General features: G+C 72.4%; 198 protein-coding genes, 7 tRNA genes and 1 riboswitch (1 of these 206 cut by a window edge). Of the genes, 74 read left to right on the top strand and 131 right to left on the bottom strand.

From position 1 onward, the window contains the following. On the bottom strand, nucleotides 1-1,977 hold the 5' portion of the coding sequence (locus tag FB462_RS06280) for a DEAD/DEAH box helicase (RefSeq protein ID WP_167510030.1). It extends 141 nt beyond the left edge of the window; 1,977 of the gene's 2,118 nt are visible here — the first part of the coding sequence; its start codon is at nucleotides 1,975-1,977; its stop codon lies beyond the left edge, outside the window. 485 nt (nucleotides 1,978-2,462) lie between these two features. Next, on the bottom strand, nucleotides 2,463-3,707 hold the full coding sequence (locus FB462_RS06275; protein WP_141860759.1) for a phosphotransferase enzyme family protein: 1,245 nt from the start codon (nucleotides 3,705-3,707) through the stop codon (nucleotides 2,463-2,465). Nucleotides 3,708-3,787: 80 nt separating this feature from the next. Here FB462_RS06275 and FB462_RS06270 point away from each other — a divergent pair, with 80 nt between their 5' ends. Continuing rightward, complete coding sequence (locus FB462_RS06270; RefSeq protein WP_114849203.1) at nucleotides 3,788-4,864, top strand: FUSC family protein; 1,077 nt, start codon at nucleotides 3,788-3,790, stop codon at nucleotides 4,862-4,864. 119 nt (nucleotides 4,865-4,983) lie between these two features. Here FB462_RS06270 and FB462_RS06265 read toward each other — a convergent pair whose 3' ends face one another. Continuing rightward, nucleotides 4,984-5,502, bottom strand: coding sequence for a hypothetical protein (locus FB462_RS06265; protein ID WP_141860757.1), 519 nt, complete (start codon nucleotides 5,500-5,502; stop codon nucleotides 4,984-4,986). A gap of 250 nt (nucleotides 5,503-5,752) precedes the next feature. Between FB462_RS06265 and FB462_RS06260 the strand changes: the two genes are divergently transcribed. Both FB462_RS06260 and FB462_RS06255 read left to right on the top strand, forming a co-directional pair. After that, nucleotides 5,753-6,430 (top strand): response regulator transcription factor, encoded by a 678-nt coding sequence (locus FB462_RS06260; RefSeq protein WP_058741664.1) that lies wholly within the window; start codon nucleotides 5,753-5,755, stop codon nucleotides 6,428-6,430. Continuing rightward, a complete protein-coding gene (locus FB462_RS06255; RefSeq protein WP_141860755.1) occupies nucleotides 6,427-7,932 on the top strand; it encodes a sensor histidine kinase in 1,506 nt (501 codons plus the stop codon). Before FB462_RS06260 ends, FB462_RS06255 begins: the two co-directional genes overlap by 4 nt. Before the next feature lie 18 nt (nucleotides 7,933-7,950). Here the strand turns inward: FB462_RS06255 and FB462_RS06250 are convergent, their stop codons facing one another. From FB462_RS06250 to rplU, 15 genes are all read right to left on the bottom strand, one after another. Then, complete coding sequence (locus tag FB462_RS06250) at nucleotides 7,951-11,361, bottom strand: error-prone DNA polymerase (RefSeq protein WP_114849076.1); 3,411 nt, start codon at nucleotides 11,359-11,361, stop codon at nucleotides 7,951-7,953. 13 nt (nucleotides 11,362-11,374) lie between these two features. Beyond that, entirely contained in the window at nucleotides 11,375-13,003 is a 1,629-nt protein-coding gene (locus tag FB462_RS06245) for a DNA polymerase Y family protein (protein WP_141860753.1), read from the bottom strand. A gap of 62 nt (nucleotides 13,004-13,065) precedes the next feature. After that, complete coding sequence (locus FB462_RS06240; protein ID WP_229666833.1) at nucleotides 13,066-13,893, bottom strand: hypothetical protein; 828 nt, start codon at nucleotides 13,891-13,893, stop codon at nucleotides 13,066-13,068. Nucleotides 13,894-14,071: 178 nt separating this feature from the next. After that, nucleotides 14,072-15,589, bottom strand: a complete 1,518-nt coding sequence (locus FB462_RS06235; protein WP_141860751.1) for an anthranilate synthase component I family protein — start codon at nucleotides 15,587-15,589, stop codon at nucleotides 14,072-14,074. After that, the gene (locus FB462_RS06230; RefSeq protein ID WP_141860749.1) at nucleotides 15,568-16,491 is read right to left on the bottom strand and encodes an aldose 1-epimerase family protein; all 924 of its coding nucleotides are present in this window, start codon (nucleotides 16,489-16,491) and stop codon (nucleotides 15,568-15,570) included. Before FB462_RS06230 ends, FB462_RS06235 begins: the two co-directional genes overlap by 22 nt. Before the next feature lie 111 nt (nucleotides 16,492-16,602). Beyond that, nucleotides 16,603-16,675, bottom strand: a tRNA-Ala gene (locus tag FB462_RS06225). A 120-nt stretch (nucleotides 16,676-16,795) separates the two neighbouring features. Continuing rightward, a complete protein-coding gene (gene rsfS / locus FB462_RS06220) occupies nucleotides 16,796-17,188 on the bottom strand; it encodes a ribosome silencing factor (protein WP_114849200.1) in 393 nt (130 codons plus the stop codon). Nucleotides 17,189-17,314: 126 nt separating this feature from the next. Beyond that, the gene (locus FB462_RS06215; RefSeq protein WP_141860747.1) at nucleotides 17,315-18,496 is read right to left on the bottom strand and encodes a hypothetical protein; all 1,182 of its coding nucleotides are present in this window, start codon (nucleotides 18,494-18,496) and stop codon (nucleotides 17,315-17,317) included. A gap of 293 nt (nucleotides 18,497-18,789) precedes the next feature. Continuing rightward, nucleotides 18,790-19,389 carry a nicotinate-nucleotide adenylyltransferase gene (gene nadD, locus FB462_RS06210; RefSeq protein ID WP_083519913.1) on the bottom strand — a complete coding sequence of 200 codons (600 nt, stop codon included), beginning with the start codon at nucleotides 19,387-19,389 and terminating at the stop codon, nucleotides 18,790-18,792. Between the two features lie 11 nt (nucleotides 19,390-19,400). Beyond that, nucleotides 19,401-19,601: a hypothetical protein gene (locus FB462_RS06205; protein WP_058741649.1), complete on the bottom strand. Its 201-nt coding sequence runs from the start codon at nucleotides 19,599-19,601 to the stop codon at nucleotides 19,401-19,403. 44 nt (nucleotides 19,602-19,645) lie between these two features. Beyond that, nucleotides 19,646-20,911, bottom strand: a complete 1,266-nt coding sequence (locus FB462_RS06200; RefSeq protein ID WP_141860745.1) for a glutamate-5-semialdehyde dehydrogenase — start codon at nucleotides 20,909-20,911, stop codon at nucleotides 19,646-19,648. 137 nt (nucleotides 20,912-21,048) lie between these two features. After that, nucleotides 21,049-21,867, bottom strand: a complete 819-nt coding sequence (gene proB, locus FB462_RS06195) for a glutamate 5-kinase (RefSeq protein WP_114849071.1) — start codon at nucleotides 21,865-21,867, stop codon at nucleotides 21,049-21,051. A 7-nt stretch (nucleotides 21,868-21,874) separates the two neighbouring features. Further along, a complete protein-coding gene (obgE, locus tag FB462_RS06190; RefSeq protein WP_114849070.1) occupies nucleotides 21,875-23,383 on the bottom strand; it encodes a GTPase ObgE in 1,509 nt (502 codons plus the stop codon). A gap of 86 nt (nucleotides 23,384-23,469) precedes the next feature. Continuing rightward, entirely contained in the window at nucleotides 23,470-23,721 is a 252-nt protein-coding gene (gene rpmA / locus FB462_RS06185) for a 50S ribosomal protein L27 (protein ID WP_058741646.1), read from the bottom strand. Between the two features lie 14 nt (nucleotides 23,722-23,735). Beyond that, nucleotides 23,736-24,044, bottom strand: coding sequence for a 50S ribosomal protein L21 (gene rplU, locus FB462_RS06180; protein ID WP_058741645.1), 309 nt, complete (start codon nucleotides 24,042-24,044; stop codon nucleotides 23,736-23,738). A 179-nt stretch (nucleotides 24,045-24,223) separates the two neighbouring features. Between rplU and FB462_RS06175 the strand changes: the two genes are divergently transcribed. Next, nucleotides 24,224-24,496 carry a DUF4031 domain-containing protein gene (locus FB462_RS06175; RefSeq protein ID WP_058741654.1) on the top strand — a complete coding sequence of 91 codons (273 nt, stop codon included), beginning with the start codon at nucleotides 24,224-24,226 and terminating at the stop codon, nucleotides 24,494-24,496. Nucleotides 24,497-24,628: 132 nt separating this feature from the next. On the opposite strand, the gene FB462_RS17245 is transcribed toward FB462_RS06175, so the two are convergent. Together FB462_RS17245 and FB462_RS06165 are read right to left on the bottom strand one after the other, a co-directional pair. Continuing rightward, a complete protein-coding gene (locus tag FB462_RS17245) occupies nucleotides 24,629-25,489 on the bottom strand; it encodes a hypothetical protein (RefSeq protein WP_167510029.1) in 861 nt (286 codons plus the stop codon). A gap of 1 nt (nucleotide 25,490) precedes the next feature. Beyond that, nucleotides 25,491-28,415, bottom strand: coding sequence for an Rne/Rng family ribonuclease (locus tag FB462_RS06165; protein WP_141860743.1), 2,925 nt, complete (start codon nucleotides 28,413-28,415; stop codon nucleotides 25,491-25,493). A 359-nt stretch (nucleotides 28,416-28,774) separates the two neighbouring features. Between FB462_RS06165 and FB462_RS06160 the strand changes: the two genes are divergently transcribed. Together FB462_RS06160 and FB462_RS17240 are read left to right on the top strand one after the other, a co-directional pair. Beyond that, nucleotides 28,775-29,377: a vitamin K epoxide reductase family protein gene (locus FB462_RS06160; RefSeq protein ID WP_229666834.1), complete on the top strand. Its 603-nt coding sequence runs from the start codon at nucleotides 28,775-28,777 to the stop codon at nucleotides 29,375-29,377. Nucleotides 29,378-29,715: 338 nt separating this feature from the next. Then, on the top strand, nucleotides 29,716-29,865 hold the full coding sequence (locus FB462_RS17240; protein WP_167510028.1) for a hypothetical protein: 150 nt from the start codon (nucleotides 29,716-29,718) through the stop codon (nucleotides 29,863-29,865). A gap of 92 nt (nucleotides 29,866-29,957) precedes the next feature. Here the strand turns inward: FB462_RS17240 and FB462_RS06155 are convergent, their stop codons facing one another. From FB462_RS06155 to ileS, 5 genes are read right to left on the bottom strand one after another with little or no spacing between them, the layout of a single operon-like run. Continuing rightward, nucleotides 29,958-30,806, bottom strand: a complete 849-nt coding sequence (locus FB462_RS06155; protein ID WP_114849067.1) for a DsbA family protein — start codon at nucleotides 30,804-30,806, stop codon at nucleotides 29,958-29,960. Between the two features lie 28 nt (nucleotides 30,807-30,834). Continuing rightward, nucleotides 30,835-31,254 (bottom strand): nucleoside-diphosphate kinase, encoded by a 420-nt coding sequence (gene ndk / locus FB462_RS06150; RefSeq protein ID WP_058741641.1) that lies wholly within the window; start codon nucleotides 31,252-31,254, stop codon nucleotides 30,835-30,837. Nucleotides 31,255-31,290: 36 nt separating this feature from the next. Next, nucleotides 31,291-31,707, bottom strand: a complete 417-nt coding sequence (locus FB462_RS06145) for a DUF4233 domain-containing protein (protein WP_083519912.1) — start codon at nucleotides 31,705-31,707, stop codon at nucleotides 31,291-31,293. Next, entirely contained in the window at nucleotides 31,707-33,188 is a 1,482-nt protein-coding gene (locus FB462_RS06140) for a bifunctional folylpolyglutamate synthase/dihydrofolate synthase (protein ID WP_141860741.1), read from the bottom strand. Before FB462_RS06140 ends, FB462_RS06145 begins: the two co-directional genes overlap by 1 nt. Continuing rightward, nucleotides 33,185-36,439, bottom strand: a complete 3,255-nt coding sequence (gene ileS, locus FB462_RS06135; protein ID WP_141860739.1) for an isoleucine--tRNA ligase — start codon at nucleotides 36,437-36,439, stop codon at nucleotides 33,185-33,187. Before ileS ends, FB462_RS06140 begins: the two co-directional genes overlap by 4 nt. Nucleotides 36,440-36,679: 240 nt before the next feature. Here ileS and FB462_RS06130 point away from each other — a divergent pair, with 240 nt between their 5' ends. Further along, a complete protein-coding gene (locus FB462_RS06130; RefSeq protein ID WP_141860738.1) occupies nucleotides 36,680-37,714 on the top strand; it encodes a cation diffusion facilitator family transporter in 1,035 nt (344 codons plus the stop codon). A 1-nt stretch (nucleotide 37,715) separates the two neighbouring features. On the opposite strand, the gene FB462_RS06125 is transcribed toward FB462_RS06130, so the two are convergent. Next, nucleotides 37,716-39,215 (bottom strand): phospholipid carrier-dependent glycosyltransferase, encoded by a 1,500-nt coding sequence (locus FB462_RS06125; RefSeq protein WP_141860736.1) that lies wholly within the window; start codon nucleotides 39,213-39,215, stop codon nucleotides 37,716-37,718. Nucleotides 39,216-39,347: 132 nt separating this feature from the next. Next, nucleotides 39,348-39,947 (bottom strand): TetR/AcrR family transcriptional regulator, encoded by a 600-nt coding sequence (locus FB462_RS06120; protein WP_141860734.1) that lies wholly within the window; start codon nucleotides 39,945-39,947, stop codon nucleotides 39,348-39,350. Nucleotides 39,948-39,978: 31 nt separating this feature from the next. Here FB462_RS06120 and FB462_RS06115 point away from each other — a divergent pair, with 31 nt between their 5' ends. The 4 genes from FB462_RS06115 to FB462_RS06100 are packed head-to-tail and all read left to right on the top strand — an operon-like array spanning nucleotide 39,979 to nucleotide 45,213. After that, nucleotides 39,979-41,646, top strand: a complete 1,668-nt coding sequence (locus tag FB462_RS06115; RefSeq protein ID WP_141860732.1) for an ABC transporter substrate-binding protein — start codon at nucleotides 39,979-39,981, stop codon at nucleotides 41,644-41,646. 26 nt (nucleotides 41,647-41,672) lie between these two features. Continuing rightward, a complete protein-coding gene (locus tag FB462_RS06110) occupies nucleotides 41,673-42,698 on the top strand; it encodes an ABC transporter permease (RefSeq protein ID WP_244289131.1) in 1,026 nt (341 codons plus the stop codon). After that, nucleotides 42,695-43,585: an ABC transporter permease gene (locus FB462_RS06105; RefSeq protein ID WP_229666836.1), complete on the top strand. Its 891-nt coding sequence runs from the start codon at nucleotides 42,695-42,697 to the stop codon at nucleotides 43,583-43,585. Before FB462_RS06110 ends, FB462_RS06105 begins: the two co-directional genes overlap by 4 nt. Continuing rightward, nucleotides 43,582-45,213 carry an ATP-binding cassette domain-containing protein gene (locus tag FB462_RS06100; RefSeq protein ID WP_244289130.1) on the top strand — a complete coding sequence of 544 codons (1,632 nt, stop codon included), beginning with the start codon at nucleotides 43,582-43,584 and terminating at the stop codon, nucleotides 45,211-45,213. Before FB462_RS06105 ends, FB462_RS06100 begins: the two co-directional genes overlap by 4 nt. Nucleotides 45,214-45,320: 107 nt before the next feature. Here the strand turns inward: FB462_RS06100 and proP are convergent, their stop codons facing one another. Beyond that, a complete protein-coding gene (gene proP, locus FB462_RS06095) occupies nucleotides 45,321-46,898 on the bottom strand; it encodes a glycine betaine/L-proline transporter ProP (protein WP_229666838.1) in 1,578 nt (525 codons plus the stop codon). A 320-nt stretch (nucleotides 46,899-47,218) separates the two neighbouring features. Between proP and valS the strand changes: the two genes are divergently transcribed. The 4 genes from valS to FB462_RS06075 all read left to right on the top strand — a co-directional run bounded on the left by valS (nucleotide 47,219) and on the right by FB462_RS06075 (nucleotide 52,921). Further along, nucleotides 47,219-49,798, top strand: coding sequence for a valine--tRNA ligase (gene valS, locus FB462_RS06090; protein WP_141863267.1), 2,580 nt, complete (start codon nucleotides 47,219-47,221; stop codon nucleotides 49,796-49,798). A 97-nt stretch (nucleotides 49,799-49,895) separates the two neighbouring features. Beyond that, nucleotides 49,896-50,147: a hypothetical protein gene (locus tag FB462_RS06085; RefSeq protein ID WP_141860729.1), complete on the top strand. Its 252-nt coding sequence runs from the start codon at nucleotides 49,896-49,898 to the stop codon at nucleotides 50,145-50,147. A 74-nt stretch (nucleotides 50,148-50,221) separates the two neighbouring features. Then, the gene (locus FB462_RS06080) at nucleotides 50,222-50,884 is read left to right on the top strand and encodes a TetR/AcrR family transcriptional regulator (RefSeq protein WP_141860727.1); all 663 of its coding nucleotides are present in this window, start codon (nucleotides 50,222-50,224) and stop codon (nucleotides 50,882-50,884) included. Nucleotides 50,885-50,893: 9 nt separating this feature from the next. After that, nucleotides 50,894-52,921 (top strand): M3 family metallopeptidase, encoded by a 2,028-nt coding sequence (locus FB462_RS06075; RefSeq protein ID WP_141860725.1) that lies wholly within the window; start codon nucleotides 50,894-50,896, stop codon nucleotides 52,919-52,921. A gap of 187 nt (nucleotides 52,922-53,108) precedes the next feature. On the opposite strand, the gene clpX is transcribed toward FB462_RS06075, so the two are convergent. After that, nucleotides 53,109-54,389, bottom strand: a complete 1,281-nt coding sequence (gene clpX / locus FB462_RS06070) for an ATP-dependent Clp protease ATP-binding subunit ClpX (RefSeq protein ID WP_141860723.1) — start codon at nucleotides 54,387-54,389, stop codon at nucleotides 53,109-53,111. Between the two features lie 180 nt (nucleotides 54,390-54,569). Between clpX and FB462_RS06065 the strand changes: the two genes are divergently transcribed. After that, nucleotides 54,570-55,283, top strand: coding sequence for a YcnI family copper-binding membrane protein (locus FB462_RS06065; protein WP_141860721.1), 714 nt, complete (start codon nucleotides 54,570-54,572; stop codon nucleotides 55,281-55,283). 56 nt (nucleotides 55,284-55,339) lie between these two features. Next, nucleotides 55,340-55,954: a copper resistance CopC family protein gene (locus FB462_RS06060; protein ID WP_167510027.1), complete on the top strand. Its 615-nt coding sequence runs from the start codon at nucleotides 55,340-55,342 to the stop codon at nucleotides 55,952-55,954. Nucleotides 55,955-56,030: 76 nt separating this feature from the next. On the opposite strand, the gene FB462_RS06055 is transcribed toward FB462_RS06060, so the two are convergent. From FB462_RS06055 to FB462_RS06035, 5 genes are all read right to left on the bottom strand, one after another. Beyond that, nucleotides 56,031-56,690 carry an ATP-dependent Clp protease proteolytic subunit gene (locus FB462_RS06055; RefSeq protein WP_058728413.1) on the bottom strand — a complete coding sequence of 220 codons (660 nt, stop codon included), beginning with the start codon at nucleotides 56,688-56,690 and terminating at the stop codon, nucleotides 56,031-56,033. Between the two features lie 26 nt (nucleotides 56,691-56,716). Further along, nucleotides 56,717-57,343 (bottom strand): ATP-dependent Clp protease proteolytic subunit, encoded by a 627-nt coding sequence (locus tag FB462_RS06050; protein WP_058742932.1) that lies wholly within the window; start codon nucleotides 57,341-57,343, stop codon nucleotides 56,717-56,719. Between the two features lie 158 nt (nucleotides 57,344-57,501). Beyond that, complete coding sequence (gene tig, locus FB462_RS06045) at nucleotides 57,502-58,809, bottom strand: trigger factor (RefSeq protein WP_141860716.1); 1,308 nt, start codon at nucleotides 58,807-58,809, stop codon at nucleotides 57,502-57,504. 36 nt (nucleotides 58,810-58,845) lie between these two features. After that, nucleotides 58,846-58,922 (bottom strand) — tRNA-Pro (locus FB462_RS06040). Nucleotides 58,923-58,976: 54 nt separating this feature from the next. After that, a complete protein-coding gene (locus FB462_RS06035; RefSeq protein ID WP_114849060.1) occupies nucleotides 58,977-59,300 on the bottom strand; it encodes a hypothetical protein in 324 nt (107 codons plus the stop codon). A 56-nt stretch (nucleotides 59,301-59,356) separates the two neighbouring features. Here FB462_RS06035 and FB462_RS06030 point away from each other — a divergent pair. After that, nucleotides 59,357-59,427, top strand: a tRNA-Gly gene (locus FB462_RS06030). 96 nt (nucleotides 59,428-59,523) lie between these two features. Here the strand turns inward: FB462_RS06030 and FB462_RS06025 are convergent. From FB462_RS06025 to FB462_RS05985, 10 genes are all read right to left on the bottom strand, one after another. Continuing rightward, nucleotides 59,524-59,814, bottom strand: a complete 291-nt coding sequence (locus tag FB462_RS06025; protein WP_141860715.1) for a DUF1905 domain-containing protein — start codon at nucleotides 59,812-59,814, stop codon at nucleotides 59,524-59,526. A gap of 16 nt (nucleotides 59,815-59,830) precedes the next feature. Beyond that, the gene (locus FB462_RS06020) at nucleotides 59,831-61,549 is read right to left on the bottom strand and encodes a glycosyltransferase (protein ID WP_244289129.1); all 1,719 of its coding nucleotides are present in this window, start codon (nucleotides 61,547-61,549) and stop codon (nucleotides 59,831-59,833) included. Further along, nucleotides 61,546-61,719 (bottom strand): hypothetical protein, encoded by a 174-nt coding sequence (locus tag FB462_RS17235; RefSeq protein WP_167510026.1) that lies wholly within the window; start codon nucleotides 61,717-61,719, stop codon nucleotides 61,546-61,548. Before FB462_RS17235 ends, FB462_RS06020 begins: the two co-directional genes overlap by 4 nt. Next, nucleotides 61,716-62,726 (bottom strand): hypothetical protein, encoded by a 1,011-nt coding sequence (locus tag FB462_RS06015; RefSeq protein ID WP_141860712.1) that lies wholly within the window; start codon nucleotides 62,724-62,726, stop codon nucleotides 61,716-61,718. Before FB462_RS06015 ends, FB462_RS17235 begins: the two co-directional genes overlap by 4 nt. A 192-nt stretch (nucleotides 62,727-62,918) precedes the next feature. Continuing rightward, nucleotides 62,919-63,878 (bottom strand): endo-beta-N-acetylglucosaminidase H, encoded by a 960-nt coding sequence (locus FB462_RS06010; protein WP_141860710.1) that lies wholly within the window; start codon nucleotides 63,876-63,878, stop codon nucleotides 62,919-62,921. Between the two features lie 56 nt (nucleotides 63,879-63,934). After that, entirely contained in the window at nucleotides 63,935-66,934 is a 3,000-nt protein-coding gene (locus FB462_RS06005; RefSeq protein ID WP_141860708.1) for an alpha-mannosidase, read from the bottom strand. Nucleotides 66,935-66,973: 39 nt separating this feature from the next. After that, complete coding sequence (locus FB462_RS06000; protein WP_141860706.1) at nucleotides 66,974-68,305, bottom strand: glycoside hydrolase 5 family protein; 1,332 nt, start codon at nucleotides 68,303-68,305, stop codon at nucleotides 66,974-66,976. Then, a complete protein-coding gene (locus tag FB462_RS05995) occupies nucleotides 68,305-69,264 on the bottom strand; it encodes a carbohydrate ABC transporter permease (RefSeq protein ID WP_141860704.1) in 960 nt (319 codons plus the stop codon). The genes FB462_RS06000 and FB462_RS05995 overlap by 1 nt, the downstream gene beginning before the upstream one ends. Further along, nucleotides 69,261-70,139: a carbohydrate ABC transporter permease gene (locus FB462_RS05990; protein ID WP_058740421.1), complete on the bottom strand. Its 879-nt coding sequence runs from the start codon at nucleotides 70,137-70,139 to the stop codon at nucleotides 69,261-69,263. Before FB462_RS05990 ends, FB462_RS05995 begins: the two co-directional genes overlap by 4 nt. Further along, nucleotides 70,139-71,434 (bottom strand): ABC transporter substrate-binding protein, encoded by a 1,296-nt coding sequence (locus FB462_RS05985; RefSeq protein WP_141860702.1) that lies wholly within the window; start codon nucleotides 71,432-71,434, stop codon nucleotides 70,139-70,141. Before FB462_RS05985 ends, FB462_RS05990 begins: the two co-directional genes overlap by 1 nt. 102 nt (nucleotides 71,435-71,536) lie before the next feature. Here FB462_RS05985 and FB462_RS05980 point away from each other — a divergent pair, with 102 nt between their 5' ends. From FB462_RS05980 to FB462_RS17230, 3 genes are all read left to right on the top strand, one after another. Next, nucleotides 71,537-72,568 carry a LacI family DNA-binding transcriptional regulator gene (locus FB462_RS05980; RefSeq protein WP_058740423.1) on the top strand — a complete coding sequence of 344 codons (1,032 nt, stop codon included), beginning with the start codon at nucleotides 71,537-71,539 and terminating at the stop codon, nucleotides 72,566-72,568. Between the two features lie 165 nt (nucleotides 72,569-72,733). Next, entirely contained in the window at nucleotides 72,734-73,057 is a 324-nt protein-coding gene (locus FB462_RS05975) for a hypothetical protein (protein WP_058740424.1), read from the top strand. 100 nt (nucleotides 73,058-73,157) lie between these two features. Next, the gene (locus tag FB462_RS17230; RefSeq protein WP_167510025.1) at nucleotides 73,158-73,310 is read left to right on the top strand and encodes a hypothetical protein; all 153 of its coding nucleotides are present in this window, start codon (nucleotides 73,158-73,160) and stop codon (nucleotides 73,308-73,310) included. 92 nt (nucleotides 73,311-73,402) lie between these two features. On the opposite strand, the gene FB462_RS05970 is transcribed toward FB462_RS17230, so the two are convergent. The 4 genes from FB462_RS05970 to FB462_RS05955 form a co-directional block, all read right to left on the bottom strand. Further along, a complete protein-coding gene (locus FB462_RS05970) occupies nucleotides 73,403-74,257 on the bottom strand; it encodes an EamA family transporter (protein WP_141860700.1) in 855 nt (284 codons plus the stop codon). After that, nucleotides 74,254-74,916 (bottom strand): response regulator transcription factor, encoded by a 663-nt coding sequence (locus tag FB462_RS05965; RefSeq protein ID WP_058740426.1) that lies wholly within the window; start codon nucleotides 74,914-74,916, stop codon nucleotides 74,254-74,256. Before FB462_RS05965 ends, FB462_RS05970 begins: the two co-directional genes overlap by 4 nt. A 39-nt stretch (nucleotides 74,917-74,955) precedes the next feature. Continuing rightward, entirely contained in the window at nucleotides 74,956-76,431 is a 1,476-nt protein-coding gene (locus FB462_RS05960; protein WP_141860698.1) for a sensor histidine kinase, read from the bottom strand. 94 nt (nucleotides 76,432-76,525) lie between these two features. Continuing rightward, complete coding sequence (locus FB462_RS05955) at nucleotides 76,526-77,932, bottom strand: serine hydrolase domain-containing protein (protein WP_141860696.1); 1,407 nt, start codon at nucleotides 77,930-77,932, stop codon at nucleotides 76,526-76,528. Nucleotides 77,933-77,965: 33 nt separating this feature from the next. Here FB462_RS05955 and FB462_RS05950 point away from each other — a divergent pair, with 33 nt between their 5' ends. Next, nucleotides 77,966-78,619: an FMN-binding negative transcriptional regulator gene (locus FB462_RS05950; RefSeq protein ID WP_141860694.1), complete on the top strand. Its 654-nt coding sequence runs from the start codon at nucleotides 77,966-77,968 to the stop codon at nucleotides 78,617-78,619. Further along, nucleotides 78,616-80,097 carry an amidohydrolase gene (locus FB462_RS05945; RefSeq protein WP_141860692.1) on the top strand — a complete coding sequence of 494 codons (1,482 nt, stop codon included), beginning with the start codon at nucleotides 78,616-78,618 and terminating at the stop codon, nucleotides 80,095-80,097. The genes FB462_RS05950 and FB462_RS05945 overlap by 4 nt, the downstream gene beginning before the upstream one ends. 4 nt (nucleotides 80,098-80,101) lie before the next feature. Here the strand turns inward: FB462_RS05945 and FB462_RS05940 are convergent, their stop codons facing one another. The 3 genes from FB462_RS05940 to FB462_RS05930 are packed head-to-tail and all read right to left on the bottom strand — an operon-like array spanning nucleotide 80,102 to nucleotide 82,224. Continuing rightward, complete coding sequence (locus tag FB462_RS05940) at nucleotides 80,102-81,031, bottom strand: Fpg/Nei family DNA glycosylase (RefSeq protein ID WP_114849046.1); 930 nt, start codon at nucleotides 81,029-81,031, stop codon at nucleotides 80,102-80,104. Between the two features lie 18 nt (nucleotides 81,032-81,049). Then, a complete protein-coding gene (locus FB462_RS05935) occupies nucleotides 81,050-81,538 on the bottom strand; it encodes a ribose-5-phosphate isomerase (protein WP_058740432.1) in 489 nt (162 codons plus the stop codon). A 32-nt stretch (nucleotides 81,539-81,570) separates the two neighbouring features. Then, nucleotides 81,571-82,224 (bottom strand): helix-turn-helix domain-containing protein, encoded by a 654-nt coding sequence (locus FB462_RS05930; protein ID WP_114849045.1) that lies wholly within the window; start codon nucleotides 82,222-82,224, stop codon nucleotides 81,571-81,573. On the opposite strand from FB462_RS05930, the gene FB462_RS05925 reads away from it, so the two are divergent. After that, nucleotides 82,223-82,750 (top strand): GNAT family N-acetyltransferase, encoded by a 528-nt coding sequence (locus FB462_RS05925; RefSeq protein ID WP_141860690.1) that lies wholly within the window; start codon nucleotides 82,223-82,225, stop codon nucleotides 82,748-82,750. The two genes, FB462_RS05930 and FB462_RS05925, sit on opposite strands and share 2 nt — an antisense overlap. 79 nt (nucleotides 82,751-82,829) lie before the next feature. Here FB462_RS05925 and FB462_RS05920 read toward each other — a convergent pair whose 3' ends face one another. Beyond that, nucleotides 82,830-83,459 (bottom strand): mycothiol-dependent nitroreductase Rv2466c family protein, encoded by a 630-nt coding sequence (locus tag FB462_RS05920; RefSeq protein ID WP_141863265.1) that lies wholly within the window; start codon nucleotides 83,457-83,459, stop codon nucleotides 82,830-82,832. A 136-nt stretch (nucleotides 83,460-83,595) separates the two neighbouring features. Here FB462_RS05920 and pepN point away from each other — a divergent pair, with 136 nt between their 5' ends. From pepN to FB462_RS05905, 3 genes are all read left to right on the top strand, one after another. Next, nucleotides 83,596-86,175 carry an aminopeptidase N gene (pepN, locus tag FB462_RS05915; protein ID WP_058740434.1) on the top strand — a complete coding sequence of 860 codons (2,580 nt, stop codon included), beginning with the start codon at nucleotides 83,596-83,598 and terminating at the stop codon, nucleotides 86,173-86,175. An 84-nt stretch (nucleotides 86,176-86,259) separates the two neighbouring features. Continuing rightward, nucleotides 86,260-87,339 (top strand): mechanosensitive ion channel family protein, encoded by a 1,080-nt coding sequence (locus tag FB462_RS05910; protein WP_058740435.1) that lies wholly within the window; start codon nucleotides 86,260-86,262, stop codon nucleotides 87,337-87,339. 53 nt (nucleotides 87,340-87,392) lie between these two features. Next, nucleotides 87,393-87,803 (top strand): globin, encoded by a 411-nt coding sequence (locus FB462_RS05905; protein WP_204623834.1) that lies wholly within the window; start codon nucleotides 87,393-87,395, stop codon nucleotides 87,801-87,803. Nucleotides 87,804-87,911: 108 nt separating this feature from the next. Here the strand turns inward: FB462_RS05905 and FB462_RS05900 are convergent, their stop codons facing one another. Together FB462_RS05900 and FB462_RS05895 are read right to left on the bottom strand one after the other, a co-directional pair. Further along, complete coding sequence (locus FB462_RS05900; RefSeq protein ID WP_141860688.1) at nucleotides 87,912-88,754, bottom strand: NAD-dependent epimerase/dehydratase family protein; 843 nt, start codon at nucleotides 88,752-88,754, stop codon at nucleotides 87,912-87,914. 131 nt (nucleotides 88,755-88,885) lie between these two features. Continuing rightward, nucleotides 88,886-89,587 carry a DUF8185 domain-containing protein gene (locus tag FB462_RS05895; RefSeq protein WP_114849039.1) on the bottom strand — a complete coding sequence of 234 codons (702 nt, stop codon included), beginning with the start codon at nucleotides 89,585-89,587 and terminating at the stop codon, nucleotides 88,886-88,888. 43 nt (nucleotides 89,588-89,630) lie between these two features. Here FB462_RS05895 and FB462_RS05890 point away from each other — a divergent pair, with 43 nt between their 5' ends. After that, nucleotides 89,631-90,488, top strand: coding sequence for an acyl-CoA thioesterase (locus tag FB462_RS05890; RefSeq protein ID WP_058740438.1), 858 nt, complete (start codon nucleotides 89,631-89,633; stop codon nucleotides 90,486-90,488). Between the two features lie 273 nt (nucleotides 90,489-90,761). On the opposite strand, the gene FB462_RS05885 is transcribed toward FB462_RS05890, so the two are convergent. The 5 genes from FB462_RS05885 to msrA form a co-directional block, all read right to left on the bottom strand. Beyond that, nucleotides 90,762-91,217, bottom strand: coding sequence for an acyl-CoA thioesterase (locus tag FB462_RS05885; protein WP_141860686.1), 456 nt, complete (start codon nucleotides 91,215-91,217; stop codon nucleotides 90,762-90,764). A 30-nt stretch (nucleotides 91,218-91,247) separates the two neighbouring features. Continuing rightward, nucleotides 91,248-92,933 carry an energy-dependent translational throttle protein EttA gene (gene ettA / locus FB462_RS05880; RefSeq protein WP_058742559.1) on the bottom strand — a complete coding sequence of 562 codons (1,686 nt, stop codon included), beginning with the start codon at nucleotides 92,931-92,933 and terminating at the stop codon, nucleotides 91,248-91,250. Nucleotides 92,934-92,996: 63 nt separating this feature from the next. Further along, the gene (locus FB462_RS05875) at nucleotides 92,997-93,647 is read right to left on the bottom strand and encodes a single-stranded DNA-binding protein (protein WP_058742560.1); all 651 of its coding nucleotides are present in this window, start codon (nucleotides 93,645-93,647) and stop codon (nucleotides 92,997-92,999) included. A 153-nt stretch (nucleotides 93,648-93,800) separates the two neighbouring features. After that, nucleotides 93,801-94,007, bottom strand: a complete 207-nt coding sequence (locus tag FB462_RS05870; protein WP_083520052.1) for a hypothetical protein — start codon at nucleotides 94,005-94,007, stop codon at nucleotides 93,801-93,803. 37 nt (nucleotides 94,008-94,044) lie between these two features. After that, the gene (gene msrA, locus FB462_RS05865) at nucleotides 94,045-94,572 is read right to left on the bottom strand and encodes a peptide-methionine (S)-S-oxide reductase MsrA (RefSeq protein ID WP_141860682.1); all 528 of its coding nucleotides are present in this window, start codon (nucleotides 94,570-94,572) and stop codon (nucleotides 94,045-94,047) included. A gap of 170 nt (nucleotides 94,573-94,742) precedes the next feature. On the opposite strand from msrA, the gene FB462_RS05860 reads away from it, so the two are divergent. Together FB462_RS05860 and FB462_RS05855 are read left to right on the top strand one after the other, a co-directional pair. Continuing rightward, complete coding sequence (locus tag FB462_RS05860) at nucleotides 94,743-95,009, top strand: hypothetical protein (protein ID WP_058742563.1); 267 nt, start codon at nucleotides 94,743-94,745, stop codon at nucleotides 95,007-95,009. A gap of 65 nt (nucleotides 95,010-95,074) precedes the next feature. Next, entirely contained in the window at nucleotides 95,075-96,283 is a 1,209-nt protein-coding gene (locus FB462_RS05855; protein ID WP_141860680.1) for a hypothetical protein, read from the top strand. A gap of 63 nt (nucleotides 96,284-96,346) precedes the next feature. Here FB462_RS05855 and FB462_RS05850 read toward each other — a convergent pair. Together FB462_RS05850 and FB462_RS05845 are read right to left on the bottom strand one after the other, a co-directional pair. Continuing rightward, nucleotides 96,347-96,419: transfer RNA gene (locus FB462_RS05850), tRNA-Arg, on the bottom strand. A 14-nt stretch (nucleotides 96,420-96,433) separates the two neighbouring features. Beyond that, nucleotides 96,434-96,994 (bottom strand): P-loop NTPase family protein, encoded by a 561-nt coding sequence (locus tag FB462_RS05845; protein WP_141860678.1) that lies wholly within the window; start codon nucleotides 96,992-96,994, stop codon nucleotides 96,434-96,436. A gap of 472 nt (nucleotides 96,995-97,466) precedes the next feature. Here FB462_RS05845 and FB462_RS05840 point away from each other — a divergent pair, with 472 nt between their 5' ends. The 3 genes from FB462_RS05840 to FB462_RS05830 all read left to right on the top strand — a co-directional run bounded on the left by FB462_RS05840 (nucleotide 97,467) and on the right by FB462_RS05830 (nucleotide 100,753). After that, nucleotides 97,467-98,348: an acylneuraminate cytidylyltransferase family protein gene (locus FB462_RS05840; RefSeq protein ID WP_141860676.1), complete on the top strand. Its 882-nt coding sequence runs from the start codon at nucleotides 97,467-97,469 to the stop codon at nucleotides 98,346-98,348. Continuing rightward, a complete protein-coding gene (locus tag FB462_RS05835; RefSeq protein WP_141860674.1) occupies nucleotides 98,345-99,217 on the top strand; it encodes an N-acetylneuraminate synthase family protein in 873 nt (290 codons plus the stop codon). Before FB462_RS05840 ends, FB462_RS05835 begins: the two co-directional genes overlap by 4 nt. 102 nt (nucleotides 99,218-99,319) lie before the next feature. Continuing rightward, nucleotides 99,320-100,753 carry a DUF6716 putative glycosyltransferase gene (locus tag FB462_RS05830; RefSeq protein WP_141860671.1) on the top strand — a complete coding sequence of 478 codons (1,434 nt, stop codon included), beginning with the start codon at nucleotides 99,320-99,322 and terminating at the stop codon, nucleotides 100,751-100,753. A 79-nt stretch (nucleotides 100,754-100,832) separates the two neighbouring features. Here FB462_RS05830 and FB462_RS17640 read toward each other — a convergent pair whose 3' ends face one another. Both FB462_RS17640 and FB462_RS05820 read right to left on the bottom strand, forming a co-directional pair. Next, nucleotides 100,833-100,997 carry a YbbN family protein gene (locus FB462_RS17640; protein WP_244289128.1) on the bottom strand — a complete coding sequence of 55 codons (165 nt, stop codon included), beginning with the start codon at nucleotides 100,995-100,997 and terminating at the stop codon, nucleotides 100,833-100,835. A gap of 181 nt (nucleotides 100,998-101,178) precedes the next feature. Next, a complete protein-coding gene (locus FB462_RS05820; protein WP_114849028.1) occupies nucleotides 101,179-101,469 on the bottom strand; it encodes an oligoribonuclease in 291 nt (96 codons plus the stop codon). A 61-nt stretch (nucleotides 101,470-101,530) separates the two neighbouring features. Here FB462_RS05820 and FB462_RS05815 point away from each other — a divergent pair, with 61 nt between their 5' ends. The 6 genes from FB462_RS05815 to FB462_RS05790 all read left to right on the top strand — a co-directional run bounded on the left by FB462_RS05815 (nucleotide 101,531) and on the right by FB462_RS05790 (nucleotide 107,489). Then, the gene (locus tag FB462_RS05815) at nucleotides 101,531-102,055 is read left to right on the top strand and encodes a MarR family winged helix-turn-helix transcriptional regulator (RefSeq protein ID WP_167510024.1); all 525 of its coding nucleotides are present in this window, start codon (nucleotides 101,531-101,533) and stop codon (nucleotides 102,053-102,055) included. Then, the gene (locus tag FB462_RS05810; protein ID WP_114849026.1) at nucleotides 102,052-103,290 is read left to right on the top strand and encodes an MFS transporter; all 1,239 of its coding nucleotides are present in this window, start codon (nucleotides 102,052-102,054) and stop codon (nucleotides 103,288-103,290) included. Before FB462_RS05815 ends, FB462_RS05810 begins: the two co-directional genes overlap by 4 nt. A 713-nt stretch (nucleotides 103,291-104,003) precedes the next feature. Continuing rightward, nucleotides 104,004-104,642: an oligoribonuclease gene (gene orn, locus FB462_RS05805; protein ID WP_114849025.1), complete on the top strand. Its 639-nt coding sequence runs from the start codon at nucleotides 104,004-104,006 to the stop codon at nucleotides 104,640-104,642. A gap of 67 nt (nucleotides 104,643-104,709) precedes the next feature. After that, a tRNA-His gene (locus FB462_RS05800) sits at nucleotides 104,710-104,785 on the top strand. 139 nt (nucleotides 104,786-104,924) lie between these two features. After that, complete coding sequence (locus tag FB462_RS05795; protein WP_141860669.1) at nucleotides 104,925-107,099, top strand: acyltransferase family protein; 2,175 nt, start codon at nucleotides 104,925-104,927, stop codon at nucleotides 107,097-107,099. Between the two features lie 45 nt (nucleotides 107,100-107,144). Then, a complete protein-coding gene (locus FB462_RS05790) occupies nucleotides 107,145-107,489 on the top strand; it encodes a metallopeptidase family protein (RefSeq protein WP_114849023.1) in 345 nt (114 codons plus the stop codon). 45 nt (nucleotides 107,490-107,534) lie between these two features. Here FB462_RS05790 and FB462_RS05785 read toward each other — a convergent pair whose 3' ends face one another. The 4 genes from FB462_RS05785 to FB462_RS05770 all read right to left on the bottom strand — a co-directional run bounded on the left by FB462_RS05785 (nucleotide 107,535) and on the right by FB462_RS05770 (nucleotide 111,662). Beyond that, entirely contained in the window at nucleotides 107,535-108,095 is a 561-nt protein-coding gene (locus FB462_RS05785) for a nucleoside/nucleotide kinase family protein (RefSeq protein ID WP_229666733.1), read from the bottom strand. Further along, nucleotides 108,088-110,505: an ATP-binding cassette domain-containing protein gene (locus FB462_RS17225; RefSeq protein ID WP_167510023.1), complete on the bottom strand. Its 2,418-nt coding sequence runs from the start codon at nucleotides 110,503-110,505 to the stop codon at nucleotides 108,088-108,090. Before FB462_RS17225 ends, FB462_RS05785 begins: the two co-directional genes overlap by 8 nt. 5 nt (nucleotides 110,506-110,510) lie before the next feature. Further along, the gene (locus FB462_RS05775) at nucleotides 110,511-111,152 is read right to left on the bottom strand and encodes an ECF transporter S component (protein WP_114849190.1); all 642 of its coding nucleotides are present in this window, start codon (nucleotides 111,150-111,152) and stop codon (nucleotides 110,511-110,513) included. Further along, a riboswitch (TPP riboswitch) is annotated at nucleotides 111,147-111,258 on the bottom strand. It overlaps the preceding gene by 6 nt. An 80-nt stretch (nucleotides 111,259-111,338) precedes the next feature. Then, nucleotides 111,339-111,662: a spore germination protein GerW family protein gene (locus tag FB462_RS05770; protein WP_058769316.1), complete on the bottom strand. Its 324-nt coding sequence runs from the start codon at nucleotides 111,660-111,662 to the stop codon at nucleotides 111,339-111,341. A gap of 129 nt (nucleotides 111,663-111,791) precedes the next feature. On the opposite strand from FB462_RS05770, the gene glgX reads away from it, so the two are divergent. From glgX to treZ, 3 genes are read left to right on the top strand one after another with little or no spacing between them, the layout of a single operon-like run. Continuing rightward, nucleotides 111,792-114,092 carry a glycogen debranching protein GlgX gene (gene glgX, locus FB462_RS05765; RefSeq protein ID WP_229666735.1) on the top strand — a complete coding sequence of 767 codons (2,301 nt, stop codon included), beginning with the start codon at nucleotides 111,792-111,794 and terminating at the stop codon, nucleotides 114,090-114,092. Beyond that, a complete protein-coding gene (gene treY, locus FB462_RS05760) occupies nucleotides 114,089-116,536 on the top strand; it encodes a malto-oligosyltrehalose synthase (RefSeq protein WP_141860667.1) in 2,448 nt (815 codons plus the stop codon). Before glgX ends, treY begins: the two co-directional genes overlap by 4 nt. Beyond that, nucleotides 116,533-118,287: a malto-oligosyltrehalose trehalohydrolase gene (gene treZ / locus FB462_RS05755; protein WP_114849021.1), complete on the top strand. Its 1,755-nt coding sequence runs from the start codon at nucleotides 116,533-116,535 to the stop codon at nucleotides 118,285-118,287. Before treY ends, treZ begins: the two co-directional genes overlap by 4 nt. 145 nt (nucleotides 118,288-118,432) lie before the next feature. Here treZ and FB462_RS05750 read toward each other — a convergent pair whose 3' ends face one another. From FB462_RS05750 to FB462_RS05715, 8 genes are all read right to left on the bottom strand, one after another. After that, nucleotides 118,433-119,227, bottom strand: a complete 795-nt coding sequence (locus tag FB462_RS05750; protein ID WP_114849020.1) for a polyprenol monophosphomannose synthase — start codon at nucleotides 119,225-119,227, stop codon at nucleotides 118,433-118,435. 46 nt (nucleotides 119,228-119,273) lie between these two features. Beyond that, the gene (locus tag FB462_RS05745; protein ID WP_141860665.1) at nucleotides 119,274-120,017 is read right to left on the bottom strand and encodes a class F sortase; all 744 of its coding nucleotides are present in this window, start codon (nucleotides 120,015-120,017) and stop codon (nucleotides 119,274-119,276) included. Next, complete coding sequence (locus tag FB462_RS05740; RefSeq protein WP_141860663.1) at nucleotides 120,014-121,165, bottom strand: family 8 glycosyl hydrolase; 1,152 nt, start codon at nucleotides 121,163-121,165, stop codon at nucleotides 120,014-120,016. Before FB462_RS05740 ends, FB462_RS05745 begins: the two co-directional genes overlap by 4 nt. A 93-nt stretch (nucleotides 121,166-121,258) precedes the next feature. Next, nucleotides 121,259-122,155 (bottom strand): DUF4397 domain-containing protein, encoded by an 897-nt coding sequence (locus FB462_RS05735; protein WP_141860661.1) that lies wholly within the window; start codon nucleotides 122,153-122,155, stop codon nucleotides 121,259-121,261. Between the two features lie 188 nt (nucleotides 122,156-122,343). Continuing rightward, a complete protein-coding gene (locus FB462_RS05730) occupies nucleotides 122,344-124,332 on the bottom strand; it encodes an ArnT family glycosyltransferase (RefSeq protein WP_141860659.1) in 1,989 nt (662 codons plus the stop codon). Continuing rightward, nucleotides 124,329-125,819 carry a glycosyltransferase gene (locus FB462_RS05725; RefSeq protein WP_208738895.1) on the bottom strand — a complete coding sequence of 497 codons (1,491 nt, stop codon included), beginning with the start codon at nucleotides 125,817-125,819 and terminating at the stop codon, nucleotides 124,329-124,331. The genes FB462_RS05730 and FB462_RS05725 overlap by 4 nt, the downstream gene beginning before the upstream one ends. After that, complete coding sequence (locus tag FB462_RS05720) at nucleotides 125,816-126,397, bottom strand: GtrA family protein (protein WP_141860657.1); 582 nt, start codon at nucleotides 126,395-126,397, stop codon at nucleotides 125,816-125,818. The genes FB462_RS05725 and FB462_RS05720 overlap by 4 nt, the downstream gene beginning before the upstream one ends. 238 nt (nucleotides 126,398-126,635) lie before the next feature. Continuing rightward, nucleotides 126,636-127,640: an aldo/keto reductase family protein gene (locus FB462_RS05715; protein WP_114849015.1), complete on the bottom strand. Its 1,005-nt coding sequence runs from the start codon at nucleotides 127,638-127,640 to the stop codon at nucleotides 126,636-126,638. A 550-nt stretch (nucleotides 127,641-128,190) separates the two neighbouring features. On the opposite strand from FB462_RS05715, the gene FB462_RS05710 reads away from it, so the two are divergent. The 4 genes from FB462_RS05710 (at nucleotide 128,191) to FB462_RS05695 (ending at nucleotide 131,961) form a co-directional block, all read left to right on the top strand. Further along, nucleotides 128,191-129,135 (top strand): hypothetical protein, encoded by a 945-nt coding sequence (locus tag FB462_RS05710; RefSeq protein ID WP_141860655.1) that lies wholly within the window; start codon nucleotides 128,191-128,193, stop codon nucleotides 129,133-129,135. A 119-nt stretch (nucleotides 129,136-129,254) separates the two neighbouring features. After that, nucleotides 129,255-129,815 (top strand): YceI family protein, encoded by a 561-nt coding sequence (locus FB462_RS05705; protein ID WP_058743086.1) that lies wholly within the window; start codon nucleotides 129,255-129,257, stop codon nucleotides 129,813-129,815. 419 nt (nucleotides 129,816-130,234) lie between these two features. Beyond that, nucleotides 130,235-130,801: a TIGR03086 family metal-binding protein gene (locus FB462_RS05700; protein WP_114849013.1), complete on the top strand. Its 567-nt coding sequence runs from the start codon at nucleotides 130,235-130,237 to the stop codon at nucleotides 130,799-130,801. 176 nt (nucleotides 130,802-130,977) lie between these two features. Continuing rightward, the gene (locus FB462_RS05695) at nucleotides 130,978-131,961 is read left to right on the top strand and encodes an aldo/keto reductase (RefSeq protein ID WP_141863264.1); all 984 of its coding nucleotides are present in this window, start codon (nucleotides 130,978-130,980) and stop codon (nucleotides 131,959-131,961) included. A 56-nt stretch (nucleotides 131,962-132,017) separates the two neighbouring features. Here FB462_RS05695 and FB462_RS05690 read toward each other — a convergent pair whose 3' ends face one another. After that, nucleotides 132,018-132,941, bottom strand: coding sequence for an oxygenase MpaB family protein (locus tag FB462_RS05690; RefSeq protein WP_058743199.1), 924 nt, complete (start codon nucleotides 132,939-132,941; stop codon nucleotides 132,018-132,020). Nucleotides 132,942-133,013: 72 nt separating this feature from the next. On the opposite strand from FB462_RS05690, the gene FB462_RS05685 reads away from it, so the two are divergent. Further along, nucleotides 133,014-134,696 carry a long-chain-fatty-acid--CoA ligase gene (locus FB462_RS05685; RefSeq protein ID WP_141860653.1) on the top strand — a complete coding sequence of 561 codons (1,683 nt, stop codon included), beginning with the start codon at nucleotides 133,014-133,016 and terminating at the stop codon, nucleotides 134,694-134,696. On the opposite strand, the gene FB462_RS05680 is transcribed toward FB462_RS05685, so the two are convergent. The 10 genes from FB462_RS05680 to FB462_RS05635 all read right to left on the bottom strand — a co-directional run bounded on the left by FB462_RS05680 (nucleotide 134,683) and on the right by FB462_RS05635 (nucleotide 146,376). Then, nucleotides 134,683-135,681: a DMT family transporter gene (locus tag FB462_RS05680; RefSeq protein ID WP_141860651.1), complete on the bottom strand. Its 999-nt coding sequence runs from the start codon at nucleotides 135,679-135,681 to the stop codon at nucleotides 134,683-134,685. The genes FB462_RS05685 and FB462_RS05680 overlap by 14 nt on opposite strands. Continuing rightward, entirely contained in the window at nucleotides 135,678-137,663 is a 1,986-nt protein-coding gene (locus FB462_RS05675) for an APC family permease (RefSeq protein WP_114849009.1), read from the bottom strand. Before FB462_RS05675 ends, FB462_RS05680 begins: the two co-directional genes overlap by 4 nt. Nucleotides 137,664-137,708: 45 nt before the next feature. Beyond that, the gene (locus FB462_RS05670; RefSeq protein WP_208738894.1) at nucleotides 137,709-138,557 is read right to left on the bottom strand and encodes an ABC transporter permease; all 849 of its coding nucleotides are present in this window, start codon (nucleotides 138,555-138,557) and stop codon (nucleotides 137,709-137,711) included. Beyond that, nucleotides 138,554-139,621, bottom strand: coding sequence for an ATP-binding cassette domain-containing protein (locus tag FB462_RS05665; RefSeq protein WP_141860649.1), 1,068 nt, complete (start codon nucleotides 139,619-139,621; stop codon nucleotides 138,554-138,556). Before FB462_RS05665 ends, FB462_RS05670 begins: the two co-directional genes overlap by 4 nt. 51 nt (nucleotides 139,622-139,672) lie before the next feature. Next, nucleotides 139,673-140,428 (bottom strand): hypothetical protein, encoded by a 756-nt coding sequence (locus FB462_RS05660; RefSeq protein ID WP_229666738.1) that lies wholly within the window; start codon nucleotides 140,426-140,428, stop codon nucleotides 139,673-139,675. A 120-nt stretch (nucleotides 140,429-140,548) separates the two neighbouring features. After that, nucleotides 140,549-142,219: an inositol monophosphatase family protein gene (locus FB462_RS05655; RefSeq protein ID WP_114849007.1), complete on the bottom strand. Its 1,671-nt coding sequence runs from the start codon at nucleotides 142,217-142,219 to the stop codon at nucleotides 140,549-140,551. After that, entirely contained in the window at nucleotides 142,216-143,331 is a 1,116-nt protein-coding gene (locus FB462_RS05650; RefSeq protein ID WP_141860646.1) for an ABC transporter ATP-binding protein, read from the bottom strand. Before FB462_RS05650 ends, FB462_RS05655 begins: the two co-directional genes overlap by 4 nt. Continuing rightward, entirely contained in the window at nucleotides 143,328-144,158 is an 831-nt protein-coding gene (locus FB462_RS05645; protein WP_114849005.1) for an ABC transporter permease, read from the bottom strand. Before FB462_RS05645 ends, FB462_RS05650 begins: the two co-directional genes overlap by 4 nt. After that, nucleotides 144,155-145,204: an ABC transporter permease gene (locus tag FB462_RS05640; protein WP_229666740.1), complete on the bottom strand. Its 1,050-nt coding sequence runs from the start codon at nucleotides 145,202-145,204 to the stop codon at nucleotides 144,155-144,157. Before FB462_RS05640 ends, FB462_RS05645 begins: the two co-directional genes overlap by 4 nt. Beyond that, a complete protein-coding gene (locus FB462_RS05635) occupies nucleotides 145,201-146,376 on the bottom strand; it encodes an extracellular solute-binding protein (RefSeq protein WP_229666742.1) in 1,176 nt (391 codons plus the stop codon). Before FB462_RS05635 ends, FB462_RS05640 begins: the two co-directional genes overlap by 4 nt. Nucleotides 146,377-146,614: 238 nt before the next feature. On the opposite strand from FB462_RS05635, the gene FB462_RS05630 reads away from it, so the two are divergent. Both FB462_RS05630 and FB462_RS05625 read left to right on the top strand, forming a co-directional pair. Then, nucleotides 146,615-147,034 (top strand): DUF3054 domain-containing protein, encoded by a 420-nt coding sequence (locus tag FB462_RS05630; RefSeq protein ID WP_114849003.1) that lies wholly within the window; start codon nucleotides 146,615-146,617, stop codon nucleotides 147,032-147,034. Further along, nucleotides 146,959-148,074: a LacI family DNA-binding transcriptional regulator gene (locus FB462_RS05625; protein WP_114849002.1), complete on the top strand. Its 1,116-nt coding sequence runs from the start codon at nucleotides 146,959-146,961 to the stop codon at nucleotides 148,072-148,074. Before FB462_RS05630 ends, FB462_RS05625 begins: the two co-directional genes overlap by 76 nt. A 25-nt stretch (nucleotides 148,075-148,099) precedes the next feature. Here FB462_RS05625 and FB462_RS05620 read toward each other — a convergent pair whose 3' ends face one another. Beyond that, a complete protein-coding gene (locus tag FB462_RS05620; protein ID WP_141860644.1) occupies nucleotides 148,100-148,750 on the bottom strand; it encodes a spermidine/putrescine ABC transporter substrate-binding protein in 651 nt (216 codons plus the stop codon). Nucleotides 148,751-149,239: 489 nt separating this feature from the next. Next, nucleotides 149,240-150,184, bottom strand: a complete 945-nt coding sequence (locus FB462_RS05615; RefSeq protein WP_229666746.1) for a DUF3097 domain-containing protein — start codon at nucleotides 150,182-150,184, stop codon at nucleotides 149,240-149,242. A gap of 94 nt (nucleotides 150,185-150,278) precedes the next feature. Here FB462_RS05615 and FB462_RS05610 point away from each other — a divergent pair, with 94 nt between their 5' ends. Next, complete coding sequence (locus FB462_RS05610) at nucleotides 150,279-151,331, top strand: zinc-dependent alcohol dehydrogenase family protein (protein WP_141860640.1); 1,053 nt, start codon at nucleotides 150,279-150,281, stop codon at nucleotides 151,329-151,331. 49 nt (nucleotides 151,332-151,380) lie between these two features. On the opposite strand, the gene FB462_RS05605 is transcribed toward FB462_RS05610, so the two are convergent. The 9 genes from FB462_RS05605 to mnmA all read right to left on the bottom strand — a co-directional run bounded on the left by FB462_RS05605 (nucleotide 151,381) and on the right by mnmA (nucleotide 165,201). Next, entirely contained in the window at nucleotides 151,381-152,103 is a 723-nt protein-coding gene (locus FB462_RS05605; RefSeq protein ID WP_257222132.1) for a methyltransferase domain-containing protein, read from the bottom strand. Beyond that, a complete protein-coding gene (locus FB462_RS05600; protein ID WP_141860638.1) occupies nucleotides 152,100-153,185 on the bottom strand; it encodes a type III polyketide synthase in 1,086 nt (361 codons plus the stop codon). Before FB462_RS05600 ends, FB462_RS05605 begins: the two co-directional genes overlap by 4 nt. Nucleotides 153,186-153,312: 127 nt before the next feature. Further along, entirely contained in the window at nucleotides 153,313-154,818 is a 1,506-nt protein-coding gene (gatB, locus tag FB462_RS05595) for an Asp-tRNA(Asn)/Glu-tRNA(Gln) amidotransferase subunit GatB (protein ID WP_141860636.1), read from the bottom strand. After that, a complete protein-coding gene (gene gatA / locus FB462_RS05590; protein WP_141860634.1) occupies nucleotides 154,818-156,365 on the bottom strand; it encodes an Asp-tRNA(Asn)/Glu-tRNA(Gln) amidotransferase subunit GatA in 1,548 nt (515 codons plus the stop codon). Before gatA ends, gatB begins: the two co-directional genes overlap by 1 nt. Nucleotides 156,366-156,375: 10 nt before the next feature. Then, a complete protein-coding gene (gatC, locus tag FB462_RS05585; protein ID WP_058728900.1) occupies nucleotides 156,376-156,675 on the bottom strand; it encodes an Asp-tRNA(Asn)/Glu-tRNA(Gln) amidotransferase subunit GatC in 300 nt (99 codons plus the stop codon). Between the two features lie 895 nt (nucleotides 156,676-157,570). Continuing rightward, nucleotides 157,571-159,961 (bottom strand): transglycosylase domain-containing protein, encoded by a 2,391-nt coding sequence (locus FB462_RS05580; protein ID WP_141860632.1) that lies wholly within the window; start codon nucleotides 159,959-159,961, stop codon nucleotides 157,571-157,573. Nucleotides 159,962-160,137: 176 nt separating this feature from the next. Further along, nucleotides 160,138-161,562 carry an alpha/beta hydrolase gene (locus FB462_RS05575; protein WP_141860630.1) on the bottom strand — a complete coding sequence of 475 codons (1,425 nt, stop codon included), beginning with the start codon at nucleotides 161,560-161,562 and terminating at the stop codon, nucleotides 160,138-160,140. A gap of 79 nt (nucleotides 161,563-161,641) precedes the next feature. Beyond that, on the bottom strand, nucleotides 161,642-164,008 hold the full coding sequence (gene ligA, locus FB462_RS05570; protein ID WP_141860628.1) for an NAD-dependent DNA ligase LigA: 2,367 nt from the start codon (nucleotides 164,006-164,008) through the stop codon (nucleotides 161,642-161,644). An 86-nt stretch (nucleotides 164,009-164,094) separates the two neighbouring features. Beyond that, entirely contained in the window at nucleotides 164,095-165,201 is a 1,107-nt protein-coding gene (mnmA, locus tag FB462_RS05565; RefSeq protein WP_141860626.1) for a tRNA 2-thiouridine(34) synthase MnmA, read from the bottom strand. 42 nt (nucleotides 165,202-165,243) lie between these two features. On the opposite strand from mnmA, the gene FB462_RS05560 reads away from it, so the two are divergent. From FB462_RS05560 to FB462_RS05550, 3 genes are all read left to right on the top strand, one after another. Continuing rightward, nucleotides 165,244-166,569 (top strand): MFS transporter, encoded by a 1,326-nt coding sequence (locus FB462_RS05560; protein WP_058743129.1) that lies wholly within the window; start codon nucleotides 165,244-165,246, stop codon nucleotides 166,567-166,569. Nucleotides 166,570-166,652: 83 nt separating this feature from the next. Then, nucleotides 166,653-166,736: transfer RNA gene (locus FB462_RS05555), tRNA-Leu, on the top strand. A gap of 102 nt (nucleotides 166,737-166,838) precedes the next feature. Then, the gene (locus tag FB462_RS05550; RefSeq protein WP_114848991.1) at nucleotides 166,839-167,537 is read left to right on the top strand and encodes a DedA family protein; all 699 of its coding nucleotides are present in this window, start codon (nucleotides 166,839-166,841) and stop codon (nucleotides 167,535-167,537) included. A 130-nt stretch (nucleotides 167,538-167,667) separates the two neighbouring features. Here FB462_RS05550 and rdgB read toward each other — a convergent pair whose 3' ends face one another. Genes rdgB through murI form a run of 3 tightly spaced genes read right to left on the bottom strand, consistent with a single transcriptional unit; the run spans nucleotide 167,668 to nucleotide 169,834 of the window. Then, nucleotides 167,668-168,261, bottom strand: a complete 594-nt coding sequence (gene rdgB, locus FB462_RS05545) for an RdgB/HAM1 family non-canonical purine NTP pyrophosphatase (protein WP_141860624.1) — start codon at nucleotides 168,259-168,261, stop codon at nucleotides 167,668-167,670. Further along, nucleotides 168,258-168,992 (bottom strand): ribonuclease PH, encoded by a 735-nt coding sequence (rph, locus tag FB462_RS05540; protein ID WP_058743126.1) that lies wholly within the window; start codon nucleotides 168,990-168,992, stop codon nucleotides 168,258-168,260. The genes rdgB and rph overlap by 4 nt, the downstream gene beginning before the upstream one ends. After that, nucleotides 168,989-169,834: a glutamate racemase gene (murI, locus tag FB462_RS05535; protein ID WP_141860622.1), complete on the bottom strand. Its 846-nt coding sequence runs from the start codon at nucleotides 169,832-169,834 to the stop codon at nucleotides 168,989-168,991. The genes rph and murI overlap by 4 nt, the downstream gene beginning before the upstream one ends. A 650-nt stretch (nucleotides 169,835-170,484) precedes the next feature. Here murI and FB462_RS05530 point away from each other — a divergent pair. Further along, entirely contained in the window at nucleotides 170,485-171,801 is a 1,317-nt protein-coding gene (locus tag FB462_RS05530; protein WP_141860620.1) for a nicotinate phosphoribosyltransferase, read from the top strand. A gap of 6 nt (nucleotides 171,802-171,807) precedes the next feature. Here the strand turns inward: FB462_RS05530 and FB462_RS05525 are convergent, their stop codons facing one another. The 3 genes from FB462_RS05525 to FB462_RS05515 form a co-directional block, all read right to left on the bottom strand. After that, a complete protein-coding gene (locus FB462_RS05525) occupies nucleotides 171,808-172,068 on the bottom strand; it encodes a DUF3039 domain-containing protein (RefSeq protein WP_114848987.1) in 261 nt (86 codons plus the stop codon). A 121-nt stretch (nucleotides 172,069-172,189) separates the two neighbouring features. Then, nucleotides 172,190-173,761, bottom strand: coding sequence for an ABC transporter permease (locus tag FB462_RS05520; protein ID WP_141860618.1), 1,572 nt, complete (start codon nucleotides 173,759-173,761; stop codon nucleotides 172,190-172,192). Beyond that, a complete protein-coding gene (locus tag FB462_RS05515; protein WP_308423646.1) occupies nucleotides 173,737-175,023 on the bottom strand; it encodes an ABC transporter ATP-binding protein in 1,287 nt (428 codons plus the stop codon). Before FB462_RS05515 ends, FB462_RS05520 begins: the two co-directional genes overlap by 25 nt. A gap of 314 nt (nucleotides 175,024-175,337) precedes the next feature. On the opposite strand from FB462_RS05515, the gene FB462_RS05510 reads away from it, so the two are divergent. The 4 genes from FB462_RS05510 (at nucleotide 175,338) to FB462_RS05495 (ending at nucleotide 178,083) form a co-directional block, all read left to right on the top strand. Next, nucleotides 175,338-176,033, top strand: a complete 696-nt coding sequence (locus FB462_RS05510) for a phosphocholine cytidylyltransferase family protein (RefSeq protein WP_058741506.1) — start codon at nucleotides 175,338-175,340, stop codon at nucleotides 176,031-176,033. A 41-nt stretch (nucleotides 176,034-176,074) separates the two neighbouring features. Next, on the top strand, nucleotides 176,075-176,899 hold the full coding sequence (locus FB462_RS05505) for an ABC transporter permease (protein ID WP_083519884.1): 825 nt from the start codon (nucleotides 176,075-176,077) through the stop codon (nucleotides 176,897-176,899). Next, nucleotides 176,899-177,669, top strand: a complete 771-nt coding sequence (locus FB462_RS05500; protein WP_058741505.1) for an ABC transporter ATP-binding protein — start codon at nucleotides 176,899-176,901, stop codon at nucleotides 177,667-177,669. The genes FB462_RS05505 and FB462_RS05500 overlap by 1 nt, the downstream gene beginning before the upstream one ends. 111 nt (nucleotides 177,670-177,780) lie before the next feature. Continuing rightward, complete coding sequence (locus FB462_RS05495) at nucleotides 177,781-178,083, top strand: hypothetical protein (RefSeq protein ID WP_141860616.1); 303 nt, start codon at nucleotides 177,781-177,783, stop codon at nucleotides 178,081-178,083. A gap of 106 nt (nucleotides 178,084-178,189) precedes the next feature. Here FB462_RS05495 and FB462_RS05490 read toward each other — a convergent pair whose 3' ends face one another. The 5 genes from FB462_RS05490 to FB462_RS17635 all read right to left on the bottom strand — a co-directional run bounded on the left by FB462_RS05490 (nucleotide 178,190) and on the right by FB462_RS17635 (nucleotide 184,539). After that, nucleotides 178,190-179,422, bottom strand: a complete 1,233-nt coding sequence (locus tag FB462_RS05490) for a CDP-glycerol glycerophosphotransferase family protein (RefSeq protein ID WP_141860614.1) — start codon at nucleotides 179,420-179,422, stop codon at nucleotides 178,190-178,192. A 27-nt stretch (nucleotides 179,423-179,449) separates the two neighbouring features. Then, nucleotides 179,450-180,358, bottom strand: a complete 909-nt coding sequence (locus tag FB462_RS05485) for a glycosyltransferase family 2 protein (RefSeq protein ID WP_114848984.1) — start codon at nucleotides 180,356-180,358, stop codon at nucleotides 179,450-179,452. Beyond that, complete coding sequence (locus FB462_RS05480; protein WP_114848983.1) at nucleotides 180,355-181,173, bottom strand: CDP-alcohol phosphatidyltransferase family protein; 819 nt, start codon at nucleotides 181,171-181,173, stop codon at nucleotides 180,355-180,357. Before FB462_RS05480 ends, FB462_RS05485 begins: the two co-directional genes overlap by 4 nt. 9 nt (nucleotides 181,174-181,182) lie before the next feature. Next, entirely contained in the window at nucleotides 181,183-182,226 is a 1,044-nt protein-coding gene (locus FB462_RS05475) for a glycosyltransferase family 2 protein (RefSeq protein WP_114848982.1), read from the bottom strand. A 228-nt stretch (nucleotides 182,227-182,454) separates the two neighbouring features. After that, complete coding sequence (locus tag FB462_RS17635) at nucleotides 182,455-184,539, bottom strand: S1C family serine protease (protein ID WP_229666748.1); 2,085 nt, start codon at nucleotides 184,537-184,539, stop codon at nucleotides 182,455-182,457. Nucleotides 184,540-184,730: 191 nt separating this feature from the next. Between FB462_RS17635 and FB462_RS05460 the strand changes: the two genes are divergently transcribed. Continuing rightward, on the top strand, nucleotides 184,731-185,933 hold the full coding sequence (locus tag FB462_RS05460) for an aminotransferase class I/II-fold pyridoxal phosphate-dependent enzyme (RefSeq protein WP_141860612.1): 1,203 nt from the start codon (nucleotides 184,731-184,733) through the stop codon (nucleotides 185,931-185,933). A gap of 26 nt (nucleotides 185,934-185,959) precedes the next feature. Here the strand turns inward: FB462_RS05460 and FB462_RS05455 are convergent, their stop codons facing one another. The 4 genes from FB462_RS05455 to FB462_RS05440 all read right to left on the bottom strand — a co-directional run bounded on the left by FB462_RS05455 (nucleotide 185,960) and on the right by FB462_RS05440 (nucleotide 191,363). Next, nucleotides 185,960-186,772, bottom strand: coding sequence for a carbon-nitrogen hydrolase family protein (locus FB462_RS05455; RefSeq protein WP_141860609.1), 813 nt, complete (start codon nucleotides 186,770-186,772; stop codon nucleotides 185,960-185,962). Nucleotides 186,773-186,860: 88 nt separating this feature from the next. Beyond that, nucleotides 186,861-186,937, bottom strand: a tRNA-Met gene (locus FB462_RS05450). Nucleotides 186,938-187,000: 63 nt separating this feature from the next. Further along, a complete protein-coding gene (locus tag FB462_RS05445; protein ID WP_180225561.1) occupies nucleotides 187,001-189,988 on the bottom strand; it encodes a UPF0182 family membrane protein in 2,988 nt (995 codons plus the stop codon). 265 nt (nucleotides 189,989-190,253) lie between these two features. Beyond that, nucleotides 190,254-191,363 (bottom strand): YlbL family protein, encoded by a 1,110-nt coding sequence (locus FB462_RS05440; RefSeq protein WP_141860607.1) that lies wholly within the window; start codon nucleotides 191,361-191,363, stop codon nucleotides 190,254-190,256. Nucleotides 191,364-191,509: 146 nt separating this feature from the next. Here FB462_RS05440 and FB462_RS05435 point away from each other — a divergent pair, with 146 nt between their 5' ends. Together FB462_RS05435 and FB462_RS05430 are read left to right on the top strand one after the other, a co-directional pair. Further along, on the top strand, nucleotides 191,510-192,904 hold the full coding sequence (locus FB462_RS05435; RefSeq protein ID WP_141860605.1) for a zinc-dependent metalloprotease: 1,395 nt from the start codon (nucleotides 191,510-191,512) through the stop codon (nucleotides 192,902-192,904). Nucleotides 192,905-192,970: 66 nt separating this feature from the next. Continuing rightward, complete coding sequence (locus FB462_RS05430) at nucleotides 192,971-193,834, top strand: TOMM precursor leader peptide-binding protein (RefSeq protein ID WP_114848978.1); 864 nt, start codon at nucleotides 192,971-192,973, stop codon at nucleotides 193,832-193,834. Here FB462_RS05430 and FB462_RS05425 read toward each other — a convergent pair. Next, nucleotides 193,719-195,470, bottom strand: a complete 1,752-nt coding sequence (locus FB462_RS05425; RefSeq protein WP_114848977.1) for an ATP-dependent helicase — start codon at nucleotides 195,468-195,470, stop codon at nucleotides 193,719-193,721. The genes FB462_RS05430 and FB462_RS05425 overlap by 116 nt on opposite strands. A 48-nt stretch (nucleotides 195,471-195,518) precedes the next feature. Continuing rightward, nucleotides 195,519-196,454: an NAD(+) diphosphatase gene (nudC, locus tag FB462_RS05420; RefSeq protein WP_141860603.1), complete on the bottom strand. Its 936-nt coding sequence runs from the start codon at nucleotides 196,452-196,454 to the stop codon at nucleotides 195,519-195,521. A gap of 120 nt (nucleotides 196,455-196,574) precedes the next feature. Here nudC and FB462_RS05415 point away from each other — a divergent pair, with 120 nt between their 5' ends. After that, nucleotides 196,575-197,573, top strand: coding sequence for a phosphotransferase (locus FB462_RS05415; RefSeq protein ID WP_141860601.1), 999 nt, complete (start codon nucleotides 196,575-196,577; stop codon nucleotides 197,571-197,573). Between the two features lie 128 nt (nucleotides 197,574-197,701). On the opposite strand, the gene FB462_RS05410 is transcribed toward FB462_RS05415, so the two are convergent. Further along, nucleotides 197,702-200,896, bottom strand: coding sequence for a UvrD/REP family DEAD/DEAH box helicase (locus tag FB462_RS05410; RefSeq protein WP_425277725.1), 3,195 nt, complete (start codon nucleotides 200,894-200,896; stop codon nucleotides 197,702-197,704). A 65-nt stretch (nucleotides 200,897-200,961) separates the two neighbouring features. Next, nucleotides 200,962-204,117 carry a UrvD/REP family ATP-dependent DNA helicase gene (locus FB462_RS05405; RefSeq protein ID WP_167510022.1) on the bottom strand — a complete coding sequence of 1,052 codons (3,156 nt, stop codon included), beginning with the start codon at nucleotides 204,115-204,117 and terminating at the stop codon, nucleotides 200,962-200,964. Nucleotides 204,118-204,222: 105 nt separating this feature from the next. Between FB462_RS05405 and FB462_RS05400 the strand changes: the two genes are divergently transcribed. Both FB462_RS05400 and FB462_RS05395 read left to right on the top strand, forming a co-directional pair. Then, nucleotides 204,223-204,447 carry a DUF3107 domain-containing protein gene (locus FB462_RS05400; RefSeq protein WP_058741489.1) on the top strand — a complete coding sequence of 75 codons (225 nt, stop codon included), beginning with the start codon at nucleotides 204,223-204,225 and terminating at the stop codon, nucleotides 204,445-204,447. A 1-nt stretch (nucleotide 204,448) separates the two neighbouring features. Next, entirely contained in the window at nucleotides 204,449-204,736 is a 288-nt protein-coding gene (locus FB462_RS05395) for a hypothetical protein (protein ID WP_114848972.1), read from the top strand. 43 nt (nucleotides 204,737-204,779) lie between these two features. Here the strand turns inward: FB462_RS05395 and FB462_RS05390 are convergent, their stop codons facing one another. Continuing rightward, nucleotides 204,780-205,496, bottom strand: a complete 717-nt coding sequence (locus FB462_RS05390; protein ID WP_229666750.1) for a ferritin-like fold-containing protein — start codon at nucleotides 205,494-205,496, stop codon at nucleotides 204,780-204,782. A gap of 108 nt (nucleotides 205,497-205,604) precedes the next feature. Between FB462_RS05390 and FB462_RS05385 the strand changes: the two genes are divergently transcribed. Continuing rightward, nucleotides 205,605-207,101, top strand: a complete 1,497-nt coding sequence (locus FB462_RS05385; protein ID WP_114848971.1) for a DEAD/DEAH box helicase — start codon at nucleotides 205,605-205,607, stop codon at nucleotides 207,099-207,101. Between the two features lie 174 nt (nucleotides 207,102-207,275). Here FB462_RS05385 and FB462_RS05380 read toward each other — a convergent pair whose 3' ends face one another. Beyond that, nucleotides 207,276-208,148 (bottom strand): PHP domain-containing protein, encoded by an 873-nt coding sequence (locus FB462_RS05380; protein WP_114848970.1) that lies wholly within the window; start codon nucleotides 208,146-208,148, stop codon nucleotides 207,276-207,278. A 102-nt stretch (nucleotides 208,149-208,250) separates the two neighbouring features. Between FB462_RS05380 and FB462_RS05375 the strand changes: the two genes are divergently transcribed. Further along, a complete protein-coding gene (locus FB462_RS05375) occupies nucleotides 208,251-209,735 on the top strand; it encodes an aminopeptidase P family protein (RefSeq protein ID WP_141860595.1) in 1,485 nt (494 codons plus the stop codon). A 9-nt stretch (nucleotides 209,736-209,744) separates the two neighbouring features. After that, nucleotides 209,745-210,296 carry a GNAT family N-acetyltransferase gene (locus tag FB462_RS05370; protein WP_229666752.1) on the top strand — a complete coding sequence of 184 codons (552 nt, stop codon included), beginning with the start codon at nucleotides 209,745-209,747 and terminating at the stop codon, nucleotides 210,294-210,296. 21 nt (nucleotides 210,297-210,317) lie between these two features. On the opposite strand, the gene FB462_RS05365 is transcribed toward FB462_RS05370, so the two are convergent. Beyond that, nucleotides 210,318-211,235: a YflT domain-containing protein gene (locus FB462_RS05365; protein WP_188868841.1), complete on the bottom strand. Its 918-nt coding sequence runs from the start codon at nucleotides 211,233-211,235 to the stop codon at nucleotides 210,318-210,320. A 169-nt stretch (nucleotides 211,236-211,404) separates the two neighbouring features. On the opposite strand from FB462_RS05365, the gene FB462_RS05360 reads away from it, so the two are divergent. The 4 genes from FB462_RS05360 (at nucleotide 211,405) to FB462_RS05345 (ending at nucleotide 215,356) form a co-directional block, all read left to right on the top strand. Next, nucleotides 211,405-212,724: a magnesium transporter MgtE N-terminal domain-containing protein gene (locus tag FB462_RS05360; protein WP_058741482.1), complete on the top strand. Its 1,320-nt coding sequence runs from the start codon at nucleotides 211,405-211,407 to the stop codon at nucleotides 212,722-212,724. Between the two features lie 34 nt (nucleotides 212,725-212,758). Continuing rightward, entirely contained in the window at nucleotides 212,759-213,256 is a 498-nt protein-coding gene (locus FB462_RS05355; protein ID WP_141863260.1) for a DUF1003 domain-containing protein, read from the top strand. Further along, nucleotides 213,249-214,409, top strand: a complete 1,161-nt coding sequence (locus tag FB462_RS05350) for a P-loop NTPase (RefSeq protein ID WP_141860593.1) — start codon at nucleotides 213,249-213,251, stop codon at nucleotides 214,407-214,409. Before FB462_RS05355 ends, FB462_RS05350 begins: the two co-directional genes overlap by 8 nt. 95 nt (nucleotides 214,410-214,504) lie before the next feature. Then, entirely contained in the window at nucleotides 214,505-215,356 is an 852-nt protein-coding gene (locus tag FB462_RS05345) for a class I SAM-dependent methyltransferase (protein WP_141860591.1), read from the top strand. 221 nt (nucleotides 215,357-215,577) lie between these two features. Here FB462_RS05345 and FB462_RS05340 read toward each other — a convergent pair whose 3' ends face one another. Next, complete coding sequence (locus FB462_RS05340; RefSeq protein WP_058741480.1) at nucleotides 215,578-215,958, bottom strand: twin-arginine translocase TatA/TatE family subunit; 381 nt, start codon at nucleotides 215,956-215,958, stop codon at nucleotides 215,578-215,580. Nucleotides 215,959-216,023: 65 nt separating this feature from the next. On the opposite strand from FB462_RS05340, the gene FB462_RS05335 reads away from it, so the two are divergent. Next, complete coding sequence (locus FB462_RS05335) at nucleotides 216,024-216,656, top strand: O-methyltransferase (RefSeq protein ID WP_058741479.1); 633 nt, start codon at nucleotides 216,024-216,026, stop codon at nucleotides 216,654-216,656. Here the strand turns inward: FB462_RS05335 and FB462_RS05330 are convergent. Next, nucleotides 216,646-217,395 (bottom strand): AAA family ATPase, encoded by a 750-nt coding sequence (locus tag FB462_RS05330; RefSeq protein WP_141860589.1) that lies wholly within the window; start codon nucleotides 217,393-217,395, stop codon nucleotides 216,646-216,648. The genes FB462_RS05335 and FB462_RS05330 overlap by 11 nt on opposite strands. A gap of 118 nt (nucleotides 217,396-217,513) precedes the next feature. Further along, entirely contained in the window at nucleotides 217,514-217,684 is a 171-nt protein-coding gene (locus FB462_RS05325; protein WP_017887054.1) for a DUF3117 domain-containing protein, read from the bottom strand. A gap of 145 nt (nucleotides 217,685-217,829) precedes the next feature. Between FB462_RS05325 and FB462_RS05320 the strand changes: the two genes are divergently transcribed. Beyond that, nucleotides 217,830-219,008, top strand: a complete 1,179-nt coding sequence (locus FB462_RS05320; protein WP_208738893.1) for an AI-2E family transporter — start codon at nucleotides 217,830-217,832, stop codon at nucleotides 219,006-219,008. Here FB462_RS05320 and FB462_RS05315 read toward each other — a convergent pair. Together FB462_RS05315 and dapE are read right to left on the bottom strand one after the other, a co-directional pair. After that, nucleotides 218,987-220,237 carry a hypothetical protein gene (locus FB462_RS05315; RefSeq protein WP_229666754.1) on the bottom strand — a complete coding sequence of 417 codons (1,251 nt, stop codon included), beginning with the start codon at nucleotides 220,235-220,237 and terminating at the stop codon, nucleotides 218,987-218,989. The two genes, FB462_RS05320 and FB462_RS05315, sit on opposite strands and share 22 nt — an antisense overlap. Beyond that, nucleotides 220,222-221,304, bottom strand: coding sequence for a succinyl-diaminopimelate desuccinylase (gene dapE / locus FB462_RS05310; protein ID WP_141860585.1), 1,083 nt, complete (start codon nucleotides 221,302-221,304; stop codon nucleotides 220,222-220,224). The genes FB462_RS05315 and dapE overlap by 16 nt, the downstream gene beginning before the upstream one ends. Nucleotides 221,305-221,433: 129 nt before the next feature. On the opposite strand from dapE, the gene dapD reads away from it, so the two are divergent. Then, nucleotides 221,434-222,402 carry a 2,3,4,5-tetrahydropyridine-2,6-dicarboxylate N-succinyltransferase gene (dapD, locus tag FB462_RS05305; protein ID WP_141860583.1) on the top strand — a complete coding sequence of 323 codons (969 nt, stop codon included), beginning with the start codon at nucleotides 221,434-221,436 and terminating at the stop codon, nucleotides 222,400-222,402. 117 nt (nucleotides 222,403-222,519) lie between these two features. On the opposite strand, the gene FB462_RS05300 is transcribed toward dapD, so the two are convergent. The 7 genes from FB462_RS05300 to typA form a co-directional block, all read right to left on the bottom strand. Further along, entirely contained in the window at nucleotides 222,520-223,818 is a 1,299-nt protein-coding gene (locus FB462_RS05300; protein ID WP_141863258.1) for a citrate synthase, read from the bottom strand. Nucleotides 223,819-224,044: 226 nt separating this feature from the next. Further along, the gene (gene dapC, locus FB462_RS05295; RefSeq protein ID WP_141860581.1) at nucleotides 224,045-225,163 is read right to left on the bottom strand and encodes a succinyldiaminopimelate transaminase; all 1,119 of its coding nucleotides are present in this window, start codon (nucleotides 225,161-225,163) and stop codon (nucleotides 224,045-224,047) included. A gap of 14 nt (nucleotides 225,164-225,177) precedes the next feature. Next, a complete protein-coding gene (fdxA, locus tag FB462_RS17630; RefSeq protein ID WP_058741473.1) occupies nucleotides 225,178-225,495 on the bottom strand; it encodes a ferredoxin in 318 nt (105 codons plus the stop codon). 37 nt (nucleotides 225,496-225,532) lie between these two features. Further along, on the bottom strand, nucleotides 225,533-226,756 hold the full coding sequence (locus FB462_RS05285; protein ID WP_141860579.1) for a PIG-L family deacetylase: 1,224 nt from the start codon (nucleotides 226,754-226,756) through the stop codon (nucleotides 225,533-225,535). 19 nt (nucleotides 226,757-226,775) lie between these two features. Then, on the bottom strand, nucleotides 226,776-227,315 hold the full coding sequence (locus FB462_RS05280; RefSeq protein WP_114848962.1) for a hypothetical protein: 540 nt from the start codon (nucleotides 227,313-227,315) through the stop codon (nucleotides 226,776-226,778). Nucleotides 227,316-227,423: 108 nt separating this feature from the next. Beyond that, entirely contained in the window at nucleotides 227,424-228,617 is a 1,194-nt protein-coding gene (locus FB462_RS05275) for an amidohydrolase (protein WP_141860577.1), read from the bottom strand. A 94-nt stretch (nucleotides 228,618-228,711) separates the two neighbouring features. After that, entirely contained in the window at nucleotides 228,712-230,634 is a 1,923-nt protein-coding gene (typA, locus tag FB462_RS05270) for a translational GTPase TypA (protein ID WP_058741470.1), read from the bottom strand. Nucleotides 230,635-230,686 lie beyond the last annotated feature (52 nt).

Below are 230,686 nucleotides of genomic sequence, written 5' to 3'. Positions count from 1 at the left end.
GTCGATCGTCTGCGCGGCGATGATGCGCCACGCGGTGACCGGTTCCTCTTGCCCGATGCGGTGCACGCGGTCGATCGCCTGGGTCTGCTCGGCGCTCGTCCACGACAGCTCCGCGAGCACGACGTTCGACGAGACCTGCAGGTTCAGGCCGACACCGGCCGCGGTGAGCGAGCAGACGATCACGGCGACCTCGGGGTCGTTCACGAACGCGTCGATCTCGGCCGTGCGCTGCGCGGGCGTCTGGTCGCCGCGGACGGTCGCGGTCTTCAGGTGCCGGCGGGCGAAGACCTCCTCCGCCTGGTCCATCACGTCGAGGTGCTTCGCGAAGAACACGACCTTGCCGACGTTCGAGGCGAGCTGCGCCGCGTAGTCCGCCGCGAGCTGCGCCTTCGCACGGCCGATGCGCCGCACCATCGAGAACACGTTCTCGCCGGTCGACGAGGCGTCCTGGTCCTCGAGCTCCCAGCGGGCGACCTGGCGGACGAGCTTGTGGTCGATGCCGACGACGGGGTCCTGCCCGGTCCGGGCGTCGATCGCCTGGTGGTACCGACGGACGAGCTTCGCGGTGAGCTCGCGCTCGGCGTCGCGGATCGAGCGGCCCTCTTCGCCGTCGAGCTCGACCGGGATGTCGGCGATGCGTCGAGCGGGGATGTCCGCCGCGACGTCGACCTTGCGGCGCCGGACGATGCCCTGGTCGATGACGGCCTTCCGTGCCTCGACGAAGAACCCGGGGTCCGCCGGCGTCAGACCGATGTCCTCGAGCTCGTTCATGAGCTTCGCACGGGGCTTCTTGTCGTCGATCCACCCGAGGTACTCCCAGATCGTCCGGAAGTCCTCGACCGAGTTGATGAGCGGCGTGCCGGTCAGGGCCATGAGCAGCGGCGCCGCGACCCGCGACCGGATCTTCTCGGCGATCTGCAGCACGAACCGCGAGCGCTGCGAGTCCTTGTTCTTGATGAAGTGCGCCTCGTCGACGACCATGCCCTTGAACCCGAACGACCCGAGCCAGCCGGCGTGCCGGTCGAGGATCTCGTAGTTCACGATGACGATGTCGGCGAACCCGTCCAGGTCGCCGCCGTCGCCGTGGATGACCGTCGCGCGTCGGTTCGGCACCCAGCGCTCGGCCTCGCGCGCCCAGTTCGTCTTGACGACGTTCGGCACGACCACCAGCAGCGGGAACGCGTCGGCGGCGAGCAGCGACTGCGCGGTCTTGCCGAGGCCGGGCTCGTCGGCGAGCAGGAACGTGCGGTGGCCGTGCGACGCGGCGGCGACGAGCTCCGCCTGGTGCTTCATGAGCGTGGTGCCCGACTTCGAGTGCAGCGTCGAGGGCTCCGGCAGCGGCATCGACGCCGCGCCCCCGCCCGCGCCGTACTCGAACGACTTGAAGAGCGGACCGAACAGCTCCCAGTTCGCCAGGCGTCGCGGGTGGGCGACGGGCTGGTCGGCGAGCGCGAAGTCCGGCGGCAGGAAGGGGTTCGCGAGCTGCCGCTGCACGACGGCCTGCGGCACGACCGAACGGACCGGGCTCTCGACCACGGGCGACGGTTCCGCCGCGATGACGAGCTCCTCGGGCTGCAGCTCCATACCGCCCGCGATCATCATGTCCCGCTTGACGGTCCGCGTCGCCTCGCTGACGGAGGCCTCCTCGGTCAGCAGCTGGATCACGCTCGTGTCGCGGGCCGCGGTCTTCGCGAGGATGGTCGCGACGCCGTCGAGCCGCTTGAGCTGCTCCGCGCGCTGCGCGTCGGTGAGCTCCTGGTCGGCCTTAACCCGTGCGCGCTCCTCGCGCATGAGCAGGGCCACGGCCTGGAACTTCGACCGGTTCGACGCCTTCAGCGGGCCGCGCTGGGCAGCCGCCTCGACCTCGCGCACGGCACGCGCGAGGACCGGGATGACGCCGTCGTTGTCGAGCGGCCTGGTCCGACGCGACGCGGTCCGCGTCCCGCCGGCTGCACGCCGGGTGCCTGATCGAGCCAACGCTCCTCCTTGTTCCGCCCGTGTCCGGGCGAGCCGCCGTCGTGGCGGGAAGTCATCGACCGGCGCCTGGCGCGGCTCCGGTCCACGGGCCACCCTGGCCCGCTCGTTCGCCGGTCCCGCCTCGGGACGTCCGGTGGAGTCCCGCGGACCGTTCCGCCGTGACACCACTCGGTGTCGGACACGACGGTCCGCGCCGGGATCCGGCGCCGTCGCACGCACGCGACGCCCTGCTGGGCGGTCACGGATCCGGTCCCCGCGTCGGTCAAGCGACCGACCGCCGCATCCGGAATCGACGCAGCACGCGGGCACGCGGTGCGTGCTCTGGGCAGTTTACTCCCGCACCGCCGACACCGGCGACTCCACGCGACCCGCGCGCGTCGCGTGGGTGACCAGGCGCCGGACGGGAGGCACGTGGCGGCGCCGCCACGTGCCTCCCGTCCGTCGCCGCGTCACCGCGCGACCTCGCCCGGTGGGCCGGCCGCCGGTCAGACCTGGGGGGCCGACCGCGGACGGACCAGCCCGTCCGACGGCAGCGCGGGAGCCGCCTCGGCGAGCGCCGCACGCGTGGCAGCGAGGAGCTGCTGGGCCGTGGCGATGCCGTTCGCGGAGCCCGTCGTCGCCTGCCCACCGGCGTGCGCGAGGAGCTGCGCACCGATCGCCGGACCGATGCGGTCGGACTCGGCCGGGTTGCGCGCGACCCAGTCGCGGGCGACCGCGTCGGCGAGCCGCTCGGCCGCGGCACCCCGTTCCGCGTCGCCGCGCGACCGGTGCCACAACCCCGTGACGACCAGGTGTGCCACCACGGCGCCGATGTCCCGGACCGGGAACCCCCAGCCGGCGGTGTCGATGTCGAGCAGCCCGGAGATGCGCCAGGGCTCGTCCTCGTCGACGAAGACCTGCTCGAGGTGCAGGTCCCCGTGCACCACCTGCCGGGGCGCGCTGCCCCACCCGATCGAGCGGCGACCGATGTCGTCGTACAGCGCGTCGATCTCGACCGCGTCCTGCGGCAGCGCGGCGACGAGGGTCCGGCGGTGCCAGTCGGCGTGGTCCATCGCGTCCGCACGGGCCTGCTGCGTCATCGGCACCGCCGCGATCCGTCCCGTGAGCGCCGCGAGGGACGCGACGAAACGCGGGTCGTCGGCGATCTCGGTGATGCGGCTGCCGGCTGGGACGCCGCGGATGCGCTCGAGGACGAGGAGCCCGTCGCCGCGGCTCGACAGCACGCGCGGGACCGGGAGCCCGGCCGCCGCGAACTGCTCGTGCGACTCGACGATCGGGGCGACGCGGTGCGGGCGGACGATCTTCAGGAAGAGGGTGCGCTCGGGGGCGTCGACGCGGACCACCGCGCGCTTGCCCGGACGGTAGGCGGCGACCGAGAGCGTCGGGTCGGTGACCGGCATGCCGATGCCCGCGAGGAGCTCGGCCACCGCGTCGCGGTAGGTCACCTGCGGCAGGACCGGCAGGCCGGGGTCGTTCGGGTACGCCCAGACGGACACCGGGTCGCCGGTCGCCGGGTCGGTGACGATGGCGCTGTTCTGGTCGTGGGCCCCGCCGGTGTCGACGTAGGTCAGGACGGTCGACCGCTGGCCGGCGCGGTCGACCGTGTCGACCTCGTAGCCGTACAGGTATCCGTTGCCGGACGGCTCGACGGAGTGCGCCCGTGCGGCCACGACCGAGGTCCCGGAGCCGGCGAAGGCCTGCGGGATGACGCGCTCATGGTTGGGCCACACGGGACCAGTCAACCGTGCCGGTGCGGATTCGTCGCGATCGTGCACGGCTCGGCGTGCGGCTCGTGGCTAGCGTGGTCGACGTGAACCCGGTCTCGCGACTCCGCAGCTCCAGCCGGACCCCGTTCCTGCAGGTCGTGAAGACCGCGGTCGCGGTGGTCGCCGCCGTGCTGCTCTGCCGGCTCGTGATCGACGGCCCGTTCCCGACCTTCGCCGCGATCGCCGCGCTGCTCGTCGTGCAGCCGAGCATCAACCAGTCCTTCGTCAAGGGCCTCGAGCGCAGTGCCGGCGTCGTGCTCGGGGTGGTGCTCGCGACGGGGTTCCACCTGTGGCTCGGCGACGCCGTGTGGGTCGTGCTCGTGGTGATCGTGCTCGCGATCCTGCTCAGCTGGGCGCTCCGGCTGACCCCGACGTCCGCGACCCAGGTCGGCATCAGCGGCATGCTCGTGCTCACCGCCGGGGTGGTCACGCCGAACTACTCGGCCGACCGGATCCTCGAGACCGTGATCGGCGCGGTCGTCGCGCTCGTGGTGAACGCGCTCATCGTCCCGCCGGTGCTGCTCGAGCCCGCGCACCTCGCGGTCGCCCGGCTCGCACGCGACACCGCCGCGGCGTTCGAGCGGATCGCGATCGGGCTCACCGAGGGGTGGGACGACGACCGGTGGCACGAGGCACTGCTGCAGGCGCGGGCGCTCCGGCAGCAGCACGCCCGGGCCGAGGCCTCGCTCACCGCCGCCGGCGAGTCGCTCACCATGAACCCCCGGGGCGGACGGCACCGCACGATCCTGCAGCGGGACGTCGCGGTCGCCGAGCACCTGCGGGTCCTCGTGACGCGGGTCACCGGCATGACCCGGGCGATCCGGGACAACACCGCGCCGGGACTCCGCTCCGACCCGGTCGTCGGGAGCATCGCCACCGAGGTCGCCCGGATCGGCGCGGACGTCCGTGCGCTGAGCGCCCGCGTCGAGGCGACCCGGATCGACGCTCCGGACGGCACGGCGGCGCTCGACGAGGGACCGGACCCGGCCGAGGCCGCTGCGCCGGCGCTCACGGCACCGCTGCGGGTGGTCCGGCCGAACTCGCAGCACTGGGTGCTCATCGGCGCACTGCTCGAGGACATCCGGCGCGTTCGGGAGGAGCTGCTCGGCGAGGACGACTGACGCGGGCCCGTGGTGCTGGGCGCTGGTCGGGCCGCTGGTCGGGCCGCTGGTCGGGCGCGGGGCGCGCTCGGGCAGCTGGTCGCGCCGCGTCGTCGGTGATCGGTCCCGGCGCGGGCAGGTCAGGCGTCGGCGCGTTCGGCGTGCGTCGGCTCGTCGACGAGCTTCGTCGCGACGCGGGGCAGGTCCGCCCGGACCGGGCCAGCGTTCGTCGGCTCGTCGCTCGTCGGTTCGACAGCTGTCGGCTCGGCAGGCGTCGGCTCAGCGTCCGTCGGCCCGGCGCGCGTCAGGTCGGCGCGCGTCGGCCCGGAGTTCGCCAGGTCCGTGCTCGTCGGCTCGGCTGCCGTGGCTGCCGCGAGGGCGGCGCGCACGAGGTCGTCGCGCAGCCCCGGTTCCCCCGGCGCCCGGTCGCTCGTCGGCGCGTCCGGCACGAGCCGGCGACGCACCTCCGCCACGACCGCCTCGGGATCGGTCTCCCGGGCCGCGCGGCTCGCGGCGTCCGGGACGCTCGTCAACAGGTCGGCGACGACACGCTCGCGCCCACCGTCCTCCAGCTCGCCGAGCACGTCGAGGCCGTCCCAGGCCGCGTCGAGCTCCGCACGCAGGCGGACGAAGGCCGGGTGGTCCGACTGGTCGTTCATGGTGCCCCCACTCGGACGCTGCGTCGGGTACGCCGCGTCCGGGGGAACCATAGCAACGCGTTGTAGGGGTTTCACCACCCCACTCCGCGGGACAGACCGTTCTGCCCTCGTCCGCGGGCCTCGGGGCGCGCCGCGACCCCCGTTCCCAGGTGCCTCCGGGGCGATCATGTGACGAGATTCAGCGACTCCGGGGCCGGTACCGCCCCGACTGCCCCGTTCGATGCCACGATGGGCCGAGAGGAGGTCGATCATGCGCCTGTTGGTGGTCGAGGACGACGACGAGATGCGCGCGCTCATGGAGCGTGGGCTCGCGGCAGAGGGGTACCGCGTCACGGCGGTCGAGAACGGGGTCGAGGCGCTCATCGCCCTCGGCGAGCAGGGCTTCGACCTCGCGGTCGTGGACGTGATGATGCCGGGCATGTCCGGCTTCGAGCTGGCCCGCCGCATCCGCGAGCGCGAGGACCCGGTGCGGATCCTGCTCGTGACGGCCCGCGACGCCGTGGACGACCGGGTGTTCGGGCTCGACGCCGGCGCCGACGACTACCTGACGAAGCCGTTCGCCTTCGCCGAGCTCACCGCCCGGCTCCGCGCACTCGGCCGCCGTGAGAGCGCGGGTGCACCCCGCACGATCGAGGTCGGGGACGTCTCCATCGACTCCGAGGCCCGCCGGGTCTCGATCAAGGGCCAGCGCGTCGCCGTGAGCCCGACGGAGTTCGCGCTCCTCCGGCTCCTCGCCCGCTCGGTCGGCACCGTGGTCGACCGGCCGAAGATCCTCGAGGAGGTCTGGGACGGCTCGCAGCACGTCGACCCGAACGTCGTCGAGCAGTACATCTCGTACCTCCGCAAGAAGCTGACCTCGCACGAGGCGACGGTCGCCATCTCCACCGTCCGGGGCCGCGGCTACCGGCTCGACCTGCTCGGGGCGTGACCGGGTCGGCACCCGTCTCCGGGGTCGGCCGCGTCGGGCGCGGCCTGCCCCGGCCCCTCCGGGTGCTCTCGCTGCGGGCGCGCATCACGATCGGTTCGACGGCGATCGCCGCCGTGGTGATCCTGCTGCTCGTGCTCGTCATGCGCTTCCAGGTCGTCAGCGTCGTCGCGAGCGCCACGCGGACGCTGCTCGACGCCGACGTCGACCCGTACGTGGCCACCCTCGAGGTCGACAGCGACCCGGACCTGTCGGCCCCCGGCAACCTGCAGCTCGTCGCGGTCGTCGCCCCGTCCGGTGACATCCGGCTGTCGACGATGCCCGAGAGCGTCGAGCGGGCCCTCGGCAGCCTGACCGCACGGCCGGCCGGGGCGTCGCTCGTCGACGTCGCCGGGTCCGAGTACTGCGTCGTCATCGAGCACCCCGTGAACCAGGCCGGGCGGTGGACCGTCGTCGCCGCACGCAACTCGCAGGCCGAGGCCATCGTCGTCGACGACCTCACCACGACCCTGTCGCTCACCGGTCTGGCGATCCTCATCGCCTTCGGCATCGCGTCCTGGGTGCTGGCGACGACGGCGCTCCGCCCCGTGAACCGGATGCGCCGCGAGGCCGAGCGGCTCTCCGTCGCGCCCGAGCGCGCGGAGCTGCCGGTCGGTCCGGCGCAGGACGAGCTGGCCTCGCTCGCGACCACCCTGAACGCGTTCCTCGCGCGCACCCGCCAGGCGACCGAGCGCGAGCGGCAGATGGTGTCCGACGCGAGCCACGAGCTCCGGACGCCCCTCGCGATCCTGACCACGCAGCTCGACCTCGCGTCGCTCGATGCGGACGACGCCACGGCGCTCGCGGCGCACATCGACCGCGCGAAGCGGAGCGTGGCCCGGCTGTCCCGCCTGGCGAACGACCTGCTCACCCTGTCCCGCATCGAGGAGTCCGAGCGCCGCGAACAGGACGGCGGACCGCCACCGCTCGCCGCCTGGACGGACCTCGGTGACGAGGTCATGGCCGCCGTCGACCGCGTGCGGCTCATCGCGTCGACGAAGGACGTCACGGTCGACTTCGAGCTCGAGCCCCCGTCGTCGGCCGGCGGCACGGACGAGCCCCGCTACCGACTCGACACCGGGGGCATCGCCCAGCTCGTGACGAACACCGCGAGCAACGCCGTCGCGGCACTCCCCCGCGGCGGCGGCGTGTTCGTCTCGTGGCGCACCGAGGGGACCGAGGGGGTCCTGCAGGTCACCGACGACGGTCCCGGTGTGCCCGAATCGTTCATCCCGGTCGCGTTCGACCGCTTCACGCGTCCGGACGAGGCACGCACCTCGCGCCCCGACCCGGACCCCGCGACCGGCGCGGTCCCGATGCCGGGCGGCTCCGGCCTCGGGCTCGCGATCGTGCGCGCCATCGCGGAACGGGCGGGAGGCACGGCCACCCTCCGCAACGTCCGTTCCGGTGGGCTCGAGGTCACCATCCGCATCCCCGCCGTCCACGAGCCGGCATCGCGCGGCTGACCTCCGGCCGGGCGCCGGTCACTGGAAGTCGCGCGAGCGCGTCCGAACCGCCAGGGGCAGGTGCTCGATCCGGTCGGCGACCAGGTTCACCACCCCGTCCGGCGACCGCTCGAGGATCCCGCGGACCACGACCGCGGGTGACTCCCGCGCGACCCGGCGGTACCGTCCCCACACGCCGACGCTGCAGATGACGTTCACGAGACCGGTCTCGTCCTCGACGTTCATGAACGTGATGCCGGACGCCGTCGCCGGACGCTGTCGGTGTGTGACGATGCCGCCGACCTCCACCCGGCGCCCGGTCTCCGCCGTCGCGGTGTCCTGCACGCTGAGCACCCCGCGGGCGACGAGCCGGTCCCGGACGTGCCGGACCGGGTGGTCGTCGGTGGTCATGCCCGTCGACCACATGTCGGCGATGAGCACGTCACCGCTCGTCATCTGTCCGAACAGCGGCGGCTGCACCGTGACCTGCGTGCCCGGGAGCTGGTCGGGACGCTCGGCCGCGGCCTGGGCGGCCGACCACATCCCGCTCCGCCGGTCGATCCCCAGGCCCGCGAACGCGTCGGCGGCAGCCAGGGCCTCGAGCTGCGCGGTCGTCAGCCGGACCCGCCGGGCCAGGTCGGACATGTCCGTGAAGGGTCCGTGCGCGGTGCGCTCGGCGACGATCGTCTCGGCGCTCCGCCTGCCGAGCGAGGCGACCTCGGCCAGCCCGAGCCGGACCGCGTACGCGCCGTCGCGACGGTGCCGTGCGGTGTCGTCGGGCGTCGCCGGGTCGAACGGCAGCACGGGCGGCTGCTCCTCCGCCGTGCACGCATCGTCGCCGGTCGCCCCGGAGGCGTCGCCCAGCGCCTCGAGCGTGGCGTCGACCCCGGAGCGCAGCACGTCGGGTCGGAGCACCTGCACACCGTGGCGCCGGGCGTCCGCCACCAGGGTCTGCGGCGAGTAGAACCCCATCGGCTGGGCGCGGAGCAGCGCGGCGAGGAACGCCCCCGGGTAGTGCAGACGCATCCACGCGCTCGCGTACACGATGAGGGCGAAGCTGATCGAGTGGCTCTCGGCGAACCCGAAGTTCGCGAACGCCTGGATCTTGGCGTAGATGGCGTCGGCGTCCTCGCCGTGGATGTCGTTCGCCGCCATCCCGGCGTAGAGCTTCTCGCGCAGTCGCTCGATCTTCTCGAGGCCCCGCTTCGACCCCATCGCACGACGGAGCAGGTCGGCGTCGTCGCCGGAGCACCCGCCGACCGCGATCGCCATCTGCATGAGCTGCTCCTGGAAGAGCGGCACCCCGAGCGTCCGTTCGAGCACGGGTTCGAGCGACGGGTGGATGTAGGTGATGGGCTCCTCGCCGGTCCGTCGACGGATGTACGGGTGCACCGCGCCGCCCTGGATCGGCCCCGGTCGGACGAGGGCGACCTCGATCACCAGGTCGTAGAACCGCCGCGGCAGCAGCCGGGGCAGCGTGCCCATCTGCGCCCGGGACTCTACCTGGAACACCCCGATCGTGTCCGCGCGGCACAGCTGGTCGTAGACGCCCTGCTCTTCCTTCGGGATGGAGTGCATGTCCCACCGCTCCCCGCAGTGCTCGGCCGCCAGGTCGAACGAGTACTGCAGGGCCGCGAGCATGCCGAGGCCGAGCATGTCGAACTTCACGAGCCCCATGAACGCGCAGTCGTCCTTGTCCCACTGCAGGACCGTGCGACCGTCCATCCGGGCGTGCTCGATCGGCACGACCTCGCCCACGGGACGGTCGGTCAGCACCATGCCCCCGGAGTGGATGCCGAGGTGCCGCGGGAACCCGAGGACCTGCTGCGCCATGTCGACGACCGTGTCCGGGATGTCGTGGTCCTGGCTCTCGGTCACCGACCCCCAGCGCTCGACCTGCTTCGACCAGGCGTCCTGCTGCCCGGGGCTGTGCCCGAGGGCCTTCGCCATGTCCCGGACCGCGCCCTTCGGCCGGTAGGTGATCACGTTCGCGACCTGCGCGGCGTTGAACCGGCCGTACTTGTCGTAGACGTACTGGATGACCTCCTCGCGGCGGTCCGAGTCGAAGTCGACGTCGATGTCCGGCTCCTCGTCGCGCATCGCCGACAGGAACCGTTCGAACGGCAACCCGTAGCGGATCGAGTCCACCGCGGTGATCTCGAGCAGGTAGCAGACCGCCGAGTTCGCCGCCGACCCGCGCCCTTGGCACAGGATGCCCCGCTCGCGGGCGAACTGCACCATGTCACGGACGATGAGGAAGTAGCCCGGGAAGTCCTTGTCGGCGATCACGGAGAGCTCGCGTTCGATGCGCTCGCGCTTCACGGGGTCGACGCCGTCCGCGCTGCCCGGGTAGAACCGGCGGGCCCCGCGCCAGGTGAGCTCCCGGAGCCACGTCATCGTGGTGTGCCCCTCGGGGACCTCGACGTCGGGCAGCCCGGGCTTCGCCGTCCGCAGTCGGAAGCCGAGTTCGTCCGCCAGCTCGACGCTCGTCGCGACCGCTCCCGGGTACCGGGCGAAGCGCCTGGCCATCTCGGCGCCGGAGCGCAGGTGCGCGGTCGGGGCAGCCGGCAGCCACCCGTCGATCTCGTCGAGGCTGCGCCGTGCACGCACCGCGGCGAGGGCGGTGGCCACGGGGAACTGGTCGGGGGTGGCGTAGTGCACGTTCCCGGTCGCGACGACCCGCAGGGCGTGCCGCGCTGCGAGCCCGGCCAGGACGTCGTTCCGGGCCGTGTCGAGCGGATCGCCGTGGTCGGTGAGCTCGACGACGACCCCGGCGGTGCCGAACCGGTCGAGCAGCGCCCGGAGGGCTTCGTCCGCGGCGGACTCGCCCCCACGTTCGAGGGCCTGCCGCACCGTCCCCTTGCGGCAGCCGGTGAGGACCCGCCAGTGCCCGTCCGCCTGCGCCGCGAGGTCGTCCAGGTCGTACCGCGGCCGGCCCTTCTCGGCGCCGGCGGCCAGGTGCGCGCGCGTCACGGCTCCGGCGAGCCGGTGGTAGCCGTCCTGACCGTCCGCGAGCAGCAGCAGGTGCGTGCCCTCGGGGTCGGGGACGCCGTTCTGCGGCCCGGTCAGCCCGAGGGACAGCTCGGTGCCGTAGACCGTCGACACGGTCGGGTACGCCTCGGCCACCTCGGCCATCCGGGCGGCACCGTAGAACCCGTCGTGGTCGGTCAGCGCCAGCCCGTGCAGGTGCAGGCGCGCCGCTTCCTCGACCAGGTGCTCCGGTCCGCTCGCACCGTCGAGGAAGCTGAAGGTCGAGTGCGCGTGCAGCTCGGCGTACGGCACGACGGGGTCGCCGTCGTCGGACGGCGGCGGTGGCGGGACGTAGCGGGAGCGCTTCCGCGACCACGCGGGGCTGTCGCCGCCGTCACCGGCGTGGGCCGCGTCCGGGCGCTTGTCGGAGAGCGCGCGCTCGAACTGCGACCACGGGATGGGTGGGTTGCTGTAGCCCATCAGGTACCTTCCGTCACGTCGCGACCGCCTCGGCCCACCAGCGGTGGTCGGCGAGCACCAGGTACCACGCCCGGCCGCCCTCGTCGACGAGCTGCAGACGGTGCAGTCGACGACCGCCCGACTCCCACCAGCGCACGACGAGCGGCCACGGTCCCGCCCACGCCGTCACCGACGCGAAGCCGCCGCCGCGCTCCCCGTCGGCCCGGAACCGCTCCGGGGCTCCGGTCAGCGCCCCGCGGTCGTCCACGTCGACGGTGCCGCCGTCCGCCGTGACGACGTCGACCGGGCGCGGTCGTTCGAGCACGGTCGCCGGTGGCGGTCCCGGGAGCCTGCCGGGCCAGGGACGGTCACGGACGGTCGCCAGGGCACGCTCGCCCCCGGCCGGCGCGTCGCCCCACGGCACGAGCACGACGCGCTCGGCCAGCGTGCGGCCCCCGCCGATCCGCGGTGTGACGACCCCGTCGTGCCCGACGAGCCCCTGCACGCGGGCCAGGGCGTGGTGCACGCGTTCGTCGGGACCGGTCCCCCACAGCCCACGCTCGTGGTTCGCGGCGTCGTCCACCGCGACCGGTTCGAGCACGACCTGCACCACCGGTGCCTCGAGTCCCGAGGGGTCGACCCCGCCGGCGAGCTGCCACCGCACCCGGTCGACCACGTCGGCCGCGTCGAACCAGCGGGGGTGCACCCAGGTCCGCTCGAGCAACAGGTCGCGCTCGTCGACGATGCCGACCCGGATCGTCGTCGCCACGAGCCCCGCGGACCGCAGCCGCGCGGCGAAGTCGTCCGCCGACCGTCGGAACGCGAACGCGACCTGGTCGGCGCGGTCGAGCGGCGGTTCGAACGACGCCTCGACCCGGAGCTCGGGGGGCACCGCGCGCGAGGCGACCTCGCGCGGGTCGCGGCCGCCCGCGAGCCGGTGCAGGAAAGCGCCGGCGACCCCGAACCGGTCACGCACCTGCTCGTCGCCGAGTGTCGCGAACTCCCCGAGCGTCGCGATGCCGAGCCGCCCGAGCACCATCGCCAGGTCGGGGTCGCCGAGCACCCCGAGCGGCAGGTCGGCCAGGAAGTCCGAGGATCCCCCGACGGGCACGATCCGCACGCGTTCGCCGGGGCGCACCGGGCGTGCCCGGGCGGCCTGCTCCGCGGCGAACGGGGTGTCGGCGACCCCGGCACGCACCCCGGGCGCCCCGTGGTCGGCCGCGATGCCCGCGAGCGTCGCGGCCGCCGCACGTTCGCCGCCGTAGTACCGCGCCGGGCCGCGGGAGCGCAGGGCCACCGTGCCTGGTCGCAGGACCTCGACCCCGGGGACGGCCGCCTCGATCGCGCGGATCACCGGTTCGAACGCCCGGTGGTCGAGCGCGTCGTCGTACGGCTGCACCACGAGCTCCGGGCAGCGTGCCTGCGCCTCGCGCACCCGCAGCCCGCGGACCACCCCCTGCTGCCGAGCAGCGGCGGAGCTCGCGAAGACCTGCCCGTGCACCACCAGGGCGAACGGCTGGTCCGGTGGTGTCCCCGCCGCCCGTGCGGCGGCGATCACCGGCCAGTCCGGGCACCACAGCACGACCGTCCGGGTGGGCGGGGGCTCCGGCAGGGCCCCGCCGCGGGCGACGGCGTCGGCCCGGACGGTCGCGGGTCCGGGCACACCGCTCCCCCGCACCGCCACGCGCGGTCCGGTCGTCCGGGTGCGCCCGCCGCCGCGCGGACTCACGAGGCCACCGCCACCGGGCGGAGCACCCGCGTGTCGGACGCCCCGGCCGCCGCCAGCGGATCGGCAGCACGCACCGCGCCGTCCGCCGCCGGCAGGAGCAGGTCGGCGCTGACCGGACGTCCGGCCCCCGCGCGTCCCGAGGCCGTGACGGTGGCCCGACGCTCGGTCAGGTGTCCGTGTCCGTCGCCGATGCCGCTCCACACCGAGTCGGTCACCCGGAGCGTGACGTCCGCGCCCGGCCAGGCCCCCAGCGCGACGAGCGCCCCGCCGCGCTGGCGGAGCCGGGCACCCAGCCGGGAGACGTCACCGGGCACCACGCGCCCGAGCGGCCGGGTGAGGACGACCTGCGCGACGTCGACGAGCGCTGCGGTCACGGTGAGCCACTGGTCACCCGGGTCGGGGACGAGCACGAGGCGTTCGAGGTCGATCCCCATCGCGGCCGCGGCCTCGACCCCGAGGGACGGCACGCCCACCACGGCACACCAGGCCCCCTCGGCCGAGGCCGCCTGCAGCATGGTCATCGCGAGCAGCACCGACTCCTGCACGGCGTAGGAACCGCCGACACGGATCGCACCGCCCGGCAGCAGGGGCTGCAGCGCCGACGCGGTGGGCAGGCCCTGCACGTCGACCCGGGGGGCTTCCATCTCGGCGACCCGGGAGCGCAGCGCGGTGATGCGGTCGAGCGCCGCACGAGCATCCCCGAGGTGGTCGACACGGCTCGGGCGAGCAGCACCGGCGGGCCCGGTCGACTCCCGCCGGGGTTGCCGCGGGGACCCGGGCGACCGGAGTGCCGCCGCCGTCTGCATGCCCTCATATTCGAACATGTGTTCGATGATGTCAACCGGGTCCGACATCCGGTGGACAACCGGATCGAACACCCGTTCGACACGCCGAGTGCACCTGCGCGCACGCACGTACCAGCCCGCGCACACGCGTACGCACCCGCCCGGCACACGCGTACGCACCCGTACGCGCACGCCCGCCGCGCCCGCGCCCGCGCCCCTACCAGCGCCCGACGATCCCCAGCCCGCCGAACACCGACCGCGTCTTCGCCTCGACCTCGTCCGCCTCGTCCGCCGCCACCGAGGACCACGTCACCGCACCCCCGGCCCCGAACGTCCTCGTCCGCACCGCGCCCGCGTCGTCGAGGACCGTCACCAGTGTGCGGATGGCCACCGACAGGTCGACCGAGCCGTCCGCCGAGAAGTACCCGATCGCCCCCGAGTACACCCCGCGCGGCGCCCCTTCGAGCCGGTCCGCGATCGCCGACGCGCTCGGCTTCGGCGCGCCCGTCATCGACCCAGGCGGGAAGGCCGCGCGCACGACCTCGGCCCGTGACGTCCCGTCCGGCAGCACCGCCGTGACCGTCGACACCAGCTGGTGCACGCTCGCGTACGTCTCGACGTCGCACAGGCGCTCCACCCGGACCGACCCCGGCCGCGCCGAACGCAGCAGGTCGTTCCGGAGCAGGTCGACGATCATCACGTTCTCGGCGCGGTCCTTCGCACTCGCCGCGAGCCCGGTCCGCACGGCCAGGTCCCGCTCCGGGTCGGGGTCGCGCGGACGGGTCCCCTTGATGGGTTCCGCGACCACGCGCCCGGTCGCCTCGATGCGCAGGAACCGCTCCGGGGACCGGCTCGCGACCCGCAGCGGGCCGAGTCGCAGGTAGGCGCCGAACGGGACGGGGTCGACGGCACGCAGCCGCAGGTACTCGTCCAGGTGCGGGTCCGTGCCGGACCCGACCCGCGCCTCCAGGCCGACCGCGAAGGCGGTGGTGAGGCAGACCTGGAACGCGTTGCCCTCGCGGATCTCCGCACGGCAGACCTCGACCGCCGTCTCGTACGCGGCGCGCGGGACGCGGCCGGTCGCCGTGCCGGACGGGAGGATCGTGGCGGCGTCCGCCGATCCCGCTGCAGTCGTCGGGACCGGCACCGGCACCGCGTCGAGCCACGCCCGGTTCGCCGCGCTGGCCGCCGCCTCTGCCGGGTCGACGAGCGCGAGGGCCCACGTGCCACCGCGCGCGTCGACGACGACCGCACGGTCGACGAACCGCAGGTCGGCGTCGGCGTGGCCGTCAGCGGTCCGGTCGGGGCCGTCGACCTCGCGGCCGAGCTCGTGGCCGAGGAACCCGACCCAGCCGAGCGCGAAGCCGCAGCCGTCCACCGGGGCGTCGAGCCGCGGCGTCCGGTCGAGCAGGTCGGCGAGCACCACGAAGGCGGGCCGGTCCTCGGTCCGGGTCCCGTCGAACCAGCGCTCGGCGGCCGGGCTGACGGAGATGTGGGCCAGCCGGTCCTCGTGCCGGAAGCGCGTCGCGAACGGCCCGTCCGTGCACGCGACCACCGACCAGCGGGCTCGATCGTGGGCGGTGTCCGGCGCACCGGTCGGCAGTGCCGAGTCGAGCCAGACGACGTCCGCCGGGGTCGCGGCGCACATCGCCCCGAGGTCCGGCGCGGCGCCCGTGCCGTCGGTCAGCCGACGGACGACGACCCGCGCTCCGGTCAGACCGCCGCGATCGTCCACGAGGCGGCGTGGGACGCACCGGGCTCGAGCACGACGAGGCCCGCGTCCGCGCCGGCGTTGAACGCGTCGGGGGCGCAGGTCATCGGCTCGACGGCCAGGCCGGCGCGGTGGTACTCGGGTACGACGTGGTCGGCAGTGTGGACCTGGACCCACGGGCACTCCGGACCGAACGCGACGCGGACCCCGTGTCCGTCGGCGGCGGTGAGCACGATGGTGGCGGTGCCGGCGTCGTCGCGGTCGAAGTCCGTGAAGGCGTGGTCGATGAACCGGTCACCGATGGGCGTGGGGGTGCGGAGGTCGAACGCGTCGTGCACGTCCGCGAGGCCCGTCGGGGCGAGGCGGTCCTCGGTCACCTCGAGCACCCGGGCCGCGGGCAGCGTCAGGGTCCAGTCGTCCACCCGGCCGGCCCCACCGACCAGGTACGGGTGCGGCCCGGTCCCCCACGGCGCTGCGGCACCGCCCGTGTTCGTGCCCGTGATCGTGGTGTGGAGCCCGTCTGCGTCGAGGTGGAACGCGACGAGGACCTCCACGCGGAAGGGGTAGCCCTCCTGGGCGGCCACCGTGGTGGCGAGGACGGCCCGGTCGGGCTCGTGGGACACCGTGCGGAAGTCGGTCCACGCGACGAGACCGTGCAGGGCGTGGTGCCGCTTCGGCTCGGTCAGGGCGAGCTCGTGCTCCTGGCCGCCGAACGTGTAGCGACCGTCGACGACCCGGTTCGGCCACGGTGCGAGGACGGCGCCGCGGAAGGCCGGGCGGACCTCGTCGGCGTCGAACGGCACGACCAGGTCGCGGCCCTCGTACCGGAGGGTGCGGAGCGACGCCCCCACCGAGGCGATCTCGGCCGTGTAGCCGGCTGCGGTGATCGTCAGGGCGGATCCGGACAGGGGCGCGTCGTTGCTCATGCGCAACAGCGTAGTGGGGCCGCCGGACGCCCTCGGGCACGGGTACGGGTGGCGGGAACGGAACAACCCCGTCGCTCGTGAGCGACGGGGTTGTTCCGTGTCGTGTTCGGGTGGATCTGAGGGGACTCGAACCCCTGACCCCCTGCATGCCATGCAGGTGCGCTACCAGCTGCGCCACAGACCCGTACGGGTGTTGCTGTGTTCCGTGTCCCCGTTCCCGGAGGCACCATGGAAGCGTACACCACGCGAACGCCGGGTGACGAAATCGGCCTCGTCACCCGGGCGCGTCGCGAGCGGGCGGCGCTCAGACCGACTGGTCGGCGGCCGCGGTCTGGTCGACCGACAGCTCGAGCGGGATGGTCGGGCAGTCCGACCAGAGACGCTCGAGCGAGTAGTACTGACGGTCTTCCTCGTGGAAGACGTGCACGACGATGTCGCCGAAGTCGATGAGGACCCAGCGGCCCTCGGTCCGTCCTTCGCGACGGAGGGGCTTGGCACCGGCCTGGATCAGGCGGTCCTCGACCTCGTCGGCGATGGCGAGCACGTTGCGCTCGTTCCGGCCGGTCGCGAGCAGGAACACGTCGGTGAGCTGCAGTGGTCCGGTCACGTCGAGGGCGACGAGGTCCTCTGCCTGCTTGTCGTCGGCCGCGGTGGCCGCGAGCTGTACGAGTTCCAGTGCGCGTGGGGAGGCGGTCACGGAGTCCTTCCGGTCGGTCGGACCCGCGGTGTGCGGGCCCCGGTGATGGGACCCGATCATAGGCCACCCCGCCGACACCGGCCAGGCCGGGCAGCGGGGTGGGTGATCGGGACGGTAGTGGCCGGGTCAGCCGCCCATGTGCGTGGTGACGAGCGCGACGATGATCACGGCCGCCGCTGCGACGCCGACGGCCCCCACGGTCACGCCGAGGATCACCGGCGTGCGGGACTCCTTGGGCTTCGCGGCCGCGAGCACGACCTGGCGCGTCGACGTGTGGCTCGAGATCGCACGGCTGGCCCGGACCGGGCTGGCGTCCGTCTCGGGCTGCTCGTCGTGCTGCTCGAGCAGACGGTCGACCTCGGCCCCGTCGATCGGCCGGTGCGACCCGGTCGACGACAGCGACGCCGGCAGGTCGATCGACCCGGTGAGGATGACCTCGCCGGTGGCGTTCAGCGCACCGGTGGGGTCCGCGAGGGCCGAGTCGGGCAGGACGATCGAGTTCGTGTTGTGCACGGCGACGCGGCGGGTGCCGGTCTCCTCGTCGTGGACCTCGGCGTCGTTCGAGTCGTGCGCGAGCTGCGACCAGTGTCCGGTCGGCGGGGCGAACGCCGTCGTCACGGGCTTCGGCTCGACCGGCCGACGGAACGCGTCGGGGACGGCCGGGGCGTCGAGCTCGTCGTCGGGGTCCCTCGTGGCGGCCGGCTGCTGGACCGGGACCTCGTTCGTGTCGTCGTCGAGCGACAGCGGGAAGACACCGGGGGTCGCGGACGACGGCACGCTCGGGACGGCGGGGGCCCCGGGCAGCGGCGCAGCGGTGGGCGCGGCGTCGACCGACCCGTCCTCGGCAGGGGTCTCGTCGTCGTGCGCGGCCCAGGTGGACCGGTGTCGTCGGGGTTCCTCGGCGTGCGCGGCGGCCTCGCTGAGGGGTTCGATCGCGTCCGGGGAGCCGTCCGCCTCGGTCGCCTGCGCGATCGCGGCGTCGTCCAGGACGTCGGACTCGGGTTCGGCGACCTGATCCGTCGCGGACTCCTCGTCACGGCGGCCGTCGGACGGCACGACGGCGGGCTGCGGCGCCGAGCCGGGCGGACGTCCGCCGTCGGCACCGCGGTCGAGGGTGTCGACCGACCCGATGACGTCCTGCACGGTCCGGTCCGACGACTGCGGGGTCGGTGCACGGAGCGGGACGGGCTGGACGGCCTGGCCCTCGGCCTCGCGCAGGAGCCGGAGCTGCCGGCGGGTCATGCCGCCGGTCCCGGGGACGATCTCGGTCGCCGAGGCCGGCACGGTCGTCACGGGCACGCTGGTCACGGGCACCGACGGGACCGGCGCGGAACCCCCGGGCGCAGGAGCGATCGGCGCCGACGGGACGGAGGAGTCCGGCGCGGACGGAACGGACGAGTCCGGCGCCGACGGGACCGGTCGCTGGGCAGGACCGTTCAACGACGGGGCCACGTGCGAGCCGGGCCGACGCCGAGGCTCCTCGGTCCGGTCGGGGGCGGCGACGGTCGGCGGAGGCGTGACGGGCTGCGAACCCGCTGCGGCGGCACGCTCCCGCTCGCGCGCCTGGCGTCGCGACAGTGGCGGCTGCGCGTCGGACGAACTCATGCAACGCTCCGATACAGATGGTGCTTGGAGATGTACTGGACGACGCCGTCGGGGACCAAGTACCACACGGGGAACCCGCGCCTGACCCGGTCGCGGCAGTCGGTGGACGATATCGCCAGCGCGGGGACTTCGAGCAAGCTTACGTCGCGTTCCGGCAGCCCGGTGATGCTCAGGTCGTGACCCGGGCGTGTGACCGCGACGAAGTGCGCGAGGTCCCAGAGACCATCGTGGTCCTTCCAGTCGAGGATCTGCTGAACGGCGTCTGCGCCCGAGATGAAGACGAGCTGCGCGTCCGGTCGCTGTTCGTGCAGGTCACGGAGCGTGTCGACCGTGTACGTCGGCCCCGGGCGGTCGATGTCCACACGACTCACGGTGAACATCGGGTTGGACGCGGTGGCCACGACCGTCATGAGGTACCGGTGCTCGGCGTCCGTCACGTCGGACTTCATGTACGGCTGACCGGTCGGGACGAAGACGACCTCGTCGAGGTCGAAGGCGCGCGCGACCTCCGACGCCGCCACGAGGTGTCCGTGGTGGATCGGGTCGAACGTGCCGCCCATCACGCCGATGCGTGGGCGCCCCGTGCTCTCGAGCATCGAGCCGGGGGTCAGTGCTTGGTGTGACCGAACTCGTCGACACCCGTCTCGTCGTGGCGGGTGGCCTCGAACTTGTGCGAGTGACGGTACGCGACGTCGCGGAAGCTCCAGGTGACGAAGCCGAGGAACGTGAAGAACAGCGCCCCGCAGAGCGGGAACACGAACGCGGGCACCCCGGAGGAGGTCTCTGCAGCTGCAGCGAGGAAGGTCATCGGTCCGGTGCTCCGTTCGGTCGGGTGGGAAGACGCCGCTCAGTCTAGCCGCGGATCTGTCCCTGGCCGCGCACGATCCACTTGGTGCTCGTGAGCTCGGGCAGGCCCATCGGCCCGCGAGCGTGCAGTTTCTGGGTGGAGATCCCGACCTCGGCGCCGAAGCCGAACTCCCCGCCGTCGGTGAACCGCGTCGAGGCGTTGACCATCACCACGGCCGAGTCGACCTCGGCGAGGAAGCGCTCGGCAGTGTCGACGTCGTCGGTCACGATCGACTCGGTGTGGTGCGTCGACCACCGCGCGATGTGCGCCATCGCCTCGTCGACGTCGGCGACGACCCGGATCGACAGGTCGAGGTCCATCGACTCGGTCGCCCAGTCAGCCTCGGTCGCCCGGAGGACACCGGGCACGATCGTCCGCGTGGCGTCGTCACCGCGGAGCGTGACCCCAGCGGCACGGAGTCGGTCGGCCAGCACGGGCAGCAGTCGATCGGCCGCTCGCTCGTGCACGAGCAGGGTCTCGAGCGCGTTGCACACGCTGGGGCGCTGCACCTTGCTGTTCAGGACGATGTCCACCGCGCGGCCCTCGGGTGCCGAGGCGTCGAGGAACACGTGCACCACCCCGGCGCCGGTCTCGATCACGGGGACGGTCGACTCGGTGACGACGGTCTGGATGAGCGACGCGCTGCCCCGGGGCACGAGCACGTCGACGAGCCCCCGTGCGCGCATCAGTTCGGTGGCGCCGGGCCGCCCGAACTCGTCGATCGTCTGGACCAGGTCGGCGGGCAGCCCCACCGACGACACGGCCTGCCGGATGCGCTCGACCAGGACCGCGTTCGTCCGGAGCGCCGCCGAACCGCCACGGAGCACGACCGCGTTGCCGCTCTTCAGCGCGAGCGCCGCGATGTCGACCGTCACGTTCGGTCGGGCCTCGTAGATCGCGCCGACGACACCGAACGGCACGCGGACCTGGGACAGCTGCAGCCCGTTCGGGAGCCGCGACCCGCGGACCTGCTCCCCCACCGGGTCGGTCAGCCCGACGACGTGCTCGACCGCGGCGGCCAGCGCCTCGATGCGGTCCGGGTCGAGCCGGAGCCGGTCGAGCAGGCCCGACGACAGCCCGTCCGCCTCGCCCGCCACGAGGTCGCCGTGGTTCGCCGCGACGATGTCCGCCGTCCCGGCACGGAGCGCCTCCGCGACCGCGCGCAGCGCGCGGTCCTTGACCGAGGTCGTCGCGGTCGCGAGCGCCGACGACGCGGCGCGGGCGGCGACGAGCTTGTCGGTCAGGGTCGGGGCGGCTGCGGTCAGCGACATGGGACGATCGTAGTGCGGCCCCTGCCCCCGTGACACGCCGGTGACGGGACCCGTCACGCCGGTGACGGGACCCGTCACGCCGGGGGTGACCCGCGCCTCCCGTCCGGTCTGCCCGATCGACGCCGGGCCGGACCGACCTACGGACGCGGCCCCGCGTGGAACCACGTGCCGACCTGCTCGCCGGACAGCGCCCGGTCGACGAGCGCCGTCGCCGTCACGAGGACGGCGGTCCCGGCCTCGGCCGCGAGCCGCGCAGCGGCGACCTTCGTCCCCGCTCCACCGGTGCCCACGCCGGCCTTGCCGATCGAGCCGAAGGTCACTCCGGCGAGTTCGTCGCCGAACGGGACCTCGTCGATCGGCTCGGCGTCGGGGTGCTCCGGCGGACGCGTGTAGAGCGACTCGACGTCCGACAGCAGCACCAGGGCCTCCGCACCGAGCAGGCGGGCGACGAGCGCCGCGAGCCGGTCGTTGTCGCCGAACCGGATCTCGTGGGTCGCGACGGTGTCGTTCTCGTTCACGATCGGCAGCACCCGGAGCGCGAGGAGCCGGTCCACGGCCCGCTGCGCGTTCACCCGGTGGGTGGGGTTCTGCAGGTCACCCGCGGTGAGCAGGATCTGCGCCGCGATCACCCCGTGCCGGTCGAGTTCCTTCTGGTACCGGAACATCAGCACGTTCTGCCCGGTCGCCGCCGCGGCCTGCTGGGTCGCGAGGTCGTCGGGGCGTCCTTCGAGCCCGAGGAACGGGAAGCCGGTGGCGATGGCGCCGGAGGACACCAGCACCACCTCGGTCCCGCGGGCGTGCGCCGCGGCCAGGGCGTCGACCAGGGCGGCGATCTGCGCCGTGTTCTCCCCGCTGACCGAGGACGACCCGACCTTCACCACGAGACGCCGCGCACGCGGGATGTCCTGCCGCCCGGCGACGGGGCCGAGGTCGGTGCGCGCGGTCGTTTCGGTCATACCGGGATCAGTCCTCGTCGTCGTCGGCCCAGAGACCCGAGACGCGCTCCTGCTCGAGCTCGGCGCGGGCGGCGGCCTTGGCGTCCATGCGCTCGAAGTACTCCTCGCGCCGTTCGTTGCGGGTCGGCCGCGAGGAACCACCGACGCGGGCGTCGGTGCCGCGGGCACTCGTGATGAGCTCCGCGGTCGAGGTGAGCGTCGGCTCCCAGTCGAACACCATGCCGCCGTCGCCACCGATGACCACGGTGGACCCGGCGACGGCACCGGCCTTGAACAGGCCGTCCTCGACACCGAGCTTCGCGAGCCGGTCGGCCAGGTAGCCGATCGCCTCTTCGTTGGTGAAGTCCGTCTGCACGACCCAGCGCTCCGGCTTCGCGCCGCGGACGCGGTAGAAGCGGTGCTCCTCGCCGCCCTCCGCACGCACGGTGAAGGGCTTCTCGTCGACGGCCTTCGGGCGGAGCACGATGCGCTCCTGCTCGGGCGCGGCCGGACGGGCGGCACGGGCCTGCTCGACGACGTCGGCCAGCGCGAACGTCAGCTCGCGGAGCCCGGCGCGGGAGGCCGTGGAGATCGGGAACACGCGGTAGCCGCGGCCCTCGAGCTCGGCGGTCACGAACTCCGCCAGCTCGGCGGCCTCGGGCACGTCGACCTTGTTCAGCGCGACGAGCTGCGGACGCTCGAGCAGGGGTGTCTGCCCCTCCGGCACCGGGTAGCGCTCGAGCTCGCCGAGGATGACGTCGAGGTCGCTGATCGGGTCGCGGCCCGGGTCGAGCGTCGCGCAGTCGATGACGTGCAGGAGCGCCTCGCAGCGCTCGACGTGGCGGAGGAACTCGAGACCGAGGCCCTTGCCCTCCGAGGCACCCTCGATCAGGCCGGGGACGTCGGCGACCGTGAAGCGGGACTCCCCCGACTCGACGACGCCGAGGTTCGGCACGAGCGTGGTGAACGGGTAGTCCGCGATCTTCGGCTTCGCGGCGGAGATCGCGGCGATGAGCGAGGACTTGCCGGCACTCGGGAACCCGACCAGGGCCACGTCGGCGATGGTCTTCAGCTCGAGGCTGACGTCGCCCTCCCACCCGGGGGTGCCGAGGAGCGCGAAGCCCGGGGCCTTGCGCTTCGTGGTCGCGAGCGCGGCGTTGCCGAGACCGCCCTGACCGCCGGGGGCCACGACGACGCGCATGCCCGGCTCGGTCATGTCGGCGAGCACCTCGCCGTCCTCGTCGTGCACGACGGTGCCGATCGGGACGGGGAGCTCGAGCGTCTCGCCGCTCACACCGCTGCGCATGTCGCCCATGCCGGGCTGGCCGTTCCTCGAGGAACGGTGCGGCGAGCGGTGGTAGCCGAGCAGGGTCGTCACCTGCGGGTCGGCGACGAGGACGATGTCGCCACCGTCACCACCGTTGCCGCCGTCGGGTCCGGCGAGGGGCTTGAACTTCTCACGGCGGACCGACACGCAGCCGTTGCCACCGTTGCCCGCGCTGAGGTGCAGGGTCACTCGGTCGACGAAGGTCGCCATGGGTCCACTCCTAGGTACTGCAGAACGAAGAACGGGAGGGGCGGGCACGTGGCCCGCCCCTCCCGCAGAGTCAGATCGTCGCGGTGTTACGCGTTGACGATGTTGACGACCTTGCGGCCGCCCTTGGTGCCGAACTCGACCGCACCGGCCGAGAGGGCGAACAGCGTGTCGTCGCCACCGCGGCCGACGTTGGCGCCCGGGTGGAAGTGGGTGCCACGCTGGCGCAGGATGATCTCGCCGGCGTTGACGACCTGTCCACCGAAGCGCTTCACGCCGAGGCGCTGCGCGTTCGAGTCACGACCGTTGCGAGTGGAGCTCGCACCCTTCTTGTGTGCCATCTTCTACTCCCGCCTTACGCGATCGAGGTGATCTTGACGCGGGTGAGCTCAGCGCGGAAGCCCTGGCGCTTCTTGTACCCGGTCTTGTTCTTGAACTTCTGGATGACGACCTTCGGACCGCGGAGGTCCTCGAGCACCTCGGCGGTGACGGTCACGTTGGCGAGCTCGGAAGCCGCCGAGGTGATCTTGTCACCGTCCACGAGGAGCACCGGGGCGAGGTCGATGTTGCCCTTGTCGTCGGCCTTGGCACGGTCGATCGTGAGGATCGTGCCGACCTCGACCTTCTCCTGACGGCCGCCGGCGCGCACTACTGCGTAAACCACGTGGAAATCCTTACGTACTCTGCTTGAGGGAAGTCTCGGGTGCCCACTTCTGCACGAGCGGCTCCCGGTAGGCCGGGCCCGATCGGCGACGCAGGCAGAACGGCCCGCTGACACCAGGGATCGAGTTTACTCGATGCCCACGGGTCCGGTCAAACGGCGACACACGTACGATGGCACGCGTGACCGTGTTGATCGACCCGCCGACGTGGCCCGCCCACGACACCGTCTGGTCGCACCTCGTCAGTGACGCATCCTACGACGAGTTGCACGCGTTCGCCGAACGGGCCGGGATCCCCCGCCGCGCGTTCGACCACGACCACTACGACGTGCCGCTCGCGCGCTACGACGAGCTCGTCTCGCTGGGGGCGACGGCCGTGACCGGCCGCGAGCTGGTCCTCCGGCTCATCGGGAGCGGCTTGCGGGTCGCGCAGCGGGACAAGCGGGCGCGCTGACGACGGCGGGCTGCGCAGCCCGCGGGGTCGACGGCCTGGAGGCACGACACCGGTCCGGCGCGCAGCGCACCACCGGCGCGACTCGCATCAGCGCTGGTCGGGGCTGCGCTGGTCGGGGCTGCGCTCGTCGGGTCAGCGCGGCGCCGGGGGCGCCCAGCGGCCGTCGGATGCCTGCGGGCCGGGCTGCTGCTGGAGGGGCGGCTGGTACTGCGGCGCCTGCGGCTGGTACTGCGGGTGGTGCGGCTGCGGCTGGTACTGCGGCTGCTGCTGCACGGTCGCCGGGGGTACCGCGTCGGCGGGCCGCACGGTCCCCGGACGCCCGCCGGAGCCCGACAGGGCACGACGGCCACCGCGGGGACGACCGGTCCAGAGCCACGCGACCGTCGCGGTCCCGAGCAGCATGAGCGTGAACGGCACCCCGTTCTGCAGCGGCCCGGTCAGCACGTCGGTGACGAGTCGGACACCGCTGCCGGTCCGCGTCGCCGCGTACAGCCCGGTGAACACGCCGACGAGGGCGAGCGCCACCGTGCCGGCCGCCCCGGCGAGCACGGCCCGCAGGAGCACGGTCGGCAGCGGGCTGCGGCGCGCGATCGGCGTGAGGAACGCCAGCGCCAGGAAGGCCCCGGCGTAGAACGGGAACGGGGACGCGAAGACCCCGGAGACGAAGCTGCCGATCAGGCTCGCCCCGGTGCCGGACGTCGTGAAGGGGTGCACGACGAGCGAGGTCCCGAGGAGCCCGAAGACCCCCGAGACGAACTCGACGACCACGATCGAGACGACCGCGATGAGCGCGCCCGTGGTGTTCGCGAGCGAGGCCCCTGGTGCGAAGGCCCGACGCGGGTCGGCCTCGGCGCGGTCCCGGGGTCCCCGGGCGGGCGGCAGCGGCGGGACGTACCCGCCCTGCGGCGCCGGGGCCGACGGTGCGGGCTGCTGCCAGCCCGCACCGTAGTACCCGCGGTCCTGCTGCCCGCTCGGCTCCCCCGGTCCCGTCACGTCAGTTCCCCACGATCACGGAGCCGTCGTCGCCGTCCGTGCCGTCGTCCTTCGTCGCCGGTGCGCTGATGCTCGGCGAGGACACCCGGCGCGAGCGCGAGCGGCCCTGGCCGGGCTGCTTCGGCTCCGGGAGCGCCTGCAGCACGGAGTCGAGCAGGGACTCGGCGTCGCCGGAGACCGGGCGGGGAGCGCGCTGGGTCACCGCGACCGGGATGTCCAGGATCGCGACGGTGTTCTCCGTCGGCGTCACCGGCGCGCTCGAGCTGACGCGGCGGCGAGCAGGGGCCTTGGCCTTCGGCTCCGTCGTGGCAGGTTCCGCCATGACGGGCTCGGACACAGCAGGCGCGGCGGCCGGATCCTGGGTCGCAGCGGGCGCCTCGGCGGAGGCGTCCGTGCTGCTCGACTCGGTGCTGCTCGACTCGGTGGTCGTCGACTCGGTCTGCGCCGAGCCACCGTTGCCACCGCGGCCACCGCGGCGACGACGACGCTTGCCCGAGGGCTGGTCGCCGTTCCGCTGCTCGGACTCCTCCGGAGCCGAGGCGGGCGTCGCGGTCGAGACGGGCGACAGCGGGGTCTCCGACGCGGCGCCCGGCGTCGCGGCACCGTGCGCCGGGGCGGCGATGCCGGTCAGCGGCTCGTCGTGCGGGAGCGTCGAGGCAGCGATCCGCGAGAGGGCGTTCTTGACGTCCTCGGTGATCTGGTGCGCCTGCGACGCGTGCGACGAGCCGGTGCCGGACGAGGAACCGCCGCCGTTCGACCCGTTGCCGCCGTTCGACCCGCCACCGTTGCCGCCGGTGGAGCCGTTGCCCGAACCGCTGCGGCTCTTGCGACGGCCCTTGGTCGGCCCCGGGTCGGCGTTGTTGTCGTTGACCTTGGCGTTGACCTCGTCGAGGGACTCGCGGAGCCCGACGCCGATCTTCTTGCGGGTCATCTGCACGAGGCCGAGCGAGGTGACCTCGGCGACCTGGTGCTTCGTCCGGTCGCGGCTCAGGCACTCGACGAGTCGACGGAGCACCAGGTCGCGGTTCGACTCGAGCACCATGTCGATGAAGTCGATGACGATGATGCCGCCGATGTCCCGCAGGCGGAGCTGCCGGACGATCTCCTCGGCTGCCTCGAGGTTGTTCTTCGTGACGGTCTCCTCGAGGTTGCCGCCGGAGCCGACGAACTTCCCCGTGTTGACGTCGACGACCGTCATCGCCTCGGTGCGGTCGATCACGAGCGATCCACCGGAGGGCAGCCACACCTTGCGGTCGAGGGCCTTCTCGATCTGCTCGTTCAGGCGGTACTCCTCGAAGGAGTCCGGGCCGTCGTAGACCTCGACGCGGTCCTTGAGGTCCGGGGCGACGGCGTCGAGGTACTCCTCGATCGTGCCGCGCGCGGCGTCGCCGTCGATGATCAGCTTCGTGAAGTCCTCGTTGAAGACGTCGCGGACGATCTTCACGAGCAGGTCCGGCTCCGAGTGCAGCATCACGGGCGCGTGGCCGGCGGCGACCTTCTTCTGGATCGCCTCCCACTGGCTCGTCAGGCGCTGCACGTCGCGGGTCAGCTGCTCCTCGGTCGCGCCCTCAGCCGCGGTGCGGACGATGACGCCGGCGCGCTCGGGGAGGATCTCCTTGAGGATCTTCTTCAGCCGGGCACGCTCGGTGTCCGGGAGCTTGCGGGAGATGCCGTTCATCGAGCCGTTCGGCACGTACACCAGGTACCGACCCGGCAGCGAGACCTGGCTCGTCAGACGGGCGCCCTTGTGGCCGACCGGGTCCTTCGTGACCTGCACGAGCACCTTGTCGCCCGGCTTGAGCGCGGCCTCGATGCGACGGCCGTGGTTGCCGGTGTCCACCGACGCCCAGTCGACCTCGCCCGCGTAGAGCACGGCGTTCCGGCCGCGGCCGATGTCGACGAAGGCAGCCTCCATCGAGGGCAGCACGTTCTGCACCTTGCCCAGGTACACGTTGCCGATGAGCGACACGTTGTGCGACTTCGTCACGTAGTGCTCGGCGAGGATGCCGTCCTCGAGCACGCCGATCTCGATCTTCGACGAGCTCGACCGGACGATCATCTGCCGGTCGACGCTCTCGCGACGGGCGAGGAACTCGTCCTCGGTCACGACCGTGCGGCGACGGCCGGCGTCACGCCCGTCGCGGCGGCGCTGCTTCTTCGCCTCGAGTCGGGTGGAGCCCTTGATGCGCTGCGGCTCGGTGATGAGCTCGGGCTCGCGACGACGCGGCTCGAGGTGGTCGCGCGGTCCGCGCTGCTCGCGGTCGGCGCTGGTGCCGCGGCGACGCGACCGGCGCCGACCGGCGCCCTGCTCGTCGTCCTCGTCGTAGCGGTCGTCCTGGGCGGAGCGCGCGGGCAGCTCCGGCAGGACCGGCGCGTGGAAGATCAGGCTGAGGGTGCTCGTCGCCTTCGGGACGACGACCTCCGGGGCGGGCTCCGGGGTCGGCTCGCCGCCCTCGGGCTCGTCGGACCACGGGAGGGAGGCACGGGGCGCGTCCGTCTCGCCGGTCGCCGCGGCGGCGCTCGGCTCCGCGACCGTCGCAGCGTCGGTGCCCGACGCCGGGGCGCCCGGCTCCTCGGTGCTCGTCTCCTCGGTGCCCGACTCCCCGGTGCCCGTCTCCTCGCGCTGCTCAACGACGGGCAGGTCACCCGTCACCGTCGAGACGGCCTCCGGGGTGTCCGAGCCGCCCGCGACCGGGGCGACCTCGACCGGCACCGCGGTGCCGTCGACGTCCACGGTGGTGACCGGCGAGGCAGCGTCGGCCGTCTCGTCCGTCAGCGCGACCATCTCGTCGACGTCCGTCGTCTGGTCGACGTCACCACGGGCCTCCTGGCCGGTCGAGCGGGCGCGACGCCCGCCGAACAGGCGACCACGACGCTTCGGGGTGGTGTCTTCGTTGTTCGTGTTGTCGGTGTTCTGCTCCACCATGTCCTGGTGCACTCCTTGACCCCGCTCGCGCCCTGACGGGCGGCGGGAACTCTGTCCGCGACCGCTGTGGCCGCGGGAACTCTTCGGTTGTGACGGGCGGCGTCCACGCCCCCGTCGTCGTGCTCTCGTGACCGGTGTGCGCCGTCTTCAGGTCGTCCGCGACCGATCCGTGTCGGGCACCCGGCCCGTGCGGCTCGGCGTCGGAGTGACGCACGTCCGACCACGGTGCGCTCTCACCGCACCTGATCGTCCGGGCTGGGCCCGGAAAGCTCTGCTCGCCGCGCAGCGGACCACGCGACCTCGTCATTGTCGCACGCCCTGCCAGGGAAGGGCCGGAACCGGCGTGCGAAGATGACGCCGTGAGCACGAGCGCAACCACGCCCCGCCGCCCGATCGCCATGGGGATCTTCCTGCTGGTGACCGGGCTGGTCGGCCTCTACGCGTCCTTCTCCCTGGTCCTCGACGAGTTCGCGAAGTACGAGAACCCGACGAAGGCACTCAGCTGTGACGTCAGCCCGTTCGTCAACTGCTCCCAGGTCATGACGAGCTGGCAGGGTCACCTCCTCGGCTTCCCGAACCCCTTGCTCGGCGTCATGGGCTTCGTGGCCCCGGTGGCCGTCGGAGTGATGCTCCTCGCCGGTGCGCAGAACGGTCGTCGGTGGTTCTGGGTCGCGTTCAACACCGGCGTCTTCCTCGCCTGGGTCTTCGTGACGTGGCTGTTCACCCAGACCGTGTGGGTGATCGGCTACCTCTGCCCATGGTGCCTGCTGGTCTGGTCGATGACCATCCCGATGTTCTGGGTGTTCACGATCTGGAACGCGGCGCAGGGGCGCTTCGGCGCCGGGCTCCAGCGGGTCGGTCGGACGCTGCTGCCCTACTCGTGGGCGTTCGTGCTGGCGAACTACGCCGTGATCGTCGTGTCGATCCTGATCATGTTCCCGCGCGTGCTCGCCACTCTCTGAGTCCTCAGGGCGGACCGCCCTCGGCCGCTTCCGACCACGACTCCCACAACCTCGCCGCCGGTTCCAGTTGTGGCGTGCAACTACGACGCGCTACGGTCGCCCTGAGGCGTCCGTGCAAGAGGCCGAAGGGGGCTCGGGGACGCCCGATGGAGGGAAACACGATGATGAAGAAGATGCGCGCACGACGGATCCTGACCGCCGCGTTGATCGGATGTGCGCTCGTGGGGGGCTCCGTTGCGATGGCTGCCCCGGCGTCGGCTGCCGCGAAGGGGTGCCAGAACGCAGCGTGGACGCCGCTGGATGGCTACGCGAGCGCGACGTGCTGGAACATGACGAGCATGAAGTTCACCGCACACTGCGATGGGTGGGTCGGCTTCCCGTCCTGGACGAAGTCCAGCCCGGCGATCGCTGTCGGGACCGGGAAGAGCGTCATCTACAAGTTCCCGAAGTGCCTGTCGACGGGTTGGATCAAGGCGGGACCGGCGTGATCTCGATCGCGTGAACGTGGTCGGACCAGTGTGAGGGCAGGGCCCCGTTCCCGAGGGAACGGGGCCCTTCTGGCTGCTCAGGCAGCCACTGGCTACTTCGCTGCGGACTCGATCGCGGTCATGACGTCGGTCAGGTTGTCGAGGCGCTTGCCGTCCACCACGATGGTCGGCGTGCCGAAGCCCTGGGCACCTTGCAGGGAGGTGTCCGCAAGCACGACGTTCGTGGTCTTCGTGACCCAGCCCTTGAAGGACTCGTCGGCGACGCACGACGCCACCTGGGAGGAGGTCGCTCCGCCGGCCTTGACGAGGTCCTCGATCTCGGTGTTCGTCAGGCCCTTCGTGCCCTCCTCCGGCTGCTTGTCGAAGAACTGCGTCTGCACGTCCAGGAACTTGTCCGGCTCGTAGTTCGCGACGCACATCGCGGCGTTCGCGGCACGGCTGGCGTACCGGGAGCCGGCGTAACTGTGGTCGAGGATCGACACGGGGTGGATCGCGAGCGTGACCTCGCCGGACTTCACCTTGTCCAGGATCTGGTCGGCGTAGGCGCCCTCGAATTGCTTGCAGATCGGGCAGGCCCAGTCGACGTACTCGGTGACCTGCACGGAGCCGTCGACGCCCTTGGTCGGCACGGCGGACTCGGTCCCCGAGGCGCTGACGGCCTTCGAGGTCACCGGGGTGACCTCGCCGTTCTGCCCGGTGAACTGGATCGCACCGGTCGCCATGTTCTTCGGGCCAGCGGCCGAGGTGGTCCCGCCGCTGTTCACGTTCACCACGACGATCGCGATGATCGCCGCGACGGCCACGATGCCCAGGCCGATGCCGCCCTGCAGGAACCACTTGTTCCGGCGCTTGCGGCGCTTCTCGGCCTCGGCGCGCTCCCGGGCGACCTCGCGGGCGTGCTGCCGGCGTTCGTTCTTGGTCGGTCGGTCGTTGTTCGTCATCGCTTCGATGTCCTGTCGGGCCGGAGGATCAGGCGAACCAGAGGGCGAGCTCGCGCGCGGCGGACTCGGGCGAGTCGGAGCCGTGCACCAGGTTCTGCTGGACCTTCAGGCCCCAGTCGCGGCCGAGGTCGCCACGGATGGTGCCGGGAGCGGCGGTCGTCGGGTCGGTGGTGCCGGCGAGCGAGCGGAAGCCCTGGATCACCGCGTTGCCGCCGACGCGCACGGCGACGACCGGCCCGGACTGCATGAACTCGACGAGGGGCTCGAAGAACGGCTTGCCCTGGTGCTCCTCGTAGTGGGCGTCGAGCAGGTCGCGCGGCGCGGTCAGCATCTTCAGGTCGACGATCTCGTAGCCCTTGGCCTCGATGCGCCGGAGGATCTCTCCGGTGAGCTGGCGGGCGACGCCGTCGGGCTTGACGAGGACGAGGGTCTCTTCGAGGTCGGACACGCAGTTGCTCCTAGTGTTCGGTCGCGGGGGTGCTGGTCACTCCTCGCCGAGAGCGGCGCGCCGCGCGGCGTTCTGCCGGTCGAGCTGACCGCCCTTGACGAAGCAGAACACCCACAGCGCCAGGAACACCACGCCCACCGCGTACATGAACGGTTCGATCAGCCCGGTGGCGAGGATGGCCGCCTGCAGCAGCCACCCGAACCATACACCGGCCGACTTGCCCGTCAGGCGTGAGGCAGCTGCGAGGACGATCATCGCCGCGATGCCCCCGCCGAAGGCCGCTAGGGGCGGCAGCGTGCCCTTGCCGTACACGACGAGCATCGGGAAGAAGAACATGATCGCCTCGAGCACGAGGGTGATCGAGAGCAGGCTCTCCTGCGCCCCGCGTTCGCGACGCGGCTTCCGCACCCGGGGCGGTCGACCCGGCCTGGAGGCGCGTGGTGCGTCCGTCATCACCGCTCACCTTCTGCGTGCACCAGGTCCATGACCCGGCCCACCATGACGATCGAACCGGCGACGAGCACGAGCGCGTCCTCGGCGTCCGCCTCGTCCGCGAGGTCTCGGGCCTCGTGCAGGGCCTGTTCGAGCGAGGGCTCGACGACGACGCGGTCCTCACCGACCTCGGCCACGACGATCCGGGCGAAGGCGTCCGCGTCGAGCGCCCGGTCCCCCGGCGGCTGCGTGACGACGAACGTCTGCACGGTGTCCCGGAGCGCGCGGACGAACCCGCGGGCGTCCTTGTCGCCGAGGATGCCCACGACGCCGACGACGTGTCCCGACGGGAACGCCACGGGCAGCGCCTCGGCCAGGGCGCGGGCACCGTGCGGGTTGTGCGCGGCGTCCACGACGACCGTGGGGTCCTGCGCGATCGGCTGGAGTCGGCCGGGGCTCGTCGCGGCGGCCAGGCCCTCGGACAGCACGTCCTCGTCGAGCGCCTGCGACCCGCGGCCGAGGAACTGCTCGACCGCGGCGATCGCGAGCGCCGCGTTGTGCGCCTGGTGCTGGCCGAACATCGGGACGAACAGGTCGTCGTAGCGCCCGGCGACGCCCTGCACGGTGACGAGCTGCCCGCCCACCGCCGGGGTGTCGGACACGACGGAGAACCCGGTGCCCTCGACCGCGAGCGTCGACTCGGTGAGGTCGGCCGCCCGCTCGAGCTCCGCGAGCGCCTCGGGGGTCTGCGCACTCGACACGACAGCGGAGGACGGCTTGATGATGCCCGACTTGGTGCGGGCGATCTCGGCGACGGTGTTGCCGAGCTGCTTCGCGTGGTCGATCGCGATCGGGGCGAACACCGCGACCTGGCTCTGCACGACGTTGGTGGAGTCCCACTCGCCGCCCATGCCGACCTCGATCACGGCGACGTCCACCGGCGCCTCGGCGAAGCACGCCAGGGCGAGGACGGTGAGCGCCTCGAAGAAGGTCAGCGGGAGCTCGCCCTTCGCGGTGAGCTCGGCGTCGGTCATCTCGAGGATCGGGACGATGTCGTCCCAGTTCTCGACGAAGCGGGCCGCCGCGATCGGTTCGCCGTCGACGACGATGCGCTCCCGGATCGACACCAGGTGCGGGCTCGTCATGAGCCCGGTGCGCAGCCCGTGGGCGCGGACGATGCTCTCGGCCATCCGCGCGGTCGAGGTCTTGCCGTTCGTGCCCGTGACGTGGATCACCGGGTACGCCAGGTGCGGGTCGCCGAGGAGCTCGACGGCGCGGCGGGTCGCGTGCAGCCGCCGTTCGGGTGCCTGCTCGCCGACCCGGGCCAGGAGCGCGGCCTCGACACGGCGGACCTCGTCGTCGTCCCCGCCGTAGGGCAGGGGGTCGGCCGGGGACGTGTCGCCCGCGGGTCCGACCGGGATCTCCACGCCGTCGGCGCCGTCTTGGTCGACGCCGTCGTGGTCGTCGTACCGGTCGTCGTCGTACTGGTTGCCGTCGCTCATGCGCGTGCCACCTCCACGGACACCGTCGCTGCGTCGCCGACGGCCGAGCCCGCACCGGGCGCGAACGTCGTCGGGGTCACGGTCACGCTCGTCGACAGGGTCTCCGCCGCGATGAGCTGCTCGTGCGTGCGGACCGCCGCCTCGGCCTCGGTGGAGACCCGGAGCGTCAGGGCGATCCGGTCGCTGACGTCGAGGTCGGCGTCGCGACGGGCCTGCTGCACGGCCCGGACGACGTCGCGCGCCAGGCCCTCGGCCTCGAGCTCGGGGGTCGTCACGGTGTCGAGCACCACGAAGCCGCCGCCGTCGAGGAACGCCACCGCCACGGAGTCGTCCGCGACCGTGAGGTCGAGCGTGTACTCACCCTCGACGAGGTCGACGCCGCCGACGGTGACGCCGGTCTCGGTCGCCACCCAGTCGCCCTTCTTGGCGGCCGGGATCACCTGCTGGACCTGCTTGCCGATGCGCGGACCGGCGGCGCGGGCGTTCACGGTGAGCTTCCGCTCGATGCCGTACCGGCCGAGCGAGGACTCCTCCTGCTCCTCGAGCACGACCCGCTTCACGTTGAGCTCGTCGCGGAGGATGTCCGCGAACGGCTCGACGGCGGCGGGGTCCGGCACGACGAGGGTCAGGGTGGCGAGGGGCAGACGGACGCGCTTGCCGGTGGCCTTGCGGAGCGCGAGGCCCTTCGAGGCGACGTCGCGGACGCGGTCCATGGCGGCGACGAGGGCGTCGTCCGCGGGGAACTCGCCGGCGTCCGGGAAGTCCGTCAGGTGGACGCTGCGTCCGCCGGTCAGGCCCTTCCAGATCTCCTCCGTCACGAGCGGCGCGAGCGGTGCGGCGACGCGGGTCAGCGTCTCGAGCACGGTGTACAGCGTGTCGAACGCGGCGCGGGCCTCGGGCGACGAGTCCGCCCCGAGCCAGAACTTGTCGCGCGAGCGCCGGACGTACCAGTTCGTCAGCACGTCGGCGAAGTCCCGGACGGCCTGGGCAGCGAGCGGGGTGTCGAGCGCGTCGAGGTGCGTCGTGACGTCCTCGACGAGCACGCGGGTCTTCGCGAGCAGGTACCGGTCGAGCACGTCGGTGCTCGCCGTGCTGCGCGAGGCCTGGTACCCCGTCTCCCCCGACGCGTTCGCGTACAGCGTGAAGAAGTAGTACGTCGACCAGAGGGGCAGCAGGAACTCGCGGACGCCCTGGCGGATGCCCTCCTCGGTCACGACGAGGTTGCCGCCGCGGATGACCGACGACGACATGAGGAACCAGCGCATCGCGTCGGCGCCGTCGCGGTCGAAGACCTCCGACACGTCCGGGTAGTTCCGGAGCGACTTCGACATCTTCTGCCCGTCCGAGCCGAGCACGATGCCGTGGCTGATGACGTTGCGGAAGGCCGGGCGGTCGAACAGCGCGGTGGACAGCGCGTGCATGACGTAGAACCAGCCGCGGGTCTGCCCGATGTACTCGACGATGAAGTCCGCGGGACTGTGCGCGTCGAACCACTCGCGGTTCTCGAACGGGTAGTGCACCTGGGCGTACGGCATCGAGCCGGAGTCGAACCACACGTCGAACACGTCGGTGATGCGGCGCATGGTCGACCGCCCGGTCGGGTCGTCGGGGTTCGGCCGGGTGAGCTCGTCGATGAACGGACGGTGCAGGTCGACCTCGCCGTCGGCGTTCGTCGGCAGCCGGCCGAAGTCGCGCTCGAGCTCCTCGAGCGAGCCGTAGACGTCCTGCCGCGGGTACGCCGGGTCGTCGGACACCCACACCGGGATCGGCGTGCCGAAGTAGCGGTTGCGGGAGACCGACCAGTCGATCGCGTTCCCGACCCACTTGCCGAACTGGCCGTCCTTGACGTTGTCCGGCACCCAGTTGATGTCCTGGTTCAGCTCGCCCATGCGATCACGGAACGCCGTGACCCGGACGAACCACGACGAGACCGCCTTGTAGATGAGCGGCTTCCGGCAGCGCCAACAGTGCGGGTAGCTGTGCTCGTACGACGCCTGGCGGAGCAGGCGCCCCATCTCGCGCACGGCCTTCGTCAGCGGCTTGTTCGCGTCGGACCAGAGCATGCCGGCGACCTCGCCGAACTGCGCGGTGAACAGGCCGCCCTCGTCGAGGGAGAGCACGACGGGAATGCCCGCGGCCGCGCAGACCTCCTGGTCGTCGGCGCCGTACGCGGGGGCCTGGTGCACGATGCCCGTGCCCTCGCCCGTCTCGACGTACTCGGCGACGAGGATGCGCCAGGCGTGCTCGTAGCCCTCCTGGTCGGCCAGGAAGTCGAACAGCCGCTCGTACTCGACGCCGTCGAGCTCCGCGCCGACGACCGTGCGCAGCACGGCGGCGAGCGCGTCCTCGGCGCTCTCGTAGCCGAGGTCCTTCGCGTGCGCGGCCACGGTGTCGGACGCGAGCAGGTACCGGGCTGAACCGGCGGGATCGCCGTCAGCCGCGCCTCCAGGCCCTGCCGGCACGACCGCGTAGGCGATCTCGGGTCCGACCGCGAGCGCCGCGTTCGTCGGCAGCGTCCAGGGGGTCGTCGTCCAGGCGAGGGCGCGGACTCCGTCGAGTCCGAGCTCCGTCGCGCGGGTCCCGCGCAGCGGGAACGCGACGGTGACCGACTGGTCCTGGCGCATCTGGTAGACGTCGTCGTCCATGCGGAGCTCGTGGTTGGACAGCGGCGTCTGGTCGTTCCAGCAGTACGGCAGGACGCGGAAGCCCTCGTACGCGAGGCCCTTGTCCCAGAGCTGCTTCCACGCCCACAGGACGCTCTCCATGAAGGTCACGTCGAGGGTCTTGTAGTCGTCCTCGAAGTCGACCCAGCGCGCCTGGCGGGTGACGTACTGCTGCCACTCGTCGGTGTACTGCAGCACGGACTTCTTGGCGGCGGCGTTGAAGACGTCGACGCCCATCGCGTCGATCTCGTGCTTCTCGGTGATGCCGAGCTGGCGCATCGCCTCGAGCTCGGCGGGCAGGCCGTGCGTGTCCCAGCCGAAGCGGCGGTGGACCTGCTTGCCGCGCATGGTCTGGTAGCGCGGGAAGACGTCCTTGGCGTACCCGGTCAGCAGGTGGCCGTAGTGCGGCAGGCCGTTGGCGAAGGGCGGGCCGTCGTAGAACGTCCACTCGGTGCACCCGTCGCGCTGGTCGATCGAGGCCTGGAAGGTGTCGTCGCCCTTCCAGAACGCGAGGATCCCCTGCTCGACGGCGGGGAAGCTCGGCGACGGGTCGACGCCGTCTGCGGGGACGTTGAGGGGGTAGGCCACGAGCTGCTCCTGTGGGTTCGGTTCGTCTCCACGAGGACGGAGCGCGCTCCGCGGTACCACCTCGCTTGCCGGCCGCTGCTCGCGCTGCGACCGACCGCTCGTTCGCCGGATGGGGTGCGGTCCGGTCCGCCCGGTTCTACTGACGGCGGTGGTGCTGCCGCGTTCTGCCGGAGGCTCCCCGGTGATGGCCGGTTCGACGCCTGTGGGGCCGAGTCTACAAGACCGGAGCATGCTGGAGCGATGCCCTCGTCTGAGAAGCAGGACCGGCCCGAGTCCCTGCTCACCGTCGTCATCGCCTTCGCCGCGAACCTGCTCGTCGCGATCGCCAAGACCGTCGCATCCCTGTTGTCCGGCTCCGCGTCGATGACCGCCGAGGCGGCGCACTCGTGGGCGGACACGGGCAACGAGGTGTTCCTGCTCGTCGCCGAGCGGCGCGGGGCGAAGCCGCGGGACGCCCGCCACCCGCTCGGCTACGGCCGTGAGACCTACATCTGGTCGATGTTCGCCGCGTTCGGGTTGTTCACCGCCGGCGCCGTCGTGTCGATCTGGCACGGCATCACGCAGCTCGGGGAGACCGGTCCCGCCGAGGACCTGCTGCTCAACTACCTCGTGCTCGCGGTCGCGTTCGTCCTCGAGGGCACGAGCTTCGTGCAGGCGTTCCGGCAGGCCCACGGCGCCGCGACCAAGCGCCGCGTCCCCGTCCTGCGGCACGTCCTGCAGTCCTCGAACCCCACGCTCCGCGCCGTCTTCGCCGAGGACGCCGCGGCCCTGATCGGCCTCGTCATCGCCTTCCTGGGCGTGTTCCTGCACCAGGTCACGGGCCTGGCGGTCTTCGACGCGATCGGCTCCATCGCGGTCGGCGTGCTGCTCGGCGTCGTCGCGATCGTGCTCATCGAGCGCAACCGTCGGTTCCTGCTCGGCGAGGCCACCTCGCCGGAGCTGGAGGACGCCGTGCTCACCGAGCTGCTCCGCCGCGACGAGGTCGAGCGCGTCACGTACCTGCACCTCGAGTTCGTCGGACCGTCGCGGGTGTTCCTCGTCGCGGCGGTCGACCTCGAGGGCAACGAGGACGAGGAGCACGTCGCGGTCCGGCTGCGCCGGGTGGAGGCCTCGCTCGAGACGAGTCAGTACATCGAGGAGGCGGTGCTCACGCTCAGCATCCCGGGTGACGCGTCGCTCCGGTCACGCGGGGACGGGCAGGTGCCCTCGACGGTGCGCGACGGCACGGTGGAGGACGTCGCGGCCGGGGGCGCGGGCACGTTGCGCACCGAGTGATTCACGGCACCAGTCGCACGGCGTCGCCCCGCGCCTCGACGGCACCGCTGCGGACGACCCACGCGCGCAGCTGGTCGATGCGGAACGCGTCGAACGCATGTGGGTGGTCCCGCAGCACGGCGGCCAAGCCGGCCGTCATCGGGAAGCGCGGATCGGTGTCCTCGACGATCGCGACGAACCGCCCGTCGGTGCCCTGCATCCGCCCCTCGGTCCGGAACACCGTGCTGTACGTCTGCCGGGCGGCACCGACGAACAGGATGGGCCCGCCCCGGTAGCCGTGGTCGGCCAGCGCACCCGCCAGCACCGCGTACCCCGTCGGCCGGACCTCGGCGACCGCAGTGGTGAGCTGCCCGGCCGGCACGACCGCCACGGCGAGGACGAGCGCCGCGACGACCGCGGTCCACGGTGGGCGCAGCCGGGCGAGCCGGGTGAACCCGACCGCGGCGAGCGCCACGAGGAACGGCACCCAGGCGTAGTAGTAGTGCGGCAGGGCGACGCTCGACGTGCAGTAGAACGCCACGAGGACGCCGAGGCAGAGGGCGAGGTACGCGACGAGCCGGTCCGGCCGGACCACGAGGGCTGCGAGCGTCCCGGTACCGAGCACGACGACCGTCGGCCACCCGAGTCCCTGCAGCGCCCAGAGCAGCCCCGTCCACCACGGTGCGACGAGGTACGTCCGTCCGAGCACCGACACGAGGTGCCCGGTCGTGTCGTGCGCGGTCTGGAAACGCACCATGTAGGCGATCGCGTCGAGCCCGCCGACCGGCAGGTAGAGCACGGCGGCGAGGGCGACCGCGACCGCGGCCGCGAGTGCGCCGCCGAGTGCGAGGTCCCGCCACCGTCGGAACAGCACGGGCAGCACCAGGAGCGGCAGGACGAGGACCGCCGTCGACACCTTCGACGTCGCCGACAGTGCCAGCGCTGCCCCAGCGAGGGCTGCCCACCACCACCGGGACGACCGGCCAGCCGAGGCGGCGACCGTCCACTGCCAGGCGGCGGCGACGGCGACCACGGCGAAGGCCGTCATCACGGGGTCGAGCAACGCGAGCCGGTCGATCCGCGCGGGCGTCCCGCTCGCCACGTCGTACCAGGTCGGCCCGTTGGCGCGCGGTGTCAGCCACCAGAGCGCGGCGGCGGTGAGGCCACCCCAGTACCCGAGCGGGCGACGGAGGAACAGGAACAGCACGAGCCCGATCGCGAGTCCGGCGAGCGCGACCACCGTCCGCGGACCCGTGACGCCCTGGCCAGCCACCAGCTGGGCGACCCCGAACAGGTACTTCGCGGTCGGCGGGTGCTCGAGGTTCGCGGTGAAGACGCCGTGGACGTAGTCCCAGCCAGCGCCGACGTAGGCGACCTCGTCCGTGATGCGGGTCACCCGACCGATCCGGAAGAGCGCGTCGAAGACCCCGAGCGACGCCACGGCCACGAACACCGCCGCCCGGGTCGTGACCGCGAGCGCGGGACGGCGGGAGGCCGCGAGCGCGGGACGGCGGGAGGTCACGCCGGATGGTCCCACGGCCGTGCGGACGGGAGCCGTGCACGGACGCCCCAGCCTCGGGGTTCGTTCAGACGACGACGCCGCAGCAGCGATGCGGGCGGCCACCACGGCGCCGCGGCGACGCCGGCTCGTCGGTCAGTGCGCGTCGAGCCCCACCGCGACCGGTGTCAGGGCCGCCCCGACGTACTCGACGAGCGCCCGGCGCCCGACGCCGTCGGCGACCCACACGCCGAACGCCGCCGCGGCCGCACCGAGCATCGCCCCGGACACCGTCTGCGGCCACAGCGACATCGGGTGCTCCCCGGTCCGCGACCCGACGAACGCCGCGACCGCCCCGTGCTGCGCCATCACCCGCGCCGCCACGCTGGCGACGAGCTCGGACCCGATGACCATCACCTCGGCCTGCGCGATCGCCCACGGCACGCGCTCCGGGTCGTGCGCCCGGGCAGCCGCGAGCAGGGCCTCCTCGACGGCGCGGACCGGGCTCGCCTCGGTCGACGCGGCGAGGAACCGCGGGACGTCGGCCACTGCGGCGTCGAGCTCGAGCCAGAGCACGTCGGACTTCGCGGCGAAGTAGTTGAAGAACGTCGCACGGCTGACCCCGGCCCGGGCGGCGATGTGGTCCACCGTCGTCCGCGCGTAGCCCTGCTCCAGGAACAGCTCCGCGGCGGCGTCGGCGAGCACCTCGGCGCTCGACCGTCGGGGGCGGCCACCGCGCCTGGTCGTCTCGTCCATGCGCACAGTAAACCGCTAGACTCGACCAGCCATGATCTTGGACCGAGTACAGAAAACAGCCCGCGCGCCCCGAGCCAGCTCCCGTCGCACCGTCCTCCGGAGCACCACGACCGCCGTCGCCGGGGCCGCAGCGGTCCTGCTGGCACTGACCGCCTGCACGGGCGGCGGCGCGGCGACGTCGAACAGCACCCCGGTGTCCGGCGGCACCCTGACCTACGCGTCCGGGGACGCCGAGCCGACCTGCCTCGACCCGCACGTCGGCGGGAACTACCCGCAGGCGCTGCTGTCGACGCAGTACATCGAGGAGCTCACCGCGCTCGACGACGGCAAGCCGGTCCCCGCCCTCGCGGAGTCCTGGACGACGAGCGACGACGGGAAGACCCTGACGTTCCGGCTCCGGGACGACGTGCGGTTCTCGGACGGCACGGCGTTCGACGCGGCGGCGGTCGTCGCGAACATCGAGCACGTGCAGGACCCGGCGACGGCGTCGAGCACGGGCTACCTCGCGCTGCAGTCGATCACGAAGGCCACCGCGACGGACGACCACACCGTCACGCTCACCCTGAGCCGCCCGGACAGCGCCCTGCTCGAGTCCTTCTCGCAGCCGTGGGTGGGCATGGAGTCCCCGAAGGCCCTGCAGCGCCCGCAGGCCGAGAACTGCGAGTCCCCCGTCGGCACCGGCCCCTTCACGATCACCGGCTGGAAGCACGGCGACCGGGTCACTCTCGCGAAGAACGACGACTACTGGGGCAGCACGAAGCCGCGGCTCGACGGCATCACCTGGCGCTTCCTGCCCGACTCGACCTCGCGGTACGCGGCGCTGCAGTCCGGTCAGGTGGACGTCATCGACAACGCGCAGCCCGACCAGCTGAAGGCCGCCTCGGCGAAGGGCGCGATCCGCGACCTCGACGCCCCGCGGCCCGGCGCCTCGAACCGGCTCGAGCTCAACTCCGGCCACGGCGTCTTCCGCGACGAGGCGGTCCGCAAGGCCTTCATCGCCGGTGCGGAGATCGACCCCGGGCTGCAGAGCCTGTTCCTCGGGACCGCGAAGCGCTCGTACTCGGTGCTCTCGAGCGTCGAACCGTTCGGGTACTCCGACCCGAGCCTGTTCCGGTACTCACCCACGAAGGCGAAGCAGCTGCTCGACGAGGCCGGCTGGAAGGTCGGCAGCGACGGCGTGCGGGAGAAGGACGGGCAGCGCCTGACCGTCACCTTCCCGGTCTCGACGAACCAGTCGGTGCCCGCCGAGCGCAGCCTGTTCCAGCAGGTCCAGGCATCGGAGAAGGCCGTCGGGTTCGACGTCCGCCTGCAGGAGCTCGACCTGTCGAGCTGGTACGCCGCCCTGGCGAAGAACGAGTACGACGTCGTCAGCGCCCCGTACACGAAGGTCGGCGCGGACGTCCTGCGCATCCTGTACGACAGCGCGAGCATCGAACCGGCGCCGTCGGGCTACTTCGCGAACCTCGCCCAGCTCGACGACCCGCAGGTCGACCGGCTCCTGCAGCAGGCCGCGCAGACCGCCGACACCGCCGAGCGCGGGAAGCTCTACGAGCAGGCGCAGCGGCTGATCCTGGCGAGCGGCACGGTGCTCCCCCTGTACGACCAGCAGAACCACTTCCTGTACCGCTCGTCGGTCCACGGCATCCGCACGACGGCCGTCTCGACGCCGTGGTTCGGCACGGCGTGGATCGACCGCTGACGCGGTCACCGGACGGGAGGGCCGTGGTGCGTCGTGCGCGCGGCGGCCTGCCCGTCGGCTGGTCCGGCTGGGCGCTGTGGGGGCTCCGTCGCGTCGCCGGCGGGGTCGGCGTGCTCTGGGCGGTCGCCACGATCGTGTTCGTCGCGATCCGGCTCATCCCGGGTGACCCGGCGCTCGCGATCCTCGGCGGGCCCGGGTCGCAGGCCTCCGCCGAGGCGGTCGCGCAGGTCCGCAGCGAGTACGGGCTCGACCGACCCGTGCTCGTGCAGTACGCGGTGTTCCTCGGCCGGCTCGCGACGGGCGACCTCGGCGACTCGTACGCGTTCCGGACGCCCGTGGCGACGCTCCTCGGGCAGCAGCTCCCCGTGACGCTGACGCTCGCGGTGACGGGGCTCGTCGTCGCCTGGGTCCTCGCGGTCGGAGCCGCGTGGTGGTCGACGCAGCGGGGCCGGGTGGCCGCGGCGCTGACCGGGGCGATCACGGTCACGGCGAGCGTCGTGCCGCACTTCTGGCTCGGCAGCGTGCTCATCGTGGTGTTCGCGAGCGGCCTCGGCTGGGTCCCCGCGGTGTCCGACGACAGCGTGGCGGGCTGGGTGCTCCCGGTCCTGACGGTGGCGGTGCCGGTTGCCGGCTACCTGGCCGAGACGGTCCGGGACGGCGTGGTGGACGCCCAGCGGTCGGCGTTCGCGCTCGCCGCGCGGGGTCGCGGCGAGTCCCGCGCGGGGCTGTTCGGCCGTCACCTGCTCCGGCACGCCGCGCTGCCGGGCATCGCGTTGTCCGCGTGGGCCTTCGGCTCGCTCGTGTCCGGCGCGGTCGTCGTCGAGTCGGTCTTCGCGCTGCCCGGGATCGGCCGCGCCCTGGTCGCGGCGGTGACGCAGCGCGACATGCCCCTCGTCGTCGGCATCGCGATGGTGTCCGCCGTGGCGTACGTGGTCGTGCTCGCGGTGGCCGACCTCGTCGAGCGGGCCGTCGACCCCCGCGGTGGCGACGGCGCAGCGCGCAGCGGTGCCCGGCGACGGGTCGGGACGGGCCACGGGGCGGTGGCGCGGTGAGCGGCATCGTCGACCCGCGCCTCCCGGCCGGTGGTGCCGTGGAGCGCCCCGGCGACCGTGCCCGCCGGTCCGAGCGGTCCCGTGGGGGGACGCTCGGGCCGGTCGGCACCGTCGCCGCGGCGGTCGTCGTGCTCGCGGTGGTCGCGGCCGTGTTCCCCGCGCTGCTCGGCGGCGGGGACCCGCTCGCCGTGCACCCGACCGACGCGCTGCAGGCGCCGTCGTGGGCGCACCCCTTCGGCACCGACGAGTCCGGGCGCGACGTGCTCGGGCGGGTCGTCGCGGGTACCAGGGCGTCGCTCCTGGTCGGTGTGCTCGCGACCCTCGTCGGCGCTTCCGCCGGCGTCGTCCTCGGGACGGTCGCCGGGCTCGGTGGCCGGGTCGTCGACGCGGTCGTCGGACGGATCACCGAGGTGGCGTTCGCGCTGCCCCTGCTGCTCGTCGCCCTGGTGGTCATCGCGGTGACCGGACCGGGTCCGGTGCCCGCGACCCTCGCGGTCGGGGCGGCGACCGCGCCGGGCTACGCACGGATCGTCCGCGGACTCGTCCGCACGGCCCGGCGCTCGCAGGTCGTCGAGACGGCCGTGCTGCAGGGCCGCTCCCCCGGCGTCGTGCTGGTGCGGCACGTCCTGCCCGCCGCGCTCTGGCCTGTGGTCGCGGTGGCGACCCTCGGCGTCGGGCAGGCCGTCGTGTGGGCGTCGGCCCTGAGCTACCTCGGTGTCGGGACCCCGCCGCCGGCCCCGGAGTGGGGCGCGATGCTCGCCGACGGTCGCACCTACCTGCTCACGGCACCGTGGACGAGCACCTTCCCCGGGCTGGCGATCGTCGTGCTCGCGACCGCCGTGACCGTGCTCGGCCGTGCCGTCCGACGGAGCGGGGCGCCGCGGTGAGCGGGCCCGGCGTGGACGAGCTCGGCGCGAGCGTGCTCGACGTGCGCGGCCTGACCGTCCGGGCGGGTGACGCGGTGCTCGTGCACGACGTCGCGTTCACGGTGGCGCGCGGGGAGTGCGTCGCGCTCGTCGGGGCCTCCGGTTCGGGCAAGACCGTCACCGCGCGGGCGGTGCTCGGGCTCTCGGCGGCCGGGACCTCGGTGGACGCCGAGGTACTCAGGCTGGCCGGACAAGACGTCCGGGGGTTGTCGGAGCGGCAGTGGCGGCGACTCCGCGGTGCCACGGTCGGCTACGTCGGTCAAGAGGCGCTGGGCGCCCTCGACCCGCTCCGCCCGGTCGGCCGCGAGGTCGGCGACGCCCTGCGGCTGCACACCCGGATGACCGCCGCCGAGCGGGTCGACGCCGTCCGGACGGCGCTCGCGGCGGTCGACCTCGACCCGGACCTGGCGCACGACGGCCGGCTCGCGGGCACGCTCTCGGGCGGGATGCGGCAGCGTGCCCTGATCGCCGCGGCCACGGTCGGCGCTCCGGACCTCGTGGTCGCGGACGAGCCGACGACGGCCCTCGACGCTGCCGTCGCCGTCACCGTGATGGAGCAGCTGCGTGCCGCGCAGCGCCGCGGGGCCGGGCTGCTCGTCATCACGCACGACCTCGGGCTCGTCGCGGGGTGGGCGGACCGGGTCGTCGTCGTGGACGACGGCACGGTGGCCGAGCAGGGTCCGACCTCGGCGGTGTTCGCCGCACCGGAGCACCCCGTGACGCAGGCACTGGTGCGCGCGGCCCGGGCCGACCGATCGCGCGACGACGCCGGCGACGATGCTGGTGACGGCGCTCGCGACGACCTCGCGGCGACGGGCGGCCCGACGATCCTCGCGGGGCGCGGCCTCTCCCGGTCCTTCGCGGGCGTTCCCGCGGTGCAGGACGTCTCGTTGACCGTGCGGCCGGGGCGCGTCCTCGGCGTGATCGGGGCCTCCGGGTCGGGCAAGACCACGGTCGCGCGGATGCTGCTCGGCCTCGAGGAACCGGACGCGGGCACGGTCACGCTCGACGGCGCGCCGTGGGTGCCGCTGCCGGAGCGCGACCGTCGAGCACGCCGGCACCGTGTGGCCGCCGTCGTGCAGGACCCCGGTGCCACCTTCGACGAGCGGTGGACGGTGGAGCGGGTGCTCGCGGACGCGCTGTCCGACGGCCGCGAGCGCCGCGCGCGCGGGGCACTGGGCGGACGTGTCGACGAGGCGCTGCGGCAGGTCGGACTCGACCCGGCGCTGCGGCCACGGTCGCCGTGGACGCTCTCCGGCGGGCAGCGGCAGCGGCTCGCGATCGCCCGGGCGCTGGCGACGTCGCCCGAGGTGGTGGTGCTCGACGAGCCCGTCACCGCCCTCGACGCGACCGTGCAGGACGCGGTGCTGACGCTCCTCGAGCGGCTCCGGGACGAGACCGGGGTCGCGATGGTCCTCGTGTCGCACGACCTGCGGGCCGTCCGGCGGACGGCGGACGAGGTGCTCGTCGTGCACGGCGGCCGGGTCGTCGAGCACGGTCCGGCCGCGCGGGTGTGGGCCGCGCCGGAGCACCCGGAGACCGCGCGCCTGCTGGCCGCGGCCGCGCGGCTGGCCGCCGGCCCGTCCTGAGCGCCGCCGCCCCGCGAGCAGGAACCGGCGCACGCGACGCGACCACACACAGGAGGCGCGGTGCGGGACGGACCCGCACCGCGCCTCCAGGCCGGTGGACGTGGCGCCTACGCGCCCGTCGTCTCCTTGTCCTTCCCCGGCTTCGGGGCGTCACCCGAGATGATCGGGATCTCGCTCGTCGAGAAGTCCTTCGCCCAGTCGGACTGCGCGAGCTCCGAGGTCGGGTCGTTGTAGTCCTTGATGACGTCGGCGATCTCGTCCTCGTGCGCGACCGTCGGGCCCGAGCCCATCAGCGGGGTCGCGGCGGTCTCCTTGGTGAAGTACACCGCGACGAGGCCGATCACGGCCGCGGCCATCAGGTAGAAGGCCGGGATGTCCTCGGCCCACGACAGGCCCGCGTCCTTCGCACCGGCGATGAGCGCCTGCGTCGCGAGCGGGGTGGTGCCGCCGAACAGCGAGACGGACACGTTGAACGCGATCGCCAGGGCGCCGTAGCGGATGATCGTCGGGAACAGCGCGGGGAGCGTCGACGGCATGGTCGAGGTGAAGGTCACCAGGACCAGGCCGAGGAGCAGCAGACCCGTGAAGACGCCGACACCGGTGCCGGTCTGGACGAGCTTGAGCGCCGGCCAGGACAGCACGAGGAAGCCGATGCAGCCCGCGGCGAGGACCGGACGACGACCGAACCTGTCGGACAGCCGACCGCCGAACGTGATGACGACCATCATCAGGATCATCACGATGACGATCAGGATCAGGCCGAACGTCGCGTTCTGGCCGAGGTTCGTCTCGAGGTACGTCGGCATGTACGACAGCAGCATGTAGTCGGTCACGTTGAAGACGAGCACGAGGCCGATGCACACGATGAGCGAGCGCCAGTTCTCGGCGAACAGCTTGAGGAACGGCGTCTTCTGCGACTCGCGCTCGGCTGCCTGCTCCTGCTGCTTCTGGAAGGCGGGGGTCTCCTCGAGCTTCAGGCGCAGGTAGAGCCCGATCAGGCCGAGCGGGCCGGCGACGATGAACGGGATGCGCCACCCCCAGCTGAGGAGCGCGTCCTCGGGCATGGCGTACTGCAGGACGGTGACGATCGACGCACCGAGGACGTAGCCGGCCAGCGTGCCGAACTCCAGCCACGAGCCCATGAACCCGCGGCGCTTGTCCGGCGAGTACTCGGCGATGAAGGTCGCGGCGCCGCCGTACTCACCACCGGTCGAGAAGCCCTGCACGAAGCGCGCGACGAGCAGCAGGACCGGGGCCCAGAAGCCGATCGTCGAGTACGACGGGATGAGGCCGATCATGAGCGTGCCGGCGGCCATCAGGATCATCGTCAGCGCGAGGACCTTCTGCCGGCCGATCTTGTCGCCGATCGGGCCGAACACCGCGCCACCGATCGGGCGGACGATGAACGCCGCGGCGAAGAAGCCGAACGTCGCGACGAGGTTCGAGGTGGGGTCGCCCTCGGGCAGGAACACCTTCGAGATCGTGACCGTGAGGTACGCGAAGATGCCGAAGTCGAACCACTCCATCGCATTGCCGAGTGCGGCGGCGGCGACCGCGCGCTTGAGCAGTGACTCCTCGACGACGGTGACGTCGTCCTCGGTCAGCTTGCGTCGCGCGCGCTTCGCGGCGGCCTTCGTGCGCAGCGGGCGGTCGCCCTGCTGGTTCCGTGCTTCGTGCGGTGCCAAGTTCGTTCCTCCGGTAGTGCTGAGTCTTGCCTTCGGGCGTCCGGCGGAGAGCAACGGTGCGGTCCCGACGGAACCCACGTTCGCCGGACAAACTCCGACAGACTACCAGGCGCTCTCCAGCGTGTCCCGACCCCTCCTGTGGTAGACGCAGTCGGGACCGCCGCCGCACGTGCAACGCAGCGCCGATCCGCCGCGGGTGCGCCGCCGCACGTGCTGGCGATACCATCGACTCGCCGCGCAGTGCGCGCGGACACTCAGGCACCTCACCACGGACTCGGTGCCGCACACATCGATCGAGAGGCCCCGCCGTGTCGAAGCCCATGCCCGAGAAGCCCACCGTCGACGGACTCGAGCAGGTCTGGGGTCCGGTCTGGGAGCAGGACGGCACCTACCGGTTCGACCGCGACAGCGCGACCAAGGACGCGGTGTACTCGATCGACACCCCGCCGCCGACCGCCTCCGGTTCGCTGCACATCGGCCACGTGTTCTCGTACACGCACACCGACCTCAAGGCCCGGTACGAGCGGATGCGCGGCAAGCACGTCTTCTACCCGATGGGCTGGGACGACAACGGACTGCCGACCGAGCGTCGGGTGCAGAACTACTACGGCGTCCGCTGCGACCCGCAGCTCCCCTACGACCCCGCGTTCGTCCCGCCGTTCGAGGGCGGCGACGACAAGTCGTCGAAGGCCGCCGACCAGCTACCCATCTCGCGCCGCAACTTCATCGAGCTGTGCGAGCGTCTGACGGTCCAGGACGAGCAGCAGTTCGAGCACCTGTTCCGCACCCTGGGTCTGTCGGTCGACTGGACGCAGTCGTACCGGACGATCGACGACACGTCGCGTGCGAGCGCCCAGCGCGCCTTCCTCCGCAACCTCGAGCGCGGCGAGGCCTACCAGGCCGACGCCCCGACGCTCTGGGACGTCACCTTCCGCACCGCGGTCGCACAGGCCGAGCTCGAGGACAAGGAGATGCCCGGCGCGTACCACGGCCTGGCCTTCCACCGCACCGACGGCGGCGAGGACGTCGTGATCCAGACCACCCGACCGGAGCTGCTCCCCGCGTGCGTCGCCCTCGTCGCACACCCGGACGACGAGCGCTTCCAGGACCTGTTCGGCAAAACCGTCCGCTCCCCCCTGTTCGACGTCGAGGTCCCGGTGCTCGCACACCACCTCGCGCAGCAGGACAAGGGCGCCGGCATCGCGATGGTCTGCACCTTCGGCGACACCACCGACGTCGTGTGGTGGCGCGAGCTGCAGCTGCCGAACCGCGCGATCATCGGCTTCGACGGTCGCGTCCGCTCCGACGAGCCCACCTGGATCGAGAGCGCCCGCGGCAAGGAGCTCTACGCCGAGATGGCCGGCAAGACGGTGTTCTCCGCCAAGAAGGTCCTCGTCGACGCCCTCACCGAGTCCGGTGAGCTGGTCGGCGACGTCAAGACCATCAACCACCCGGTGAAGTTCTTCGAGAAGGGCGACAAGCCGCTCGAGATCGTCTCCACCCGCCAGTGGTACATCGTGAACGGCGCGCGCGACGAGCATCTCAAGACCACGCTCCGCCAGCGCGGCGAGGAGATCGCGTTCCACCCGGACTTCATGCGGGTCCGCTACGACAACTGGGTCGGCGGCCTGTCCGGTGACTGGCTCATCTCGCGCCAGCGCTTCTTCGGCGTGCCGCTGCCGGTCTGGTACCCGCTCGACGCGGACGGCAACCCGGTCTACGACCAGCCGATCGTGCCGACCGAGGCGCAGCTGCCGGTCGACCCCGCGTCCGAGCCGGCTCCCGGCTACGACGAGTCGCAGCGCGGCGTCGCCGGTGGGTTCCAGGGCGAGCTCGACGTCATGGACACCTGGGCGACCTCGTCGCTGACCCCGCAGCTCGCCGGCAAGTGGGAGACCGACCCGGCGCTGTACGACCTGGTGTTCCCGTACGACGTCCGCCCCCAGGCGCAGGACATCATCCGCACGTGGCTGTTCACGACCGTGCTGCGCAGCCAGCTCGAGGCCGACGTCGCTCCGTGGAAGCACGCCAGCATCTCGGGCTTCATCGTCGACCCGGACCGCAAGAAGATGTCGAAGTCGAAGGGCAACGTCGTCACGCCGCTGTCGATCCTCGAGCAGCACGGCGCGGACGCGGTCCGGTACTGGGCGGCCTCGTCGAAGCTCGGCACGGACGCGGCGTTCGACCCGCAGAACCCGAAGCAGATCAAGGTCGGCCGTCGTCTGGCGATCAAGGTGCTCAACGCGGCGAAGTTCGTCTACGGCTTCCCCCTGCCCGAGGGTGCCACGAGCGTCACCGAGGCGCTCGACGTCGACATGCTCGCCGAGCTCGGCGCGGTCGTCGACCAGGCCACCGCGGCCTTCGACGGCTTCGACCACGCCCGTGCCCTCGAGGTCACCGAGCGCTTCTTCTGGACCTTCTGCGACGACTACCTCGAGCTCGTGAAGGAGCGTGCCTACGGCACGGCGTCCGACGCGACGCACGAGACGCAGGCGAGCGCCGTCCTGGCGCTCCGCGCCGCGATCGACGCGCTGCTCCGGCTGCTCGCACCGTTCCTGCCGTTCGCGACGGAAGAGGTGTGGGCCTGGACCCACGAGACCAGCGTGCACCGATCCTCCTGGCCGACGCGGGCCGAGCTGCCCACCCAGGCCGAGCCGACGGGGCTGCTGGGTGCGGTCGGGCAGGCGCTCATCGGGATCCGGGGGGCGAAGACCGCCGCCAAGGCGTCCCAGAAGACGCCCGTGACGCGTGCCGTCATCGCGGCGCCGGCCGAGCAGCGGGCGCTCATCGAGCGCGCGGCGGTCGACCTGGCGGCCGTCGGCCGCATCGAGAACCTGTCGTTCACCGACGGCGACGAGCTCGCCGTCACCGAGATCGAGCTCGCCGAACAGCAGGCGTAGCGTCGGCTCCCGGGGCCGGTCACGTCGTCGAAGCGGCCGGCCCCGCGCCGGTCGCGTCGTGCCGATGCGGCCGGTCCACACCGGACTGGAGGCACGGATGCAGTTGGGCACACGCTGGAACGTGGGTGGGCAGCCACCCGAGCGACTCCCCGAGGCGATGGTCGTCGCCGTGCGCGGGGTCGAGGACGAGCTCGCCGCCGCGTCCGTCGACGCGTCGTCGTGGCGGTGGACGCTGACGTTCCTCGAGGGCAAGCCGATCGTCGAGCTCGACGACGGCACGTCGATCCGGCTCGACCCCGACGGCCACGCGCAGGTGACCGACCCGGACGACGCCCCCGAAGAGGACTAGCCGCCGCGGCGTACAGTGAGAACCGTCGTTCCCGACGCAGGGCCGGGACCGCTGGACCAGGGATCGGGACCGTCATGCCCACCACCGTCGACCCGGACACCCGGGACCGCATCGTCGACGTCGCCGACGAGCTCTTCTACGCCCGCGGGATCCAGTCGGTCGGGATGGACGAGATCCGCACCGGTGCCGGCGTCTCGCTGAAGAAGCTCTACGCGGCCTTCCCCGGCAAGGACCAGCTCGTCGTGGCGGTGCTCAGCGGTCGGCACGACCTCTGGGAGCGGGGCGTCCGCGGGGCCGTCGACGCCGCGACCACCCCGCGCGACAAGCTCCTCGCCGTCTACGACTTCCTCGAGGACTGGTTCGGCGACGCGTCCTTCCGCGGCTGCGGCTTCATCAACGCCTTCGGCGAAGTCGGTGCGACCTCCCCCGAGGTCGCCGAGATCGCCCGCGCGCACAAGGCGTCCTTCCAACGGTACGTCGCGGACCTCGCGGCGACCGTGGTCGCCGACCGGGACGCCGCCGAGACCCTCGCCGCGCAGCTCGCGCTCCTCGCCGAGGGCGCGCAGACGACCGCGGCGATCTCCGGCGAGACGACGCCGGCGGCACACGCGCGGAGCGCGGCCGCCGTGCTGGTCGACGTGGCGACGGACGCCGGGCGCGTGGCGGCGGACGGGAGGCGCGTGGCGGCGCCGCCACGATCCTCCCGTCCGGCTGTGGACCGGACCGACGGTCCGTAGGGTGGGGCCATGGCCAACCCGTTCGACGCACCGAGCACCCTCCCCTACGCCCTCCCGCCGTTCGACGACGTCCGGCTCGAGCACTTCCGTCCGGCGTTCGACGCCGGCATCGCCGAGCAGCGCGCCGAGGTCGAGGCGATCGCCACCGACCCGGCGCCGCCGACGTTCGAGAACACCCTGGTGGCACTCGAGCGCTCCGGCCAGCTGCTGACCCGCGTCAGCCACGTGTTCTTCACGCTGTCGTCCGCCGACTCCACACCGGAGCTGCACGACCTCGAGGCCGAGGTCGCCCCGCTCCTCGCTGCGCACCGGGACGCGATCACGCTCGACTCCCGCCTGTACGCGCGGGTCGACGCGGTGCGGTCCGCACTCGGCGACCGCTCGGACCTGACCGACGAGGACCGTCGCCTGGTCGAACGGGTGCACACGGAGATGACCCTCGCCGGCGCGGGGCTCGACGACGCCGGCAAGGAACGACTGACGGCGATCAACCAGGAGCTGTCCACCCTGACGACGACCTTCGAGCGCAACCTGCTCGAGGACACGAACGACCTCGCGGTGCACGTCACCGAGGAGCGCGAGCTCGACGGGCTCGACGACGGCGCGAAGTCGGCCGCCGCTGGCGCCGCCTCCGACCGCGGGCTGGACGGCTGGCTCGTGACGCTGCCGCTCTACACGGGCCACCCGTGGCTCGCGTCGCTGACCGACCGCGGGCTCCGCGAGCGGATCATGCGCGCCTCGCTCTCCCGCGGCCGCCGCGGCAACGAGCACGACAACCGCGACGTGCTGCTCCGCATCGTCCGGCTCCGCGCCGAGCGTGCCGCGCTGCTCGGGTTCCCGAACCACGCGGCGGTCGTCACGGCGGACGAGACCGCACGGACGCCCGAGGCCGTCGAGGGGCTGCTGTCCTCGCTCGTGCCCGCCGCGGCGGCGAACGCCGAGGACGAGCGCGCCGTCCGCTCCCGCACCGTCGGCTTCGAGGTCGAGGCGTGGGACTGGGCGTACGCCACCGAGGTCCTGCGCGGCGAGCAGTTCGCCGCCGACAGCTCCGCGCTCCGCCCCTACCTGGAGGCCGACCGGGTCCTGCACGACGGGGTGTTCCACGCCGCCGGTGCCCTGTACGGCCTGACCTTCACCGAGCGCCCCGACCTGCACGGCTACAACGACGAGGTCCGCGTCTTCGAGGTGCGCTCCGAGGACGGCGCAGAGGTCGGCCTGTACCTGCTCGACCTCTACACGCGGGACGGCAAGCGCGGCGGCGCGTGGATGAACCCCGTCGTGGAGCAGTCGCACCTGCTCGGCACGCTCCCGGTCGTCGTGAACAACCTCAACGTGGCGAAGCCCGCACCGGGATCGCCGACGCTCCTGATCCAGGACGAGGTCGAGACGCTCTTCCACGAGTTCGGGCACGCGCTGCACGGGCTGATCGCCCGGACGACCTACCCGCGGTTCTCGGGGACGAACGTCGAGCGCGACTTCGTGGAGTTCCCCTCGCAGGTCAACGAGATGTGGGTGACCTGGCCGTCCGTGCTCGCGAACTACGCCAAGCACCACGAGACCGGGGAGCCGCTGCCGCCGGAGCTCGTCCTCGGCCTGAGCGACTCGGCCGGCTTCAACGAGGGCTTCGGCACGACCGAGTACCTCGCCGCGGCACTCCTCGACCAGGCGTGGCACCGACTGTCGGCTGAGGCGGCCGCCGCGGTCCGGTCCGTCGAGGACTTCGAGCGGGACGCCCTCGCGGCCGCCGGGATCGACGTCGCCGCCGTCCCGCCGCGGTACTCGTCGACGTACTTCGCGCACACGTTCTCGGGCGGGTACGACGCCGGGTACTACGGGTACATCTGGTCCGAGGTGCTCGACGCCGACACCGTGGAGTGGTTCCGCGAGCACGGCGGGCTCTCCCGGTCGGCCGGGGAGCGCTTCGCGACGATGGTGCTCGGGGTCGGCGGGGCGCAGGACCCGCTCGAGGCCTACCGCGCGTTCCGGGGCCGCGACGCCGAGGTCGGGCCGCTGCTGCGCCGCCGCGGGCTGGCGTAGGGGCGCGGGGGCGCGGGCGGCCGCGGGGGCGGCACGGAGCGCTGCCGCTCAACCGGAAGCACATCACGCCACGGATCGCCGTGGTGCGGTGTGCTTCTGGTTGTGCGGAGCGCCTCCGCTCACGCCCGCTCCCCGCACACGACGACGGCCCGGCCCCCGAGGGGACCGGGCCGTCGTGCAACGCGACCTACGCGGACTTCTCGACGCGCTTCGCCCGCGGCCGCGGCACGATCGTCGGCGCGGCGTTCTCGAGCACGGACTCGCGGGTGATCACGACCCGGGCGACGTCGTCGTCCGAGGGCACGTCGAACATGACCGGCCCGAGCACCTCCTCGAGGATGGCGCGGAGCCCGCGGGCACCGGTCTGCCGCAGGACGGCGAGGTCCGCGATCGCCTCGAGCGCACCACGGTCGAACTCGAGCTCGACCCCGTCGATCTGGAACATCCGCTGGTACTGCTTCACGAGGGCGTTCTTCGGCTCGGTCAGGATCTGCATGAGCGCCGACTGGTCGAGCTGCGACACCGTGGTCACGACGGGCAGACGCCCGATGAACTCGGGGATGAGCCCGAACTTGTGCAGGTCCTCCGGCAGGACGTCGGCGAACAGGTCCTGCTGGTCGAGCGGGCTGTGCAGCGGCGCGCCGAAGCCGATCCCCCGCTTGCCGACCCGGGACGACACGATGTCCTCGAGCCCGGCGAACGCCCCCGCCACGATGAACAGGACGTTCGTCGTGTCGATCTGGATGAACTCCTGGTGCGGGTGCTTCCGACCGCCCTGCGGCGGGACCGAGGCCGTGGTGCCCTCGAGGATCTTGAGCAGGGCCTGCTGCACGCCCTCGCCCGAGACGTCGCGCGTGATCGAGGGGTTCTCGGCCTTGCGCGCGATCTTGTCGACCTCGTCGATGTAGATGATCCCGGTCTCGGCACGCTTGACGTCGTAGTCCGCGGCCTGGATGAGCTTGAGCAGGATGTTCTCGACGTCTTCGCCCACGTAGCCGGCCTCGGTCAGCGCGGTGGCGTCGGCGACGGCGAACGGCACGTTGAGGCGCTTCGCCAGGGTCTGCGCCAGGTAGGTCTTGCCGCAGCCGGTCGGGCCGATGAGCAGGATGTTCGACTTCGCGATCTCGACGTCGTCGCGGTCTTCCGCCGCGGTGATCTGCCCCTGCGCCCGGATGCGCTTGTAGTGGTTGTAGACGGCCACGGCCAGCGCGCGCTTCGCGGGGTCCTGCCCGATGACGTACTCCTGCAGGAAGTCGAAGATCTCGCGCGGCTTCGGGAGCTCGAAGTCCCCGCTCGCGGTGTCCTCGCCCGCCTCGGCCAGACGCTCCTCGATGATCTCGTTGCAGAGCTCGACGCACTCGTCACAGATGTAGACGCCCGGCCCGGCGATGAGCTGCTGGACCTGCTTCTGGCTCTTGCCGCAGAAGGAGCACTTCAGCAGGTCGGCGCTCTCTCCGATGCGTGCCATGGCGGTGCCCTCCCTGGTTGACCTCCGCGCGGGTGACCCGCCCGGTTTGACCGAGCCTAACCGCATCCGGCGACACCCACCGCGACGCCGTCCGGCCTGTCCCGCGGCGTTCGCCCACGGCGTCGTCTCCTGGTACCGTTGCACCGCTGCTCTACAAGTTGTAGAAACCGGAAGGACCCCATGACCAAGCGCCTCGCCCTCGTCGGCACCGCCACCCTCGGCGTGACCGCCGCGATCGTCCTCGGCACGGCGGCCGCCGCCAGCGCCCACGTCGAGGCCGACGCGACCTCCACCGCGGCGAACTCCTACACCACGGCGACCTTCTCGGTGCCGCACGGCTGCGACGGCTCCCCCACCACGAAGCTCGAGTTCCAGGTGCCGAAGTCCGTCATCGAGGTCACGCCGACGGTCAACCCGAACTGGACCATCACCAAGACGACCGAGCCGTACACGAGCGGGGCGTCGAGCAGCAGCGACGAGGACGAGGCCGGCGCCGTCCGCGTCACGAGCGTCATCTACACCGCCAAGACGCCGCTCCCCGCGGACGAACGCGACACCTTCTCGCTGTCGTTCTCGCTGCCCGACGGCAAGCCCGGCGACCGCGTGTCCTTCCCGGTCGTGCAGACCTGCGAGCGTGGCACGACCGACTGGGACCAGGTGCAGCAGACCGGCAAGGCCGAGCCGGAGCACCCCGCCCCGTCGATCGTCCTGACCGCCGCGACCGCCACGAGCGGTGACGACGACGCCCCCGCCACCACGGCCGCCGCGTCGACGAGCACCACCGCCCAGCCCGACCTGGTCGGCCGCTTCCTCGGTCTCGGCGGCCTGGTCGTCGGCGCCGTCGGCCTGGTCGTCGCGGTCGCCGCCACCCGCCGCCGGGACGCCGCGAAGTGACCCGTCCCACGCCGGGCCGTCGGTCCGCCCCGGGTCGGCGGTCGGCCGGGAGGATCGTGGCCGCGTCCGCCACGGCCCTCGCGATCGCGGGCGGTGCGGTCCTCGGGCTCGCCGCCCCCGCCAGCGCGCACAACTACCTGGTGTCGTCGACGCCGCAGGTCGGTGGGACGCTCACCGCGCTCCCGGGCCGGTTCGACATCACCACGAACGACCGGCTGCTCGAGATCGGCGGATCGGACTCGGGCTTCGCGTTCCGGGTCCTCGGGCCGGACGGCCGGTACTACGAGGACGGCTGCGTCACGGTGGACGGGCCGTCGATGACCACGAAGGCCGCCCTCGGGAAGTCCGGGAAGTACGCGGTCGAGTGGCAGATCGTCTCCGCCGACGGCCACACCGTGTCCGACCGGTACGACTTCACGTGGGACGCCCCCGCGGGCTTCTCCCCCGCGGGCGGCACGACCGACCCGCCGGTCTGCGCCACCGATCGGGCGAGCGCAGGGTCCGGCGCGGACGAGTCCGGCACCGCGACCAGCGCGGGCGACTCGACGGCGACCGACGCGCTGTGGATCGGCGCCGGCGGGGTCGTGCTCGCCGGCCTGGTCGTCGCGGTCCTCCTGCTCCTGCGACGCCGCCCGGCCCCGACCGCCGACCCGCACGACGACGAGGACTGATCCGCAACACGACGACGGCCCCGCGACACGACGACGGCCCCGCACCGGGAGGTGCGGGGCCGTCGTCGCGCTGGTGCTACTTGACGAGCGCCGGCAGGTTCTTGCGGCTCGTGAGGACCTGGTCGATCAGGCCGTACTCGAGTGCCTCTTCCGCGGACATGATCTTGTCGCGCTCGATGTCGTTGTTGACCTGCTCCGGCGTGCGGTTCGAGTGCTTCGACAGCGTCTCCTCGAGCCAGGTGCGCATGCGGAGGATCTCCGCCGCCTGGATCTCGATGTCCGACGCCTGGCCGCCGCCCTGCTGGGTCGCCGGCTGGTGGATGAGCACACGGGCGTTCGGGAGCGCCAGACGCTTGCCCGGGGTACCGGCAGCGAGGAGCACCGACGCGGCCGAGGCCGCCTGGCCCAGGCACACGGTCTGGATCTGCGGACGGATGTACTGCATCGTGTCGTAGATCGCCGTCATCGCGGTGAACGAGCCACCGGGCGAGTTGATGTACATCACGATGTCGCGGTCCGGGTCCATCGACTCGAGCACGAGCAGCTGGGCCATGACGTCGTCGGCGGACGCGTCGTCCACCTGCACGCCGAGGAACACGATGCGGTCCTCGAACAGCTTCGCGTACGGGTCCTGGCGCTTGAAGCCGTAGGCCGTGCGCTCCTCGAAGCTGGGGAGGATGTAGCGATCGGACGGAGCCGGGACGTTCTGCGCGCCACCGAGCATGGGGAGGTGCATTCTCGTTTCCTTCTCTTCGGTGGTGGTCAGTGGGACTCGGGCTCGGCAGCCGCGGTCGGCGTCTCGCCGTCGCCCACGGTTCCGCCGCCGCCGACGACCTCGTTCGAGGACGCACGGAGGTGGTCGACGAAGCCGTACTCCAGGGCTTCCTGCGCCGTGAACCAGTTGTCGCGGTCGTTGTCCTTGAGGATCTGCTCGATCGACTTGCCGGTCTGCTCGGCCGTGAGCTCCGCCATCCGCTGCTTCATGTCGAGGATGACCTTGGCCTGCGTCTGGATGTCGGCAGCGGTGCCGCCGAAGCCACCGGACGGCTGGTGCAGGAGCACGCGCGCGTTCGGGGTGATGTAGCGCTTGCCCGGGGTGCCCGAGGAGAGCAGGAACTGCCCCATCGAGGCGGCGAGGCCGATGCCCACGGTGACGATGTCGTTCGGCACGAACTGCATCGTGTCGTAGATCGCCATGCCCGCGGTGATCGAGCCACCGGGCGAGTTGATGTAGAGGTAGATGTCCTTCTCAGGGTCCTCGGCGGCGAGCATCAGCAGCTTCGCTGCGATCTCGTTCGAGTTCTCGTCGCGGACCTCAGAGCCGAGCCACACGATCCGGTCTCTCAGAAGGCGGTCAAAAACACTGGGGTTCAGTGTCGCTTCGGCCATGGAAAAGCTCCCGTTCAGTTGTCGCTTGATGTCGAACTTATCGGGTGCAACGCGGCTGTTCGCGTCTGTTCGCTCTGGGCGGTCGGGCCGGCCCGCCAACGGACAGGAGGCGCGGTGCCAGCTGGCACCGCGCCTCCTGTCCGGAAGGTGGTCGCGGACTACTCCGCGTCCTCCGACGGGGTCTGCGCGACGCCCGCCGTGAAGGCGGAGAGGTCGACGTCGCCGCCGTTGGAGTCCTTGACGGTCACCTTCGACAGGACGGTCGCGACCGCCTTCGAGCGGGCGACCTCGCCGACCATGCCCGGGATCTGACCGTTCTGGTCGATCACCTTGATGAACTCGGCGGGCTCCATGCCGTACTGCGCCGCAGCCTGGATGAGGTACTGGGTCAGTTCCTCCTGGGAGACCTGGATCTCCTCCTTCTCGGCGATCGCGTCGAGCAGGATCTGCGAACGGAAGGCCTTCTCGCTGGACTCGGAGACCTCCTTGCGGTGCTCCTCGTCCTCGAGGCGGTTCTCCTGCTCGAGGTGACGGTGCACCTCGTCCTCGATGAGCTGCTCCGAGATCGGGATGTTGACGTCCTCGATGAGCTTCTCGACGAGCTTGTCGCGCGCAGCAGCACCCTGGCCGAAGGTCTTCGACTTGGCGATCTGCTCCTTGAGGTCCGCCTTGAGCTCGTCGATGGTGTCGAACTGGCTGGCGATCTGGGCGAACTCGTCGTCGGCCTCGGGGAGCTCGCGCTCCTTGACGGCGGTGACGGTGACGGCGATCTGGGCGGTCTCGCCCTCGCGGTCGCCACCGACCAGCGTCGACTCGAAGGTCGTCGACTCGCCGGCGGTCAGGGACTCGAGCGCCTCGTCGATGCCCTCGAGCAGGTCGCCCGAGCCGATCTCGTAGGAGACGCCGGTGGCCGAGTCGACCTCGTCGTCACCGATGGTGGCGGTCAGGTCGATCTGGGCGAAGTCGCCGGTCTTGGCCGGACGATCGACCGTCACGAGCGTGCCGAAGCGGGTGCGCAGGTTCTGCAGCTCCTCCTCGACCTCGTCGTCGGAGACCTCGACCGCGTCGACCGTCAGCTCGTACTCGTCGTACTTCGGCAGGTCGAACTCGGGGCGGACGTCCACCTCGAAGGTGAGGACGAGGTCGCCCGTGAAGTCCTTCACGTTGGGGAGCTCGGCGACGTCGGCCTCGGCGCGGCCGAGGATGCGCAGCTCCTGCTCCTCCACCGCCTGGCGGTAGAAGGTGTCGATCGCGTCGCCGACGGCGTGGTTCAGGACCTCGCCGCGGCCGACACGCTGGTCGACGATCGCCGGCGGGACCTTGCCCTTGCGGAAGCCGGGGATGTTGATCTGCTCGGCGATGTGCTTGTACGCGTGGTCGATGCTCGGCTTGAGATCTTCCGGCGTCACGTTCACGGTGAGCTTGACGCGGGTGTCGCTCACCTTGTCGACGGTGCTGGTGGCCAAGGGATGTACTCCTGTTGGTTGACGTTCGTGTGGACCTGGTCGGGGCGACAGGATTTGAACCTGCGACCTCCCGCTCCCAAAGCGGGCGCTCTACCAAGCTGAGCTACGCCCCGTGACTGGGCCAGGGTGGCCGCGCACACCCGAGGGCACGCACGACCGCGACGAGTCTAGCGGTCCGCCGGTGACTGGTTCCCGGGCGGCGTGCCGCGCTGTGGAGGAGCCGGGTCGGCCGCCCGACGGAGGCCCTGCCGCCAGCGAACCCCGACGGCCACCTGCACCGCTCCCGCGCCCAGGACGAGCAGGAGTCCGACGACGATCCGCCACACGTGCAGGAGCGCGTGCCACGGCTGGGCCTGCGGGTCGCCGAAGACCTCCGGCCGGAGCGAGAACACCACGGCGGCGAGGGCCAGCAGCACGAACGACACCACCCGCGAGCGGCGGATCCGCCGGGTGTCGCCCGGGTCGGGCTGCGGCAACACGTTCGATGGCATGTCGGGGGTCGTTCGTCCGCTACGATGGTGGCGCTGCGCAACCAGTGCTGCAGCGCGGGGATGTAGCTCAATGGTAGAGCCCCAGTCTTCCAAACTGGCCACGCGGGTTCGATTCCCGTCATCCCCTCCGTGTCATCAGCGCTCCGCGCGGTCGTCATCAGCGATCCGCGCGGTCGTCACCCGCTCGTCCGGATGCCGGTGGGCGGTGCGCCAGGGGTGCTGCTCAGGGGGCGCCGAGCGTCAGGGTGAGGTGCACCGTATCGCCGGGGCCGACCCCTGTCCGGGTCCGCTCCGCCTTCCGCAGCGGCACGAGGTACCCGCCGTCCTTCGGGAACAGCGACGTCGTCCATCGCACCCGCCCGATCGCGACGCCCGCCGGGACGACGCCCCAGCCGTAGGTCAGCTCGGACGCGAGCTCGTGGACGAGGTCGGCGAGGTCGTCGGGCACCACCGCGTACACGTACGGCGCCGGACCGCGCCACTCGACCACCTCTGCCTCGAACGTGAGCTCCACGCGGGCATCGTAGGTCTCAAGCGGTCGTCTTCGTCAGGCCGTGCTCCGTCTTCTCCCAGTAGTGCGGCCGGGTGATGAGTTGCCAAAGGCCCTTGTACGCGGCGACGGAGTGCAGGATCCAGTACAGCGGGTTGAGGAGCGCCCACCCCATCAGGTCGAAGCGTCCCCGCTTGTACGGTCCCATCATGGTCAGGTAGATCATCGTCGCGTTGCCGAGCAGGAAGTCGAGCACGCACAGCCAGAGCACGGGCGCGGGGAACATCGGGGACGTCCACCCCGCCGGCAGCACGAGCGTCGCGATCGTCACCACGACACCGGGCAGCATGCCGAGGAAGGTGAGCGGTGTGCCGGCGATGAGCAGGGCGAACGCAGCGGCACGGCGTGGGCCGATCTCGCCGACGAGTGCACGGGGACGCCGGGCGTGCACGAGGGCGGTCTGCATGTAGCCCTTGATCCAGCGGGAGCGCTGCCGGACGAAGTTCGGGATCGAGGTGTTCGCCTCCTCCATCGTCGTGGAGTTCACCACGGCGACGCGGTACCCGACGGCCGAGGCCCGGATGCCGAGGTCGGCGTCCTCGGTGACGTTGTACGGGTCCCACCCGCCGAGTTCGCGGAGCAGGTCGGTGCGGAAGTGGTTCGACGTGCCACCGAGCGGGATCGGCAGCTCCCGGGCGTCGAGCCCGGCGAGCATGTAGTCGAACCAGTACGAGTACTCGAGCGTGAACATCCGGGTGAGCGCGTTCTCGTCGGCGTTGAAGTAGCTCAGGGCAGCCTGCACGCACACGGTGTCGTCGCCGGCGCGGTCGAAGGTCAGGAACACCTTCTTGAGCTGGTCCGGGTCGGGTCGGTCCTCGGCGTCGTAGATGACGACGTACTCCCCCTGGGCGATGGCGAGCCCGACGTTGCAGGCGCGCGGCTTCGTCTGCGGCGAGCCCGGCGGCACGATGACGATGCGCATCCACTCCGGAGGATCGGCGTCGACGACCGCCTCGCGCGTGGCATGGTCCTCGGCCTCGACGAGCACCAGGACCTCGAGCCGGTCCTTCGGCCAGTCCAGGACCTCGAGGTTGCGGACGAGGGCGTGCACGATGTTCGCCTCGCGGAAGACGGGCACGAGGACGGTGTAGGTCGGCAGCGCGTCGTCGTCGAGCACGGCGACGTCGTCGACGGAGATCTGCTCGACGAGGTCGAAGCGCGCTCCGACCATCGACACCCAGAACTTGAACACGATGCCGGCCAGGAACCCGATCGACAGGACGGCGGTCGCGATCGCGACGGTGGTGCCCGGCACCGCGACGAGACACGCAGCGAACACGAGCAGCGCGAGCGCGCCGCCGACCTGTTGACCGCGCGACAGGACGGTGCGGGCGGAGAGGGCCGGGTTCGTCCGGGCGAGACCGTGGGCGGCGAGGTCGGCGACCTCCTCCTCGAGCTCGTACGCGATGCGCTGCCGCATGGCGGCCTCGGTGGCGCTGCGGAGCACGACCGGCTCCCCGAACTCCTCGGCCAGTGCTGCGCGCAGCACGTCCGGGTCGGACCGACCGCTCGTGAGGACGATCACGCCCTCCCGGATGCGGGCCGAGGCGACCCAGCCCTCCTCGACGTGGCGTCGGACGGAGCAGCGGTGTCGCGGGCGCCAATCGATCTCGTGGCCGCGGTGCCGGCCCTGTGGGACGCGGACGACTGCGGGTGGGACGCTGGGCGGGACCTCGGGAGCGGACTCGGCGACGGTCACCCGGACACCGCCGCCACGAGTGCGTGCATCCACTCCACGACCACCTCTCGCTGGGAGGAAGCTGCCCACGCGAGCGGCACCTGCAGCACCGCGAGCACGACGACGAGTACGCCGGTCAGCCGGCTCTGGACCGGCGGCAGGATCGCGATCGCGACACTGAGCATCGTCACGAACACGTGCCCGCCGCAGCGATCGGGACGAGACCGATCGCGTAGCCGCCGATGATCCCGACGAAGAGCGCGACGACGAGGGCGATCGCACCCGGTCGACCGACGAGCAGGGCCAGCGTCGCGCCGGCGACGACCATCGCGATCAGGAGCAGCCCGTCAGCGGTGGCGAACAGGTGGTGCAGCCCGGCCAACCGCTGCGGCGAGACGTCGATCGTGCCGCGGATCGCAGCGAAGGGATCGTGGAGCACCATCCAGTCGAGCACGGCGGTGGAGAGCGCGACCGCGACGCTGGGGAACACGAGGACGAGCACGTTCGCCCGACGGATGCCACGCTGGTCGTGCCGCGCCAGGTCGAGCACGGGGGCGGCGAGCGCTGCGATGCTGACGTAGACGAACCCCATCGGGTCGAGCAGCGTGGAGAGCATGAGCGCGAGGCCGGCGCGGAAGCCCGCCTGCGTGTCGCCCCACGCGAAGAACCGGACCATGTCGACGACCGCGAGGGCGAAGAGCGCGATGCCGAGGAACGCCTGCAGGTCGTTCAGCGCGACGAACGCGTACAGCGGGTTCGCGCCGAGGGCGACCGTGAAGGCCACGACCTCGCGCATCCGCAGCCCGCGGCGGAGCATGTCCTGGGCGAGCACCTGGAGCAGGACCCCGGCGGCGACGGCGCCGAGCACCGCCGCACCCTGGACACCGAAGGGCATGAACCGGAGCAGGACCCCGGACAGCAGGGGGTAGAGCTGCCCGATCGCCTGTACGACCCCGTCGTCGAGTGCTGCGGTCGCCCGGTCGAGCGTCACCTGGTTGCCCGTCAGCCCGAGGAGCGGCGTCGGCGTGGCGCGGGCCGCCACCAGCGCGAGGACGACGTACGGCGCCGCGAACGCGGCGCGGAGCGACCAACGGACCGCCTGCCGCGGCAGCGGCCGCAGGGTCGCGGCGGCGGGCGCGAGCGCGGCGGACGCGAGCCCGGTGGGCGCCTGGACAGCGCGGGCGAGCGTGACGGTCATGCGGCTCCTTCGGGTGAAGCACGCAGGGGTGTCCTGCACCGACCATTCCACCCCGCGCTCCGCGGACACGACAGCCCACGAACGGGGTACAGACTCGTCCCCCGAGATGCCGACACGGCGCGACGGACGCGCCCCGCGCCTCCAGGCCGGAGCCGGGGAGCGCGGGGCGCGGGCCGCCGTGCGGAGGCGAGGTCAGCGGTACGACGCGGCCTGCCCGTAGAGCACCTGCGTGAACGACGACACGTACGGCGAGACGTCGCCGTCGGGCAGGTTGTACGTCATGAAGACGCCGTAGCCGTCAGCCTTCGTCCGCTGGGCCAGGGACACCGCCGTCGACTGCGGGGTGTTCTGGATGTCGACCGCCGCCGCCGACAGCCGCGACTTCCCGAGCCCGGGGATCGACGGCGCCGAGTACGTGCCGTAGTAGGCGTTCCAGGCGTAGTCGAGCTGCGACCCGATCGCCGGGCTCGACGACGACAGCGCGTCGGACGCCGGGCCGATGTCGTAGAACGAGACGAGCTTGCCGGGCATGTCGGCGCGCAGCGCGCTGATGAGCCAACCGATGGACTGCTGGTTCGGCTGCGGGGTGCCGTTCGTGCCGTAGTCGGAGTACTCGTCGTCGAGGTCGACGCCGTCGAGCCCGTACTTCGCGACGGTCGCGGACACCTGGGCGGCGAAGTCCTCCGCGGCGGCCTGCGTCGGGAAGTTCGCGATGCCGGCGCCCTGGTGGTTGCCGAGGATCGACAGCGAGACCTTGATGCCCTTCGCCTGCAGCGGCCGGATCTGGGTCGCGGCGTCGTCGAGCGTGCGCTGCACGTTCTCGTTGTCGTACAGGACGGCCTTCGACCCGTCCCAGTTGATGTTCGCGGCGAAGATGATCGCCACGTCGAACGCGTTCGCGCCGTCGGCGAGTGTGTAACGGCCGACGTTCGCGAGCTGGTCGTTGTTGACCTCGACGTAGGCGATGCTCGTCGGCCCGTCCTTCGTCGGGGCGGCGTGCGGCTGCTTGCCGTGCCCGACCCCGCGGGATGCCCCGACACCGTGGGACAGGCCGGTGGGCGACGGTGCGGCGGACGCGGCCGCCGGGACCATCGGGACGGCGAGCGCCGCGGCGAGCGCCGCGACGATCCCGAGCTTCGTTGAGTGCTTCATCTCGTTCCTCCTCGAACTGGTGGGACTGCGACCGCTGGTGGGACTGCGAGCGGTGGTCAGGCGCGCGCGAACCGGACGGTGCGCACCTCGTAGGCGCTGACGGCGAACGCGGACGGGTCGATCGCCGCGAGTGGTTCCTCGAGCAGCGTCACCTCGGTCGGGTCGCCGAAGGGTCCGTCCACGGCGACGTGGCCGGTCCCCCGGCGCCCAGCGGGCTCGTACACGCGGACGACCAGGTCGCCCGAGCGGTCGTCGGCGAGCTTGACGCTCGACAGGACGACGTCGCCGGCGACCCGCACGAGCGGCGCGAAGCCGTGCCCGCCGGTCACCGTACGGGCGCCGGCGTTCATCACGACGCCGGCCGCCGTCGCCCCGAGCTGGTCGGTGCCGACCACGATGCCGTACCGGTGCGTCTGCACGCCCTGGTCGGTCTCCGGGTCCGGGAACCGCGGCGCGCGCAGCAGCGAGAGCCGCACGGTCGTGGTGACGTGGCCGTCGACCGCGTCGCGGGTGGTGTCGAAGCCGTGGATCGAGTCGTTGACCAGGGCGACCCCGAATCCGGGCTCCTCGACGAGCACGTAGCGGTGCATCGAGGTCTCGAACTTCGCGGCCTCCCACGACGTGTTCGTGTGCGTCACGCGCTTCTGCGCGCCGAACTGCGTCTCGGCGACGGTGTGCTCGGCGCGGACGTCGAGCGGGAACGCCACCTTGAGGAACTTCTCGGTCTCGTGCCAGTCGGTGACCTGGTCGAACTCGAGCGTCCGGGAGCCGGGCGCCAGGACGATCTCCTGCGTCACGGTCGAGTCGCCGAACGCCCGCTCGACGACCACCCGGGCGGCACCGGTGTCGTCGACGGCGGCACGCAGCCCGGTGACGTCGGTCAGGTCCTCGACGCGGTTGCGGTAGTAGCGGTCGACGTCCCACGCGTCCCACATGTTCGGGAAGTCCTGGTGCAGCTGCAGCAGGTTCGCGACGCGGCCGGGCGCGATCGCGTCGCGCCCGGTCGACAGGTCCACCGCGCTCGTGACGAGCCCGCGCGCGTCGACGACGACCCGCACCAGGTCGTTGGCGAGCAACCACCCGCCGTCCCGCTCGGTCAACGACACCGGGGTCGCCGCCGGCACGTCGGCCGCGGTGGTCGCCCCCAGCGCGGGTGCGCCGGCCTGGAGGAACGGGGCCGGGTTGACGACGACCGGTACGTCACCCGGACCGGCGAGCGCCGCCAGCGCGCGCTCGGTGATCGCGGTCAGCGCGGCGGCCGTCTCGGCGTACTTCGCCACCGCCTCGCGGTGCACCCAGGCGATCGAGGTGCCGGGCAGGATGTCGTGGAACTGCTGCAGCAGGACCTGCTGCCAGAGGGCGTCGAGTTCGTCGTACGGGTACGCGAAGTCGGTGCGGGCCGTCGCGGTCGTCGCCCAGAGCTCGGCCTCGAGCAGCAGCTGCTCGCACCGGCGGTTGCCCTGCTTCGTCCGGTGCTGGCTGGTCAGGGTCGCCCGGTGCAGCTCGAGGTACAGCTCCCCCACCCACACGGGCGGATCCACGAGCTCGGACTTCGCCCGGTCGAAGAACGCGTCCGGGTGCTCCCACCGGACCTTCGCGCTGCCCTCGAGGTCGGCGAGCCGCGCGGCCGTGCCGGTCATCTCGCGCGTGGTGCCGCCGCCACCGTCGCCCCACCCGACGGGGGCGATCGAGCCGGAGGCCAGGCGGTTCTCGCGGAACTGCCGGGAGGCCTTCGCGACCTCCTCGCCGGAGAGCCGCGAGTTGTACGTGTCCATCGACGGGAAGTGCGAGAACACCCGCGAGCCGTCGATGCCCTCCCAGAGGAACGTGTGGTGCGGGAACTTGTTCACCTGGTTCCACGAGATCTTCTGCGTGAAGAACCACTCGAAGCCGGCACGGCGCATGAGCTGCGGCAGGGCCGGCGAGTACCCGAAACTGTCCGGCAGCCAGACGCCCTTCGGACGGATCCCGAACTCGCGCTCGAAGAACCGCTGCCCCTGCGAGAACTGCCGCACGATGCTCTCGCCCGTCGGCATCACGGTGTCCGACTCGACCCACATCCCGCCGAGGGGCAGGAACCGACCGGCGGCCACGGCGTCCCGGACCCGGGCGTACACCTCGGGGCGGTGCTCCTTGATCCAGGCGTACTGCTGCGCGCTGGACATGCCGTACAGGAAGTCGTCGGTCTGGTCGATGAGCTCGGTCATCGTCGACGTGGTCCTGGCGACCTTGCGGATCGTCTCGCGCACCGGCCAGAGCCACGCGGAGTCGATGTGCGCGTGGCCGATCGCCGAGACAGTGTGCGCGGAGGCCTCGGCCGGGGCGGCGAGGACGCCGACCAGGGCTGCCCGGGCGTCCGCGGCGGTCTCGGCGATGCGCTGCAGGTCGAGGCGGTCCAGGGCGTCGTCGAGCGCCTGCAGGATGCGCATCCGCCGCGGCCCGTCGGGGAGCTGGGCCTGGAGTTCGAGCAGCACCTCGAGGTCGAGCGACAGCTCGTGCACCTCGGACGCGAACACCGCGAGGTCCATCCGGCGGCTCGTGTAGAGGCGCTTCGACGACGAGGTCTGCACGTCGCCCTCCTGCGTCGGCAGGAAGGGGTGGTAGTCGAGCAGGACGGGGTTCGACGCCGCCTCGACGAACAGCTCGACGGTCTCCCCGCCCTCGGCCCGCTCGGTGACGAGCACCCACTGGTTCCGGGGGTTGATCGACTTCACCGGGGTCCCGTCGGCGCGGTACACGAGCCCCTCGCACTGGAACCCCGGCATGTTCTTGTCGAAGCCGAGGTCGACGACCGCCTCGACACGCTGCCCGGCGTACGCCGCCGGCACGGTCCCGGTCAGGCGGAACCAGGTCGTCCCCCACGCGGCGCCCCACGGCGTCCCGACCTCGTACGGCGTCCAGTCGAGCGCGAGCCCCTCGGCGGGCGGGACCGGCTCCCCCGGCAGCTCGTGCCAGGCGACCTCGAGCGGGACCGACGTGGCGTGCACGGCCGGCAGGATGCGCTCGTCGAGCACCCGGCGGGCGCGTCCGGTGGTGAGGGGGATGTCGTCGTGCATGGGGTCCTTCCGGGTGGAGCGGTGTGGGAGGTCGGGCGCTCAGGCGCCGGTGGCGGGGTGGGCGACGGCGAGGACGGTGCCGTCCAGGCCGTCGGGCACGTGCTCGATCGTCGTGATGCCGCGTGCTGCGCGCAGGACGTCCTCGTGGAGCCGGGACCGCAGCAGCACCTGCGGACCGCGGCCGTCCGGCGCGGCCTCGGCGAGTGCGAGCCAGCCGGCCGCGAACCGTCCACCGGGGGCACAGTCGGCCCGGACGCCGGGGCGCGGGGTGCCGTCGGGCCCGACGTCGTCGAGGACGATCCCGGTGGCGGGCGGGGCGGCCGGCGATGCGGGCGCAGATCGAGCGAGGGCGGCGAACGCTTCGCCCGCGGGCTTCCGCCGACCGTCGTTCGTGAACAGCCCGAGGTCGTACTCGAGCTCGGGGAAGTCGGCGAGGGACCGGGCGACGTCGTGCGAGCACCACCACGTCACGCCGAGCACGTCCTGCGCCCCGAGGACGTGTCGGATGGTCTGCTCGGTGAAGGACGCGGCGTCGGCGGGCGGGACGACGTTCGTCGGGGCGCCGACCTCCTGCAACCAGTTCGGCCGGTGCGGGTCCCGGTTCCAGGCCGCGGCGAGCTGCAGCAGGTACTCGCCGTGCCGCACCGAACCGGGTCCGAGGGCGCCGTGGAGCTGTGCCGCGCCGTTGAACACCCAGGAGTGCGTGACCGTCGCGTCGCCGTGGTCCGCCGCGTGCTCCGGGCCGAAGGGCTGCGCGTCGTCGTACCAGGCCGCGTCGTACTGCGCGACGGTGACCAGCGGGGCGGACCCGCGCCGTGCCTCCAGTCCGCGTCCCCCGTCCGTCCCCAGGCCCCGCCGGGCGGCGGCGACCATCGTCGCCGCCCATGCGTGCCCCTGCTCGGCGGTGACGCCGAACGGCGCGGGGTGCGGTGCGTGCGCGAACTGGTTGACCTCGTTGCCGATCGTGATGCCGAGCAGGTTCGGCCGGTCCGCGACGGTCCGGGCGAGCGCCTCGACGTAGGCGACGGTCGAGGCGACGACGTCCGGGTCGGTGAACAGGTTGCGGCGGTGCCAGGTGTCGAGCCAGGCCGGCACGAAGTCGAAGCTCGACAGGTGCCCCTGCAGCGCGTCGACGTTCACGTCGAGTCCGAACGACCCGGCGATGTCGACGACGGTCGCGACGTCGTCGAGCGCCCGCTGCCGGATCATCGTCCGGTTCGGCTGCACGACCGGCCACAGGGGGAAGATCCGCACGTGGTCCGCGCCGAGCGACGCGATCTGCTCGAGGTCCCTGGCGGTGTCCGACGGCGAGAAGTCGAGCCACGAGTGGAACCACCCGACCGACGGGGTGTGGTTGACGCCGAAGCGCATCAGCCCTTCACCCCGCCCTCTTCCACTCCCTTGAAGAAGAAGCGCTGCAGGACGGCGAAGACCACGGCGATCGGGATGAAGGCGATCATCGTGCCGGCGGCGATCATCCGCTGGTCGGTGGCGAACGTGCCCTGCAGGTACTGCAGCCCCACGGTCAGCGTGAGGTTCTGCGGGGACTGCAGAACGATGAGCGGCCACAGGAAGTCGTCCCACGCCCCGATGAACGAGAAGATCGCGATCACGGCGATCGTGCCCTGCACGGCGGGCAGCGAGATGTACCGCAGGCGCTGCATCGCGTTCGCGCCGTCGACGACGGCCGCCTGGTCGATCTCCTCGGGGATCTGCCGGAACGCGTTGAACATGAGCAGGACGTTGAGCGCCGCGATCATCCCGGGCAGGGCGACGCCGACCAGGTTGTCGGCCAGGCCGAGGTCCTTCACGGTGACGAACTGGCTGATGATCGTGGCCTCGCCGGGGAGCACGAGCGTCGCGAGGAAGAGGCCGAGCACGAGCTTGCGGAACCGCCACTGCAGCCGGGCCAGGGCGAAGCCGGCGAGCGTCGCGAACACGATGTTCCCGACGACGTCGATCGCCGCGACGAGCACCGAGTTGCCGATGTACCGCCAGACCGGGATCGCCGCCGCGACCTTGAGGTAGTTCTCGATCGTCGGCTCGGACGGGATGAACGACGGGTTCGCCGTGTAGATGTCCTCGCCGGCGCCCTTGAGCGACGTCGAGAGCTGCCAGAGGAACGGCCCGATCGTGATGAACAGCACCACGACGAGCAGGACGTAGCGGACGACCTTCTCGCGGGTGGACATGACGCCCCACACCGCGCGGCGGCGACGCGGGGGCCGGGCCCGGCGTGCGTCCGTCGCGCCGGTCACGTCCGGTGTGGGTACGGCTGCGCCCGCGGCGCCGCCGAGGGCCGGTTCGGTCGTGCTGGTCGTGTTCGTCACTTGTCGGCCTTGCTGTTCATGCGGGCGAGGGCGAGCATCGGCAGGAGCGTGACCACGAAGAGCAGCAGGCTCAGGGCGGACGCGTAGCCGAGGTTGCCGGTGAACCCGCGGGCGTACTGCTGGATGAGCATGACGAGCGAATTGTCCTGCCCGCCCGGACCGCCGGTGCCGTTGGTGAGGATGTAGAGCTCGCTGAACACCCGGAGCGCACTGACGCAGACCAGGATCCCGACGAGCGTCATGGTGCCCCGGACCCCCGGGACCGTGACCGACCAGAACCGGCGCACCGCCCCGGCGCCGTCGAGCGCGGCGGCCTCGTGCAGGTCCTTGCCGACGTTCCCGAGTGCCGCCAGGAAGATGATCATGTAGTACCCGAGGCCCTTCCAGACGGTCAGGCTGATCGCGCTGAACAGCAGCAGCCACCGGTCGGTCAGGAACGGGATCGCGCCCTGCACGACGCCGAGCGCCTGGGCCATCTCGTTGACGACGCCGCGGTCGTCGAGGATCCAGGTCCAGATGAGCCCGACCACGACCGCGCTCGCGATCACCGGCGTGTAGAACGCGGTCCGGAAGAACGCGATGCCGGGGAGCTTCTGCTGCACGAGCACCGCGATGAGCAGCGGGCCGATCGTCAGGAGCGGCAGGCAGACCGCCATGTAGACGACGCTGTTGAGCAGCGCCTCCCACACCTGTGGGTCGGCGAGCAGGGTCTCGAAGTTCCGGAAGCCCACCCACTGGCTCACGCCCCCCAGCGGGCTGGCGTTCGTGAACGACAACCGGACGGTGTTGATCGACGGCCACAGGCTGAACGCGAGGAGCCAGACGAGGGCCGGCAGGACGAGCAGCCAGGGCGTGAACCAGCGGTTGGCGCGCATCAGCCGTTGGCCAGGAGCGAGTTCATCTTGTCCTGCGCGGTCTGCAGGGCCTGCTCCGGCGCGACCTGCCCCTTCATGGCGAGGGCGATCTGCTGGTCGAGGAAGTCCGTCATCGCGGAGTTCGCCTCGACCGGGTTGAGCACCTTCGCCTGCTTCAGGGCCTCGTTCGCGAGGACGCGTGCCGTGCCGTTCACGGTGCCGTCGTCCTTCGAGAAGTACGGGTCGGACTGCGACGACGTGGTCGACGGGAAGATGTTCACCTGGTGGGCGAACGCCTCCTGGTTCTTCGCGTTCGTCATGAACTGCGCGAACGCCTCGGCCGTGGCGAGGTGCTTCGACTTGCTCGACACCGACAGGCCCTGCACGTACAGCGGCGGGGTGTCGAGCGCCGGGCTGACCACGACGTTGCCCTTGAGCGACGGGTTGTTCTTGATCATGTCCGAGAGCGCCGTCGCGCCGCCGGTCGTCCACGCGACCTTCTGCTGCGTGAACAGCGTCGAGTTGCCGAGGTAGTCGCTGTTCAGGACGGTCGAGGGCATGTAGCCGTCCTGGTACGCCTCCTTGTAGCGGTCGATCAGGTCGACGGCCTTCGACGAGTCGGCGAAGGTGAACTTCGTGCCGTCCGAGTTCAGCACCTTGACCCCGGCGAGCGTGAGGTCACCGAGTCCGGGCTTCCGGCTCATCAGGTAGTCGTCCGGGCAGTTGCTGTGCATCGTCTTGGCCTGCGTGAACAGCTCGTCGGTGGTCTTCGGCGGGTTGTCCGCGTCGAGGCCGCACTTGTCGAACATCGTCTTGTTCCAGTAGTCGACGTCCGTGTTGAGGTACCAGGGGTAGCCGTACGTGCCATCGAGCCCCTTGTACCGGTACGAGTCCAGTGCGCCGGCGACGTACGTGCTGCCGAGCTTGCTGTCGTCCTTCGACACGTCCTGCAGGAAGCCCCGCTTCGCGAGCGGCAGCGCGATGTCCGGCGGCAGGTTGACCACGTCGGGCAGGCTGTTCGACGACGCCTGGCTGAGCACCTTGTCGGCGTAGCCGTCGCCCGGCTGGTCCTGGAGCTTCACGGTCGCCTTCGGGTGCTCCTTCTCGAACGCCGAGATGACGCTCTGCAGGTAGTCCGTGTACGTCGGCGTGAGCGCCCACGTCTGCAGGGTGATCGTCCCGTCGATCGCCCCGCTCCCGCCGCCGCTCGCGCCGCTGCTGCCGCTCGAGCAGCCCGTCAGGACGAGGGCGGTCGCCGCCGCCGTCGCGAGCAGCGCTGCCGCGCGGCCCCTCGTCACCCGTGTGGTGGTCCTCATCGCAACCGACTCCTTCGTCATCGTGCTCAAGCGGTTCAGTTGGTGGTGCCGAACCGGCGTGTGGCTGCCACTGTTCATGACTAAAGCGCTATAGTCAACCCCGTGGCCAGCAGACGTCGCACGACCATCGCCGACATCGCCGCACGCGCCGGGGTGTCCATCAGCGCGGTGTCGTTCGCGCTGAACGACCGGCCGGGGGTGTCCGCCGAGACCCGCCGCCGCGTGCAGGAGATCGCCCGCGAACTCGACTGGCAACCGCACACCGCCGCCCGCGCCCTCGGTGGCGCCCGCGCCGGGTCGATCGGCTTCGTGCTGAACCGCCCGGCACGGACGCTCGGCACCGAGTCGTTCTTCGGCGACCTCATCTCGGGGATCCAGCTCGGGCTCGCCGGGACCCACGTCGGCATGACCCTGCTCGTCGCCCGGGACGCTGCCGAGGAGCTCACGACCTACCGCGACTGGTGGCGCGGGCACCGGGTGGACGGCGTCGTCGTGATCGACCCGCGCCGCGACGACGAGCGTCTGACCCTGCTCGCGGAACTCGGCATGCCCACCGTGGTCGTCGGCTCGCACCCCTCGCCGGACGGCGCCGCCCCGAGCGTGTGGATCGACGACTCGGACGCGACGGACACCGTGCTGCGGTACCTGCACGCGCTCGGACACCGGCGGATCGCGCACGTCTCCGGTCGGCCGGAGTTCGAGCACACGGCGATGCGGGTCGAGCGGCTCCGGGCCTTCGCGGCGGACGCCGGGCTCGAGGACACCGTGTCGATCCCGACCGACTACTCCGCGGACGAGGGCGCCCGGGCCACCCGCGCACTGCTGTCCCGCACGGTGCGACCGACCGCGATCGTGTACGACAACGACGTGCTCGCCGTCGCGGGACTCGGCGTCGCGAGCGAGATGGGCGTCGCGGTGCCGGGTGCGGTGTCGATCGTGTCGTTCGACGACTCCGCGATGATCCGGCTCGTCCGCCCCGCGATCACCTCGCTGACACGCGACACGGTCGAGCTCGGGCAGCGCGCCGCGGTGCTGCTGCGCGAGCAGATCGATGCTCCGGCTCCTCTGCCGTCCCGGCCCGGACCGTCGCTCACCCTGAGCGTGCGCGAGTCGACGGGGCGCGCGGCCACCTGACACCGGGGACCCGGTGGGTGCGCAGCGCGCCCCGACATGCCCACGGCCCGGTCCGGGCGCGCAGCGTCCACGTGGCGCACCCCGACACGCCCGCGCCTGGGTCGAGGTGCGCAGCGACCGCGCGGCGGACTTGACGCACGTTCGAACACACGTTCGAATACCGTCGTGGGACGGCGTCGCGAGAACCGGTGGCAGCCCCCGGAACACCCGGAGGTCGAGCGTCCGCGCGCCTACTCGCTGTCCGAGGAAGCGCGCGGGCCCGACGTCTGCCACGCGGTGACGCCCGTCCCGGTCTGGGCGTGGATCCAGTTCCCGACCTTCCACATCCGGGTCAAGGGCTTCGCGTCGAGCTGGACGCGGGACGCCGTGCACGTCGAGTGGGCGCAGTTCGGGCAGCAGGCCGACGCCTGGGTCTGGCGCTCAGCGGTCAAGCACCGCGCGCTGCGGACGGACCGCGCCGAACGGCATCCAGGGAACGCACCGCATTGACATCCGGACCCGATCCGAGGATCGTTCCGGGAACCCCGCCTCGCCGAACTACTCACCGATCAAGTGGTTCGACGGACGAACGACAGGAAGGAGGCCCACCGTGAACCAACGCGACGTGCCGTCCTGGGTCGCCCACGTGCTCACCCCGCCGGAGGTCATCGCCGCCTACGTCGAACGCCGGATCAACGACCCGGCGCTCCTGGCGGTCGAGCAGTCGGAACCCACCTACGCGGACTTCCTCGGCGCCGAGTAGCTGACGACCGACCCGGAGGCGGGTCGCGACGCATCCCGTGGTCGGGAACGGCCTGGAGGCGCGTCACGGGTCCGACGGTCGGCCCGCCGCCGTCAGGGAACGGCTCGGCGACGACGTCCCGACAGGGTCACCCCGATGCTCGCCGCGGTCACGCAGGCGAGCGCCACGACCTCCTGCACCGAGAGCGCCTCGCGCAGGACCAGGAGTCCCGCGAGTGCGGCGATCGCGGGACCGAGGCTCTGCAGCACGCCGAACACGCGGGTCACCATCCGGCGGAGCGCCGCCATCTCGAGCGCGTAGGGCAGCACGCTCGACAGCAGGGCGACGCCCGCGAAGACGAGCAGCAGCGTCGGGTCGTCGACCACACCGGCCGCGGCGGAGTGCAGTCCGAACGGGAGGGAGACGAGCATCGCGACGACCATCGACACCGCGAGGCCGTCGATGCCGGGGATCGCCGCCCCGACGCGCTGGTTCATCACGATGTAGCCGGCCCAGCACACCGCCGCCCCGACGGCTGCGGCGACGCCGGCGACCGCGGTCACGGCCGTCGGTCCGACGCCGAGCAGCACGACGCCGGCGAGCGCGAGCACGGCCCACGACACGTCCCGCCAGCGACGGGTGTGCGCGAGCGACAGGACGAGCGGCCCGAGGAACTCGATCGTCACCGCGACACCGATCGGGATGGTCGCGAACGCCACGTAGATGAAGACGTTCATGCCGCCGAGCGCCAGGCCGAGCAGGACCGCGGCCGTCCACTGCGCGCGGGTCCAGTGCCGCACGCGCGGGCGGACGACGAGCGCGAGCACGAGGGCGCCGATCACCAGGCGCAGGGTCGCGGCGCCGACCGAGCCGACCTCGTCGAAGCGCGTCTTGGCGATCGCGGCCCCGAGCTGCACGGACACCATCGCCGCGAGCGCCAGGAGCGGCGCGGGGACCCGCGTCGTCATCCGAGGTATGCGAGGACGGCGAGGACGCGGCGGTGGTCCTCGCCGGTGTCCTCGAGCGCGAGCTTGCCGAAGATGCTCGTCACGTGCTTCTCGACCGCGCCGGTGCCGATGACGAGCGCTCGGGCGATGGCGGCGTTCGTGCGTCCCTCGGCCATCAGCCCGAGGACGTCGCGCTCCCGCGGGGTCAGCGCCTCGAGCGGGTTGCGTCGACGGCTCATGAGCTGCGTCACGACCTCGGGGTCGAGCACGGTGCCGCCGGCGGCGATGCGGCGCACGGCGTCGTCGATCTCCTCGAGCCGGGTGACGCGGTCCTTGAGCAGGTACCCGATGCCGGTGGCGCCGGCGGCGAGGACGTCCTCGGCGTACGTGGCCTCGACGTACTGCGACAGCAGCAGGACCCCGGTCTGCGGGGCGACCCGTCGGGTGACGACGGCGGCGCGGACGCCCTCGTCGGTGAAGGTCGGGGGCATCCGGACGTCCATCACGACGACGTCGGGGGCGGCATCCGGCAGCGTGGCGAGGAAGGAGTCGGCGTCGGCGTACTGCCCGACGACCTCGATGCCCGCCTCGTCGAGGACGCGGGCCAGTCCCTCGCGCAGGAGCACGGCGTCGTCGACGACGACGGCCCGGATGCGTGCTGCACCCGGGCCGTCGCTCATGCCGACCAGCCTAGTGGGAGCGTCCCCGCTCCCCGCCGGTCACCGGCGGACGGTCGGGACGCCGTTCAGCGCGCCGAGCGGGATCCGTGCGGTGGCCTCGGTCGGACCGCCGTCGGGGCTGTTCACGATGAGCTCGCCGTCCAGGGCGCGCATGCGGCCGACCAGCCCCTCGAGCCCGTGGCCCTCCTGCGGGCGGGCTCCCCCGCGGCCGTCGTCTGTGACGCTGACCGTGAGGTACCAGAGGCCGGACGCGTCGACGATCAGCCCGAGGTACACGCCGGCGGTCGAGGCGCCCGCGTGCTTCGTCGTGTTCGTCAGGAGCTCGCTCACCGTGAAGTACACGTTGCGCTGGATCTCCGTCGCGAGCTCGAGTCCCTCGGGCAGGCGGACGTCGAGCCCGACCGGGATCGGCGTGCGGGCGACCAGGGCCTCGAGCGCGGCGACGAGCCCGCGGTCGAGCAGGATCGGCGGCGCGAAGCCACGGGACAGGGCGCGCAGCTCGTCGAGGGCGTCCTTCGCGTGCTCGCCGGCCTCGCCGATCAGCCGCTTGGCCTGCTCCGGGTCGCGGTCCATCGCACGCTCGGCGGCCGCGAGGTCCATGCGGAGCCGGACGAGGCGCTGCTGCGGGCCGTCGTGCAGGTCGCGCTCGATCTGGCGGAGCGCCTGCCCCTCGGCCGTGACCGCTCCGGCGCGGGAGGCCTGCAGCCCGGCGACGCGCTGCTCGAGCTGCTCGGCGCGGAACCCGCCGAGCAGACCGAGGTCGATCCAGTAGTGCGCGAGGACCGAGCCGCGCGCCCAGAGCGGGAACAGCACCACGGACGCCGCCATCGACACGAGTCCGAGCAGGCCGAGGAGGAGCACCGGAGCACCGCCGAGCCCGCTGTAGTAGTCAGCGGCGACCCGGTTGAGGAGCGCGATGCCACCGACCGCGATCGGCCACGTGAACCCGACGACCAGGAGCGCGCCGGCGCCGACCGTGCAGAGCGCCGCGAGCGGGTACACGACGACCGCGTGCAGCAGGTACAGCCAGTAGTGCGGGTTGGCGACCGCGGAACCCGTGCGGGTCCACCAGTTCTGCTGCCAGCGCGGGGTCCAGTCGACCGGGCGGATCGGCCGCGGGTCGGCCCAGCCGATGCGGAGCTTCTCGAACTGGCCGACCCAGCGGGCGACGAACAGCGCGACGAAGAACATCAGGAGCACGAACGGGTTGAACAGGTCCCGGAATCCGCCGCCCAGGATCGCCGCCGGGAAGGCCGCGTAGAGCGTGCAGAGCAGCACCGCCGTGAGCGCCATGTAGCCGAAGTCCCGCGGCAGGCGTCGCCACGCGTCCCGGTAGAACGCGCCGGCGGACATCCCCGAGCCGCCACCGCCGCCCGGCTGCCCCACCGCCGGCGTCGCCGACCACCCCGCGGGTGCTGACTGTGGCTGTCCGGGCATGGGCTTGGTCGCTCCCTGCGGTGCGGTGTCGTCGAGCGGGACGGTGTCGGCCTGGTCGAGGCGGGCGGTGTCGGTCATGACTCGAGCCTCGCGGACCGAGGGCTCCCGTCCCATCCTGCCGTCTCCCGGACCCGTGGTGGGGTTGTCCCCCCTCCCGGTCCGGCGGCCGGTCTCAGACGAGGGCGGCGGCGACCTCGGGGGTCTCCTCGGGGACGGACCACGGGCGGTGCGTCATGCCGCTGTCGCCGCGCACCGACACGACCGCACCCGACTCGTCGCGCGTGAACGTCACGAGCTCGTCGATCGACCCGAAGCGGTTGCCGGCGGCCATGCGCAGCGTGTCGGCGTCGACGACGTCGAGACGGACCGGTGACTCGGTCGGCACGGGCTGCGTCGGGTCGATCGCGAGCAGCCGGTCGCCGACGCGGGCGAAGTCGGTGATGCCCTCGAACGTCGTGAAGCGCCCGACGTAGCGGGAGGTGTCGACGTCGTCGGGCAGCGCCGGCCCCGCGGCGTGCTCGTCCGCGGCGGCGTCGAGCAGGTGCACGATCCCGTTCGCGAGCATCCCGGCGGGCCCGGTCGCGCTGCTCGTCAGCACGGACACGACGAGCGACGACGCCGGGTCGAACACCGACTGGGTGATCTGGCCGGGGAAGCCGCCGGAGTGACCGCGGACCTCGCGCCCGTTGATCCGGTCGACGATGAAGCCGGCACCGTAGCCGCGGGCGGCCGGATCGGTGTCGAGCGCGCTCCACGCCTTCCGCTGCGCGAGCCGCTTCGCGTGGTCGGAGAGCAGGTCGCCCCGGCCGGGGACGTGGGCGGAGAAGTACCGGACCAGGTCGGACGCGGTGCCGTGGAACCCGGTGGCCGCGGCGAGCGCCCCGGTCGTCACGTGCGGGACGCGCGTGCGGGTGCGGGCGGTGTGCAGGCCGGTGTAGCCGACGACGAACGCGTCCTCGTGGGCGGGGTCGAACTCCGGACCGGTGTGGGCGAGGCCGAGCGGCTCGGTGATCGCCGCGCGGACGTGCTCGGCGTACGAGGTCCCGGTGACGGCCTCGACCACGAGCCCGAGCAGGCCGTAGCCCAGGTTCGAGTAGTTGAACGCCGAGCCGACCGGCACCTTGGCGCCGCCCTCGACGACGAGCGCGACGAGCTGCTCGGCGTCCGGGAACGGGTGCGCGAGTGCCCAGTGGTCGCCGTCGGCACCGTCCCGGACGACTCCGCCGCCCATCTCCATGAGCTCGCGCACCGTCGCGCCGGCGATCGGCGAGCCCGCGTCGACCAGGGCCGGCACGAACGAGCCGACGGTGTCGTCGAGCCGGAGCGCGCCCGCGTCGGCGAGCTGCAGCAGGGCGGTCGCGGTGAACGTCTTCGAGTGCGACGCGATGCGGAACCGGTCCGTCGTGGTCAGGCGACGACCGGCCTCGACGTCGGCGTACCCCCACGCCCCGGCGAACAGCTCCTCGCCCTCGAACCCGACGGCGACCTGCACCCCGGGGAGCCGGAGCTGCCACACCTTGTACCCGATCCACTCGCGGACGTAGGGCAGGACGGACTCGTACGCGGCGCGCTTCTCCATGCCGACCAGCCTGGCATGTGCCACGCTCGTCGGATGCGGCACACACCCCGGTTCCTGATGACCGACGTCGACGAGGTCAAGCGCGTGGTCGCCGAGCACCCGTGGGCGACGATCGTGTCGCACACCGCGGCGAGCACGGTCGCCTCGCACTACCCCGTGCTGCTCGAGACGCCGGGGCCCGACGACGACCCGGACGCGATCGTGCTCGTGACGCACGTCGGCCGTCCGGACGAGGTCGCGCACGAGCTCGGCCAGCACGAGGTCCTCGTCGTGTTCCAGGGCCCGCACGGCTACGTCTCCCCCGGTTGGTACCCGCCGGAGCAGTTCGTCCCGACCTGGAACCACGTGACCGCGCACCTGTGGGGCACGCCGGAGATCCTGTCCGACGACGAGAACTTCCGCGTGCTCGGCGAGCTCGTCGACCACTTCGAACGGGTGATGCCCGAGCCGGTCTCGCTCGACGTCGACCCGGACACCGCCCGACGGATCGCGCAGGGCACGGTCGGCGTCCGGATCCGGGTCACCCGCTTCGATGCCCGCGCCAAGCTCTCGCAGAACAAGGCGCCGGACGTGGTCGCCCGGATCGTCGAGGAACTCCGCGGGGACGGCCCGTACGCGTCGCCGGCGCTCGCCGACGAGATGGACCGGGTGCGCGCGGAGCGCGCGGACGGACTGGAGGCACAGTGACCGACCTCCTGCTCCGCACCGTCCGACGGGTGGGCACCTCGGGCGCCCCCGCCGACGTCCGGATCGTCGACGGGCGGGTCACCGCGGTCGCGCCGGCCGGCACGCTCGACGCGGCCGGCCCCGACACCGACGTCGTCCAGACCGGCGGCGCCTGGCTCGGTCCGGGCCTCGTCGACCACCACGTGCACTTCGACCAGTGGGCCCTCGTCCGGCGACGCGTCGACGTGTCCGGCTGCGCCTCCGCGGAGGCGACCGCCGACCTGCTCGCCGAGGTCCTGCGCACCGGTCCCGTCGACGGGGTGCTCGTCGGGCACGGCTACCGGGACGGCCTCTGGCCCCGCCCTGCGCGACGCGAGCTGATCGACCGGGCCGCACCGCGCCTCCCGGCCGTCGTCATCAGCGGCGACCTGCACGCCGTCTGGTGCAACGCGCTCGCCCTCGAGCGGTTCTCCGCCGAGGTGGGCCGCCCGCTCATGGCGGGCGACGACGGGGTGCTGCGCGAGCAGGACGCGTTCGACGTGACGGCCGCGCTCTCCCGCGTCCCCGACGCGGTCCTCGACGGCTACGTCACGGACGCCGTCGAGGCGGCCGCGGCCCGCGGCGTGACGCGCATCGTCGACCTGGAGATGCGGTTCGGACTCGACCGCTGGACCCGGCGGGTGCACGCCGGGACGGACGGCCTGCGCGTCGCGTCCGGGGTGTACCCGGACGAGCTCGACGACGTGGTCGCGAGGGGCCTGCGAACCGGGGACGTCGTCCCGGGCACCCGCGGCCTGCTCACCATGGGGCCGTTCAAGGTCATCACCGACGGGTCGCTCGGCACGCGCACGGCCGCGACCGCCGACGGCGAGGGGGTGCTGGCCTACGCGTTCGACGACCTCGTGGCCATGGTCCGCCGCGCGGTCGACGCCGGGCTCGTCCCCGCCGTGCACGCGATCGGCGACCGGGCGAACACCCTCGCGCTCGACGTGTTCGAGGCGGTCGGCACGCGCGGGTCGATCGAGCACGCGCAGCTCCTCGACGGGACCGACCTCGAGCGGTTCGCGCGACTCGGCGTGGTCGCGTCCGTGCAGCCGGAGCACGCGATGGACGACCGGGACATCGCGGACCGGCACTGGGCGGGGGTCACCGACCGGGCGTTCCCGTTCGCGGCGCTCGAGCGGACCGGGGCGACGCTGCGGCTCGGCTCGGACGCGCCCGTCGCGCCGCTCGACCCGTGGGTCGGGATGGCGGCCGCCGTCGGACGCGACCGCGGTGGTCGTGAGCCGTGGCACCCGGAGCAGCGGATGTCGGCGCTCGCCGCGTGGCGGGGGTCGACGGACGGCCGGGTCTCGGTCGCGGTCGGCGACGTCGCGGACCTGGTGCTGCTGCCCGCCGACCCGCTCGCGGTGGCGACGACCGAACCGTCGGACCTGCTCCGGTCGATGCCGGTGCTGGCGACCGCGATCGCGGGGCGGTTCACGCACCGCTCGGCGTGACGCGCTACTTCTGGTCCTTCGGGCACCAGTAGAGCTTGCGGCCGGCCATGTCCGCCATCCGGATCTCGGTCCCGCACACCCGACAGGGCTCGCCCTCGCGGTGGTACACCCAGTGGCGGTCCTTCCGCGACCGGACGGCCTTCTTGTGATCGGCCTCGGACAGGTCGTCCATCGTGAGCATGAGGCCGTCCCGGACGCCCGCGTGCAGGAGCTTCGACCAGTCCTGCCACAGCGCCTTCGCCTGCTTGACGGTGATCTTCTTCCCCGGCTTGTACGGGTCGATGCGCTGCCGGAACAGCAGCTCGGCGCGGTAGATGTTGCCGATGCCCGCGACGACCGACTGGTCCATCAGGAGCTGCCCGATCGCGACGTTCCGCTTCCGGACGTTCTCGACGAAGGTCCGCTCGGCCTCCGGGCCGTCGTCGTTGATCGGGTCGGGACCGAGCTTGTCGAGCGCCTTCTGCACGCCGGCGGGGTCCTCGACGACGCAGGCGGTCGGGCCACGGAGGTCGGCGACGGTGTCCTCGGTGAGGATCCGCACCCGCACCTGGCCCACCGGGTCCGGCGGGAACGACTCGATCGGGTCCTCGGCCTTCTCCTGCTCGGCCATCCGGTACCGGGCGAGCCGCGGGGCGCCGATCGACGCGAGCGACTCCTCGCCGTCGCCGTCCTCGGACAGCGCCTCGGCGGAGGAGATCAGGCCCGCGAAGTCCCACGCGCCGTACAGACCGAGGTGCACGCGGAGGAACAGGTCGTCCTCGAACTCCAGGAACATCTGCTTCGCCACGGCCCGCGCGGCCACCATCTTCTTGCCGTCGAGCTGCGCGGCACCGGCGGCGAACCGCCCCTGCGGGCTGGACACCTCGCAGCGCTTTCCGACGAAGTGCCGGGAGAACTGGTTCGCGATGCGGTGGACGGAGTGACCCTCTGGCATCGGTCCTGTCTACCCGGACTACTCGTCGATCTGCCGACCGGCGATGTGCCCCGTCGTCTCGTACTCCGCCAGCTGGGCGATGCGGCGGGCGTGGCGCTCCTCGCCGGAGAAGGGCTCCGCGACGAACAGGTCGACGAAGCGCATGGCCTCGTCCTCGGTGTGCTGGCGGGCGCCGATCGAGATGACGTTGGCGTCGTTGTGCTGGCGGGCGAGCAGCGCGGTGGACTCGTTCCACACGAGCGCGGCCCGGACGCCCTCGACCTTGTTCGCGGCGATCTGCTCGCCGTTCCCCGAGCCGCCGAACACGACACCGAGGGCCTGGACGCCCGCGCGCTGGTCCCGCACGACGGCGTGCGCGGCGTTGATGCAGAACGAGGGGTAGTCGTCGAGCGCGTCGTACTCGGTCGGTCCGTGGTCGACGACCTCGTGCCCGGCCTCCGTCAGGTGCTGGGCGAGGGTCTTGGTGAACTCGAGGCCGGCGTGGTCCGTTCCGAGGTGGATGCGCATGTGACCGATCCTATTCCCGCGGGACGACCGCCCTACGCCGCCCGGACCACCACGACGACGTACCGGACGGTGTCCTCGCCGGGGTTCCGGTAGACCACGTCCGCCGGCTCGCCGAGCTCGATCCGGTCCCCTGCGCCGAGGCGGGTGACCTCGCCGCCCGCGACGACCTCGAGCACGCCGTCGACGACCCAGATGCAGTGCCGGAGGAAGGCGTAGGCGCTCGCCGGGTACGCCACCTGCTGTGCGGGCGGCAGGCGGACCTCGGTGACGTCGGCGGGGAACGCGGCGCTCGACACCGGGCGCCGGCGGTACCCCGTCTCCGGGTCGGTCCACGAGTCGGCGGTCGCACCGCGCTGCACGCCCCGCGCGGCGTCGGGGTCGGCCGTGCGAGGGACGTCGTGCTCGAGGGACTCGTCGAGGAGCTGGGAGACCGTGAGCCCGAACGCGCCGGACAGCCGTCCGAGGATCGTCGCGGTCGGGCTCGAGACCCCGCGTTCGACGCGGTTGATCATGGCGCGGGAGACGCCGGACTCCTCGGCGAGCTCGGTGAGGCTCCACTTCCGCTCGGTCCGCAGGCGCTGCAGCCGGTCACCGAGTCGACGCTGCGCGGCGTCGTCCGGGTGCTCGGCGCCCGTCGTGTCGCCGGGTTCCTCGAGCGCCGCGGCGTCGTCTACGATCTGAGACATGACGACAGCATATGCGACGGGCTCCACCGCTCCGGTCACGGTGCGGGACTGCGAGCCGCGGGACCTCGACGTCGTCCACGCACTGCACGTCGACGCCGTCCTGCACTCGACCGCGATCTGGCAGGACGAGCCGCACCCGCGTCCGTGGTTCGACGACTGGCTCGCCGACCGCCGTGGCGCAGGGCTGCCGGTGCTCGTCGCCGAGGTCGACGGCGTCGTGGCCGGCTACGCGACCTACAGCGCGTTCCGGCCGCACCAGGGGTACCGGCACACCGCCGAGCACAGCGTCTACGTGGTGCCGGCGTTCCGCGGGCGGGGCGTGGCGACGGTCCTGATGGACGCGCTCGTCGCCCACGCCCGCGCTGGCGGGATGCACGTGCTGATGGCGGGCATCTGCTCGTCGAACGTCGGGTCGATCGCCCTGCACGAGCGGCTCGGGTTCACCACCGTGGGCGTCCTGCCCGAGGTCGGGCGGAAGTTCGACCGGTGGCTCGACCTGACCCTGATGCGGTTGCCGCTCGACTGAGCGGCGCACCGGAGGACGGGAGGCGCGTGGCGGGCCCGCACCGCGCCTCCCGTCCGACCCGCGGTCGCGGGCTCGGTTGCTACTCGACGGTGTCGAAGACCGGGCCGACGGTGCGCGAGCGCTTGAGCTCGAAGAAGCCGGGGTACTTCGCGACGGCGACGACGCCGTCCCACAGGTCCAGGGCCTCCTGCCCCGTCGGCGCCGGGGAGATCACCGGACCGAAGAACGCGGTGCCCTCGACGGCGATCACCGGGGTGCCGACGTCCTGGCCGACCCGGTCGATGCCCTCCTGGTGGCTCGCACGGACGGCCTGGTCGACCTCGTCGGTCCAGGCGTACTCGAGCAGGTCCGCCTCGAGGTCGAGCTCGCGGAGCACCGCGGGGACGACCTGCTCGGGGACCGACTCCTGGCGGTGGTGGACGTGCTCGCCGAGCGCGTCGTACAGCGGCTTGACGATCTCCTGCCCGTGCCGGAGCTTCGCGGCGGTGACGATGCGCGGGTAGAGCTGCCCCTCGTGGATCCGCTCCCGGTAGTCGTCGGGGATGTCCTGGTCCTCGTTGAGGACGAACAGGCTCATCACCTTCCATGTCACGTCGAGGTCGCGGTGCCGGGCGACCTCACCGACCCAGCGGCTCGTCATCCAGGCCCACGGGCAGTTCGGGTCGAACCAGAACTCCACAGCGGTGGGGGTCGTCTCGGTCTTGTCCACAGTCGTCTCGGTCACGATGCGAGCGTACGCGCGCTCGCTAGGCTGATCCCATCGTCCCGACGGCGCACGACGCCGTGCCGGGACTCCCTCACCGCGGACATCGATCGTCCGCGCCGTCAGCGAAGTTGGAGCGTCCGTGCCCGGAGAGAACCTCACCAGAACCGAAGCCCAGGAACGTGCCGCGATCGTCGACGTGCAGACGTACGACGTCGAGCTCGACCTGACCCGCGGCGCCGAGACGTTCGGCAGCACGACGCGGGTCCGGTTCACCGCGACGCCCGGCGCCGCCACGTTCATCGACGCCATCACGAAGACCGTGCACTCGGTCGAGCTGAACGGCACCGCGCTCGACGTCGCCGCCGTGAACGACGGCGTGCGGATCCAGCTCGACGGGCTGCAGGAGCAGAACGAGCTGGTCGTCGTCGCCGACGCGCTCTACACGAACACCGGCGAGGGGCTCCACCGCTTCGTCGACCCGGTGGACGACGAGGTGTACCTGTACTCCCAGTTCGAGGTGCCGGACTCCCGTCGCATGTTCGCGGTGTTCGAACAGCCCGACCTCAAGGCCGAGTTCTCCTTCACCGTGACGGCCCCGGCGCGCTGGCAGGTCGTCTCGAACGCCCCGACCCCGGAGCCGCACGTCGACGGCGAGGTCGCGACGTGGACGTTCCCCCCGACGGCCCGCATCTCGAGCTACATCACCGCGCTCGTCGCCGGCCCGTACGAGGTCGTGCGCGACGAGCTGACCAGCCGTGACGGCCGGACCATCCCGCTCGGTGTCTTCGCTCGTCGCTCGCTGGCCGAGTACCTCGACCCCGAGTACGTGTTCGAGACCACGAAGAAGGGCTTCGCGTACTTCGAGGAGAAGTTCGACGTCGCCTACCCCTTCGAGAAGTACGACCAGCTCTTCGTGCCCGAGTTCAACGCCGGCGCGATGGAGAACGCCGGTGCGGTCACCTTCACCGAGACCTACGTGTTCCGCTCGAAGGTCACCGACGCCATCAAGGAGCGCCGGGTCGTCACGATCCTGCACGAGCTCGCGCACATGTGGTTCGGCGACCTCGTCACGATGAAGTGGTGGAACGACCTCTGGCTGAACGAGTCGTTCGCCGAGTGGGCGTCCACCATCGCCACGGCCGAGGCCACCGAGTGGACCGAGGCGTGGACGACCTTCCAGGCGATGGAGAAGTCCTGGGCGTACCGCCAGGACCAGCTCCCCTCGACGCACCCGATCGTCGCGACGATCAACGACCTCGAGGACGTCCAGGTCAACTTCGACGGCATCACGTACGCCAAGGGCGGCTCGGTCCTCAAGCAGCTCGTGGCGTGGGTCGGCATCGACGCGTTCTTCGCGGGCGTCTCGGCGTACTTCAAGAAGCACCACCACGGCAACACCGAGCTGCGCGACCTGCTCGTCGAGCTCGAGGCGACCAGCGGGCGCGACCTGTCCGAGTGGTCGAAGCTGTGGCTCGAGACCGCCGGCGTGAACACGCTCCGTCCGGAGATCCAGGTCGACGAGTCCGGCGTGATCACGTCCTTCGCCGTCCTGCAGGAGGCACCGGCCGACCACCCGACGCTCCGCCCGCACCGCCTGGCGATCGGCGTCTACGGGTTCGTCGCCGACGAGACCGCCCCGTTCGGCGCGGACACCGCGTCCTCGGGCGGCAAGCTCGAGCGCACCCACCGCGTCGAGATCGACGTGGACGGCGCCCGGACCGAGGTCCCCGAGCTCGTCGGCGTGCACCGCGGCGACCTCGTGCTGCTCAACGACGACGACCTGGCGTACGCCAAGATCCGCCTCGACGAGCAGTCCCGCCGCACCGCGATCGAGCACCTCGCCGCGATCGCGAACCCCCTCGCCCGCTCGATCGTGTGGGGCGCGATGTGGGACGCGACGCGCGACGCCGAGTCCCCCGCGAGCGACTACGTCCGGCTCGTGCTCGGCAACATCGCGACCGAGACCGAGTCGACGACCATCCGCACCACGCTGTCGCAGCTCCTGCTCTCGGCGCGCAACTACGTCGCGCCGACCAAGGTCGACGCCACCGTCCGCACCGTCGGCGACACGCTCTGGCAGCTCGCCAGCGCCGCCGCCGCCGGGTCGGACGCGCAGTTCCAGTTCGTGAAGTTCTTCGCGCAGATCGCCTCGACGCCGGAGCACGTGGCGACGCTGCAGGGCCTGCGTGACGGCTCGGTCACGCTCCCGGGGCTCGAGATCGACACCGACCTGCGCTGGGAGCTCCTCGAGGGGCTGGTGCTCGCGGGCGCCGCCGGCGACGCCGAGGTGGACGCCGAGCTCGCCGCGGACAAGACCGCGTCGGGCGAGCAGGCCGCGGCCCGCGCCCGTGCGACCATCCCGACGGCCGAGGGCAAGCTCGCGGCGTTCTCGTCGCTGGTCGACTCGGACGAGCTGCCGAACGCCATCGTGCGGCAGACGACGGTCGGGTTCCAGCACACGAACAGCCCGGTCGTGCTCGAGGGACTGGTGTCGGGGTACTTCGACGTCCTCACCCGCATCTGGGCCGAGCGCAGCTACCACATGGCCGACACGATCGTGACGGGGCTCTACCCGGCACCGCTCGCGTCCGTCGAGCTCCGCGACGCCGCGCACGCCTGGCTCGCGGCACACCCGGAGACCCCGGCGCTCCGCCGCATCGTGTCGGAGAACGTCGCCGGTACCGAGCGCGCGCTGCGCGTCCAGGCGGCCGACGCCTGACCTGCGTCGGACGACCACGCACGGGCGGGGCCTCGGTGATCCTCAGGGGTCGCCGAGGCCCCGCCCTCTAGCATCGATCGGATCATGAACCTGGCTGCGACCTCGACCGACGACGTCCCCAAGTGGATGTCGAACACCTTCACCCAGTTCGTCGACACCTGGCACGTGCCGATCGTCATCGTCATCACGCTCCTCGCGGCGGTCATCGTCCGGCTCGTCCTCCGCCACACGATCAAGGGCGTGGTCGAGCGGGTCGTCACCGGGGCCAAGCGCCGCCAGAACGTGGAGGACACCCAGGCGCTCGTCGCCTCCCCCGTCCAGACCGCCCGCGTCGTGCAGCGGACCCGCACGCTGGGCAGCGTGCTCGAGAACCTGGCGACGGTCGTCGTCGTGCTCATCGCCCTCGCGGTGATCATCCCGCTCGTGCTGCCGAACGCCGCGGTCGGCATCGTCGGCGGCGCCTCGCTCATCGCCGCGGGCCTGGCGGTCGGTGCCCAGAGCATCGTCAAGGACCTGCTGTCCGGGGTCTTCATGATCCTCGAGGACCAGGCGGGCGTCGGCGACGTCGTCGACACCGGGCCCGCGACCGGCGTCGTCGAGAACGTCGGGCTCCGCGTCATGCAGATCCGCGACGTCAACGGCATCCTGTGGTTCGTCCCGAACGGGCAGATCCTGCGGGTCGGGAACCTCTCGCAGGGCTGGTCGCGCGTGCTCGTCGACATCACCGTGCCGTACGACACGGACATCGACGCCGTCCAGGACGCGCTGCTCCGTGCCGCCGTCACGATGTCGCAGGAGCCCCGGTGGCGCCAGCGGATCGTCGAGAAGCCGGAGATCTGGGGCATGCAGTCGATCAGCGACGCGGGCATGGTGTTCCGCCTCGTCGTGAAGACCCGCGCGTCCGAGCTCGACGTCGTCGGTCGCGAGCTCCGGGTCCGCCTGAAGCGCGCCGTCGACGAACTCGGGGTGACCCTGCCGGCGATGGCGATGATCATGCCGGAGGGCTGGGAGAACGCCACCTCGATCAACGGCCTGCGCTCCGTCCGGACCCAGCCGACGCCGGCGCCGACGAAGTCGCGCGGGAAGCGTGGGAACCTGTTCGGACGGGCGATCCGCACGGACGACCAGGACCGCGACCAGGATCCCGGGAAGGACCACCAGTGAACGACCCGATCCCCAGCCCCGGCTCGGGCCCCGGTGGCGTCCCGGCGCAACCGATCACGCTGCGCGTCGGCGAGCACGGGGCGTCGGCGACCGGTTCGCTCTACGAGCGGATCGGCGGCGCGCCGACGTTCGACCGGCTGGTTCGGCGGTTCTACGAGGGCGTCCAGCAGGACGACGTGATCTGGCCGATGTACCCGGCTGACGACCTCGAGGGTGCGATCTGGCGCCTGTCGGCCTTCCTGCAGCAGTACTGGGGCGGCCCCGGCACCTACAGCGAGGAACGCGGGCACCCGCGGCTGCGGATGCGGCACAACCCGTTCCGCATCACGCCCGAGGCCCGCGAGCGCTGGCTGCACCACATGCACGACGCGGTGGAGTCGCTCGACCTCGCGCCCCTCGACGAGGCCGAGCTCTGGGCCTACCTCGACCGCGCCGCCCACGCGATGACGAACACGTTCGACTGACCGCGGACCGGCTCGCGTCGGCGACGCGACCAGGAGACGGACGGGAGGATCGTGGCGGGCCCGCCACGATCCTCCCGTCCGTCTGCTCCCCGCTGGGAGCGGTGCGGACTACCGGACGTAGGACCCGTCGGCCAGGTCCTCGACCAGGGTCGGCCGCGTGGGGTGCCAGCCGAGGTCGGCGCGCGCGTGCGCGCCCGAGGCCTCCTGGTGCAGCAGCAGGGCGTCCGCGAAGTCGGCCCCCAGGCGCTCGCGCGACGCGTCGACGCTCTCCGCGACGACCGGTGAGCCGTGCGCGCCCGCCTCGGCCACCTCGCGCAGCGTCGGGTTGTCGCCGGACGCAGCCACCACGTAGCCGTCCTGCTCGGCGGCGTGCACCGCGAGCACGTACAGCTCGCCGAGGTCGTCGATGTGCACGGTCGTCCAGCGCTGGGAGCCGTCGCCGACCAGGCGGACCTCGTGCTCGCCGTCGCCGACGAACATCGCCGGGATGCCGGCGCCGCGCCCGTAGACGATGCCGGGCGCGACGATCGTCGTCCGTGCGGCGCTCGCCCGCACGCGCGCCTCGATCGAGGCGCGCCACGCGGTGAGGGCCGGCGGGTCCACCGGCGACTGCTCCGAGATGTCCGTCGAGTTCCCGAACGTGAAGATCCCGCCCGTGTGCACGAACGGCTTCGGGGTCCCTGCGAGGGCCTCGGTCACGGTCTCCGTGAAGTCCGCGTCGACGTCCGCGGCCGAGGCCGTGTGCACGACCGCGTCGGACTCGTGGGCGAGCCGGCGGACGACGTCGGTGTCCGTGACGTCGCCGACGATCGCGTGGCCGCCCGCGTCCCGGACGGCCTGCGCCTTCTGGTCGGAGCGGACGAGGGCCGTGACCTCGTGCCCGTGGGCGACGAGGGCGCGGAGGACGGAGGAGCCGATGTAGCCGGACGCACCGGTGAGGAAGACCTGCATGCCGTCACCCAACCACGCGTGTCATGGTGCGGGGTGGACGTGGCGGTCTGGTCCGCTCAGGCAGGCGGTCGCGGCGGCGTCGTCGGCCGGTCGGTCTTCGTCGATCAACGCTGGGCGGCTTCGGTTCGGGGTCAGATGCTGAGGGACCAGGCACGGCGCTTCACGAGGACGTGCCCGCGCGACGTCGTGAGCCGGCTCCACGGTCCGGTCTCGAACAGCCGGACGGGGTCGTGCCCGAGGAACCCGAGGCTCTCCCCCGCGAAACCCGCGCCGGCCGGCAGGTGCTCGATCCCGGGCACCGGACGGCCCCACACCTCGGACCGGATGCGGCGCACGATCGCCTCGCCCGCACTCGCCGGGACGGCGTCCGCGACCTCGGCGATGCCGTCGCGAGCGGCACGGCGGAGGAGTTCCGGCGAGACGTCCGGCAGGGGCACCCACCCACCGCGAGGGGGGCTGATCGCCGCCCAGGTGACGGTGTGCACCTCGTGCGGGAGCTCGACCTCGATCGGGGTCGCCCGGGTCGGGTCGGCTCCGTCGGCGCGTTCGGCGTCGTGGTGCTCGGCGAGCAAGCGAAGACGTTCCTGCAGGGACGCGAGCGGCACCACGGCGTCGATCGTCGCGGGCTCGGTGAGCGAGAACGTGCGGAGGCCGAGCACCGTCGGCAGCTCGTCGAGCAGGCCGAGCGGGTAGAGGATCGCCGTGTACACCGCGAGGACGCCCGAGTCGGCGACGAGCCGGACGGACCCGTCCTCGATGCGGGCAGCGCGTCCGAGGTAGGTGCGGAGGTCGCCGAGCGAGGCGGCGTCGGGAAGCGTGAACGAGGTGCCCATGTCGGGTCCGATCCTACCGGGGGCCGGTTCGTAGACTGCGGGTGTGAACGGCGAACCCGACTTCCTCAGCACCCTGCGCCTCCAGGACACCGGCGCGAGCACGGGCGAGACGATCCTGACCGGGGCGAGCCACTGGTCCCCCGGCGGGCGGGTCTTCGGCGGGCAGGTCCTGGCGCAGTGCATCGTCGCCGCGCAGGCCACGATCGAGGGCCGTGACATCCACTCGATGCACGGCTACTTCCTGCGCCCGGGCGACATCGACGTCCCGATCACCTTCGGGGTGGAGCGCATCCACGACGGCCGGTCCTTCGCGACCCGACGCGTGCAGGCGTACCAGCGGGGCGTGCCGATCTTCTCGATGATCGCCTCGTTCCAACGCCCCGACGAGGGCGTCGAACACCAGGACCCGTTCCCCGTCGACGTCCCCGAGCCGGAGTCGCTGCCGTCCGCGGCGTCGATCCTGTCCGCGATCGACCACCCCGTCGCACAGGCCTGGGCCGAGCGCTCCATCGACCTGCGGCACGTCGAGGGCCCGGTCTTCGTCGACGTGCAGGGCGAGCGGGTGCCGCACCAGGCGGTGTGGTTCCGCGTGGAAGGAGCGCTGCCGGCCGATCCTGCCCTGCACCGTGCGGTCCTGGGGTACGCGAGCGACATGTCGATCCTGGAGCCGATCATGCGGCGGCACGGGGTGGCCTGGGGAACGCCGGGGGTGAAGAGCGCGAGCCTGGACCACGCGATGTGGTGGCACCGGGACGGTCGCGCCGATGACTGGGTGCTGTACGTGCAGGAGTCCCCGAGTGCGCAGGGTGGGCGGGGGCTCGCATTCGGCCGGATGTTCGCGCGGGACGGGCGGCTGCTGGCGTCGGTGGCGCAGGAGGGGATGATGCGCGTCCCGCGGTGAGGGCTGCACTTCGAGCTGCGTGCCGTGCCGTTCCGCGGTGCAGTGTGCGCTCGCACAACCGGAAGCGCACCGCGCCGCAGATCGTCATGGTGCGCTGTGCTCCCGGTTGTGCGGAGGCGCAGGTCCGCATCTGGGCCGGGCTCGGCCCAGCCGGGGTCGGCCGGGTCAGGGCCGGGCTCGGCCCAGCCGGGGTCGGCCGGGTCAGGGCCCGGCTCGGCCCAGCCGGGGTCGGCCGGGTCAGGGCCGGGCTCGGCCCAGCCGGGGTCGGCCGGGTCAGGGCCGGGAGAACTCGACCGGCGGCTCGGCGAACTGCTCACACGCGGCACGCTCGACGGCGGTCAGGCGTCGCGGCCGGTTCGTCGCGGCGTCGACCATCACCAGCGCCGTGGTGGCACGGGTGTACAGGACGGCGGGCTCGACGCCGACGGGCGACCAGACCTCGTACGACACGTCGATGCTCGCGCCGCCGATCCGCCCGATCCACATCTGCACGTCCAGCGGTCGGCGCAGGTACGGGATCGACGCGAGGTACTCGAGGCGCTGTGCCGCGATCACCGTCATCGTGCCCGATCCCGGGCGTCCGTCGATGATCGGGTCGGGCAGGTCGCCCTCGCCGTTCGCGTCCGCGGGGTCGTGGCCCCAGAACCCCACGATGCGCGCCTCTTCCAGGAGGCGCAGCATCGCGGAGTTGTTGACGTGACCGTACGCGTCGATGTCGCTCCACCGCATGCGGATCGGAGCGTGCAGTCTCGCCACGGGTCAGTCGCGCGTGAGCTTGCGGTAGGTCGCGCGGCCGGGCTTCGCGGCATCGGCACCGAGGCGCTCGACCTTGTTCTCCTCGTAGGCCTCGAAGTTGCCCTCGAACCAGTACCAGTTCGGCGTCCCGTCCTCGTTCAGGCCCTCCCACGCGAGGATGTGGGTCGCGATCCGGTCGAGGAACCAGCGGTCGTGGGTGATCACGACGGCGCAGCCCGGGTACTCGAGCAGGGCGTTCTCGAGGCTGCCGAGGGTCTCGACGTCGAGGTCGTTGGTCGGCTCGTCGAGGAGCAGGAGGTTGCCGCCCTGCTTGAGCGTGAGCGCGAGGTTCAGACGGTTGCGCTCACCACCCGAGAGCACGCCGGCCTTCTTCTGCTGGTCCGGACCCTTGAAGCCGAACTGCGACACGTAGGCGCGGGACGGGATCTCGGTCTTGCCCACCTGGATGTAGTCGAGTCCGTCGGACACGACCTCCCACAGGTTCTTGTTCGGGTCGATGCCACCGCGGCTCTGGTCGACGTACGAGATGTCGACCGTCTCGCCGATCTTCAGCGTGCCGGCGTCGAGCGGCTCGAGACCGACGATCGTCTTGAACAGCGTGGTCTTGCCGACGCCGTTCGGGCCGATCACGCCGACGATGCCGTTGCGGGGCAGCGTGAACGACAGGTCGTCGATGATGACGCGCTCACCGAACTGTTTGTGCAGCTTCTCGGCGTCGATGACCTGCGAACCCAGACGCGGACCCACGGGGATGACGATCTCCTCGAAGTCGAGCTTCCGCGTGCGCTCGGCCTCGGACACCATCTCCTCGTAGCGGGCGAGGCGGGCCTTGGACTTCGCCTGGCGGCCCTTCTGGTTGCTGCGGACCCAGTCGAGCTCCGAGGACAGACGCTTCGCGAGCTTGGCGTCCTTCTTGCCCTGGACCTCGAGACGAGCGCGCTTCTTCTCGAGGTAGGTCGAGTAGTTGCCCTCGTACGGGTACAGGCGTCCGCGGTCGACCTCGGCGATCCACTGCGCGACGTGGTCGAGGAAGTACCGGTCGTGGGTCACGGCCAGGACGGCACCGTGGTACTGCTGCAGGTGCTGCTCGAGCCAGAGCACGGACTCGGCGTCGAGGTGGTTGGTGGGCTCGTCGAGGAGGAGCAGGTCGGGCTTCTGCAGCAGGAGCTTGCAGAGCGCGACGCGGCGCTTCTCACCGCCGGACAGGTGCGTGACCAGCTCGTCCCCCGGGGGGCACTGGAGCGCGGCCATGGCCTGCTCGAGCTGGGAGTCGAGGTCCCACGCGTCGGCGGCGTCGATCTCCTCCTGCAGGGTGCCCATCTCGGCGAGGAGCGCGTCGAAGTCGGCGTCCGGCTCGGCCATCAGCGCGGAGATCTCGTTGAAGCGCGTGATCTTGCCGTGGATCTCGCCCACGCCCTCTTGCACGTTCTCGAGGACGGTCTTCGACTCGTCGAGCTCGGGCTCCTGCATGAGGATGCCGACGGTGAAGCCCGGGGTCAGCTTCGCCTCGCCGTTGGACGGCTGGTCGAGACCCGCCATGATCTTGAGGATCGTCGACTTGCCCGCACCGTTCGGCCCCACGACGCCGATCTTGGCGCCGGGGAGGAACGACATCGTGACGTCGTCGAGGATCAGCTTGTCGCCGACCGACTTGCGGGCGCGGACCATCTGGTAGATGTACTCAGCCATATCGCGCCCAGTCTACTGACACCCCGCCGCGTCGGCGCCCCCGGATGTCGGCGCTCCCGCAGGTCACGCCGCTGCCCGCCCCGCTGCGTCGACATCGTCGGGGTCCGCGCCGTCGGCCGTGTCGGCTCCGGTGCCCAGGTCGGCGGGCAGCACCGCCGGCGGCGCGAACTGCCCCTCGAGCGCGACCTCCGTGTGCCGGGCGGCCTCGGCGGGCTCCGGCAGGTCGTCCCGCTGGACGGGCCCGCCGTCGGCGAGCGCCCCGTCGGTCCCGGCACCGTCGTCGGCGCCGTGGACCTCTCCGGTCTGCGGGTCGATCGTCGGCGACGTCCCCGGAGCCGCACTGTGCTCGTTCGCGTGCCGCGGCACGCGGATCCAGTTGCTGATGCCCCACGCGAGGTCGTGGCCGAGTCCCTCGGCGTCGATCTCGACCGAGGTGCCACCCCGGCCGTCGCGTTCCCACGTCCGGATGCGGACGCGGCCCGTCACGACGACGCGGTCGCCCTTCTTCAGGGACTTGTGGACGTTCGCCGCGAGGGAGCGGAACGCGGTGACCGTGTACCAGTTCGTGGCGCCGTTGGTCCACGTGGAGGTCGAGCGGTCCCACCGGCGGGACGGGGACGCGAGCCGCATGCTCGTGATGGCGATGCCGGTGTCGGTGACGAGGTGGCGGGGCTCGGTGGCGATGATCCCGCAGACGGTGATGGTGTCGTTCATGCCTCGATCGTGCGCGAGCCCCGGGGCGCGGAAGCGCCCCGGGGCTCGTCCTGTGGACCGATCATCTGCAGGGGTGAGTTGTGGAGGACGAGTCTCCCCGTGCATACAGTCCGGCCCGTCGCGACCATGCGCCGGACCGACGCCCCGACTGGATCAGTGCGCTCGGAACTCCGGCCGGTCCGCGAGCGGACCGAGGGCCGCGTGCACCGCGCCCTTCGCGGACTCCAGCGACGGGTACGTGCCCCCGCCGGATCCCGACCGGCCGTAGAGCTCGACGTGGAACCCGTCCGATGCGCGGTGGATGCTGCCCACCGCGCCGGCCGGTCCGACCGCCACCCAGGTCCCGGTGTTGTCCATCATCGTTCGACCACCTCCTCGTGGCCCCGACGCCCGTGTCTCAGGACGCCAGGATGTACTGACTGTAGGCCTTGCGGACCTTGTTCACCTTGGGCAGTGCGACCGCCATGCAGTAGCCCTGTCCCGGGTTCTTCGCGAAGAAGTCCTGGTGGTACTCCTCCGCACGGTAGAAGGTACCCAGCGGCTCGATCGTCGTGACGATGCCACCGTCCCAGATGTCCGATGCACGCTGGATCGCCTGCTCGAACAGCGCGCGCTGCTCGTCGTCCGCCGGGAACATGGCCGAGCGGTACTGGGTGCCGACGTCGGCGCCCTGCCGGTTCAGCTGGCGCGGGTCGTGGAGCGTGAAGAAGACGTCGAGGATGACGTCGGCGGGGATGACCGACTCGTCGAACGTCACCGCGACCGCCTCGGCGTGGCCGGTCGCACCGGTGCAGACGGCCTCGTACGACGGGTTCTCCGTCGCGCCGCCGACGTAGCCCGAGACCACGTCCTGCACGCCCTGGAGCGTGCGGTACACGGCGTCGAGACACCAGAAACATCCACCTGCGAGCACGAACGTCGTCATGGGGGGAACCTACCTTCCTGGGCTCAGAGGGAGCCGCGATCCGGGTTGCCTCCTCCACAACCCGCACCGGGCCCGAAGTGTTCCCCAGGGAACTCGGGCGCGGCGCGGCTGTCGGTGGCGGTCCGTAGCGTTCCCCGCACACACCGCGACCGACCACCAGGAGGCACCACGTGCAGCGCACCACCGAACCCGCGTTCCGCATCCGCACCGCGCCCGTCGCGCGCAGCCGCGGCGACCTCCGGGTGCTCGACGTCCGCGACGACCTGAGCCGCGTCACCCGCGCCAACGGCGAGGTCGTCGGATACGTCGACCGGGTGGACGTCGCCGGCGGGACGGCGTACCGCGCACGCCGCTACGTCGCGACCGAACGACGCTTCGTCGAGCTGCCGAACGTGTGGTCCGCCGACGATGCCGTGGACTGCCTCCGGTGGGGTTGAGCGGAAGCGACGGAACGCCGCGCCACCTCCCCGTGCCCGGGCAGTTCCGTGCGTAGGGTTCGCCCATGGACTGGTGGAACGAGCTGACCGACTGGACGTCGTCCGACAACGGGTGGCGTGTGCTGTCCGGCGCGATCATCCCCTTCGTGGCCATCGTCGTGGCCGGCACCATCGCCGCGCTGATCGGCCGCGGTGCGACGAAGCGCGTCGTCGCGATGCAGGAGCGCGAGAGCCGGAACGCGGCCGTCGCTGGTGTCGTCTCCGCGGCGCGCAAGGCGGCGACGTGGGGTTCCCTCGGGCACGACGAGCGGTCGTACGCCGACCACCTCGCGGAGGACGCCGACATCCGACTGCGGCTGCTCCCCGTGAGCGGTGCGCCCCTCGCGGCGAACTGGGCGCAGCACGAGATCGCCGACATCAAGAAGAACTCGTCGACGTTCAGCTTCCAGGCCGACCAGTCCCTCGCCGAGTTCCGCGACCGGATGCTCGAGTGGCAGGCCCGTCCGAACCGTGCCAAGAAGCTCTTCAAGGCCGACCTCGAGCGGTGGAAGTTCGACTCGCCGGATCCCGACGCCGAGCTGATCGCCCGCCAGCAGGACTGGAGCGCGGACCAGCAGGACCGCCGCGAGCAGGACCGGCCGTCCGCACCGGCGCCGACCGCCGAGCGTCCGACCCCGACGACGACCGGTCTGCGACCGGCATCCCAGCAGCCTGGAGGCACGCCCTCCCCCGCCGCGCCCGTCGCCTCCTCCGCCGCTCAGGCTCCGGCACCCGCTTCGGCAGCGACACCGGCAGCGACCTCCGCGCCGTGGTCCGCGCGCTCCGGCAGCGAGGGCGCGACCACCACGCGCGCCTACGGCGAGGGTGAGACCACCCCGCTCGACGGTGCTCCGATCCGCCCTGCACTCGGTTCGCCCGTCGCATCGCGCAACGACGTGCCGCAGCGACCGGCGGCCTCGGTCGACCGTTCGGACGACGACGCGGTCGACGATCGTGCCGACGATCGCACCGCGGATAGGTCCGTGGACCGCTCCGACGATGTCCGACCAGCCTCGGCTCTGCGCATCGCCTCCCCCACCGCAGCCGACGCGCACGTGAACCGCGCGACCGCATCGGGCTACGGGGCGTCCACGACGAACACCACCTCGATCCCGACGCGCGTCGCCGATGCTCCGGCCGAGCCGAAGGACTCGGACGAGACGGACGAGTCGCCCTACACGCAGCCGATCAGCGCGAGTGAGCTCCGACGCCGCGCCGCTGACGACGAGGACTGAACCCCACCACCGGTCTGCAGCGAGAGGCCGCCATCCCGACGGATGGCGGCCTCTCGTCGTCGGTGCCCCCGGCAGGAATCGAACCCGCGGCACGGTGGGTAGAAACCACCTGCTCTATCCACTGAGCTACGGAGGCGGACGGCGTCGATTCTAGCCTCGGCGCTCCGCGAGGTGCTGCACGAACCGGTCGACCTCGCGCTGCGTCCGGAGGTGCACTATTCGCAGGTGCGGGGCGGTGTGGACGAGTGCGGGCACCCGCTTCCGACTCTCGTGACGCACGCGGATCCCCCACCGGACGATGTGGCCCGGGTCGGTGAAGAACGTCCACAGCGGCGGCTCGATGTTCCCGTTCCACAGGGGTGTGCGCCGGAGACGTCGTCGGAGGGTCCGTCGCACGAGCCGCCAGAGGGCGACCGGGACGGGGAGGTCGATCCAGACGAGGGTGTCCGCGCGGGCGGCGAGCATGTCCCGGGCGAGTGTGTACTGCCACTCGGTCACCCAGGTCGGCTCGCTGGTGTACGCCTCGACCTCCGCGAGGAAGGACTCTCGCGGCGTCCAGTCCGGCCCGTGGTAGATCGAGTCGATCTCGGTGTGCCGGATGCCGAGCGCGCGTCCGATGCGTCCGGCGGTCGTGGTCTTGCCGACGCCTGTCGTCCCGGCGACCAGGACACGGCGGGGCTCCGGGACGAGGACGTCGTCGGCACCGAGCATCCCCCGACCCTAGCCCCGCGGCGAGTGGGCGGAAGCGGCTCGCCCTGCGCGGTCGACCGCGCACGTTCCGCCCGCTCGCGCTCCCCCCACGCTGCCCGCTCGCCGTCCCGCGCACTCCCCGCGCCCGCCCAGGACCGAGCGGGCGGAATCTGCGGCCGCAATGCCCGGACGGCCGCGGGTTCCGCCCGCTCGCGCTGCCGCCCGCCACCCCGCGTGCCGAACGGGCGGAACCCGCTCGGCCAACGTGACCGCCCGGGCACACATCGCCCGCTCGCGCTCTCCCGACCCTGCGCCCCCCCCCCCCCCGCGTGCCGAACGGGCGGAACCCGCTCGGTGCGCACGACCCCTCGGACACATACCGCCCGCTCGCGCTGCCGCCCGCGCCCGCGCCCGCGCCCGCGACGCGGAGGGTTCCCCGGCCGTCTCCCTGTCGTTCGTCTCAGGGACACCGCGCCGCCGTACCGTCCGGTGCATGCGCTCCAGCGGAACCGTCGTGGCCGTCGTGCCCGCCCGCGCCGGTTCGAAGGGCATCCCCGGGAAGAACCTGCGGCCCGTCGGGGGGAGGTCGCTCGTCCGCCGTGCCGTCGAGGCAGCGCTCCGCACGGAGACCATCGAAACCGTGGTGGTGTCGACGGACGGGGACGCCATCGCCGCCGAGGCCACCGCCGCCGGTGCCCGGGTCATCCGTCGCCCGGACGAGCTCTCCGGCGACGAGGCGACCTCGGAGTCGGCGCTGCTCCACGCCCTCGACGCCCTCGACCCCCTCGCGACGTTGAGCAACGCAGACCAGCAGGACCAGCACGACCAGCCCCGCGACCCAGAGGTCCTCGTCTTCCTGCAGGCCACCTCGCCGTTCATCGACCCGGTCGACCTGGACGCCGCGGTCCGCCGCGTGCTCGACGACCACGCGGACGTGGTGTTCGCCGCGGCTCCCTCGCATGCCTTCCTCTGGCGCACGGACGCTCAGGGCCGGGCGGTCGCGGTCAACCACGACGCCGCCGTCCGGCCGCGCCGCCAGGACCGGGAACCCGAGTACCGCGAGACCGGCGCCTTCTACGTCCTGCGCACGAGGGGCTTCCGAGAGCACCGACACCGCTTCTTCGGTCGGGTCGAGCTCGCGGTCGTGGATCCCCGCGGCGCGATCGACGTCGACGACCCGGCCGACCTGGCCCTGGCCTCCTCGCTCGCCCACACCCTCGACCGACCGGCCGGCCACCCGACGAACCCGGACGCAGATCGCCCAACGACGAGGCCCGCAGCCGCATCCGGGACCGCGCGTTGGCCCCTCGCAGCCACGACCGACCGGATCCCGAACCCAGATCCGCACCCGTCCCAACAGAACGGAGCCCCATGACCGTCTCCATCGGCACGTCCACCATCGGCGCCGGCCACCCCGCGTACCTGATCGGCGAGATCGGCCTGAACCACAACGGCGACGTCGACATCGCGAAGCGGCTCATCGACGTCGCCGCGGACGCCGGGCTGCAGGCCGTCAAGTTCCAGAAGCGCACGCCGGCGATCTCGACGCCCGAGCACATGAAGCAGACCCCGCGCAGCACGCCGTGGGGCGAGATGACGTACCTGGAGTACCGCTACCGCGTCGAGTTCGACCGCGAGCAGTACATCGAGATCGGCGACCACGCGACCCTCCGCGGCCTCGACTGGTTCGCATCGCCATGGGACGAGCCGAGCGTTGCCTTCCTCGAGGACCTGAACGTCGTGGCGTACAAGATCGCCTCGGCCTCGGTGACGGACCTCGGGCTCCTCGCGGCCGTGGCGGCGACGGGCAAGCCGGTCATGCTGTCGACCGGGATGTCGACGCTCGAGCAGATCGACCGCGCCGTCGAGGCCCTCGGCACCGAGCGACTGGTCCTCATGCACGCGACGTCGACCTACCCGCTCCCCGCCGAGGAGGCCAACCTCCGCATGATCGACACCCTCGCCGGTCGCTACGCCGGGGTGCCGGTCGGGTACTCCGGGCACGAACCGGGGCTGCAGATCTCCCTCGCCGCGGTCGCGCTCGGCGCCACGGCCGTCGAGCGCCACATCACGCTCGACCGCACGATGTGGGGCTCCGACCACGCCGCCTCGCTCGAGCCGCACGGCCTGCAGACGCTCGCCCGCGACGTCCGGATCATCGAGACCGCGCTCGGCGACGGGATCAAGAGGATCTTCCCGGGCGAGCAGGCGCCCATGGCCAAGCTCCGCCGCGTCGGCGCGTGAGCGGATGCAGAGCCGATTCCGCCGGCGGGCGAGCAGGCGCCCATGGCCAAGCTCCGCCGCGTCGGCGCGTGAGCCAGCGGGACCGGTGAGCGGGGCGCGCGCGTGAGCGACGGACGTCGCGAGCCGACCGACGGACTGGAGGCGCGCCTCCCGTCCGCCACCCGACCCCGCGTCCGACGCGTGGTCGGCCTGGTCGACACCGACTCGTTCGCGAAGTGGGGCGCCCACCTGCTCGCCGACGCTCCCGCGCACTGGCAGCTGGAGCTGCTCGTCGTCGACACCCCGAGGTCGGCGAGCCCTGCGCAGCTCCGGTCCGCGTTCCGGGGTCTGGACGGCCGACTCGGGCACCTCGCAGCGGCACCGCCGGCGCCCCTCGGGGTCGACGCCCTCGTCGACCGGCTGCGAGCGGACCCGCCGGACGCGGTCCTGGTGGCGTGCATCGGCCCGGTGGCGGAGCTCCTGGTCGACGAGGTCGTCCGTCGGGTCCCGCGGCGGCCGGTGCTCCTGACGGGGCTGCCCGGCATCTCGTACCCGGCGAAGTGGAAGGGCGTCTTCTTCCGCGCGCGGGCCGACGTGTTCGTGCTGCACAGCCACCGCGAGGTCCGCGCCTACCGTGCCCTCGCGTCAGCGGGCGGGATCGAACCCGCGTTCGCCCTCGCGACGTTGCCCTTCGCCCGCTCGCGGGGGCAGGGCGGGCTCGGGGACGAGCGGGCGGGCGGACGGGGCGACGAGCGGGGCAGGGACGCGGTCGTGTTCGCGGCGCAGCCGAGCGTGCCCGCGGACCTCGAGGACCGCCGGCGCGTCGTGGGCTGGCTCGTCGAGACCGCCCGGCGCCACCCGGAGTGGCGAGTCGTCGTCAAGGTCCGTGCGGCGGCCGGGGAGCACCAGACGCACCGGGAGCAGTGGCCCTACCCGGAGCTGCTGCCCGCCGACCGGCCCGCGAACCTCGTGGTCGAGAGCGGTCCGATGGCGCAGCACCTCGACCGGGCGGTGGCGCTCGTGACGATCAGTTCGACGGCGGTCCTCGAGGCCGTGGCCCGCGGCGTCCCGGCATTGACGCTGACGGACTTCGGGGTCTCGCGCGCGCTCATCAACGAGGTCTTCGTGGACAGCGGGCTCGAGGGCGACGCCGTCGACCTCGTCGAGGGACGCTTCGGGACCGTCCGACCCGAGTGGCTGCACGACAACCACTTCCACCCGCCCGCGGAGGACGACTGGGCCGACCGCGCCGAGGAGCTCATGGCGCTCCGGGACGCGGGCGCCCTGGAGGTACGACCGGCCGCTCGGCGGAGCGGCGGCGGTGCGCTGCGTCGGGCGTGGGAGCGGAAGAACGCCCTCGGGTCGGCCGACCGGACGGCGATCGGCGTCGTCGCGCTCGTCCTCGGCACGCCGGTGCGGACCGTGAAGCGCGTGCTCCGTCGACTGCGGCGGGTGGTGCTGCGACCCGACGCGAGCGACGCGGCCCTCGTGCTGCCACCCCGTTCCCAGCGGGACGCCGTGGGAGCCGGCACTGGGGGTGCGAACCGGACCACCTGACCGGGTGGGCGGCGGGGCGGAGCCGCACCGTGCCTCCAGGCCGTTCGTCAGCAGGCTTCCGTGACCGGCGGGGCGGACGTCAGAGCGCCTTCGCCACCGCCACCAGCAGCTGGTCGCGGGACGGGACGCCGGGCGAGCGGAAGACCTCGGTGCCGTCCTCGCGTCGGACGATGATCGTGGGCGTCGAGCGGATGCCGACGGCCTCGGCGCCGTCGGGGTCGGCGGCCACGTCGCGTTCGCGCACGGCCAGTCCGGGGACGAGGGCCGCCGCCTCACCGGCGACGCGGCGGGCCGCAGCGCATGGCGCGCAGAAGGCGGAGGTCCACAGGTCGAGTCGCACGGAGGGCACAACGCAGCGAGCGCCGCGTGCACTCCCGATCGGATCGGGGCACGCGGCGCTCGCCGGGTCGACCCGGGCGGTGTGGCTACTCGCGGTCGAACTCGCCGCTGCGGTCCCCGCGGTCCTGCAGGTCGTCGACCGGGTCGGAGTCATCGGCGTCGTAGGCGTACTCGACCGAGGTCTGGTCGAGCACCTGACGGGTCTTGGTGGCCTTGTAGGTGAAGGCCGTCTGCAGGCCCTCGACGTCGGCGTACACCGTGACCTGGTCGTCCACCGCGTCGCTCGTCGCGGTGCGGGTGTCGGTCGTCCCGTCGAAGGGGCCACCGTGGAAGATCGCGGTGTACTCGTCGCCCTCGTGAATGGTGATGTCGCTCATGCGTCCCTTGTACCAGGGCCGACCTGTTGACGGATGCATAGGTCGGCTATATAGTTTTGCTATGGAATCAACCAGGGCGCAGACGATCGAGACGCTCCTCGTCTCGGTGAACCGCCTGATCCGCGCAGCCGCGCAGGCGACGGGGAACCCGACCTCAGCGGCCGTGTGGCGCACGCTCGGCATCCTCGAGACCGACCAGCCCCTGCGGCTCGGTGAGCTCGCGGCACTGTCCCGCGTCGCACAGCCGACCATGACCCGGCTCGTCGCGGGGATGCTCGCGGACGGGCTCGTCACCCGCACCGTCGACCCGGACGACTCCCGCGGGCAGCTCATCGCGATCACGCCGGCCGGCCACGACCGCCTCGTGACCTGGCGGGCCACCATCACCGAGACCGTCGGGCCGGTGTTCGCCGACCTGGACGACGACGAGTGGGACGTGCTGCACGACGCGGCCGCCGTCATCGCGTCGCGGGTCGCCGTGCCACTCGCCGCTCCTCCCCCTGGTGGACCGGGCGCCAGCCCGTCGTCGACCACCAGCCCGTCCCCCACCAGCCCGTCGTCCACCAGATCGGAGATCCACGCGTGAACGCCCACGCCCCCGCTGCCTCGGGCAGCATCCTCAAGCAGTCCTCCGCGGTCTGGGCGATCGCCTTCGCCTGCGTCGTCGCCTTCATGGGCATCGGCCTCGTCGACCCGATCCTCCCCGCCATCGCGACCTCGCTGCATGCGACCGCGGCACAGACCGAGCTGCTCTTCACGAGCTACCTCGCCGTCACCGGTGTCGCGATGTTCTTCACCAGCTGGGTGTCGAGCCGCATCGGGGCGAAGAACACCCTGCTCATCGGGCTCGCCCTCATCGTGGTGTTCTCGGTGCTCGCCGCCACGTCGGGCAGCGTCTGGAACATCATCGGGTTCCGCGCCGGCTGGGGGCTCGGGAACGCGCTCTTCATCTCCACCGCACTCGCGACCATCGTGGGCGCGGCCTCGGGCGGCACCGCGTCGGCGATCATCCTGTACGAGGCGGCGCTCGGCCTCGGCATCGCCGTCGGCCCGCTCGTCGGTGGCCTGCTCGGCTCGGTGAGCTGGCGCGGCCCGTTCTTCGGCGTCACGACGCTCATGGCCGTCGCGTTCATCGCCGTCGTCGCGCTCCTCAAGAGCTCCGGGCTCGAGAAGCCCACGCCCACCCGGCTCTCCGCCCCGTTCCGTGCCCTGCGCCGACCGGCACTCGCGGCACTGGCGGCCACCGCGCTCTTCTACAACATCGGCTTCTTCGTCCTGCTCGCCTACACGCCGTTCCCGCTCGGCTTCGGCGCACTCGGCATCGGCTTCACGTTCTTCGGCTGGGGCGTCGGGCTCGCGGTCACCTCGGTGTGGGTCGCTCCGATGCTCACCGCCCGGCTCCGTCGCACGACGGTCCTGAAGATCGCGCTGCCCCTGCTCGCGCTCGACCTGTTCGCCGCAGCCGTCGTCGTGCGGTCGCAGCCGGGCCTGATCGTCTGCGTGATCGTCGGCGGACTCGTGCTCGGTGTCCTGAACACCGTGCTCACCGAGTGCGTCATGGAGGCGACGGACCTCCCCCGCTCCGTCGCCTCGAGCGCGTACTCCGCGGTGCGCTTCATCGGTGGCGCGATCGCCCCGCCGGTCGCGACGCTGCTCGCCGACGCGATCGCCCCCTCGGCGGCGTACGTGTTCGCCGGGGTCTCGGTGGCGATCGCGTTCGTGGTGGTCGTCGCGACGACGAAGGTCCTGCGCAGGGTCGACGACGGAGCCGAGCCGGAGCGGGTCGAGGCCGAGGCGATCTCGGCGGGCGAGATGGTCTGACGCCTGGCACGGGGCTGACCGGACGGCTCGGGGTGCTGCGGCGCTCCGGGCCGTCCGTGCATGTGCAGGGGCCGGCTGGCGCGCCCGCGCCCGCGCGCGGGTCGGGGGCGGGTCTCGGGGGCGAGCGGGTCTCGGGGGCGGGGCGGGTCTCGGGGGCGAGCGGGCCTCGGGAGCGAGCGGGTTTCGGGAGCGAGCGGGCCTCGGGAGCGAGCGGGTCTCGGGAGCGAGCGGGCGGAGTGCGCGGCGGTCTCGCGCCGGGCGGGTCGGTTTCCGCCCGCTCGCGGGCCGCGTCCGTGGTCCGTGGGCCGCGGTGCGTGGATGCGCTGGAACCGCGCCCAGCCGCGAGCGGGCGGTGTGTGCGGCGGTCCGGGCGGATGAGACGCGGATCCCGCCCGCTCGCGAGACCGATCGCGTTCGGTACGGGCGGCGTGCGGCACCGGGCGGCAGTGCGGGAACGCGAGCGGGCGGAAGGTGCAGCAAGTCCAGAGGGCGACGCGCCGATTCCTCCCGCTCGCGGACGGAGCGTCAGCTGGTCGCCCGAGTCGGACAGTTCGGACAGCTCGGCCGGTCCGGACTGAAGGCACGGGCCGACTCCGCGACGCTGCGCATCGCCGCTGGGCGCGGCCGGTCCGACGCGCACCCGGCCCGGGCTGGCATCCACAGGCGCGGGAGCACGGACAGCAGCGTCACACCCGCGGAATAGGATCGTCCGCATGGCAACTGCGAACGACCGCCTCGTCTGGATCGACTGCGAGATGACCGGCCTGGACCTCCAGGTCGACGAGCTCGTCGAGGTGGCCGTCGTCATCACCGACTTCGACCTCGTCCCCGTGCACCCCGGGTTCGACATAGTCATCAAGCCGGACCAGTCCGCACTCGACAACATGAACGAGTTCGTCACGAACATGCACACGACCTCGGGGCTCATCGACGAGATCCCGCACGGCGTGAGCCTGGCCGACGCCGAGTACCAGGTGCTCGAGTACATCCTCCAGCACGTCCCCGCCGAGGGCTCCGCTCCCCTGGCCGGCAACACGATCGGCACCGACCGCGCCTTCCTCGCCAAGTACATGCCGCGCGTGGACGGTCACCTGCACTACCGCAGCGTCGACGTCTCCAGCATCAAGGAGCTCTGCCGCCGCTGGTTCCCGCGCGTCTACTTCAACGCGCCGGAGAAGCACGGCGGGCACCGCGCCCTCGCCGACATCCTCGAGTCCATCCGCGAACTCGAGTACTACCGACGCGCGGGCTTCATCCCCGAGCCCGGCCCGACGACCGAGGACGTGCGTGCCGTCGCCGCCGCGGTGGTCGAGCAGTGGGCTCCGCGGCTCGCCCAGCCCGCGGCCGAGTAGTGGTCCACGCAGGCCGCGGCATGTACTACTATTGAGGGGTTGCTCCGGCTGGTCCGGGGACAGCATGGTGGGTATAGCTCAGTTGGTAGAGCGCCTGGTTGTGGTCTAGGAGGTCGCGGGTTCGAGACCCGTTACTCACCCCATCGAGAGAAGCCCCGGTCCTTCGGACCGGGGCTTCTCCGTTGTCGCGACGACGCGGTCAGCCTGTGGACAACCGGGCCCGCGAAGTACGACATGTGAAGAACTCGCTCCAGGCGCAGAGTCGTTCCTAGCGTTGGCCGCGTGACCACCGCACCAACGACACGACGATCGGACATCGAAGGCCTCCGGGCCGTCGCGATCCTCGCTGTGGTGCTCGACCATCTGCTCGGTCGGCCCGTCGGGGGCTACCTCGGCGTCGACGTCTTCTTCGTGGTGTCGGGCTTCGTCATCACGACGAACCTGCTCCGCGAACACAGCGGCACCGGACGGATCGATCTCCTCGGGTTCGCTCGACGCCGAGCCCTCCGCCTCTTGCCCGCCGCGGCGATCACCATCGCCGTCACCGTCGTGATCGCCGTCGCTGTCCTCCCGAGCGGCCGCGCAGCGAGCGTCGCTCGTGACGCTGTCTTCGCTGCGATCGGCGCAGCGAACTGGCACTTCGCGGCGGACGGGACGAACTACTTCGCGCGGGATGCCCCACCGTCTCCGCTGCAGCACTTCTGGTCGCTCGCGGTCGAGGAGCAGTTCTACCTGGCGTGGCCGCTCCTGATGGTCCTCGTCCTGGGGTGGTCACGGCGCGCGGCCGTCGCGCTCGTTCTCGTCCTCGCGGTCGCGTCAGCACTGTGTGCGGGCATGGCCGAGCCGGTCGGCGGGTACTTCGCGACCCAGTCCCGCGTCTGGGAACTCGCGAGCGGATCACTGCTGGCCTTCGTGCCCGATCCCCTCGGGCACCACCACCGACTGCGCCGAGTGGTCCGAGCATGCAGCGGAGCGGTGCTCCTGGCGGTCCTGCTCGCTGGTGACGAGCGTCTCGGTGCTCCGATGCCGATCGCGGTCCCTGCCGTGCTGGCAGCCGCCGGGATCATCCTGAGCGGCGGGCAGAACCGCGAGTCGCCGAGGCTGGTCTCGGCGCCGGCGCAGGGTCTGGCCTCGATCAGCTACCCGCTCTACCTCTGGCACTGGCCGGTCATCGTCCTCCTGCCTGCCGTCCTCCCGGGTGCCCCGCCCCACGTCCTCCTCCCCTTGTCCCTGCTCGTCCCCCTCGCCCTGTCCATCGCGACGACCTGGGGCGTCGAACGCCCGGTCCGGTCGTGGGCGACGGCCAGGTCAGCACCAGAGCGCGACACGCCGTCGAGATCGCGACGCCCCCTCCGACACCGCGCCCGGGGGCGACTCGGACAGGACCGGTCCCGGGCCCTGTTGGCGGGGATGGTCGCACTCTCGACGATCGCGATCCTGCTCTGTGTCAAGGCGGTCGGAGCAGACCAGTCCCGGGTCGACTCCTCGGTGGCGGACGGCGAGGTCGCGGCGACGGCGGAACGAGATCCGGCCGCTGATCCGGACCGGACCGGCGCCGTCGCCGACCCGGACCGGGACGACACCGACCTCAACCCGGACGGCACGGCCGGTCCCGCGCTGGACCAGCGACGCGCAGCAGCCATCCGCGCCGGACTCGGTCTCCGCAGCTGGCCGTCGACGACCCCGTCGATCGACGACGTCTCGGCGGACGACTACCTCACCCGACAGGTGTCGTCCCCGCGTTGGGCCGACGTGCTCCGCTGCTCGCAACAGACAGGAGGGCGGGACAGGACGTCGTGCACGTTCGGCGCGCCTGACGGCCGACTCGCGGTCCTGGTCGGTGACTCCACCGCTGCCTTCACGATGCCGGCTCTCCGCCAGCTCGTCGAGGGCGAGGGATCTGCGTGGCGCATCCTGGACCTCGCGCGCTTCGGGTGTCCCTTCACCGCCGCCGAGATCCACTTCGACACCGACGGGGACGGTTGCGAGCGTCACAAGCAGCAGGTGGTGACGACGATCGAGGAGCTGCAGCCGGACCTCGTGCTCGTGATGAACGCCGAGGGTTCCCGGGATGAGTCCACGCCCCTGGTCGACGGGCTCCGCGATCTGCTCGACGAGACGCGGACCGACGCGGCCATCGCTTTCCTGCTCCCGAACCCGGTCGGACCCGACATCCGGTCCTGCGCTGTTCCGGGCGGACGACCGGCCATGTGCGAGACGCGGCCCAGTGCGCAGCAGCGGCGCCTGGTCGCCCGCCTGGACGGCGTCAGGCTCGTCGACACCACGCCCGTCTGGTGCGCGAGCAGTCGCTGTCCCGCGGTGATCGACGACCAGCTCGTGCGGGTCGATGCCCTGCACGTCACCCCGGAAGCGGCGGCGACCGCCGCCTCGGCGATGGGCCGAGCCCTGTCGGCTGCCGGGATCGAGCTGGGGAGGTCGACCGACGACGGGTCGTGACGCTCCAGCCGTCGGACAGTCCGCTGTGCCACGATCGTGCCCGTGATGGAGATGTCCGCCGACGCGTTCGAGGAGCTCGTGACCGACGAGCTCGACCGGCTGCCCGACGAGATGGTTGCCGGACTCGACAACGTCGTCTTCGTCGTCGAGGACGAGCCCGAGGACGGTTCCGACCTGTTCGGCGTCTACGACGGGGTCGCCGCGACCGAGCGTGGCCAGTACGGCTTCGGCGAGCTCCCGGACCGGATCGTGGTGTTCCGGAAGCAGCACCTGCTGGAGTGCGACACCGTCGAGGAACTCCGGGACGAGGTCCACACGACGCTGGTGCACGAGATCGGGCACTTCTACGGGATCGACGACGAGCGGCTGCACGAACTCGGGTGGGCGTAGCGACCACGAGTCCACACGGCGCGACCCCGGGTCCACCCGGCACCCCTACGTCCGCACCACCACGTCCGCCAGCGCCGCCGGGTCCTCCGCCGCGATGAAGGACGACTCCTGCGCTGCCCACCGGTCCCACTCCCGGGCGAAGACCTCGCCGTCACGGCCGATCGCCCGGTCGCGCCGGACGGTGTCGTCCGCCTCGAGCCAGACGCGGAAGGACGCGAGCGGCGCCGAAGCCCGGGACAGCGCACCGCACCCCTCGACGACGAGCGGCACGTCCGGGTCGATCGACTCCCACCCCGCCGTGGTCGACGTCGTCCAGTCCCACCGCCGGTAGCCGGAACGGGCGCCGAGGACGTCCGTCACCACCGCGTCAGCCGCCGCACGGAGCCCGTCCCACCCCGGGTAGACGTCGTCGAGGTGCACGACCCGGGCGCCGAGCCGGTCCCCGAGGGCGTCGCCGAGCGTCGTCTTGCCGGTCCCCGAGCGCCCGTCGACCAGCACGACGAGCCGCCCCCGCCCGGAAGCCGCACGGAGACCCGGAGCAGCACCCGCAACTGCAGCTGCAGCGGCCGCCGCAGCCGCCAGGGCGTCCGCGACCCCGTCAGACACGCCACGTCCCCGCGCCCACGGCCACCGCGACCGACACCGCACCGATCCCGACGAGCACCGCGACCATCGCCCACTCGGGGCCGCCGAAGCGCGCCGGTCGTGCCCACGTCCGCCGACCCGGTGCCCCGAACCCACGCGACTCCATCGCCACCGCGAGCGTCGTCGCCCGCCGGAGCGCGACCACGAGCAGCGCGAACGCCATCGACGCACCCCGACGCAGCCGCCCGGTGTCGGCCAACCCGCGGGCACGCCGGGCACTGCGCAGCTGCCGCCAGTCCCCGCCGAGCAGGGTCGTCATCCGCACCGCCGCCAGTGCCCCGAGCACGAACCGAGCGGGCAGCCGCAGGAGCTGCGCCAGCCCGTCCGCGAGGTCGGTCGGGTCGACCCGCACGAACAGCGCGATCGCCGGCAGTCCGACGCCGAGCACCCGGAGAGCGGTCGCCAGGGCGAGCTCGAGCGACCCGTCGGTGACGCGCACGAAGCCGAGGTCGAACCACTCGCGTCCGGACGGCCGGCCGTACAGCGCGATGCTCACGGCCGTCAGCGGGACCGCTGCAGTCAGGGGTGCGGTCCGCAGCAGGAGCGTGCGCCAGGGGATGCGGAGCAGCGGCAGCAGCAGGACCTCGAGCAGGAGCGCGACGGCTGCGGACACGACGTCCAGGCTCAGGACGAGCAGCAGCCCGAGCGCGAGCACCCCGAGCAGGGACGCGACGGGCTGCACCCCGCGGATCCCGCGGGGCCGGACGGGAGGCACGGATCGCCCCCGCGCGTCGGCTGCGGTCCCCGGGACGACCGGCCGGGCATCCCCCGCCACGTCGGCGACGACACCGTCCGCCGTCCCCGGGCCGGTCGGCCGCAGACCGCCCGGGCCGGCCGGTCGCACGCCCTCCGGGCCGAGCACCACCTCGTCCGCGTCGAGCGCCCGCACCAGGTCACGGTCGTGCGTCACGGCGACGACAGCCGTCCCCGCGTCCGCGAGCGCGCCGAGCCGGTCCACGACGGCCTGCCACGTGGCACGGTCCTGTCCGGAGGTCGGCTCGTCGAGCACGAGCACGTCGGGCTCCGCCGCGAGCACCGTGCCGATCGCGAGCCGTCGCTGCTCACCACCGGACAGCGTGAAGGGGTTCGCGTCGGCCAGGTGTGCCAAGCCGAGGTCGTCGAGCACCCGCTCCACCTGGTCCTCGACGTCCGCACGACCGAGCGCCCGAGGTCCGGCGGCGAGCTCCTGCCGTACGGTGGCCGCGACGAACTGGTGCTCGGGGTCCTGGAACACCGTCCCGATCCGGCCGGCGAGCTCCCGGCTGGACCAGGACGACGGCGCCGCCCCGGCCAGGCCGTGCCGCAGGGCGGGGGTGGCCTCGAGGACGCCGTCGTCGGGGGCGAGGAGCCCGGCGAGCGTCAGGCCGAGCGTCGACTTCCCGACGCCGTTCGGCCCGGTCACCGCCAGCACACGCCCGCGCCGGACCGTCAGGTCGATGCCGCTGCCGACCCGGTGACCCCGACCGCGCGCCGTCGCGAGTCCCCGAGCGTCGAGCAGCGCCCGAGCGTGCGCGCGGTCCTCCGCGGGGATCGCCTGCCGAGCCGAGCCCCGAGCGGGCTCCGACCCGGGCACCCACACGCCCGCCGCCCCGAGCGCCGGACCGTGCGCGGCGAGGACCTCGGCCGGCGTGCCGTCCGCGACGACCCCGCCGGCGGGAGCGAGCAGCACGAGCCGGTCGACCAGGTCGAGCCAGGTGCCGATCCGGTGCTCGACGACGAGCAGCGTCGCACCGGTCTCGTCGAGGACCGCACGCACGGCGTCGTGCACCTGGCGCACGCCGTCCGGGTCGAGGTTCGCGCACGGCTCGTCGAGCACGAGCGCGCCCGGCCGCATCGCGAGCACGCCCGCGAGCGCGAGGCGCTGCCGCTGCCCGCCGGACAGCGCGGTCGTCGACCGGTCGAGCGGCAGGTCGAGGCCGACCACGTCGAGGGCCGACCGGACGCGCCGCCAGGTCTCGTCACGCGGCACGCCGGTGTTCTCGCACCCGAACGCGACGTCGTCCCCGACACGCGACATCACGGTGTGCGCCTCGGGGTCCTGCATGACGAGCCCGACCCGTCCACGGACCGTCCCCGGTGCGGCACCGTCGACGAGCACCGTGCCCTGGACGGCCGCGGCGGTGTCGTCGGCCGGGTCCGGCTCGTCGGGCAGCACCGCCGCGACGGCCCGCAGCACCGTCGACTTGCCGGCGCCGGACGGTCCGACGACCGCGACCCGCTCTCCCGGGCGCACCTCGAGGTGGACCCCGCGGACCGCCCACTCGTTGCGGGCGGCGTAGCGCCACCCCCAGTCACGGAAGACGATGCCGGCCGGTCCGGTGCTCGCCGGGACCTCGGTCGCGGGCGCTGCGTCCGCACGACCGGCGGACACGGCCGTCACGCTGCGCTGCGGGTCGTGCGCTTGGCGTGCTCCCGGCCGACCGCGAACTGCGACAGGACACCGGTCGCGGCGAGCGCCCGGACGATCGCCCAGGACCCGGCACCCGCGATGACGGCACCGGAGACCACGGCGCACACGACGTAGACGGCCTTGAAGCCGGCGTCGAGCCCCGGGTACCACAGGACGGTGTCGTTGATGCCGAGCGCGAGACCGGCGGCCGCGCCCGCGAGGACGACGACCGGCAGCCGGTACACGCGGTACAGGAACAGCGCGAGGACGAGCTCGGCGCCCAGGCCCTGCACGAGACCGGCCTCGAGCGTCAGCCACCCCCACTGCGTGCCGAGCAGCGCCTCGACCGAGGCGGCGACCATCTCGGCGTACAGGGCGGCTCCGGGCTTCCGCACGACGATCGCGACGATCGGCCCGGCGAGCAGCCAGACGCCGCCGAACAGCGACTGCGATCCCGGCAGGACGAGGGCGGCTCCCGCGCTGAGCGGCTCGTAGCCGAACTCCCAGAGCTTGAAGACGACGCCGATCGCGACCGCGAGGACGCTGGCGACGACGACGTCGACCACGCGCCAGCGGAGCGACCGCCGGAGGGTGGTGGACGGGACGGTGGACTGCATGGTTGCAGGCATGGTGCTGACTCCTCCCTGCGCCGGCATGACCCGGATCAGGTTCGACGGTCGGAGCGCCGTTCGCTCCCTCTCAGCCCGGTGGTCCCGGACTCCCGTGTGTGTGGCAGCAGTCTAGACGGGTGGCGACCAGATGACGGACGGGAGGATCGTGGCGGCGTCGCCACGATCCTCCCGTCCGTCCTGTGGTCACTTCTTGAGTGCGCGGACCACCTTGGCGAGCGCCTTGCCGGTCACCCAGATGGTCGGGATGCTGACCGCGAGCAGCGAGATGAGGTTCGGCTCGAACTGCAGGTCCTGTCCGGGACGGCGCACGTAGGCGCCGACGGGGATCGACACGCCGCCGCCACCCCCGCCGCCGTTGTCGTCGCCGTCCCCGCCGCCGCCGAAGCCGAACCAGCCCAGCGACACCGGGATGAGGGTCTGGTCGCCGACCTCGACCGGCTCGCCGTAGTTGGTGGAGACGCCGATCGGGCGCACCTTGTCTGCGATCTGACTCACGATGTTGGCCATGCGCGCGAGGCTACTCGGCCACTCCTCCACAGCGACGCGCGGAGTCACCCTCGTCCACTGCTGGGGCTTGTCTGCGGACGCGGAGGGGCCGCGCCGATACGTTGGCGGCACCCACACCTGGAGGACCGTTTGCACACCTGGCCCGGCAGTCCGTACCCCCTCGGGGCGACCTACGACGGCAGCGGCACGAACTTCGCCCTGTTCAGCGAGGTCGCCGACCGCGTGGAACTGTGCCTCTTCGACGACGCGGGGAACGAGGAGTGCGTCGACCTGGTCGAGGTCGACGCGCACGTCTGGCACGCGTACCTGCCGAACGTGGCACCGGGGCAGGAGTACGGCTTCCGCGTGCACGCCCCGTACGACCCGGCGCACGGACTGCGCGGCAACCCGAACAAGCTGCTCCTCGACCCCTACGCCAAGGCGACCAGCGGCGACATCGACTGGGACCAGGCGCTGTTCTCGTACACCTTCGGCGACCCCGACTCGACCGACGACCAGGACTCGGCGCCCCACATGATGAAGGGGGTCGTCATCAACCCCTTCTTCGACTGGCAGGGCGACCGCTCGCCGGGCATCCCGTACGGCGAGACCGTCATCTACGAGGCGCACGTCAAGGGCCTCACCGAGACACACCCCGACGTCCCGGAGGATCAGCGCGGCACCTACGCCGGCGTCGCGCACCCGGCGGTCATCGAGCACCTCAAGCGACTGGGCGTCACGACCCTCGAGCTCATGCCGGTGCACCAGTTCGTGAACGACTCGACCCTGCAGGAGAAGGGGCTGTCGAACTACTGGGGCTACAACACCATCGGGTTCTTCGCGCCGCACTCGCACTACTCGTCGTCCGGCGACCGCGGGCAGCAGGTGCAGGAGTTCAAGGCGATGGTGCGCGAGCTGCACCGTGCGGGGATCGAGGTCGTGCTCGACGTCGTCTACAACCACACCGCCGAGGGCAACCACCTCGGTCCCACGCTGTCCTTCCGCGGCATCGACAACGCCGCGTACTACCGCCTGGTCGACGACGACAAGCGGTACTACATGGACACCACGGGCACCGGCAACTCGCTCAACGTGGGTCACCCGCACTCGCTGCAGCTGATCATGGACTCGCTGCGGTACTGGGTGACCGAGATGCACGTGGACGGGTTCCGCTTCGACCTCGCGGCGGCCCTGGCGCGGGAGTTCTACGAGGTCGACCGCCTGGCAGCCTTCTTCGAACTGGTCCAGCAGGACCCGATCGTGTCGCAGGTCAAGCTCATCGCGGAACCGTGGGACGTCGGTCCCGGCGGCTACCAGGTCGGCAACTTCCCGCCGCAGTGGTCGGAGTGGAACGGCAAGTACCGCGACACCGTGCGCGACTTCTGGCGCGGCGAGCCGTCGACGCTCGGCGAGTTCGCGTCCCGTATCTCCGGGTCGGCCGACCTGTACGAGCACGACGGCCGCACCCCCAAGGCGAGCATCAACTTCATCACCGCGCACGACGGCTTCACGCTGTACGACCTCGTCGCCTACAACGAGAAGCACAACGAGGCCAACGGCGAGGACAACAACGACGGCGAGAGCCACAACCGCTCGTGGAACTCCGGCGCCGAGGGGCCGACCGACGACCCCGCGGTGAACGCACTCCGGCTGCAGCGACGCCGGAACTTCCTCGCGACGCTGCTCCTCAGCCAGGGCGTGCCGATGATCACGCACGGTGACGAGCTCGGGCGGACCCAGGGCGGCAACAACAACGTCTACGCCCAGGACTCGCCGATCAGCTGGATCGACTGGGAGCACGCCGACGACGAGCTCATCCAGTTCACCGCCGACGTCGTGAAGCTCCGCCACGACCACCCGACGTTCCGCCGCACGCGGTACTTCAACGGCCGTCCGGTCCGCCGGGGCGAGGGCGAACCGCTCCCCGACGTCGTGTGGCTGACGCCCTCCGGTGACGCCATGGACCCCGAGGACTGGGACTCCGGCTTCGGGAAGAGCGTCGGGATGTACCTGAACGGCGAGGGCATCCGCGGGCGTGACCGCTGGGGCGAGCGCGTCACCGACGTGGCGTTCCTGACGTACTACAACGCACACGACGACGTGGTGACGTTCACCCTGCCCCCGGAGGAGTACTCGCCGGGCTGGACCGTGCGGATCGACACCGCCGACCCGGGTGCCCGCGACGAGGTCCTCGACGCCGGGACGCCGCTCGACGTTCCCGCACGGTCGATGATCGTGCTCCGCGCCGAGCCCGACCACGAGGTGACGACGGCCCCGGTCGACGCCGCCACGGACGCGAAGCCGTCCACGCCGACCAACCCCGCGGCCTCGCCCGCCACCTCGGCGACGGACCCGGCGGGCACGGACCCGTCGAGCTCCGAGCCGGCGAGCTCCGAGCCGGCCGACGACAGCGCCACTCCCGAACCCGCCAGCACAGGAGCCACCAGGTGACCGCCAGACGCGTCCCCACGTCCACCTACCGACTGCAGGTCACCCCCGACTTCGACCTCACCCGGGCGCAGGACGTGGTCGAGCACATCCGCGACCTCGGCGCCGACTGGGTGTACCTCTCCCCCGTGCTCCAGGCAGAGCCCGGTTCGCAGCACGGCTACGACGTCGTCGACCACTCCCACGTCGACACCGAGCGCGGCGGCGACGCAGCGCTGCGCGGGCTCGCCGAGGCCGCCCACGCCGCCGGACTCGGCGTGCTCGTCGACGTCGTCCCGAACCACGTCGGCGTCGCGACGCCCGAGGCGAACCCGTGGTGGTGGTCGCTGCTCGAACAGGGCCAGGCCAGCCCGGTCGCGTGGGCGTTCGACGTCGACTGGGAAGCCGGCGACGGCAAGGTCCGCGTCCCGGTGCTCGACGACCGCCTGCTCGACGCCGTCGAGCTGCGGGACGGTCGGCTGTACGTCGGCGAGACCGCCTACCCGACCGCTCCCGGAACCGTGCAGGACGGCGACGACGTCGAGACCGTGCACGCCCGCCAGCACTACGCGTTCGTGCACTGGAAGCGCGCGGACCACGAGCTGAACTACCGCCGGTTCTTCGCCGTGAACACCCTCGCGGCGATCCGCGTCGAGGAGCCCGAGGTGTTCGCGGCGTCGCACGACACGATCGGCGGATGGTTCCGCGACGGGCTCGTCGACGGCCTGCGGATCGACCACCCGGACGGTCTGTACGACCCGGCCGGGTACCTGCAGGACCTCGCGGACCTGACCGGCGGGGTTTACACGCTGGTCGAGAAGATCCTCGAGCCGGGCGAGCAGCTCCCGTCCTCGTGGCCCGTCGACGGCACCACCGGCTACGACGCGCTCGGCGTCGTCGACCGCGTCTTCGTCGACCCCGCGGGCGAAGAGGCGCTGACCGCCGCGTCCGGCGCCGAACCGACCGACTGGCAGCAGCTGACCCACGACACCCGCCGGGGCATCGCCGACGGGATCCTCGGCAGCGAGGTCGCCCGACTCGCCCGGCTCCTCGCGTCGACGGCCGGTGACCTGCCGCAGGAGCGCGTGGTCGACGCGGTGGCCGAGATCGTCGCATCGTTCGACGTCTACCGCACCTACCTGCCCGAGGGCGTCCACCACCTGATCGACGCCCTGGAGCGCGCGGCTGAGACGCGGCCGGACCTGGACGACGTGATCGACCGGATCGCGCCGGCGCTCGTCGACCCCGGGCACGCCGCGGCGCTCCGCCTGCAGCAGACCTCGGGCATGGTGATGGCGAAGGGCGTCGAGGACACCGCGTTCTACCGGACGTCGCGCCTGAGCTCCCTGAGCGAGGTCGGCGGCGACCCGAGCGTGTTCGCGGTGTCGGTCGACGACTTCCACCAGGCGCAGCGCGAGCGTCAGGGCAGCTGGCCGCACACGATGACCACGCTGACCACGCACGACACCAAGCGGAGCGAGGACACCCGCGCCCGCATCGCGGTGCTCGCCGAGCTCGGGTCGGAGTGGTCGAGCGCCCTCGAGCAGCTGAACGCCCTCGCGCCGCTCGACGACGCGGTGTTCGCGGACCTGCTCTGGCAGGCGATCGTGGGTGCCCGCCCGGCCAGCCGCGAGCGCCTGCACGCGTACGCCGAGAAGGCCTCGCGCGAAGCCGGTGACAGCACGACCTGGACCGAACCGGACGAGGCCTTCGAACAGCAGATGCACGCCCTCGTGGACGCCGCGTTCGACGACCCGCGCGTGGTCGCGGTGCTCGACGAGCTCGACCGCACGATCGACGCGGCCGGCTGGTCGAACGGGCTCGCGCAGAAGCTGGTCCAGCTGACGATGCCGGGCGTCCCGGACGTCTACCAGGGCACCGAGGCGTGGGACCGCTCGCTCGTCGACCCGGACAACCGCCGCCCGGTCGACTACACGGAGCTGCGGCACGTCCTCGCGACGCTCGACGGCCCCGAGGGCACCGGTCCGGAGCAGCTGCCCGCGGTCGGCCTGGACGGTGCGGCGAAGGTCCTCGTGACGAGCCGCGCCCTGCGGGTCCGACGCGACCACCCCGAGCTCTTCACCCGGTACCTCGGGCTCGAGGCCACCGGCATCGCCGCCGACCACGTGCTCGCGTTCGACCGCGGCGGTGCCGTGACGGTCGCGACGCGGCTGCCCGTCGGGCTCGAGCGCGTCGGCGGGTGGGGCGACACGCTCGTCCACCCGGTGCCGGCCGACCGGGTCGACCTGCTGACCGGTCGTCGCTTCCCGGCGTCCCGCGGCATCGCCCTGTCGGCGCTGCTCGCCGACCTGCCCGTCGCCCTGCTCGTCCCGGCGGACGTCGCGGACGCCGACCCCACCGGATCCGAGCACGACGCCGCACCGGTGACGTCCGGCACGAGCACGAACAACACCGCTGCGGTCTCCGACCAGCAGGCCGAGATCGAGATCCTGGAGGGTCACGCATGACCGTTCCCGCCCGCTACGCCGTCTGGGCGCCGAACCCCGAGCGCGTGCGCCTGGTCGTCGACGGCACCGAGTACGCCATGACCCGCGGCGACGACGACTGGTGGGCGACCGACGACGTCGTCCCCGTCGTCGGCGCGCGCTACGGCTTCCGCATCGACGACGACGACTCCGTCCGACCCGATCCGCGCAGCCGGTACCAGCCCGAGGGCGTGCACGGCCCGTCCGAGGTCGTGGACCCCGAGCGCTTCGCCTGGACCGACGAGTCGTGGACCGGTCGGCCCGCCCGTGGGGCCGTGATCTACGAGATGCACGTCGGCACCTTCACCCCCGAGGGCACGCTCGACGCCGCGGCCGCCAAGCTCGACCACCTCGTCGAGCTCGGGGTGGAGTTCGTCGAGCTGCTCCCCGTCAACGCGGTGAACGGCGAGTGGAACTGGGGCTACGACGGTGTCGGCTGGTTCGCCGTGCACCACCCCTACGGTGGTCCCGACGCCTACGACCGGTTCGTCGACACGGCGCACGCGCTCGGCCTCGGCGTCATCCAGGACGTCGTGTACAACCACCTCGGGCCCAGCGGGAACTACCTGCCGCTGTACGGGCCGTACCTGCTCCAGGGGCTCGGCAACACGTGGGGTGACTCGGTCAACGTCGAGGACCCCGAGGTCCGCCGGTACGTGCTCGACAACGTGCGCATGTGGTTCCGCGACCACCACGTCGACGGGCTCCGCCTCGACGCGGTGCACGCCATCCGCGACACCACCCGGCCCCACGTCCTGCAGGCGATGGCCTCCGAGACCGAGGCGTACGCGCAGTCCGTCGGACGCCCGCTGTCGCTCATCGCGGAGTCGGACCTCAACGACCCGGTCATGTTCCGCCCGCAGGAAGCCGGCGGGTACGGCCTCACCGGTCAGTGGTCCGACGACTTCCACCACGCCGTGCACGTGGCGGTGACCGGGGAGACGAACGGCTACTACGCCGACTTCGCCCCGCTGTCGGCGCTCGCGAAGGTCCTGGACCACGGGTTCTTCCACGACGGTACGTGGTCGTCGTTCCGCGGGAAGCGGCACGGTCGACCGATCGACCGCGGGACCTCGCCCGCGACCGCCCTCGTCGTCGCGAACCAGAACCACGACCAGATCGGCAACCGGGCCGCAGGTGACCGGCTCGCCGCGACCCTCGACGACGAGTCGCTCGTCATCGCGGCCGCGCTGACCCTGCTCGGGCCGTTCACGCCCATGCTGTTCATGGGCGAGGAGTTCGCTGCGACGACGCCGTGGCAGTTCTTCACCTCGCACCCGGAGCCCGAACTCGGCAAGGTGACGGCCGAGGGACGCATCAAGGAGTTCGCGCAGCACGGCTGGGACGAGTCGACGGTGCCCGACCCGCAGGACCCGACGACGTTCACGAACTCCAAGCTCGAATGGGCCGACGTCACCTCGGAGCGGGGTGCGGCGATCCTCCGCGCCTACCGGGTGCTCGTCGCGCTGCGTCGGACCGAGCAGGCGTTCGTCGACCACCGCTACGAGGCGAACGCGGTCCGCTTCGACGCGGACGACCGGTGGCTCGTGCTCACGCGCGGGCTGCTCGGACCTGACGCAGCGCCCGTCCACGTCGTCGTGCACTTCGCCGACGATGCCGCGGACGTGCCGGTCCCGGACAGCTCGGGCGAGGAGCTCTACCGGTTCGGGTCGGCCTCGGTCGAGGACGGCCGCGTCCACTTCGACGGCCGCGGGGTCGTCGTGCTCCGGTAGTCACCACGGCGACGGTGGTCACCACGGCGACGGCGCTCACCAAGGCGACGGGGGTCGCCGAGGCGACCACCGGACGGACGGGAGGCGCGGTGCCAGCCGGCACCGCGCCTCCCGTCCGTCCTGCAGGTCCGGCAGACCCGCCGCGTCAGGCGGTGCGGTCGCCGACCGCGTGCGCGTTGCGGCGCACCGAGGGCAGCCGCCGGTGATCGCGCATGAGCGAGCGGAGCTCGCGGAGCCGGCGGTCGATGCCCCACTTCGTGACGAGGGTCAGGCTCTCGCGCACGATGTTGCCGCTCATCTTCGAGACGCCGAACTCGCGCTCGGTGAAGGTGATGGGCGTCTCGACGACGCGCAGGCCGGCCTCGAGGGCGCGCCAGCACAGGTCGACCTGGAAGCAGTAGCCCTTCGAGGCGACACCGGCCAGGTCGATCCGTTCGAACGCCGACGAGGTGAAGACCCGGAAGCCGCCCGTCGCGTCCCGCACGGCGATGCCGAGCGCCATCCGGGTGTACAGGTTCCCGCCGCGGGACAGCAGCTCGCGGTACCAGGGCCAGTTCTCGACCTCACCGCCCTTGATCCAACGGGAACCGAGGACCAGGTCGTTCGAGTCGGCGAGCTCGAGCATCCACGGGAGGTACTCCGGGTGGTGCGAGCCGTCGGCGTCCATCTCGACGAGCTTGTCGTACCCGTGCTCCAGACCCCAGGCGAACCCCGCGAGGTACGCGCCGCCGAGGCCGTCCTTGACCGTGCGGTGCATCACGTGCACCCGGTCGGTCTCACGGGCGATCGCGTCGGCGATGTCGCCGGTGCCGTCCGGGGAGTTGTCGTCGACGACCAGCACGTGCACGCTGTCGTCGGTCGCGGCGAGGGTGCGCGCGACGATCGGACGGACGTTCTCCGCCTCGTCGTAGGTCGGGATGATGACCAGGGACTTGCTCATGGTGCTCCTTGCGGGTCGGGTCAGACGATACCGAAGCGCGTCGGGCCTATCCTGACGACAGGTCTGCGAACACGATCAGATTGTCCGTGTAGTGGCCGGTCGCGGTGTCGAAGGTGCCGTCGCACGTGATCAGCCGGAGTTGGGGCGTCGGCGCACTGCCGTAGACGTCGCTCGTCGGGAAGGCGGACTTCGCCGCACGCTCGGACCGCTCGACGGTGAACGTACGGGTGGTCCCGTCGGACATCCCGACCTGCACCTGGTCACCGGGCACGAGTTCGTCGAGACGGTAGAACACGGCGGCGCTGGTCGGGCTGTCGACGTGGCCCGCGATGACCGCGGGACCGACCTGCCCGGGGACGATCCCACCGGAGAACCAGCCGGCACTGTCCCAGTCCTTCGGCGGGTCCAGCTCGCCGGCGGGACCGCGGCCGAGGTCCTCCAGCCCCGAGGAGACGCCGATCGCCGGGATCTCCACACGGACCGGCGTCGCGTTCGACCGCGCCGCCGGTGCGGCCGGGTCCTGGAACCCGGACGTGTCGCTCCCGCCGGACCCGTTCCTCGCGGCGCCGGGATCGGTCGACGCCGACGCGCTGGTCCCCGCGGCACGGCCGGTCGCAGCGCCGCCGGCGCCGGTCGCTGCGACGGCCACCCCGGCGATGCCGCCGACGACGAGCACGGCCGCGACCGCTCCGGCGACGACCACCCCGCGACGCCCGCTCGCTCGACGTCGCCCGCGCACCACGGTGGTCGGGTGCTCGCGACGCGGCGCAGCGGCCCGGCGTCCGCTCACGAGTCGCTCCGGGGACCGACCGCGCACCCGCCGAGGACGTCCGACGTGAGCATCGTCGCGCCGAGCGCCGCCCAGGCGTCGCCGTAGTACGTCCGGGTCGTCGCCGACGTCCGGTCGCTCCGACGCAGGTCCGCGGTCACCGCCGACGACGAACCGTCCGCCTGCTCGGCGGCCGCCCGGGCGGCGTAGGCGAGCGCACTGGTGTCCGTGGTCACGGCTGTGCCGCCGAGGTCGAGCTGCGCCGCGAGCGTCGTGCTGCGCCGCAGCGTGGGCGCGAGTTGCCCGGCGAGGGCCCGGTCCGGTGCGGAGCAGGCCTCGGCCCAACGGAGCGGGAGTCGCATCGCGTCCCACCCGTAGACGACCGGTCCCTGGTCGCCGGACGCCGCCATCGGGTCGACTGCACCGTCGGCGTGCACCTGAGACCAGTCGCTCGGAAGGGCGCTGGCCCGGAGGACCGCGGCGGTCGCGGCGCGGGACCCGTTCGCGAGCGCTGCCCAACGTCGGTCACCGGTCGCACGCTCCAGGACGCGGAACGCCGCCGGCGATGCGTACGACGCGTTGTAGCGGTAGGGCTCCCGGTCGGCCCACGGCCCTGGCAACAGGATCGTGCCGAGGTCGGTCTCGGCGGTCTCGTGGTCGAGGATCGCCGCGGCGAGGGTCTTCCCCGCCTCGGTGTACCGCGCGTCGTCCCATCGCTCTCCCGCGAGCACGAGGGCGCGGGCCGCGTCGAGGTCGGCGTCGCTCGCGGACTGGTCATCCGCGACGCCCGCTCCTGGTGTCCACCGCCACGCCAGCAGGTGGTCGTCCGTCAGCAGGTGGCGTTCCGTCCACGACCAGACCTCGCCGAAGGTCTTCCGGTCGTCACTCGCGTAGGCGACGAGCAGGCCGTAGGCCTGCCCCTCGCTCACGGTGTCGCCGCCCTGGTCGGTCCGGACGACCCGGCCGTCGCGCACGTAGCGGTCGATGAAGTCGGAGCGCAACTGCGCGGCGCTCCGGTCGACGTCCGGAGCGGACGTCGAGGTGGCGTTCGAGGTGATCGAGGCCTGCGGCGCCGTCGCGCTCCACGGGCGGACGGCGACGAGCGCGGCGCCGACGGCGACGACGAGCGTCGCCGCGGCGGCGATGGGTATCCAGGTCTTGCGGGTCATGCCGGCTGTACCTCTCCGGTGGTCGGGGACGGTCGTTGCGGAGGCGCGGCGCCCGTGGGCGGACCCGCTCACGTGCACCGCGCCTCCTGCCCGTCAGCGGAAGAGCGAGCGGAACGCCGCGACGACCGCGTGCGTGAACTCGGTGACGGGACGTCCTGCGGCGGAGCCACCGCCGCCGGTCTGGACGCCGCCCGACGGGGTGGCCGCCGTGGCTGCGGCGTCGGTCACCGGGACGACGGTGAGGTCCCCCTTGCTGTCGTCGAGGACGAACAGCGTCGACACGGTGTTGCCCGCGAGGTCGACGTCAGCGGTCCCACGCTGCCCGTCGCCGGAGACGTCGAGCCGCCACTTCCCCGCGCCGACGGTCGCGTACCGGGTCGCGGTCCCGAACGCGGCGTCCTGCGCGACGGTGGTGCCGTCGGCGGTGCTGACGTCGACCTCCTTCGCGGTGGTCGCCGCCTGCACGAGCCGCAGCTTCGCCTTGCCGTCGCCCGGCTGCTGCAGGTCGTCGGTGAACGCGGTCGTCTTGAGGTCGTCGTTCTTGCCGTAGGCGACGACGGTGTTCGCGTCGCCCTGCTGCACCTGCACGTCGGTCGAGATGACCGGCGTGGAGTCCGGGTCGTCGGCAGCGCGCATGGACAGCACGTAGGTCCCGACCGGGAGCTCCTGGTACGGGCTGACCTGGCCGTAGGTCACGTCGTCGAGCTCGAAGACCTTCTTGCCGCCGGACAGACTGGTGAGCTCGACGTCGACCCCCTTGGTGTCCGGGGACAGGTGACCGACGCGCAGCCAGCCCTCGTCGCCGGACGTCGCCGCGGTCGCCGTCTGCGGAACGGTGAGCCCGACGGCAGCGGCGACGAGGGCGGCAGCGACGCCGCCGACGACGAGCGGGCGGCGGGCTGCGCGACGCGACAGGGCATGCCGCGCCGCGACGCGGGTGTTCGTGGTTCCGGTGGTGTCGGTGGTGTCGGTGGTGTCGGTGGTGTGCATCGTGGTGCTCCTCGGGGTCGGGTTCCGGGATCGGGTTCGGTGTCTCCGGTCGGGACTTCGGGTCGGGCTTCCGGGTCGGGGCCAGCGAGCGAGCGGGCGGAACCTGCTCGCTCCTCGTGCCCAGTACGGCCGTTGCCGCCCGCTCGCGGCCGTTGCTCGTCACGTGGGTGGGCACGCAGCCAGCGGCCTCAGGACGCCGTGGTCGGCGTCGTGGTCGGGTCGGCGGGGGCGTAGGTCACGACGACCCGGCTGCCGTCCCGTTCGATGTCCGCCGGTCGGATCGCTTCGCTCATCGCCGCGAAGGTGTCTGCGACCCGGACGGCGGTCTCGCCGCTGCTCGTGTGCAGGACAACCCGTCGGAACGGCTGCCGCTCCTCGCCGGTCAGGGACGTGAAACGGTCGACGCGGACGTCCTGGTCGGCTAGGACCTGCCCGAGGGCGAGCATCGCACGGGAGTCGACCTGACCGGCGCGGAACTGGGACCTCGTGCCGGCGTCGGCACGGAGCGCCGGGTTCTGTGCCAGCTCGGTGCCCATCGTCTTCCGCCCGTTCGTGGCGGCGGTGATGGCCTCGTCCGCGGCGGTCGTCCCCGCTGCGTGGATGCGACGGACGTCCACTCGCTGGTCACCGGTGCCGAAGCTCGCGACGCTCGTCGAGTTCTGGACCGCGAGCGAGACGTCCCGCGACGAGTTGCCACCGGTGCGCATCGAGTCGGTCGTGACGACGTAGTCCGAGTCCTTCCACCCGTTCGGCGACTGGCGCTGCACGGCGGCGTCGGTGTCGAGCTTGTAGTACCAGATCACGTTGTCGCGGGCGAAACCGTCACGGACCAGGTCGACCCACATGGCGTCGTCCACGAGCAGCCGTGACGACTTCGGGACGTTGTCGCCGACCCACTGCTCGGCCTGCTGCATCGGCCGGTCCAGGTCCGCGACCAGGAACCCGCGGAGCTGGACGCCCCAGAGGGGGACGGCCACGGCGAGCGCGGTCGCGGTGACGGCGACCCAGGCAGCCCCCAGCCCGCGTCGTGCGACGCCGCCGATCCGGCTCCCCGCGCGGCTGCGTGTCCGCCCCGCGACGGCGAGGACCGCCCGCTCGGCCGTGTACGCCACGAGCAGCGCCGCGAACGGGACGAGCACGATGACGTAGGGCACCGGCAGGTACCCGTTCGGACGGAACATCATCGCGAGCAGGAACACCAGCATCGCCGCGATCGGTCGGACCCGACGCAGGAAGAGCCCGACGACCGCCGCGACCGTGCCGAGCACGATGAACACGGGGTCGAGCGCCCACCACTGGGACGCCGCCTGGTTCGCCAGGCTCCCCGCGTCGAAGACGGAGCCGGACGCGGCACGGGATCCGAGCTGGTAGGTGATGCCCTGGAGGAGGCTCACCCGGCCGCTGCCGGGCAGGAGTTCGCCCTTGACCGCGGCGAGCAACAGGTACCCTCCACCGATCACGACCAGGACCGCGCCGGCCACGCTCAGCGTGTACCGGCGTGTGCTGCGGTCGGCCCGACGCACGGCGATCCAGACGAGGAACGGCAGCGCGAGCAGGTAGGTCTCCTTCGAGAGCACGGCCACGCCCAGGCAGGCTGCCGCCCCGGCGAACCCGGCGAGCTGCTGACGCCGGCTGAGCACGAGGACGAACGCGGCGAGGAGCCACGGCGTCGCCACGTTGTCGATGTAGACCGTGCGGTGGTACTGCAGGGCCAGCGGGGAGAGCGCGAACACGAGCCCTGCCGCGGCCGCGGTCGCCCGACCAGCGCCGAGTCGGCGAGCGAGGACGAAGAGCAGGAGGCTCGACACGGCGGCGAAGAAGACCATCGCCTCGCGGCCGGCCTCGACGGCGAACGGGTAGCGGGCGAAGGCGCCCGTCAACGCGGTGTACCCGGCGATCTGGATCCACCCGAGCGGCGGGTGGTCGTACCAGTACGTGTAGTGGGTGAGCTCGCCGAGGTGCCCGATCGCCCAGGCCTGCGCCGTGTAGGTGCCCTCGTCGTCGATGCGCTGCGGCGTGCCGGCCATGTTCCACGCCTGCACGACGACGGTGACGGCGAGGACCGGCACGAGCCAGCCGAGGCTGGCTGCATGGACCCGGAACCACCCGCGGACGCCGGAGAACGATGCAGCCCCCCGGACCGGGATCCCGGTGGTGTGGGTGATGCTGGCGCTCATCGGCCACCTCCTGCGGTCGAACCGGCGAGTTCGCGGGTCCCGGCGTCGGTGGTCACGGCGTTCGCGAACCCGACGACCTCCTGCTGCACGGCTCCCGTGCGGTGCTGGCCGGTGTGCTCGGTCTTTTCCCAGCCGTTCTGGCCCTTGACGTGCCGGACGACCGCCCGGACCGCAGCCGCGGCGAGGAACACCTGGTACGGCACGAGCCCGAGCACGAGGAACACGTAGTCACGCGCCCGGACCTTCTCCTGGTACAGCCGGCCGAACTCGTTCAGCCCGACGACCTCGACGGCGAGCAGCATGAGCGTCGGCGCCACGGGGATGAACGTCATGAGCGCGATCGCGGTGGGCACCTTGACGAAGAGGATCATCAGGGCGCTCAGCGGGATCAGCAGGCCGGTCGCGGCCTGGACGAAGGGCATCGTCAGCATGTACCGCGCGAAGAACCGCTGACGGAACGAGGGCAGCTTCCTCCACTCCCCCTTCCCGAGCACCTGGAGGAACCCCTGGTTCCACCGGGTCCGCTGCTTGAGCAGGGACGCGAACGTGGGCGGGGTCTCCTCGCGGGTGACGGCTTCAGGGCTGTAGGCGACGACGACCTTCGCGCCGTCGGCGGACAGCCGCACACCCAGCTCGCAGTCCTCTGCAAGGCAGTGTGCGTCCCAGCCGTTCGACCAGTCGAGGCGTTCCTTCGTCACGAACACGGTGTTGCCGCCGAGCGGGATGAACTTCGAACCGGCGTGGAAGTGCAGGCGGGACCGGAACCAGAAGTAGTACTCGAGCACGTTGCGGAGCGCCCACCAGCTCGACCGGAAGTTCATGAGCTGCACACCGCCCTGTACGACGTCGGCACCGGTCTCCTGGAACCGCGAGTCGACGAGGCTCAACAGGCGCGGGTAGACCTCGTCCTCGGCGTCGAACACGCCCACGATGTCGCCCGTCGCGTACTGCAGGGCGAGGTTCATCGCCTTCGGCTTGTTCTTCGGCGCCGTGTCGTCCACGACCACCTTGATGAGGGACGGGTGGCGGGCCGCGGCGGCCCGGACGACCGCGTCGGTCTCCGGGTCGTCCTCGCCGACGATCGCGATGATCTCGAAGTCCGGGTGGTCCTGCGTGGCGAGCATGTCGAGCGTCTGGCCCATCACGTCCTGCTCGTGCCGCCCGGGCACGAGGAGCGTGAAGCGGTGCGCCGCGGGCAACGGTGTCTGGCTGAAGCTCGTCGACTTCAGGGCGTCTCGTGACCGCCATGCGTGGAGCATCCACCACAGAGTGGTGAGTGCGATCACCGTGAGCAGCACGGAGACGGCGATGAGCACGGAGTACCCGATCCACTCACCCAGCGACCAGGCGACCTGCGGGGCCTGCCCCGAGCCTCCCGTCGGGACGTCCGTGGTCCCACGGTTCGGGAGGTTCCCTGCGGGCCCGGTCCCCTCGTTCGGCTGCAGCAGCGGCCCGGCGGCCGTCAGCAGCGTGGCGGTGATGGTCATGCGGCGTGCTCCTTCGCGTGAGCGTCGGTGGAACGGAAGACGAGGGCCTTGTACGCGACGAACCGGAAGACGGTGCCGAGGACGAGGCCCACCCCGTTGCCGGCGACGTTGTCGGCGAGGGTCGAGGTGAAGCCGAGGACGTAGTGCGAGACGAACAGGCAGGCTGCGGCGATGCCGAGGCCGACGACGTTCGTGACGGCGAAGAGGAGTCCCTCGCGGAGGGTCTCCTTCCGGCCGACCTGCCGCTGCGAGCGGAACGTGATGGAGCGGTTCGCGAGCCACGCGACCGCGGTGGCGACGACGGCGGAGACGATCTTGGCGGCGATCGGACCGTCGGTCAGGACGGTCGCGCGCAGCAGGTTGTAGACGCCGAGGTCGATCACGAAGCAGACGGCGCCGAACGAGGCGAGCTGCGTCGCCGTGGCGCGCAGGCGGGAGGCGAGCGCCCGCCGAGCCACGGTCACCGCAGGGCCGGCGGATGCCGCTGGGTGGGCGGCGCGTGCGGCGGGAACTGCAACGGGGGTCGGCACCGGCCCGATGCCGGGTGGCACCAGAACGGGGGTGTCGGTTCGGGTCATGCCCCCTCTTCGGGGGCACGCGACGGGGTGGTTTGGGTGGGGTACACGGTCTGCCAGGACCCTGCCAGTTCCGCGACACCTGCTGTTCATCAGTGAACATCCGTCAGCGTTTCGGCTGATCAGGGGTCAGATCCCCCGTCCGTCTGGACGGTCGCGAGCGCTGTGTGGTGACGGGACGACGGACGGGAGGCACGGTGCCAGTCGGCACCGTGCCTCCCGTCCGTCGGTCCTTCGCGCGTTACGCGGGGCGCCGCTCCGGGCTGACCGTCTTGCTCGCGTCGCGTTCCGGGATGTCGCCGAGCGCGTCGTCGATCGCGGCGAGCGCGTCGGCGTCGAGGGTGACGCCCGCTGCCTTGACGTTGTCCGTGACCTGCTCCGGGCGGGACGCACCGACGATCGCGGAGGCCACGTTCGGGTTCTGCAGCGTCCACGCGATCGCGAGCTGGGCGAGCGTCAGGCCGGCCTGGTCGGCGACCGGCTGCAGGCGCTGTACGGCCTCGAGGACCTCATCCCGCATGAACCGCTTGATCATGTCCGCGCCGCCCTTCTCGTCGGTGGCGCGGGAGCCCTCGGGGGCCGGCTGGCCCGGCTTGTACTTGCCCGTCAGCACGCCCTGGGCGATCGGCGACCAGACGATCTGGCTGAGGCCGAGCTGCTTCGAGGCGGGCACGACCTCTCCCTCGATGACGCGCCACAGCATCGAGTACTGCGGCTGGTTCGAGATGAGCTGGAACCCGAGCTCCTTCGCCAGTGCGGCGCCGGCGCGGATCTGCTCGGCGTTCCACTCGCTGACGCCGATGTAGAGCGCCTTGCCCTGGCGGACGACGTCCGCGAAGGCCTGCATGGTCTCCTCGAGCGGGGTCTCGTGGTCGTAGCGGTGTGCCTGGTAGAGGTCGACGTAGTCGGTCTGGAGGCGCTCGAGCGAGCCGTCGATCGACTCCATGATGTGCTTGCGGGAGAGGCCGACGTCGTTGTGCCCCTTCGGCCCGGTCGGCCAGTAGACCTTCGTGAAGATCTCGAGCGACTGGCGGCGCTCGCTCTTCAGCGCCTCGCCGAGCACGGTCTCGGCGGCGGTGTTGGCGTACGTGTCGGCGGTGTCGAACGTGGTGATGCCGGCCTCGAGGGCGGCGCGGACGCACTGGGTCGCGACGTCGTTCTCGACCTGCGAGCCGTGCGTCAGCCAGTTGCCGTAGGTGATCTCGGAGATCTTGAGTCCGGAGTTGCCCAGGTACCTGAATTCCATGGTCCTGACGCTACCGGGGCCCGGGCGGCGATGAGTGGCCGTGCGAGTACCTGGTTGGTGCGGGCGGGGCGGGGCGAGGTGCGCGGGGCGGGGCGCGCGGGGCGGGGTGCGCGGGGCGGGGTGCGCGGGGCGGGGCGCCTGGGACGCGAGCGGGAGGAATACGCGCCCCGCGGCTCCCGTCCTACGTCGTTTCCGCCCGCTCACGCGCCGCCCGCGCCGCCCGCGCCGCCCGCGCCGGCCGCGCCGCCCGCCCTGCCCGCCCCGCCCGCGCCGCCCGCGCCGCCCGCGCCGCCCGCGCCGTCCGCGCCGCCCGCCGGACGCGAGCGGGCGGAACACGCGCCCCGCACCTCCCGTCCACGGCCCCTTCCGCCCGCTCGCGTGCCGCGACCCGCACGCGTTCCCGCGCCGCGCCCGCCCGCTCCCGCTCCAGCCCCTCGCTCCCGCTCCAGCCCCTCGCTCCCGTTCCTCCACAACCCGCATCGCGGCCCGACCATCCACAGTCGATCGCTCCGACCGCCCACGGCCCGGCCTGCTGGGCAACGCTGTCGGCATGGTCTTCGCAGCGCACTTCCCCCACAGCCTCCGGACGCGACCGTTCCGCGTCCGTGAGGCCCTGCACCGCGGCGTCTCGCAAGCCGTCCTGCGCTCCCGCCGCCTCGTCCGACCGTTCCACGGCACGCGGAGTTGGACAGCACCCCGCTCGCACGACGAGCTCGCACGCGCCGTCGCACCACGACTGCGCCGCGATCAGGCGTTCAGCCACGCGACCGCCGCCCACTTGCTGGGCGTCCCGCTGCCCGTGCGGCTCGAACGCGACCGACGCGTGCACGTCACGACCATCGGGACGGACCAGGCACTGCGGGTTCGCGGGACGATCGGCCACCGCACCAGGCAGGGGCGCATCCGAGTGGTGTACTCGGGCGCCGCCGCCCTCGTCGCTCCCGAGGACACCTTCGTGATGCTCGCCACCGCCCTGACGGTTGACGAGCTCGTCGTCGTCGGCGACGCACTGGTCGGCTGGCTGAACTGGTGCACCGTCGACGAGCTCCGGCGAGCCCTGCGCAGACACCGCGGCGCGCGGGGCACCCGGCGCGCGAGGGCAGCCCTCGAACTCGTCCGGGTCGGGTCGCGGAGCCCCGGCGAGACCCGCCTCCGACTCGCACTCGTCCGGCGAGGGCTCCCAGAACCGCTCCGGAACCACGACGTCGTCGAGCACGGCCGCTGGGTCGCGTGTGTCGACCTCGCCTACCCGGACGCACGCGTCGCCATCGAGTACGAGAGCGATCTGCACCGCACCGACGCCCGCACCTTCCGGAAGGACCTCACCCGCGGAGAACGCCTGAAGGACGTCGACTGGTGGCTGGTACGAGCGACCGCCGACGACGTCGGCCCGCTGGTCGACGAGTTCGTCCGGCGGGTGGCTCGCCTCCTGCGGACGGGTTCGGACGGGAGGCACGACTCACGTCCGTGGCATCAGCTCACGTCTGTCTCGTGAACATTGGTTGACGCTTCAACCAAACGGGTGCAGAATGGGCTACCATCGGGTTCGATGCAGGCGCATGTAAAAGTGTGTGCTGTTCGGGAACCGCAGACCATCGCTTCGAAGGAGTCACCATGACGCTCACCGCCTCCGCCATCCCCGGCTACCAGACCGGTACCTGGAAGATCGACCCCACGCACTCCGAGGTCACCTTCTCCGTCCGCCACCTCGCGATCAGCAAGGTCAAGGGCTCGTTCGAGCGCTTCGACGCCACGCTCGTCACGGCCGAGAACCCCCTCGACTCGACGCTCGAGGCCTCGATCGACGTCGCCAGCGTCAACACCAAGCAGCAGCAGCGCGACCAGCACCTCGCGACCGGCGACTTCTTCCTCGCCGAGGAGCACCCGCAGATGACCTTCAAGTCGACCGGCATCCGCGAGGACGGCGACGACATGCTGATCGACGGCGAGCTCTCGCTCCGTGGCGTGACCAAGAACGTCACCCTGAAGACCGAGTTCGGCGGCGTCACGACCGACGGCTACGGCCAGGTCAAGCTCGGTGCCGAGGCGACGACCAAGATCGACCGCACCGAGTTCGGCGTGAACTGGAACGCTGCGCTCGAGGCCGGTGGCTTCACGCTCGGCAACGACGTCACCATCAACCTCGACGTGCAGTTCGTCCTCCAGGCGGCCTGAGCACCCTCGACCCCGTCCGGCTGCAGCTCGTCCGCGTGACGCTCAGCGGCTGACCAGGGCACCGAACACCTGCAGTACCCGGCGAACGGCCCGGCTCCTCCCCCACGGAGCCGGGCCGTTCGGCGTTCCCGGCCACTGGTGCCTGCCTGGCCTGGCGTGGCCGTCGGCATCGGCGTCGTCGGGCGCGAACACGAGCAGCCGAGCGCGAGCGGGCGAGATGTGCGCCGCAGCGACCACCAACCCCGCCGATTCCGCCCGTTCGCCCCAACCCATCCGTTCACCAGACCCCATCTCGGCCGCCCGCCCCGGCGTACCGTGACCGATGAACGACGGGAATCGCCCGCTCTCGCCGGCCGTTCCACCAGGACCGGACAGACGCCGACCACCGACGACCCGTCCCGAAGAACAGGAGCACCATCATGGCCACCGACTGGATCGCGCTGCAGGCCCTCGCAGCAGCCGAGTTCGGCCGCCGCGTCGACGCCGTCACCGACTGGGACGCCCCCACCCCCGACTCCGAGTGGACCACCCGGGACCTCGTCGCCCACGTGATCGACGAGCAGCGGTGGATCCCGAAGCTCCTGACCGGGTGCGACTACGCGCAGGCCGAGGCCGACCTCGAGCCGATCGGCGCCGATCTGCCCGCCGAGTGGGCGAAGTACGCGGCGGACGCGACCGAGGCCTGGCGGAACTCGCCCGCTGACGTCCCCGTGCACCTGAGCACCGACGTCGTGAGCGCGCGGCAGTACCTCACCGAACAGACCAGCGACATCGCCATCCACACCTGGGACCTGGCACGGGCGACCGGGTCGAACGAGACGCTCCCCGAGGATCTCGTCCGCGCAGTGTGGGAGTACTTCGAGCCGCAGATCGAGGACCTCGCCGCGACCGGCCTCTACGCCGCCCCGGTCGACGTCGACGACGACGCTCCGCTGCAGGTCCGCCTGCTCGCCGTCACAGGGCGCGATGCCAGGGTGAACGCATGAGCGATGCAGCCTCCGCCCGGTCGAGTCGAGCGGGCGAAACGAACGACCACGACGACCTGGACGCAGCAGATTCCGCCCGTTCGCGCCGAGCGGGCGGAACGAGCGACCAGCCCGACCAGAACGCAGCACATACCGCCCGCTCGGCCACGGACACGGACACGACCCCGACCACCCGTGTGCCGACCACGCGCCTCGGAGCCTCCGGCCTGGAGATCAGCGGGGTCGTCCTCGGCATGATGTCGTACGGCCGACCGGACCAGGGCGCGCACCCGTGGAGCGTCGACATCGACGACGCCAGGCCCTTCGTCCGTCGCGCGTACGAAGCCGGCATCACCGCGTTCGACACCGCCAACGTGTACTCCGCGGGCTCGAGCGAGGAGATCACCGGCGCGCTCCTCAAGGAGATCGCCCCGCGTGAGGAGGTCCAGGTCTTCACCAAGGTCTTCAACCGCATGCGCCCCGGCCCGAACGGCGCCGGGCTGTCACGCGCCGCGATCATGCACGAGATCGACGCCTCGCTCACCCGCCTCGGCACGGACTACGTGGACCTGTACCAGATCCACCGCTTCGACCCGCACACGCCGATCGAGGAGACGATGGAGGCACTGCACGACGTCGTCAAGGCCGGGAAGGCGCGCTACCTCGGCGCGAGCAGCATGTGGACGTGGCAGTTCGCGCAGATGCAGCACGTCGCGGAGCGCCACGGCTGGACGAGGTTCGTCAGCATGCAGGACCAGTACAACCTGCTCGAGCGCGAGGAGGAGCGCGAGATGCACCCGTTCGCGCAGGCGACGGGTGTCGGCGTGATCCCGTGGAGCCCGCTCGCCCGCGGTCGCGTCACCCGCCCCTGGGACGCGCAGGGCTCCGGCAGCCGCGCCGACACCGACGAGTTCGGCAAGACGCTCTACCGCCAGGACGAGGCCGTGAACCGCGCGATCGTCGACGCGGTGCAGCAGGTCGCCGAGGCGCGCGGCGCGAGCATGGCGCAGATCGCCCTCGCGTGGGTCGCCGGGAAGCCCGCGGTCAGCGCACCGATCATCGGCGCGACCAAGGAGCACCACATCGACGACGCGGTCGCCGCGACCGCGATCGAGCTCACCCCGGACGAGGTGTCGCGACTCGAGTCCGCCTACACGCCGCGGGTGCCGTCCGGTTTCTGACGCACCACGGGGCGGACAGGAGGCACGGTGTCGGCTGGCACCGTGCCTCCTGTCCGTCAGTCGGTCGCGTCGGACGCGCCCTGCAGGCGGGCGATGCGGACGAGCGCTGCGCGCTCCGATCCGGGGGTGTTGCCGAGCACCGCGCCGATCCCGTCGAGCACCACGCCCGCGACCTGACGGACGGGCAGGGCCACCGGGCCGACGGCCGGCGTCCGCAGGCCGAGCATCGAGCGGTGCCGCGGGTCGAGCGACAGGACCGCACCGTCGAAGAGCGCGCGGTAACCGGGACGCAGCAGCCGCGCGAGCGGCGGGTCCTTGATGAACCGGACCACGTCGTGGGTGCGGGCGTCGGCCTTGAGTTCGCCGCGGTCGAGGTACCCGTTCATCTGCGCGCGGAGCTCGGACTCGGACTCCGGTGCGTCGTCGACGCCCATCAGGCGTCCGGCGATCGCCCACTCGCGGACGTAGGCGTCGGCCCCGCCGGGGATCGGCGCTCCCCAGACCTGCGCGCTGCGGAGGAACGCGTCGGTGAACGCGAGGTGCACCCAGCGGGCCAGGTCCGGGTCGTTCGCGGCGTACGGCCGGGTGACCCCGTGCCCGTCGACGTACTCCCCGACCACCCGCTCGTGCAGCTTCCGCACCCACTGGCTGGCGTGCGTGGCCTGTTCGGTGTCGCCGTGCGAGACCGTGTAGATCCAGCGGATGGTGCCGGCGAGCCGTCCGAACGGGTCCTCGCGGTAGCGGGAGTGGTCGGCGACGCCGGCGAGCGCACCGGGGTGCAGCGCCTGCACGAGGAGCGCGCGGACGCCCGCGAGCACGGTGTGGTTGCCGCCGTGCACCGCCCAGGTGGCGGAGCCCGGTCCGAAGAACCCGGCGTCGGAGCCCTGCTCGAGGGCGTCGATCCACTCGGGTCGTTCGGTGGCGCCGTTGGTGAAGGTGTCGTTGAGGCGGGTGCGGAACGCGTCGGACACGGAAGGCATGCACCCATCGTCCGTCGCGCCCCTGACAGTCAGCACTGACCGTCGGCAGCACCCCGCCGGTAGGTTGGCCGGGTGAGCATCGACACGCCTCGTCCCTGGCTTGCCTCGTACGCCCCGGGGGTCCCGCACGACATCGAGGAGCCCACGGGCTCCCTCGCCGACATCGTGGAGCAGTCCGCGGCACGGTTCCCGGGGAAGGTGGCGCTCGAGTTCTTCGGCCGGACCACCACCTACGCGGACCTGCAGGAGCAGATCCTGCGCGCCGCGAACGGACTGCGGAAGCTCGGCGTGACGGCCGGCGACCGGGTGGCCATCGTGCTGCCGAACTGCCCGCAGCACGTGGTGGCCTTCTACGCGGTGCTCCGGCTCGGTGCGATCGTCGTCGAGCACAACCCGCTCTACACGGCCCGCGAGCTCCGGCACCAGTTCGAGGACCACGGCGCGAAGGTCGCGATCGCATGGGACAAGTCGGTCGCCACGCTGCAGGACTTCCCCGCAGACGTCGCGGTGGACGCGATCGTCTCGGTCGACCTGACCCGTGCGATGCCCCGCACGACGCGCCTCGCCCTGGCGCTGCCGGTCGCGAAGGCGCGGGAGTCCCGCGCGAAGCTGACCACGAGCGTGCGCGGCACGACGAAGTGGGACGACCTGGTGTCGACGCGGAAGCTGTCGAAGCGGCACCCGCGTCCGGCGACGAGCGACGTCGCGCTCATCCAGTACACGTCCGGCACCACCGGGGTGCCGAAGGGCGCGGTGCTCAGCCACCGGAACCTGCTCGCGAACGCCGCGCAGTCACGCGCGTGGGTGCCGCAGATCCGCCGCGGCGACAACACCGTGTACGCGGTGCTGCCGATGTTCCACGCCTACGGCCTGACGCTCTGCCTGACCTTCGCGATGAGCATGGCCTCGCGCCTGGTGCTCTTCCCGGCGTTCGACCCGGCCCTCGTCCTCAAGGCGATGAAGAAGCACCCGCCGACGTTCCTGCCCGCCGTGCCGCCGATCTACACCCGCCTGCAGCACGCCGCCGACTCGGCGAAGGTGTCGCTGCAGGGCATCGAGATCGGCATCTCCGGCGCGATGCCGCTGTCGCAGGACGTCGTCGAGCCGTGGGAGGCCCGCACCGGCGGGTACCTCGTCGAGGGCTACGGCCTGTCCGAGTGCTCGCCCGTGCTGATGGCGAACCCGGTCTCCCCGGAGCGGCGACTCGGCGCGATCGGCCTCCCGCTCTCGTCGACCGAGGCGCGTGTGGTCGACCCGGACGACCCGACGAAGGTGCTCAGCACGGGCGAGGCCGGCGAGCTCCAGGTGAAGGGCCCGCAGGTGTTCCGCGGGTACTGGGGCAAGGCCGAGGCGACCGACGAGGTCTTCACCCCGGACGGCTGGTTCCGCACCGGTGACGTGGTGTCGATCGACGCCGACGGCTTCGTCAGCATCGTCGACCGGCTCAAGGAACTCATCATCACCGGCGGGTTCAACGTGTCCCCGTCCGAGGTCGAGGACGCACTGCTCAAGCACCCGAGCGTGCGCGAGGTCGCGGTCGTCGGCATCACGCAGGGCGGCAACGAGCAGGTCGTCGCGGCCGTCGTGCCGAAGGACCCGAGGACGTTCGACGCCGAGGCGCTCCGCGCGTGGTCCCGCGACCAGCTCGCGGCCTACAAGGTGCCGCGACGGATCGTCGTGGTCGAGGACCTGCCGCGCTCGATGATCGGCAAGGTGCTCCGGCGCAAGGTGCGCGACCAGATCACCGGGAACTGACCCGGACCGATCGCTCCCGCGCTGCCGGGCGTCCACCCGGCAGCGCGAGCAGCGCCAGGCCGCCGATCACGAGGGCGACGCCCATCCAGCCGGCTCCGCCGAGGTGTTCCCCGACGACGAGCACGGCGAGCACCGCGGCGACGACCGGCTCGAACAGGGACAGCAGCGTCGCGACCGAGGCACTGACGCTCCGGAGTCCGACGGCGTACAGGGAGTGCCCGAGCACCGTCGGCACGAGCGCCAGGTAGAGGAACACCGGCCAGTTCGCTCCGAGCACGAGCGCGTCCCGACCGGCGACCAGGGCGAGGACGACCAGCGGCAGCGCCGCGAGCCCGAACACCGCGCCCAGGACGCCGCGCGCGTCACCGACGCCCGGTCCGCGCGCCGGCTCCGGCGCAGGGACCGGCACGGGCACGGTCCGCGTGGCCGCGTGCATCCCGCGCGCGACCGCCCACGAGTACGTCGCGTAGGTCAGCCCGGCGAGCAGCGCACTCCCGAGCCCCACCGGCAGCGCCCCGGAGCCGGCGGCCTCGGAGCGCGCGAGCGTCACGAGCACCATGCCGGCGACGCTCACCAGGGTCGCCACGACCCAGCGGCCGCTCGCCCGCCGACGGTCGGCGACCCACTCGACCAGACCGGCGAAGACCGGCGAGGACCCGATCGCGACCGTGGTGCCGAGCGCGACCCCCGCGTCGGCGAGCGCGGCGTAGAAGGCCACCGCGTAGACGACGAGCGACGCGGCGCCGAGCAGCGCCCAGCCGCGGGTCCCCGCCCGACCCAGGGCGCGGACCGCCGGGCGACCGGTCGTCGCGGCGAGCAGGAGCCCGCCGAGTCCGAACGTGACGGCCCCGAACACGAACGCCGGGACCCCGGGGGCGAAGTGCGTCGCGGTGCCGGTCGTGCCCCACACCGTGGCGGCGACGAGCACCGCCACGGACCCGCCGAGCGGCCGGGAGGCGCGGTGCACGACCGCCCCGTCGGTCACGACACGTGGACGGTCGGCCGCCGGTTCACGTCCGGTTCGGCTTCTCGGAGCACCTCTCGCGTGACCGGGGCGACGTCGCCGACGCCGGTGAAGACGAACCGGATCGCGTTCCGGATCGGGTTGCCCTCGTTCCACTCGAAGTAGATGCCCGGCACGACCCCGGCGATGTCCCGGATCGCGAGCAGCGTCGACGCGATCGTGTTCGGCACGTTGCCCGAGCGAACCTTGAGCACGCGGTGCCCGTGCACGACGTGGCCCTCGACGAGCAGGTCCTCCTCGAAGTCCGACGAGTCGGCGGGGAGCACCTCGAGGAACATCGTCGGCACGCGGGCGGGGATGCCGGAGTCGCGTCGTTCCTCGCGCCCCTTCGCCTGGTAGGCGGCAGCGGTGCCGGCACCCGGCTCGTTCGCGATGATGCACACGGCGCTGAACTGGTCGGCGTCGGCCTCGATGAACTGCCGGGCGACGGCGTCGAGCTCGATCGAGGACGCCCGCAGCTCGAACGAGCGGCGGACACGGGAGACCAGCGAGACGACCACGATCGCGACGATGAACACCGCGGCGATCCGGACGCCGTCCGGCCGTTCGATGATGTTCGCGACGGTCGTGTAGACGAACACGACGGTGATGACCCCGAAGGCCACCACGCGCTTCCGCTGCTGCTTCCGGCGCGCGGACAGCGTCACCGCGAAGGCGGCGCTCGTGATGAGCACGAGGACACCGGTCGCGTACGCGCCGCCCTGGGCGTCGACGTTGGCCTCGAACAGGATCGTGATGGCGAAGGCGATGAGCGTGAAGATGATCACGAGCGGACGCGTCGCACGGGCCCACTGCGGCGCCATCCCGTAGCGGGGCAGGAACCGGGGCACCAGGTTGAGCAGGCCCGCCATCGCGCTCGCACCCGCGAACCACAGGATCGCGACCGTCGAGAAGTCGTACACCGAGCCGAAGACGTTGCCGAGGTACTCGTGCGCCAGGAACGCCAGGGCCCGGCCGTTCGCCTGCCCGCCGGGCTGGAACTCGCGCTGCGGGATGAGGAACGTCGTCGCGATCGACGACGTGATGAGGAACGAGCTCATGATGATCGCCGCGGTGGTGAGCAGGCGACGGGTCCCCCGGATGCGGCCCTCGGGGCGTGCGCTCGTGCCGTCGGTGGCGTCGCCGCGGACCTGCGGCATGACCGCGACGCCGGTCTCGAAGCCGGACAGGCCGAGTGCGAGCTTCGGGAACACCACGAGCGCGATGCCGATCATCACGAGGGGGTTGCTGTGCTGCGTGGTGAGGCCGGTCCACCAGTCGTCGACCACGACGGGACGCTCGAACACGTGCCAGAGCGCGACCCCGACGACGACGGCGTTGAGCGTCAGGTACACGGCGACGAGCCCGACGGCGATGCCGATCGCCTCCTTGAAGCCGCGGAGGAACACGACGCCGAGCAGCAGGAGGAGCGCGAGCGTCAGGGGCACCGGGATGTCGGTGAACCAGTGCGGCGTGAAGGGGTTCTCGGCGATGTGCGCCGTGGCGTCGGCGGCCGACAGCGTCATGGTGATCATGAAGTCCGTCACCGCGAAGCCGAGCAGCACGAGCACGAAGAGCTTCCCAGCCCACCAGGGCAGGAGCTTCTCGAGCATCATGATCGAGCCGGCACCCTTGAAGCTGTCCTGCGCGACCCGGCGGTACACCGGGAGCGCACCGAACAGGGTCACGAGGACGAGCACGATCGTGGCGATCGGGGACAGCAGCCCGGCGGCGAGGGCCGCGATGGCCGGCTGGTAGCCGAGCGTCGAGAAGTAGTCGACGCCGGTCAGGCACATGACCCGCCACCACGGGTGGGTCTTCTCGACCTCGACCTGGTGCGGTCCCTGGTGCGAGGCCCCCTGGTCGGCCCCGTGCAGCATCCAGCGACGGAGCCTGGTGCTCCGGTCGGGGGCCTGCTCGGTGGCGTCGCGCTGGGCGGCGCGCTCGGCATCGGTCGCTGTCACGAGAGACGATGGTAAGCGGTCCCGGTGGTCCGCGGGAGCACGGGTCTACTTCGCGCTGATCCGGGTGTACTTGTTCACCGCCCACGGCACGAAGACCGCGAGCATCACGGCGATGCCGACGAGCACGGTGAGCACCGGGTGTTGCATCGTCCAGACGTCCGGCACCGGCGCCGTCCCGACGTTGCCGAACAGTCCACGCGCGGCCTGCACGAGGGACGACACCGGGTTCCACTCCGCGAACACGCGCAGGACGAGCGGCATCGTCTCGCTCGGCACGAAGGCGTTCGAGATGAACGTCAGCGGGAACAGGATCATGAACGAGGCGTTGTTGATGACCTCCGGCGTCTTCACGCTCATCCCGAGCAGGGCCATCACCCAGCTGAACGCGTAGCTGAAGAGCAGCAGCAGCCCGACCCCGGCCAGGAACTCGTGCGGCGCGGACTGCACCCGCCACCCGACGGCGAGCCCGGTGGCCATCATGATCACCATCGAGATCCCGTTGAGCACGAGGTCCGAGTTCGTGCGTCCGACGAGCACGGCCGAGGCCGACATCGGCAGGGTCCGGAAGCGGTCGATCAGCCCCTCCTTCAGGTCCTGCGCCATCGCGGACCCGGAGAACGTCGCCCCGAACACGACGGTCTGGGCGAAGATCCCCGCCATCAGGAACTGCGTGTAGTCCGTCCCCCGCACCTGGATCGCGCCGCCGTAGACCTGGCTGAAGAGCAGCACGAACATGATCGGCTGCAGGACCGCGAACACGAGCATGTCCGGGGACCGCTTGATCTTCACGAGGTTCCGCTTCGTGACGGTCCAGCCGTCCTCGAACCAGACCGCGACGGGCGACGTGACGACGACGGGCAGCTGGCGTCCGGTCGCCGTGCCGATGGCGGTCACCGGACACGCTCCGCGGCTTGGTCCGCCGTGTCGGCCGACGTCGTGCCGTGGTCATCGCGACCCCGCCGGGAGGATCGTCCCGGCCCCGCCCCGCCGGTCGCCGCCGCCTCGTCCGCCGTCGCGGCGTGCCCGGTGAGCCGGAGGAACACGTCGTCGAGGGTCGGGCGCCGCATGCCCGCGTCGTGCAGTTCGATCCCGGCGGTGCCGAGGTCGGCCAGCACCCGCTGGAGGGCCGCCGGACCGGCGTCCACCGCGATGCCCGACGTCCGCCGGTCGCCGGAGGTCTCGACCGCACCGACGCCGTACCGCTGCAGCACGGTGTGGACCGCGTCCGCGTCGGCCGGGTCGACGAGCGTGACGACCACGCGGTGTCCGCCGACCTGGGCCTTGAGCTCGTCGGCGGTGCCCTCGGCGATCACGGTGCCGTCGTCGATCACGGCGATGTCGTCGGCGAGCTGGTCTGCTTCTTCCAGGTACTGCGTGGTGAGCAGCACGGTCGCGCCGTCCGACACGAGGCCCTCGATGATGCCCCAGAGCGCCAGGCGGCTGCGCGGGTCGAGACCGGTGGTCGGCTCGTCCAGGAACAGCACGCGCGGGTTCATCACGAGCGCACCCGCGAGGTCGATGCGCCGTCGCATGCCGCCGGAGAAGCCCTTGACGGGGCGGTCCCCGGCCTCGGAGAGCTCGAACACGTCGATGAGCTCACGCGCCCGCTGCCGCGCCGTCCGGCGACCGAGGTGGTACAGCCGCCCGATCATCTCGAGGTTCTCGAACCCGGTCAGGTTCTCGTCGACCGCCGCGTACTGCCCGGACACCCCGATCGAGCGCCGGGTGGCCTGCGGGTCGGCCACGACGTCGACGCCGTCGATCGTCGCGGTGCCGGAGTCGGGCGTGACCAGGGTGGTCAGCACCTTGACGGTCGTGGTCTTGCCCGCGCCGTTCGGGCCGAGGAGCGCCGTCACGGTCCCCTCGGGCACGGACAGGTCGAGCCCGGCCAGGGCGTGCACCGGGCCGGACTTCGAGCGGTACGTCTTGGTCAGCCCGGAGGCCTCGATGATGGCCATGCCGCTCCTTCGTCGGACATGCTCGGTGTCGGAGGGTCGGTGGCCTCGGCGTCAGACGTCGAATCCGCCGCCCATGTCGCCACCGAAGTCGTCGAAGCCGCCGCCGCCCCCGAAGTCGGAGCCGCCACCGTCGTCGTACGACGCGTTCTCGGCACCAGTGTCCTCCGGACCGCCGTCACCCGCAGCATCGGTACCGCCGTCGAACGATCCCGCGTCCGGCAGGAAGGCGCTCATGATCGCCGAACCGATGACGTAGCCGGCGACCGTGCCGAGGATCGAGGCACCGATCATCCGCCCGAACGAGGGACCGCCGCGCTGGCCCATCGCGCCGGCACCGCCGCCCATCCCGCCGAGCGACCGCTCCATGAACCCGGGCTGCCGGATCTCGGACCGCGTCGCCGCCTGGGCCAGGGAACGGGGGTCGTCCCCGCGCGGGGCCTCGCCGGCGGGCGCCGACCGGGTGAACTCGTCGTAGACCATCCGGCGCTGCTCGGGCGACAGGGTGGCGAACGCCTCGGCGTGGACCTCCTCGATGCGCTCCGGCGGTGCCGTGCGGAGCAGGTAGCGGTACCGTTCGACGGCCCGCTCGTCCTCGGCGGTCCCGCCCGCTCCCCTGGCGTCCGGCTGCTGCGGCGGGACCTGGTACGACTGTTGCCCGTACCGGTACCCCTGCTGCTGCACGGACGGCTGCGGCTGGCCCCACTGCTGCTGCCCCCACTGCGGCTGTCCGGTCTGCGGCTGCCCCCACTGGTCCGGCGTCCGGCGGTCCCGGTCGGGACGGCCGAGCAGACGGTCGAGGAATCCCATGGCGATGCTCCTTCGGTGCAGGACGGCCCGGTCGGGACGTGCCGTGGACTGCCACCCTAGGGAGCGGCGACGACCGCTGACTGTACGCACGCACAGAGTCGGCCGAGAGCCCGAGCCGGGTCAGCTCGACGGGGCCCGACCCGCCGCCGACCCCGCGGCGAGCGCCGCCGTCCACACCGCGTACAGCTCGTCCGCGGCGCCCGGGTGGGCGACGAGGAACGGCTCCCCCTCCGGCGGGAACCCGTCGACGGGGCCACCGCGGGTGAGCACGACGCCACCGGCCTCGTGCACGAGCAGCACCGCGGCGCCGTGGTCGACCGGCGAGAACGCACCGACGCAGCCCCCGACGCCCCGACCCGCGGCGACCTGGGCGATCGTCATCGTGCCGGAGCCCTGGACCCGCAACGTGCAGGACCGGTCGGCGAGGGCGTGCAGGAACGCCTCGAAGCCCGGCCACGGCCGGTGACCGTCGAGTTCGGTGCCCACGACGGCCCCGGCGAGCGAGCGCGGGACGTCGTCGAGCCTGAGCGGGCGCTCCCGGAGCACCGCGCCGCGCCCCCGTCGGGCCTCGAGGACCTCGCCGCGCCACGGATCCGCGACGACCCCGACGAGCGGGCGTCCGCCCCGGACCAGGCACAGCGACATCGCGGTCCACGGCACGCCGTTGACCAGGTTCGTCGTGCCGTCGACGGGGTCCAGGTACCAGCGGTGGCGGTCGCCGGGGGACGCGCCGTACTCCTCGCCCGTGAAGCCGTGCGTCGGGAACGCGCTGCGGACCCGGGAGCGGACGAACTGCTCGACCATCCGGTCGACGTCGGTCACGAGGTCCGCGGCGTGCGCCTTCGTCGTGACCTCGCCGACGGGGTGCTCGCGCGTGAACGCGATCACCTCGTGCGCCAACCGGTGCGCGAGCGCCTGCGCCCGCGAGGCGACCTCGGTCTCGGTCGGCTCGCGGTCCCCGGCGTCCGGCCCGCGGCGCGCGGCGGCCTCGATCGCCGCCCGGACCAGGCCGACGTCGTTCGTGGTGATCGAGTCGACGCCCTGCGCGGCGGCCCAGGCGGCCGGCTCGGCCTCGTCGACGGTCCACACCGAGACCTGCAGGCCGAGGGCGTGCGCCGTGGTGACGGTGTCGGGCGTCAGGAACGCGAGCTCCAGGTTCAGCGTGGAGGGTGCGAGCTCGTCGAGGTCCTCGGGCGTGGGCGGCAGCAGCGACTCCCACACCAACCAGACGTCGGCGTCCGGGAGCACCGAGCGCACCGCGACCATCGCCGGCACCGAGCCGCACCAGGCGACGGGGACCGCCCCACCGTGCCCGGCGACCGTGCGGGCGGCGACGACGGCGTCCTCCGGGTCGGTCAGGTCGACGAGCAGCGTGGTGGACTCGCCGTCCAGCCGTTCGAGCACGGCATCGAGCCGCGGGATGCGGTCGATCCCGTTGCCGAGCCGGGCGACGTCGCACCAGTCGACGTCCGCGACCCGGCGGGCGTCGCCCCACATCCGGCCGAGGGTCTCGTCGTGCAGCAGGACCGCGACGCCGTCCGCCGTGCGTCGGACGTCGACCTCGATCGTCTCCGCGCCGAGCGCCGCCGCGACGGCGACCGCCGGCAGCGTGTTCTCGCGCCGGACCCGCGGCGCACCGCGGTGGGCGACGAGGCGTGGCGGACGGGCACCGTGCCTCCCGGCCGTGCCAGGGGGTGCCACCGCTACGGACCCGGCGGACCCGACCACGACGTCCGACGCGGCAGACGGGACCGACCCGACCACGTCGGCCGCACGCTGCGCGGCGGTCACCGGACCACCTCGGCGAGCAGGCCGTCACGGTAGACCAGGACCTCGCCCAACCGCACGCCGGTCTCGCTCCCGACCGCGGGTGGCGGCCCCGTCACGTACGCCCGGAGCTCGGCGTCGTCCGCGGCGAGCACGACCTCGGCGAAGTGCCCGCGCGCCAGGACACGGGCGACGGTCGCGCGGAGCGGCGAGTCCTCGCAGAGCGTCACCTGCTCCGGTCGGACGAGCACCGTGTCGTCCGCGCCGACGGTCGCGGGCGTCCCGGTCAGGAACCGACCCGCCACCGTGCTCGCGGACCCGATGAAGCCGGCGACGAACAGCGTGGCCGGCCGGGCGTAGAGCGCCGCGGGCGTCGCGATCTGCTCGATCCGCCCGTCGTGCATGACCGCGATCCGGTCCGAGATGCTCAGCGCCTCGTCCTGGTCGTGCGTGACGATCACGGTCGTGATGCCGAGGCGCTGCTGGATGCGCCGGATCTCGTCACGGACGCCGACGCGGAGCTTCGCGTCGAGGTTCGACAGCGGCTCGTCGAGGAGCAGCACGTCCGGCTCCTGCACGACCGCGCGCGCGAGCGCGACGCGCTGCTGCTCGCCACCCGAGATCGCGGTCGGCTTCGAGGTCGCGTGGTGTGTCAGCCCCACGAGCTCGAGCGCGGCGCGCACCCGCTCCGCCGTCTGTGCCTTCGGCACGCGACGGGTGCGGAGCGGGAACGCCACGTTCTGCGCGACCGTCATGTGCGGCCAGAGCGCGTAGTTCTGGAACACCATCGCGCTCGGCCGGCGCTCCGGCCCGAGGGTCGTCACGTCCCGGTCGCCCATGGTCACCACGCCGGCGTCGGCCGTCAGGAACCCCGCCACCATCCGGAGCGTGGTCGTCTTGCCGCATCCGGAGGGCCCGAGCAGCGAGACGAGCTCGCCCGGTGCGACGTCGAGGTCGATGCCGGCGACGACGTCGCGCCCGCCGAGGGTCTTCCGCAGACCGTGTACCGACAGTCCGGTGGACGCGCTGCGGTCCTCCGCTGGGTCGGGAGAACCGGCCGGGAGGCGCGTGGCGCGGTCCGTGAGCAAGGGTGCGTCCGTCATCTGGTCGCCCTTCTGGGTGGTCGTGTCGGTCATCGGATCTGGAAGCCGTCCGCCAGACGGCCGCCCATGATGTGCTTCCGCGCCAGGGTCATGAGCAGGACGGAGGGGATGCTCAGCGCGATCGCGAACACCGCCGAGACCTGTCGCGGGGAGTTCAGGACGAGCGAGTACATCTCGGTCGGCATGGTCATGTAGGTCGGGGCGCCGACGAGGTACGTGCCCTGGGCCTCGTCGAACGAGGCGAGGAACGACATCACGACGGCGACCAGGATCCCCGGCCACGCGATCGGCAGCGTGACCGTCAGGAACGTGCGCCAGCGACCGGCGCCGGCGTCACGCGCGGCCTCCTCGAGGGAGCGCGGGACGGCGGAGAACGCGGCGGCGGGCAGCCAGGTCATGAACACCACGCAGCCGAGGACGTGCACGATGAGGATCCCCGCGACGGTGTTCATCAGGTCGAGCGCGGTGAACATCGCGGACATCGTCACGAACAGGCCCATCTTCGGGAACGCGTTCGTCGCGAACAGCCCGACGAGCACCACCCGACGCCCCGGGAAGTCGATCCGGCTGATCGCCCACGCCGCCGGCAGGCACACCACGGCCGCGATGGCCACCGTGAGCGGGGCGAGCACGAGCGAGTTCTGCACCGCGACGCCGAGCCCAGGGTCGTCGAACACGGTGGTCCACCAGTGCAGCGTCCACCCGTCCGGCAGCAGGTTCGGGTACGTCCAGCTCGTCGCGAACGCGCGGGCCGCGAGCCACAGGAGCGGGCCGGCGATGAACACCGCCAGCACGGCCGCGGTGGCCCACACGAGCGCGGTCCCCGTGGCGCGCCGGATCGTCCCGCCGTGCTGCGTCATCGTGCCGTTCCCTTCGTCGCGAGCTCCCGTGCGTTCGCCCGCACGGTGGAGCGGATGTAGAAGACGCTCGCCGCGGCGGCGAAGGCGAACACGACGAACGCCATCGCGGTGGACTGCTGCGGGCGGTTGTAGGCCTGGAAGTACTTCGCGATGTCGACGCCGAGCATCGACGGGGCGTTCGGGCCGGTGAAGTACGGCACCGTGAACGACCCGAGGACCCCGATCACGGTGAAGGTCGTCGCGATCACGAGCGGGGTCGCGGCCATCGGCAGGAGCACCCGCCAGACCACCCGCCACGTCCCCGCGCCGGCGTCCCGGGCCGCGTCCACGAGCGCGTCGGGCACGCCCTGCAGCGCACCCGCGATCATGAGCACCGCGAACGGCAGGCTCGTCCAGACGCTGCCGAAGACGACCGCCACCAGCGTGTATCCCCACACGGGCAGGTCGAGGCCGACCTGCGCGCCGAGGCTCCTGACGAACCCCTGGCCGTCCGTGAAGGTCAGCACCGACCAGCTCGCGATGACGACCGGCACGAAGATCGGCACGACCGCCAGGACGCTGAGGGTCGACCCGACCACACCGCCGCGGAGCCGGAGCACGACCGCGACGACGACCGCGAGCGCGACCGTCAGGCCGGTCGACAGCGCGGTCACGCCGAGCGTCGCCACCAGGTCGCGGCGGAAGACGGGGTCGCCGAGCAGCGCGCCGTACACCGCGAACGAGAACCCGTGCACGGTGTCCTGCCCGATGTCGGCGAGCGCCTGGTTGAGGCCGCCGGTGGAGCCGAGCGAGAACAGTCCGGCGTTCACCACGGGGACGCCGACGAAGAGCACGACGACGAGCACCGGGGCGGCGACGAGCGCGAGCCCGGTCCCGGCGGCGCGGCGCCGACGGCGGCGCTCCTCCGGCGACGGACCGGGCTGCGGGCGCGAGGGCCGAGACGGACCGGTGCGGCCGGTCAGTGCCGGCGACGGAGCCGGCGACGGGGCGGGCGGGAGGCCCGTGGCGGAGTCGCCACGGGCCTCCCGGTCGGTCACCTGCGTCACTGCGGGACCTTCGCGTCCCACGCCGCGTTCATGTCGGCGGCGAACTGGCTCTGGAAGCCGAGGCGGAGGGTCGACGGGTCGGCGTCGGCGAACTGCTGGGCGACCGACTTCGGGAGCGAGTCGAGCGGGACCACCGGGTAGCCGGAGACGGCGCTCGCGACGAGCTGCTGCCCCTTCGACGACAGGACGAAGTCGGCGAGTTCCTCCGCGGCCTGCTTCTTCGCCTCCGGCTCGGTCTTCGGGATGCCGAGGAAGCTCGCGCTCCCGGTGAACGACGGGTCGGAGATCTGCGTGAAGGCGACGTCCTTGCCGATCGTGCCGGCCTTCTGCGCGGTGATGAACTGGTCGCTCCAGACCGGGGCCATGGCGATCTGCCCGGAGCCGAGGAGCTGCAGGACCTGGTCGTTGCCGTTCGGGTACACGCCCTTCTGGTACATCGACGGGCCCAGGTCCTTGAGGGTCTGGAATCCCTCGTCCCACTTCGACTCGAGCGACTTGTCGTACGAGGTCTGCATCGACGCCTGCTCCGACCCCGACAGGTACTTCGCGAGCACCGTCATGACGAACGCGCCGCCCGAGCCGCCCGACGCCGGGGAGTTGTACGCGAACTCGCCCGGGTGCTGCTTGATCCACGCCAGCAGGTCGTCGAGCGTCTTCGGCGGGTCGGTGACCTTCTTCGTGTCGTAGGCGAGCAGGACACTCGACGCCCGGTACGGGATCGCGGCGTCGCCACCCTGGCGCTTCGTCGCCTCGGGGACGTTCTTCAGGTTCGGGATCGCGCTGGCGCTGACCGTGGACAGCAGCCCGGCCTTGCCGACGGTGGAGACCCAGCCGGCGTCGACCAGGTCGTACGCGACGGTCTTGTCCGCCTTGACCGCGGTGGTCAGGTTGGCCTGGGTCTGGGCGTCGTGCTGCCCGTGCAGGTCGATGCTCGTCGAGACGTGGACGTTCGGGTGGGCCTTCTCGAACGCGGGGATGAGCGACCCGTCCCAGAGCGCCTGGACGTTGGTGTCGCCGCTGATGAACACGGTGAGGTTCGTGGTGCCGTTGCTCGCGTCGTCGCCCGCGCTCGAGGCGTTCGCGCTCTGGACGCAGCCGGACAGGGCGACGGCTGCGGTGGCGGCGATCGCGATGCCGGCGAGGGACCGGGGGTGCACGGCTCGTGTCTTCACGTCGGGGGTCTCCTGGTTCGTGGGGTCTGGAGGTGCGGTGGGGTGGGGCGCGTGGGACGCGGGTGGGTCTGGGGTGCGGTGCGGTGCGGTGACGCGCGGTGCGGGAACGTTCCCGCACGGTGGTCGAGTGTGGCGACCCCGGGTGAACGACGGGTGCCGGAGACGTCGCCACCGGGTGAACTCGACGTACCGGGACGTTCAGGCTCCGGTCCGCTGCGCAGCCTGCGATGATGACGGCATGCACGCACGCACCCGTACCTGGACCGCTGCGGTCGTCGACGTCGTCCTGGTCGTCGCGTTCGCGACCATCGGGCGTTCGTCACACGGCGAGACCACCTCGGCCGCCGGCGTCTGGACGACCGCGTACCCGTTCCTCGCCGGGTGGCTCGTCGGCTTCCTCGTCGTCCGGGCCTGGCGTGCGCCGATGCGGGTGTGGCCCACGGGCGTGGTCGTCTGGGTGGCCACGGTCGTCGTCGGGCTGCTGCTCCGCGTGCTGACCGGTCAGGGGGACGTCTCCGGCGACCCCCTGCCGCTGTCGTTCGTGATCGTGGCGACGATCGTCCTCGCCGTGTTCGTGGTCGGATGGCGCGCCGTCGTGGCCGCGGTCACCGGCGCGCGTCGCTCGCGCCGGACCCGGCACCCCGCGGCGGGCAGGTGAGCGGCGAGGCCGACGGCGACCGGCGACCCCGGGGGCGCGGCGCGCAGCCGACGATCCTCGACGTGGCGGCCCGCGCGGGCGTCTCGAAGTCCGCGGTGTCCCGGGTCCTGTCCGGAACCGGTCGGTTCTCCGACGAGACCCGCGAGCGCGTCGAACGCGCCGCGGCCGAGCTCGGGTACGTCGCGAACGCCATGGCGCGGGGGCTCGTCAGTGGCCGCACGCACACCATCGGGATGCTCGTCCGTGACGCCTCGTCGATGGTCTACACCGCGCTGCACGCCGTGATGGAGCGGCGGGCCTCCGAGCTCGGCTACCGCGTCGTGACCACCACCGGGGTCGGACGCGTGCAGGACGAGAAGTCGGCGCTCGCCGCCCTGGTGTCGATGCGCGTCGACGGACTCGTGGTCTGCAGCGGCCTCATGCCCGCGGCGGAGATCGCCGAGTTCGCGCCCCGCATCGCGACCGTCGTCGCCGGTCGACCCGAGCTGCACCCGGCCCTGTCGAGCGTGTACTGCGACGAGACGCACGGCGGCGCGACGATCGCGGACGCCGTCGTCGCCGCGGGTCACCGGACCGCGGTCGTGCTCACCGTCCCGGTCGGCGACGCCCTGACCCAGCACGCCCGCACCCGCGCGATGGTCGAGCGGCTCCGGGAGCACGGGGTGCGCGCGGTCGACCTCGACGCGAGCTTCGTCCGACCGGTGTCCGACCTCGCTGCGGACGTCCAGGACGCCGTGCGCGAGTCCGGGGCAACGGCCGTGATGTGCCCGACCGACCGACTGATGCTCGAGCTCTGCGACGCCCTGTCCCGCCGCGGGATCCGTGTGCCGGAGGACCTCTCGGTGACCGGCTTCGACGGGGTCTTCCCGCTGGCGAACGACTGGATCGGCTTCACGACCCTCGAGCAGCCCATCGAGCGGATCGGCCGCGAGGCCATCGACCTCGTCGTCGGCCGCATCGACGACCCGTCCCGTCCGGTCGAGCACCGATCGCTCCGCGGCACCGTCATCCCGGGTCGGACGCTCCGCGCGGTGTCCTGACGATCGCCGCGCTGGTGCTCCCTGCTCAGAACAGGCCGTCGCGAGTGGCCTCCGGGCCGTCGAACCCGCGGAACATGTCCGACACGAGCGCCGCGATCTGCGGTTCCACCAGGCGCTCGACGGCCTCGGCGATCCGCGGCCGGTGCTCCACGAGCGCCAGGCACACCGCCGTCCCGGTCGCGCGGGCGCACTCGTCGGACAGCGCGATCTCGTGCCGGAGCGCGGCCTTCGCCTCCTCGGACAGGGGTTCGCGCGGGGCCTGCTCCGCCGCGCCCGTGCCGGTCAGCTCGCCGAGGGTGAACAGGAACGGCTCCCCCGCCGAGGGCTCCGGATCGACGTCCAGTCCCTGGAACTCGGGCGACAGTCCCTCGGTCGGCTGGTACCCCGCGTGCCGCTTCCGTGCCGCGGCCCGTTCGAGCTCGCGCTGCAGCAGCGGGAGGTTCTTCGCGGTGTAGTCGTCCACGGCGTCCTCGATGATCGTCGAGATCCGCCCGATCAGTGCGTGCTGCACGGCGTGCGGGACGTCCGGCCCGAAGCCCGCCGCACTCGCGATCGGGGACCCGGTGCACTTCCGGCAGATCCGGGTCCTCGGCCGTGCTGTGCCGATCTGCCACCGCGGCAGCCAGCGGAGCCACACGTCGACGGCGCCGCGTACACGCCCGTCGATGCCGTCCATCCCTCAACAGTAGGCCGCGACACGCCGTTCACCCCGGGACCGCGCGCGAGCGGGCGGAAACGGACCACACGTCCGCGTCCCGGCCGCCGATTCCGCCCGCTCGCGCACCCGCCCCGGCCCGGCAGCACCCGCCCCCGGCCCGGCACCCGCCTTGGCGAGCGGGCGGGAACGGACCACGCTTGTGGACGCCCGCCGCGGAATCCGCCCCCTCGCGCACGCGCGGACCGGCCCGACAGCGCCCGACCCGGCGAGCGGGCGGAAACGGACCACCTGTCCGGGCGCGGGCCGCGGATTCCGCCCGCTCGCGCACGCGCGTCCGACGCGGGAGCGCCCCCCCGGCGATTGGGCGGAAACGGATGGCTCAGCCGGACGCGACCCTCGGATCCCGCCCGATCGCGTGGGCGAGGCGGGCAGGCGGACAGGCCGCAACCGCCGGGAGGCACGTGGTGCGCCCGCCCCGCATCGGGAGCGCGCGGGTGGCCGGGTGGGTCAGGCCTTCGGCTCGGTGACGAAGTCGATGAGCTCCTCGACGCGTCCGAGCAACTGCGGCTCCAGGTCGGCGAAGGTCCGCACCTGCCCGAGGATCCGCTGCCAGGCACGGGCGACGTCGGCCTGCTCGTCCGCAGGCCAGCCGAGGTGCTGCAGGATCCCCTTCTTCCACTCGATCGAGCGCGGGATCGTCGGCCACTCGGTCAGCCCGAGCCGCGACGGCTTCACCGACTGCCAGACGTCCACGAACGGGTGCCCGACGACCAGGACGTGCGCGCCCCACTTCCCGCGCATCACGGCGTCGGCGAAACGGGACTCCTTCGACCCGGGGACGAGGTGGTCGACGAGCACGCCGACACGACGGTCGCGCGAGGGCCGGAACTCGTCGAGCACCTCGGCGAGGTTGTCGACGCCCTCCAGGTACTCGACCACGACGCCCTCGACGCGGAGGTCGGCGCCCCAGACCTTCTCGACGAGCTCGGCGTCGTGCCTGCCCTCGACCATGATCCGCGACGGGAGCGCCACCCGCGCGCGCTGCTGCTCGACCGCGAACGACCCGGACGCGGTGCGGAGGCGACCACCGTCGGACGCGTGCCGGACGGCGGGCGCTGCCCCGATCCTCCCGGCCGGGACAGCCGCACCACCTGTCGGACCGGCGGCCGGACGCGCACCCCCGGAGCGGCCGACCGGGGCCTGCGGGCGGCCGAGCGTGACGAGTTCGCCCTCGAGCAGGAACTGCCCGGTGAAGGGGAAGGCGCGGGTGCGCCCCTTCCAGTCCTCCAAGGAGACGTTGCCCGCCTCGAGGCCCACGACGGCGCCCGCCCAGCCGGAGTCCGGGTCCTCGAGCACCATGTCGCGCTCGAGCGGCACCTGCCGCACCTTCTTGACGCCCTGCGAGCGCCAGTCGCCCGAGAGCACGTCACTGCCGTACCGGTCGTCGTCCACCCGGGAAGCGTAGTGTCGACGGGTCCCGCAACGGCGCCGGCACCCTGGCGCGTCTCGGCACGCGCCGTGACCACCACCGATCGGAAGGCCCATCGTGCGCGCAACCGTCATCCACGCCCCCCGCGACATCCGCGTCGAGGAGCGTGACGCCCCCACCGTCATCGACCCCACCGACGCCGTCGTCAAGGTCACCGCCGCCTGTGTGTGCGGGTCGGACCTCTGGCCGTACCGTGGTGTCCGCGACACGACGGAGCCCCGTGCGATCGGGCACGAGTTCGTCGGTGTCGTCGAGTCCGTCGGCGACGCGGTCACCGGCCTGTCCGTCGGCGACTTCGTGATCGCACCGTTCACCACGAACGACGGCACCTGCCAGGCTTGTGCACACGGCATGACGAGCGGCTGCGACCACGGCTCGACCTTCGGCGTGACGCCGGACGCGTACGGTCACCCGCTGGGCGGCGCGCAGGCCGAGTACGTCCGCGTGCCGGACGCCGCCGCGACGCTCGTCGTCGTGCCGGGTCCCGTGGACGACGACCTCGTGCCCTCGCTGCTGACGCTGTCGGACGTCTTCTCGACCGGGCACCACGCGGCCGTCTCCGCCGGGGTCGGGCCGGGCAAGACCGTCGTGGTCGTCGGCGACGGCGCGGTCGGGCTGTCCGCCGTGCTCGCGGCCGCGCGCCTGGGTGCCGAGCGGATCATCGCGATGAGCCGGCACGCCGACCGTCAGGCCCTCGCGCGGGAGTTCGGCGCGACGGATGTCGTCGAGACCCGCGGCGACGAGGGCGTCGCGGCGGTGCGGGAGCTGCTCGGCGGGGACCTCGCGGACTGCGCCCTCGAGGCCGTGGGCACCGCGGAGAGCATGGACCAGGCGCTCCGGGTCGTCCGTCCCGGTGGTGCGGTGGGCTACGTGGGCGTCCCGGCGGGCGACCCCGAGCTGCCGATGCCGTTCCTGTTCGCGAAGAACATCACCGTCGGCGGCGGCATGGCCCCGGCGCGCGCGTACATCCCCGACCTGCTGCCCGACGTGCTGTCGCGGGCGATCGAGCCGGGCAAGGTGTTCGACCTCGAGCTGCCCCTCGAGCAGGCGGCCGAGGCGTACGCGGCGATGGACGAGCGGCGGGCGATCAAGGTGCTGCTGCGCCCGTAGCGCGCGGCTGGCGGCGCGCGCGGCGCACCCGGCGCGCGCGGGGCTCCCCTCAGGCGTCCCGCACCGCGAGCACCCGGTGCGGCGCCGCCCGCTCCGCCCGCCACCCCGCCGGCAGCACGTCCTGCAGCTCGGGCACGGTGAACGACCGCCGGATGGACCGCAGTCCGTCCACCCGCACGAACGTCCCGGCCGCCACGAGCGGCGACGCCACCGCGTACGCCCGGTAGGCCTGCCGCGACCGCCGGATGTCCGAGTGCAGCACCCGACTCGTCGCGAGCTGCTCCGAGTCCGCCAGGAACGCCGCTCGCGCCGGGTCGTCCAGGTGGTGCAGCACGTGGTTCGACACCACGACGTCGAAGCGCTCCCCCGCGGCCACGAGCTCGCCGCTCGACGCCTGTCGGAACGTCACGCCCCGCGGGGTGGAGCGGCGCGCCGACGCGATCGCCCGCTCGTCGGGGTCGATCCCGACGACCTCGACCGCGAACCCGTCGCTCCCCGCCCAGCGCACGAGCGCCCGGGCCAGGTCGCCCCCGCCGCACCCCAGGTCCAGGATCCGCGCGCGTCCCGAGGCGGGCAGCGCCGGCACGACGTGCGTCCGCCACGCCGCGCGCCACCCGCTGACCAGGGCGTTCACGACGGCGAACCGCCGGAAGGTCCGTTCCAAGGCGCGCGGGTCGCAGTCCGGGTCGTCCATCAGTTCGCGCAGGTCCGTCGCCCGGGCGCTCAGGTCCACGGCCTGGAGGCGCGGCTCCACTCCGGCACGTCCGCTCACGCCGGGACCGCCGTCAGTCGGGCGCTCTCCACCGTCAGCCCGGGGCCGAAGGCGACCGCCACGAGCGACGACCCGTCCGGCACACCCTGCTCGAGGGCGTCGCGGAGCACGAACAGCACCGTCGCGCTCGACATGTTGCCGTGGTCGCGGAGCACGTTCCGGCTCGACGCGACCGCCGCGTCCGGCAGCCCGAGCGACTCCTGCGCGCGGTCGACGATCGCCCGGCCACCGGGGTGCACGGCCCACACCGGCACGTCCGACGGGGTCTCGCCCTCGCCGAGCAGCCCCTGCACCGCGGCAGGCACGTGCACGCCGACGAGCTTCGGCACGGCCGTCGACAGGATCATCTCGAAGCCCTCGTCGCCGATGTTCCACGCCATCTCGGAGGCCCCCTCGGGGACCGTGGCGGTGGCGAAGCGCTCGATCCGGAGCCCGGGCCCGCCCTGCGTCACGACGACCGCGGCGGCCCCGTCCCCGAACACGCTGTTCGCGACGATCTGGTCTGGGTCGTCCGAGGCGCGGACGTGCAGCGTGCAGAGCTCCGCGCAGACGACGAGCACGACCGCGTCCGGGTCGGCCTCGGTGAACGCGGCGGCGATGCGGAGCGCCGGGAAGGCCGCGCAGCACCCCATGAAGCCGATGTGGTGCCGGAAGACCCCGGCGGGCAGTCCGAGCTGCGCGACGACGTCGATGTCCGGCCCGGGCTGGGTGAACCCCGTGCAGGACACCGTGACGAGGTGCGTCACCCGTGCGGGCTCGATCCCCGCGCGCTCGACGGCGTCCCGGGCTGCGGCGACGAACAGGGCCGGGGCGAGGTCCCGGTAGCGGTCGTTCCGCGTGCCCGTGGACGGCGAGACGAGTGCGCCGTCGTCCTGCCGGAAGGTGCCGCCGGGCCGCGCGCTGTCGAGTTCCTCGAGGACCGTGTGCCGGTGTGCGACGTCGGACCCGTCGAAGGCGGCCGGCACGAGTCGGCGGCCGAGCCTGCCGAGGTCGGGCTGGCCGGCGAACAGGTCCCGCACCGCCGCCTGGTCGAGGGTGGTGGTGGGGACGGCGGTCCCGACGGCGCGGATCGTTGCGGTCACGACCCATCCTGTCACCGGGTCGCTGACGCGTCCCCAGGATCGGTGACCGCACCGCAGACGGGCCGCGAGACGGACTGGAGGCACGTGGCGGACCCGCCACGTGCCTCCAGTCCGTCTGCTGGTCGCGCTACGACTGCTGCGCGCGCTCCAGGACCAGCTCGCGGACCCGGGCCGCGTCGGCCTGGCCCTTCATGGCCTTCATGACCGCGCCGATGATCGCGCCCGCGGCCTGGACCTTGCCGTCCTGGATCTTGGCGAGCACGTCCGGCTGGGCCGCGAGGGCCTCGTCGACGGCGGCGGTCAGGGCGGAGTCGTCGGAGACGACCTTGAGCCCACGCGACTCGACCACCTGGGCGGGCGAGCCCTCGCCGGCGATGACGCCCTCGAGCACCTGGCGTGCCAGGCGGTCGGTCAGGTCCCCGGACTCGACGAGCGCGATGGTCTCGGCGACGTGCTGCGGCGACACGAGGTCACCCGCGGCGGTCTCCTGCGTGTTCGCGACGCGGCTGATCTCGCCCGTCCACCACTTGCGGGCGGCCTGCGGCGACGCACCCGCGGCGACGGTGGCCTCGACCTCGTCCAGCAGGCCGCCGTTCACGACGTCCTGGAACTCGAGGTCGCTGAAGACCCATTCCCCCTTGAGGCGACGGCGACGGGCGACCGGGGCCTCCGGCAGGGACGCGCGGAGTTCCTCGATGACGGCGGGGTCCGGCACGACCGGCAGGAGGTCTGGCTCCGGGAAGTAGCGGTAGTCGTCGGCGTCGGACTTCGGTCGGCCGGCCGAGGTGCGGCCGGTGTCCTCGTGCCAGTGCCGGGTCTCCTGTGTGATCGTGCCGCCGGCGGCGAGGATCGCGGCCTGCCGCTGGATCTCGTAGCGGATCGCGCGCTCGACGGCGCGGAACGAGTTGACGTTCTTCGTCTCGGTGCGCGTGCCGAGCTTCTCCTGGCCCCACGGGCGCAGCGAGATGTTCGCGTCGCAGCGCAGGTTGCCGCGCTCCATGCGGGCCTCGGAGACGCCGAGCGCACGGACGAGGTCCCGGATGACCTGCACGTAGGCGGCACCGAGCTCGGGGGCACGGTCCTTCGCGCCGAAGATCGGCTTCGTGACGATCTCGACGAGCGGGACACCGGCGCGGTTGTAGTCGACGAGCGAGTACTCGGCGCCCTGGATGCGACCAGTGGCACCGCCGACGTGCGTCAGCTTGCCGGCGTCCTCCTCCATGTGGGCGCGCTCGATCGGTACGGTGAAGATCGTGCCGTCGGCCAGTTCGACCTCGACCTCGCCCTCGAACGCGATCGGCTCGTCGTACTGCGAGATCTGGTAGTTCTTCGGGTTGTCCGGGTAGTAGTAGTTCTTCCGGGCGAACCGCGAGGACTCGGCGATCGAGCAGCCGAGCGCAAGCCCGAGCTGGATCGAGTAGCGCACGGCCTGCTCGTTCACGACCGGCAGCGACCCCGGGAGCCCGAGGTCGACCGGCGTCACGTTCGTGTTCGGCTCGCCACCGAAGAAGTTCGGGGCGTCCGAGAACATCTTCGTCTTCGTCGCGAGCTCGACGTGGACCTCGAAGCCGAGCACCGGCTCGAAGCGCTCGAGCGCCTCGTCGAAGTCCATCAGCGCTTCCTTCTGCGCCATCAGATCACACCTTCCTGCGCAGCGGACTGCTGGTACGGGTCGAGGTCCGGGATGCTGTCGATGAGCGGGTGGCCCCACTGCTGCTCGAGCAGGCGCTCGAGGGCGGCGCCGTAGCGGTACAGGCGGGCGTCCTCGCGCTGCGGGGCCATCAGCTGCACGCCGGTCGGCAGCGAGTCCTCGGGCGCGAGGCCGTTCGGGATGCTCATGCCGGGCACGCCGGCGAGGTTCGCCGGGATCGTCGTGAGGTCGTTGAGGTACATCGACAGCGGGTCGTCGAGCCGCTCCCCCAGGGGGAAGGCGGTCGTCGGGGCCGACGGGCTGATGAGCAGGTCGACCTGCTCGAACGCGGCCGCGAAGTCGCGCTGCACCAGGGTGCGGACCTTCTGCGCGGAGCCGTAGTACGCGTCGTAGTAGCCCGCGCTCAGGGCGTACGTGCCGAGGATGATGCGGCGCTTGACCTCCGGGCCGAAGCCGGCCTCGCGCGTGGCGGCCATGACGTCCTCGACGGTCGCGCCGTTCTCGGGCGTGACGCGCAGGCCGAAGCGCACGGAGTCGAACTTCGCGAGGTTCGACGACGCCTCGGCCGGCAGGATCAGGTAGTAGGCGCTGATCGCGTACGCGAAGCTCGGGGCGTCGACCTCGACGACCTGGGCACCGGCGGTCTCGAGGATCGCCACGGTCTCCTGGAAGCGCTGGGTGACGCCGGCCTGGAAGCCCTCGCCACCGGCGAGCTCCTTCACGACGCCGACCTTGAGCCCGCGGAGCGTGTCCGCCTGCAGGCCCTCGCGCGCGGCGGCGGCCATCGACGGCCAGGCGTCCGGGATGGACGTGGAGTCCTTCGGGTCGTGTCCGCCGATGACGTCGTGCAGGAGCGCGGCGTCGAGGACCGTCCGCGACACCGGGCCGATCTGGTCGAGGCTCGACGCCAGCGCGATCGCGCCGTAGCGGCTGACCCCGCCGTACGTCGGCTTCACGCCAACCGTGCCCGTGACGGCGCCCGGCTGACGGATCGACCCGCCGGTGTCGGAGCCCAGGGCGAACGGTGCCTCGTGCGCGGCGACCGCGGCGGCCGAACCACCGCCGGACCCGCCGGGGATCCGGTCGAGGTCCCACGGGTTGTGTGTCGGACCGTAGGCCGAGAACTCGGTGGTCGAGCCCATCGCGAACTCGTCCATGTTCGTCTTGCCGAGCGGCACGAGGCCGGCGGCGCGGAGCTTGGCGACCGGGGTGGCGTCGTAGGGCGGCCGCCAGCCCTCGAGGATCTTCGAACCCGAGGTCGTCGGCATGTCCTGCGTGCACAGGACGTCCTTGATCGCGATCGGCACGCCCGCGAGGGCACCGAGGTCGTCCCCGGCCGCTCGGCGCGAGTCGATCGACTTCGCGACGGCGAGGGCGTTCTCGTTGACGTGCAGGAACGCGTGGACGTCCCCGTCGACGGCCGCGATGCGGTCGAGGTGGGCCTGGGTGGCCTCGACGCTCGAGACGTCGCGCGCCACGAGGGCGTCGGCGAGCGCCGCGGCGCTGAGCTTGGTGATGTCGTCGGTCATCTTCTGTCGCCTACTGTTCTTCGCCGAGGATCGCCGTCACCCGGAACCGTTCGCCGTCGGAGTCGGGGGCACCGGACAGCGCCTGCTCCTGGGTCAGCGTCTGCCCCACCACGTCGGGTCGGGTGACGTTGCCGAGCGGCACGGGGTGGCTCGTCGCGGGGACGTCGTCGGTCGCGACCTCGGCGACCTTGGCGACGCTCTCGACGATGTGCGACAGCTCCCCGGTCAGCTTCTCGATCTCGTCGGGCGTGAGTGCGATGCGGGCGAGGTTCGCCAGGTGCGCGACCTGCTCGCTCGTGATGTCAGGCATGGTGCTCCGTCGATCGGTTCGTGGGATGCGCACCAGTCTATTGGCCGGTCCCGACGCGCGGGTCCCGCTCCGGTTCCGGGCCCGTTCCCACCCCGCCCCGGTTCCCGTTCCCGTTCCCGTTCCCGTTCCGCGAGCGGGCGGTATCCGCGACCACCCCGCCAGGTGAAGGGCCGTTTCCGCCCGCTCGCCGCCTCCCGTCCACACGGATCCCGCCGCCCGCGGTCGCGACGCCACCCCGCCACCGCGAGCGGGCGGTATCCGCGACCACCCCGCCAGGTGAAGGGCCGTTTCCGCCCGCTCGCCGCCTCCCATCCGCACGAACCGCGTCCCCGCGGTCCCAACCCCGCTCCGCCACCGCGAGCGGGCGGTATCCGCGACCACCTCGCCAGGCGACGCGCCCTTTCCGCCCGCTCGCCGCCTCCCGTCCGCACGGACCCCGCCGCCCGCGGTCGCGACGCCGCCCCGCCACCGCGAGCGGGCGGTATCCGCGACCACCCCGCCAGGCGACGCGCCCTTTCCGCCCGCTCGCCGCCTCGCTACACGCGAGTGGGCGCTTCCCGCTCGCCGCCCGGAGCGCGCACCGCACGGAACGCTCGCTCGCGGTCGCGAGCATCGCCCCGTCACGGCCTGGAGGCACGGCCCCGGTCCGCCGCGCGGGCCCGGTCCCGCGGCGCGCAGCCGACCCCGGAACCCGAGCGGGCGGAATCGTCGCGCCACTCCCGCGGGACACCGCGTACTTCGCCCGCTCGCCGCCACGTGCCTCGCGCCACACACAGCCGCACCGCACGCCACGCGCCGCCGCACCGCGCGCCGCACGCCGCACGCCGCACGCGGCCTGCGCACACAGCGGAGGCGCGGCGCCGACCCACCGAGCCGGCACCGCGCCTCCTGTCCGCTACTTGCCGGAACCCGAGCCGGGCCCGGTCGTCCCGACCTTCCCGGATCCGCCGCCGGACGCACCGCCGCCCGTCGAACCAGACCCAGAACCAGAACCAGACCCGGCCGCAGCACCAGCACCAGCACCACCAGCAGCCGGAGCAGCTGGCGTGGACGGCGCGGACGGCGTCGAACCGGCGCCCTGCCCGGACGAGGACGAACCGCCAGCCGAACCCGCAGTCGAGTCACCGGACGAGGACGGCGACGGCGCCTTCGCCACAGAACCGATCATGGCCGGGTCCGGCGCCGGCAGTGCCCCGCCCGACAGCGTCTGGTCGAGGTAGGTCATCATCGAGCGGCCGACCCCGAACTTCGCGCTGTACCCGGTCGTCCCGTGCGGGAACGGCACGTTCGCGAGCCCGACGTTCCCCTGCACGTTCCCGATCCAGGTCGCGTTCGTGTACTTCGTCGTCGAGGTGACGAGCCAGTTCTGCACGTCACCGTCGGTGGTGCCGGTCTTCGCGAACTTCGGCACGGAGTCGCCCGGGTTCGCCGTGGCCGCGGTCCCGGCGCCGGTCAGGACCCCCTGCAGGGCGTAGTCGACGGTGCCGGCGACCTCCTGCGAGACGCCCCGGGTGCAGGACGAGGGCGACGGCGTGATGCTCGTGCCGTCGGCCTCCTTGACGGAGTCGATCACGGTCGGGGTGCAGACGATGCCGCCGTTCGCGAAGCCCGCGTAGGCCTCCGCCAGGTCGATGGGCGACAGGTTGTTCGTCCCGAGCACCGACGCCGGGTTGGAGTCCGGCGCGGACCCGTCCGCCTGGTGGATGCCCATCGCCTGCGCGGTCTCCTTGATCTTGCAGAGGTCGAGCTGCTTCGCCATCGCGCCGAACGCGGTGTTGATCGACTCCGACGTCGCCGCCTGCACGGTCATCGAGGCGGGCACGCTCTCGGCGTTCGCGACCTTCCACGGGTCGCCGCCGAGTCGCACGCACGAGTTCGTGAACTCGGACTGCGGGAAGGTGTGCTCGGTCGTGTTGACCGACTCGGACAGGGTGTGCCCCGACGCGAGCCACTCCGCCAGGGTGAACACCTTGTACGTCGAACCGGTCTGGAACCCCCCGGAGTTGCCGTACGCGGTGTCCGCGTTGTAGTTGATCGCGGTCGCGCCGGCACCGCCGTTGTCGCTCTGCGTGTAGCTCGTGTTCTGCACCATCGACAGCACGCGACCGGTGCCCGGCTCGACGGTGACGTTGGTCCCACCGACGTCGACGCCGTCCATGGTGGCCGGGACGTAGGACGACAGCGCCGACTGGGCTTGGGCCTGCAGGTCGAGGTCGAGCGAGGTGTGGATCTCGAGCCCCTTCGTGTCGAGCGTCTCGATCCGGTCCGCCGCGGTCTTGCCGAAGGCGGGGTCCTGCAGCACCTGGTTCCGGACGTAGTCGCAGAAGTACCCGGCGTCGTACGTGCTCGCCGCGGCGGAGCACCCGTTGGCCGTGTCGGTGATCTTCGGCGTGATCGGGGTGGCCTTCGCCTGGTCGAGTTGGGCCTTCGAGATGTCGTGGTGCACGTACATGCGCTGCAGCACGTAGTCACGGCGGTCCTTCGTCAGGGCGTAGCCGTTCGCCTGCCCGTTGTCCTTGTCGTTCGGCTGGTCTATGCGCAGGTTCGACGGGTTGTTCAGGATCGCCACGAGCGTCGCGGACTGCGGGAGCGACAGGTCCTTCGCGTGCACGCCGAAGTAGTACTCGGCTCCGGCCTCGGCGCCGTAGACCCGTCCGCCGAGCCCGACCAGGTTGAGGTACCCGGTGAGGATCTGGTCCTTCGAGTACTTCTTGTCGACGGCGATCGCGTACCGCATCTCCTGGAGCTTGCGCTGCGGGGTGACCCCGGCGGCGTCCTGGTAGCAGGCGGCGATCTTCTTCTGCGTGTCGGCGGCGTCCTTGCCGGTCAGTTCCTCGCACTGCTGCACGAGCACGTTCTTGACGTACTGCTGCGTGATGCTCGACCCGCCCTGCACGTCGCCGCCGACGACGGTCGCCGCGACGCCGCGGATGGTGCCGAGGACGTCGATGCCGCCCTCCTGCCGGAAGCGCGGGTCCTCGGTGTCGATGGCGGCCTGCTTGAGCGTGTCCGCCATCGCGTTCGAGGCGACGTCGGTCCGGTTCTCGCTGTAGAAGGACGCGATCTTGACCTGCTGGCCGCCCTGCGTCGCGTAGACGGAGGACACCTGCTGCGGAGCCTGGATGTCGAGGTAGCTCGGCAGGTCCTCGAAGAACGCCACCGCGCCGGAGGTGCCCTCGCCGGCGACGGCGACCGCCGGCGTCACCGCGACCGCGACGAGCATCCCGGCCAGGCCGGAGATCGCCACGAACGACAAGAGGGCACCGGGCCACCGCAACGCACGCATGGCGGAACCGTACGGGCGTGGTCTGGGGTGGTTCTGCCGTGGAACCGTCGGTGGCTGCACCGGCCCACAGGAACCCCTTCAGGAAGCACGTGGGTCGGCCTGGAGGATCGTGGCACGTCGGTCCGTCGGCCGCGGCCCGCCTCGCCACGGCCCCGGCAGGCGGTCGGGCGGTGCGGTCAGTCCCGCGGCTGCAGGTCCTGGGGTCGCACCAGGTACATGTCGGGCAGGGGCTGGGTCGAGCCGTCACCGCCCGGTCCGCCGCCGCCCTGGTGCCGGACGAGGTCGCCGCGGCCGACCGCGATGAGCGCAACGTCGTGCAGCGAGGCCGTCCCGGGCTTGAGGTAGTCGTTGTGCCCGACCGGCCGACGGAACGTGCCGTCGCCCTGCGCAGCGAGGTCGTCCGACAGGTCGAGGAGCGTCGAGCCGAACCCGGCCGAACCCGGGTCGGTGCCGAAGTACCCGGTGCCCGCGATCGGGTCGTCGTGCGCGTCACCGACGAACACCTGCCGGTGGCGGACGGCGAGCTGCGCCGCGGAACGGACGTCGCTGCCGGGCGAGCCGAGGACCGTGAGCGTGTCCGCCTGCATCCGCCCGGAGGCCAGGGCCATCATCGCCGTGGTCGACCCGTACGAGTGCGCGACGACGTTGAGCCGCGGCCGCTCCCCCGGCCCGCGCACGGCGTCGAGCCCGTCGACCAATCGTTCGAGCCGACCGGCGCCGGTCTTCGCGAGGTCGAGCGACAGGATGTTCGACAGGTCCGGCGTCTCGTAGCCCATCCACGCCAGGACGGCCTCGCCCGTGCCCCTGCCGTGCCGGGTGTCCGGGCGCGCCAGTCCGGCGACCGCGGTCTGCTCGCGGTACACGTCGCCGGCGGTGTCCGTGAAGTCGTGCATCTGACCGCCGACGGTGAAGAACATGCCGGGGACGACGACCGTGACGTCCGCTGCAGTCCCGAGGTCGCCGACCGCGATCGCCGCGCGGCCCGTCCCCCGGGTGTCGAGCACGACGAGCGACCGGTACGGCGTCCCCGCGGCGTGCTCGAGGGAGTCCCGCACCTGGTCGAGCATCGCGCGCTCGGCCGCCGTGGTGCCGGGGTCGGCGAGGTCGATCCCGAGGGCGAGCCGGTTCGCCCGGTCCCGGACGTCGTAGGGGACGCCGTCGAGGTTCCCGACGACCGAGGGGGCGAGCGCAACGAGGCGGGCCTTCGTGGTGTCGTCGAGCGCGGACCACCACCCGGCCACGTCGGTCGCCGCCGGCGGGGTGTCCTGCGCGGCGGCGAGCACCCGGTCGTCGTGCCCGGCGGCGGCGAGCGCGTCCCGGTCGACGGTCGCGAGGTCGGCGAGGAAGTCCGTGCCCCGCGCGGTGCCGAGCAGTCCGTCCGCGGCGCTCGCCGGAGCGGCAGCGACGACACCGTGTGCGACCGAGTGTGCGACGGTGGGCACCCCAGGGGCCTCGATCACTCCGAGCGAGTGCATCGAGGCGGTGAGCAGGGCCGCGGCGATGAGCAGCATGGTCTCCCCCGGGAAGGCCGTCTCGCCGTCCCCCTCCAGGCGACGAGTGATGCCCTTCCGAGTGTAAGGAGAATGGCCGCGGAGCGGCATGCGCGCTGCAACTTGTGCCCCGAACTGGGTACCGACTGGGGTGTGGCGTACCCCGGTACGGCCCGGAGACCGTGCTGGGTCAGTCCACGGCGGTGTCCGGCACGGCGGCCTCGGGCTCGGCGGTCTCGCCTTCCGGCGCGGGTTCCGGCGCGATCGCGTCCGGCCCCTCGGTGACGAGCAGCCGGAACTGCTCCGCGTCGATGATCCGGACGCCGAGCTGCTCGGCCTTCGTGAGCTTCGACCCGGCACCGGGGCCGGCGGCGACGTAGTCGGTCTTCTTGCTGACGCTCGACGCGGCCTTGCCGCCCGCGGCGATGATCGCCTCCTGCGCACCCTCTCGCGTGTACCCCTCGAGGGACCCCGTCGCGACGACCGTCAGGCCGGTCAGCACGCCGCCCTCCAACGCGGCGCCGGGCCCCGGGTGGTCGGGGGTGGTGAACTGCACGCCGGCGGCCGTCCAGCGGTCGATGATCTCGCGGTGCCAGTCGACGGCGAACCAGTCGATCAGGGCGTCCGCGATGATCCCGCCGACGCCGTCCACCGCCGCGAGGTCCTCGCGAGAGGCCTCGCGGATGCGGTCGAGCGAGCCGAAGTGGTTCGCGAGGGCACGGGCGGCGACCGGTCCGACGTGCCGGATGCTCAGGCCGACCAGGATGCGCCAGAGCGGCTTCGTCTTCGCGGCGTCGATGTTCGCGAGCATCTCGAACGCGTTCTTCGACGGGTACCGGCTCGGCGCACCGGTGTGGTCCGAGCCGCGGGCGTCCGGGTCGAACGGCGGATCGGTCTTCTTGCGCGCCCGACTGAACGGCGTCACACGCTTCGGGGTGCCGTCCTCGTCGGTCTTCTCCATGCCGGTCTCGGCGTCGCGGACGATGACCTCGATCCCGACGATGTCCTCCATCGTCAGGTCGAACAGCCCGGCCTCGGTCACGAGCGGCGGCGTCTCGGGGTGGAGCGGCTGGGTCAGTGCGGCAGCCGCGACCTCGCCGAGGCCCTCGATGTCGAGCGAGCCGCGGGACGCGATGTGCTCGACCCGGCCGCGCACCTGCGCCGGGCAGCTGCGGGCGTTCGGGCAGCGCAGGTCCTTGTCGCCCTCCTTCGCCGGGCGGAGCGGCGTGCCGCACTCCGGGCAGGTCTCGGGCATCACGAACTCGCGCTCGCTGCCGTCGCGCAGCTCCACCACCGGGCCGAGGACCTCGGGGATGACGTCGCCCGCCTTGCGGAGCACGACCGTGTCGCCGATGAGCACGCCCTTGGCCTTGACGACGTCCTGGTTGTGCAGGGTCGCCTGGCGCACGACGGACCCGGCGACCTCGGCCGGTTCCATCACGGCGAACGGGGTGGCCCGGCCGGTGCGCCCGACGCTGACGACCACGTCGAGGAGCTTCGTGTGGACCTCTTCCGGCGGGTACTTGTAGGCGATCGCCCACCGCGGCGCCCGCGAGGTCGACCCGAGCTCCTCGTGCAGGGCCAGGTCGTCGACCTTGATCACGATGCCGTCGATCTGGTGCTCCACCGAGGACCGGCGGTCGCCGTAGTCACGGACGAACACCTGCACCTCGTCGATGGTGTCGAACACCCGGTAGTGGGTGCTCGTCGGCAGGCCCCAGGTCTGCAGCAGCTCGTACACCTCGGACTGGGCGTGCACGTCGGTCTCCGACTCGAGCTCCCGCACGGGCCACGCACCGATCCCGTGCACGAGCATCCGGAGGCGCTGCAGGCGGTCCACCATGAGCGCGCGCTTCGCCTCGGACTTGCCCTCCTCCTTCTGCCGGAGGGACCCTGCAGCGGCGTTCCGCGGGTTCGCGAACACGCGCTCCCCCGCGTCGCGCTGCCGGGCGTTCAGCTCGTCGAACTGCTCGACCGGGAAGAAGATCTCCCCCCGCACCTCGACCAGCGGCGGGTGTCCGGTGCCCGCGAGCCGGTCGGGGATCGTGCCCATCGTCCGCACGTTCCCGGTGACGTCCTCGCCGACCACGCCGTCGCCGCGGGTCGCCGCCGACACCAGCCGTCCGTGCTCGTACCGCAGGTTGATGGCGAGCCCGTCGATCTTCAGCTCGGTGAGGAAGCGCACGCGCTCGGCGCCAGCGTCCCGCTGCACCTTGACGGCCCAGTCGGTCAGCTCGTCGGGGCTGAACACGTTGTCCAGGCTCAGCATCCGCTCGGCGTGCTCGACCGGCGCGAACTGCACGGTCTGCGCCTGGCCGCCGACGGTCTGCGTGGGGCTGTCCGGCGTGAGCAGGTCCGGGAACCGCTGCTCGACCGCGTCGAGGCGGTGCACGAGCCCGTCGTACTCGCCGTCGGAGACCGTCGAGCCGTTGCCCTCGTAGTACTGGTCGCGCAGCTCGTTGATGCGCACGCGCAGCCGGTCGACCTCGCGCTGGGCCTGGGCCGCGTCGAGGTCGTCCGGGTCGATGGTCTCGAACGTGGCGTCGGTCTCGCTCATGCGTCAGTTCTACCGTGCACCGCCGACGCGGGACGCAGCGACGAACGTGCCCCGGCGCGGCGCACCGCGGGGACCACCGGGGACGGTCAGGCGGGGACCGGGACCGCGGACACCGTCCGGTCGATGGTGCACTGCCCGAGCACCCGGGTGCCGACGTAGACCACCGCGGTCTGCCCGGGGGCGACGCCCGACAGCGGCTGGTCCGGGTCCACCACGAGCGCGCCGTCCTCCACCCGGGCGGTCGCCGGCACGGGGTCGCCGTGCGCACGGATCTGCACCTCGCACGCGAAGGGCACCGTCGGGTCGGCCGGCGCGGACCCGGCCCAGGTGTACCGGGACCCGGCGAGCGAGGACACGTCGAGCGCCTCCTTCGGGCCGACGACCACGGTGTTGTCCTTCGGACGGATCTCGAGCACGAAGCGGGGCTTGCCGTCCGGCGCCGGCCGGCCCAGGTGCAGCCCACGGCGCTGCCCGACCGTGTAGCCCGTGGCACCCTCGTGCTCGCCGACCACCGTACCGTCGCGCTCGACCACGGCACCGGGGGCGGTCCCGACGCGGTCGGCCAGCCAGCCGCGGGTGTCGCCGTCCGGGATGAAGCAGATGTCGTAGGAGTCGGGCTTCTGCGCGACCGTGAGCCCGCGCGCCGCCGCCTCGGCCCGGACCTCGTCCTTCGAGGGGGTGGCCCCGAGCGGGAACATCGCGTGCTCGAGCTGCTCCGCGGTGAGCACACCCAGGACGTACGACTGGTCCTTCGCCCACGCCGCCGACCGGTGCAGCTCGCGGGCGCCGTCCGGCCCGGTCACGATCGAGGCGTAGTGCCCCGTGCAGACGGCGTCGAACCCGAGCGCGAGCGCCTTCTCGAGCAGCGCCGCGAACTTGATCCGCTCGTTGCAGCGCATGCAGGGGTTCGGGGTCCGACCGGCCTGGTACTCGGCGACGAAGTCGTCGACGACGTCCTCCTTGAACCGCGCCGAGAAGTCCCACACGTAGTACGGGATGCCGAGGGCCGAGGCGGCGCGCTGGGCGTCCATCGAGTCCTCGATCGTGCAGCACCCGCGGCTGCCGGTCCGGAGGGTCCCGGGCATCCGGCTCAGGGCCAGGTGCACGCCGACCACGTCGTGCCCGGCGTCGACGGCCCGTGCCGCGGCCACTGCCGAGTCGACCCCACCGCTCATCGCCGCCAGAACACGCATGCATCCAGGGTAACTCCGAGACCGGCGTACCGTGGCTCGACGATGACGAGCACCAGGGACGACGCCTTCGACTTCCGGGGCGTGCTGCTGTCGGGCTTCCTGCCCGCGGCGCTCTTCGCGATCGGCGAGGGCGCGATCATCCCGATCATCCCGATCGCGGCGTCGTCACTCGGGGCGAGCCTGGCGTTCGCGGGCTTCGTCGCCGCGCTCATCCTGGTCGGGGAGCTCATCGGCGACGTGCCCTCCGGGATCGTCGTCGGCCGGATCGGCGAGCGGAACGCGATGATCGGCGCGGCGGTCGTCTCGGTCGTCGGGCTCCTCGTCTGCACCGTCGCGCCGAACCCCTGGGTCCTCGCGGTCGGGGTGTTCCTGGTCGGCGTCTCGACGGCGGTGTTCGCCCTCGCCCGGCACGCGTACATGACGACCGCGATCCCCCTCCGGATCCGCGCCCGCGCCCTGTCCAGCCTCGGCGGGGTCTTCCGCTTCGGCTACTTCGTCGGACCGTTCATCTCCGCCGCCGTCGTGCACCTCACCGGCACGACCCAGAGCGCCTTCTGGATCCACGTGACCTGCTGCCTGGCCGCGGCCGTCGTCCTGCTCGTCCTGCGCGACCCCGCGACGGGCACACGCGGTCTGCGGGTGCCGCCACGATCCTCCCGGCCGGCAGACGCGACCACGGCACCGACCGCAGCCGACGGGGCGGACGTCCGCCACCCGCTCGAACCGCCCACCGACACCGGCGCGCAGTTCGTGCAGCGCGAGGCGCAGGGCCTCTTCCGCACCCTCCGCGAGCACCGCGGAGTCCTCGCACGGCTCGGCAGCGGCGCCGCGCTCATCGGCGCGCTCCGCGCCGGCCGCCAGGTGATCCTGCCGCTCTGGGCGGTGAGCGTCGGCATGGACGACTCGACCGCGGCGCTCGTGATCGGCATCGCGGGTGCCGTCGACTTCGCGCTGTTCTACACGAGCGGGCAGATCATGGACCGCTGGGGGCGTCTGGCGAGCGCCCTGCCGTGCATGCTCGGCCTCGCGGTCAGCTACTTCCTGCTCGCGTGGAGCGGGCACCTGGACGCCCGCGTCGGCTGGTTCGTCGCGATCGCGATCGGGATGTCACTCGCGAACGGTGTCGGATCCGGCATCCTCATGACGCTCGGCGCGGACCTCGCGCCCCGCGGGGAACCCGCGCCGTTCCTCGGCGCGTGGCGCTTCACGGGCGACTTCGGGTCGGCGGCGGCGCCGCTGGTCATCTCCGGGGTGACCGCGGTCGCGTCGCTCGCGCTCGCGAGCGGGGTCATGGGCGTCCTCGGGTTGGTCGGTGTCGGGGTGCTGCTGCGGTACGTACCGCGGTACCTGCCCCGCAGGCTGCGGTGACGCAGGTGGTCGGGCGCGCGATCGGTCTGGAGGATCGGTGCCCGTCTGCCCCGCCGGTCATGCTCGGTAGACTGCCGCTGCTCGCGGGAGTGGTGGAATCGGTAGACACGCAGGATTTAGGTTCCTGTGCCCCAGGCGTGAGGGTTCGAGTCCCTCCTTCCGCACCAGGGCGGGGCGCATCAGTCTCCCGGGGGATGGTTCGACAGGGACTGGGCGGTACCCTCGTCGAGCGGGTGTCCCCCGTGACCCCGACCTCGACCGGAAGAACCATGCACGCGCTTCCCCTCGCCCTCATCCCCTGGCTCGACCCGCAGTACATCCTCGACCACTTCGGCGCGATCGCCGTGCTCGTCGTCTGCGGGATCGTCTTCGCGGAGACCGGCCTGCTGATCGGGTTCATCTTCCCCGGTGACAGCCTGCTCGTGATCACCGGCCTGTTCGCCTTCGACCGCGGCGGCCAGATCGGCGGGATCCCGATCTGGGTCGCTGCGCTGATGATCGGCGCCGCGGCGTTCCTCGGCGGGGAGCTCGGGTACTACATCGGCAAGAAGGCCGGCCCACCGATCTTCGAGCGCAAGGAGAGCGGCCTGTTCTCGAAGGAGAACGTCGACCGCACGAACGCGTTCTTCCACCGCTTCGGCCCGCTCGCCGTGATCCTGGCGCGCTTCGTGCCGGTCGTGCGGACCTTCCTGCCGATCGCGGCCGGGGTCGGGCGGATGAACTACAAGAAGTACTCGCTGTACAACGCGATCGGCGCGATCATCTGGGGCGTCGGGGTGACCTTCCTCGGGTACTTCCTCGGGTACATCCCGCCGATCGCCTACGTCGTGCGGAACTACATCGACGTGATCCTCATCCTCGCGGTGCTGGTCACGGTCGTGCCCGCGGGCCTGCACTACTGGCGGACCGCTCGGAAGGCCAAGCACGCCGCCGAGGCCGAGGCCGAGGCCGAGCGCGAACGGCCCTGACGGACTGAGACGCCCCCGAACCGTCGAGACGCCCCCGTTGCCGGGGGCGTCTCGTGCGTTGGGGGCGTCTCGTGTGCCCGGGGCGTTGCGCGGCTACGGCGGCATCCTGACGGCTGGGCCGTCAGGCGCGTCAGGCCTGAAAGTACTCGCGGACGATCGGTGCGATGCCCCGGAAGGCCTTCGAGCGGTGCGACAGGGCGTTCTTCTCGTCGCGGGTCAGCTCGGCCGAGGTCCGGTCCGCGTCGTCCGGCCGGAACACCGGGTCGTAGCCGTGCCCGCCGGTGCCGATCGGCTCCGTCGTCACCTCGCCGTTCCAGACCGCCTCGAACACGTGCTCGGTCCCGTCCGGGGTCACGAACGCCGCCGCGCAGACGAACGCGGCGGTCCGCTCCACGACGCCCTCCAGGTTCCGGAGCAGCAGCGCGATGTTGTCCGCGTCCACCCTGGTCCCCGCGTAGCGCGCGGAGTGGATGCCCGGGGCGCCGTCGAGCGCGTCCACGGCGATCCCGGAGTCGTCGGCGAGCGCCGGCAGTCCCGTGTGCGCCACCGCCGCGCGCGCCTTGATGAGCGCGTTCGCCGCGTACGAGTCGCCGTCCTCGACGGGCTCCGGTCCGTCGTAGCCGACGAGCTCGACGTCGTGGCCGAGCGCGTCGCCGAGGATGTCCCGCAGCTCGACGACCTTGCCGGCGTTGTGGGTCGCGAGGACGACGCTGCGCCCGGTCACGAGGACAGCCCCAGCACCTCGCGCTGGATCGCGGCGAGCGAGGCGTTGCCCGCCAGGCCGAGGTCGAGCAGCGTGTTCAGCTCCTCGCGGTCGAACGGCGCGTGCTCGGCCGTGCCCTGCACCTCGATGAACTTGCCGGAGCCGGTCGTGACGATGTTCATGTCGGTGTCGGCCGCCGAGTCCTCGGTGTAGGCGAGGTCGAGCATCGGCTCCCCCTTGACGATGCCCACGGAGATCGCCTGCACGCTGTCGGTGAGCGGAGTGGCCTTCTTCGCGATGAAGCCCTTGTCGCGGCCCCACTCGATCGCGTCGACCATCGCGACGTACGCGCCCGTGATCGACGCCGTTCGGGTGCCGCCGTCGGCCTGCAGCACGTCGCAGTCGATGACGAGGGTGTTCTCGCCGAGGCCCTTCGTGTCGATGACCGCGCGCAGGGAGCGCCCGATCAGCCGCGAGATCTCGTGCGTCCGGCCGCCGACCCGGCCCTTGATCGACTCGCGCTGCATGCGCTCGTTCGTCGAGCGCGGCAGCATCGAGTACTCGGCGGTGACCCAGCCGGTGCCCTTGCCGGCGAGCCACCGCGGCACGCCGTTCGTGAAGCTCGCGGTGCAGAGCACCTTCGTGTTGCCGAAGGAGATGAGTGCGCTGCCCTCGGCCTGCGTGCTCCACCCCCGCTCGATGGTGACGGGACGGTGGTCGGTGGCGCTGCGGCCGTCGATGCGGGTGCTCATGGGGTCCTTTCGGTGCGGGGCAACGTGATGGCCCCTGTCTGGAGGTGTCCGACGCTCGAGACCTCGGGACCGAGGAAGCGGCGTGCGAGTCGGATGAAGCCGTTCCGGTCCTCGCCGGTGGCCTCGAACGAGTACGTGGGCGGTTCGGCGGCGGTCCGCTCGAGGCCGTGCTCGACGAGCCGTCGGTAGACGTCGTTCGCGGTCTCCTCGGCGCTCGACACCAGCGTGACGTCCGAGCCCATGACGTACTGGATCGCGGCGGACATCAGCGGGTAGTGCGTGCACCCGAGGACCAGGGTGTCGACGTCCGCCGCCCGGACCGGGGCGAGGTACTGCGCGGCGACCTCGCGGAGCGCCGGCGACGAGGTGTCCCCCGCCTCCACGAACTCGACGAAGCGCGGGCAGGCGGCGAGGGAGAGCGTCACGTCGGCCGCGACCGCGAACGCGTCCTCGTACGCCCGCGAGGCGATCGTGCCCACCGTGCCGATCACGCCGATCCGCCCCGTGCGGGTCTGCTTGACGGCGGCGCGTGCCGCGGGCTGGATGACCTCGACGACCGGGATGCCGTACGCCTGCTCGTACCGTTCGCGCGCGTCCCGGAGCACTGCGGACGAGGCGGTGTTGCACGCGATCACGAGCGCTTTGACGCCCTGGTCGACGAGGTCGTCCATGACCTCGAGCGCGTAGCGGCGGACGTCGGCGATCGGCTTCGGGCCGTACGGCGAGTGCACGGTGTCCCCGACGTAGCGGATGCTCTCGCGCGGCAGCTGGTCGATGATCGCCCGGGCCACCGTGAGTCCACCGACCCCGCTGTCGAAGACTCCGATCGGTGCATCCGTCACGGCCCCCAGCGTACCGACGCCCGCACACCCGCGGTCCGCCCCACGCCCCGCCTCAGCCCGCCCCCCACACGAACGGGCGGAAACCGCGCCACCACCGCCCACCGCCCCGCACCTTCCGCCCGCTCGCGCTCCCCGCACGCCCAGCCCGCCGCGCACCTCTCCCCGCCCCCCACACGAACGGGCGGAAACCGCGCCACCACCGCCCACCGCCCCGCACCTTCCGCCCGCTCGCGCTCCCCGCACGCCCAGCCCGCCGCGCACCTCGCCCCCCCCGCCACGCGAACGGGCGGAAACCGCGCCACCACCGCCCACCGCCCCGCACCTTCCGCCCGCTCGCGCTCCCCGCACGCCCAGCCCGCCGAGCACCTCGCCCCCCCCACGCGAACGGGCGGAAACCGCGCCACCACAGCCCACCGCCCCGCACCTTCCGCCCGCTCGCGCTCCCCGCTCGCGCTCGCCCGCCCCGCACCTCTCCCCGCCCCCACGCGAACGGGCGGAAACCGCGCCACCACCGCCCGCCGCCCCGCACCTTCCGCCCGCTCGCGCTCCCCGCTCGCGCTCCCCGCTCGCGCTCGCCCGCCCCGCACGCCCGCACCCCAGCCGCCCTCGCGCCCACCGCGGCCGACCTGCCGGGCGCGCCCCGCGCCTCCATGCCGCTGCTGAGTAGTGTCGGGGAGGTGACCAGCGCGCTCCTCACGGACCAGTACGAACTCACCATGGTGGACGCCGCCCTCAAGGACGGCACCGCCGACCGACGGTGCGTCTTCGAGGTCTTCACCCGCCGGCTGCCCGACGGCCGCCGGTACGGCGTCACCGCGGGGCTGGGGCGGTTCCTCACGGCGCTGACGGACTTCCGGTTCGGGGACGCCGAGATCGGGTTCCTCCGCGACCGACGGGTCATCGACGAGGGCACTGCGGCCTGGCTCGCCGACTACCGCTTCACGGGCAGCATCCGCGCCTACCGCGAGGGCGAGGTCTTCTTCCCGAACTCGCCGATCCTGCAGATCGAGGGCACGTTCGCCGAGTCCGTCGTGCTCGAGACCCTCGCACTGAGCATCCACAACGCCGACTCCGCGATCGCGAGCGCCGCCGCCCGCATGGTCTCCGCGGCGGACGGTCGGCCGCTGGCCGAGATGGGCTCCCGCCGGACGGGCGAGTGGAACGCGGTCGCCGCGGCCCGCGCCGCGTACATCGCCGGGTTCGGGGCGACGAGCAACCTCGAGGCGGGGCGCACCTGGGGCATCCCGACCATGGGGACCGCCGCGCACGCGTTCACGCTCCTGCACGACTCGGAAGAGGCCGCGTTCCGCTCCCAGCTCGACGCCCTCGGCGACGCCACGACCCTGCTCGTCGACACCTACGACATCGAGGCCGCGGTCGAGACCGCCGTCCGCCTGACCGACGGCCGGCTCGGCGCGGTGCGCATCGACAGCGGCGACCTGCCGTCCGTCGTCGCGTCGGTCCGAGCACAGCTCGACCGGCTCGGCGCCCCGGCGACGAAGATCACGGTCACGAACGACCTCGACGAGTACACGATCGCCGCGCTCCGGGCCGCCCCGGTCGACTCCTACGGCGTCGGGACGAGCGTCGTGTCCGGTTCCGGGCACCCCGCCGCCGGCATGGTGTTCAAGCTCGTCGCGCACGAGGCGACCGACGGGGGCGACTGGGTGCCGGTGGCCAAGAAGTCCGCCGACAAGGCCTCGACCGGTGGCCGCAAGGAAGCCGGTCGACGGCTGCGGAACGGGGTCGCCACGGCCGAGGTGGTGCTGACGACCGGACAGGTCGGCCCCGACGAGCGGCCGCTCCTGGTGCCCGTGGTCGACCACGGCGAGGTCGACCCGGCCTTCACCGGGGTCGCCGGTGTCGAGGCCGCCCGCGCGCACCACAAGCGTGCGAAGGCAGAACTGCCGGTCGACGCGTCACGGATCGGTCGGGGCGACCCGGCCATCCCGACGCTCGTGATCTGAGCGGCGCTACTCGGCCCGCATCTTCTCGTAGATGGCCTTGCAGTCGGGGCACACCGGGAACTTCTCCGGGTCGCGACCAGGGATCCACTTCTTGCCGCAGAGCGCCTTGACGGGCTTCCCCGTCAGGGCGGACTGCAGGATCTTGTCCTTCTTGACGTAGTGCGAGAACCGCTCGTGGTCGCCGGGCTCGATCGCCTCTTCCTCGAGGAGCTTCTCGAGCTCGCGGTCCATCACGTCGAGGCCGCCGCCGGGTTCCGTCATGCTCATGGGACCAGGGTACGACGGTGCGGCTGCCGCCGCATCGGACGGGAGGCGCGTGGCGGGGCTGCCGCGCGCCTCCCGCCCGGCGTGCGGTCGCGTCGGGCGCGACCGGAGGGGGGGGTACGGGTCAGTTCCGCTGCGCGGCGGCGAGCAGGTCGGGTCCGTGCCGGTCGAAGAGTCGACCGCCGAGGGCCACCCCCGAGACGAGGACGACAGCACCGACGCCCAGGCCGACCAGCAGCGTGAGCACCGCCCAGGGCTCGGGACCGTCGCTCAGCGCGAGCACCGCGAGCCAGACCGCGGGGATCGCCGCGACGAGGATCCCGACGACCATCGTCGTCTGCGCGACCGCGGCCGTCGTGCCGGCGGCCTGGGGCTGCTGGAACGGGTGGTCACCCGGACGGACCGTCGGGTAGGGCAGCAGGACCGACACGACGCTCGACAGGCCGAGGCCCGCGAGCAGCGCCCCGCCGGCGACACCGACCAGGAGCGGGAAGGCCGTCCAGTCGCCGAACAGCCGCGCGGACACCGCCGCGCCGAGCACGACGGCGGGGAGCCCGACGACGAGCAGCGGGACGAGCCGACCGAGGCGGTCGCTCCACCCGGGCGCTCCCGAGGCGACGTGCAGCCACACCGCGGTGTTGTCGTACGAGACGTCGTTGTGCGGCAGGAACCCGGCGATCAACGCCATCAGCGGCAGCGGCACGAGGGCGGTCCAGTGCCACGGCACCCCGGCGACACCGAGCGGGATCACCACGATCGGCACGAACACGATCACCAGGTACGACATGCGGTACCGGGGGTCCCGCGCCCAGTAGGTCAGCGCACGGGCCGCGACGGCGCCGACCGGGGTGGACCCGAGGCGCGCGAACCAGCCGAGGCCGCGGTAGCGACGAGCCGTGGCGCGACCGTCGACGGTCTCGAGCGCGCGCCCGACGAGGGCCCACCAGGCGAGCCCGAGGAGCCCGAGCGTGACCAGTGCGACGAGGAGCTTGAGCACGCCCTCGCCCACCCGGCCGCTCGCCACGTCGGCGGGCACCGCCCATGCGGCGCCCCACGGGGTCCACCCCGCGACGTCGGCCACGCGGGAGGCCTCGGTGCTCGTGGCGTCGGTCCAGGGGCCGCGGACGAGCAGCGACACGACCGGCAGGCCGAGCACGACGACCACCAGGGCGGCGAGCCACCCGGCGTCACGGGAGCGGTGCGGGCCGATCAGGGCGGCACCGACGGCGGAGCCGACACGGGCGAGCAGGGCGCAGGTGAGCGTCCCGAGGAGCGCGGCGAGGACCGCCAGGACGCCGAGCCCGCCGGAGCGCGACCACGCCCCGACCTGCCCGACCGCGACGATCGCCACCGAGAGCACGGGCACGCCGACGAGGCCGGCGACACCGAGGCCGACCGCGAGCTGGCGACGGTCGAGGCCGAAGACGGTGAAGCGTCGGGGGTCGAACTGGTCCGTCCCGCCGACGACGAGCGGCACGACCGTGAAGGCGACCGCGAGGAACGCCCCGACCGGCACCGCGACGGAGCGCGCGATCTCGACGGGCGCGGACCGGAGTCCGAGGAGCTCACCGGCGACGAACACCGCGGCGACGAGGCCGAGCAGGCTGCCGAGCACGACGAGGACCGACTGCCGAGCTCCCCCGCGGACACCGCCCGCGAGCAGGTCGACCCTCAGTCGGAGAAGCTGTGCAACCATTCCATGCTCTCTGCCACGACGCGGCCGCCCGCGAGTTCGACGAACTTGTCCTCGAGGCTCCGACGACCGCGGACCTGGGCCATCGTGCCGGAGGCGAGGACCTTGCCGCCGACGATGATCGCGACCGAGTCGCACGTGCGCTGGACGAGCTCCATCGAGTGGCTGGAGAGCACCACGGTGCCGCCGCCGCGCGTGTAGCGACGCAGGATCTCGGTGATCGTGGCGGCGCTGACCGGGTCGACGGACTCGAACGGCTCGTCGAGGACCAGGACGCGGGGCGAGTGGATGAGCGTCGCGGCGAGGGCGATCTTCTTCGCCATGCCGACGGAGTAGTCCGCGACCTGGCGCCCGAGCGCCTCACCGAGGCCGAACGCCTGGGCGAGGTCGGCGCTGCGCTTCCGCGCCGTCGCACCGTCGAGCCCGCGGAGCGTCGCGGAGTAGTGCAGGAGCTGCGCGCCGGTCAGCCGGTCGAACAACCGGAGCCGGTCGGGCAGGACCCCGAGGTCGCGCTTGGCAGCCGTCGGGTCGGACCACACGTCGTGGTCGAGCACCGAGACGGTGCCGGCGTCGGGGCGCAGCAGGCCGGTGATCATCGAGAGCGTGGTGGTCTTGCCGGCGCCGTTCGGGCCGACGACGCCGAAGATCGAGCCCTGGCGGATCTCGAGGTCGACCTCGTCCGCCGCGAGGGTCTGGCCGTACCGCTTGACGAGGCCGCTCGCACGGAGCACCACGGGCTGCTGCGGGGTCTTCGTCGCGGCCGGGGTCTCGCGGGCGGCGGGCTGGCGCTTCGGCACGCGCTTCTTCTTCTGCGCCGCGGTCGTGCCGGCGTCGTCCGCCGCCGTCGGGGCCGCCGAGGACTGCTCGGATGCCGTGTCCTTCGCGGGCGCCGCGGTCTGCCCAGACGTGGTCGTCTGCTCGATCGCCGCATCACGTGCTGCCGCGTCGTCGCGCACGGCGGCGGTCTGGACCGGTCGGGAGACGCGCCCGCGCCCCTTGCCCTTGCGCGGCGCCGGACGGCTGGCGGGCGACGGGCCCGCGGCGGTCGTGCTCGCCGCGATCGTGCTCGCCGTGGCAGGCTCCGTCACCGCCGGGTCGCTGACCGTCGTCGTCGTGTCGTCGGTCATGCCGTCACCAGCGGAGGCGTCGCGCGCATCCCCGTCCCCCAAGTCGTCGTCGGTGGCGTCCCCCTCGGCATCGTCCACCTCGGTCATCCACGCAGCGTCGGACGTCACGTACACGTCGTCGTCATCTGCCGCTGCCACCGCCCCACCGTACCAACGGGTTCCGGACACGGCGGGACACGCTCGCCGCCCGGGTCACGAATCGGGCACGAACCGGACGATGCCGTACCCCGATCCCGACTCGTTCCGTATCATTCACCAGGGCACGACGGAGTGTTCACCACTTGGAAACCTGCTCAGAACCGGTCCCGAGACAGTCTGCCCTGCCGATCCGCCCCGTGCCGATCCGCGCGGGAGCGGCGCGTTCACGGGAAACGCAGACCTGGAGCGAGCAGACTCGACGAGGCCCGCCCGTGCCCCACGGGGCGCGCGGGCGGACACCGGAAGGGACCAGCATGACAACGCAGATCGTCATCCTCGCAGCGGGGATGGGCAGCCGCCTCGGGCGCAGCCTGCCGAAGCCGCTGACCGAACTCAGCGACGGCCGCACCATCATGCAGCAGCAGTTCGACAACATCCGCGCCGCGTTCGGCTCGAGCGCCCGCGTGACGATCGTCGTCGGCTACAAGTCCGAGTACATCGTCGAGGCCTTCCCCGAGGCGAACTTCGTCTACAACGAGTCCTACGACTCCACGAACACCTCGAAGTCCCTGCTCCGTGCGCTCAAGGCCACGGGCAAGGGCGGCGTCCTCTGGATGAACGGCGACGTCGTCTTCGACCCGCGCGCGCTCGTCCGCGCCGCGGACATGATGGACCAGGACCGGTCCTTCGTCAGCGTGAACACCGAGAAGGTCTCCGACGAAGAGGTCAAGTACACGGTGGACGCGCAGGGCTGCATCCACAAGCTGTCGAAGCAGGTCGTCGGCGGTCTCGGCGAAGCGGTCGGCATCAACTACGTCTCGTCGGCCGACAAGCAGGCGCTCATCCGTCAGCTCGGGCGCGTCGACGACCAGGAGTACTTCGAGGGCGGCATCGAGGCTGCCATCGCCGAGGACGGGCTACGCTGGTCGCCGGTCGACATCTCCGACCTGTACGCCGTCGAGATCGACTTCGCGGAAGACCTCGAGCGCGCGAACGACCTGTTCGCCTGAACCGTCATGACCCCCTGGGCGGTTCCGCCCGAAGGGACACCGTGACCACAGCGAGTGCGCAGACCGCGTCCCGGACCACCGGCCCCCTGGTGAACCGGGGCGCGGTACGCCGTTACCGGCATGCGCTGTGGTTGCTGACCTCCCGCGACCTGCGGGTCCGCTACTCGACGTCCGCGCTCGGCTACCTCTGGTCGATCCTCGACCCGCTCGTCATGTCGGCGATCTACTGGTTCGTCTTCACGCAGGTGTTCCACCGCGGCAAGGTCGGCGAAGAGCCGTACATCGTCTTCCTGCTGTCGGCGCTCCTGCCGTGGATGTGGTTCACCGGTGCCGTCTCGGACTCCACCCGGGCCTTCACGAGCGAGGCCAAGCTGATCCGATCGACGACCATCCCCCGGAGCATCTGGGTCGCGCGGGTCAACGCGTCGAAGGGCATCGAGTTCCTGCTGAGCCTGCCGGTGCTCGCGGTCTTCGCGATCGCCACGGGGGCGCACGTGCACTGGGGTCTGGCCCTGTACCCGCTTGCGATCCTGCTGCAGGCCGGCCTGGTCTACGGCATCGGCCTGATCGTGGCGCCGCTCGTGGTGTTCTTCCGCGACCTCGAGCGCGCGGTGAAGCTCGTGCTGCGGTTCTTCTTCTACGCGTCGCCGATCATCTACGGCACGACCGCGCTCCCCGAGAAGCTGCGCGACCTCGCGGCGCTCAACCCGCTGAGCGGCATCTTCGGCATCTACCGCTCGGCGTTCTTCCCGAACCAGCTGAACTGGTTCGAGGTGCTCGTGTCCGTCCTCGTCACGATCGTCGTCCTCGCGGTCGGCCTGGTCGTGTTCCGCCGCAGCGAGCACCGCGTCCTGAAGGAGCTGTGATGACCTCGACCGAGCCCCGCGAGCGCGCGGCGACCACCGCCCCCGTGATCTCCGTGCGCGACGCCGGCATCCGGTTCAAGCGGAACCGTCGGGCGAGCCGCAGCTTCAAGGACCTGTTCGCCGGGAGCTCCCGCCGCAAGCGCGCGGACGAGTTCTGGGCGCTCCGGGGCGTGTCGTTCGACGTCCGCCCGGGCGAGGCGATCGGTGTCGTCGGACGGAACGGCCAGGGCAAGTCCACCCTGCTCAAGCTCGTCGCGCAGGTCATGCTCCCCGACGAGGGGCGGGTGCGGGTGGGTGCCGGTGTCGCCCCGCTCATCGAGATCACCGGCGGGTTCGTCGGCGACCTCACGGTCCGCGACAACGTCTTCCTGACGGCCGGGCTGCACGGGATGAGCCGGGCCGAGATCCGCGACGCCTTCGACGAGATCATCGCGTTCGCCGAGATCGCGGACTTCGTCGACACCCCGTACAAGCACCTGTCGAGCGGCATGAAGGTGCGCATCGCGTTCGCCGTGATCTCCCGCCTGGACGAGCCGGTGATCCTCGTCGACGAGGTCCTGGCCGTCGGCGACAAGGCCTTCCGCGAGAAGTGCTACAAGCGCATCGAGGAGCTCCTGGCGGGCGGGCGCACGCTGTTCTTCGTCTCGCACAGCGACAAGGACCTGCGCCGCTTCTGCGACCGCGGGCTGTACCTCGACAAGGGCCGTCTCCAGCTCGACGACACCATCGAGAAGGCCCTCGCCGCGTACGCCGCCGACTACGGCGTCTGACCCGCTCCCTCCTCCACACCCGGTCCCCCGACCGACCCCCTGCACAGGCACCGGCACCACCGCGGCCCGAGCGCCCCCCCGACGTCGGACCTTCCCCCTAGCGTGACCGGCATGCACCACCCGACCACGGCCTACGCAGTCCCGTTCACCGTCGATCGTTCCCGGGCACCTCGTCGCTACGACCTGGTGAACACCGGATCCGAGCCCCTCCACGCCATCTCGCTGACGCACCTCGGCAACGGGTACTGCCCGCCGCTCGCGGTGAACCAGCTCGACCCCGGACGGTCCCTGTCCATCGCGGTGTTCGGCGCCGACCCCGAGGAGACCGGTGTCGTCGTCGTCCGCTGGCGACGCCCGGACCGCTCGGAGTACCTGTGGCGCATGTCGCTGGTCGGGGACCGCCGTGCGGCCTGACGCTCCGGGGCACCTCGCCGCAGCCGGTCAGCGCGCTGGCGGCCGCTGCCCAGGCCGCTCCCCCGGCCGCGCGGCGGGCCGCTCCCCCAGACCAGCGGCGGAGCGCTCAGCCGGCCCGGTGCTCCGCGGCGACCTCGTGCCACCGCGCGACGAGCCGGTCGACGGCCTCGTGCAGGCGTCGCGTCGCGACGCCCGGCGCGGTGTCCCCGAAGTACCGCTGGACCCAGTGCCGCAGCTTGGCGAGCTCCTCGGCGTCGTTCGCGGCGGCGTCGACCCGGGCGACGACGTCCCTGGTCTGGTCGGCGAGCAACCAGTTCGCGTCCGACAGGTAGCCGCGCTCGTCGACGTCCGCGCCGCTCGCCACCGGGCGCGTGACGATCAGCGGCTTCCCGACCGCCAGCCGGTCGTAGATCATGGCGCTGATGTCGGTGATCGCGACGTCCGCCGCGGCGAGCTGCCAGCCGAGCTCCGGGCCGTCGTCGTACACGTGGTGCGCGGTGGCGTCGGCCGCGTTGGCGGCGCTGATCGCCGTGACGATCCGCTCGTGGGCGGCGCGGTAGTCCGCGTCCAGCACGCCGCTCCGCGGGTGCGGACGGTAGACGAGCCGGTGTCGGGGCGACGCCAGGAGCCGCTCGGCGAGCACCACGCCGTGGCTCGCGATCGACCCGTAGGCGGCTGCGGCGCGGTCGCCCTCCCACGTCGGGGCGTACAGCACGACGGACCGGTCGTCGTCCGGGTACGGCACGGCACCCGCGAAGTGGTCGGCCTGCGGGCGCCCGATGGCGATCGTGCGCCGGTCCAGGTCGTAGTCCCAGAGCGCGTCCGCGAGCCGGTCCCGGGCGGCGTCCCCGGCGATCAGGGCGTAGTCGTACGCCTTGAACTGGTTCGTGGTCATGTACATCTTGTCGCTCTCGCCGTGGTTGACGAAGACGTGCCACATCCGCCCGTACCGCATCATCTGGAAGTTGCGGGCGTTCTGGTTGACGTACAGGACGATCTTCGGTGCCTGCTCGTCGACGAAGCGCTCGAGGTCGACGACCTGGCGGGCGTAGACCACCGGCACCGGCGACTCGTCGAGCAGGGCGAGCATCGTGCCGGGGCTCCGGGACAGGATCGCGACCGGGTGCTCGGCCGCGAGCTCGGCGAGCGGGGCGTACCACTGCCGCACCTGGTACATGTTGACCGGTCCGTCCGCGAAGTACACGGCGATCTCGACGGACCCCGGCGCGAGTTGCGACTGCGTCCGCAGGCGGCGCGCGAGCTGCTGGCGACTCCGACGGGACCGCAGGAGACGCTGCACGAGCCGCACGGCGGTCGTGGCGTCACGGATGATCGGCATGGTGCTCCTCGGGCGATCGGATCGGACTCAGACGACGGGCGGGCGCCCGGCGAGCGTCATGCGGGCGACGGTCAGCCACCCCATCGTGCGGGTCGGCCCGCAGTCCGACGTCCAGCCTTCTCGGGCGCCGGCGAACCAGGTGCGCAGGCGGGCCGGGTGTCGCCACCACCGCGCGACCTGGATCGCTGCCCACGAACCCACGTACAGCGGACGCAGGGGTGCCGGCAGGTTGCGTCGAGCGAGCCAGACCCGGTTCCGGGCGTTCAGGCGGTAGTACTCCGTGTGGCGAGCGGGGTCGATCGCGGGGTGGTTCGCGACGAGGTCCCCGGCGTACCAGGCCCGGCGTCCGGCGTCCCACACACGCCAGGCGAGCTCGATGCCCTCGTGCGCGTAGAAGTACTCGGCGCCCCATCCCCCGACGGCCCGGTAGACGTCCATCGGCAGGACGACCGCGCCCTCCCACACCGAGAACACCGGGGACGAGTCGGCGGCGTCGCCCTTCCGGATGCGCGGCACCCAGCGCCGCGGGTTGGCCGCACCGGTCGGGTCGACGACCCGCGGCTGGACCAGGCCGAGCGACGGGTCGCGGTCGAGCAGCTCGACGGCGTCGCGCAGGAAGGTGTCCGACGGCACCCAGGCGTCGTCGTCCAGGAAGAACACGTGGTCGCCGTCGACGACCTCGGCCCCCGCGTTCCGTCCGGCCGGGATCCCGAGGTTCTCCGGCAGCGCGAGCGCACGGACCCCTTCGGGCAGGTCGGTCGGCTCCCAGCCGTTGCCGACGCACACGACGTCCAGGTCGACGTCCCGCTGGGCGAGCACGCTGTCGATCCCACGTCGCAGGTCCGCGGGCCGGGTGCCCTGGGTCAGGACCACCACGGCGATGCGCGGGCGTCCACGATGCGGGGCGGCGTGCCGACGGACGGTGCCCTGGCTCACGCGCGGACACGCTTCGACGACATGATCGCCAGGAAGTGCCCGGCGGTGGCGAGCACGGCGAGCGGGAGCAGCGCGCCGACGAGCACACGGTCGGCGAGCGGGTGACCGACCACGAGCGCGATGAGCGCGAACACGAAGGCCAGGATCGTCAGTTCGACGGAGTGGTACAGGCGGTGGAACGGCAGGAACCGAGCGGCCCGGCGGAGCGTTGCCAGTCGACGGCCGGACGGCGCGGTGCCCGCGTCCCGGCGGTCCACGAGCTTCGCGAGTCCGGCGTTCGCGCGGGCGACGTGCACCATGTCGTTGAGCGCCTTGTTCAGCACGATGACCAGGCCGAGCGCGCAGCCGATCGTGGTCCACATCCAGTCAGCGCCCTGCACCGGCCAGGTCGCCGCCCGGACACCGAGCGCGATCGGGATCAGTCCCTCGGTCGTGTAGTGCCCGACCTTGTCGAGGAACACCCCGGCGGGCGACCGGGTCCCCCGCCAGCGCGCGACCTCGCCGTCGCAGCAGTCGACGAGCATCTGCAGCTGCCCGAGCACGAGTGCCAGCAGCGCGCCCCAGATCCCCGGGACGAGCAGCGCCGCGGCGGTGCTCCACCCCACGAGGATCATCAGCCCGGTGACCTGGTTGGCACTGACGCGGGTCTTCAGCAGGATCCAGGTCAGGTACGGCGAGACGTCACGCAGGTACAGCGAGGCGGTCCAGTGCTCGGCGTTGGCCCGCGAACGGACCTCGTCCGGCTGCGCGACCGCGCGGAGCTCGGCGATGGAGGTCGGACGGGCGGAGCCGCGTGCGGTGGAGTCGTCGGTCAAGGTTCCAGGTCACCGTCCCGTGTGGGTGGTCAGTTCGGAGGTCCGGGTCAGGAAGCCGACCACGAAGCCGACACCCCACCCCACGTGGATGCACGGCAGCACCACGATCAGCCAGAGCAGGGTCGCGAGCCCTGACCGCCGTGCGACGACGACCGAGCCGACGACGACGAAGAGCAGGTACACGGCGGGGACGGCGAACCCGGTCATCGCCCACGCCAGCGGGCTGCGGAGCAGGGCGCCCACGACGCCGACGACCCCGGCGACGAGCCCGAGCGCGACCGCCGTGACCATCGCGGGGGGTACGAAGTAGCGCACGCCGTTGTTCGCCGGGAAGCGGCGGGCGAGCTCGCCGCGCCACAGCCCCGTGGCGACGAACTGCCGGACGAGTCGGCGCAGGCTCGGGCGCGGGCGGTAGGTCACGACCAGCTCCGGCGTGAACCACACGGTGCCGCCGGTCTGCCGCAGACGACGGTTGAGCTCCCAGTCCTGTCCGCGCTTGATGCCCTCGTCGAAGAGCCCGACCTCGAACAGCCGGTCCCGCCGGAAGACACCGAGGTACGCGGTCTCGGCCGGTCCGGCCTTGCCACCGACGTGGTGGGGCGTGCCCCCGAGACCGACGCGGCTGCCGTAGGCGTGGGCGACGGCGCGTTCGAAGGGCGTCCGCCCCTCGGCGTGCATGATCCCACCGACGTTGTCCGCGCCCGACTCGGTCAGCACGCGGACGGCGACGCGTGTGTAGTCGGTCGGGAGCACCGAGTGCGCGTCGACCCGGATGACCACGGGGTGCACGGACGCCCGGATCGCCACGTTGAGCCCGGCGGGCGTCGACCCGACCGGGTTCTCGATCGCCCGGATCCGGGGGTCTGCGGCGCTCATCTCGGCGACGAGCTCGTTCGTGCCGTCGATCGACGGACCGAGGGCCAGGATGACCTCGAACGGACCGGCGTAGTCCTGCTCGAGCAGGCTGCCGACGGCGGCACGCACCTCGGTCACTTCGTTCAGCACCGGCATCACGTACGAGACCCCCGGCAGGGGCTGTCCGTCTGTCTGCATGCGTACCTCGGGGTCCTGACTGGTGCGCGGGGCGCACCGCGGACGGCGCCCGCCCCGCAGAGCGACCCCGAGCCTATCAAGCGGCCAGGCCGCCCACGTGCCGGGCCGCCCACGTGCCGGGCCGCTCACCTGAGCCTGCGGGCGCGGCACCGTCACGGGTCGACACCGATACGGACGGGAGGCACGGTGCCAGCTGGCACCGTGCCTCCCGTCCGTCCTGGACCTGCGTCAGCCCTTGTAGGTGCCGAGCGTCACGTCCGTCTCACGCGTCTGGCCGTCGCGGATGTAGGTGATCGTCGTCTTCGCGCCACCGGCGAAGAAGCGCACCTGCGCCGTGAGGTCGGTCGCGTCGGAGACCGTGGCGGACCCGATCTTGGTGACCACGTCGCCCTTCTGCAGGCCGGCGTTCGCCGCCGCGCCGCCGGACGAGACCGACTTGATGAGGGCGCCCATCTGCTTGGCGCTGGCGTCCTCCGCCGCGTCACCGACCGTCGCACCGAGGAGACCGTGCGTGGCGGAGCCGTTGTCCTTGATCTCGTTCGCGACGCGCTGCACCAGGTTCGACGGGATCGAGAAGCCGACGCCGATGCTGCCGGACTGTCCCTCGGACGACGAGGAGCTGCCGGCGCTGGCGATCGCGACGTTGATGCCGATGAGCTTGCCCTTCGAGTCGAGCAGCGCACCGCCCGAGTTGCCCGGGTTGATCGACGCGTCGGTCTGGATGACCGGGAGCGAGACGGTGGTGTTCGACGACGAACTGCTGCCGTTGTCGCCGTTGCCCCAGAAGTCGAACGGGCCGCCGTTGCCGTTGCCGCCCTCGTTCGAGTCGCCGCCCTGGCTCGGTGCGCTCGACGTGACCTGGATGCTGCGGTTCAGCGTCGAGACGATGCCGTCGGTGACCGTGTTCGACAGGCCGAGCGGTGCGCCGATCGCGACCGCGGTGTCGCCGACGTTCAGGTCGGACGAGTTCGCGAACGTGATCGGCTTCATGTCGGTCGCGTCGATCTTGATCACCGCGAGGTCGACGGTCGGGTCGGTGCCGACGAGCTTCGCCGGGTAGATCTTGCCGTCGGAGGTCGTCACCGTGATGGTGCCGTTGCCGCTGTCGCCGTCCAGCGTCACCACGTGGGTGTTCGTGACGATGTACCCGTCCTTCGAGAAGACGACACCGGAACCGGTGCCGCCCTCGGAGCCCGCGGAGACGTTGATCGTGACGACCGACGGCGTGGCCTGGGCGGCGACGGCCGTCACGACCGTGGCGTTGTTGTAGTCGTTGACCGTGAGGTTGCCGCCGTTCTGCGACGAGCTCGACCCGACGACCGTGCCACCACTGGCCTGCGAGGCCCCGGCGGCCCATCCCGCACCGCCGCCGACGAGCCCGGCGAGCACCAGGCCAGCGACGATCGGGAGCACGAGCTTGTTGCGCCCGTCCTTCGTCTTCGTGGCCGACGCGGTTCCGTCGCCGGCTGTCGGGGCCGCGCCGAAGTAGTGGCCGTTGCGCTGGTTCGAGCCGTCGACGTCGCCGAAGGCGCTCGTCGCCGAGGACGGGGCCTGCGCGGAGCCGGGCTGAGCGGCGGAGGCGTACTGCGATGAGCCGTAGGCGCTGGTACCGGCGGTGTTCGTGCTGTCCTGGGCGTACTCGCCGTAGCGCGGCTGCTGCCCGTACTGGCTCTGCTGGCCGTACTGGCTCGTCGGGGCCTGGCCGTACTGGTCATGCTGGCCGTACTGGCTCTGCTGGCCGTACTGGCTCTGCTGGCCGTACTGGCTCGTGGGAACCTGACCGTACCGGTCCTGCTGGCCGTACTGGCTCTGCTGCCCGTACTGGCTCGTCGGGGCCTGGCCGTGCTGGTCCTGCTGGCCGTACTGGTCCTGCTGGCCGTACTGGTCCTGCTGGCCGTACTGGTCCTGCTGGCCGTACTGGCTCTGCTCGACGTACTGGCTCTGCTGGCCGTACTGGCTCGTGGGGGCCTGGCCGTACTGGTCCTGCTGGCCGTACGGCGTCGTGTGCGACCCGTACCCACCGGACGTGGGGGCGGCGTCGCCGGCGATCGTCGGGTACGGCGCGGTGTACCGGTCCGTCGGGTGGTCGCCGGAGGTCGACAGGACGTCGGTCTCGTTCGCACCACCGGGTTCGATGACGTCGGTGTGGTCGTGGTCGGGCGAGCTCGTGGCTGCGCTCGGCTGTCCGGAGTCGTCCCGCGTCGGCTCGCCGTGGTCGGCGGTCCCGTGGGTGGCGTCCTCTGCTGAGCCCTGACGGTGGAGGTCCTCGGGACGGTCGTCGTCGCCGCGGCCGTGTGGCGTGGTGTCGGTCATGCTGGACGTGCTCCTTTCAAGCTCGTGCAGTCTTCCGGACCCACCTGAGCGGTGCTCCTGCTGGGGCTGCGAGCGGCCTATGGCGATCCTATGCGTGGGCTGGGCAGCCGTTCCCGGGATCCGGTCCGCACGCGCACTAGGTTGGGTGCACCCGGCGCACCGAGGGCGTCCGGCGCATCGGGAGGACGCACATGCACCGCACCGGACCGTGGCTCCGCGCCGCCGAGGGAGCCATGCTCCTGGGGCCCGACGGGTCGCCCGCCCCGACGGTCTTCGCCGAGATGAGCGCCCTCGCCGCGGCGACGGGTGCGATCAACCTCGGACAGGGCTTCCCGGACGAGGACGGACCCGCCGAGGTGCTCGACGCCGCCGTCGCCGCCGTCCGTGCCGGCGTGAACCAGTACCCGCCGGGACGCGGCACCGCCGAGCTGCGTGCGGCGATCGCGGAGCACCAGGCGCACTGGTACGGCCTGTCGGTCGACCCTGATCGCGAGGTGCTCGTCACCGCCGGCGCGACGGAGGCCCTCGCGGCGACGCTGCTCGCGTTCGTCGAGCCCGGCGACGAGGTGATCACCTTCGAGCCCTTCTACGACGCCTACGGCGCCCTGGTCCGGCTCGCGGGCGGCACGCACGTCACCGTCCCGCTCACGACCCCCGACTTCCTGCCGGACGAGGACGTCCTACGCGCCGCGTTCTCGGACCGCACCCGCGTCGTCCTCGTGAACACCCCGCACAACCCCACCGGACGGGTGCTGCCGCGCGCGGTGCTCGAGACCGTGGTCGAGCTCGCCGAGCGGTACGACGCCCTGGTCGTCACGGACGAGGTCTACGAGCACCTGACCTTCGACGTCCCGCACGTGCCGATCGCGGCGCTGCCCGGGGCGGTGGACCGGACGATCTCGATCTCGAGCGCTGGCAAGACCTTCAGCACCACGGGGTGGAAGATCGGCTGGCTCACCGCTCCCGCGCCGCTGGTGGACGCGGTCCTGGCGGTGAAGCAGTTCCTGACGTTCGTGAACGGCGCCCCGTTCCAGCCCGCCGTCGCCGCGGGACTCCGCCTGCCGGACACCGTGTTCCACGGGATCGCCGCCGAGCTCGGTGCGAAGCACGCGCTCCTGGCCGAGGGGCTGCTGGAGGCGGGGTTCGACGTCCTGCACCCGGACGGCGGGTACTTCGTCATCGCGGACGCCGCCCCGCTCGGGTACGACGATGCCCGGGCGCTCTGCCTCGAGCTCCCCAGGCTCGCGGGTGTGGTCGGCGTGCCGGTGTCGGCGTTCGTGCGGCCCGAGCACGCGCCGGGCTACCGCTCGCTCGTGCGCTTCGCGTTCTGCAAGCGCCGGAGCGTGCTCGAGGACGCCGTGGGCCGGCTCGGGGCGCTCCGCGCGCGGTCCTGAGCGGGAGCTGCCGTCGCTCGGTGACGTCAGCCGCGCGGCACGACGTCGTACCGCCGCAGGCCCAGGGACGGGTTCACCGTGCGCACCGAGTCGGTCACGGCGGTGTCGACGGTCGCCACGAGCAGCCCGGGTGTCGCCCCTGCCGCCGCGACCGCGACGCCCGAGGGGTCGAGCACGACGGACGAACCGATGCCCACCGGCGGCGTCTGCCCGACACCGACGACCCACACGGTGTTCTCGATCGCGCGGGCGGTGAGGAGCGTCCGCCAGTGGTGTTCCTTGCCCGGACCCCGCACCCACTCCGCCGGGACGAGGACGACGTCCGCCGCACCGCCCTCGGCCGCGGCGAGGCGACGCGTGACCTCGGGGAAGCGCAGGTCGTAGCAGGTCTCGAGGCCGACCCGGACTCCCTGGACGGTGACGACCGGCAGCTGGTCGGTCGCACCGGACTCGATGCGGTCGGACTCCCGGGAGCCGAACGCGTCGTACAGGTGGACCTTGCGGTACGTCGCGCCGATCGACCCGTCGGGCAGCACGGCGACGAGGGTGTTGCGGAACCGCTCCCCCTCGCCCACCTCCGCGACGCCGGCGACGATCGCGATCCCGGTCTCCCGCGCGAGGTCGGCCAGCCCCGTGACGAACGGCCCGTCGAGGGGCTCCGCCGCGGCGACGAACCGGTCGTCGATGTCCGCGGTGAAGTACGAGGTGTACTCCGGGGTCACGAGCAGGTCCGCTCCGCGCCGAGCGGCGTCGACGGCTGCGCGACGGACGGTCTCGAGGTTGGCGGTCGGGTCGTCGACCGGCGCGAACTGAGCGGCGGCGATCGTCAGGGTGCTCATCCGCCGAGCGTAGCGACGGAAGGCGTCGGCGGACACTGGGAACGGCGAAGGCCCCGGTCCGACTGGACCGGGGCCTTCGTGTGACGCTTGGTTGCGGGGGCAGGATTTGAACCTACGACCTCTGGGTTATGAGCCCAGCGAGCTACCGAACTGCTCCACCCCGCGGCACGTTGAACAGCCTACACACGCCCGTGGCGGGGCACAAATCGAGTGCCCCGCCACGGCGTGTCAGTTCCCGCCCTCGGCCTCGGTCGCCGCCTGGATGGCCTCCTGCAGGCGCTGGTCGGCCTCTGCCGCAGCGACCAGGTCGTTCTTCGCGTAGGCGTCCTGGCGGTCCTGCAGTGCGGACTTCGCGTCGGCGAGGGCCTGCTGCAGCGCGGCGTTGTCGGTCGCACTCCCGGAGCTGGAGCCCCCGGTCGAACCGGACGAGCCCGAACCCGTGTCGGTCGACCCGGAGCCGCTCGACCCGGAGTTCCCGGAGCCGGTGTCGCCCGAGCCGCTGTCGCCCGACCCGGATCCGTTCGCGGCGCCCTGGTCTCCGGCCGTGGCACCCGAGTTGCCGCCGAACAGGCTGTTGAGCGCCTCGTCGAGGGTGTCCTCGAAGGCGATCTTGTCGCCGAAGGCCACCAGGACCTTCTGCAGCAGCGGGTACGAACCGCTCGACGTCGACTGGACGTAGACGGGCTGCACGTAGAGGAACCCGCCGCCGACCGGCAGGGTCAGCAGGTTGCCCTGCTTCACCGTCGAGTTGCCCCGCTTCAGGATGTTCAGCTCCTGCGACACGGTGGTGTCACCGTTGAACAGGTTCTGCACCTGCGCCGGACCCGGGATGTTGTCGGTCTTCGGCATCGTCAGGAGCGTGAGCTTGCCGTAGTTCCTGGCCTTCTCGCCCTTGCCGGCACCACCGGCATCCGAGTCCACCGCCAGGTACCCGGTCAGCACGTTGCGGTTGTTCGCTCCGGCCGACTGCTGCGGGATGTACGTCGTGTAGAGCGAGTACGCGGTGTCCTGCCCCGGCACCTTCATGGTCAGGTAGTACGGGTCCTGCAGGTTGGACCGGTTCGCGGTCGTCTGCGTCCCGAGCGCGTTCGTCGTCGTCTGCGCGTCCGCGGTGTCGGCATCGTTCGTGCCCGAGGTCGGTTCCTGCGGGGTGTTCCACGCGTCGTCACCCGAGTAGAACGAGTTCGCGTTCGTCACGTGGTACGTGCCGAGGATCGACCGCTGGACCTTGAACAGGTCCGTCGGGTACCGCACGTGGTCGAGCAGTTCGGCGCTCATCTCCGACACCGGCTGCATCGACGTCGGGAAGATCTTCTGCCAGGTCTTGAGCACCGGGTCCTGCGTGTCCCAGGCGTAGAGCGTGACCTTGCCCGTGTAGGCGTCGACCGTGGCCTTCACCGAGTTCCGGATGTAGTTCACCTGGTCGGTGCGGAACGTCGACGACTCCGTGCCGTTGATGCTGTCCGACAGGCTCTGGCTCTGCGAGTACGGGTAGGCGTTGCTCGTGGTGTACCCGTCGACGACCCACTGGATGCGGTGGTCGACGACCGCCGGGTAGGCGTCACTGTCGAGCGTCAGGTACGGTGCGACCTTCTGGACGCGCTGGATCGGGTCGCGGTCGTACAGGATCTGCGAGTCCTTGTTGACCGCGTTCGACAGCAGGATCTGCTCCGACTGGAACTTCGCCGCGTAGACGAGCCGGTTGAAGAAGTTGCCGAGGCTCGGACCGCCGTTGCCCTGGTAGGTGGTGGTCGCGTTGCCGCCGTTGTCGTCGTCCGAGCCGGACGGGTAGTCGAGCTCGATGTTCTTCGAGCCCTCGGGCCCGCCGACGATCGAGTACGGCGGCGAGGTCTCGCCGAAGTACACGCGCTCCTGGTAGTCGCCGAGCGCGCCGCTCGACGGGATGCCCGACTCGAGGAACACCGGCTTGCCGTCGCTCGCGCGCTGGTTGCCGTAGGCCGCGGTCACGCCGAAGCCGTGCGTGTAGACGAAGGTCCGGTTGTACTGCGTGTTCGCCTGAGCGCTGAGGCCGTCGAGGTCGATGTCGCGCACCGCGATCACGGTGTCCTCGGTCTGGCCCTTGACGTCGTACCGGTCGACGTCCAGCTCCTTCGGGAACTGGTAGTACTGCCGGTACTGCTGCAGCTGGCTGAAGGTGTCCGACACGATCTTCGGGTCGATGAGACGGATGTTCGCCGTCGTCTGGGCGTCCTGCGCGAGGGCGCCCGAGCTCGCCTCGGTCGTCGCGTCGTAGTTCTGCTCCTGCACGTCGGCGACGTCGTAGGCGTCCCGCGTGGCCTTGATGTTCCGCTCGATGTACGCCGACTCGTAGGTGCGCTCCGAGGGCTTCACCTGCAGCCGCTGGACCACCCACGGGTAGATGCCGCCGATGACGATCGCCGCGACGAGCAGCAGCCCGGTGCCGACGATCGAGATGCGCCAGCGGCCGATGACGGCCGTGACGACGAACAGGACCGCGACGATCCCGGCGATGCCCGCCATGATCTCGCGACCGGGGATGACGGCGTTGACGTCGGTGTACTGCGCACCCGTGATGAGCGGGTTGTCCTTGGTCAGGGCCGCGTACTGGTCGAGCCACAGGCTGACGCCCTGCAGGGCCACGTAGACGGCCGCGGTCACCGCGAGCTGGATGCGCGCGGCGCGGGAGATGCGGACCTCGCGCCCGCCGAACCGGAGTGCGCCGTACAGGTAGCACGCGGCGAGCGCCGCGATCCCGGCGATGAGCACGACCGCCGACGAGTACGCCACGATCGCGCGCCAGAACGGCAGCTCGAACACGTAGAAGCCGATGTCCAGGCCGAACTGGGGATCGGTCTTGCCGAACGACGTCCGGTTGAAGTACTCGAGCACCATGCTCCAGCGGCCGGCCGTGGAGAGCCCGGCGAAGACGCCGAGGACCGCCGGGATGCCGATCATGACCGCACGGCGCAGCGGCTCGATGACCTGCTGGTAGCGGTCGAGCTGCGAGTTGAGCTTGGCGTAGACCGGCCGGAACCGGAACGCGAGCGCGATGCTCACGTACACCGGCGCGGCCATCCCCAGGAAGCCGGCGACGAACATCGAGGTGCCTGCGATCCACCGGGTGGTGAGGACCTGCTGGAACCCGAGTTGGGAGAACCACGCGTAGTCGGTGTACAGGCTGGCGAAGATGAAGAAGCCGATCACCAGTGCGGCCAGCACGATGATCGTGACCACGATCGGGACCCGCGGCGAACGCCGCCCGGAGGAAGAGGGTCCCGAGGTGGACGAGGTTGTCGTCACTTGATGTGCTCCTGACGTGTCGGACCGGCGGGCCCGGCGCGGCGGGCCGTCAGTGCGTCGATCCTATTGGTCGCCACCGACAGTGAAACTGTACGGGAACTCAGGAAGGTGGTCCGTGCCTCCCGGCAGACGGCCTGGAGGCACGGATCGCGACGTGCGCGCACGTCGCGGCGTGCGCGGCCGGGTCGGGACCGTGCCGTCAGGAACCGCAGCGTGCGAGGCCGTCGGTGCTCTTCCCGGAGGCGATGGTCTGCAGGTCCGTGACGGCCTGGTCGAGCGTCGCGACCTTGTAGACGTCGAGCCCGGCCGGGACGTGACCGACGACCTCGTCGCAGTTGTCGGCGGGTGCGAGGAAGACCGTCGCCCCCGCGTCCTTCGCGCCGTAGAGCTTCTGGCGGATGCCGCCGATCGCGCCGACCTCGCCGTCCGCGGTGATCGTGCCGGTGCCGGCGACGTGCTTCCCGCCGTTGAGCTTGCCGGGGGTGAGCTCGTCGATGATCCCGAGCGCGAACATCATGCCGGCCGAGGGCCCGCCGACGTCCTGCAGCGCGATCTTCACCTGGAACGGGAAGTCGTAGCGTTCGGTCACGCCGACGCCGAGGAGTGCGGTGCCCTGCTCGTCGCGCGGGGTGACCTCGACCTGGCGGCTCACGCCGTCCCGCTCGATCGTCACGGTGGCGGGCGAGGACGTGCCGTGCTTCGCCACGGCGGCGCGCAGCGTGCCGGCGTCGACGTTCGTGGTGAGCTGCTCGCCGTCGAACGCCGTGATGACGTCGCCCTTCCGGATGGTGCCGTCCGCCGCGGACCCGGGCTGCACGGAGCCGACCTCGAGCCGCGTGGGCAGCTCCTCGCCCTGGTGGATGAGCGCCGCGGCGACCGCCGACTGCTGCGAGGACTGCATGTCCGCCGCGTCCTGCTCGTTCACCTGCTGGGTGGTCGTGCCCTCCGGGTAGATCGCGCTGGCCGGGATGACCGCCTCGGACCGCGAGAACAGTGCGCGGACGACGCTCGTCCAGGACGGACGGTTCGTGGCGTCGCCCTGGATGCCGACGGTGAGCATGTCGAGCGCACCGGATGTCGGGTACGTCTCCGCGCCGTCGATCTGGATGAGCTCGACGTCCTTCGCGTCCTTGCCGCTCCCCTGCCGCTGGGTGCCGATGGTGTTGTAGACCGGGCCGGGCACCTCGATGAGGTACGGGCTCGGCAGGAAGCTCGCGAGGAGTCCGAGCACCACGGCCCCGATGACGAACGCCCACCCGACGGTCCGGGCGCGCGAGCGACGGCGGGGAGCGGGGGCGAAGAGGGTCACGGACGTCCTTCCACAGGGTGCGGCCGCCTGCTGGCGGGCTGTGCGCCCGTCGTCTGGCGGGCTGTTCGCCGTGGGCGCAGCGGTCCGGGCGTCCCCACGGGAGCATCCCAGGCGCGGGCCCGTGAGCAGCGGTTAGCGTAGTCGGCATGCCTGATCAACCGCAGCCGGGGCCGGACGACGACTTCCAGGAGATGCTGCGCAAGCTGCTCTCCGGAGAGGGACAGATCGACCCGTCGCAGCTCGCGGGCGCCGCGGGGCTGCCGAACGACCCGGCGTTCGTCGCGAACCTGATGGGCCAGCTGCAGCGCGCGGCGCAGTCCGGCGGCGACGGCATCGACTTCACGGTCGCGGCGGAGCGGGCGACCGCCATCGCCCGCGACGGCCAGCACCCCGTCGACCCCGCCACCGCGCAGGCGACGGACCAGGCGTTCCAGGTCGCGGCCCTGTGGCTGGACGAGGCGACCTCGGTCCCCGAGCTCACCGCGACGCCGAGCACGTTCACGCGCGAGCAGTGGGCGACCGCGACGACCCCGGTGTGGGCGCAGATCGCCGAGCCGGTCGCGCTGAGCATCGCGAACGCCCTGACCGAGGCCATCGAGCAGCGCGCACCCGAGCAGCTCAAGGCGATGCTCGGGGACGTCTCGAAGGCCATGCGCGGCGTGGGCGGGGCCCTGTTCGCGATCCAGCTCGGGCAGGTCGTCGGGCAGCTCTCGAAGGAGGTCGTGTCCGGTGGCGACGTCGGCGTGCCGCTCCTCGACGAGCAGGTCGCCGCGCTCCTGCCGCAGAACGTGGCCGAGTTCGCCGAGGGCCTGGACGTCCCCGAGGAGGAGGTCCGGATCTACCTCGCGGTGCGGGAGCTCGCCCACGCGCGGCTGTTCCGGTCGGCCCGCTGGCTCCGGCTGCACATCATCACGTCGATCACCGACTACGCGCGGGGCATCCACATCCCGTTCGACCGCGTCGAGGAACTCGCGTCCGAGATCGACCCCACGAACCAGGAGCAGCTCCGCGACGCGCTCGCGTCCGGCGCCCTCATCCCGCCGCGCACTCCCGAGCAGGAGGCGGCGCTTGCCCGGCTCGAGACCATGCTCGCGCTCGTCGAGGGCTGGGTCGACACCGTCACCGCGGCCGCGACCGTCCGGCTGCCGCGCGCCGGCGCGATCGCCGAGATGGTCCGCCGCCGTCGTGCTTCGGGTGGCCCGGCGGAGTCCGCGTTCGCCACGCTCGTCGGCCTGGAGCTCCGGCCCCGCCGACTGCGCGAGGCCGCGGCGCTGTGGCAGCGCGTGACCGAGGAACTCGGCGCCGAGGACCGCGACGCGCTCTGGGCGCACTTCGACGCCGTCCCGACCTCCGAGGACGTGGACGACCCGGAGGCGTTCGTGCTCCGGCTCCGGAACCCGGGTCGCTCGGCCGAGGACGACGCGTTCGACAAGGCCCTCGCCGACCTGCTGGCGGACTCGACGGGCGACCGCCCGCACGAGGACGAGCAGGGCGGGGTCGACGAGCCCCCGACGTCCGACGGGGATACCCCGTCCCGCTGACCCCGACTTCTCCACAGATCGGACCCGTCGCCCCCACCGGGGTGGCGGGTCCGTCATCGTCGGGGCATGGGCATCCGCATCGACCCGACCCTCGAGTTCGTCTGGCGTGACCCGGCGACCGTCCAGCTCGGGGTCGACCCGCCGCGCGCCGTGGTCCCCGTGCCGACCACGGCCGAGGAACGGTTCCTGAGCGCGCTGCGCCGCGAGACCGCGCGTGACGCCCTGGCCGCGCTCGCCCGGACGGTCGGCTGCCGACCCGAGGTCGCGGCGCGGGTGCTCGGGACGGCCTCGCCCGCTGTCGTCGACGTGCTCCCGGAGCCCCTCGCCCGGGTCGAGGTGCACGGCGCCGGTCCGCTCGCCGACACCGTCGCGGAGATGCTCCTCGGCGAGGGCGTGACCGTCGTCCGGACCACGGCGCCGCTCGGCGGGCCGGTGTCCTTCCCCGAGCCGGAGCCCCGGCTGGCCCTGGTCGTGGCCGACCACGTCGTCGACCCGGCACTCCGCGCGGCGTGGACCCGACGGGGCACGCCGCACCTCGCGCTCGTGGTCGGCGACGGACGGGTCCGGCTCGGGCCGTTCGTGGTGCCCGGCACCGGGCCGTGTCTGCAGTGCGTCGAGTACGCCCGCGTCGACGCCGACCCGGCCTGGGCAGCCGTGGCCGCACAGGTCTGGGGGCGTCCGGCAGCGCCGCTCTCCCCCTGGCGCACGGCGGCGGTGGCCGCGGCGGCGACGCGGATGCTCGTGCAGCGCCTACCGTCGACGACGCAGCACCCCCGGGCGGACCAGGTGGTGTTCGACCGGGACGACCTGTCGGTCAGCGTGCAGCCGGTGGCGCCGCACCCTCGCTGCGCGTGTCGAGCGCTGCCAGGAACCGACTCGGCGCCCGGGCTCCGGCACGCGTGGAGCCCTGCCGGGACCACGTCACCGTGACGGACCGGCGCGCACGGGTCAGACCGACGTAGAACAGCCGACGTTCTTCCTCGACCTCGTCGTCGGTCGTGGCGTGCGAGATCGGCAGCAGCCCCTCGGCGGCGCCGACCACGACGACGTGGGGCCACTCCAAGCCCTTCGACGAGTGCAGGGTCGCCAGGGTGACGGCGTCGAGCTCGGGCTCGTGGTGGGTCGCGGCACGGTCGACCAGGTCCTGGGTGAACTGCTGCATGGTCGTGCCGGCCGGCGCTTCCTCGGCCAGGGTCATGATCGCCTGCAGCGCCTCCCACTGGTCGCGCACGGCTCCGGAGCCCTCCGGTGCGGTCGGCGTCCATCCGCTCAGCTGCAGGACGAGCCCCACGCGACGGGTCAGCTCGTCGTCGGTCCGGCGGACGGCCTCGCCGCGCATGTGGTGCACGGCGAGCTTGACCTCAGGCCGGTCGAAGAACCGTGTGCCGCCCTGCACGCGGTACGGGATGCCGGCGCGGCCGAGCGCCGACTCGAGTGCGGCGGCCTGCGCCCCGACGCGGTAGAGCACGGCGCAGTCCCCGAAGGACGCGCCGGCGGCGACCGTCTCGGCGATGCGGCGGGCCACGGTCTGCGCCTCGTCGCCGTCGTGCACGCACGCGAGCACCCCCGGTGCCGGTCCGGACTCGGTGGTCTGCGCGACGAGGTCCAGGGCACCCGGTTGCCCGCGCATCAGGGTGTTGGCCGCCTGCACGACCTCGGGCGTGGAGCGGTAGTTCCGCTCGAGGCGCACGATCGAGCCCCGTGGGAACTCGGAGCCGAAGCCGAGCAGGTAGCGGCTCGACGCGCCCGCGAACGAGTAGATCGTCTGGCTGGCGTCACCGACCACGCAGACGTCGTCCCGACCGCCGAGCCACGCCCGGAGCAGGTCGTGCTGCACGGGCGAGACGTCCTGGTACTCGTCGACGACGAAGAACCGGTACTGCTGCCGCACGTACGACGCCACCCGCGGCTCGGACTCGACCATGCCGAGCGTCGCGAGCAGGACGTCCTCGAAGTCCAGCTGGCGGCGGTCGTCCTTGAGCTGCTCGTAGGCGCGCATCAGGTCGACGACCCGGCGCGGAGTCGTGTCACGGGGCATCACACGGTCCGCGGCGGCGGCCTCGTACTCGTCGTAGGACAGCATCTGGACCTTGCGCCACTCGACCTCGGCGGCCAGGTCGCGGAGCACCGGGGTGTCCACGTGCAGGCCGACGGTGTCGGCGGCGTGCGCGATCACCCGCCCCTTGGACTCGACGATCCGGGGGGCGTGCCCGCCGATGGTGTCCGGCCAGAAGTAGCTGAGCTGCGCCATCGCGGCGGCGTGGAACGTCCGCGCCTGCACCGCCCCGGCGCCGAGGGCCCGGAGCCGCGACCGCAGCTCGCCGGCGGCACGCGTGGTGAAGGTCAGCGCGAGGACGTGGCTCGGCGAGTACGTCCCGGTGGCGACGCCGTAGGCGATCCGGTGGGTGATGGCGCGGGTCTTCCCGGTGCCGGCACCCGCGAGGACGGCGACCGGGCCGAGGAGCGTCCGGGCGACGGTCCGCTGCTCGGTGTCGAGGGCGGCGAGGAGCTCGTCCGGTGACGGCGGTCGGACCCCGTCCACGGCGACGCGCGGGTCGGCGCTCACGACGGAGCCCCGCTCACGGAAGAGCCGCCCCGCACCGACGGGACCCGCTCACGGCAGGTCGAGCGGCTCGCCGTACCACTCCTCGATGATGGCGCGGGCGATCGACGTCCGCCCCGGCAGCAGCAGGGTGTCCCCGGCGCGCTCGCGGACATCGTCGCGCGAGAACCACCGCACGTCCAGGATCTCGACACCGTCGGGACGCGCGGTCGACGGGTCACCGTCCACGGCCCGGGCACGGAACCCGACCATCAGGGAAGCCGGGAACGGCCAGGGCTGCGAACCGAGGTACTCGGGCTCCTCGACCCGGACACCGGACTCCTCCCAGACCTCGCGGCGGACGGCGTCCTCGAGCGACTCCCCCGGCTCCACGAACCCGGCGAGCAGCGAGTAGCGGTCGGCGTCCCACGCGGCGTTCGAGCCGAGCAGGATCCGGTCGTCGGCGTCCGTGACCCCGACGATGATCGCGGCGTCGGTGCGCGGGAAGTGCTCGTGCCCCTCGGGGTCGCGGCGGACCCAGCCCCCCGTGACGACCTCGGTCGCGGAGCCGGTGCGCGGCGAGAACCCGTGCACCGCGTGCCAGTTCGCCATCGCCACCGCCTCGACCGCGAGACCCTGGTCGCGGGCGGACAGCTCGGTGCCGAACATGCGCAGGCTGACCCAGGCGTCGTCGTCCGGCTCGATCGCGGTCGCGGTCCGGTCGTCGACGAGCACGGCGACGAAGCGTGTGCCCGCGGGAGCGTCGGGAGCGTCCACGACGGCCCGCCCCAGGTACAGCGTCACCGCGTCCTCGGGCACCGCCTCGGCCCGCACGAACCGCAGCGCGCCGTCGGTCTCGCGCAGGAGCTCGCCCCGGTGCACGGGCAGCCAGCGGGTCGCCGGGTCGTCGCGCAGGACGCGGTCGAGGTCGGGCGTGGTCCGGAACTCCGCATCGCGGTCGAGTTCGTTGCGGGACAGCGGCAGTCTGGCGGCGAACTCGACGGTCACGGCGGAGGGCTCCTCGGGTCGGCGTGGTCTTCTCGGCGGGAGCCTGTGGAGCGTCCCCGGGGTTCCACAGGCCAGCGTGGCGCACGCTCGCACGTCGACCGCGGACCTACCCTGAGGGGCATGGCGGGATCCCAGTTCACTCTAGCCGCGTTGGCGACGACGGCCGTGTCCGGCCTGCTCGTGACGGGCACACGTCCGCTCGGTTCCGCCGCGTCCGGTGACTTCGAGTCCGCCGTGCTGCGCGAGGCGGACGGCACCCTGTCCGCGATCCGGCGTCCGCGCAACCAGCGGGCCGAAGCGCGTCAGTCCGCCGACCTCGTCGCGATCCGCGCGCTCAGCGCCGGCATCCGGACGCGACTGCCCTTCGCCGTCGCCGAGTACCGCGGCCAGGCTCCGATCGGCTCGACCCGCGCGATCGTCACGTCGTACGTGCCCGGGACCCACCCCGCGCTCCGTGACCTCGGCCAACGCCCGGAGCTCGCCGCGTCGGTCGGTCGCGCCGTCGCCGCGGTGCACCTGCTGCCCACGAGCTTCGTCACCGACGCGGGTCTGCCGTCGCTCACCCCGTTCGAAGTCCTGCGCTCGGCCGTCTCCGTGATGGACCGCGCGGTCGCGACCAAGCTCGTCCCGGCGGCGCTCAAGGAGCGTTGGGAGGGCGCGGCCCGCGACCAGCAGCTGTGGCAGTTCACGCCGACCGTGGTGCACGGCGCCCTCGGCACCGGTGTCCTGCTCGTCGACGGCGACACCGTCACGGGCATGCTCGACTGGGGCGAGCTCCGGCTCGGCGACCCGGCGAAGGACCTCGCGTGGGTGCTCGCCGGACGGGCGGACGCGTTCGACACCGTGCTCGCCGCCTACCAGGCAGCGGGTGGCGGTCGGGACCGCCAGCTCGCGCAGCGCGCTCGGGTGTACCACGAGCTCGAGACGGCGCAGTGGCTGCTGCACGGGGTCCAGGCGAAGAGCACCGAGGTCGTCGACGACGCGGTAGCGATGATGCACCGCCTGGTCGACGCGGTGCAGACGCCGAGCGCGGCACCGCTCCAGTCGGTCTCGCCGGACACGATGGAGATCGGCGAGGTCGAGCAGCTGCTCTCCTCCACCGAGCGCCGACACGGCTGACGCGACCGACCGCCTGACGGACAGGCCATCTGACGGACAGACCGGCTGACGGCCCGACCGGCTGACGGACTGGAGGCGCGGGGCGGCGCCGCCACGATCCTCCAGTCCGTCAGCGGGTCGCGCCCGGATCAGCCGAGCGCCGCGCGCCAGGCGCGCTCGAGCCCGTCCCGGTCCAGCAGGTCGGTCGGCCGCACCTCGAGGTCGTCCGCGACGAAGTAGAAGACCGCGTCGACCTCGTCGACCGGCCGCCCCGTGAACTCGGCGTAGGCGACACGGTAGAGCGCGAGCTGCAGCTGCCGTGCCGCGAGGTCGTCGGCGCCGGACGGCGCCTTCCCCGTCTTCCAGTCGACGACCTCGGCGCGCCCGTCGATCTCGAACACCGCGTCGAGCTTGCAGACGACGCTGTGCCCGAGGAACGGGATGTGGATCTCGCGCTCGACCTCGACGGGCACGCGGTCCGCCCAGCGGGACCGGGAGAACGTCTCCTGGAACGTGGCGAGTCGGCGGGCGTCGTCGTCGGTCACCGCCGCGTCCGCGTCGGCCGCTCCGAGCTCGTCGGGATCGAGGTCGAGCTCGCCGTCCCAGGCGTCGAGCGTCTCGAGCGATCCGCCGCGGGCCACGCGCTGCTCCACCCACTGGTGGAAGAGCGTCCCCAGGCGGGTCGCCCGGTAGGGCCGCTCCGGCATCGGTCGTCGCAGCCGCTCCGCGACGCGGTCCGGCTGCGCGAGGTAGTCCTTGAAGCCCGAGGCCGGCACGCGGTGCGGGATCGCGACCGTGTGCCGGGCGGACCGCTGGGCCTGGCGTTCGGCCAGCAGCAGGTCGATGTCCGCGGCGAAGCGGCCGGCCGCTCCCGGGTTGGCGTTCCGGACCCGTTCGGCCGCAGCGAGGACCCGCGTCCCCCGGGAACCGAACGGGGCGTGCGGCCAGGACTGGACCGCGCCGTCGGTACCGAGCGGGTCCTCATCGTGCACCGTGCCGTCCGGGACCGCGTCGGCGTCGACGACCCCGGCCTCGACCAGGTCGCGCAGGTACCGACTCGGCTCCGTCGGCCGGACACCGCCGGCCCAGAACGAGCCCGACACGAGCAGGTCGTGCCGAGCCCGCGTGAGTGCGACGTAGGTGAGCCGGCGCTCCTCGTCCTCGTTGCGTGCAGCGACCTGCTCGCGGTAGGCGTCGATCGCGTCGACGACCTCCTTCTGGGACGCGCGTCCCCGCCAGTCGAGCCGCGGGAGTTCCTCGGCGTCGCCGCGGAACTCGTACGGCAGGCGTCCGAAGCCGAGCCAGCCGGATGATCCCTCCTGCGGCCGGGCCGGCAGCGCGCCCTCGACGAGCCGGGGCACGGCGACCGCGTCCCACTCCAGGCCCTTCGAGCCGTGGATCGTCAGGATCTGGACCGTGCCGGCCTCGGGCTCCTCGGACCGCGGCCCCATGTCGTCGCGCCGCGCGGCCGCGTCGATCCACCCGAGGAACGCCCCGAGGTCGGCGCGGTCGTCGGTCGTCACGAAGCCGGCGAGCTCGTCGACGAAGGCGTCCAGGAACGCGCCGCTCCCCTGCTCGTGCGCCGCGACCTCGACGTCGAGCTGCATCTCCTGCACGACGAGCGTGACGAAGTCGACCAGGTCGCCTGCGGCCCGGGCGCGCAGTGCGGCGAGCTGCTGCCCGAGCGCGCGCATCCGGGCCCGGCCCGCCGGACTGATCGCGGCGAGCGCGCCGTGCTCGTCCGGGGCGGTGGCGACGAAGTCCAGGGCGTCGACGATCGACCCGTGCTCGCCGACCGCGACCGACGCCCGGAAGGCCGCCGTCACGTCGTCGTCGAGTCGCTGGTGGGTGTGGTCGCGGCTGAACAGCCAGCGCGCGAGACCGTGCAGCTCCTTGACGTCCGCGGCACCGACACGCCACCGGGCACCGACGAGCAGGCGGATGAGGTCGTTCCCGGCGGCCGGGTCGTGCAGCACCCGCAGGCAGGCGACCAGGTCGACGATCTCCGGCCGCTGGAGGAGTCCGCCGGTGCCGAGCACGTGGAACGGGACGCGGTGGTCGGCCAGGGCGCCGGTGAACGCGGACAGGTCCTTCCGTGAGCGCAGGAGGAGCGCCATCGAGCCGGCGGGGTCGGCCGCGCGGCGTGCGGCGAACCACCGGGCGACGGCGTCGGCTTCCTCCGGCAGGGTCTCCGGGAAGGCCACGTCGACGGTGCCCGCGTCCGCACCGGGTCGCGGGGCGAGGCGCTCGACGGCGACCTCGGACGCGTCGGACAGCGGCCCGACGACGGCGTTCGCCCCGGCCAGCACGTCCACCGGGTTCCGCCAGCTCGTCGACAGCGCGAACGTGACGGGGACGGTGTCACCGTCGCCGAAGTCCCGCGGGAAGCGCGCGAGGTTCGCCGCGCTCGCACCGCGGAAGCCGTAGATCGACTGGTGCGGGTCGCCGACCGCCATCACCGGGTGGCCCCGGAACAGCCGGGCGAGGAAGCGCGTCTGCACCACCGAGGTGTCCTGGTACTCGTCGAGCAGGACGACGCGGAACCGGGTGCGCAGGTCCTCGACCACGCGGGGGGCGGACTCGGCGGCCGCGAGGGCGAGCGCGATCTGGTCGGAGAACTCGACGAAGCCGCGGTCGACCTTCTGCCGCCGGAACTCCTCGACGAGCTCGACGAGCGGCTCGAGGGCCCCGACGGCGCGCACCGCGTCGGTGACCGCCTTGTACGGGTTGCCGCGGTTGTTGCCCGGCAGCTCGAGCAGGGCGCCGAAGTCGACGGCGAAGCGACGGAGCCGGTCCGGGTCGACCAGGTGCTCGGACACGGCACCGGCGAGGGCGACGACGGCGGCCGTGACGGTGTCGACGTCGCGGTCGAGCCCGGCCAGCCGGTCGTCCCGGGCGGCCACGACGACCCGGCGCGCGAGCTGCCAGGCGGACGGCTCCGTGAGCACCTGTGACTCGCCGTCCCGCCCCACGAGCAGGGCGTTCTCGCGGAACACCGCGTTGGCGAAGGCGTTGTAGGTCGACACGGTCGGCGCCTCGAACGCGTCGCCGGCGTCCAGCAGTCCGATGTCCTCGAGCGCACGGATCCGGTCGTTGATCCGGACCGAGAGCTCGCCGGCGGCCTTGCGGGTGAAGGTCAGTCCGAGGATCTCGCCCGGTCGGACGTACCCGTTCGCGAGGAGCCACACGACGCGCGACGCCATCGTCTCGGTCTTGCCGCTGCCGGCACCGGCCACGACGAGCGCCGGTGCGAGCGGGGACTCGATGACGGCGCGCTGCTGGGCGGTCGGACGGGGGCGTCCGAGGGCGTCGGCGACGGCGTCCGCGTCGCGCTGGGGCGTCAGGGGCGCGTCGACGGTGGGACGCGCCCCAGCGCCGCTCGTGTCCGTCGTCCCGCTCGTGTCCGTCGTCACCAGGTGACCTCCCCCACCACGTGGATCCGGCACTCGACCCCGGTCCGGGCCTTGGCGCAGTGGTCGTCGACGCGCGCCAAGAACGTCCGGCCGGCCATGCCCCGGGCGACCTCGTGCAGCCGCTCCCGGTACGCCGCACGCGCCTCGTCGTCGAACGCGTGCTGCGTGCGCTCCGAGTAGGCCGAGCCGCTCCGCGGGTTCTGCACGAACACGAGCCGTGCATCGGCCATCGAGGACCCGGCCGGGACACCCTCGACCGCACCGTCCTCGACCGCGAGCTGGTACGCGCCGAGCTGCGGGTGCGCGGGCATGTCGTTCTTCTCGCTCGGCATCGAGCGGCCGGTCTTCAGGTCCACGACGCTGACGCGCCCGTCCGGGTCGACCTCGATCCGGTCGATGCTCCCCCGCAGCCGCGCCGGGCCGGTCTCGAGCGCGAAGGACGTCTCCGCGCCGAGCAGTCGACGCCCCGCCCCGGCGAAGGTCCGGAGGTAGTCGCTGAGGCCCTCGATCATCCGACGGGTCCGGGCCCGCTCGCGGTCGGCGACCCACGGCGACTCGAAGGTCAGCTCGCCCCACCGCGCCTCGACCCGTGCCCACAGGGACTCGACGTCGACGTCGGTCGCGTGCTCCATCGTCTCGTGCACGATCGTGCCGATGCCCATCGCCGGACTCGGAGCGCCACCGCCGAAGGTCTGCACGAACCAGTGCACCGGGCACTCCTCGAACGTGCCGATCCGCGACGGCGACACGGAGACCGCCGGTGCGACCGGCTCGCCGCCCTCGTGCAGGGGTGCCGGCGGGGCGTCGAGGTCGACGAGGGGGTCGTCGGTCGTGGGCTCGGCGAGTCCGTACCAGTCGTCCGGCGAGGCGCCCGGCACCTCGGCCTCGGCGAGCCGGGCGAGGGCCGACGCCGCTTCGGGATCGCCGGTCGTCACGACCCGGCGCCGCAGCGACCCGGCGAGCCCGCGGAGCGAGAGCGGGTGCGCGGCGGGCTGGCGGTCGGGCGGCACCGGGACGAGCCGGACGAAGGGCGACGGCGCCTCGTCGTCGTTCGCGACCGTGCCGACGACGACCTGGGTGGTGGCGCGGGACACCGCACGGGCGAAGAGCCGCAGCTCGTCGGCGACCACGGCGGCACGGTCGTCGACGGGACCGTGCGCGATCCCGTTCGCGGCGCGCACGAGCCCGTCCGGGTCGAGCAGGCTGCCCCGGACGCGGGTGTTCGGCCAGACGCCGTCCTGCAGCCCGAGGACCACCACGACGTCGCACTCGAGCCCGATCGTCGCGGACGGGGTCAGCACGCGGACCCGCCCAGCGGTCCGGTCGGGTCCGATCGAGTCCTCGGGCAGGTCCGCCCCGAGCAGGTCGTCGACGAAGACGCGTGCCGGAGCGTCCGGCGTCCGCTCGACGAAGCGTTTCGCGGCGGTGAAGAGCCCGACCACGGCATCCAGGTGCCGGTCGGCCTCGGCCGCACCGACACCGCCCGCCGCCGACTGTCCTCCCCAGACCCCGGCCAGCCCGCTGCGCTCCCACAGTCCCCAGAGGATCTCCTCGATGCTCGCCCCGCCGTCCGCGTCGGCACGCGCCTGCACCAGGCTGCGGGCCAGACGGGTGGCGCGACGGGCGAACCCGGCGTCGACGGTCGCGAGCCGTTCCGGCGCCCCGAGCGCCTCGACGAGGAGCTCGTCCGCCGTCCGGGTCCCGCCACCGGCGAGTTCCTCGCGGCGCAGGGCGAGTCGGAGTCGGCGCATCGCGAGGGTGTCGAGTCCGCCGAGCGGTCCCGTGGCGAACGCGGTGGCCAGGTCGGCGTCGAGCGGCAGGACGTCGAGCGACACCGCGGCAGCGTCGAGGAGCGCACGTGCGGCGGAGTCGTCGCGGGGTCGGACCGGAGCGGCACCGGCGGTGGCGGGGACCTCGGCGACGGAGAGCGCACGGACGAGCTCGGGGATCGCCGCACCGCTGCGGGTGACGACGGCCATCCGGTGCCACGGCACCCCGTCGAGCAGGCGGTGTTCACGGAGGCGTCGGGCCACGGCGACGACGAGCGCCGACCGGCTGCCCGCCTCGAGGTGCAGCACCGCGTCGGAGCGGGCGTCGGTGGTCGACGCGGCGGCCGTCCGCTGGCGACCGGCCGCCGCGGCGCCGATGCGGCCCGTCACGGCGCCGACGAGCTCGCGGATCGGAGCCGGGTGCCGGTGCACGGTCCCGAGGACGATCTCCTCGACCCGCGGCACACCGAGGCGCACCGCGAGCCGACCGAGCACGTCCGGTTCGGCTCCGCGGAACGCCGAGGACGCGATGTCCGGGTCGCCGAACGCGACGACCTGCGTGCCGGACCGGGCGAGCGCGCCGAGCAGTGCGACCTCGCCCTCGACCAGCTCCTGGGTGTCGTCCACCACCACGAGCCGCAGTGCCGCGACGCTCGGTGGGACCTGCCCGCGGAGCACCGCGGCGGTGGCGTACGCGACGAGCTCCGCCGCGTCGAGCGAGGTCGAGCGGAACGCGGTGAGCGCCGCGCGGTACTCGTCGACGAAGTCCCCGACCGCACGCCACTCGGGTCGTCCTGCCTCGTCCCCGAGCTCCCGCATGTCCTCGGGCTCGATGCCGGCCGCCACCGCACGCATCATGACGTCCCGGAGCGCCGTCCGGAACCCGGCGCGCTCGCGGACGACCGCGGTGATCGGCTCCGGCCACGCGGGCCCGGTGCCGTCAGCGTCGTGCCCGGCGAGCAGGTCACCGATGATCCGGTCCTGCTCGCCACCGGTCAGGAGCGTCGGCGCGTCCTGACCCTGGGCGGCGGCCGCGTGCGCGACGACCTGGAAGGCGAGCGAGTTCACCGTGCGCGCGAGGGCACCGGGGACCACCCGGTCGACCGTGGCGGCCAGTCGGTCCCGCAGGGCCGTGGCGGCGGTGCGCGCCGACGTCAGTGCGACGACCGTGGCGTGGCCGTCCGACGAGACCGCGTCCGACCGGTTCATGCGCCGGGCGACGAGTCGGGCGAGCGTCGTGGTCTTCCCGGTCCCCGGCGCACCGAGGACCGCGGCGTGGGCCCCGTCCGGCAGCGCGAGGACGGCGTCCTGCGCCGGGTCCGCCCCGAGCGGCCGGACGACGTCGGTGTCGTCGGGCGTGGTCGTCAGCAGGGTCCGGGGCACGGCCACACGCTACCGAGCACGGCCGACAGCCACGGTCCCGCGCCAACGCGTGCGCCCGCGGCGAACGGTCGATCCGGCCGGGGGACGCATGGGTACGCTGAGCACGTGGACATCAAGATCGGCATCATCAACAGCCCGCGCGAGATCGCGTTCGAGACCGCCCAGACCGCCGAGGAGATCGAGCAGGCCGTCGCACAGGCCCTGGAGTCGCAGTCGACCCACCTGTCGCTGAAGGACGAGAAGGGCCGTCGCTTCATCGTGCCGGTCGCCTCGCTGGCCTACGTCGAGGTCGGCGCCGAGGAGTCGCGCCGCATCGGCTTCGTCGCCTGACGTGGAGCTGCTCTTCGCCGTGCTCGGCGGCCTCATCCTCGGGGCCGTCGCGCACGTCGTGGTGCCGTGGCGGTCGACGCGCGGCGTGCTGCTCGGCCCGGTCGTCGGCGGCGTCGTGGCCGCGGTCGTCTGGGAAGCCCTGACCTGGGCCGGCTGGCGCTACGACGGCACCTGGATCTGGGTCGTCGCGCTCGTCGGTGCGCTGCTCGTGGCCGTCGTGGCCGAGTGGGTGCTCGGCCGGCGCCGCTCCGCAGCCGACGACACGTACTTCGAGCACGCCAAGGCCTGAACGCGCCGACGCAGCGGCCGACCAGGCCGGCGGTGGCCGACGACTAGGCCGTCAGCCCGAGCGCGTCCATCCGGCGTGTGTGCGCCGCGATGAGCTCGGTCCACACCGGCTCGAGCCGGGCCTGGTCCTGCCGGGCGTGCGACGCGAGTGCCGACCGAGCCACGAGCAGCGTGTCGCCGACCAGACGACGCCCCCACATCGCGAGCCGCGAGCCGACGCGCGGGTCCTGCTCGATGTGCGCCGCGAGCTCGTCGACGACCGCGCGCTCCTCACGCCCGTCGTACACGGAGCGCAGGCGCTGCCGCACGTCCAGGGGCAGGGAGCGGAGCAGGCTGCTGAACAGGTCGTTGAGGATGCCCGCGGTCACGTACCCGGTGAGCATCGACTCGTACCAGTCCGCGCCGCTCGTGCGGAGCAGGAAGCGGTCGATCGCGGCGCGGTGCGGCTCCATCAGGGCAGCCGGGTCACCGCCGGACCGCTCGATCTCGGCGACGAGGGTACGGTGCCGGTCCAGGGCGGCCGTGGCGAGCACGCCGGTCACCAGGCGACCGGACATCGTCGGCGCAGCGGCACCGGCACGGCCCATCGTCTCGTACAGCGAGAGCTGCAGGTACGCGGCCTGCCCGAGGAAGACGTCGAGCTCGGGGCTGACGTCGTCGAGCTGCAGCCGCTCGACTGGCGAGGCGCCGCGCGGGTTGCGCGACGCGAGCCACGCGGCGGCGAGCTGCGCAGCGCGCTTCCGGTTCCACCACGACACCACGGACACAGCATACGGGCCGGCCCGGCCTGCTCCGGACGCCCGTGGACCGGGGCGGGCCGACCTCGCCGGTAGACTGGCCGGGACTCCCACCAGGACCAAGGTGATCCATTGACTTTCGCAGACCTCTCCATCGAGCAGGACATCGTCGACGCGCTCGCGACGAAGGGCATCAGCGAGCCCTTCCCGATCCAGCAGCAGACGATCCCGCTCGCCCTCACCGGCCAGGACATCATCGGCCAGGCCAAGACCGGTACCGGCAAGACCTTCGGCTTCGGCCTCCCCCTCATCCAGCGCCTCGGGGCCGACCCCGAGCCCGGCGTCAAGGCGCTCGTCGTCGTCCCCACGCGTGAACTCGCGGTGCAGGTGACCGAGGACCTCGAGCTCGCCACCTCGAACCGCCCGACCACGATCGTCTCGATCTACGGCGGCAAGGCGTACGAGGGCCAGATCGAGCAGCTCAAGGCCGGCGCCCAGATCGTCGTCGGCACCCCGGGGCGCCTGATCGACCTGCAGCGCCAACGCCTGCTCGACCTCTCCCACGTGCAGGAGGTCGTCCTCGACGAAGCCGACCGCATGCTCGACCTCGGCTTCCTGTCGGACATCGAGCGGATCTTCCAGGCCGTCCCCGCCGTGCGTCACACGATGCTGTTCTCGGCGACCATGCCGGCGCCGATCGTCGCGCTCGCCCGCCGCTTCATGTCCCGCCCGGTGCACATCCGCGCGACGGACCCGGACGAGGGCCTGACGCAGGCGAACATCAAGCACGTCATCTACCGCGCGCACTCGCTCGACAAGGACGAGGTCATCGCCCGCATCCTGCAGGCCGAGGGTCGCGGCAAGACCGTCATCTTCACGCGCACGAAGCGCGCCGCCGCGAAGCTCGTCGAGGAACTGAAGGACCGCGGCTTCAACGCCGCCGCCGTGCACGGTGACCTCAACCAGGAACAGCGCGAGCGCGCGATGGCCGCCTTCAAGGCCGGCAAGCGCGACGTGCTCATCGCGACGGACGTCGCCGCCCGCGGCATCGACGTCGACGACGTCACGCACGTCATCAACCACACGATCCCGGACGACCCGGACACGTACCTGCACCGCGCCGGGCGCACCGGCCGTGCCGGCAAGACCGGCATCGCGGTCACGTTCGTCGACTGGGACGACCTGCACAAGTGGACGCTCATCGACAAGGCGCTCGAGTTCGGCATCCCCGAGCCGGTCGAGACCTACTCGTCGTCCCCGCACCTGTTCACCGACCTGGACATCCCGGCCGGCACGAAGGGTCGCCTCCCCGGTGCGTCGTCGCACGCCGCCGCTGCCGGTTCCGGTGAGCAGCGCCGCTCCGACAAGCCCGCAGGTGAGCGCAGCGGCTCGCGTTCGCGGTCCCGCACCCGGACTGGAGGCACGCAGCAGTCCGCCCCGCGCGCCACGTCCTCGGATGCACGGTCCTCGGCCGCACCGGCACCGACCACCGAGGCGTCGCAGTCCGCCGGCGATGGCACCTCGACCGACGGCGCCGCGAAGCGTCGTCGCCGTCGCCGTCGCCGCAGTGGCGGCGCCGGGTCCGAGGCGACCGCCTCGGCACCGCAGGCAGCCGGCGAGGGCGAGTAGCGCCTCCCGTCCGCAAGGCCCCGTCGCTGACGCGACGGGGCCTTCGTCGTCCCCGCCCACCTTCCGGCCCACGACGGAGCAGGAACGGTCGGGCGGCGCGCGCGGACCCGACGACGACTGATCCATCGACGGGGCGGGTGCCACCCCGCGAGGCAGAGCGGCAGGCGAGCGGACTCAGGCCAGGCGGGAGCCCGGCCCGTGCACCGGCGCGCTGCCGGTCGCCTGGGACACGATCGCGTCGAACGCGACGCGGGCCGTGCGGTGCTCGCCGAGGCGGTTCGGCTTGCCGGTGCCGTGGTAGTCGCTCGACCCGGTGACGAACAGGTCGTGGCGGGCTGCCCAGTCGAGCAGGGTGCGCTTGCCGTGGGACTGGTTCTCGCGGTGGTCGACCTCGAGGCCGCCGAGCCCGGCGTCGACGAGCTCCCGGAGCATCGGCTCGTCGATCACGATCCCGCGGGAGGACGCCGCCGGGTGTGCGATCACGGGCACACCGCCGGCGGCGCGGATGAGCGCGACCCCGTGCAACGGCGACGGTGCGTCGTGCGGTTCGTAGTACCCGGACGCCGGGTGCAGGATGCCGCGGAAGGCCGCGCTCCGGTCGGACTCGAGCCCCGCGGCGACGAGCGCGTCCGCGATGTGCGGGCGGCCGATCGTTGCGCCGTCGGTGGACTGCGCGATCACGTCGTCCCAGGTGATCGGGTGGTCCTGGCCGATCCGGTCGACCATGCGGCGGGCGCGGGCGAACCGTCCGTCGCGGATGCGGGTCGTCTCCGCGACGAGCCCGGGGTCGGTCGGGTCGACGAGGTACCCGAGCACGTGGACGCTGCGGTACCCGACCCGGGTGCTCAGCTCGAGCCCGGGCAGCAGGGTCATCGGCAGCGCGGCGACGGCGGCGATCGCCTCGTCCCAGCCGGCCGTGGTGTCGTGGTCCGTCAGGGCGACGCCGTCGAGCCCGGCCGCGGCGGCTGCGGCGACGAGCTCCGCCGGCCGCTCGGTGCCGTCGGACACGCTCGAGTGGGCGTGCAGGTCGATGAACGGATCGGGCACCCGTTCATCGTACCGACACGTGAACGGCCGTTCAGGCCGCGGACCCAGGTCGTCGGCGGACCGGGTCGGTGCGGCCGCGGGGTCGGTGCGATGATGGGACGCATGGCCGACACGACTCCCCGCGCGACGAGCAACCGTTCCACGACCCCCGGGTCCTCGACGTTCAAGGACCACATCGCGTCGCAGTGGGCCGACCGGGAGCGCCCGCTCCCGGAGCCGCGCGAGCAGGCCGCGTTCGCCGCCGAGCGTCGCGCCCGGATCTCCGAGCTGCACCCCGGCCGCACGATCGTGGTCCCCGCAGGCCAGGCGAAGGTGCGGTCGAACGACTGCGACTACCCGTTCCGCCCGCACTCGACCTTCGCGCACCTGACCGGTTGGGGCACCGACACCGTCGTCGGCTCCGTCCTCGTGCTGACGCCGAACGGCCCCGGGCACGACGCCACGCTGTACTTCCGCGCGACGGCCGGCCGCGACTCCGAGGAGTTCTACGCGAACCCGGAGATCGGCGAGTTCTGGGTCGGCCCGCGTCCGTCCCTCGACGAGGTCGCGGCGGACCTCGGCATCGCGACGGCCGACCTCGGTGCGTTCGACGCCGTCGCCGAGGGCCTCGACGCCACGGTCCTCGTCGTGCGCGACGCGGACGACGAGCTCACCCGGTCGCTCGACGCCCGGCTCGGCACCGCGGTCGGCGGCGCCCCGGAGACCGACGCCGCCCCCGCCACCGACGACGTGCTGTCCCGCGACCTGTCCGAGCTTCGCCTCGTGAAGGACGCGTACGAGGTCCGGGAGCTCCGGAAGGCCGTGCAGGCCACGAAGTCCGGCTTCGACGACGTCATCGGTGACTTCGACGCCGTGCTCGAGCACCCCCGCGGCGAGCGCATCGTCGAGGGCACGTTCAACCGCCGCGCCCGCGCCGACGGCAACACGGTCGGCTACGACACGATCGCCGCGTCCGGTCACCACGCCTGCATCCTGCACTGGACGCGCAACGACGGCGCCGTGCAGCCGGGCGACCTGATCCTCATCGACGCCGGGGTCGAGGTCGACTCGTTCTACACGGCCGACATCACCCGCACCCTCCCGGTCTCCGGGACGTTCACCGACGTGCAGCGGATGGTCTACGAGGCCGTGCTCGAAGCCGCCGACGCCGCGTTCGCGATCGTCAAGCCCGGCATCACCTTCCGCGAGGTGCACGCCACGGCGATGGAGGTCATCGCGCGGAAGACCGCCGAGTGGGGCTTCCTGCCGGGCACCGCGGAGGAGTCGCTGCAGCCCGACAACCAGTTCCACCGCCGCTACATGGTGCACGGCACGAGCCACCACCTCGGTCTCGACGTGCACGACTGCGCGAAGGCCCGCCGCGAGATGTACCTGGACGGCATCGTCCAGGCCGGCATGGTCTTCACGATCGAGCCCGGCCTGTACTTCCAGCAGGACGACCTGACCGTCCCGGAGGAGTTCCGCGGCATCGGCGTCCGCATCGAGGACGACGTCCTGGTGACCGAGGACGGTGCCGAGAACCTGTCCGTCGGCATCCCCCGGACCCCCTCGGAAGTGGAGGGGTGGATCGCCCGCTCCGGCCGCTAGCCTGAGCGGGTGACCACGCCCCCGACCACGCCGTCGCAGACCACGTCGACGCCGTCGCAGACCACGCCGTCGCAGACCACGCCGGCGCAGCAGACCGTCCCGACGACGGACCAGCTCGCGATCGACGTCGAGCACTTCGACTCCCCCGACGCCCAGCGCCTCCGGGCAGCGCAGCGTCTGGAGATCGACCGGGCGTACGGCGGCGACACCGAGCCGGGCGAGAAGCCGACGGCGGACTCGATCGCGGTGTTCTTCCTCGCGCGGGACGCCGACGGCACCCCGCTCGGCTGCGGCGGCCTGCGGATCGTGCAGGACGGCATCACCGAGGTCAAGCGCATGTACGTGCGTCCGGAGTCCCGGGGCGCGGGCGTCTCGTCGGCGATCCTCCGCCGGCTCGAAGAGGCCGCGATCGACCTCGGGTCCCCGGCGCTCGTGCTCGAGACCGGCGACGAGCAGAAGCGCGCGATCGGGTTCTACGAGCGCGAGGGCTTCACCCGGATCGCGAACTTCGGCCCCTACGTCGGCGCCGCGCGGTCGATCTGCTACTCGAAGGTCCTGTAGGACCCCCGGCCGGGCAGCGGCTCAGGCCCGGTCGTCGCGACGATCTGCGTCGCGCTGATGTGCCTCGTCCTGCCCGGGAGCGGAACGCGGCGCGTCCGGCTGGGCCGGGACGGTCGGCGTCTGGCCGGACACCCGCTCGCCGTACTGCGGCGGCTCGTCCGGACGCGCGTTCGGCACCCGCGGGTCGACGGCCGGCGGGCGCTGCTGCGCGGTCTCCGGCGTCTCGCCGTAGCGGGGACCGTCGTTCGTGCCGTAGCGCGGCGCGCCCGTCTGCGGAGCGGGAGTCGACGCACCCGGCTGCTGCGCGCCTCCAGGCTGGTGCGGTGTGGCGTGGCCGCCGTAGGGCGACCCCTGGGACGGACCCGGACGCCACGGCTGCTGGCCCTGGAAGGGCCGCGCCTGCGTGCCGGGCGCCCCCGGCTGCGGAGCGTCGTTCCAGTGCGTCGACGGGGCCTGCCCGTGCTGGCCGAGGATCCGCTGTGCCTGACCGGTCAGCTGCGGGTCGACGACGATCTGGTAGTTCGTGGCGAGCACCTGGTGCACGCTCGTGAAGTCGCGCTGCCGCTTCGTGATCGCGAACGACACGATGCCGTAGAGCATGCCGAACGCCGCACCGATGATCGCGGCGGCGATGATCAGGCCACCGGCGCTCGGCGAGAACAGCGTCAGGACGATGCCGAAGAAGATGCCGAGCCAGAGACCGGACAGCGCACCGGCGACGGCGGCGCGGCCGTACGTCATCTTGCCGGTGACGCGTTCGACGGTCTTGAGGTCGTTGCCCACGATCGCGATCTTCGCGACCGGGAAGTCGGCCTCGGCGAGCTTCGCCACGACGCGCTGTGCGTCGGGGTAGCTGTCGTAGGTCCCGAGGACGTCGCCACGCGGGAGCGTGGGGAAGGCCTGGGCGGTGCGTCCGGCGAACGGGCTCTGGTTGCTCACCCAGCCATCATCCACCTGACACCTTGCGATCGCACGTACGCCTCCCGGGAGATCCCCGGCCGCCAGCGCGCGACGGGGCACCGCTCGGGCGGCCCGCACATCTGCACCCGCTCAGGCGCGGCCGACCCGCCGCCCGGTCGGCGGGGAGCCGAGCGACTACGCTGGACGGGTGAGCGCCACGAAGGTCTTCGTCGCCCGCCTCGCCGGGTGCTCCGTCTTCGACCCCGCGGGCGACCGCGTGGGCCGCGTCCGGGACGTCCTGGTCGTCTACCGTCGCGTCGACCCTCCCCATGTGGTCGGGCTCATCGTCGAGGTCCCGGGCAAGCGCCGCATCTTCGTGAGCATCGGCCGGATCACCTCGATCGGCGCGGGGCAGGTCATCACGACCGGGCTCGTCAACATGCGTCGCTTCGAGCAGCGCGGCGGCGAGGTGCGGGTGATCGCCGAGATGCTCGGCCGCAAGGTCCTCATCAAGAAGGAGCGCACCCGCGCCACGATCGAGGACGTCGCGATCGAGGACCGCGGGCAGGGCGACTGGGAGGTGTCGCAGCTCTTCCTGCGCAAGCCGAAGACCACGCCGTCGCCGTTCGGCAAGGGCCCGACCACGTTCGCCACCTGGAACGAGGTCACCGAGGACGAGCTCCCCGGCGAGGCCCAGTCCGCCGAGCACGTCATCGCCGCGTACTCCGACCTGCTGCCGGCCGACCTCGCGTCGACGCTGCTCGACCTGCCCGAGGAGCGGCGGTTCGAGGTCGCCGAGGAGCTCCCCGACGACCGACTGGCCGACGTGCTCGAGGAGATGCCCGACCAGGAGCGCATCGACATCCTGACCCGGCTCGAGGACGCCCGCGCCGCGGACGTCCTCGACCAGATGCAGCCCGACGACGCCGCCGACGTGCTCGCGCAGTTCCCCGACGACCGGAGCGAGGCCCTGCTGCAGCTCATGGAGCCAGAGGAGGCGCAGGACGTCCGGATGCTCCTGGAGTACGAGCCGGACACCGCCGGCGGCCTCATGACCACCGAGCCGGTGATCGTCTCCGCCGACGCGACCGTGGCCGAGGGCCTCGCGCTCATCCGTCGGCACGAGCTCGCCCCGGCCCTCGGCGCGAGCGTCTGCGTGACGCTCCCCCCGTACGAGCCGCCGACCGGCCGGTTCCTCGGGCTCGTGCACTTCCAGCGCATGCTCCGCTACCCGCCGAACGAGCGTCTCGGCACGCTCATCGACCAGCAGACCGAACCGGTGCGCGTCGACGCGAGCGCCGCCGAGGTCACGCGGGTGATGGCGACCTACAACCTCGTGTCCGTCCCCGTGGTCGACGACGCCCACCGTCTGGTCGGGGTGGTGACGATCGACGACGTCCTCGACCACGTCCTGCCGGACGACTGGCGAAGTCAGGGCGAGGGTGACTCCCCCTCGCGACTCCGCCAACGCCCGCGCAAGACGCCCGTGACCACGGGAAGGAGGACCACTCGTGGCCCGAACGGATGACTCCCGCCAGGAGCGCCTGGACTCGCCGAAGGGCATGCGCACGCGCGTGCTCCCGACCCGCCGCCGTGGCCGCGGCGACACCTTCGGTCGTGCGACCGAGGGCATCGCCCGCGCGATGGGCACGCCCTGGTTCCTCGTCGGCCTGACGCTGTTCTGTGCCGTCTGGATGATCTACAACTCGGTCGCCCCGGCGAACTGGCAGTTCGACTCGGCCTCGATCGGATTCACGGCCCTGACGCTCGTGCTGTCCCTGCAGGCGTCGTACGCGGCGCCGCTCATCCTGCTCGCGCAGAACCGGCAGGACGACCGCGACCGGGTGCAGTTCGAGCAGGACCGGCAGCGCGCCGAGCGGAACCTGGCGGACACCGAGTACCTCGCCCGCGAGGTCGTCGCCCTCCGCCTGGCGATGCGGGAGATGGCGTCGAAGGACTTCATCCGCGCCGAGATCCGGTCGCTGCTCGAGGAGCTCGACCGACGGGACGCCGCAGAGGCCTTCGACGACGAGACGGGGAGCGCCCGGACCCGTGGCTGACCCCCAGCAGCCGGACGGACGTCTGGGCGCAGCGGTCCTCGCTGCGCTCGGCCGCGTGCTCGACCCCGAGATCCGTCGGCCCGTCACCGAGCTCGACATGATCCGTGGGATCGACGTGCAGCCGGAGGGGACCGTGCGCGTCGACCTGCAGCTCACGATCGTCGGGTGCCCGGCCGCCGACACGATCGAGCGCGACGTGCGTGCCGCCGCCGGATCCGTGGACGGCGTGCGGCACGTCGACGTCGACGTCTCCGTGATGAGTCCGGCGACCCGGGCCGCGCTCACCGAACGGCTCCGCGGTGACCGCCCGCGCGGGGTGCAGTTCACGCCGGACTCGCTGACCCGGGTGATCGCCGTGACCAGCGGCAAGGGCGGCGTCGGCAAGTCCACCGTGACCGTCAACCTCGCCGCGGCCCTCGCCGCCGCCGGACAGCGGGTCGGGATCGTCGACGTCGACGTGCACGGGTTCAGCGTCCCCGGGCTGATGGGCCTGACGGACGCGAACGGCGTCGCGCCCCGGCCGACCCGGGTGGACAGCATGATCCTGCCGCCGGTCGCGCACGACGTGAAGGTCGTCTCGATCGGGATGTTCGTCGACGACGTCTCCACCGCGGTGTCGTGGCGCGGCCCGATGCTGCACCGCACGGTCGCGCAGTTCCTGACCGACGTGTGGTTCGGCGACCTCGATGTGCTCCTGCTCGACCTGCCGCCGGGCACCGGGGACGTCGCGATCTCGGTCGGGCAGCTGCTCCCCCACGCCGAGGTGCTCGTCGTGACCACACCCCAGGCGGCCGCGGCCGACGTCGCCGAGCGCAGCGGGGTCGTGGCGCGCCAGACCGGGCAGCGGGTGATCGGCGTCGTCGAGAACATGGTCGGGCTCGTCCAGCCGGACGGCAGCGTGCTGCACCTGTTCGGCGAGGGCGGGGGCGACGAGACCGCCGCACGGCTGTCGCGCGGTCAGGACGTCCCCGTACCGGTGCTCGGTCGCGTGCCGCTGTCGGTGCCCCTCCGCGAGGGCGGGGACACCGGCTTGCCGGTCGTCCTCGGCGCCCCGGAGGACCGCGCGGCGGTCGCCCTGCAGGAGATCGCGGCGACGATCACGACGATGGGCCGCGGGCTGGCCGGCCGGAAGCTCGGGCTCTCGCTGTCCTGACCGACGGCGGACGACCGGCGGGGGACGGCGGACAGCCGACGGCGGACGACCGACGGCGGACGGCGGACGGCGGACGGTTCGCTAGCGTGGCGGGCATGAGCAACACCGACCACGTCACCGTCGACTGGGACGCCGCCCGCGACACCAACCGCGCGAACTGGGACGACCGGGTGCCCATCCAGGAGGGCGCGTACGACGTCGCCGCCCTCGACGACCCCGCGCACCGCTCCGACGTCGTGCGCGACGACCTGCCGGTCCTCAGCAGGTGGCTGCCGTCCGGCTCGCTCGACGGGCTGGACGTCTGCCACCTGCAGTGCCACATCGGCACCGACACCGTCTCGCTCGCACGCGAGGGCGCCCGCGTCACCGGCGTGGACTTTTCGGCCCCGGCACTCGCCTCCGGCGCCGCGCTCGCGGAGCGGCTCGGCCTCGACGTCACGTGGGTGGAGACCGACGTGCTCGACGCGCGCGCCGCCGTGGTCGGCGACTTCGACGTCGTCTACACGAGCATCGGGACGATCTGCTGGCTCGCCGACCTGGACCGCTGGGCCGCGCAGGTCGCGGCGCTCCTGCGGCCGGGCGGGGTGTTCTTCATCCGTGACGGGCACCCGGCGCTGTACGCGCTCGACGAGGGCGCCCCGGAGCTCGTGACGCGGTACCGGTACTTCCCGGACGGTACGGCCCAGCAGTGGGAGGACGCGGGGACCTACGCCGGCGAGGGCACCGTCGCGAACACTCGCACGTACGAGTGGCCGCACCCGCTGTCCGAGGTCGTGAACGCCCTGCTCGGCGCCGGGCTCCGCCTGCGGCTGCTCGACGAGGGACGCGCGCTCCCCTGGCGGTTCAGCCCCCGCATGGTCGAGGACGGGCACGGCTCGTGGGTCTGGCCCGCCGAGGACCGCGACCGCCTGCCCACCACGTTCACGGTCGTCGCCACGAAGGACTGACCGCGTCGGAGACCGTTCCGCGCCTCAGAGGCCGATCTGCGCGTCGGGGGCCGATCCGCGCGTGGGGTGCCGTTCCTTCCGCCCTCCAATGCGCGGATCGGCATCCCAGGACGGTTGCGATGGGCTCGAAGGACCGGCCCGGCGCGACCCGCCGACGGACGGGAGGCACGGTGCCAGCCGGCACCGTGCCTCCCGTCCGTCACCGGGTCACGGAACGGGCGTCAGGTCGCCTCGGCGTCGAAGGGTGCCGCCTCGCCCGCGGCGAGCGGCACCACCGGTGCCGTCGCGCGCACCTTCGACGCGGTGACCTGCGCGGTCTCGACCGCAGCCATGCCGCTCGCGGTGCTGGACGGGGAGTCGAGGAGGGCGTCGCGGATGATGCGACGCGGGTCGTACTGCCGGGGGTCGAGCTTCTGCCAGTCGACGTCGTCGAACTCGGGGCCCATCTCCTCGCGCATGCGGTCCTTCGCGGTGTCCGCGAAGCGGCGTACCGCCTTGACGAACTCGGCGAGCTTCTGCGCGTACATCGGCAGGCGCTGCGGACCGAGGAGCAGCACCGCGATGATCCCGATGATCAGGATCTTGTTGAAGTCGATGGACACGCAAACGAGCGTAACCCGTCCCCACTGCGCCACACCCGTAGAGTTGTCCTCCGAACGGAGTGTGCGTGTCAGAGAAAGAGTCGAACTGGAAGTTCGCCGAGGACATCGTCTCGGAACCCGAGGTGATCGCCCGAGCGCGTGAGCACTCCCTGGAGCTCGGGGTCGAGGCGATCTCGCCCGCCATCGGCGCACAGATCGCCGTGGTCGCCGCCGCCTCGCGCGCCACGAGCATCATCGAGATCGGCACCGGGCTCGGGGTGTCCGGTCTCTGGCTGCTGAGCGGTGCGCCCGAGGCCACGCTCACGACGATCGACGTCGAGGTCGACCACCAGCAGTACGCCCGCGACGCCTACATCGCCGCCGGTACCGCCCCCGCCCGCGTCCGGCTCATCCCCGGTCGGGCGAACCAGGTCCTGCCCCGCATGAACGAGGCGTCGTACGACCTCGTGCTCGTGGACGCCGACCCGGAGCACGTCATCGAGTACGTCGAGCACGGCCTGCGGCTCGCCCGGGTCGGGGGCACGGTGCTCGTGCCGCACGCCCTGTGGCGCGGTCGGGTGGCTGACCCGGTGCGTCGGGACCGCGCGACCACGGACTTCCGACTGCTCCTGACCGAGGTGTCGACGTCCGGGGCGGTGCGGAGCGCGCTCTCGCCCGCCGGCGACGGCCTGCTGCAGATGACGAAGGTCAGCGCCTAGGACCGTCCCGACCGCCCGCGTCCAGGTGGCGCAGGTACCGCTCCGGCGCCGCGAGGAACGCCCGCTGGTCGCGGACCAGGTCGAGGTCCTGCCACGCCGTCCGCCGGATCCCCCACGGGCCGACCTCGTGCACGGCGGCTCCCGGGAACGCCGCGAGCACCGGCGAGTGCGTGGACAGGAGCACCTGCCCGCGACCGGTCTCGACGATGGACTGCAGCAGCCCGATGAGCGCGAGGCACCCGGAGAACGACAGCGCGGACTCCGGCTCGTCGAGGATCCACAGCCCGGGCCACTGCGACCGGTCGATCACGAAGTCGAGGAACGACTCCCCGTGGCTCCGCTCGTGGAACACCGGTTCGGGTCGACCACCGCCGTGCTGTTCGAGGTACGTGAACACCCCGTGCATGGTCTCCGCGCGCAGGAAGAAGCCGCTCTTGGCCGCACCGGGCTCCCGCACGAGGACGAGGTGCTCCCACAGCTGCGACTCGCTGGGGCGGGTGCTGTGACCGGACATCGTCGAGCCGCCCTCCGGTCCCATCCCGAACGCGATGGCGATCGCCTCGACCAGGGTGGACTTGCCGACGCCGTTGTCGCCGACGAACACGGTCACCGGGTCCAGGTCGAACCCGTCGTCGAGCAGCTGCCGGACGGGCGCGAGCGTGGCGGGCCAGGCGCCGCGCGGGAGCGGGTCGGGCGCGTACTCCTCGACGCGGCGGATCGGCAGGCGGGTGCGGGGCACGGCACCATCCTGGCGGGCAGCACCGACAGGCGCAGGGGCGCACGGGCCCGGCCGGCCGCGCGCGCAGGAGGCCCGGAGCGTACGCTCCGGGCCTCCTGTCGGTGGTGCTTCGACGGAACTACGCCGAGACGACCTCGGCGAGTGCGTCGTGGAGTTCCTTGGCCTCGGCGTCGTTGACCGAGACCACCAGGCGGCCTCCACCTTCGAGCGGAACCCGCACGATGATGAGTCGACCCTCCTTGACAGCCTCCATCGGCCCGTCACCGGTCCTCGGCTTCATCGCTGCCATCAGATGTCCCCTTTCGTGCAGAAGATGCTCGCCCATTATCCCGTACCGAGGGGGCAACTGCGAAACCGCCCAGGTTGGGGGTGTCGGAATGCGACGTTCTCGCGGCTGCGAGTGGTGACCTTGGTGAATGCCGAACATCCGCTCCATGCTCCGTCCACAGGCCGACCCGGTCGCCGAGGCGGTGCCCACGGGCATGCGCATCGCCGGTGCCTTCTCGTGGCGCTTCCTCGTCACGGTGGCAGCTCTGGCCGTCGTCGTCGCGCTGGTGGTCCTGCTGCAGGACATCGTGGTGCCGTTCCTGGTCGGGCTGCTCGTCTGCGCGCTGCTCGCCCCGTTCTCGGCGTTCCTGCAACGACACCGGTGGCCGAAGTGGCTCGCGGTGCTGACGGCCTGCATCTCGGTCGTGGTGGTGCTCGGGATCCTGGCGCTCGTCGTCACGGCGCAGGTCCGCTACGACCTGCCGACGCTCGAGCGACGCCTGACGAGCAACGTGCAGACCTTCCAGACCCTCCTCGCGTCCGAGCCGTTCGGCATCACCTCGGCGCAGGTCACGAAGTACCTGGCGGAGGCGACGAAGTTCCTGCAGACCCACGCCACGTCGATCCTGTCCGGCGCCGCCGAGGCGGGCAGCGGACTGGTGCACGCGCTCGAGGGGCTGTTCATCGTGGTCTTCACGACGATCTTCGTGCTGATCGACGGGCACCGGATCTGGTCGTGGGTCGTCCGGATCTTCCCGCGGCGCTCCCGCGGCCGCATCGACGCGGCCGGTCAGGCGGGGTGGAAGACCCTCACCAGCTTCATCCGCGTGCAGCTCATCGTCGCGGTGACCGACGCACTCGGCATCGTCATCGGCGCGCTCGCACTGGGGCTGCCGCTCGCCGTGCCGATCGGCGTCATCGTGTTCTTCGGGGCGTTCGTCCCGGTGGTCGGCGCGATCGTCGCCGGCATCGTCGCCGTGGTCATCGCGCTGGTCTTCAACGGACTGGTGCCGGCGCTCATCATGCTCGCCGTGGTGATCGTCGTGCAGCAGCTGGAGAGCCACGTCCTGCACCCGTTCCTGACCGGCAGCGCCGTCAAGGTGCACCCGCTCGGCGTCGTGCTCGGCGTCACCGCGGGCACCACCATCGCGGGCGTCGTCGGCGCCTTCTTCGCGGTGCCGTTCATCGCGACGGTGAACGCGATGGTGCACGCGGCGGCCGACTGGCGCCCGGGCGAGGACCCGTCCGCCACGGCCTCCGCCGAGGAGTCAGACGACCGCGAGGTCGATCACGGCGGCGAGGGCGATCACGGCGGCGAGGGCGATCACGGCGGCGTCCAGTCGTAGCCGTCGACCAACCAGCACGCGTCGAGCCACATCCACTGCAGCACGAGGCACGCGGCGACGAGGAGCACCCGGTAGACCGATGACCGGGGCAGCGCCACGATGCCCAGGAGCGGCGCGATCGGCAGCAGGATGCGCCAGGTGCTCGACTGCGGGAAGAACACCGCGAGCAGGTACACGACGTACGCCACTGCCCAGAGCCGCAGCTCGAGCCCGATCCGGCGAGCAGCGGGCTGGAACACGAAGACGGCGAACCCGACGACCGCAACGGCGAGCAGGATCCCGCCGGCTGGCTGCCGGAACCACCAGCCGAAGCCCTGCACCCACGGGGTGAACGGCACGAGCTCCTGCCAGCCGATGTACGACGACCGCCACGCGAGCTCGGTGTCGGTGTACGCCTTCGGCACCCCGGTCACGGCCCAGGCGATCGCCGGCCACGCGAGCCCGACGAGACCGGACACCGCGCCGACCACGAGCGGCGGCAGGGCGGTGCGGACGGTCGGGCGGGCGTACTCGCGCACCCAGGCGGGGCGGACGGCCCACACGACCAGGAACAGCGCCACGAGCAGCCCGAACGCGAGTCCGGTGGGCCGGGTCATGCCGAGCAGCAGGACCACCGGCAGCATCGTCCACCAGCGGCGGTCCACGAGCAGCAGCAGGGCGACGAGGAGCAGGAACATCCCCATCGACTCTGCGTAGGCGACCTGGAACATCGCGGACACCGGCGCGACGCAGAACAGCACCGTGGCGAACGTCGCCCGGCCGTCGTCGAGGAACCGTCCGAGCAGCCGTCGGAACACGAGCGCGGCACCCCACCCGGCGACCAGCGACACGGTCACGGCGACGGCCTCGAACGACGCCCCGGTGAGGAGCATCAGCCCGCGGACCAGGAACGGGTACGCCGGCATGAACGCCCACGCGTTCTCGGTGACGTGCCCGGCGGCGTCCACCGGGAGCGTCGACGGGTACCCGCCGGTGGCGATCACCCGGTACCAGGCACCGTCCCAGATCGCGGCGAACGAAAGGTACGAGGGGTGCTGGACCGTGAACGAGTTCGCAGCCTGCTGCCCCGCGTAGGCCAGGAGCATCGCCCCGGTGACGATCCGTGCGACGACGTACACGACGGTGATCCGCACCCACCAGGGCACGGCACGGTACCGGGCGCGCCACCGCACCCCCGGCCGACGCCCCGCGACGACCGGCGCGGAGCCCGTCGTCACGCCGTCAGCCACCGCCGCAGACCGTCCTCGACCGCAGAGATCTGGTCGACGGGGACCTGCTCGTCGTCGTGGTGCGCGAAGACCGGCTCGCCGGGGCCGTAGTTCACGGCGGGGACGCCGAGCGCTGAGAACCGGGCGACGTCCGTCCAGCCGTACTTCGGGCGCGGGGCCGGCCCGCCGACCGCGGCGACGAAGTCCTGCGCGAGCGGGGCGTCGAGCCCGGGACGCGCGCCGGCGGCGAGGTCGACGATCTGCACGTCGTACCCGTCGAAGAGCTCGCGGATGTGGGCCACGGCCTCGTCCGCGCTGCGCGAGGGCGCGAAGCGGTAGTTCACGTGGACCATCGCCTCGTCCGGGATGACGTTGCCGGCGATGCCGCCGGAGATCCCGACGGCGTTCAGGCCCTCGCGGTAGTCGAGGCCGTCGACGGTCACCGTGCGCGGCTCGTAGGCGGCGAGGATGGCCAGGATCGGTGCGGTCTTGTGGATGGCGTTGTCGCCGATCCAGCTGCGGGCACTGTGCGAGCGCTTGCCGAACGTGCGGACCTCGGCCCGCAGGTTGCCGTTGCAGCCGCCCTCGATCTGCGCCCCGGAGGGCTCACCGAGGATCGCGAAGTCGCCGGCGAGCAGTCCGGGCCGGGTGCGGGCGAGTCGACCGAGGCCGTTCAGCGAGTCGCTGACCTCCTCGTGGTCGTAGAACACCCAGGTGACGTCGACGGTCGGTGCGACGAGGTCGTACGCCAGTTTGAGCTGCACCCCGACGCCGGCCTTCATGTCCACGGTGCCGCGGCCCCAGAGGATCTCGGTGCCGTCCTCCGTGGTCCGGAACTCGGTCGGCAGGTTGTGGTTCAGCGGCACGGTGTCGATGTGCCCGGCGATGACGACGCGGCGGTCCCGACCGAGGTCCGTCCGCGCCACGACGGCGTCGCCGTCGCGGACCACCTCGAGGTGGTCGAGGGGCGCGAGCGTCGCCTCGATCGCGTCGGCGAGGCTGCCCTCGTTCCCGGACACCGACTCGATGTCGCAGATCACGCGGGTGATGTCGATGGACGAGGCGGTGAGGTCGAGCAGCTCCGGCATGCGGTCAGCGTACCGGCCGCGTCCTGCGGTCGGCTGGTCCACGGCACCGGCCGGGAGGCACGGATCGCCTCCCCCACGACCGTCCCGCTGGACGGGTGGCCGGGCCCGGCAGGTCGGTACCCTGGTCGCGTGACCGACGCGCCCGCAGCCACCGACCGCCCCACACACGCCTGGGGCCACGGCCTCGCCACGATCGCCGCCGACGGCACCACCCTCGACACCTGGTACCCGGAGACGCACCTGGGCGAGCTCCCCGCCGACGCCGCGTTCCCGGAGGACCTGCGCGCCCACGTCGGCGACGACCCGCGGCGTGGCGTCCGGGTCGAGGCGGTGACGACGGCGATCGTGCTCGACGACGCCCCGGCGAGCACGCCCGACGCCTACCTCCGCCTGCACCTGCTCAGCCACCTGCACGTGCAGCCGAACACCATCAGCCTGGACGGTGTCTTCGGACACCTGCCGATCGTCGCGTGGACGAACGCCGGCCCGGTGCACCCCGATGCCCTCACCCGGCTCCGTCCGGTCCTGCAGCGCGCCGGGATCGCCGTGCACGCGGTCGACAAGTTCCCGCGCCTGCTCGACTACGTCGTCCCGGACCGCGTCCGCATCGGCGACGCGAACCGGGTCCGGCTCGGGGCGCACCTCGCGCCGGGCACCACCGTCATGCACGAGGGCTTCGTGAACTTCAACGCCGGCACCCTCGGCGACGCGATGATCGAGGGCCGCGTCTCGCAGGGCGTCGTCGTCGGGAACGGCACGGACATCGGTGGCGGCGCGTCGATCATGGGCACGCTGTCCGGCGGCGGGACCCACCGGGTGTCGCTCGGCGAGCGCGCCCTGCTCGGGGCGAACGCCGGGCTCGGGATCTCGCTCGGCGACGACTCCGTGGTCGAGGCCGGACTGTACGTCACGGCCGGCACGAAGGTCGTCCTGGTCGGGGCCGCCCCGGACCCGGACGGCACGCCCAGGACCGTGAAGGCCGCCGAGCTCTCCGGAACGCCGAACGTGCTGTTCCGCCGGAACTCCGTCACGGGTGCCGTCGAGGCACTCCAGCGCAAGGGCGAGGGCATCCAGCTGAACACCGCGCTGCACGCGTAGCCGGGGACCGGCCCAGCGCACGAGGCGACGGACGGGAGGCACGTGGCGGACCCGTCACGTGCCTCCCGTCCGTCGCATCCCGGCCACCTGCCCAGCGTGGCGGGCAGGACGCACCGGTCAGCGCGTCGGCAGGTCCCGTTCCGGGTGCCCCACGTAGAGCTGCTGCGGGCGGCCGATCTTGTTGAGCGGGTCGTTGTTGAGCTCACGCCACTGAGCGATCCAACCCGGCAGGCGACCGATCGCGAACAGGACCGTGAACATCCGCGGCGGGAAGCCCATCGCCCGGTAGATGATGCCGGTGTAGAAGTCGACGTTCGGGTAGAGCCGGCGGCTGACGAAGTACTCGTCCTCGAGCGCGATCTGCTCGAGCTCCATCGCGATGTCGAGCAGGTCGTCCTGCACGCCGAGGGACTCGAGGACCTCGTGCGCGGACTCCTTGACGAGCTTCGCGCGCGGGTCGTAGTTCTTGTAGACGCGGTGCCCGAAGCCCATGAGCTTCACCCCGCGCTCCTTGTTCTTCACCCGCTCGACGAAGCGCGACACCGGCTCGCCGGAGTCCTTGATCTGCTGGAGCATCTCGAGCACGGCTTCGTTCGCACCCCCGTGCAGCGGGCCGTACAGGGCGTTGATGCCCGCAGAGATCGACGCGAACATGTTCGCCTTCGTCGAGCCGACCAGGCGCACGGTTGAGGTCGACGCGTTCTGCTCGTGGTCCTCGTGCAGGATGAGCAGCCGCTCGAGTGCCTTCGACAGCACCGGGTTCGGCACGTAGGTCTCGGCCATGGTGCCGAAGTTCAGCCGCAGGAAGTTGTCGACGAACGACAGCGAGTTGTCCGGGTACAGGAAGGCCTGCCCGATCGCCTTCTTGTGCGCGTAGGCGGCGATGACGGGGAGCTTGGCGAGCAGCCGCACGGTCTGCAGCTCGACCTTCTCCGGGTCGTCGACGCTCATGTCGTCCTCGTAGTACGTCGACAGGGCACTGACGGCACTGGACAGCACCGACATCGGGTGCGCCGAGTGCGGCAGGGCGTCGAACAGGCGACGGAGGTCCTCGTGCAGGAGCGTGTGGCGACGGATGCGAGCGTCGAAGCCGGCGAGCTCGTCCGCGGTGGGGAGCTCGCCGTAGATCAGGAGCCAGGCGACCTCGAGGTAGGTGCAGCCCGACGCGACCTGGTCGATCGGGTACCCGCGGTAGCGCAGGATCCCTTCGTCGCCGTCGATGTAGGTGATGGCGCTCTTCGTGGCGCCGGTGTTCACGAAGCCGTAGTCGAGCGTGTTCAGCCCGGTCTGCTTCTTGAGCGTCGAGATGTCGATCGCCGACGCGCCGTCGACGCTCGGCAGGATCGGGAACTCCGCCGTGCCGCCCGGGAACGTGAGCGTCGCGGTGCCCGTGGACTCGGCGGCGGCGGGGCTCACGGGGACGGGCGTGGTGGGCGGTGTGGCCGTCTTCTGAGCGTCGTTGGCAGTGTCAGTCACGACCACAGCCTAATCGCGGGGACTGTCGGTCGTGCACCACGGGAGCCCTCGGAATTGGTGGGAACCGCGGATTGTGCACGGAGACGGACCGGCTCCGACCGCGTCCCGTGGACGTTCCGGCCGCGTCGCCGGGATGTCCCAGCTGCGGCACCCCGGCCCGGCTGGGTCAGGAACCGGCGAGTCGTCGGGCGCTCGCCAGACGCTGCGCCGCCGCCGCGATCCGGTCGTCGGTGGCGGTGAGCGCGACCCGCACGTGCTCGGCCCCCGCCGGGCCGTAGAACGTGCCGGGGGCGACGAGGATGCCGCGGTCCGCGAGCCACGACACGGTGTCGAGTGCGGGCTCGCCGCGGGTCGCCCAGAGGTACAGGCCCGCCTCGCTGTGGTCGATCCGGAAGCCCGCGTCCTCGAGTGCCCGTCGGAGCATGTTCCTCCGGGCGCGGTAGCGGGCCTTCTGCTGCTGCACGTGGGTGTCGTCGGCCAGCGCCTCGACCATCGCCTGCTGCACGGGCAGCGGCGGCATCATGCCGGTGTGCTTCCGGACGGCGAGCACGTCGGCGAGGACCGCGGCGTCACCGGCGACGAACGCCGCGCGGTACCCGGCCAGGTTCGACTGCTTCGACAGCGAGTACACGCTGAGGACGCCGTCCACCGAGTCCCCGACCACGCGCGGGTCGAGGATCGACGGCGTGGGGGCGGTGTCGAACGGCGGTTCCCAGCCGAGCTCGGCGTAGCACTCGTCCCCGACGACGACCGCGCCGAGTTCGCGGGCGCGGGCGACGGCGGCGCGGAGCCGCTCCACCGACAGCACGCGGCCGTCCGGGTTGCCCGGGGAGTTCAACCAGACGAGCCGGGTCGTGGCCGGCCAGGTCGCCGGGTCGTCCGCGGCGAGGGCCTCGGCGCGCACGAGGGCCGCGCCGAGCTCGTAGGTCGGGTACGCGGCCTCGGGGAACACGACGGTGTCGCCCGGTCCGATGCCGAGCCACAGCGCGAGCCCCGCGATGAACTCCTTCGAGCCGATCGTCGGCAGGACCTGGTCGGGCGTCAGGGTGATCCCCTGCCGGCGGCCGTACCAGTCGGCGATGGCCTCGCGCAGGGCCGGCGTGCCCGCGACCTGCGGGTAGGCGTGCGCGTCGGTGGCGTCGGCGAGGGCCCGTCGGACGACCTCGGGCGTGGGGTCGACGGGCGAGCCGACGCTGAGGTCGACGATGCCGCCCTCGGACGCCGCTGCGCGCTGCTTGAACGGGACGAGCTGGTCCCAGGGGAAGTCGGGGAGGTCGAGCGCCACGGGGGTGTCGCCGGTCAGCCGCGTGGGGGTTCGGCCAGGACGACCGGGTGGTCCTTGTGGATCACACCGACCTTCGCGGCACCGCCGGGCGAGCCGATCTCCTCGAAGAACTCGACGTTCGCCTTGTAGTAGTCGGCCCATTCCTCGGGGAGGTCGTCCTCGTAGTAGATCGCCTCGACCGGGCAGACCGGCTCGCACGCACCGCAGTCGACGCACTCGTCGGGGTGGATGTACAGCGACCGGTCACCCTCGTAGATGCAGTCGACCGGGCATTCGTCGATGCAGGCGCGGTCCTTGACGTCGACACAGGGCTGGGCGATCACGTAGGTCACGGTGCGGGTGCTCCCTTCGGACTGAGCGCTCTCGATCCTACTCGCGGGGCAGGGCCGACCCTGACCGCGCACCGTCCCGCGCCTCGGCGGCGGCCCGGGCGGCCCGGAGTCCGGACAGGTCCGGCCAGGCGAGGGCGAGCAGCGTGATGACCGCGGGGACGAACGTCCACACGTACCCGGCGGGGTTCGCGAGCACGAGCGGGGACGACTGTCCGCCGACCGACACGAGCACCTGGGTCGCGACGATCACCGCGACGCCGGCGGCTGCGACGAGGACCCGGGAGCGGAACAGCAGGCGGAGGCCGACGAGGAGCCCGACGACGACGAGCGTCGTGATGACCATGCCGACCGGGACGCCGCCGATCGTCTGCTGGTGGGTGACGGTGCCGAGCGCGCCAGCGAGCAGTCCGGCGACCACGGACACGACGACGGCCGCGGCCTTGCCCTGGCCGGACAGCTCCGCGAAGGTCTGCGGGGTCTCGGGCACCGGGTCGGCGTCGTGTCGGAAGGCCTCGACGTCGCGGGCGTGCTGCCGCTCCCCGTGCGGCATCACCCACGACAGCGCCCGCGGGTCGTCGGTCGCGGCCGGGTCCACCGTCAGCTGGGAGCGGTACTGCTCGAGCGCCGCGCGGACCTTCGCCCGGACCGGCACGACGTCCACGGTCAGGTCGGGCTCCGTCGTCGCGGGGTCGACGATCATCGAGAACGGGACCTCCTCGGCACGGGCGGCGTACCGGGCGGCGTGGTGCACGCGCACGTGGTCCGGGTGGCCGTAGCCGCCGTCGTCCGCGTAGCTGACCACCGCGTCCGCCCCGGTCGACCGGATCGCGGCCCGGACGTCGTCGACGACCTCGCCGAGGTCCGCCGCGGTGAGCGAGTCTGCCGGGGCGTCGTCGGCGGCGATCGCCCGCCCGTCGGGGCCCCACTGCATCCCGGAGTCGGTGTACCGCCGCGGCGCCAGGTCGGTCGGGCGCGCGCCGGGTCCGCCGAGCCACAGGTGCGCCGGACCGCCGAGGGCGGCGAGCGCGGCGGCGATCTCGGTCTCGCGGTGCTCGGCGACGCGGGGGCCGTCCCCGGCGATCCCGGCGAGCTCCGGCACGAGCACCTCGCCCTGCTCCCCCCGCGTGGCGGTGAGCACGGTGACCTCGGCCCCGAGCTCGAGCATCGTGGCGATGGTGCCGCCGGAGGCGAGGGTCTCGTCGTCGGGGTGGGCGTGCACGAACAGGACGCGCTCGGGGCGCGTGGCGGGGACCTTGGACATCAGGGCCAAGGCTACTTCGCTACCGCGGGGTGACGATGTACGTCGCGGTGACGCCGTCCCCGCTCTTCGAGAACGTCAGCACCACGCGGTGCGCGTCGCTCCGGAACAGCCCGAACGCGCTCGAGGCGTCCGCCCGCTTCGCGGACTCGGTGTACCCGGCGTCCGCCAGGCGCTGGGCGGCCGCGGCGAAGTCGTCGACCGACCCCGCACGGACCTGCACCACCCAGCCGGAGCCGTTCGGCCCCGTGCCGCCGCCGAGGACCGTGCCGTCGACGAGCGGGACCTCGGCGGTCGGGAACCCGTCCGGGACCTTGCCGTCGGAGGTCACCCCCGTGCCCTTGAGGGCCGCGTCGAGGGCGCCGTCGATGCCGCCCGCGACCGAGGACATCCCGTCCTGGATCGCCTTGCCGTCGATGCCCTGCACCGTCTCGGAGACGTTCGAGGCCACCGAGGATCCGAGGGCGGTCGCCTGCTGGACGTCGGCGGCCGAGCAGCCGGTCAGACCGGCGAGGGTGATGCCCGCCGCCACGGCGGCGAGCAGGGTCCGGGTCGTACGCATGCGGTCACCATAGGGCGACAGCCGGGAGGCGCGGCGTGCGTTCCCTGGGAACCTGCCTGCCCGCCACCGGGTCACGCCCGGCGGGGCACGCCCGGCGGGTGGGGCGCGTCAGGACAGCCAGGCGCGGGTCGCGGCCGTCAGCGCGTCGACCCCGACCGGGATCGCGGTCTCGGCCTGCGGCGCGTAGAACGGCGAGTGGTTGCTCGGGACGTCGTCGCCGCGACGGAAGAGCTCCGGGTCGGTGATCCCGGTGAACCAGTACACGAGCGGCACGCCGGCCGCGGTGGCGAGCTGCCCGACGTCCTCGGACGCCATCGCGAGGCCGATCTCCAGGTCGCGGGCGTCCGGCACCGCGCCCTGCAGCGCCTCGAGCACGCGCCGAGCGGCCTCCGCGTCGTTCACGGTGACCTCGGCCCCCGGCGCCCGCTGGATGGTCGGGGCAGGGAGGCCGCCCGCGTCGCTCTCCGCACGCACGATGCGCTCGATCGACGCGATGATGCGCTCCCGGGTCTCCTCGTTGCGGGCCCGCGTCGAGATCTCGATGACGGCCTGGTCCGGGATGATGTTCGGCCGGGTGCCGGCGTGGAAGCTGCCGACGGTGACGACACCGGCGTCCGACGGCGAGACCTCGCGCGAGACGACGGTCTGCAGCCGCACGACGGCGCTCGCGGCGGTGACGATCGGGTCGAGCGAGGCCTGCGGCGCCGAGCCGTGCGCGCCGCGGCCGTTGAACGTGACGGTCAGTCGGTCGCTCGACGCCATCACGGGACCGGAACCGACCGCGACGACGCCGACCGGCGCCGGCGCGGAGTGCTGGCCGAGGACGACGTCGGGCTTCGGGAACCGCTCGACCAGGCCGTCCTCGAGCATCGCCCGGGCGCCGGAGATCACCTCTTCCGCCGGCTGGAACACGCCGACGACGGTGCCGGACCAGGCGTCACGGGTGTCGACGAGCCGTTCGAGCGTGCCGAGCAGCCACGTCACGTGGATGTCGTGCCCGCAGGCGTGCATCGTCGGGACCTCGGCGCCCTCGTCGTCCCGCCCGGTGTGGGTGCTCGCGTACGGCAGTCCGGTGCGCTCCTGGACGGGCAGGCCGTCCATGTCGGCGCGGAGCCAGACGACCGGGCCGTCCCCGTTCGACAGCACACCGACGACCCCCGTGCCGCCCACGCCCGTGGTGACGTCGATGCCGCCGAGCTCCGCGAGCCGGTCAGCGACGACGCCGGCCGTGCGGTGCTCCTGGAAGCCGAGCTCCGGGTGGGCGTGCAGGTCCTGGTACAGGGAGAGGAGGTCGAGGGTCACGCGCTCCACCGTATCCCCACGCGCCGACGGCCCGGCCACCTCGATGAGGTGACCGGGCCGTCGGACGGAGGCAGTGCCTCCAGGCCGGACCTGCTTACGCGTCCTGGCGCTTCAGGCGGGCGTACGCGCGCTGGCGCGCCTGCGCGTCCAGCTCGACCTTGCGGATGCGGACGTGGTCGGGGGTGACCTCGACGCACTCGTCCTCGCGCGCGAACTCCAGGCACTCCTCGAGGGAGAGCTGGCGCGACGGCGTCATCGACTCGAAGGAGTCGGCGTTCGCCGAACGCATGTTCGTGAGCTTCTTCTCCTTCGTGATGTTCACGTCCATGTCGTCGGCGCGCGAGTTCTCGCCGATGACCATGCCCTCGTAGACCTCCTCCGTCGGGTTGACGAAGAACGTCATGCGCTCCTGCAGGTTCGTGATGGCGAACGGCGTGACGACACCGGCACGGTCGGAGACGATCGAGCCGTTGATGCGGGTCTGGATCGGGCCGGCCCACTCGTCGTAGCCGTGCGAGATCGCGTTCGCGATGCCGGTGCCGCGGGTCTCGGTGAGGAACGACGTGCGGAAGCCGATCAGGCCACGCGACGGCACGATGAACTCCATGCGGATCCAGCCGGTGCCGTGGTTCGTCATGTTCTCCATGCGACCCTTGCGCGCGGCCATGAGCTGCGTGATCGCGCCGAGGTGCTCCTCCGGCGTGTCGATCGTCATGTGCTCGTAGGGCTCGAGGAGCTTGCCGTTCTCGTCGCGCTTCGTGACGACCTGCGGCTTGCCGACGGTGAGCTCGAAGCCCTCCCGGCGCATCTGCTCGACGAGGATGGCGAGCGCCAGCTCACCGCGGCCCTGGACCTCCCAGGTGTCCGGGCGGCCGATGTCCTGCACCTTGAGCGAGACGTTGCCGATGAGCTCGCGGTCCAGACGGTCCTTGACCATGCGGGCGGTGAGCTTGTGGCCCTTGACCTTGCCGACGAGCGGGCTCGTGTTCGTCCCGATGGTCATCGAGATGGCCGGGTCGTCGACCGTGATGGTCGGGAGCGGACGGACGTCCTCGGGGTCGGACAGCGTCTCACCGATGGTGATCGTGTCGAAGCCCGCGACGGCGACGATGTCACCGGGGCCGGCGGACTCGGCCGGGTAGCGGTCGAGCGCCTTCGTGATGAGGAGCTCCGTGATGCGGGCGTTCGCGACGGTGCCGTCGTGCTTGACCCACGCGACCGTCTGCCCCTTCTTCATCGTGCCGTGGAAGATGCGGAGCAGCGCGAGGCGGCCGAGGAACGGCGACGCGTCGAGGTTCGTGACGTGCGCCTGCAGGGGGTGCTCGTCGTCGTACTTCGGGGCCGGGACGTGCTGCAGGATCGCCTCGAACAGCGGCTCGAGGTCGTCGTTGTCGGGCAGCGAGCCGTCCTCGGGCTTGTTGCGGCTCGCGGCGCCCGCGCGACCCGAGGCGTAGACCACCGGGACGTCGAGGATCGCGTCGAGGTCGAGGTCGTCGACCTCGTCCGCCAGGTCGGAGGCCAGGCCGAGGAGCAGGTCCTGCGACTCGGACACGACCTCGTCGATGCGGGAGTCCGGGCGGTCCGTCTTGTTGACGAGCAGGATCACCGGGAGCTTCGCGGCGAGCGCCTTGCGGAGCACGAAGCGGGTCTGGGGCAGCGGGCCCTCGGACGCGTCGACGAGCAGCACGACACCGTCGACCATGGAGAGGCCGCGCTCGACCTCACCACCGAAGTCGGCGTGGCCGGGGGTGTCGATCACGTTGATCGTGATGCGACCGCCCGGGTTGAACTCCTCGGCGTGCTTCCCGTTGTAGAGCACCGAGGTGTTCTTCGCGAGGATGGTGATGCCCTTCTCGCGCTCGAGGTCGTTCGAGTCCATCATGCGGTCTTCGCCCTCGAAGTGGGCGTCGAACGAGTTGGTCTGCGTGAGCATCGCGTCGACGAGGGTGGTCTTGCCGTGGTCGACGTGTGCCACGATGGCGACGTTGCGCAGGTCGGACCGGGTGGCGAGCGCCATACAGGACATCCTTCAAGTGTTCGGAGAAGATCGGGCGGCCGGTCGTCGTGGA

The organism is Curtobacterium citreum (genome assembly GCF_006715175.1).
GTDB lineage: Bacteria > Actinomycetota > Actinomycetes > Actinomycetales > Microbacteriaceae > Curtobacterium > Curtobacterium citreum.
This window is presented reverse-complemented; position numbering and strand designations above follow the sequence as displayed.

Bases quoted from the DNA above. Each gene is read 5' to 3' on its own strand.
- FB462_RS06265 (WP_141860757.1), bottom strand. From the start codon at position 5,502: ATGAACGACCAGTCGGACCACCCGGCCTTCGTCCGCCTGCGTGCGGAG.
- FB462_RS06260 (WP_058741664.1), top strand. From the start codon at position 5,753: ATGCGCCTGTTGGTGGTCGAGGACGACGACGAGATGCGCGCGCTCATG.
- FB462_RS06250 (WP_114849076.1), bottom strand. From the start codon at position 11,361: ATGGGCTACAGCAACCCACCCATCCCGTGGTCGCAGTTCGAGCGCGCG.
- FB462_RS06240 (WP_229666833.1), bottom strand. From the start codon at position 13,893: ATGTTCGAATATGAGGGCATGCAGACGGCGGCGGCACTCCGGTCGCCC.
- FB462_RS06230 (WP_141860749.1), bottom strand. From the start codon at position 16,491: ATGAGCAACGACGCGCCCCTGTCCGGATCCGCCCTGACGATCACCGCA.
- nadD (WP_083519913.1), bottom strand. From the start codon at position 19,389: ATGCTCGAGAGCACGGGGCGCCCACGCATCGGCGTGATGGGCGGCACG.
- FB462_RS06205 (WP_058741649.1), bottom strand. From the start codon at position 19,601: ATGACCTTCCTCGCTGCAGCTGCAGAGACCTCCTCCGGGGTGCCCGCG.
- FB462_RS06200 (WP_141860745.1), bottom strand. From the start codon at position 20,911: ATGTCGCTGACCGCAGCCGCCCCGACCCTGACCGACAAGCTCGTCGCC.
- proB (WP_114849071.1), bottom strand. From the start codon at position 21,867: ATGACCGAAACGACCGCGCGCACCGACCTCGGCCCCGTCGCCGGGCGG.
- obgE (WP_114849070.1), bottom strand. From the start codon at position 23,383: ATGGCGACCTTCGTCGACCGAGTGACCCTGCACCTCAGCGCGGGCAAC.
- rpmA (WP_058741646.1), bottom strand. From the start codon at position 23,721: ATGGCACACAAGAAGGGTGCGAGCTCCACTCGCAACGGTCGTGACTCG.
- FB462_RS06165 (WP_141860743.1), bottom strand. From the start codon at position 28,415: ATGGTGGAGCAGAACACCGACAACACGAACAACGAAGACACCACCCCG.
- FB462_RS17240 (WP_167510028.1), top strand. From the start codon at position 29,716: ATGAAGTTCACCGCACACTGCGATGGGTGGGTCGGCTTCCCGTCCTGG.
- FB462_RS06155 (WP_114849067.1), bottom strand. From the start codon at position 30,806: ATGACGAACAACGACCGACCGACCAAGAACGAACGCCGGCAGCACGCC.
- FB462_RS06145 (WP_083519912.1), bottom strand. From the start codon at position 31,707: ATGACGGACGCACCACGCGCCTCCAGGCCGGGTCGACCGCCCCGGGTG.
- FB462_RS06140 (WP_141860741.1), bottom strand. From the start codon at position 33,188: ATGAGCGACGGCAACCAGTACGACGACGACCGGTACGACGACCACGAC.
- FB462_RS06130 (WP_141860738.1), top strand. From the start codon at position 36,680: ATGCCCTCGTCTGAGAAGCAGGACCGGCCCGAGTCCCTGCTCACCGTC.
- FB462_RS06120 (WP_141860734.1), bottom strand. From the start codon at position 39,947: ATGGACGAGACGACCAGGCGCGGTGGCCGCCCCCGACGGTCGAGCGCC.
- FB462_RS06115 (WP_141860732.1), top strand. From the start codon at position 39,979: ATGATCTTGGACCGAGTACAGAAAACAGCCCGCGCGCCCCGAGCCAGC.
- valS (WP_141863267.1), top strand. From the start codon at position 47,219: ATGCCCGAGAAGCCCACCGTCGACGGACTCGAGCAGGTCTGGGGTCCG.
- FB462_RS06085 (WP_141860729.1), top strand. From the start codon at position 49,896: ATGCAGTTGGGCACACGCTGGAACGTGGGTGGGCAGCCACCCGAGCGA.
- FB462_RS06080 (WP_141860727.1), top strand. From the start codon at position 50,222: ATGCCCACCACCGTCGACCCGGACACCCGGGACCGCATCGTCGACGTC.
- FB462_RS06075 (WP_141860725.1), top strand. From the start codon at position 50,894: ATGGCCAACCCGTTCGACGCACCGAGCACCCTCCCCTACGCCCTCCCG.
- clpX (WP_141860723.1), bottom strand. From the start codon at position 54,389: ATGGCACGCATCGGAGAGAGCGCCGACCTGCTGAAGTGCTCCTTCTGC.
- FB462_RS06065 (WP_141860721.1), top strand. From the start codon at position 54,570: ATGACCAAGCGCCTCGCCCTCGTCGGCACCGCCACCCTCGGCGTGACC.
- FB462_RS06055 (WP_058728413.1), bottom strand. From the start codon at position 56,690: ATGCACCTCCCCATGCTCGGTGGCGCGCAGAACGTCCCGGCTCCGTCC.
- FB462_RS06050 (WP_058742932.1), bottom strand. From the start codon at position 57,343: ATGGCCGAAGCGACACTGAACCCCAGTGTTTTTGACCGCCTTCTGAGA.
- FB462_RS06035 (WP_114849060.1), bottom strand. From the start codon at position 59,300: ATGCCATCGAACGTGTTGCCGCAGCCCGACCCGGGCGACACCCGGCGG.
- FB462_RS06015 (WP_141860712.1), bottom strand. From the start codon at position 62,726: ATGACCGTCACGCTCGCCCGCGCTGTCCAGGCGCCCACCGGGCTCGCG.
- FB462_RS06010 (WP_141860710.1), bottom strand. From the start codon at position 63,878: ATGAAGCACTCAACGAAGCTCGGGATCGTCGCGGCGCTCGCCGCGGCG.
- FB462_RS06005 (WP_141860708.1), bottom strand. From the start codon at position 66,934: ATGCACGACGACATCCCCCTCACCACCGGACGCGCCCGCCGGGTGCTC.
- FB462_RS06000 (WP_141860706.1), bottom strand. From the start codon at position 68,305: ATGCGCTTCGGCGTCAACCACACCCCGTCGGTCGGGTGGTTCCACTCG.
- FB462_RS05990 (WP_058740421.1), bottom strand. From the start codon at position 70,139: ATGCGCGCCAACCGCTGGTTCACGCCCTGGCTGCTCGTCCTGCCGGCC.
- FB462_RS05985 (WP_141860702.1), bottom strand. From the start codon at position 71,434: ATGAGGACCACCACACGGGTGACGAGGGGCCGCGCGGCAGCGCTGCTC.
- FB462_RS05970 (WP_141860700.1), bottom strand. From the start codon at position 74,257: ATGACGACGCGGGTCCCCGCGCCGCTCCTGGCGCTCGCGGCGATGGTG.
- FB462_RS05965 (WP_058740426.1), bottom strand. From the start codon at position 74,916: ATGAGCGACGGCCCGGGTGCAGCACGCATCCGGGCCGTCGTCGTCGAC.
- FB462_RS05960 (WP_141860698.1), bottom strand. From the start codon at position 76,431: ATGACCGACACCGCCCGCCTCGACCAGGCCGACACCGTCCCGCTCGAC.
- FB462_RS05955 (WP_141860696.1), bottom strand. From the start codon at position 77,932: ATGGAGAAGCGCGCCGCGTACGAGTCCGTCCTGCCCTACGTCCGCGAG.
- FB462_RS05950 (WP_141860694.1), top strand. From the start codon at position 77,966: ATGCGGCACACACCCCGGTTCCTGATGACCGACGTCGACGAGGTCAAG.
- FB462_RS05940 (WP_114849046.1), bottom strand. From the start codon at position 81,031: ATGCCAGAGGGTCACTCCGTCCACCGCATCGCGAACCAGTTCTCCCGG.
- FB462_RS05935 (WP_058740432.1), bottom strand. From the start codon at position 81,538: ATGCGCATCCACCTCGGAACGGACCACGCCGGCCTCGAGTTCACCAAG.
- FB462_RS05925 (WP_141860690.1), top strand. From the start codon at position 82,223: ATGACGACAGCATATGCGACGGGCTCCACCGCTCCGGTCACGGTGCGG.
- FB462_RS05930 (WP_114849045.1), bottom strand. From the start codon at position 82,224: ATGTCTCAGATCGTAGACGACGCCGCGGCGCTCGAGGAACCCGGCGAC.
- FB462_RS05910 (WP_058740435.1), top strand. From the start codon at position 86,260: ATGAACCTGGCTGCGACCTCGACCGACGACGTCCCCAAGTGGATGTCG.
- FB462_RS05900 (WP_141860688.1), bottom strand. From the start codon at position 88,754: ATGCAGGTCTTCCTCACCGGTGCGTCCGGCTACATCGGCTCCTCCGTC.
- FB462_RS05895 (WP_114849039.1), bottom strand. From the start codon at position 89,587: ATGGGCACCTCGTTCACGCTTCCCGACGCCGCCTCGCTCGGCGACCTC.
- FB462_RS05885 (WP_141860686.1), bottom strand. From the start codon at position 91,217: ATGCGGTGGAGCGACATCGACGCGTACGGTCACGTCAACAACTCCGCG.
- ettA (WP_058742559.1), bottom strand. From the start codon at position 92,933: ATGGCTGAGTACATCTACCAGATGGTCCGCGCCCGCAAGTCGGTCGGC.
- FB462_RS05875 (WP_058742560.1), bottom strand. From the start codon at position 93,647: ATGAACGACACCATCACCGTCTGCGGGATCATCGCCACCGAGCCCCGC.
- FB462_RS05870 (WP_083520052.1), bottom strand. From the start codon at position 94,007: ATGATGGACAACACCGGGACCTGGGTGGCGGTCGGACCGGCCGGCGCG.
- msrA (WP_141860682.1), bottom strand. From the start codon at position 94,572: ATGACGACGTTCGTGCTCGCAGGTGGATGTTTCTGGTGTCTCGACGCC.
- FB462_RS05855 (WP_141860680.1), top strand. From the start codon at position 95,075: ATGGACTGGTGGAACGAGCTGACCGACTGGACGTCGTCCGACAACGGG.
- FB462_RS05845 (WP_141860678.1), bottom strand. From the start codon at position 96,994: ATGCTCGGTGCCGACGACGTCCTCGTCCCGGAGCCCCGCCGTGTCCTG.
- FB462_RS05840 (WP_141860676.1), top strand. From the start codon at position 97,467: ATGCGCTCCAGCGGAACCGTCGTGGCCGTCGTGCCCGCCCGCGCCGGT.
- FB462_RS05835 (WP_141860674.1), top strand. From the start codon at position 98,345: ATGACCGTCTCCATCGGCACGTCCACCATCGGCGCCGGCCACCCCGCG.
- FB462_RS05820 (WP_114849028.1), bottom strand. From the start codon at position 101,469: ATGAGCGACATCACCATTCACGAGGGCGACGAGTACACCGCGATCTTC.
- FB462_RS05815 (WP_167510024.1), top strand. From the start codon at position 101,531: ATGGAATCAACCAGGGCGCAGACGATCGAGACGCTCCTCGTCTCGGTG.
- orn (WP_114849025.1), top strand. From the start codon at position 104,004: ATGGCAACTGCGAACGACCGCCTCGTCTGGATCGACTGCGAGATGACC.
- FB462_RS05790 (WP_114849023.1), top strand. From the start codon at position 107,145: ATGGAGATGTCCGCCGACGCGTTCGAGGAGCTCGTGACCGACGAGCTC.
- FB462_RS05775 (WP_114849190.1), bottom strand. From the start codon at position 111,152: ATGCCTGCAACCATGCAGTCCACCGTCCCGTCCACCACCCTCCGGCGG.
- FB462_RS05770 (WP_058769316.1), bottom strand. From the start codon at position 111,662: ATGGCCAACATCGTGAGTCAGATCGCAGACAAGGTGCGCCCGATCGGC.
- treZ (WP_114849021.1), top strand. From the start codon at position 116,533: ATGACCGTTCCCGCCCGCTACGCCGTCTGGGCGCCGAACCCCGAGCGC.
- FB462_RS05750 (WP_114849020.1), bottom strand. From the start codon at position 119,227: ATGAGCAAGTCCCTGGTCATCATCCCGACCTACGACGAGGCGGAGAAC.
- FB462_RS05740 (WP_141860663.1), bottom strand. From the start codon at position 121,165: ATGACCCGCAAGACCTGGATACCCATCGCCGCCGCGGCGACGCTCGTC.
- FB462_RS05735 (WP_141860661.1), bottom strand. From the start codon at position 122,155: ATGCACACCACCGACACCACCGACACCACCGACACCACCGGAACCACG.
- FB462_RS05730 (WP_141860659.1), bottom strand. From the start codon at position 124,332: ATGAGCGCCAGCATCACCCACACCACCGGGATCCCGGTCCGGGGGGCT.
- FB462_RS05725 (WP_208738895.1), bottom strand. From the start codon at position 125,819: ATGACCATCACCGCCACGCTGCTGACGGCCGCCGGGCCGCTGCTGCAG.
- FB462_RS05720 (WP_141860657.1), bottom strand. From the start codon at position 126,397: ATGACCCGAACCGACACCCCCGTTCTGGTGCCACCCGGCATCGGGCCG.
- FB462_RS05715 (WP_114849015.1), bottom strand. From the start codon at position 127,640: ATGGAATTCAGGTACCTGGGCAACTCCGGACTCAAGATCTCCGAGATC.
- FB462_RS05710 (WP_141860655.1), top strand. From the start codon at position 128,191: ATGGTCTTCGCAGCGCACTTCCCCCACAGCCTCCGGACGCGACCGTTC.
- FB462_RS05705 (WP_058743086.1), top strand. From the start codon at position 129,255: ATGACGCTCACCGCCTCCGCCATCCCCGGCTACCAGACCGGTACCTGG.
- FB462_RS05700 (WP_114849013.1), top strand. From the start codon at position 130,235: ATGGCCACCGACTGGATCGCGCTGCAGGCCCTCGCAGCAGCCGAGTTC.
- FB462_RS05690 (WP_058743199.1), bottom strand. From the start codon at position 132,941: ATGCCTTCCGTGTCCGACGCGTTCCGCACCCGCCTCAACGACACCTTC.
- FB462_RS05665 (WP_141860649.1), bottom strand. From the start codon at position 139,621: ATGGCCATCATCGAGGCCTCCGGGCTGACCAAGACGTACCGCTCGAAG.
- FB462_RS05660 (WP_229666738.1), bottom strand. From the start codon at position 140,428: ATGGGATTCCTCGACCGTCTGCTCGGCCGTCCCGACCGGGACCGCCGG.
- FB462_RS05650 (WP_141860646.1), bottom strand. From the start codon at position 143,331: ATGACCGACACGACCACCCAGAAGGGCGACCAGATGACGGACGCACCC.
- FB462_RS05645 (WP_114849005.1), bottom strand. From the start codon at position 144,158: ATGACGCAGCACGGCGGGACGATCCGGCGCGCCACGGGGACCGCGCTC.
- FB462_RS05630 (WP_114849003.1), top strand. From the start codon at position 146,615: ATGCACGCACGCACCCGTACCTGGACCGCTGCGGTCGTCGACGTCGTC.
- FB462_RS05625 (WP_114849002.1), top strand. From the start codon at position 146,959: ATGGCGCGCCGTCGTGGCCGCGGTCACCGGCGCGCGTCGCTCGCGCCG.
- FB462_RS05620 (WP_141860644.1), bottom strand. From the start codon at position 148,750: ATGGACGGCATCGACGGGCGTGTACGCGGCGCCGTCGACGTGTGGCTC.
- gatB (WP_141860636.1), bottom strand. From the start codon at position 154,818: ATGGCGCAGAAGGAAGCGCTGATGGACTTCGACGAGGCGCTCGAGCGC.
- gatA (WP_141860634.1), bottom strand. From the start codon at position 156,365: ATGACCGACGACATCACCAAGCTCAGCGCCGCGGCGCTCGCCGACGCC.
- gatC (WP_058728900.1), bottom strand. From the start codon at position 156,675: ATGCCTGACATCACGAGCGAGCAGGTCGCGCACCTGGCGAACCTCGCC.
- FB462_RS05580 (WP_141860632.1), bottom strand. From the start codon at position 159,961: ATGCGTGCGTTGCGGTGGCCCGGTGCCCTCTTGTCGTTCGTGGCGATC.
- FB462_RS05575 (WP_141860630.1), bottom strand. From the start codon at position 161,562: ATGCCGCTCCGCGGCCATTCTCCTTACACTCGGAAGGGCATCACTCGT.
- ligA (WP_141860628.1), bottom strand. From the start codon at position 164,008: ATGAGCGAGACCGACGCCACGTTCGAGACCATCGACCCGGACGACCTC.
- mnmA (WP_141860626.1), bottom strand. From the start codon at position 165,201: ATGCGTGTTCTGGCGGCGATGAGCGGTGGGGTCGACTCGGCAGTGGCC.
- FB462_RS05560 (WP_058743129.1), top strand. From the start codon at position 165,244: ATGACGAGCACCAGGGACGACGCCTTCGACTTCCGGGGCGTGCTGCTG.
- FB462_RS05550 (WP_114848991.1), top strand. From the start codon at position 166,839: ATGCACGCGCTTCCCCTCGCCCTCATCCCCTGGCTCGACCCGCAGTAC.
- rph (WP_058743126.1), bottom strand. From the start codon at position 168,992: ATGAGCACCCGCATCGACGGCCGCAGCGCCACCGACCACCGTCCCGTC.
- FB462_RS05530 (WP_141860620.1), top strand. From the start codon at position 170,485: ATGCCGCTGCTGAGTAGTGTCGGGGAGGTGACCAGCGCGCTCCTCACG.
- FB462_RS05525 (WP_114848987.1), bottom strand. From the start codon at position 172,068: ATGAGCATGACGGAACCCGGCGGCGGCCTCGACGTGATGGACCGCGAG.
- FB462_RS05520 (WP_141860618.1), bottom strand. From the start codon at position 173,761: ATGGTTGCACAGCTTCTCCGACTGAGGGTCGACCTGCTCGCGGGCGGT.
- FB462_RS05510 (WP_058741506.1), top strand. From the start codon at position 175,338: ATGACAACGCAGATCGTCATCCTCGCAGCGGGGATGGGCAGCCGCCTC.
- FB462_RS05500 (WP_058741505.1), top strand. From the start codon at position 176,899: ATGACCTCGACCGAGCCCCGCGAGCGCGCGGCGACCACCGCCCCCGTG.
- FB462_RS05495 (WP_141860616.1), top strand. From the start codon at position 177,781: ATGCACCACCCGACCACGGCCTACGCAGTCCCGTTCACCGTCGATCGT.
- FB462_RS05490 (WP_141860614.1), bottom strand. From the start codon at position 179,422: ATGCCGATCATCCGTGACGCCACGACCGCCGTGCGGCTCGTGCAGCGT.
- FB462_RS05475 (WP_114848982.1), bottom strand. From the start codon at position 182,226: ATGCAGACAGACGGACAGCCCCTGCCGGGGGTCTCGTACGTGATGCCG.
- FB462_RS17635 (WP_229666748.1), bottom strand. From the start codon at position 184,539: ATGACCGACACCACGCCACACGGCCGCGGCGACGACGACCGTCCCGAG.
- FB462_RS05460 (WP_141860612.1), top strand. From the start codon at position 184,731: ATGCACCGCACCGGACCGTGGCTCCGCGCCGCCGAGGGAGCCATGCTC.
- FB462_RS05455 (WP_141860609.1), bottom strand. From the start codon at position 186,772: ATGAGCACCCTGACGATCGCCGCCGCTCAGTTCGCGCCGGTCGACGAC.
- FB462_RS05435 (WP_141860605.1), top strand. From the start codon at position 191,510: ATGCCTGATCAACCGCAGCCGGGGCCGGACGACGACTTCCAGGAGATG.
- FB462_RS05430 (WP_114848978.1), top strand. From the start codon at position 192,971: ATGGGCATCCGCATCGACCCGACCCTCGAGTTCGTCTGGCGTGACCCG.
- FB462_RS05415 (WP_141860601.1), top strand. From the start codon at position 196,575: ATGGCGGGATCCCAGTTCACTCTAGCCGCGTTGGCGACGACGGCCGTG.
- FB462_RS05375 (WP_141860595.1), top strand. From the start codon at position 208,251: ATGGCCGACACGACTCCCCGCGCGACGAGCAACCGTTCCACGACCCCC.
- FB462_RS05355 (WP_141863260.1), top strand. From the start codon at position 212,759: ATGCGCACGCGCGTGCTCCCGACCCGCCGCCGTGGCCGCGGCGACACC.
- FB462_RS05345 (WP_141860591.1), top strand. From the start codon at position 214,505: ATGAGCAACACCGACCACGTCACCGTCGACTGGGACGCCGCCCGCGAC.
- FB462_RS05325 (WP_017887054.1), bottom strand. From the start codon at position 217,684: ATGGCAGCGATGAAGCCGAGGACCGGTGACGGGCCGATGGAGGCTGTC.
- FB462_RS05320 (WP_208738893.1), top strand. From the start codon at position 217,830: ATGCTCCGTCCACAGGCCGACCCGGTCGCCGAGGCGGTGCCCACGGGC.
- dapE (WP_141860585.1), bottom strand. From the start codon at position 221,304: ATGCCGGAGCTGCTCGACCTCACCGCCTCGTCCATCGACATCACCCGC.
- FB462_RS05285 (WP_141860579.1), bottom strand. From the start codon at position 226,756: ATGTCCAAGGTCCCCGCCACGCGCCCCGAGCGCGTCCTGTTCGTGCAC.
- FB462_RS05280 (WP_114848962.1), bottom strand. From the start codon at position 227,315: ATGCGTACGACCCGGACCCTGCTCGCCGCCGTGGCGGCGGGCATCACC.
- typA (WP_058741470.1), bottom strand. From the start codon at position 230,634: ATGGCGCTCGCCACCCGGTCCGACCTGCGCAACGTCGCCATCGTGGCA.